General features: G+C 71.8%; 177 protein-coding genes and 3 pseudogenes (1 of these 180 only partly in view). 79 read left to right on the top strand and 101 right to left on the bottom strand.

Going from position 1 to position 196,661, the window contains the following annotated elements:
- The 9 genes from ACWD35_RS21005 to ACWD35_RS20965 all read left to right on the top strand — a co-directional run.
- Positions 1-336, top strand: a 336-nt coding sequence (locus ACWD35_RS21005; protein WP_451352793.1) for an alpha-glucosidase C-terminal domain-containing protein, incomplete at its 5' end; no start/stop codon positions are given.
- 31 nt (positions 337-367) lie between these two features.
- Positions 368-1,732, top strand: a complete 1,365-nt coding sequence (locus tag ACWD35_RS21000; protein WP_451352792.1) for a maltokinase N-terminal cap-like domain-containing protein — start codon at positions 368-370, stop codon at positions 1,730-1,732.
- Between the two features lie 3 nt (positions 1,733-1,735).
- The gene (gene glgB / locus ACWD35_RS20995) at positions 1,736-3,943 is read left to right on the top strand and encodes a 1,4-alpha-glucan branching enzyme (protein ID WP_451352791.1); all 2,208 of its coding nucleotides are present in this window, start codon (positions 1,736-1,738) and stop codon (positions 3,941-3,943) included.
- A 93-nt stretch (positions 3,944-4,036) separates the two neighbouring features.
- On the top strand, positions 4,037-5,125 hold the full coding sequence (locus ACWD35_RS20990; protein ID WP_451352790.1) for a glutamate--cysteine ligase 2: 1,089 nt from the start codon (positions 4,037-4,039) through the stop codon (positions 5,123-5,125).
- A gap of 167 nt (positions 5,126-5,292) precedes the next feature.
- Complete coding sequence (locus ACWD35_RS20985) at positions 5,293-7,197, top strand: AMP-dependent synthetase/ligase (protein ID WP_451352789.1); 1,905 nt, start codon at positions 5,293-5,295, stop codon at positions 7,195-7,197.
- A gap of 109 nt (positions 7,198-7,306) precedes the next feature.
- Positions 7,307-7,741 carry an ATP-binding protein gene (locus ACWD35_RS20980; protein ID WP_451352788.1) on the top strand — a complete coding sequence of 145 codons (435 nt, stop codon included), beginning with the start codon at positions 7,307-7,309 and terminating at the stop codon, positions 7,739-7,741.
- 186 nt (positions 7,742-7,927) lie between these two features.
- A complete protein-coding gene (locus ACWD35_RS20975; RefSeq protein WP_451352787.1) occupies positions 7,928-9,304 on the top strand; it encodes an NAD(P)/FAD-dependent oxidoreductase in 1,377 nt (458 codons plus the stop codon).
- 93 nt (positions 9,305-9,397) lie between these two features.
- Positions 9,398-9,607 carry a DUF4287 domain-containing protein gene (locus ACWD35_RS20970; RefSeq protein WP_451352786.1) on the top strand — a complete coding sequence of 70 codons (210 nt, stop codon included), beginning with the start codon at positions 9,398-9,400 and terminating at the stop codon, positions 9,605-9,607.
- Between the two features lie 106 nt (positions 9,608-9,713).
- Positions 9,714-11,936 (top strand): FUSC family protein, encoded by a 2,223-nt coding sequence (locus ACWD35_RS20965; RefSeq protein ID WP_451352807.1) that lies wholly within the window; start codon positions 9,714-9,716, stop codon positions 11,934-11,936.
- A 15-nt stretch (positions 11,937-11,951) separates the two neighbouring features.
- On the opposite strand, the gene ACWD35_RS20960 is transcribed toward ACWD35_RS20965, so the two are convergent.
- Positions 11,952-12,752: a SigB/SigF/SigG family RNA polymerase sigma factor gene (locus ACWD35_RS20960; RefSeq protein WP_451352785.1), complete on the bottom strand. Its 801-nt coding sequence runs from the start codon at positions 12,750-12,752 to the stop codon at positions 11,952-11,954.
- 130 nt (positions 12,753-12,882) lie between these two features.
- Here ACWD35_RS20960 and ACWD35_RS20955 point away from each other — a divergent pair, with 130 nt between their 5' ends.
- Together ACWD35_RS20955 and ACWD35_RS20950 are read left to right on the top strand one after the other, a co-directional pair.
- Complete coding sequence (locus ACWD35_RS20955) at positions 12,883-13,122, top strand: hypothetical protein (protein WP_451352784.1); 240 nt, start codon at positions 12,883-12,885, stop codon at positions 13,120-13,122.
- A gap of 258 nt (positions 13,123-13,380) precedes the next feature.
- The gene (locus ACWD35_RS20950) at positions 13,381-13,836 is read left to right on the top strand and encodes a cyclic nucleotide-binding domain-containing protein (protein WP_451352783.1); all 456 of its coding nucleotides are present in this window, start codon (positions 13,381-13,383) and stop codon (positions 13,834-13,836) included.
- A 32-nt stretch (positions 13,837-13,868) separates the two neighbouring features.
- Here ACWD35_RS20950 and ACWD35_RS20945 read toward each other — a convergent pair whose 3' ends face one another.
- Positions 13,869-14,486 (bottom strand): LysE/ArgO family amino acid transporter, encoded by a 618-nt coding sequence (locus tag ACWD35_RS20945; RefSeq protein ID WP_451352782.1) that lies wholly within the window; start codon positions 14,484-14,486, stop codon positions 13,869-13,871.
- Between the two features lie 66 nt (positions 14,487-14,552).
- Between ACWD35_RS20945 and ACWD35_RS20940 the strand changes: the two genes are divergently transcribed.
- On the top strand, positions 14,553-15,437 hold the full coding sequence (locus ACWD35_RS20940) for a LysR family transcriptional regulator ArgP (protein ID WP_451352781.1): 885 nt from the start codon (positions 14,553-14,555) through the stop codon (positions 15,435-15,437).
- On the opposite strand, the gene ACWD35_RS20935 is transcribed toward ACWD35_RS20940, so the two are convergent.
- Complete coding sequence (locus ACWD35_RS20935) at positions 15,434-16,177, bottom strand: TetR/AcrR family transcriptional regulator (protein ID WP_451352780.1); 744 nt, start codon at positions 16,175-16,177, stop codon at positions 15,434-15,436. The genes ACWD35_RS20940 and ACWD35_RS20935 overlap by 4 nt on opposite strands.
- 118 nt (positions 16,178-16,295) lie before the next feature.
- Here ACWD35_RS20935 and ACWD35_RS20930 point away from each other — a divergent pair, with 118 nt between their 5' ends.
- Both ACWD35_RS20930 and ACWD35_RS20925 read left to right on the top strand, forming a co-directional pair.
- Positions 16,296-17,516, top strand: coding sequence for a saccharopine dehydrogenase family protein (locus tag ACWD35_RS20930; protein WP_451352779.1), 1,221 nt, complete (start codon positions 16,296-16,298; stop codon positions 17,514-17,516).
- Positions 17,517-17,612: 96 nt separating this feature from the next.
- Positions 17,613-17,861, top strand: coding sequence for a WhiB family transcriptional regulator (locus tag ACWD35_RS20925; protein ID WP_451352778.1), 249 nt, complete (start codon positions 17,613-17,615; stop codon positions 17,859-17,861).
- 4 nt (positions 17,862-17,865) lie between these two features.
- On the opposite strand, the gene ACWD35_RS20920 is transcribed toward ACWD35_RS20925, so the two are convergent.
- From ACWD35_RS20920 to ACWD35_RS20910, 3 genes are all read right to left on the bottom strand, one after another.
- The gene (locus ACWD35_RS20920) at positions 17,866-19,698 is read right to left on the bottom strand and encodes a sensor histidine kinase (RefSeq protein WP_451352777.1); all 1,833 of its coding nucleotides are present in this window, start codon (positions 19,696-19,698) and stop codon (positions 17,866-17,868) included.
- Entirely contained in the window at positions 19,695-20,399 is a 705-nt protein-coding gene (locus ACWD35_RS20915; RefSeq protein ID WP_451352776.1) for a response regulator transcription factor, read from the bottom strand. The genes ACWD35_RS20920 and ACWD35_RS20915 overlap by 4 nt, the downstream gene beginning before the upstream one ends.
- Before the next feature lie 94 nt (positions 20,400-20,493).
- Positions 20,494-21,921, bottom strand: coding sequence for a M1 family metallopeptidase (locus ACWD35_RS20910; RefSeq protein WP_451352775.1), 1,428 nt, complete (start codon positions 21,919-21,921; stop codon positions 20,494-20,496).
- Between the two features lie 163 nt (positions 21,922-22,084).
- Between ACWD35_RS20910 and ACWD35_RS20905 the strand changes: the two genes are divergently transcribed.
- On the top strand, positions 22,085-22,438 hold the full coding sequence (locus tag ACWD35_RS20905; RefSeq protein WP_451352774.1) for a DUF488 domain-containing protein: 354 nt from the start codon (positions 22,085-22,087) through the stop codon (positions 22,436-22,438).
- Positions 22,439-22,440: 2 nt separating this feature from the next.
- On the opposite strand, the gene ACWD35_RS20900 is transcribed toward ACWD35_RS20905, so the two are convergent.
- Both ACWD35_RS20900 and ACWD35_RS20895 read right to left on the bottom strand, forming a co-directional pair.
- Entirely contained in the window at positions 22,441-24,114 is a 1,674-nt protein-coding gene (locus ACWD35_RS20900; RefSeq protein WP_451352773.1) for an FAD-binding dehydrogenase, read from the bottom strand.
- A 27-nt stretch (positions 24,115-24,141) separates the two neighbouring features.
- A complete protein-coding gene (locus ACWD35_RS20895; protein ID WP_451352772.1) occupies positions 24,142-24,762 on the bottom strand; it encodes a TetR/AcrR family transcriptional regulator in 621 nt (206 codons plus the stop codon).
- A gap of 125 nt (positions 24,763-24,887) precedes the next feature.
- Between ACWD35_RS20895 and ACWD35_RS20890 the strand changes: the two genes are divergently transcribed.
- Together ACWD35_RS20890 and ACWD35_RS20885 are read left to right on the top strand one after the other, a co-directional pair.
- Complete coding sequence (locus ACWD35_RS20890) at positions 24,888-25,517, top strand: alpha-ketoglutarate-dependent dioxygenase AlkB (RefSeq protein WP_451352771.1); 630 nt, start codon at positions 24,888-24,890, stop codon at positions 25,515-25,517.
- An 83-nt stretch (positions 25,518-25,600) separates the two neighbouring features.
- Positions 25,601-26,347: an MBL fold metallo-hydrolase gene (locus tag ACWD35_RS20885; protein ID WP_451352770.1), complete on the top strand. Its 747-nt coding sequence runs from the start codon at positions 25,601-25,603 to the stop codon at positions 26,345-26,347.
- A 68-nt stretch (positions 26,348-26,415) separates the two neighbouring features.
- On the opposite strand, the gene ACWD35_RS20880 is transcribed toward ACWD35_RS20885, so the two are convergent.
- Together ACWD35_RS20880 and ACWD35_RS20875 are read right to left on the bottom strand one after the other, a co-directional pair.
- The gene (locus tag ACWD35_RS20880) at positions 26,416-27,282 is read right to left on the bottom strand and encodes a universal stress protein (protein ID WP_451352769.1); all 867 of its coding nucleotides are present in this window, start codon (positions 27,280-27,282) and stop codon (positions 26,416-26,418) included.
- A 67-nt stretch (positions 27,283-27,349) separates the two neighbouring features.
- The gene (locus ACWD35_RS20875) at positions 27,350-28,276 is read right to left on the bottom strand and encodes an LLM class flavin-dependent oxidoreductase (RefSeq protein WP_451352768.1); all 927 of its coding nucleotides are present in this window, start codon (positions 28,274-28,276) and stop codon (positions 27,350-27,352) included.
- 86 nt (positions 28,277-28,362) lie between these two features.
- Here ACWD35_RS20875 and ACWD35_RS20870 point away from each other — a divergent pair, with 86 nt between their 5' ends.
- From ACWD35_RS20870 to ACWD35_RS20855, 4 genes are all read left to right on the top strand, one after another.
- A complete protein-coding gene (locus ACWD35_RS20870; protein ID WP_451352767.1) occupies positions 28,363-28,845 on the top strand; it encodes a MarR family winged helix-turn-helix transcriptional regulator in 483 nt (160 codons plus the stop codon).
- A 101-nt stretch (positions 28,846-28,946) separates the two neighbouring features.
- Complete coding sequence (locus ACWD35_RS20865) at positions 28,947-30,623, top strand: FAD-dependent oxidoreductase (protein ID WP_451352766.1); 1,677 nt, start codon at positions 28,947-28,949, stop codon at positions 30,621-30,623.
- A 14-nt stretch (positions 30,624-30,637) separates the two neighbouring features.
- The gene (locus ACWD35_RS20860; protein ID WP_451352806.1) at positions 30,638-32,074 is read left to right on the top strand and encodes an ATP-binding protein; all 1,437 of its coding nucleotides are present in this window, start codon (positions 30,638-30,640) and stop codon (positions 32,072-32,074) included.
- Positions 32,071-32,424 (top strand): UBP-type zinc finger domain-containing protein, encoded by a 354-nt coding sequence (locus tag ACWD35_RS20855; protein WP_451352765.1) that lies wholly within the window; start codon positions 32,071-32,073, stop codon positions 32,422-32,424. Before ACWD35_RS20860 ends, ACWD35_RS20855 begins: the two co-directional genes overlap by 4 nt.
- Here the strand turns inward: ACWD35_RS20855 and ACWD35_RS20850 are convergent.
- Together ACWD35_RS20850 and ACWD35_RS20845 are read right to left on the bottom strand one after the other, a co-directional pair.
- Positions 32,319-33,674: an SGNH/GDSL hydrolase family protein gene (locus ACWD35_RS20850; protein WP_451352764.1), complete on the bottom strand. Its 1,356-nt coding sequence runs from the start codon at positions 33,672-33,674 to the stop codon at positions 32,319-32,321. The two genes, ACWD35_RS20855 and ACWD35_RS20850, sit on opposite strands and share 106 nt — an antisense overlap.
- Before the next feature lie 127 nt (positions 33,675-33,801).
- Entirely contained in the window at positions 33,802-35,580 is a 1,779-nt protein-coding gene (locus tag ACWD35_RS20845) for a M4 family metallopeptidase (protein WP_451352763.1), read from the bottom strand.
- Positions 35,581-35,889: 309 nt separating this feature from the next.
- Between ACWD35_RS20845 and ACWD35_RS20840 the strand changes: the two genes are divergently transcribed.
- The 5 genes and pseudogenes from ACWD35_RS20840 to ACWD35_RS20820 form a co-directional block, all read left to right on the top strand.
- Positions 35,890-37,143 carry a serine hydrolase domain-containing protein gene (locus ACWD35_RS20840; RefSeq protein WP_451352762.1) on the top strand — a complete coding sequence of 418 codons (1,254 nt, stop codon included), beginning with the start codon at positions 35,890-35,892 and terminating at the stop codon, positions 37,141-37,143.
- Positions 37,144-37,181: 38 nt separating this feature from the next.
- The gene (locus ACWD35_RS20835; protein ID WP_451352761.1) at positions 37,182-37,859 is read left to right on the top strand and encodes an AIM24 family protein; all 678 of its coding nucleotides are present in this window, start codon (positions 37,182-37,184) and stop codon (positions 37,857-37,859) included.
- Positions 37,860-37,986: 127 nt separating this feature from the next.
- The gene (locus tag ACWD35_RS20830; RefSeq protein WP_451352760.1) at positions 37,987-38,955 is read left to right on the top strand and encodes a threonine/serine dehydratase; all 969 of its coding nucleotides are present in this window, start codon (positions 37,987-37,989) and stop codon (positions 38,953-38,955) included.
- Between the two features lie 128 nt (positions 38,956-39,083).
- Entirely contained in the window at positions 39,084-40,637 is a 1,554-nt protein-coding gene (locus tag ACWD35_RS20825) for a serine/threonine protein kinase (RefSeq protein ID WP_451352759.1), read from the top strand.
- A 16-nt stretch (positions 40,638-40,653) separates the two neighbouring features.
- A pseudogene (locus ACWD35_RS20820) lies at positions 40,654-40,902 on the top strand (hypothetical protein); the annotation flags it as partial.
- Here the strand turns inward: ACWD35_RS20820 and ACWD35_RS20815 are convergent.
- From ACWD35_RS20815 to ACWD35_RS20800, 4 genes are all read right to left on the bottom strand, one after another.
- Entirely contained in the window at positions 40,842-41,036 is a 195-nt protein-coding gene (locus tag ACWD35_RS20815; protein ID WP_451352758.1) for a hypothetical protein, read from the bottom strand. The pseudogene ACWD35_RS20820 and the gene ACWD35_RS20815 sit on opposite strands and share 61 nt — an antisense overlap.
- Positions 41,037-41,079: 43 nt before the next feature.
- Entirely contained in the window at positions 41,080-41,721 is a 642-nt protein-coding gene (locus ACWD35_RS20810; RefSeq protein WP_451352757.1) for a TetR/AcrR family transcriptional regulator, read from the bottom strand.
- Complete coding sequence (locus tag ACWD35_RS20805; RefSeq protein WP_451352805.1) at positions 41,718-43,211, bottom strand: MFS transporter; 1,494 nt, start codon at positions 43,209-43,211, stop codon at positions 41,718-41,720. The genes ACWD35_RS20810 and ACWD35_RS20805 overlap by 4 nt, the downstream gene beginning before the upstream one ends.
- 105 nt (positions 43,212-43,316) lie before the next feature.
- Positions 43,317-44,138 carry a lipase family protein gene (locus tag ACWD35_RS20800; protein ID WP_451352756.1) on the bottom strand — a complete coding sequence of 274 codons (822 nt, stop codon included), beginning with the start codon at positions 44,136-44,138 and terminating at the stop codon, positions 43,317-43,319.
- Positions 44,139-44,478: 340 nt separating this feature from the next.
- On the opposite strand from ACWD35_RS20800, the gene melC1 reads away from it, so the two are divergent.
- Both melC1 and melC2 read left to right on the top strand, forming a co-directional pair.
- Positions 44,479-44,871: an apotyrosinase chaperone MelC1 gene (gene melC1, locus ACWD35_RS20795; RefSeq protein WP_451352755.1), complete on the top strand. Its 393-nt coding sequence runs from the start codon at positions 44,479-44,481 to the stop codon at positions 44,869-44,871.
- A gap of 36 nt (positions 44,872-44,907) precedes the next feature.
- Complete coding sequence (gene melC2, locus ACWD35_RS20790) at positions 44,908-45,729, top strand: tyrosinase MelC2 (RefSeq protein ID WP_451352754.1); 822 nt, start codon at positions 44,908-44,910, stop codon at positions 45,727-45,729.
- 33 nt (positions 45,730-45,762) lie between these two features.
- Here the strand turns inward: melC2 and ACWD35_RS20785 are convergent, their stop codons facing one another.
- Entirely contained in the window at positions 45,763-46,455 is a 693-nt protein-coding gene (locus ACWD35_RS20785; RefSeq protein WP_451352753.1) for a ribonuclease H family protein, read from the bottom strand.
- Positions 46,456-46,533: 78 nt separating this feature from the next.
- Complete coding sequence (locus ACWD35_RS20780) at positions 46,534-47,328, bottom strand: VOC family protein (protein WP_451352752.1); 795 nt, start codon at positions 47,326-47,328, stop codon at positions 46,534-46,536.
- A 184-nt stretch (positions 47,329-47,512) separates the two neighbouring features.
- Here ACWD35_RS20780 and ACWD35_RS20775 point away from each other — a divergent pair, with 184 nt between their 5' ends.
- The 4 genes from ACWD35_RS20775 (at position 47,513) to ACWD35_RS20760 (ending at position 52,213) form a co-directional block, all read left to right on the top strand.
- Positions 47,513-48,565: a zinc-binding alcohol dehydrogenase family protein gene (locus tag ACWD35_RS20775; protein WP_451352804.1), complete on the top strand. Its 1,053-nt coding sequence runs from the start codon at positions 47,513-47,515 to the stop codon at positions 48,563-48,565.
- Between the two features lie 216 nt (positions 48,566-48,781).
- Positions 48,782-50,224 (top strand): family 2B encapsulin nanocompartment shell protein, encoded by a 1,443-nt coding sequence (locus tag ACWD35_RS20770; protein WP_451352751.1) that lies wholly within the window; start codon positions 48,782-48,784, stop codon positions 50,222-50,224.
- 16 nt (positions 50,225-50,240) lie between these two features.
- Complete coding sequence (locus ACWD35_RS20765) at positions 50,241-51,293, top strand: family 2 encapsulin nanocompartment cargo protein terpene cyclase (protein ID WP_451352750.1); 1,053 nt, start codon at positions 50,241-50,243, stop codon at positions 51,291-51,293.
- Positions 51,294-51,340: 47 nt separating this feature from the next.
- The gene (locus ACWD35_RS20760; RefSeq protein WP_451352749.1) at positions 51,341-52,213 is read left to right on the top strand and encodes a geranyl diphosphate 2-C-methyltransferase; all 873 of its coding nucleotides are present in this window, start codon (positions 51,341-51,343) and stop codon (positions 52,211-52,213) included.
- Between the two features lie 8 nt (positions 52,214-52,221).
- Here ACWD35_RS20760 and ACWD35_RS20755 read toward each other — a convergent pair whose 3' ends face one another.
- From ACWD35_RS20755 to ACWD35_RS20740, 4 genes and pseudogenes are all read right to left on the bottom strand, one after another.
- Positions 52,222-52,704 carry a VOC family protein gene (locus ACWD35_RS20755; protein ID WP_451352748.1) on the bottom strand — a complete coding sequence of 161 codons (483 nt, stop codon included), beginning with the start codon at positions 52,702-52,704 and terminating at the stop codon, positions 52,222-52,224.
- An 89-nt stretch (positions 52,705-52,793) separates the two neighbouring features.
- Positions 52,794-53,174 (bottom strand): helix-turn-helix domain-containing protein, encoded by a 381-nt coding sequence (locus ACWD35_RS20750; RefSeq protein WP_451352747.1) that lies wholly within the window; start codon positions 53,172-53,174, stop codon positions 52,794-52,796.
- Positions 53,175-53,271: 97 nt separating this feature from the next.
- The gene (locus ACWD35_RS20745) at positions 53,272-53,724 is read right to left on the bottom strand and encodes an ATP-binding protein (protein WP_451352746.1); all 453 of its coding nucleotides are present in this window, start codon (positions 53,722-53,724) and stop codon (positions 53,272-53,274) included.
- A gap of 491 nt (positions 53,725-54,215) precedes the next feature.
- A pseudogene (locus ACWD35_RS20740) lies at positions 54,216-55,487 on the bottom strand (DUF6777 domain-containing protein); the annotation flags it as partial.
- Between the two features lie 199 nt (positions 55,488-55,686).
- On the opposite strand from ACWD35_RS20740, the gene ACWD35_RS20735 reads away from it, so the two are divergent.
- Positions 55,687-56,970, top strand: coding sequence for a streptophobe family protein (locus ACWD35_RS20735; RefSeq protein WP_451352745.1), 1,284 nt, complete (start codon positions 55,687-55,689; stop codon positions 56,968-56,970).
- A 10-nt stretch (positions 56,971-56,980) separates the two neighbouring features.
- Here the strand turns inward: ACWD35_RS20735 and ACWD35_RS20730 are convergent, their stop codons facing one another.
- From ACWD35_RS20730 to ACWD35_RS20720, 3 genes are all read right to left on the bottom strand, one after another.
- Positions 56,981-57,943: a serine/threonine-protein kinase gene (locus ACWD35_RS20730; RefSeq protein ID WP_451352744.1), complete on the bottom strand. Its 963-nt coding sequence runs from the start codon at positions 57,941-57,943 to the stop codon at positions 56,981-56,983.
- Positions 57,943-58,437 (bottom strand): hypothetical protein, encoded by a 495-nt coding sequence (locus ACWD35_RS20725; protein WP_451352743.1) that lies wholly within the window; start codon positions 58,435-58,437, stop codon positions 57,943-57,945. The genes ACWD35_RS20730 and ACWD35_RS20725 overlap by 1 nt, the downstream gene beginning before the upstream one ends.
- 183 nt (positions 58,438-58,620) lie before the next feature.
- On the bottom strand, positions 58,621-59,031 hold the full coding sequence (locus ACWD35_RS20720; protein WP_451352742.1) for a hypothetical protein: 411 nt from the start codon (positions 59,029-59,031) through the stop codon (positions 58,621-58,623).
- A gap of 322 nt (positions 59,032-59,353) precedes the next feature.
- Here ACWD35_RS20720 and ACWD35_RS20715 point away from each other — a divergent pair, with 322 nt between their 5' ends.
- Complete coding sequence (locus ACWD35_RS20715) at positions 59,354-59,755, top strand: nuclear transport factor 2 family protein (RefSeq protein WP_451352741.1); 402 nt, start codon at positions 59,354-59,356, stop codon at positions 59,753-59,755.
- Positions 59,756-59,810: 55 nt separating this feature from the next.
- Here the strand turns inward: ACWD35_RS20715 and mgrA are convergent, their stop codons facing one another.
- On the bottom strand, positions 59,811-60,803 hold the full coding sequence (mgrA, locus tag ACWD35_RS20710) for an L-glyceraldehyde 3-phosphate reductase (protein ID WP_451352740.1): 993 nt from the start codon (positions 60,801-60,803) through the stop codon (positions 59,811-59,813).
- A gap of 110 nt (positions 60,804-60,913) precedes the next feature.
- Between mgrA and ACWD35_RS20705 the strand changes: the two genes are divergently transcribed.
- The 3 genes from ACWD35_RS20705 to ACWD35_RS20695 all read left to right on the top strand — a co-directional run bounded on the left by ACWD35_RS20705 (position 60,914) and on the right by ACWD35_RS20695 (position 64,096).
- Positions 60,914-61,825 (top strand): LysR family transcriptional regulator, encoded by a 912-nt coding sequence (locus ACWD35_RS20705; RefSeq protein WP_451352739.1) that lies wholly within the window; start codon positions 60,914-60,916, stop codon positions 61,823-61,825.
- Positions 61,826-61,970: 145 nt separating this feature from the next.
- Positions 61,971-63,422 carry an FAD-dependent monooxygenase gene (locus ACWD35_RS20700; RefSeq protein ID WP_451352738.1) on the top strand — a complete coding sequence of 484 codons (1,452 nt, stop codon included), beginning with the start codon at positions 61,971-61,973 and terminating at the stop codon, positions 63,420-63,422.
- Positions 63,423-63,580: 158 nt separating this feature from the next.
- On the top strand, positions 63,581-64,096 hold the full coding sequence (locus ACWD35_RS20695) for a mycothiol transferase (RefSeq protein WP_451352737.1): 516 nt from the start codon (positions 63,581-63,583) through the stop codon (positions 64,094-64,096).
- Here ACWD35_RS20695 and ACWD35_RS20690 read toward each other — a convergent pair.
- The 6 genes from ACWD35_RS20690 to ACWD35_RS20665 all read right to left on the bottom strand — a co-directional run bounded on the left by ACWD35_RS20690 (position 64,078) and on the right by ACWD35_RS20665 (position 68,798).
- Positions 64,078-65,157, bottom strand: a complete 1,080-nt coding sequence (locus ACWD35_RS20690; RefSeq protein ID WP_451352736.1) for an adenosine deaminase — start codon at positions 65,155-65,157, stop codon at positions 64,078-64,080. The genes ACWD35_RS20695 and ACWD35_RS20690 overlap by 19 nt on opposite strands.
- A 41-nt stretch (positions 65,158-65,198) precedes the next feature.
- Positions 65,199-65,594 (bottom strand): VOC family protein, encoded by a 396-nt coding sequence (locus tag ACWD35_RS20685; RefSeq protein ID WP_451352735.1) that lies wholly within the window; start codon positions 65,592-65,594, stop codon positions 65,199-65,201.
- A gap of 130 nt (positions 65,595-65,724) precedes the next feature.
- Positions 65,725-66,654: a M48 family metalloprotease gene (locus ACWD35_RS20680; RefSeq protein ID WP_451352734.1), complete on the bottom strand. Its 930-nt coding sequence runs from the start codon at positions 66,652-66,654 to the stop codon at positions 65,725-65,727.
- Entirely contained in the window at positions 66,651-67,031 is a 381-nt protein-coding gene (locus ACWD35_RS20675; protein WP_451352733.1) for a BlaI/MecI/CopY family transcriptional regulator, read from the bottom strand. The genes ACWD35_RS20680 and ACWD35_RS20675 overlap by 4 nt, the downstream gene beginning before the upstream one ends.
- Positions 67,032-67,176: 145 nt before the next feature.
- On the bottom strand, positions 67,177-68,085 hold the full coding sequence (locus tag ACWD35_RS20670) for an aldo/keto reductase (RefSeq protein WP_451352732.1): 909 nt from the start codon (positions 68,083-68,085) through the stop codon (positions 67,177-67,179).
- A gap of 176 nt (positions 68,086-68,261) precedes the next feature.
- Positions 68,262-68,798 (bottom strand): HXXEE domain-containing protein, encoded by a 537-nt coding sequence (locus ACWD35_RS20665; protein WP_451352731.1) that lies wholly within the window; start codon positions 68,796-68,798, stop codon positions 68,262-68,264.
- Between the two features lie 239 nt (positions 68,799-69,037).
- On the opposite strand from ACWD35_RS20665, the gene ACWD35_RS20660 reads away from it, so the two are divergent.
- Positions 69,038-69,475, top strand: a complete 438-nt coding sequence (locus ACWD35_RS20660; RefSeq protein WP_451352730.1) for an SPW repeat protein — start codon at positions 69,038-69,040, stop codon at positions 69,473-69,475.
- 133 nt (positions 69,476-69,608) lie between these two features.
- Here the strand turns inward: ACWD35_RS20660 and ACWD35_RS20655 are convergent, their stop codons facing one another.
- Positions 69,609-71,063: an APC family permease gene (locus ACWD35_RS20655; RefSeq protein ID WP_451352729.1), complete on the bottom strand. Its 1,455-nt coding sequence runs from the start codon at positions 71,061-71,063 to the stop codon at positions 69,609-69,611.
- 140 nt (positions 71,064-71,203) lie between these two features.
- Between ACWD35_RS20655 and ACWD35_RS20650 the strand changes: the two genes are divergently transcribed.
- A complete protein-coding gene (locus ACWD35_RS20650; protein ID WP_451352728.1) occupies positions 71,204-72,388 on the top strand; it encodes an ROK family protein in 1,185 nt (394 codons plus the stop codon).
- A gap of 171 nt (positions 72,389-72,559) precedes the next feature.
- Positions 72,560-75,280, top strand: coding sequence for a glycoside hydrolase family 2 protein (locus tag ACWD35_RS20645; RefSeq protein WP_451352727.1), 2,721 nt, complete (start codon positions 72,560-72,562; stop codon positions 75,278-75,280).
- Positions 75,281-75,344: 64 nt separating this feature from the next.
- Here the strand turns inward: ACWD35_RS20645 and ACWD35_RS20640 are convergent, their stop codons facing one another.
- The 4 genes from ACWD35_RS20640 to ACWD35_RS20625 all read right to left on the bottom strand — a co-directional run bounded on the left by ACWD35_RS20640 (position 75,345) and on the right by ACWD35_RS20625 (position 79,717).
- On the bottom strand, positions 75,345-76,799 hold the full coding sequence (locus ACWD35_RS20640) for a hydrolase (RefSeq protein ID WP_451352726.1): 1,455 nt from the start codon (positions 76,797-76,799) through the stop codon (positions 75,345-75,347).
- Positions 76,800-76,972: 173 nt separating this feature from the next.
- Positions 76,973-77,749, bottom strand: coding sequence for a GNAT family N-acetyltransferase (locus tag ACWD35_RS20635; RefSeq protein ID WP_451352725.1), 777 nt, complete (start codon positions 77,747-77,749; stop codon positions 76,973-76,975).
- A gap of 63 nt (positions 77,750-77,812) precedes the next feature.
- A complete protein-coding gene (locus tag ACWD35_RS20630) occupies positions 77,813-78,667 on the bottom strand; it encodes a GNAT family N-acetyltransferase (RefSeq protein ID WP_451352724.1) in 855 nt (284 codons plus the stop codon).
- A 171-nt stretch (positions 78,668-78,838) separates the two neighbouring features.
- Positions 78,839-79,717 carry a chaplin gene (locus ACWD35_RS20625; RefSeq protein WP_451352723.1) on the bottom strand — a complete coding sequence of 293 codons (879 nt, stop codon included), beginning with the start codon at positions 79,715-79,717 and terminating at the stop codon, positions 78,839-78,841.
- A 306-nt stretch (positions 79,718-80,023) separates the two neighbouring features.
- Between ACWD35_RS20625 and ACWD35_RS20620 the strand changes: the two genes are divergently transcribed.
- Positions 80,024-81,640: an alpha/beta hydrolase gene (locus ACWD35_RS20620; RefSeq protein WP_451352722.1), complete on the top strand. Its 1,617-nt coding sequence runs from the start codon at positions 80,024-80,026 to the stop codon at positions 81,638-81,640.
- 39 nt (positions 81,641-81,679) lie between these two features.
- Here the strand turns inward: ACWD35_RS20620 and asnB are convergent, their stop codons facing one another.
- Both asnB and ACWD35_RS20610 read right to left on the bottom strand, forming a co-directional pair.
- Positions 81,680-83,521, bottom strand: coding sequence for an asparagine synthase (glutamine-hydrolyzing) (gene asnB, locus ACWD35_RS20615; RefSeq protein ID WP_451352721.1), 1,842 nt, complete (start codon positions 83,519-83,521; stop codon positions 81,680-81,682).
- Between the two features lie 138 nt (positions 83,522-83,659).
- The gene (locus ACWD35_RS20610) at positions 83,660-84,439 is read right to left on the bottom strand and encodes an alpha/beta fold hydrolase (protein ID WP_451352720.1); all 780 of its coding nucleotides are present in this window, start codon (positions 84,437-84,439) and stop codon (positions 83,660-83,662) included.
- 186 nt (positions 84,440-84,625) lie between these two features.
- On the opposite strand from ACWD35_RS20610, the gene ACWD35_RS20605 reads away from it, so the two are divergent.
- Positions 84,626-85,720, top strand: coding sequence for a baeRF3 domain-containing protein (locus ACWD35_RS20605; protein WP_451352719.1), 1,095 nt, complete (start codon positions 84,626-84,628; stop codon positions 85,718-85,720).
- A 91-nt stretch (positions 85,721-85,811) separates the two neighbouring features.
- Positions 85,812-86,837, top strand: a complete 1,026-nt coding sequence (locus ACWD35_RS20600) for a Gfo/Idh/MocA family protein (protein WP_451352718.1) — start codon at positions 85,812-85,814, stop codon at positions 86,835-86,837.
- On the opposite strand, the gene ACWD35_RS20595 is transcribed toward ACWD35_RS20600, so the two are convergent.
- A complete protein-coding gene (locus ACWD35_RS20595) occupies positions 86,827-88,851 on the bottom strand; it encodes a phosphocholine-specific phospholipase C (RefSeq protein ID WP_451352717.1) in 2,025 nt (674 codons plus the stop codon). The two genes, ACWD35_RS20600 and ACWD35_RS20595, sit on opposite strands and share 11 nt — an antisense overlap.
- A 140-nt stretch (positions 88,852-88,991) precedes the next feature.
- Positions 88,992-89,405 carry an SsgA family sporulation/cell division regulator gene (locus tag ACWD35_RS20590; RefSeq protein ID WP_451352716.1) on the bottom strand — a complete coding sequence of 138 codons (414 nt, stop codon included), beginning with the start codon at positions 89,403-89,405 and terminating at the stop codon, positions 88,992-88,994.
- Between the two features lie 350 nt (positions 89,406-89,755).
- Between ACWD35_RS20590 and ACWD35_RS20585 the strand changes: the two genes are divergently transcribed.
- Positions 89,756-91,207 carry a PP2C family protein-serine/threonine phosphatase gene (locus tag ACWD35_RS20585; protein WP_451352715.1) on the top strand — a complete coding sequence of 484 codons (1,452 nt, stop codon included), beginning with the start codon at positions 89,756-89,758 and terminating at the stop codon, positions 91,205-91,207.
- A 56-nt stretch (positions 91,208-91,263) separates the two neighbouring features.
- Here the strand turns inward: ACWD35_RS20585 and ACWD35_RS20580 are convergent, their stop codons facing one another.
- Positions 91,264-92,754 carry a DNA-binding protein NsdB gene (locus tag ACWD35_RS20580; protein WP_451352714.1) on the bottom strand — a complete coding sequence of 497 codons (1,491 nt, stop codon included), beginning with the start codon at positions 92,752-92,754 and terminating at the stop codon, positions 91,264-91,266.
- Between the two features lie 295 nt (positions 92,755-93,049).
- Here ACWD35_RS20580 and ACWD35_RS20575 point away from each other — a divergent pair, with 295 nt between their 5' ends.
- On the top strand, positions 93,050-94,195 hold the full coding sequence (locus ACWD35_RS20575; protein WP_451352713.1) for an aminoglycoside phosphotransferase family protein: 1,146 nt from the start codon (positions 93,050-93,052) through the stop codon (positions 94,193-94,195).
- 285 nt (positions 94,196-94,480) lie between these two features.
- Positions 94,481-96,457, top strand: coding sequence for an N-acetylmuramoyl-L-alanine amidase (locus ACWD35_RS20570; protein WP_451352712.1), 1,977 nt, complete (start codon positions 94,481-94,483; stop codon positions 96,455-96,457).
- 11 nt (positions 96,458-96,468) lie between these two features.
- On the opposite strand, the gene ACWD35_RS20565 is transcribed toward ACWD35_RS20570, so the two are convergent.
- From ACWD35_RS20565 to ACWD35_RS20535, 7 genes are all read right to left on the bottom strand, one after another.
- Positions 96,469-96,966 (bottom strand): hypothetical protein, encoded by a 498-nt coding sequence (locus tag ACWD35_RS20565; RefSeq protein ID WP_451352711.1) that lies wholly within the window; start codon positions 96,964-96,966, stop codon positions 96,469-96,471.
- A gap of 123 nt (positions 96,967-97,089) precedes the next feature.
- Positions 97,090-98,025, bottom strand: a complete 936-nt coding sequence (locus tag ACWD35_RS20560; protein ID WP_451352710.1) for a universal stress protein — start codon at positions 98,023-98,025, stop codon at positions 97,090-97,092.
- Between the two features lie 150 nt (positions 98,026-98,175).
- Positions 98,176-98,418: a DUF397 domain-containing protein gene (locus tag ACWD35_RS20555; protein WP_451352709.1), complete on the bottom strand. Its 243-nt coding sequence runs from the start codon at positions 98,416-98,418 to the stop codon at positions 98,176-98,178.
- A 94-nt stretch (positions 98,419-98,512) separates the two neighbouring features.
- Complete coding sequence (locus tag ACWD35_RS20550; RefSeq protein ID WP_451352708.1) at positions 98,513-99,679, bottom strand: thiolase domain-containing protein; 1,167 nt, start codon at positions 99,677-99,679, stop codon at positions 98,513-98,515.
- Positions 99,676-100,746, bottom strand: a complete 1,071-nt coding sequence (locus tag ACWD35_RS20545) for a thiolase domain-containing protein (RefSeq protein WP_451352707.1) — start codon at positions 100,744-100,746, stop codon at positions 99,676-99,678. The genes ACWD35_RS20550 and ACWD35_RS20545 overlap by 4 nt, the downstream gene beginning before the upstream one ends.
- Entirely contained in the window at positions 100,743-101,684 is a 942-nt protein-coding gene (locus ACWD35_RS20540; RefSeq protein WP_451352706.1) for a Zn-ribbon domain-containing OB-fold protein, read from the bottom strand. The genes ACWD35_RS20545 and ACWD35_RS20540 overlap by 4 nt, the downstream gene beginning before the upstream one ends.
- A 15-nt stretch (positions 101,685-101,699) precedes the next feature.
- A complete protein-coding gene (locus tag ACWD35_RS20535; RefSeq protein ID WP_451352705.1) occupies positions 101,700-102,500 on the bottom strand; it encodes a crotonase/enoyl-CoA hydratase family protein in 801 nt (266 codons plus the stop codon).
- A gap of 186 nt (positions 102,501-102,686) precedes the next feature.
- On the opposite strand from ACWD35_RS20535, the gene ACWD35_RS20530 reads away from it, so the two are divergent.
- Together ACWD35_RS20530 and ACWD35_RS20525 are read left to right on the top strand one after the other, a co-directional pair.
- Complete coding sequence (locus ACWD35_RS20530; protein ID WP_451352704.1) at positions 102,687-104,336, top strand: acyl-CoA synthetase; 1,650 nt, start codon at positions 102,687-102,689, stop codon at positions 104,334-104,336.
- Between the two features lie 136 nt (positions 104,337-104,472).
- Positions 104,473-106,182 carry a sulfatase gene (locus tag ACWD35_RS20525; protein ID WP_451352703.1) on the top strand — a complete coding sequence of 570 codons (1,710 nt, stop codon included), beginning with the start codon at positions 104,473-104,475 and terminating at the stop codon, positions 106,180-106,182.
- On the opposite strand, the gene ACWD35_RS20520 is transcribed toward ACWD35_RS20525, so the two are convergent.
- On the bottom strand, positions 106,151-106,894 hold the full coding sequence (locus ACWD35_RS20520) for an alpha/beta fold hydrolase (RefSeq protein ID WP_451352702.1): 744 nt from the start codon (positions 106,892-106,894) through the stop codon (positions 106,151-106,153). The genes ACWD35_RS20525 and ACWD35_RS20520 overlap by 32 nt on opposite strands.
- 21 nt (positions 106,895-106,915) lie before the next feature.
- Positions 106,916-107,809 carry an alpha/beta fold hydrolase gene (locus ACWD35_RS20515; protein ID WP_451352701.1) on the bottom strand — a complete coding sequence of 298 codons (894 nt, stop codon included), beginning with the start codon at positions 107,807-107,809 and terminating at the stop codon, positions 106,916-106,918.
- 204 nt (positions 107,810-108,013) lie between these two features.
- Here ACWD35_RS20515 and paaK point away from each other — a divergent pair, with 204 nt between their 5' ends.
- Positions 108,014-109,309, top strand: a complete 1,296-nt coding sequence (gene paaK, locus ACWD35_RS20510) for a phenylacetate--CoA ligase PaaK (protein WP_451352700.1) — start codon at positions 108,014-108,016, stop codon at positions 109,307-109,309.
- On the opposite strand, the gene ACWD35_RS20505 is transcribed toward paaK, so the two are convergent.
- From ACWD35_RS20505 to ACWD35_RS20470, 8 genes are all read right to left on the bottom strand, one after another.
- Positions 109,306-109,794: a VOC family protein gene (locus ACWD35_RS20505; RefSeq protein ID WP_451352699.1), complete on the bottom strand. Its 489-nt coding sequence runs from the start codon at positions 109,792-109,794 to the stop codon at positions 109,306-109,308. The two genes, paaK and ACWD35_RS20505, sit on opposite strands and share 4 nt — an antisense overlap.
- Positions 109,795-109,892: 98 nt before the next feature.
- Positions 109,893-111,425 (bottom strand): acyl-CoA synthetase, encoded by a 1,533-nt coding sequence (locus ACWD35_RS20500; protein ID WP_451352698.1) that lies wholly within the window; start codon positions 111,423-111,425, stop codon positions 109,893-109,895.
- A gap of 65 nt (positions 111,426-111,490) precedes the next feature.
- Entirely contained in the window at positions 111,491-113,065 is a 1,575-nt protein-coding gene (locus tag ACWD35_RS20495) for an acyl-CoA synthetase (RefSeq protein ID WP_451352697.1), read from the bottom strand.
- Entirely contained in the window at positions 113,062-114,189 is a 1,128-nt protein-coding gene (locus tag ACWD35_RS20490) for a nitronate monooxygenase (RefSeq protein ID WP_451352696.1), read from the bottom strand. Before ACWD35_RS20490 ends, ACWD35_RS20495 begins: the two co-directional genes overlap by 4 nt.
- Before the next feature lie 100 nt (positions 114,190-114,289).
- Positions 114,290-115,864 carry a phytoene desaturase family protein gene (locus tag ACWD35_RS20485; protein ID WP_451352695.1) on the bottom strand — a complete coding sequence of 525 codons (1,575 nt, stop codon included), beginning with the start codon at positions 115,862-115,864 and terminating at the stop codon, positions 114,290-114,292.
- 71 nt (positions 115,865-115,935) lie between these two features.
- Positions 115,936-116,778 (bottom strand): oxygenase MpaB family protein, encoded by an 843-nt coding sequence (locus ACWD35_RS20480; protein ID WP_451352694.1) that lies wholly within the window; start codon positions 116,776-116,778, stop codon positions 115,936-115,938.
- Positions 116,779-116,787: 9 nt separating this feature from the next.
- Entirely contained in the window at positions 116,788-118,002 is a 1,215-nt protein-coding gene (locus ACWD35_RS20475; protein WP_451352693.1) for an acyl-CoA dehydrogenase family protein, read from the bottom strand.
- 117 nt (positions 118,003-118,119) lie between these two features.
- Complete coding sequence (locus tag ACWD35_RS20470; RefSeq protein ID WP_451352692.1) at positions 118,120-118,494, bottom strand: ferredoxin; 375 nt, start codon at positions 118,492-118,494, stop codon at positions 118,120-118,122.
- 152 nt (positions 118,495-118,646) lie between these two features.
- Between ACWD35_RS20470 and ACWD35_RS20465 the strand changes: the two genes are divergently transcribed.
- The gene (locus tag ACWD35_RS20465) at positions 118,647-119,012 is read left to right on the top strand and encodes a DUF6479 family protein (protein WP_451352691.1); all 366 of its coding nucleotides are present in this window, start codon (positions 118,647-118,649) and stop codon (positions 119,010-119,012) included.
- Between the two features lie 277 nt (positions 119,013-119,289).
- Here the strand turns inward: ACWD35_RS20465 and ACWD35_RS20460 are convergent, their stop codons facing one another.
- Positions 119,290-119,745 carry an RpiB/LacA/LacB family sugar-phosphate isomerase gene (locus tag ACWD35_RS20460; RefSeq protein WP_451352690.1) on the bottom strand — a complete coding sequence of 152 codons (456 nt, stop codon included), beginning with the start codon at positions 119,743-119,745 and terminating at the stop codon, positions 119,290-119,292.
- A gap of 101 nt (positions 119,746-119,846) precedes the next feature.
- On the opposite strand from ACWD35_RS20460, the gene dhaK reads away from it, so the two are divergent.
- The 5 genes from dhaK to ACWD35_RS20435 all read left to right on the top strand — a co-directional run bounded on the left by dhaK (position 119,847) and on the right by ACWD35_RS20435 (position 124,063).
- Positions 119,847-120,839 carry a dihydroxyacetone kinase subunit DhaK gene (dhaK, locus tag ACWD35_RS20455; RefSeq protein ID WP_451352689.1) on the top strand — a complete coding sequence of 331 codons (993 nt, stop codon included), beginning with the start codon at positions 119,847-119,849 and terminating at the stop codon, positions 120,837-120,839.
- Positions 120,840-120,939: 100 nt separating this feature from the next.
- On the top strand, positions 120,940-121,539 hold the full coding sequence (gene dhaL, locus ACWD35_RS20450) for a dihydroxyacetone kinase subunit DhaL (RefSeq protein WP_451352688.1): 600 nt from the start codon (positions 120,940-120,942) through the stop codon (positions 121,537-121,539).
- A 2-nt stretch (positions 121,540-121,541) separates the two neighbouring features.
- Positions 121,542-121,952, top strand: coding sequence for a PTS-dependent dihydroxyacetone kinase phosphotransferase subunit DhaM (locus ACWD35_RS20445; protein WP_451352687.1), 411 nt, complete (start codon positions 121,542-121,544; stop codon positions 121,950-121,952).
- Between the two features lie 314 nt (positions 121,953-122,266).
- Entirely contained in the window at positions 122,267-123,295 is a 1,029-nt protein-coding gene (locus tag ACWD35_RS20440; RefSeq protein WP_451352686.1) for a fibronectin type III domain-containing protein, read from the top strand.
- A 225-nt stretch (positions 123,296-123,520) separates the two neighbouring features.
- The gene (locus ACWD35_RS20435; RefSeq protein WP_451352685.1) at positions 123,521-124,063 is read left to right on the top strand and encodes a hypothetical protein; all 543 of its coding nucleotides are present in this window, start codon (positions 123,521-123,523) and stop codon (positions 124,061-124,063) included.
- A 61-nt stretch (positions 124,064-124,124) separates the two neighbouring features.
- Here ACWD35_RS20435 and ACWD35_RS20430 read toward each other — a convergent pair whose 3' ends face one another.
- Positions 124,125-124,667 (bottom strand): PadR family transcriptional regulator, encoded by a 543-nt coding sequence (locus tag ACWD35_RS20430; protein WP_451352684.1) that lies wholly within the window; start codon positions 124,665-124,667, stop codon positions 124,125-124,127.
- 31 nt (positions 124,668-124,698) lie between these two features.
- On the bottom strand, positions 124,699-126,714 hold the full coding sequence (locus ACWD35_RS20425; RefSeq protein ID WP_451352683.1) for an FAD-dependent oxidoreductase: 2,016 nt from the start codon (positions 126,712-126,714) through the stop codon (positions 124,699-124,701).
- Positions 126,715-126,873: 159 nt separating this feature from the next.
- Between ACWD35_RS20425 and ACWD35_RS20420 the strand changes: the two genes are divergently transcribed.
- A complete protein-coding gene (locus ACWD35_RS20420; RefSeq protein ID WP_451352682.1) occupies positions 126,874-127,287 on the top strand; it encodes a tautomerase family protein in 414 nt (137 codons plus the stop codon).
- Between the two features lie 10 nt (positions 127,288-127,297).
- Here ACWD35_RS20420 and ACWD35_RS20415 read toward each other — a convergent pair whose 3' ends face one another.
- On the bottom strand, positions 127,298-127,672 hold the full coding sequence (locus ACWD35_RS20415; protein WP_451352681.1) for a hypothetical protein: 375 nt from the start codon (positions 127,670-127,672) through the stop codon (positions 127,298-127,300).
- 131 nt (positions 127,673-127,803) lie between these two features.
- Positions 127,804-128,697 carry a hypothetical protein gene (locus ACWD35_RS20410; protein ID WP_451352680.1) on the bottom strand — a complete coding sequence of 298 codons (894 nt, stop codon included), beginning with the start codon at positions 128,695-128,697 and terminating at the stop codon, positions 127,804-127,806.
- Between the two features lie 314 nt (positions 128,698-129,011).
- On the opposite strand from ACWD35_RS20410, the gene ACWD35_RS20405 reads away from it, so the two are divergent.
- Complete coding sequence (locus tag ACWD35_RS20405) at positions 129,012-131,093, top strand: SpoIIE family protein phosphatase (protein ID WP_451352679.1); 2,082 nt, start codon at positions 129,012-129,014, stop codon at positions 131,091-131,093.
- A gap of 12 nt (positions 131,094-131,105) precedes the next feature.
- Here ACWD35_RS20405 and ACWD35_RS20400 read toward each other — a convergent pair whose 3' ends face one another.
- The gene (locus ACWD35_RS20400) at positions 131,106-131,906 is read right to left on the bottom strand and encodes a putative protein N(5)-glutamine methyltransferase (protein WP_451352678.1); all 801 of its coding nucleotides are present in this window, start codon (positions 131,904-131,906) and stop codon (positions 131,106-131,108) included.
- Between the two features lie 323 nt (positions 131,907-132,229).
- On the opposite strand from ACWD35_RS20400, the gene ACWD35_RS20395 reads away from it, so the two are divergent.
- From ACWD35_RS20395 to ACWD35_RS20385, 3 genes are all read left to right on the top strand, one after another.
- Entirely contained in the window at positions 132,230-133,621 is a 1,392-nt protein-coding gene (locus tag ACWD35_RS20395; RefSeq protein ID WP_451352677.1) for a hypothetical protein, read from the top strand.
- 124 nt (positions 133,622-133,745) lie between these two features.
- The gene (locus ACWD35_RS20390; protein ID WP_451352676.1) at positions 133,746-135,008 is read left to right on the top strand and encodes an AAA family ATPase; all 1,263 of its coding nucleotides are present in this window, start codon (positions 133,746-133,748) and stop codon (positions 135,006-135,008) included.
- Between the two features lie 14 nt (positions 135,009-135,022).
- Entirely contained in the window at positions 135,023-136,279 is a 1,257-nt protein-coding gene (locus ACWD35_RS20385) for a vWA domain-containing protein (RefSeq protein ID WP_451352803.1), read from the top strand.
- Between the two features lie 95 nt (positions 136,280-136,374).
- On the opposite strand, the gene ACWD35_RS20380 is transcribed toward ACWD35_RS20385, so the two are convergent.
- Positions 136,375-137,424 carry a hypothetical protein gene (locus tag ACWD35_RS20380; protein WP_451352675.1) on the bottom strand — a complete coding sequence of 350 codons (1,050 nt, stop codon included), beginning with the start codon at positions 137,422-137,424 and terminating at the stop codon, positions 136,375-136,377.
- A gap of 128 nt (positions 137,425-137,552) precedes the next feature.
- Here ACWD35_RS20380 and ACWD35_RS20375 point away from each other — a divergent pair, with 128 nt between their 5' ends.
- The 6 genes from ACWD35_RS20375 to ACWD35_RS20350 all read left to right on the top strand — a co-directional run bounded on the left by ACWD35_RS20375 (position 137,553) and on the right by ACWD35_RS20350 (position 142,152).
- A complete protein-coding gene (locus ACWD35_RS20375) occupies positions 137,553-137,951 on the top strand; it encodes a MarR family winged helix-turn-helix transcriptional regulator (RefSeq protein ID WP_451352802.1) in 399 nt (132 codons plus the stop codon).
- A gap of 34 nt (positions 137,952-137,985) precedes the next feature.
- Positions 137,986-138,591, top strand: a complete 606-nt coding sequence (locus tag ACWD35_RS20370) for a sulfite oxidase-like oxidoreductase (protein ID WP_451352674.1) — start codon at positions 137,986-137,988, stop codon at positions 138,589-138,591.
- Positions 138,584-139,336 (top strand): ferredoxin reductase, encoded by a 753-nt coding sequence (locus ACWD35_RS20365; RefSeq protein ID WP_451352673.1) that lies wholly within the window; start codon positions 138,584-138,586, stop codon positions 139,334-139,336. The genes ACWD35_RS20370 and ACWD35_RS20365 overlap by 8 nt, the downstream gene beginning before the upstream one ends.
- A 154-nt stretch (positions 139,337-139,490) precedes the next feature.
- The gene (locus ACWD35_RS20360) at positions 139,491-140,126 is read left to right on the top strand and encodes an Rv1733c family protein (protein WP_451352672.1); all 636 of its coding nucleotides are present in this window, start codon (positions 139,491-139,493) and stop codon (positions 140,124-140,126) included.
- Positions 140,127-140,212: 86 nt separating this feature from the next.
- A complete protein-coding gene (locus ACWD35_RS20355) occupies positions 140,213-141,181 on the top strand; it encodes an acetylxylan esterase (protein ID WP_451352671.1) in 969 nt (322 codons plus the stop codon).
- A 191-nt stretch (positions 141,182-141,372) separates the two neighbouring features.
- Entirely contained in the window at positions 141,373-142,152 is a 780-nt protein-coding gene (locus ACWD35_RS20350) for a GntR family transcriptional regulator (protein WP_451352670.1), read from the top strand.
- Here the strand turns inward: ACWD35_RS20350 and ACWD35_RS20345 are convergent.
- Positions 142,122-142,871 (bottom strand): class I SAM-dependent methyltransferase, encoded by a 750-nt coding sequence (locus ACWD35_RS20345; RefSeq protein WP_451352669.1) that lies wholly within the window; start codon positions 142,869-142,871, stop codon positions 142,122-142,124. The two genes, ACWD35_RS20350 and ACWD35_RS20345, sit on opposite strands and share 31 nt — an antisense overlap.
- A 4-nt stretch (positions 142,872-142,875) precedes the next feature.
- A complete protein-coding gene (locus ACWD35_RS20340) occupies positions 142,876-143,439 on the bottom strand; it encodes a PadR family transcriptional regulator (RefSeq protein WP_451352668.1) in 564 nt (187 codons plus the stop codon).
- Positions 143,440-143,516: 77 nt separating this feature from the next.
- On the opposite strand from ACWD35_RS20340, the gene ACWD35_RS20335 reads away from it, so the two are divergent.
- Positions 143,517-143,915 carry a nuclear transport factor 2 family protein gene (locus tag ACWD35_RS20335; protein ID WP_451352667.1) on the top strand — a complete coding sequence of 133 codons (399 nt, stop codon included), beginning with the start codon at positions 143,517-143,519 and terminating at the stop codon, positions 143,913-143,915.
- A 34-nt stretch (positions 143,916-143,949) separates the two neighbouring features.
- On the opposite strand, the gene ACWD35_RS20330 is transcribed toward ACWD35_RS20335, so the two are convergent.
- Both ACWD35_RS20330 and ACWD35_RS20325 read right to left on the bottom strand, forming a co-directional pair.
- On the bottom strand, positions 143,950-144,861 hold the full coding sequence (locus tag ACWD35_RS20330; protein ID WP_451352666.1) for a hypothetical protein: 912 nt from the start codon (positions 144,859-144,861) through the stop codon (positions 143,950-143,952).
- A gap of 101 nt (positions 144,862-144,962) precedes the next feature.
- Complete coding sequence (locus ACWD35_RS20325) at positions 144,963-146,219, bottom strand: cytochrome P450 family protein (RefSeq protein WP_451352665.1); 1,257 nt, start codon at positions 146,217-146,219, stop codon at positions 144,963-144,965.
- A gap of 354 nt (positions 146,220-146,573) precedes the next feature.
- Between ACWD35_RS20325 and rho the strand changes: the two genes are divergently transcribed.
- Together rho and ACWD35_RS20315 are read left to right on the top strand one after the other, a co-directional pair.
- Positions 146,574-147,719, top strand: a complete 1,146-nt coding sequence (rho, locus tag ACWD35_RS20320; RefSeq protein WP_451352664.1) for a transcription termination factor Rho — start codon at positions 146,574-146,576, stop codon at positions 147,717-147,719.
- Positions 147,720-147,829: 110 nt separating this feature from the next.
- A pseudogene (locus tag ACWD35_RS20315) lies at positions 147,830-148,657 on the top strand (D-alanyl-D-alanine carboxypeptidase family protein); the annotation flags it as partial.
- Positions 148,658-148,740: 83 nt separating this feature from the next.
- On the opposite strand, the gene ACWD35_RS20310 reads toward ACWD35_RS20315, so the two are convergent.
- Together ACWD35_RS20310 and mptB are read right to left on the bottom strand one after the other, a co-directional pair.
- Entirely contained in the window at positions 148,741-150,096 is a 1,356-nt protein-coding gene (locus ACWD35_RS20310) for a glycosyltransferase 87 family protein (protein ID WP_451352663.1), read from the bottom strand.
- Positions 150,093-151,505, bottom strand: a complete 1,413-nt coding sequence (mptB, locus tag ACWD35_RS20305) for a polyprenol phosphomannose-dependent alpha 1,6 mannosyltransferase MptB (protein ID WP_451352662.1) — start codon at positions 151,503-151,505, stop codon at positions 150,093-150,095. The genes ACWD35_RS20310 and mptB overlap by 4 nt, the downstream gene beginning before the upstream one ends.
- A 155-nt stretch (positions 151,506-151,660) precedes the next feature.
- On the opposite strand from mptB, the gene ACWD35_RS20300 reads away from it, so the two are divergent.
- Positions 151,661-152,140, top strand: a complete 480-nt coding sequence (locus tag ACWD35_RS20300; protein WP_451352661.1) for an alpha/beta fold hydrolase — start codon at positions 151,661-151,663, stop codon at positions 152,138-152,140.
- 3 nt (positions 152,141-152,143) lie between these two features.
- Here ACWD35_RS20300 and ACWD35_RS20295 read toward each other — a convergent pair whose 3' ends face one another.
- Positions 152,144-153,073, bottom strand: a complete 930-nt coding sequence (locus tag ACWD35_RS20295; protein ID WP_451352660.1) for a glutaminase — start codon at positions 153,071-153,073, stop codon at positions 152,144-152,146.
- 282 nt (positions 153,074-153,355) lie between these two features.
- Here ACWD35_RS20295 and ACWD35_RS20290 point away from each other — a divergent pair, with 282 nt between their 5' ends.
- Positions 153,356-154,966 carry a right-handed parallel beta-helix repeat-containing protein gene (locus ACWD35_RS20290; protein ID WP_451352659.1) on the top strand — a complete coding sequence of 537 codons (1,611 nt, stop codon included), beginning with the start codon at positions 153,356-153,358 and terminating at the stop codon, positions 154,964-154,966.
- Here ACWD35_RS20290 and ACWD35_RS20285 read toward each other — a convergent pair.
- From ACWD35_RS20285 to ACWD35_RS20220, 14 genes are all read right to left on the bottom strand, one after another.
- Positions 154,900-156,327, bottom strand: coding sequence for a UDP-glucose dehydrogenase family protein (locus ACWD35_RS20285; protein WP_451352658.1), 1,428 nt, complete (start codon positions 156,325-156,327; stop codon positions 154,900-154,902). The two genes, ACWD35_RS20290 and ACWD35_RS20285, sit on opposite strands and share 67 nt — an antisense overlap.
- Positions 156,328-156,366: 39 nt before the next feature.
- The gene (gene galE, locus ACWD35_RS20280; RefSeq protein WP_451352657.1) at positions 156,367-157,386 is read right to left on the bottom strand and encodes a UDP-glucose 4-epimerase GalE; all 1,020 of its coding nucleotides are present in this window, start codon (positions 157,384-157,386) and stop codon (positions 156,367-156,369) included.
- Positions 157,387-157,441: 55 nt separating this feature from the next.
- Entirely contained in the window at positions 157,442-159,304 is a 1,863-nt protein-coding gene (locus tag ACWD35_RS20275; RefSeq protein WP_451352656.1) for a glycosyltransferase, read from the bottom strand.
- Positions 159,301-160,329 carry a UDP-glucuronic acid decarboxylase family protein gene (locus ACWD35_RS20270; protein WP_451352655.1) on the bottom strand — a complete coding sequence of 343 codons (1,029 nt, stop codon included), beginning with the start codon at positions 160,327-160,329 and terminating at the stop codon, positions 159,301-159,303. The genes ACWD35_RS20275 and ACWD35_RS20270 overlap by 4 nt, the downstream gene beginning before the upstream one ends.
- 301 nt (positions 160,330-160,630) lie before the next feature.
- Positions 160,631-162,043, bottom strand: a complete 1,413-nt coding sequence (gene aspA / locus ACWD35_RS20265; RefSeq protein ID WP_451352654.1) for an aspartate ammonia-lyase — start codon at positions 162,041-162,043, stop codon at positions 160,631-160,633.
- Positions 162,044-162,099: 56 nt separating this feature from the next.
- Positions 162,100-163,116, bottom strand: a complete 1,017-nt coding sequence (locus ACWD35_RS20260) for an asparaginase (protein WP_451352653.1) — start codon at positions 163,114-163,116, stop codon at positions 162,100-162,102.
- Between the two features lie 31 nt (positions 163,117-163,147).
- Positions 163,148-163,819, bottom strand: a complete 672-nt coding sequence (locus ACWD35_RS20255; RefSeq protein WP_451352801.1) for a FadR/GntR family transcriptional regulator — start codon at positions 163,817-163,819, stop codon at positions 163,148-163,150.
- Between the two features lie 182 nt (positions 163,820-164,001).
- Complete coding sequence (locus ACWD35_RS20250; protein WP_451352652.1) at positions 164,002-164,838, bottom strand: undecaprenyl-diphosphate phosphatase; 837 nt, start codon at positions 164,836-164,838, stop codon at positions 164,002-164,004.
- Positions 164,839-164,926: 88 nt separating this feature from the next.
- Complete coding sequence (gene crcB / locus ACWD35_RS20245; protein WP_451352651.1) at positions 164,927-165,301, bottom strand: fluoride efflux transporter CrcB; 375 nt, start codon at positions 165,299-165,301, stop codon at positions 164,927-164,929.
- Positions 165,298-165,678: a DUF190 domain-containing protein gene (locus tag ACWD35_RS20240; protein WP_451352650.1), complete on the bottom strand. Its 381-nt coding sequence runs from the start codon at positions 165,676-165,678 to the stop codon at positions 165,298-165,300. Before ACWD35_RS20240 ends, crcB (ACWD35_RS20245) begins: the two co-directional genes overlap by 4 nt.
- The gene (gene crcB, locus ACWD35_RS20235) at positions 165,675-166,136 is read right to left on the bottom strand and encodes a fluoride efflux transporter CrcB (RefSeq protein WP_451352649.1); all 462 of its coding nucleotides are present in this window, start codon (positions 166,134-166,136) and stop codon (positions 165,675-165,677) included. Before crcB (ACWD35_RS20235) ends, ACWD35_RS20240 begins: the two co-directional genes overlap by 4 nt.
- Before the next feature lie 159 nt (positions 166,137-166,295).
- On the bottom strand, positions 166,296-166,580 hold the full coding sequence (locus ACWD35_RS20230; protein WP_451352648.1) for an ArsR family transcriptional regulator: 285 nt from the start codon (positions 166,578-166,580) through the stop codon (positions 166,296-166,298).
- Positions 166,581-166,810: 230 nt separating this feature from the next.
- Positions 166,811-167,491, bottom strand: coding sequence for a response regulator (locus tag ACWD35_RS20225; RefSeq protein WP_451352647.1), 681 nt, complete (start codon positions 167,489-167,491; stop codon positions 166,811-166,813).
- Positions 167,488-168,348: a sensor histidine kinase gene (locus tag ACWD35_RS20220; RefSeq protein WP_451352646.1), complete on the bottom strand. Its 861-nt coding sequence runs from the start codon at positions 168,346-168,348 to the stop codon at positions 167,488-167,490. The genes ACWD35_RS20225 and ACWD35_RS20220 overlap by 4 nt, the downstream gene beginning before the upstream one ends.
- 139 nt (positions 168,349-168,487) lie before the next feature.
- Here ACWD35_RS20220 and ACWD35_RS20215 point away from each other — a divergent pair, with 139 nt between their 5' ends.
- From ACWD35_RS20215 to ACWD35_RS20200, 4 genes are all read left to right on the top strand, one after another.
- A complete protein-coding gene (locus tag ACWD35_RS20215; protein WP_451352645.1) occupies positions 168,488-169,195 on the top strand; it encodes an ABC transporter ATP-binding protein in 708 nt (235 codons plus the stop codon).
- Positions 169,192-171,501, top strand: coding sequence for an FtsX-like permease family protein (locus tag ACWD35_RS20210; protein WP_451352644.1), 2,310 nt, complete (start codon positions 169,192-169,194; stop codon positions 171,499-171,501). The genes ACWD35_RS20215 and ACWD35_RS20210 overlap by 4 nt, the downstream gene beginning before the upstream one ends.
- Positions 171,502-171,619: 118 nt before the next feature.
- Positions 171,620-171,970 (top strand): VOC family protein, encoded by a 351-nt coding sequence (locus ACWD35_RS20205; RefSeq protein WP_451352643.1) that lies wholly within the window; start codon positions 171,620-171,622, stop codon positions 171,968-171,970.
- A gap of 73 nt (positions 171,971-172,043) precedes the next feature.
- The gene (locus tag ACWD35_RS20200) at positions 172,044-172,442 is read left to right on the top strand and encodes a MarR family winged helix-turn-helix transcriptional regulator (RefSeq protein WP_451352642.1); all 399 of its coding nucleotides are present in this window, start codon (positions 172,044-172,046) and stop codon (positions 172,440-172,442) included.
- Between the two features lie 17 nt (positions 172,443-172,459).
- On the opposite strand, the gene pqqB is transcribed toward ACWD35_RS20200, so the two are convergent.
- The 4 genes from pqqB to ACWD35_RS20180 all read right to left on the bottom strand — a co-directional run bounded on the left by pqqB (position 172,460) and on the right by ACWD35_RS20180 (position 176,357).
- Positions 172,460-173,356, bottom strand: a complete 897-nt coding sequence (gene pqqB / locus ACWD35_RS20195; RefSeq protein ID WP_451352641.1) for a pyrroloquinoline quinone biosynthesis protein PqqB — start codon at positions 173,354-173,356, stop codon at positions 172,460-172,462.
- 57 nt (positions 173,357-173,413) lie between these two features.
- A complete protein-coding gene (locus ACWD35_RS20190; protein ID WP_451352640.1) occupies positions 173,414-174,526 on the bottom strand; it encodes a hypothetical protein in 1,113 nt (370 codons plus the stop codon).
- 259 nt (positions 174,527-174,785) lie between these two features.
- Positions 174,786-175,184, bottom strand: a complete 399-nt coding sequence (locus ACWD35_RS20185; protein WP_451352639.1) for an SseB family protein — start codon at positions 175,182-175,184, stop codon at positions 174,786-174,788.
- Positions 175,185-175,388: 204 nt separating this feature from the next.
- Positions 175,389-176,357 carry a pyridoxal-phosphate dependent enzyme gene (locus ACWD35_RS20180; protein ID WP_451352638.1) on the bottom strand — a complete coding sequence of 323 codons (969 nt, stop codon included), beginning with the start codon at positions 176,355-176,357 and terminating at the stop codon, positions 175,389-175,391.
- 94 nt (positions 176,358-176,451) lie between these two features.
- Between ACWD35_RS20180 and ACWD35_RS20175 the strand changes: the two genes are divergently transcribed.
- Entirely contained in the window at positions 176,452-177,144 is a 693-nt protein-coding gene (locus tag ACWD35_RS20175) for a helix-turn-helix transcriptional regulator (RefSeq protein ID WP_451352637.1), read from the top strand.
- A 28-nt stretch (positions 177,145-177,172) separates the two neighbouring features.
- Here the strand turns inward: ACWD35_RS20175 and ACWD35_RS20170 are convergent, their stop codons facing one another.
- A complete protein-coding gene (locus ACWD35_RS20170; RefSeq protein WP_451352636.1) occupies positions 177,173-177,562 on the bottom strand; it encodes a VOC family protein in 390 nt (129 codons plus the stop codon).
- Between the two features lie 196 nt (positions 177,563-177,758).
- Between ACWD35_RS20170 and ACWD35_RS20165 the strand changes: the two genes are divergently transcribed.
- From ACWD35_RS20165 to ACWD35_RS20155, 3 genes are all read left to right on the top strand, one after another.
- The gene (locus ACWD35_RS20165) at positions 177,759-178,538 is read left to right on the top strand and encodes an SDR family NAD(P)-dependent oxidoreductase (protein ID WP_451352635.1); all 780 of its coding nucleotides are present in this window, start codon (positions 177,759-177,761) and stop codon (positions 178,536-178,538) included.
- A gap of 133 nt (positions 178,539-178,671) precedes the next feature.
- Entirely contained in the window at positions 178,672-179,103 is a 432-nt protein-coding gene (locus ACWD35_RS20160; RefSeq protein ID WP_451352634.1) for a polyketide cyclase, read from the top strand.
- Positions 179,103-179,531 carry a MarR family winged helix-turn-helix transcriptional regulator gene (locus ACWD35_RS20155; protein ID WP_451352633.1) on the top strand — a complete coding sequence of 143 codons (429 nt, stop codon included), beginning with the start codon at positions 179,103-179,105 and terminating at the stop codon, positions 179,529-179,531. The genes ACWD35_RS20160 and ACWD35_RS20155 overlap by 1 nt, the downstream gene beginning before the upstream one ends.
- 40 nt (positions 179,532-179,571) lie before the next feature.
- Here ACWD35_RS20155 and ACWD35_RS20150 read toward each other — a convergent pair whose 3' ends face one another.
- From ACWD35_RS20150 to ACWD35_RS20110, 9 genes are all read right to left on the bottom strand, one after another.
- Entirely contained in the window at positions 179,572-180,447 is an 876-nt protein-coding gene (locus tag ACWD35_RS20150; RefSeq protein ID WP_451352632.1) for an RNA polymerase sigma-70 factor, read from the bottom strand.
- Positions 180,448-180,461: 14 nt separating this feature from the next.
- A complete protein-coding gene (locus ACWD35_RS20145; RefSeq protein WP_451352631.1) occupies positions 180,462-181,385 on the bottom strand; it encodes an NAD-dependent epimerase/dehydratase family protein in 924 nt (307 codons plus the stop codon).
- Positions 181,386-181,493: 108 nt separating this feature from the next.
- Entirely contained in the window at positions 181,494-182,420 is a 927-nt protein-coding gene (locus ACWD35_RS20140; protein ID WP_451352630.1) for an aminoglycoside phosphotransferase family protein, read from the bottom strand.
- Between the two features lie 26 nt (positions 182,421-182,446).
- Positions 182,447-183,502 carry a zinc-binding dehydrogenase gene (locus ACWD35_RS20135; RefSeq protein ID WP_451352629.1) on the bottom strand — a complete coding sequence of 352 codons (1,056 nt, stop codon included), beginning with the start codon at positions 183,500-183,502 and terminating at the stop codon, positions 182,447-182,449.
- Between the two features lie 10 nt (positions 183,503-183,512).
- Complete coding sequence (locus ACWD35_RS20130; RefSeq protein ID WP_451352800.1) at positions 183,513-185,165, bottom strand: phytoene desaturase family protein; 1,653 nt, start codon at positions 185,163-185,165, stop codon at positions 183,513-183,515.
- Positions 185,166-185,209: 44 nt separating this feature from the next.
- Positions 185,210-186,898: a phytoene desaturase family protein gene (locus tag ACWD35_RS20125; RefSeq protein WP_451352628.1), complete on the bottom strand. Its 1,689-nt coding sequence runs from the start codon at positions 186,896-186,898 to the stop codon at positions 185,210-185,212.
- Positions 186,888-188,030, bottom strand: coding sequence for a cytochrome P450 (locus tag ACWD35_RS20120; protein ID WP_451352627.1), 1,143 nt, complete (start codon positions 188,028-188,030; stop codon positions 186,888-186,890). Before ACWD35_RS20120 ends, ACWD35_RS20125 begins: the two co-directional genes overlap by 11 nt.
- A 97-nt stretch (positions 188,031-188,127) precedes the next feature.
- Positions 188,128-189,324, bottom strand: a complete 1,197-nt coding sequence (locus ACWD35_RS20115) for a cytochrome P450 (protein WP_451352626.1) — start codon at positions 189,322-189,324, stop codon at positions 188,128-188,130.
- A 68-nt stretch (positions 189,325-189,392) separates the two neighbouring features.
- Positions 189,393-196,661 carry the 3' portion of a non-ribosomal peptide synthetase/type I polyketide synthase gene (locus tag ACWD35_RS20110; RefSeq protein ID WP_451352625.1) on the bottom strand. It continues 2,139 nt past the right edge of the window, so 7,269 of the gene's 9,408 nt are visible here — the last part of the coding sequence; its start codon lies beyond the right edge, outside the window; it ends in the stop codon at positions 189,393-189,395.

Below are 196,661 nucleotides of genomic sequence, written 5' to 3'. Positions count from 1 at the left end.
CTCCACTGGACCCGCCGCATGATCGAGATCCGCAAGCAGAATCCGGCCTTCGGACTGGGGTCCTATACCGAGTTGCAGTCCTCCAACCCGGCGGTTCTGGCGTTCCTGCGCGAGTACGAGGACGACCTGGTGCTCTGCGTCCACAACTTCTCCCGGTTCGCGCAGCCCACGGAACTCGATCTGCGGGTCTACGACGGACGCCACCCCGTCGAGCTGATCGGCGGGGTGCGCTTCCCCGCCATCGGTGAACTGCCCTATCTGCTGACCCTCGCGGGCCACGGCTTCTACTGGTTCCGGCTCTCCCGAGTCGCATCCCGCATCGGCCGCCGCCGCTGACCGACCGGCGCCGAGGAAAGGACGCGTCACCATGCCGAAGGCCATCACCCTCCGACCGAGGACCACGGCCGGTGTCGAGCGGCCCCTGGCCTCGCTCAGCCGGCTGCTGCGCGAATGGCTGCCGGGGCAGCGCTGGTTCGCGGGAAAGGACCGGCCTGTCACCGATCTGTCGTTGCTGTCCATGACCGAGCTGTTCCCGGGCTGCATGCACCTGCTGGTGCACGCCTCGCACGCGCCGGTGCCCACCCCCGGGGGCACTCCCCCGCCCGGTGACTGCTACCAGCTGCTGCTCGGGGTGCGCGAGCACCTCGCCCCGCGGCTGGAGCGGGCCTACATCGGCCGCGTCGAGGAGGGCCCGCTGGCCGGCCTCGCGGTCTACGACGCCCTGCACGACCCGCGCTGCGCCCATCTGCTGCTGGAGCGGCTGCGGCAGCCGGGCACGGCGGGACCGCTGCGCTTCGAGGCGGACCGGACCGTGCAGCTGCCCGGGGGGCTCCCGCCGCGCCTGCTGGACGCCGAGCAGTCCAACTCATCGATCGTCTACGGCGACGCGTACATCCTGAAGGTCTTCCGCCGCATCCAGCCGGGCGTGAACCCCGACCTGGAGGTGCCGGCCGCGCTGGCCGCGCAGGGCTGCGCGCGGGTGCCCGCGCCGGTGGCCTGGTTCAGCACCGCGGCTCCGCGCCCGGCCACCCTGGGTGTTCTGCAGCCGTTCCTGCCCGATGCCTCCGACGGCTGGACACTGGCGCTGCACGCGCTCGCCGCGGCCGACGACTTCACCGCCGAGGCCGGCGAACTGGGCCGGGCCATGGCCGAGGTGCACCTCGCACTGGCGCAGGCGTTCCCGCCGGCCGGGCAGACCGAGAACGGCGCCACCGCGCGGGCGATGGGCGCACGGCTGGACGCCGCCGCGCACGCGGTACCCGCGCTGCGGCCCTTCGTGCCCGGCCTGAGCGCGGCGTTCGCCGCCCTCGCGACCTGCGACGCCGGGCCGCCCGCCCAGCGCATCCACGGTGACCTGCATCTCGGGCAGGTGCTGCGGGCCGGCCGCGACTGGTTCGTCATCGACTTCGAGGGCGAACCGTCCCGTCCGCTCGCCGAGCGGTGCGGCGCCCAGTCGCCGGTGCGGGACGTGGCGGGGATGCTGCGCTCCTTCGACTACGCGGCCCGGCAGCGCCGCCCCTGGCGGCCGGAGTGGGCCCGCCGCTGCCGGGAGGCGTTCTGCGCGGGCTACGCCGCCCGGGCCGGGTGGGATCCACGCAAGAAGCACGCGCTGTTGCGGGCGCACGAGACCGACCGGGCGGTGTACGAGGTTCTGTACGAGGCCCGGCACCGGCCCGACTGGCTGCCGGTTCCGATGGCCGCGATCAAGCGGCTCGCCGTCTGGGGAGACTGAGTCATGGCACTGCGCGACACTTCACTGCCCGAGGCCGCGGGCCCGGTACCGGCCAGGGCCGTACCGCTCGACCCGACCGACCGCGACCGGCTGCTCGGCGGCGCGCACCACGATCCGCACGCCGTGCTGGGCGCCCACCCGGTGCCGGGCGGCACCCTGTTCCGGGCGCTGCGCCCGAACGCCCGCTCGGTAAGCGTCCTGGTGGACGGGGCGCGCCACCGGCTGGTGTCGGAGGGCGGCGGGCTCTTCTCCGCCGTGCTGCCCTGCGCCGAGGCCCCGTCGTACACGCTGCTCGTGGCGTACGACGACGGCGAGCAGGAGATGGACGATCCGTACCGCTTCCTGCCGGCCCTCGGCGAGTTGGACCTGCATCTGATCCGGGAGGGCCGGCACGAACAGCTGTGGCAGGCGCTCGGCGCCGAGCCGATGACCCACCAGGGCGTGACCGGCACGCGCTTCACGGTGTGGGCGCCGAACGCCCAGGGGGTGCGGGTCGCCGGGGACTTCACGTACTGGGACGGCACGCAGTACCCGATGCGCTCGCTGGGCGCGTCCGGCGTGTGGGAGCTGTTCCTGCCCGGGATCGGCGAGGGCACCCGGTACAAGTTCGAGATCACCTCCCGGTACGGCCACCGGTTCCTCAAGGCCGACCCGATGGCGCGGCGCACGGAAGTGCCACCGGACACGGCATCGGTCGTGGCCGTCTCGCGGTACGAGTGGGGCGACGCCGAGTGGCTGGCCCACCGGGGCGACACACCCGTGCACGAGGCGCCGTTCTCGGTGTACGAGGTACATCTGCCGTCTTGGCGACCAGGACTGACGTACCGTCAACTGGCTGACGAACTCCCGGTCTATCTCAAGGAGCTGGGCTTCACGCACGTCGAGCTGATGCCGGTCGCCGGGCACCCGTTCAGCGGCTCCTGGGGCTACCAGGTCACCTCCTACTACGCGCCCACGCCCCGCCTGGGCTCTCCGGACGACTTCAAGTACCTGGTGGACGCGCTGCACCGGGCCGGCATCGGCGTGATCATGGACTGGGTGCCCGCGCACTTCCCGAAGGACGACTGGGCGCTGGCCCGGTTCGACGGGGACCCCTTGTACGAGCCCGGGGACTGGCGGCGGGCCGAGCATCCGGACTGGGGGACGTACGAGTTCGACTTCGGGCGCACCGAGGTGCGCAACTTCCTTGTGTCCAACGCCGTGTACTGGTGCGAGGAGTTCCACATCGACGGCCTGCGCGTGGACGCGGTCGCCTCCATGCTCTACCTCGACTACTCGCGCGACTCCGGGCAGTGGGAGCCGAACGTCTTCGGCGGGCGGGAGGATCTGGACGCGGTCGCCTTCCTCCAGGAGATGAACGCCACGGTCTACCGGCGCTGCCCCGGGGTGGTGACCATCGCCGAGGAGTCCACCGCGTGGGACGGCGTGACCCGGCCGACGCACAGCGGCGGGCTGGGCTTCGGGCTGAAGTGGAACATGGGCTGGATGCACGACTCGCTGGAGTACATCCAGCACGAGCCGGTGCACCGCAAGTACCACCACAACGAGATGACGTTCTCGATGGTGTACGCGTACAGCGAGAACTACGTCCTGCCCATCTCCCACGACGAGGTGGTCCACGGCAAGCAGGCGCTGGTGTCGAAGATGCCCGGCGACTGGTGGCAGCGTCGCGCCGATCACCGTGCCTACCTGGGCTTCATGTGGGCCCACCCGGGCAAGCAACTCCTCTTCATGGGACAGGAGTTCGCGCAGGGCGCCGAGTGGTCGGAGGCGCATGGACCCGAGTGGTGGCTGCTCGGCGACGACTACCACTCCGCCGGCGACCACCGGGGTGTGCAGGAGCTGGTGCGGGAGCTGAACACGGTGTACCGGGCGACGCCTGCGCTGTGGCAGCGGGACACCGATCCGGGCGGTTTCCGGTGGGTGCTGTGTGACGCGGCGGACGACAATGTCTTCGCGTTCCTGCGGTTCGCCGCCGACGGCACGCCGCTGCTGGCGGTCTCGAACTTCTCCCCGGTCGTCCGTGAGGACTACCGCCTGTGGGTCCCCGAGGGGGTCCAAGCCTGGCAGGAGGCGCTGAACACGGACGATGCGCGCTACGGCGGGAGCGGTGCAGGTGTCGGCGGTCCTGGAGCGCTGGCGCCCGAGGAGGGGTTCCTCCGGCTCAGGCTGCCGCCGCTCTCCACTGTCTGGTTGACGCCTGTGCGCTGAACCCGCAGGTGTCGGCTGCCCTCTCCGACGGGCAGTCAGGGTCGTACAGACCTACGGCTGCTCCTTGTGGCATGGACGGAAGGGCGGTACCGCGTGCGCACTGTCGGAGTGGAGGAGGAACTCCTTCTGGTCGACCCGGACAGCGGGGAGCCGAAGGCCCTGTCGGCCGCCGTCCTCGCCCGTGCCGTCCAGGACGATCGCGGGCAGGACGTGTTCCAGGAGGAACTGTTCGGGCAGATGCTGGAGTTCGCCACGCACCCGCAGCGGGACATGGCGGACCTCGGCGCCGAGATCGTGCACTGCCGCAAGGAGGCGGCCCTGCTCGCCGGGGAGATCGGGTGCGCGGTCGCCGCGCTCGCCACCTGTCCGCTGCCGACAACCCCTGCGCTCACCCCGCACGAGCGCTACCAGTGGATGGTCGGGCAGTTCGGGACCGGCACGTACGACCAGTTCGTGTGCGGCTGCCATGTGCACGTTTCGGTGGAGTCCGACGAGGAGGGCGTCGCCGTCCTCGACCGGATCCGGCCGTGGCTCTCGGCGGTCAGCGCGGTCAGCGCCAACTCACCGTTCTGGCAGGGCCAGGACACCGGCTACGTCAGCTACCGCAGCCGGCTGTGGGCACGCTCTCCGTCGGCGGGGCCGACCGAGGTGTTCGGTTCGGCCGGGCGGTACCACCGGCGGGTGGCGGACATGGTGGACAGCGGGGTCATCCTCGACAAGGCGATGGTCTACTTCGACGCGCGCCTGTCCGCGAAGCATCCGACGGTGGAGGTCCGGGTGGCGGACGTCTGCCTGCGGGCGGACACCACCGTCCTCGTCGCCGCGCTGGCCCGCGCCCTGGTGGAGACGGCCGCACGCGACTGGAGAGCCGGCCGGCCGCCGCCCGAACACAGCGTGAGCCTGCTGCGGATGGCCGCCTGGCACGCCGCCCACTCGGGCCTGGACCGGGATCTGCTCGATCCCGCGACCATGCGGCCCAGGCCCGCCGAGCAGGTGCTGCGCTCGCTGCTGGAGCACGCCGGGGAGGCGCTCACCGACAACGGCGACGCGGCCCTGGTCGAGGAGGCCGTCGCCGAGCTGCTGCGCCGTGGCAACGGCGCCCGCGAGCAGCGGCTGCTCATGGAGCGCACGGGCAGCCTCAGGGACGTCGTCACCGCGTGTGTGCGCCGCACCCAGGACTGAGAGGCGGACCCAGGACCGAAGGGCGGCTCCGGGACACGCGCACATCATCGGCCGATCACGACTTGCCTGTTCCCGGCGCCGAAACCGCATCCCTGGGCTACATTCGAGCACCGCCGACCGCACAGCCGATCGGCGGAGTCACCCTCCGTACTCATCAGGAGCAGCGCATGCGGGACGTCGCCCTCGCTCCATCGGCCATCCCGCCGCTCACGGGCGGCCTCGCCGACAGCGTCTTCGACGCAGCCGAACACAACCCGACCCTGCCCGTGCTCGCGCGCCGCCCGGATCCCGCCGCCACCCGGTGGGAGGAGGTGACGGCGGTCGAACTGCGGGACGAAGTGGTCGACCTGGCCAAGGGGTTGATCGCCGCCGGCATCTCGCCGGGCCACCGCGTGGCCCTGATGTCCCGCACCCGCTACGAGTGGACCCTGCTCAGCCACGCGCTGTGGGCCGTCGGCGCGGAGGTCGTCCCGATCCATCCGGCCTCGTCCCGGGACCAGGTCGAGTGGATCCTGCGGGACGCCGGCTGCGTGGCCGTCATGGTGGAGGACGAACAGGGCGTCATGACCGTCGGCACCGTGTGCGCGGCGCTGCCCCGGCTGCGGCACGTGTGGCAGCTGGACGCGGGCGCGCTCGCCGAGCTGGCGGAGCGGGGCGCGGTCATCCCGCTGACCACGGTGGAGTCGCTGCGTCGGATCGTGCTGCCGGACGCGACGGCGGCCATCGTCTACACCTCCGGCACCTCGGGCCGTCCGCTGGGCTGCGCGCTGAGCCACCGCGGTCTGGCGTACCCGTGCGACACCTCGCTCGCCGGCTGGGGCCACACGGCGGCGCCCCCGGGCGAACAGCCGTCCGTGCTGGCCTTCCTGCCGTTCTCCCATGTGTACGGGATCATGATCCAGCTGACCTGCCTGCGCGGCGGGGTCCTGCTGGCGCACGAGCCGGAGTGCACCGAGGCGGCCCTGTCGTCGGCGCTGCAGACCTTCCGGCCGACGTATCTGTACGGCGTGCCGTCGGTGTTCGAGAAGCTGTACAAGAAGTTCCTGCGCACGGCCCAGCAGGCGGGCCGGGGTGCCCTGTTCGAGCGGGCCGCGCAGACCGCGCGGGACTTCGCCGAGGCGGAGGAACGCCGGCGGCTGGGCACCGGGCCGGGTCCCGGGTTCGACCTGAAGGTGCAGCACGCGCTGTACGAGCGGACGGTGTACCGCAAGCTGCGGGCGGCGCTCGGCGGGCGCGTGCTGAGGGGCACCTCGGGCGGGTCGTCGCTCAGTCGCGAACTGACCCTGTTCTACGCGGGCATCGGCCTGTTCGTGAACGACGGCTACGGGCTGACGGAGACCTCCGGCGGGGTCACCGTGCAGCCGCTGGGCCGGGAGAAGTCGGGGACCGTGGGCCATCCGCTGCCGGGCACCGAGATCCGGGTGGCCGGTGACGGGGAGATTCTGGTGCGCGGGCCGTCGGTGTTCCAGGGCTACATCAGCGACGAGCTGGGGACGCGGGCGGCGCTGCGCGGCGGCTGGCTGGCCACCGGGGACATCGGGGAACTGGACCACGAGGGCTATCTGACGATCACGGGCCGCAAGAAGGACGTCATCGTCACCAGCAGCGGCAAGAGCGTGGCCCCGGGCCCGCTGGAGCAGCGGCTGCGCCTGCATCCGCTGGTCCATCAGGCGGTGGTCGTCGGCGACGACCGGCCGTGCGTCGGCGCGCTGATCACGCTGGATCCGGAGTTCCTCGCGCACTGGCGGGCCGCCCTGGCACTCCCCGGGGACACCCCGGGCCGGGAGGCCCGGGAGGAGAACGCGCTGCGCGAGGAGATCGCGCGGGCCGTGTCCAGTGCCAACAGCGCGGTGTCCCGTGCGGAGTCCATCCGCGTCTACCACATCCTCCAGGAGCCGTTCGCCCTGGACAACGGGCTGCTCACGCCGTCCATGAAGCTGCGCCGGGACGCCATCACGCGGCACTACGCCGCCGAGATCGAGGCGATGTACGCGGCCCGCTCCCGCTCCTCCGGACGGGCCTGGCCACCGGAGCCGGCCGACTGGGACGAGCCGGACAGTGTCTTCCGCTGAGGAAGCGCCGACGCCCAGGAAGTGCGGACGCCGAGCAAGTTATGACGCGTACCCGGTGCGGGTGCGGGAACTCGCAGCGTGGAGGGAGAACGGCGACGAGGAAGGCGGCATGGCGACGCGGCGGCGCGGTAACGGCACACCTCCGGCGGAGGAGGAGTACGCGCGTACGTTCTCCTTCCCGGGTGAGCTGCGCAACGTCACCGGAGCGCGGCTCGCCGCGGAGGAGTTCCTGCGCGCCCTCGCGCGGGAGGCGCCGCCCGGCCTGCCCGAGCACTGGGACGACATCCTGCTGGTCGTCACCGAACTGGCCGCCAACGCCGTCCAGTACGCCCCCGGGCCCTTCGGCCTGAGCATGCGCCGCACCTTCGACGGGGTGCACGTCACGGTGCACGACACCAGCACGACCCGGCCCGAGCCGCGCCCCTTCCGCCCGCGTACGGGCGGCGGCGGCATCGGCTGGCATCTGGTGCACACGCTGAGCCATCAGGTGAGCGTCGTCGTCGACGACCGCGGCAAGGACATTCACGTGTTCCTGCCCTGGTGACGGGCGAGGCCGATCGGTTTCCGGTTTCTCCGCCCGCCGGCGGGGCAGCCTGGCCCACACGTTCGTCTGCCTGCCGCACCCAGCTGGCGGAACGGCTCGGGTCACGGTGGGATCGAAAGTGGTGCGCAGCGATCCAGGGCACGCGAACGGCGTCGAGCCGGACACCGCCCGGAGCCGCAGAAAGGGATGGACACCGTGACACGACCCAGGATCCTGGTGGTGGGCGCAGGCTTCGCCGGAGTCGGGTGCGTCCGCCGCCTGGAGCGGAAACTCGCCCTTGACGAAGCCGACGTCACCCTGGTGACGCCGTTCTCCTACCAGCTCTACCTGCCGCTGCTGCCCCAGGTCGCCTCCGGCGTGCTCACACCGCAGTCGATCGCCCTGTCGTTGCGCCGGAGCAGGAAGTACCGCACGCGGATCATCCCGGGCGGCGCGATCGGCGTGGACCTGAAGGCCAAGGTCTGCATCGTCCGCACCATCACCGGCAAGATCGTCGACGAGCCGTACGACTACATCGTGCTGGCGCCGGGCAGCGTGACCCGCACCTTCGACATCCCGGGGCTGACGGATCACGCGTTCGGGATGAAGACCCTCGCCGAGGCCGCCTACATCCGCGACCACGTCATCACGCAGCTCGACCTGGCGGACGCCAGCGACGACCGCGCCGAGCAGGCCGCGCGGCTGCAGTTCGTGGTGGTCGGCGGCGGGTACGCGGGCACCGAGACCGCGGCCTGTCTGCAGAAGCTCACGCACGCGGCCCTGGAGCGCTATCCGCGCCTGGACCCCGCTCTGATCCGGTGGCACCTGATCGACATCGCGCCGAAGCTCATGCCGGAGCTGGGCGACAAACTCGGGCGCAGCGCGCAGGAGATCCTGGCCCGCCGCGGGATCGAGGTGTCGCTCGGGGTGTCGATCGAGAAGGCGGGCCCGGAGGAGGTGACGTTCACCGACGGGCGGCTGGTACCGACGCGCACCCTGATCTGGACGGCCGGCGTGGTCGCCAGCCCGCTGATCGCCACGCTGGGCGTGGAGACGGAGCGGGGGCGGCTCCCGGTCACCGCCGAGATGACGCTGCCGGGCCACGACGGGGTGTTCGCGCTCGGCGACGCGGCAGCCGTGCCGGACCTGGCGAAGGGCGAGCCGGGCGCGATCTGCCCGCCCACCGCGCAACACGCCATGCGGCAGGGCAAGAAGGTCGCCGACAACGTCATCGCGACCCTGCGCAACCTGCCCCTGGCCCCGTACGTGCACCACGACCTGGGGCTCGTCGTCGACCTGGGCGGCAAGGACGCCGTGTCCAAGCCGCTCGGCATCGAACTGCGCGGTGTGCCGGCCCAGGCGGTGGCCCGCGGCTACCACTGGTCGGCGCTGCGCACGAACGTCGCCAAGACCCGCGTGGCGACCAACTGGCTGCTGAACGCGGTCGCGGGCGACGATTTCGTGCGTACCGGCTTCCAGGCGAGCAGGCCCGCCCGGCTGAAGGACTTCGAGTACACGAACTCCTATCTGACGCCGGAGCAGGTCCGAGCCCGGGTCGAGGGCAAGGCCGCCGAAAGTCCTTGATGTGACCGGGACCACGCGATGCTGCCGATCACTTCGCACCGGGCCGGCCGTCTTCACTGGTGATCTAGAAACGTCACACGGATGGAGACCGGCATGACCGAGAAGACCGTGAAGGGGCCCGCGAGCTACTTCCCCTCGATCGAGAAGAAGTACGGCCGCCCGGTCGCCGAGTGGCTGGAGCTGATCCGCTCCTCGCCGCTGACGAAGCACATGGAGCTGGTCGCCTGGCTGAAGACGGAGCACGGTCTCGGCCACGGGCACGCCAACGCGCTGGTCGCGCACATACTGGCGGAGGGCAAGTAGCCCGGGGCGGCATGCCATGCCGGGCCGGAGTCCGGGTTCCGGCGCAGGAGAGCACGGGAGAGAGCGCGACGGCGTGAGCACAGCGGGACGGTCGGGGCGGGTACGGCTGCGGGACCGGCTCGCGGCGTCCGATCCCGGGCTGCTGCGGCTCACCGCCGGTCTGCGCACGGTCACCGCCATCGGCCTCACCCTGGCTGTCCTGGGCGTTCTGCGGGTCCCGGTGCCCCAGCTGGTCGCGGGCGCCATGGCGGCGATGGTCGCCACGTTCGCCATCCGGGAGAAGCAGCGCTCCCAGCAGGCGGTCACGCTCGCGCTGGGCCTGCCCGTGGCACTGGTCTCGGTGTCGCTCGGGGCGCTGCTGAACCAGCATCCCGTCGTGGGCGACCCGTTCTTCGTCGTCCTCATCTTCTGCGCCGTCTACAGCCGCCGGTTCGGCGACCGCGGCACGGCGCTCGGCCTGATCAGCTTCCAGATCTACTTCCTGTCGCTGTTCGTGCGCGCGACCACCTCCGTGCTGCCCGCCCTGTACGGCGTGATCTGCGTGGCGTTCGCGTGCAGCGCCGCCGCCCGCTTCGTACTGTTTCCGCAGTCCCCGACGGCCACCCTGGACCGGCTACGGCGCGCCTTCCGGGCCCGCCTCGGCCAGCTGACCGGCACGCAGCTGGAGCTGCTGGACGCCGGGCCCGACGAGGTGGACAAGGTCCTGGAGGAGCTGCGCGCCGGCACCGCCCGGCTGCACGAGACGGCGCTGATGATCCAGGGGCGGCTGGAGGACGGCACCTCCGACGAGGCGGTGGCCCGGCTGCTGCAGCGCCGGATCGCCGACGCCGAGATCGCCTCCGAGCGGCTCGGCCTGCTGCTGCTCACCGCGCGCAGCGCCGAGCGCACCGACACACTCACCCTGCACCTGCCCGGCGCCGTACTGCCCTTCGGGGGCGAGCTTCCGGTGCGGGACGAGGCGACGGCCGCGCTGCGCCGGGACCTCGGGGCGCTACGGCTGCTGGCGCTGCGGCCGGCCAGTGAGGCGTCCGGCACCGCGCTGTCGCAGGTGCGCAACCGGCTGCTCGGCTACCGCGAGGAGGAGAACCTGCCGAAGGCCTCCCCGGCCGTGCAGGACGTCTTCCGCGGGCTCGGCGAGGCGGCGCGGGCCGCGCTCGGACTGCGGCTGGCCCTGGACGGGCCGCAGGACGAGTCCGACGACACCCCGGCGACCGCCCGCTCCCGGGAGGAGCTGGACGCGGAGGACGCGGCCATCAAGGTCGGCGAGCAGGAGGCGGCGCAGGCAGCGGAGCCGACCGGGCTGCGGCGGCCCACCACGCGGGCCGCCGTCCAGGTGGCGGTCGGCTCCGCGCTGGCCATCGCGGGCGGGGAGCTGCTGTCCAGCCATCGCTGGTACTGGGCGGTGCTGACCTGCTGGATCGTGTTCATCAACACCGCGTCCACGGGCGAGATCCTGATGAAGGGCTACCGGCGGCTGCTGGGCACGGTACTCGGCGTGGTGGCCGGCATCGGGCTGGCCGGGCTGGTCGGGCACCACACGTGGACGGCGTTCGCGCTGGTGCTGCTGTTCATCTTCGCGATGTTCTACACCGCGCCCCTGTCCTACACGCTGATGTCGTTCTTCGTCACGGCGATGCTGGGCCTGCTGTACACGCTGCTCAACACCTACAGCCCGTCGGTGCTCCTGCTTCGCGTCGAGGAGACGGCGCTCGGCGCGGGCTGCGGGGTGGTCGCGGCGGCGCTGGTGCTGCCGATCCACACCGACCGGCGTACCAACGAGCTGCTGGTCGACGTCCTGGACCTGCTCGCCGACGTCACGCAGGCCGCCGTGGACCAGCTGAGTGGCGGGACCGGCGAGGACCTGGTGGAGCGGGCCCGCGAGCTGGACCAGGCGCTGGCGGACCTGCAGGCGGCCACCCAGCCGCTGACCCATCCGATCACCCCGCTGCGCGCCCGCCGGAACACCGCCCGGTATGTCGTGGCACTGCTGGAGACCTGCGCCTACCACGCGCGTTCGCTCGCGGCCACCGCCGAGCTGCTGCCGACGCATCCCTCGATCGCGGCGGATCCCCGGCTGCGCGGGGCGTGCGCGCGGATCCTGCACAACATCCGGGCGATCGCGGCGCACGTGGCGGATCCGCGGTCCACGGCGCAGATCGAGACCGGCCCGAGCATCGCCTCGATGCTGCGGCCGGGCACACTGCGCACCCCCCGCTACGGCCGGGTCACCGACCGGGTCCTGCGGCATCTCCAGCGCCTGGACGAGGCGGTCTCCGGCCTGCCCCGCCCGCTCGGCTTCGCGGCCGGCCCGTCCGCCTCGGAGAAGTGACCGCCGCGGGCGTCGTCACGGGGCGGTCCTGCCGTGCGGGCGCCGGCCGCCCAGGGCCTCGTCGCGGACCCGGGCGCAGCTGCGGCTGATGAGCCGGGAGACGTGCATCTGGGAGATGCCGAGGCGGTCGGCGATGCGGCTCTGCGTCATGTCCTCGAAGAAGCGCATGTAGAGGATGGCCCGCTCCCGTTCGGGCAGTCGGCGCAGGCCCTCCTTGGCGGCCTCGCGGTCGACCACGACGTCGTACGAGGCGTCGACGGAGCCGAGCGTGTCGGCGAGGCTGTGGCCGTCGGCGTCGGCGGCCACCTCGACGTCCAGGGACAGGGCGCTGTAGCTCTCCAGCGCCGCCATCCCGGCCGCGACCTCGTCCTCGGTGAGCCCGGTGTGGACGGCGATGTCGGTGACGGTGGGTTCGGGGGTGCCGGGGTGCTGGGTGAGGTCACGGCGGGCCGCGCGCACCCGGTTGCGCAGTTCCTGCACACGGCGGGGCACCCGCAGGGCCCACATCCGGTCCCGGAAGTGCCGCTTGATCTCGCCGGTGATGGTGGGCACGGCATAGCTCTCGAAGGCGCCGCGCGCCGGATCGAACCGGTCGACGGCCTTGACGAGGCCGAGCGCGGCCACCTGGCGCAGATCCTCGACGGACTCGCCGCGGTCGCGGAAGCGGCCGGCGATACGGTGGGCCATCGGCAGCCAGGCGGTGACGAGTTCGGCGCGTACGGCGTCCCGCTCGCGGCCGTCGTCCAGCTCCGCAAGCCGGGCGAACAGGGCCGCCGTGTCAGGAGCGTCGTGCCGGGTCCGCCGCTTCTCACGCATCCCGTCCCTCCCCGAGCGGTGCCGGATCGCACAACAGGCCACTCCTCTTCGGCTGACCTCTCAGCGCGCCGTCAAACACCATGGGGGGCGCCGATGTCGTCAGCGGGCGATTGCCGGGTACCCGGGTGATATGACCGGTGCAGTGGACGCGGACGAGTTGTTGCGGCGCATTCAGCGAGGCCGGGACCGCGCGGCCGACGAGGAACGGGTCTGGCGGGAGCGGGCCCTTGGGCTGACGGGGACGGATCCGGACGGGGCGCGGGAAGCGCTCGACCGGGCGCGGGCGTACGAGGCGGTGCTGCGGGTGCTGGAGGAGATCGTCACCCCGGGCGCGCGACCGATGGAGTGCGGAGTGAGACAGGTCACGTAGCTTGTTCAGGATTACACGAATCGCCAGTCGATGGTTTACCGTTCACCCATACGTGGTGAGGGAGCAGGACCCGGAACCGTCCTTCCGCCCCGCTCCGTGCCACCGCATACGGCCCTGGCTGGCTTCCCCCGTCCAGCCAGGGCTTTTTCCTGTCCGCAGGCGGAAAGCCCGGCCCTTCGAGGTGCCCGGTGCGGCGGCAGCGGCTGAAATGGGCTTAGGGAAAGCACCCGAACCGCCGCCGGCGAGGAGCCCCGCGCCATGACCAAAGCGATCAAACTGCTGACCGCGCTGCCGCAAGCGCAGCGCGAACGTCTCATGGAACTGGCCAAGGAGGTGTCCTTCCCGGAGGACACCCGCATCTTCGAGGCCGGCGGCACCGCCGACCGCTTCTGGGTGATCCGCTCCGGCGCGGTCAACCTGGACCAGGAGGTGACCTCCCGGCAGCGGGTGACCGTGGCCACGCTCGGCGCCGGCGACATGCTCGGCTGGTCGTGGCTGTTCCCGCCGTACCAGTGGGACTTCGGGGCGATGGCCTTCAGCAACGTACGCGCCTACGAGTTCGACGGCCCCGCGGTGCTCGCGCTGTGCGTGGAGGACCCGCTGCTCGGACTGTCTCTGGTGCGGACCGTCGCCGAGGTTCTCGCCCACCGGCTGGAGACGACCCGCGGCAAGCTGATGGACACGTACGCCCTGCGCAAGCGCGGGCCGCTGTAGGCCGCGCGGACAGCCCGGGCGCAGACACCGGCTCAGGCTCCCGCGACGAGCGTGGCGCCGAGCACAAGCATGGTGGCGGCGACCAGGCCGTCCAGGTACCGCCAGGCGGCAGGCCGGGTCAGGACGCGGCCGAGCAGCCGGGCGCCGAAGCCGAGCACGGCGAACCAGCACAGGCTGGCGAGCGCCGCGCCCAGGCCGAAGCTCCAGCGCAGCGCGCCGTGGCCGGCCGCGAGCGAGCCGAGCAGGAACACGGTGTCCAGGTAGACGTGCGGGTTGAGCCAGGTCATGGCCAGGCAGGTCAGCACCGCCCGGCGGCGGGAGCCGGCCGCCTCGCCGTCCGTGCGCAGGCCGGTGTCGCCGGGCTTCAGGACCCTGCGGGCAGCGAGGGCGCCGTAGCAGAGCAGGAAGGCGCCGCCGATGAGCCCGACGGCCCTGAGCGCGCCGGGCCAGGCCACCACGGCGGCCCCCACCCCGCCGACGCCGAGGGCGATCAGCACCGCGTCGGACAGGGCGCAGATGGCGACCACGGCGAGGACCGCGTCCCGGCGCACCCCCTGTCGCAGGACGAAGGCGTTCTGGGCGCCGATGGCGACGATCAAGGAGAGGCCGGTGCCGAAACCGGCGACCGCGGCGGTCAGGGTGTGGTTCATGCCGTCGACGCTAGGGACGCCCGCACCGCAAGTACAGCTAAAGATTCTTACGTACCCTTAGCGCTTGTGATGACAGAGCTACCCCTGGAGCAGGTGCGGACGCTGCTCGCCGTGGTCGACGAGGGCACCTTCGACGCCGCCGCCGCGGCCCTGCACGTGACGCCGTCGGCGGTCAGCCAGCGGGTCAAGGCCCTGGAGCAGCGCACCGGCCGGGTGCTGCTCCAGCGCACCAAGCCGGTGCAGCCCACGGAGTCCGGCGCGGTACTGGTGCGGTTCGCCCGGCAGCTCGCGCGGCTGGAGCGGGACACGCGCGGCGAGCTGGGGCTGAGCGGCGCCGGGGAGCCGACGCGGGTGTCGGTCGCGGTGAACGCGGACTCGCTGGCGACCTGGTTCCTCGGGGCGCTCACCCGGGTGCGGGGCCTGTGCTTCGAACTGCACCGCGAGGACGAGGCCCACACGGCGGCGCTGCTGCGCGAGGGCCGGGTGATGGCGGCGGTGACCTCCTCCCCCGAGCCGGTGCCGGGCTGTTCGGTCCGCCCGCTCGGCCGGATGCGCTATCTGCCGGTGGCCGCACCGGAGTTCGCCGCGACGCACCTCGCCGGGCCTTTGCCGGAGGTCCTGCCCGAGGCCCCGGTCGTGGTGTTCGACCGCAAGGACGACGTCCAGGACGGTTTCGTACGGCGGCTGGGCCGCGGGTCCGCGAGCCCGCTGCGGCACTATGTGCCCACCTCGGAGGGGTTCGTCGACGCGATCGCGGCCGGCCTCGGCTGGGGCATGGTCCCGGAGGCCCAGGCCGGGCCGCTGCTCGACGAGGGCCGCCTGGCGCGTCTCGCACCGGACCGGTGGGCGGACCTGACGCTGTACTGGCAGCAGTGGAAGCTGGACTCCCCCGCGCTCGCCGCACTGACCGACGCGGTGACGGCCACGGCCGCGGAGGCGCTGCGCCGCTAGCGGGCGCCTTCCGGGCGCCGGCCCGAGCCGGCAGACGCCGCCTGACCCTCCAGCCGCCCGGCCGCGCTGTCCAGGAGCATCTCCAGGGCGGTCGGATAGGCGCTGGTCACCATGCGCCGGGCCAGCAGCGGTGCCGCCTCGGCGATGCGGGGATGGGTGGCGCGGGGCAGCCGGGCGTAGGTCGAGTGCCACTTGTCCTCGTCGGCTCGCTGCGAGGCGCTCGGCAGGGCCAGGGAGGCGGAGTCGAGGGCGGCGAAGGCGAGCGTCTGATCGATGAAGGCGTGGTAGACGCGGACGGTCTCCTCCAGCGCGAACCCGGCGGTGCGCAGGACGCCCAGGACCGCCTCGTCGGCTGCGAGCTCGTGGGCGCGGCCCGTGACCCGGCTGGCGGTGAGCAGCGCGGCCTGCGGGTGGGCGACGTACGCGGCGTGCACGCGCAGGCCGATGGCGCGCAGGTCCGCCCGCCACCGGCCGGTCGGCTCCCAGCCCGCCAGCGCCTGCCCGATGAGCGCGTCGCCGATGGCCAGGGTCAGGTCGTCCATGCCGCGGAAGTACCGGTACAGCGTGCTGGGATCGCAGTCCAGGGCGAGTCCGAGGCGGCGCGCGGTCAGTCCGGCGCTGCCGTGCTCGCGCAGCAGGCGCAGCGCGGTCTCGACGATCAGCGTCTCGGACAGCACCGTGCCGCTCCGCGTCGGACGGCGCCTACGGCGCTTCTCCTCGGGCACGACGGGCTTGGGCACGCAGAACACTCCCTCGACGGCTCTTATGCCAACGCCATTGACCTTACGTGATGCGTGGGCGTTGGATTCCGGACAGCGCGCGCCCGTTTCCGACCACCTTTCGGCAGGGAGTTTCGTCATGCGTGTACTTCTCGTGGGAGCAGGCGGTGTGGGCACCGCCATCACCCGGATCGCCGCCCGGCGTCCGTTCCTCGACGCGATGGTCGTCGCCGACCACGACCCCGCGCGGGCCGAGGCGGCGGTCACGGCCCTCGGCGACGCCGGCGCCCGGTTCCGTGCCGAGCGCGTCGACGCGAGCGACGAGGCGGCCGTCGCCCGGCTGCTCGCCCGGCACGGCTGCGACGTGCTGCTGAACGCGACCGATCCGCGCTTCGTCATGCCGTTGTTCCGGGCGGCGCGCGCGGCCGGCGCCACCTATGTCGACATGGCGATGTCCCTGTCCCGACCGCATCCCGAGCGGCCGTACGAGGAGTGCGGGGTCAAGCTGGGCGACGAGCAGTTCGCGCTGGCCCCCGAGTGGGAGAAGGCGGGCGCGCTGGCGCTGGTCGGCATGGGTGTGGAGCCCGGTCTGTCGGACGTGTTCGCCCGGTACGCGGCCGACGAGCTCTTCGACACGATCGAGGAGATCGGCATCCGGGACGGCGCCGATCTCACCGTGGACGGCTACGACTTCGCGCCCTCCTTCAGCATCTGGACCACCATCGAGGAGTGTCTGAACCCTCCGGTCGTCCACGAGGCCGGGCGCGGCTGGTTCACCACCGCCCCGTTCAGCGAGCCCGAGGTGTTCGACTTCCCCGAGGGCATCGGTCCCGTCGAGTGCGTCAACGTCGAGCACGAGGAGGTGCTGCTCGTGCCGCGCTGGATCGACGCGGGGCGCGTCACCTTCAAGTACGGCCTCGGCCGGGAGTTCATCGAGACGCTCAAGACCCTGCACCGCCTGGGACTTGACCGCACCACGCCGGTGACCGTGCCCGGCCCGGACGGCCCGGTCGCCGTCTCGCCGCGGGACGTCGTCGCCGCGTGCCTGCCCGATCCGGCGACGCTGGGCGAGCGGATGCACGGCAAGACCTGCGCGGGCACCTGGGTGCGCGGCACGAAGGACGGGGCACCGCGCGAGGTGTACCTCTACCACGTGGTCGACAACCAGTGGTCCATGACGGAGTACGGCTGTCAGGCCGTGGTGTGGCAGACAGCGGTCAATCCGGTCGTCGCCCTCGAACTCCTCGCCACCGGCGCCTGGTCGGGCACGGGCGTCCTCGGCCCGGAGGCCTTCCCGCCCCGCCCGTTCCTCGACCTGCTGGCCGAGTACGGCTCCCCGTGGGGCCTGCGGGAGCAGTGACCGGTTCTCCGTGTTTGAGCGGCCTGGTCGACGGTGACCCGAACTCGCGTTACACATGTGCAAGGGCGTGGACGACAGCGAGCGCAGGTGACTTTCATGGGCAACTGGCGAGACCAGGCCGCGTGCCGCCACAGGGACCCCGATCTCTTCTTCCCGATCGGCACGACCGGCCCCGCGACACTCCAGACACAGCAGGCCAAGGCGGTCTGTGCACGCTGCCGGGTCCGGGAGGAGTGCCTTGAGTGGGCGCTGGGGACGGAACAGTGCGTCGGCATCTGGGGCGGCACGACGGAGACGGAACGGCGTGCCCTGAGCCGACGCCTGGGGGCACGACGGCGCCCCTGAGACCTCAGCCGTCCTCCGGTGCCGCCGCCGCGGGCAGACGCAGGGTGAACAACGCGCCGGCGCCCGGTTCGCTCGCGGCCTCGGCCGTGCCGCCGTGGGCGGCGACCAGGTGACGGACGATCGGCAACCCCAGGCCGCTGCCGCCGGTGCGCCTGCTGCGGGACTTCTCAGCGCGCCAGAACCGGTCGAAGACGTGCGGCAGATCCTCGGGCGCGATGCCCGACCCGGTGTCGGCGACGGTGAGGACGACCTCGGCGCCCTCCCGGCGGGCGGCGAGCGTGACCGTGCCGTCGGCGGGGGTGTGCCGCAGGGCGTTGGAGACCAGGTTCCCGAGGGCCTGCCGCATGCGCACCGGGTCGGCCTCCAGCCAGGCGGTGTCGTCGGCCTCGGTGTGCAGGGCCACCCCGGCGGTGCGGGCGGCGACGCGGTGGGCGGCGGCGACCTGGTCGGTCAACTCCCCGGCGCGGAGCGGCTCGCGGTGCAGGCGCAGGGTGCCCGCGTCGGCGGCGGCGAGGTCCTGGAGGTCGTCGATGATCCGCTGGAGCACCAGCGCCTCCTCGTGCAGGGAGTCCAGCAGGTCGGGTTCGGGGTCGACCACGCCGTCCCGGACGACCTCCAGCCAGCCGCGGATGTTGGTGAGCGGGCTGCGCAGTTCGTGCGCGATGTCGCTGACCATGGCCTTGCGCTGGGCCTCCAGGCGTTCCCGGCGCTCGGTCAGGTCGTTGAACGCCTCCGCGAGGATCCCGGTCTCGTCCCGGGTGGTCACCGGCACCCGCACATGCAGCTCGGGCGGCTGCTGCGCCGCCTCGGTCAGTGCCCGCAAGGGCCTCACCAGCCGGACGGCGACGACCGCGGTCACGGCGACGCTGACGGCGAGCACCAGGCCCGCGGCGCCGACCACCTTGGCCTTGTTGGCCGGGGACATGTCGAAGCGGGAGGGGTTCTGGTCGCCGATGCCGAGGAACAGCTCGGCGACCGGGGCGACGTACGGCTCCAGTTGGGCGCGGCGGGCGGTCAGGGCGCACTGCTGTGCCGCCCGTGCGGCCGTGCTGCCGCGCGTCTTGGCGTACTTGGCGATGAAGTAGCCGCCGCCCAAGGGGTCCTTGCCGCTGGGGTCGAGGGTGAGGAACAGCGGCCCGCCGAGGTCCCTGCCGGCCTCACGCAGACAGGGCCGGGCCAGCTCCGACAGCGCGTCGAGGGCCTGCTGCTCGGTCGGCACCGGGGTGTTGAGGCGGCCGTCGTCGCACACCGACGCGCCGAACCCGGCCACGTCGTTGCCGTCCGTGCCCGTCAGTACGGGCCGCCCGCTGGGGGTCCGTGCGACGGTGGCCTGGAGGCCGTACTGCTCGTAGCACCGCCTGCGCTTGACGGCCAGCGCGTCCAGGCTCGCGCGCTCCTTCGCCGTGAGCCGGTACGGGCCGACCACGCGCGGGTCGATGCCGCTGAGCTGGGCGCCGGTCTCGGTGTAGGTGTCGGTGCGCAGCGGGTCGACGGTGGCGGCGGGCCGGGGCGGCAGCGGGGTGCCGCGCGGCGCGGAGTCGGCGACGAGGGTGCGGTCGGCGGTGGTGAGGGCGATGCGGCGGCCGGTCTCGGCGGCCAGGGTGCGGACGGTGCGCCGGACGCCCGCCCAGTCGGCGTGGGTGGCGGCGTAGCCGCTGAGCCGGGCGAGGATGCGGTTGTCGGCGGCGAGGTCCTGGCCCTGTTCCTCCTTCAGGGCGCTGGTGGTGGTCGTCACCGCGAGCCAGGCGGTGGCCGCGACCGAGCAGACGGCGATGAGCGCCGAGACGAACAGCAGCCGGACGAGGAGCCGTTTGCGCAGCGGGATCCGGCGTTTCACGGTCGTGCGCCGCTCAGCTTGTAGCCGACGCCGAACACGGTCAGCAGCCGCACCGGCCGCCGTGGGTCGGCCTCGATCTTGCGGCGCAGGTTCATGATGTGCACGTCGACGGCCCGCTCGGTGGAGGCCCGGTCGAAACCGCGGGTGGCCTGGAGCAGTTGCCTGCGGGTGAACACCCGGTCCGGCTCCCCCGCCATGGCCAGCAGGATCTGGAACTCGGCCGGGGTGCAATCGACGGGGACGCCGTCACAGCGCACCTCGTGCCGTACGGGGTCGACGCTGATCCCGGCCGCGCGTACGCCGGGTTCCTCCTCCCGGGTGCCGCCGCCCCCGCTGCGCCGCAGCACCGTGCGGATGCGGGCCATCAGCTCGCGCGGGCTGTACGGCTTGGTCATGTAGTCGTCGGCGCCCAGTTCGAGGCCGAGCAGCACGTCGTCCTCGGCGGAGCGGGCGGTGAGCATGACCACGGGGATGTCCGGGCCGCCGTCACCGCCGCGCAGCGCCCGGCACACGGCGAAGCCGTCGAGCACCGGGAGCATCAGGTCGAGGACGACGAGGTCGGGCCGCAGCCGGCGGGCCGCGTCGAGCGCGGCGGCGCCGTCGTGGACCACGGTGGCGGTGTGGCCCGCCGCCAGCAGGGAGCGGCGGATGAGTTCGGCCTGCTTCTCGTCGTCCTCGGCGACCAGTACATGTGCGCACACGAGTTCGGATCCTAGAGGGCCCGGTGTGCCGCGGTGGTTCGGCGCTGGATCATGCCTCGACCCTGGCCGAGAGTTGTGTGGAACTCGTCAGGATTCAGGCGTGGTCCGGCTTGCCCTGCGCGTACAGCCAGGTGTGGAACAGCCCGGCCAGGTCCTTGCCCGACTCCCGCTCGGCGAGCTTCACGAACTGAGCCGTCGTGGCGTGCCCGTCCCGGTGTGCCGCCGCCCATGCGCGCAGGATGCGGAAGAAGACCGGGTCGCCGACGGCCCGGCGCAGCTCGTGCAGGGTCATGGCGCCGCGGGCGTAGACGGGCTTGCCGAAGAGGTTCGCGCCGCCGCCCGGGTCGCCGGGCGGGTACGCCCACAGGGTGTCGCTCGCGGGACGGGCGTAGAGGGCGTCGAAGGTCTTCTGTGCGCTGGCGCCGCCGTGCTGCTCGCTGTAGAGCCACTCCGCGTAGCTGGCGAAGCCCTCGTTGAGCCAGATGTCCTTCCAGGCGGTGAGGGAGACGGAGTCGCCGAACCACTGGTGGGCATTCTCGTGGACCAGGGTGCCCAGGTCGGGGGCCGAGTCGTAGATCGGCCGGGTCTGGGTCTCCAGGGCGTAGCCGACGTCCGGGGCATGGTCGACGATCGACCCGGCGGCGCGGTACGGGTACGGCCCGAACAGCTTGCTCTCCCACTCCAGCACGGAGGGCAGCTTCTTCAGCACGGGCGCGGCGGCGCTCGCCTCGCGCGGGTCGACGGCGTTGTACACCTGGACGCCGTCGCGGGTGGTGTACTTCTCGATCTTGAACTTCCCGACGGTGGCGGTGGCCAGGTAGGCGGCCATGGGCCGGCTCTCACGCCAGCGGAAGGTGGTGTGCCCCTGCGCGGTGTGCTGCCCGAGCAGGATCCCGTTGGCGACCGCGGTACGGCCCTCGGGGACGGTGATCGTGAAGTCGTACGACGACTTGTCCTTGGGGTGGCTGTTCGCCGGGAACCAGGTCATGGCGCCCTGCGGTTCGCCCGCGACGAACGCCCCGTCGTCGGTGGGGATCCAGCCGTCGGCGGAGCCGTCCGGGTCGGTGACCGGCTTGGGGGTGCCGTGGTAGGTGACGGTGACGCGGAACTCCTGGCCCTCGTGCAGGGTGTGCCGCGGGGTGACGATCAGCTCCTGGCCGCTGCGGCGGTGGCCGGCCGCGGCCCGGTCGACGCTGACGCCGGTCACCGTCAGGCCCTTGAGGTCGAGGTCGAACCGGGTGAGCCGCTGGGTGGCGCGGGCGGTGAGGACCGCTGTGCCGTCCAGTCGCCGGGAGGCGGTGTCGTAGCGGAGCGTCAGGCCGTAGTGGCGCACGTGGTAGCCGCCGTTGCCGCTGAGCGGGAAGTACGGGTCGCCCGCGCCGGGGGCGCCGGGCGTGTCGTCCGCCGTGGGTCCGGCTGCGCCGAGCAGTGCCGCGACGGCGGCGGGAACGGCGGCGAGGACCGCCTCGCGGCGGAGGACTCCGATCCGTCTGACGACGGCCTGCCTGCGGGATGGCGTCACATGCGCTCCTTGTGGGTCGCGGTGATCGAGTGGGCACAGACTAGGCGTGCGGATGCCGATGCTTCCCCCTCATTCAGGTCAAGTCACGCCGCGTCGCCGCCGGATGGGCGCAGCGCGCCGCGTACGCTCGCGGGACCGTCCGCGAGCCGAGAAGGGGCCGACCGTGAGCGTGCGCGTGCGCCGGATCTACGAAGAGTCCGAGCCCGACGACGGCCTGCGCGTGCTGGTGGACCGGCTGTGGCCGCGCGGGCTCGCCAAGGACGCGGCGCAGATCGACGAGTGGCCGAAGGGGCTCACGCCGTCGAGCGAGCTGCGCAAGTGGTTCCACGGCGGGGGCTCGTACGAGGAGTTCCGGCGCCGCTACGAGGCCGAGCTGGACGCGCCCGAGGCCGCCGAGCTGCTCGACGGCCTCAGGGAGTCGGTCCGCAAGGGGCCGGTGACGCTGCTGACGGCTTCCAAGGTGCCGGAGCGGAGCCACGCCTCGGTGCTGTCGGAGCTGCTGGCGAGCAAGGGCTGACGTCAGCCCGTCTGCTGCGCCGCCGCCCGCCCGGCCGCGCGCCCCGAGAACAGGCAGCCGCCGAGGAAGGTGCCCTCCAGGGCGTTGTAGCCGTGGACGCCGCCGCCGCCGAAGCCGGCCACCTCGCCGGCCGCGTACAGTCCGCCGATCGGCTCGCCGTCGGCGCCGAGGGCGCGGGAGTCGAGGTCGGTCTGGATGCCGCCGAGGGTCTTGCGGGTCAGCACGTGCAGCCGGACCCCGATCAGCGGGCCGGCGGCGGGGTCGAGGATGCGGTGCGGGGACGCGACCCGGCCCAGGCGGTCGCCGATGTAGCGGCGGGCGTTGCGGATGCCCTGGACCTGGGAGTCCTTGCTGTAGGGGTTGGCCATCTGCAGGTCACGGGCCTCGATCTCACGGCGTACCTCGGCCGGGTCCAGCAGCGGCTTGCCGGTCAGGGCGTTCATCTTCGCGACCAGCTGCTCCAGACTGCCCGCGGTGACGAAGTCGGCGCCCTTGTCGACGAAGGCCTGCACGGGGGCCGGGGCGCCCTTGCCGAGCAGCCGGTCGCGCAGGACGGCCTTGCGGTCCTTGGCGGTGATGTCGGGGTTCTGCTCCGAGCCGGAGAGCGCGAACTCCTTCTCGATGATCTTCCGGGTGAGGATGAACCAGGAGTGGTCGTACCCGGCGATCTCCTCGGTGGTGCGCAGGTACTTGAGGGTGCCCAGGGTGTCGTAGCCGGGCAGGCAGGGGTCGGGCAGGCGGCGGCCGAGGGCGTCGAGCCAGATGGAGGACGGGCCGGGCAGGATGCGGATGCCGTGGCCGGGCCAGACCGGGTCCCAGTTCTGCAGGCCCTCGGTGTAGTGCCACATGCGGTCGCGGTTGACGAGCCGTACGCCCGCCCCGGCGCTGATGTCGAGCATGCGGCCGTCGACGTAGGCGGGTACGCCCGTGACCATCTGCGCCGGAGGCGTGCCGAGGCGTTCGGGCCAGGAACGGCGGACGATGTCGTGGTTGCCGCCGATGCCGCCGGTGGTGACGATCACGGCCTGGGCGGTGAGTTCGAAGTCGCCGACGCGGTCGCGGTTGGAGGCGACCCCGCGCGGGGAGTCGTCGGGGGCGAGCACGGTGCCCCGCACCCCGCGCGCCGCGCCGTCCTCGATGACCAGCTCGTCCACCTGGTGGCGGTGGTGGAAGGTGAGCAGTCCGTCCCGGGCGGCCTGCCGGGCGTACTTGACGAAGGGTTCGACCACGCCGGTTCCGGTGCCCCAGCTGATGTGGAAGCGGGGGACGGAGTTGCCGTGGCCGTCGGCGCGCAGGTCGCCGCGTTCGGCCCAGCCCACGGTGGGCAGCAGCTCGATGCCGTGCCCGGCCAGCCAGGAGCGCTTCTCGCCGGCCGCGAACTCGACGTAGGCGCGGGCCCAGCGCACCGCCCAGGAGTCCTCGTCGTCCAGCCGGTCGAACCGGGCGCTGCCCCGCCAGTCGTTCCAGGCGAGGTCGAAGGAGTCCTTGATGCCGAGGCGGCGCTGTTCGGGCGAGTCGACGAGGAAGAGCCCGCCGAGGGACCAGAAGGCCTGTCCGCCGAGGTTGGCGGCGTTCTCCTGGTCGACCAGGGCGACCCGGCGGCCCCGGCTGGTGAGTTCGTGGGCGGCGACCAGGCCGGCGAGGCCCGCTCCGACGACAATGACGTCCGCGTCCATGGCGTCCGTTTCCTTCCCTCTACAGACTCATACGGGGGTGCCGCTGCCGTCCGTCAGCAGGGCGGTGAGCAGTTGCTTGAGCCAGGTGCGGGCCGCGTCGACGTCCTTGTCCAGCAGCAGCTGGGTGGTGACGCCGTCGTAGGCCGCGACCACCGCGCGGGCGGCGCCGTCGACGTCGCCGAGCACGGCGGGCAGTTCGGTGTGGCCGCGGGCCCGGAAGAGCCGGTCGGCGACAGCCTCCCGGAGCCGGGTGCGGTGGTCGAGGAGGGCCTGGGCGACGGCCGGGTCGCGGGCCGCGTGGACCAGGAAGTCGGTCTTCACCAGCAGCCAGTCGACGTCCAGCAGCAGTACCTCGGTGACCCGGTCCACGGCGGCGGGCACGTCGAGGCCGGGCCCGTCCTGGGCGAGCGCGTCGGCGACCTGGGTGGCGATGAGTTCGGCGCGCTCCCGGTAGAGGGCGAAGAACAGCTCGTCGAGGGTGGCGAAGTTCGAGTAGAACGCACCCCTGCTGAACCCGGCGGCCTCGCAGATCTCCTCGATGGAGACCCGTCCGAAGCCCTTGGCCGCGAAGACGGCGAACGCGGCGTCGAGCAGCCGGGCCCGGGTGCGGACCCGGCGCCGGGTGACGCGCTTGGGTGACTCCCCCATCGGCACCTGCCCTCCATTCGATACGCGAATGTATCGAATACATCCATGTATCGAAAGCCCCCGGATGCACCGGCTCGACGGCCCGCATGGGAACGTATTTTCGATTAGCGAGTTACGCTGAACCCATGTCCACGCACCTCCAGGGCTCCCTGTTCGACCAGACCGACGAGCTGCGGCTCGGCTCCCTCGACGGGTTGCGCCGGACCGGACTGGGCTCGGGAGCCTGGATCGATGTGCTGCCGGGCTGGCTGAGCGGCGCCGACGCCCTGTTCGAGCGGCTCGCGGCGGACGTGCCGTGGCGGGCGGAGCGCCGCAAGATGTACGACAACGTCGTCGCCGTACCGCGGCTGCTCGCCCACTACGCGGCCCACGACCCGCTGCCGCACCCCGTGCTGGACGAGGCGCGCACCGCCCTGTCGCGGCACTACACCGGGGAGCTGGGCGAGCCGTTCACGACCGCCGGGCTGTGCTTCTACCGCGACGGCCGGGACAGTGTCGCCTGGCACGGGGACCGGATCGGGCGCGGGGCGCGCGAGGACACGATGGTCGCGATCCTCTCCGTCGGCGCACCCCGGGATCTGCTGCTGCGCCCGGTGGGCGGAGGCGGTACGACCGTACGGCGGGCGCTCGGGCACGGCGACCTCATCGTGATGGGCGGCTCCTGCCAGCGGACCTGGGAGCACTGCGTGCCCAAGACCGCCCGCGCCGCCGGGCCGCGCATCAGCATCCAGTTCCGCCCGCACGGCGTGCTCTGACGCACCGCGCCCCCTTGCGGGGCGCGGTGACACATCTGGTTGGCTGTGCCCCACCATCAGCCACTCAGGGCCTCGGGGAGATCATGCGGCCAGACGTACGCCAAGTCGCCGACAACACCTATCTGGTGCACGGCCACCACACCAACTGGGTCATCCTTAAGGAAGGCGACGCCGTCACCCTGGTGGACACCGGATATCCCGGGGACCGGCAGGGGCTCCTCGAGTCGCTTGCGCAGGTGGGCAGTTCACCGGAGGCCGTCGCCGCCGTGCTGATCACCCACGCGCACAACGACCACATCGGCTCGGCCGAGTACCTGCGCGGCACCCACGGCACCCCGGTCTACCTGCATCCCGCGGAAGTCCCGCACGTCCGCCGGGACTTCCTCCAGCAGGCCACCATCGGCGACGTGGTGCGCAACGCCTGGCGGCCGGGGGTCCTGCCCTGGGCGGTGCACGTGCTCCGCGTGGGCGGCACCGACCACAACCCCGTCACCGCTCCCGAGCCGTTCCCGGTCGAGGGGGCGCTGGACCTGCCGGGCCGTCCCGTGCCGGTGCACACCCCCGGCCACACGGACGGCCACTGCGTCTACCATCTGCCCGACGCCGGCATCGTGATCTCCGGCGACGCCCTGGCCACCGGGCACGCGACCTCGCGGATCAAGGGCCCGCAGATGCTGCTCGACTTCTTCCACCACGAGCGTGGCCGGGCCGTGGCCTCGCTGGACGTGATCGGCGCGCTCGACGGCGACACGCTGCTGCCCGGACACGGGCCGGTGCACCACGGCTCCGTGCGCGCGGCGGCGGAGCTGGCCCGGGAACGGGCGTCGTAGTCCAGGGGCCGTAGAGCGGGGGCCGTAGAGCGGGGGCGGGCGTCGTGCCGCCCGCCCCGAGGCGCAGGTCAGTCGTGCGGGACCACGGCCACCGGGCACTCCGCGTGGTGCAGCACGCCGTGCGCGACCGAGCCGATGCGGGCGCCGACGGCCGTACGGTGCGCCCGGCGGCCGACGACCATCAGCTGGGCGCGGGCGGCCACCGACAGCAGTACCTGGCCCGCGCTGCCCAGCTCGACGTGCTCGGCCACGGGCACGGCGGGGAACCGTTCCCGCCAGGGCCGGAGCGCCGCGGACAGCGCCTGCTGCTCGTAGGGTTCGAGGCCCCCGGCGTCGTCCAGGAGTTTCATCGAGCCGGGGCTGTAGGCGAACACCGGCGGCAGGGTCCAGGCGCGGACGGCCCGGACCATGGCGCCGCGCGCCGCCGCAGTCTCGAACGCGAACCGCAGGGCGGCGGCGCTGTCCTCCGGCTCGCCCTGCTGGCCCACGACGACGTCCCGCCCGGCCGCCTCCGCCGCCGGCTCGTCGCCGGCCCGCACCAGGACCACCGGCCGGGTCGCCGTGGCGATCAGCTGCTGGCCGACCGAGCCGAGCAGGAACCCGACGACCGGCCCGTGCCCGCGTGAGCCGAGCACCAGCATCTCGGCGTCCGCGGCCACGCCGGTCAGGGCCTCCACCGCGCCGCCCTCGACCACGCCGACGCTCACCCGGAGCTCCGGATGCCGCTCGGAGACGGTGCGCACGGCCTCCGTCACGCCGTCCGACACCCACCTGTGCTGAGTGTCCCGGTCCGCTGCGGCGAGCGCCTCGGTGTAGCGCCACGCGTGCACCACACGCAGCGGCAGCCCGCGCCGTACGGCTTCCCGGGCCGCCCAGTGCAGCGCGGCCAGGCTCTCCTCCGTACCGTCCACCCCTGCCGTGATCGGGCGTGTCATGCGTGGGCCTCCTCGATGCGCCGGGCGGTCGGTGCGCCGCCCGGTCGTTCCGATGCGCACTGTCGGCCTATCGGCAGCCACCGCGCACGGGCACGACGATATCGTCGACGAGCCGGCGCACGATCTTCGACGGGTAGGGGGCGCGCAGGCTGAGCACGATGTGCGTGAAGCCGGCGGCGATGAGCTCCGCGATCGTCTCGCGGTCCTTCACCGGGTCGTCGTAGGAGACGATGTATTGCACCGAACGGGTGATCGACCGCGGGTCCCGGCCCAGCGACGCGCAGTGGGCGTCCAGCACGCGAGCGCGCTCGGCGATCTGCTCCACGGTGTTGTGCGGCGGGCCAGGGATGTTCCACATGTCCGCGTGCTCGGCGACCAGCCGCAGCGTGCGGGTGCCCCAGCCGCCGATCAGCAGCGGAGGTCCGGGACGCTGGACCGGCTTGGGCTCGTTGCGCGTGCCGGTGAGGGTGACGTACTGCCCGTGGAAGTCGAAGACGTCCTGGGTCCACATCGCCTTCAGGACGGCGATGGTCTCGGCCAGCCGGGCGATGCCCTCGGCGGGCGGGACCAGGCTGAGCCCGTAGGCCGCGTATTCGGCCAGGGCGGGATTCTGGCCGGCGACGCCTCCCGCGCCGGGCGGCTGATGGGTGCCGCCGACGCCGAGCCCCATGATCAGCCGGCCTCCCGAGATCACGTCCACCGTGGTGGCGATCTTGCCGAGGACGGCGGGCGGGCGGATCCGGTTGCTCGTCACCAGCAGCCCCAGCCGCAGCCGCCGGGTCCGGGCGGCCAGCGCGGCGAGCAGCGTCCAGCCTTCGAGCACCTGCCCGTCCTTCGGCCCGGCGGCCGGCATCAGGTGGTCCCACAGCCAGGCGTCCTCGATGTCGGGCAGCTCGTCGGCCTCCTCCCAGACCCGGAGGATCTCCTCGTAACCGACCCGCATCGGGGTCGTCTTGATGCCGAACGTCACTGCGTCGCGCGCCTGATCACTCATACCCGTCCCTCCCCTTCAGTTCGCTCAATCATCAGCCTAAAAATGATTTGCTACGCCAATCATTTATGGAGCGATACGATGTGCTCATGACCGGCGACACCCCCACCAGCGCACTGACCTCACGCCTTGGTTACCTGCTCAAGCACGCCCAACTGCGGTACGCGGAGGCGTCTGCGCAGGCCTTGGCGCCGTTCGGCGTCGACGGGCGTGAGCTGGCGGTGCTGGCCGTACTCGCCGCGGACCGGCCGCTGTCCCAGACGGAGGCCGCCGGCCGGATCGGCATCGACCGGTCCACGATGGTCGCGCTCGTCGACGCCCTGGAGGACAAGGGGCTCGTGGCGCGCCGCCGCAGCGAGCACGACCGGCGCCGGAACACCGTGCAGCCGACCGAGCACGGCCAGAAGGTGCTGAGCGCGGCCGACGCCGCCCGCGCCGAGGCCGAGGGCCGGTTCCTCGCCGCACTCTCCGACGCGGACGCCGAGCCCTTCCTGCGGGCGCTGCGTACCTTGGCCGGCGTCGCGGAAGCCGGTGACGCGGAAACGGACCAAGACGGCCCCGAGGGCCGCTGAGGGCAGCGAACCCGGGCGGTCGAACATACGATGGGCTCGAATCGGTGCGGTGGTCTCCACGACACCGCCCCGTTGATCCGACGCCTCGGGGTGGGAGACGTATGGCACAGGCCGACGACGCAGCACGGACCGTCATCCTGACCGTGGACGACGATCCGGGAGTCTCCCGCGTCGTCGCCCGCGATCTCAGGCGGCGCTACGGCGCCTCGTACCGGATCGTGCGCGCCGAGTCCGGTGAGTCCGCGCTGGAGGCGCTGCGCGAGCTGAAGCTGCGCGGCGATCTCGTCGCCGTGATCCTGGCGGACTACCGGATGCCGCAGATGAACGGCATCGAGTTCCTGGAACAGGCCCTCGACGTGTATCCGGGCGCGCGGCGCGTGCTGCTGACCGCGTACGCGGACACGAACGCGGCGATCGACGCGATCAACGTCGTCGACCTCGATCACTATCTGCTCAAGCCGTGGGACCCGCCGGAGGAGAAGCTCTATCCGGTTCTGGACGACCTGCTGGACGCCTGGCGCCGCAGCGACTACCGGCCCGTGCCCAGCACCAAGGTCGTCGGGCACCGCTGGTCGGCGCGCTCCTCGGACGTGCGCGAGTTCCTCGCCCGCAACCAGGTGCCGTACCGCTGGTACTCCGTGGACGAGCCGGAGGGGCAGCGGCTGCTGGCGGCGGCCGGGCAGGACGGGGAGCGGCTGCCGCTCGTCGTCACCCCGGACGGCACCGCCCTGGTCGAACCCGAGGCTCCCGAACTGGCCGCGCGGGTGGGGCTCGCCACCACACCCACGGCCGACTTCTATGACCTCGTCGTCATCGGCGGCGGCCCGGCCGGGCTCGGCGCGGCCGTGTACGGCGCCTCGGAGGGCCTGCGGACCGTGCTCGTGGAGCGGTCGGCGACCGGCGGGCAGGCCGGGCAGAGTTCCCGGATCGAGAACTACCTCGGCTTCCCCGACGGCGTCTCCGGCGCCCAGCTCACCGACCGGGCGCGCCGCCAGGCGGCCAGGTTCGGTGCGGAGATCCTGACCGCCCGCGAGGTCACCGGACTTGAGGTGAACGGCGCGGCCCGTGTCGTACGGTTCGCGGACGGCTCGGCGATCGCCGCGCACAGCGTCATCCTCGCGACCGGCGTGCAGTACCGGCAGCTGGCGGCGCAGGGCTGCACCGACCTGACCGGGTGCGGGGTGTTCTACGGCTCCGCCCTGACCGAAGCCACCGCCTGCCAGGGGCACGACGTGTACATCGTCGGCGGCGCCAACTCGGCGGGCCAGGCGGCGATGTACCTGTCCCGGGGTGCGAAGTCGGTGACGATGCTGGTGCGCGGCCCGGATCTGTCGGCGTCGATGTCGCACTACCTGATCCAGCAGATCAACGAGGCGCCGAACATCTCGGTGCGCTGCCACACCGTGGTCGAGGAGGCGCACGGCTCCGGCCACCTGGAGCAGCTGACGCTGCGTCACATGGAGACCGGGGAGACCGAACAGGTCGACGCGCAGTGGATGTTCGTGTTCATCGGCGCGGCCCCGCTGACCGACTGGCTGGGCGACACCGTGCTGCGCGACGAACGCGGGTTCATCCTCGCCGGGCCCGACCTGACCGTCGACGGACGGCCGCCGGCCGGCTGGGAGCTGGACCGTCCGCCGTACCACTTGGAGACCAGTATTCCCGGCGTGTTCGTGGCGGGCGACGCGCGCGCGGAGTCCGCCAAGCGCGTCGCGTCCGCCGTCGGCGAGGGAGCCATGGCCGTGATGCTCGTCCACCGGTATCTGGAGCAGTCATGAGCGGCGGACAGGTGATGCCGTGCAACCCGAAGGAGATCGGGTCGCTGTTCCTGTTCGAGAAGCTGACGGCGGACCAGCTCGGCCGGCTGTGCAGCGCGGGGCGGGTGGAGCTGTTCCAGCCCGGCCCGGTGTACACCGAGGGTGAACCCGCCACCTGCTTCTACGTGATGGCCGAGGGCACGGTGGTGCTCTCCCGGCGGGTCGGCGGCGACGACGTGGAGGTCACCCGGACCTCGCAGCGCGGGGTGTACGCGGGCGCCTTCCAGGCGTACATCGGGGACCGGGTGCCGCAGGTGTACAACAACTCGATGCGGGTGACGGAGCCGACGCGGTTCTTCGTGCTGCCGGCGGACACCTTCGCGGACATCATGCGCGAGTGGTTCCCGATGGCCGTGCACCTGCTGGAGGGGCTGTTCTTCGGGGCGAAGAGCACGCAGGCCATCATCGGGCAGCGGGAACGGCTGCTGGCGCTGGGCTCGTTGTCCGCGGGGCTCACGCACGAGCTGAACAACCCCGCGGCGGCGGCCGTACGGGCGACCTCGATGCTGCGGGAGCGGGTCGCGAAGATGCGGCACAAGCTCGCGCTGATCGCCGAAGGCCCCTTCTCCCGGGACGCGTTGGCAGATCTGATCGAGATCCAGGAGCGCACCGCCGAGCGGGTCGCCAAGGCGCCCGCGCTCAGCCCGCTGGAGGCCGCCGACCGCGAGGACCTGGTCACCGACTGGCTGGAGGACCACGGTATCGACTTCGGCTGGCAGCTGGCACCGGCGTTCGTGCAGGCCGGGCTCGACGTCGACTGGCTGGAGCAGGTCGCGGCGGCCGTGGACGAGGAGATCCTGGCCGGGGCGATGGCGTGGCTCAACTACACCATCGAGACCGAGCTGTTGATGAGCGAGATCGAGCACTCCACCACGCGGATCTCGCACCTGGTCGACGCGGCCAAGCAGTACTCGCAGCTGGACCGGGCACCCTATCGGGTTGTCGACGTGCACGAACTCCTCGACAGCACGCTGGTGATGCTGTCCGGGAAGCTCGGTCCGGGCGTCGAGGTCGTCAAGGAGTACGACCGTACGCTCCCCGAGATCCCCGCCTACCCGGCGGAGTTGAACCAGGTGTGGACCAACCTGATCGACAACGCGGTCGGCGCCATCAGGAGCGGCGGCGGGCAGGGCACGCTGACCGTGCGCACCGCGCTCGACCACGAGCGGCTGCTGGTGGAGTTCCGGGACACCGGGCCGGGGATCCCCGAGGAGATCAAGGACCGGATCTTCGACCCGTTCTTCACCACCAAGCCGGTCGGCGAGGGCACCGGTCTCGGGCTGGACATCTCCTGGCGGATCGTCGTCAACAAGCATCACGGCAGCCTGCTGGTGGAGTCGGTGCCCGGCGACACCCGCTTCCGGGTGCTGCTTCCACTGACCGCCGAAACCCCCACGGAGGAGGGCGTATGACTGACCCCGACGCCATCGACCCGAGCGTCCCGCCCAGCGGCACCGGCTGCGTGGAATGCGAGGAGGCGGGCGGCTGGTGGTTCCATCTGCGCCGCTGCGCGCAGTGCGGGCACATCGGCTGCTGCGACGACTCCCCCGCCAAGCACGCGACGGCCCACTGGCGGGTCACCGGGCATCCGGTGATGCGCAGTTACGAGCCGGGCGAGGCCTGGTTCTGGAACTACGCGACCGACGAAATGGTCAACTACTCCGGCCCCGAACTCGCTCCCCCGGTCAGCCATCCGGCGGACCAGCCGGTGCCGGGTCCGGCCGGACGCGTCCCCGCGGACTGGGCGGACACACTGCGCTGACCCGGCGGCGGGGCGCTGCTCCAGCCGGCGCAGCCGAGGCGGTCGAGGTCGACGGCCTCGGCCATGGCCCGCATGCCCCGGTCGTCCGGGTGCAGATGGTCGCCGCTGTCGAAGGCGGGCCGCAGCCGCTCGTCGTCGTACGGGCTGCGCAGCACGCGGTCGAAGTCGATGACGGCGTCGAACTCCCGGCTGCCGCGGAGGTATCGGTTCACCTCACGGCGTACGGCTTCGGCGGCCGGATCCCATTCGGGCCGGCCCTTGAACGGCCCGACGGTGCCGACGACCACGCACTTGCCGGCCGCGTGCGCCCGCCGGGCGATGTCCTTGTACCCGGTGATGAGCTGCTGCGCGGTGACGCCGGTGTGGGCCTTGATGTCGTTCACGCCCTCGAAGAGGAGGACGGTGCGCACGCCGGGCTGGGCGAGCACGTCGCGTGCCAGCCGGTGCAGCGCGCTGGGTCCGGCGTCGTCGGCGAGCAGCTTGTTGCCCGAGATCCCCTCGTCGGCGACGCCCTGGAGGGCTGCGCCGCTGGTGCGCAGGCGCCGGGCGAGGTAGTCGGGCCAGCGGTGGTCGAGGCCGGCGGTGGACTGCTCGCCGTCGGTGATCGAGTCGCCGAGCGCGGCAACGGCGCCGACGGCGGCGCCCGGCGGCCGTACCGTGACGGCGTCGAGGTACCACCAGGAGCCGGTGGTCCGCGTCCAGCCGGCGCCGCTCTCCTCGGCCGTGCGGTCGCCCCGGCTGGTGTACGACGTCTGCAGGGCAAGCCCGTGGCCGGTGGCCGGACCCGCCGCGGCCAGGGTGTGGAAGCTGACGACCAGGTCGGTGCCGGCGGCAATCCGGCCGGGCAGCGGGTCGCTCCAGACGGCGGCCCCGGCCGGGACGATGATCATGCGGGCGCCGGCGAAGGTGAGCGGCCGGTTGCTGCCCGGCCGCAGCGCGGCACCCCGGCCACGCAGGCCCGCGTAGACGCTGTCCAGGGTCAGGGGGCGGTCGCCGAAAACGTTGGAGAGGTGCACGCGCAGGCCGGTACCGCCGACGCTGGTGTGCACGACGAGCCGGTAGCCCTGGCCGGCGATGCCGTGACCGACGCGGTCGGCGCTCGCCGCCCAGGTGACCACGCCGGTGGCCCGGGTGACGGCCTCGGGCAGCCGGGCAGCCGCCTGGCCGGGCGCGGCCTGGGAGACGAGGATCGTCAGCACCACCCCGGCCACGCGCCGGGTGCGCGCGAACCGGTATCCCACGGAGGTCATGGTCCCGCCGATGCCGCGGTCGCGCACCTTGGAGGGGGCTCTTCGAAGGCTGCCGACATGCGGCCGGACATGCGGATGCCCCGCGCGAGGCGGGGCATCCTGTGGTGCCGGTGTACGCGGCCGTCCGTCAGTGGGCGGCCGGCGTGTTGGCGGCGGTGACGTTCACCGCGGCCCACGCCTTGTTCACCGTCTTGTACTCGGTGCTGGTCGAGCCGTACAGGTCCGCGGCCGCCTTCAGCGTCGCGATGCGCGCCTTGTGGAAGTCGGTCGTGGAGACCATGTAGTGGGTCAGCGCACGGTAGAAGATCTTGGTCGCCTTGGCCCGGCCGATGCCGGTGACCGAGACGCCCCCGTAGGTCGGCGAGTTGTAGCTCACGCCGTTGATCGTCTTCGCGCCGCTGCCCTCGGCAAGGAGGTAGTACGCGTGCGAGGAGACACCGGAACCGGCGTGCACCTCGGTGTAGTACGTGTCCGTCGACCAGTAGTCGATCGTGCCCTCGAGCTTGTCGAGCGACGGGTGGTCCAGGCGGCGCAGGAAGTGCTGGGCCAGGCCGAGCTTCTCGCCGATCAGGTAGTCCGGCGTGTCCTTCGTGTTGTTCGCGTAGAACTCGACGTTGGAGCCGAAGATGTCCGCGAGGGACTCGTTCAGCGCACCGGGCTCGCCGTACTGGTTGCCGTCGTTGTCGACGTACGTCGGCTGCAGGTTGGCGGTGGCCTCCACGACGCCGTGGGTCAGCTCGTGACCGGTGACATCGAGGACGACGAGCGGCTTCTTGAACATCGTGCCGTCGCCGTCGCCGTACAGCATGCAGTTGCAGGTCGGGTCCCAGAAGGCGTTCGCGACCTTGGTGCCCCAGTGGACCATGGCGTGGGCGGCCTTGCTGTCGTTGCGGATGCCCTTGCGACCGAAGGTGTTCTTGTAGAAGTCCAGGGTCTTGGTGACACCGTACTGCGCGTCGGCGGCGGCGCTGGCGCGGCTGGTGGTCGTGCCGTTGCCCCAGATGTTGGTGGTGTTGGTGAACTTCGTGCCGACGCCGAAGCTCTCCGTGGTCTTGTTCTTGGCGTCGCGGGTCTCGGTGCCGTACCGGCTCGGGTCCTTGAGCAGGTAGTGGCCGGCGGAGGTCGCCGTGGTGGTGAGACCGACGCTGCCCACGAACAGGGTCTTGCCGGTGCCGTGCGCGGACGTCGGGTAGGTGACGCCGGACAGGGCCGGGGTGGAGGAGCCGAGCAGGCCGGAGCCGCCGAGGCCGGTGGCCGGGTCGGCCGTCTCGCCGCGCTGGCGCATGGCCTTGAGCAGCTTCGGCGACAGGAACTCGTCCGCGTCGGGGGTGTTGCTGCGCACCTTGCCGGTGAGGGCGTCGATCACAACGGTGCTGGAGGCGCCGTTGTCGGTGACCGTCACCTGGTAGGCGAGGGTGGCGGCGCCACCGCGGGCGTCCACGACGAGCTGGGCGTCGCCGGCCTGGCCCTTGGTGGCCTGGGCGGCCTTGGCCTCGGCCTGGCCCGCGCTCAGCTTGGCCTGGGTGGCGGCGGGCTTGACGGAGTGGTCGGCCGCGGCCGTGACACCCGTGTAGGCCAGCTTCCGGTCGAGGTGGACGATGAGGTCGCCACCGAGGACCGGCATGCCGTCGTGGGCACGGACGAACCGAACGTGCCGGGCGCCCTCGGGGTCGATCATGACGTCCTGGGGGACGAGTTCGTCACCCTTGGAGACGCCGGTCGCCGACGCGTGGGCGACGGCCGCGGTGCGGGCCGCCTCCACCACCAGCGAAGCGTCCGTGGCGGAGGACGCGGCAGCGTGCTCCGTCCCCGTGGAGGTACCCGCGAAGGCCGTACCGGCCAGGCCCGTGGCAGCAGTCGCAACCGCGACGGCGACCGCCACGGTGCGTATGTGCGGTCTACGCACTGATATGGGTTCCTTCGTTCAAAGGCAGCAGGGATCACCAACCGCCTTGAGGCATGGCGCCGTTGAGGGCCATGGGGGCTGGTCGGGCCCCGTGCAGTCACCCTTTCGGATCGGTCATGCCCACGTAAAGATGGAATGATCCATTTCGCCGCTTTCGTTGACAATCCTTTACAAAAGCGCGCCGCAGGGTGATTGCCGGATGACCAACTGTGTGTCGGCTGTGGAGACGTTGCCTGAATCCTTAAGGTTCCCAGGCCGGAATGTGACCGAGGTCGCATCAAGAACCTTACGAATGGGAGCAGGTGCCGGATGAGGTCATCAACGGTGGGCAGGGGTGCGGTTTTCGGAGCGGTCGTGCTGTCGCTGCTCGCGCTCCCGGCCCAGGCCGCGACCGGCGCGGCCGGTGCGGCCGGTGCGGCCGGTGCGGCCGGTGCCCCGGCGGCAGCGACGCTCCCGGCGCCCGACATCACGGGGCTGGCCGGGGTGCTGGGTTCGGCGGTGGCCCAGGGCGCGCCGGGAGCCCTGGCCCGCATCGACGACCGCGGCAGGACGTACTGGGTGACGCACGGGTTCGCCGACCGCGCCAGCCGGCGCGCCATCGCCAGCGGCGACCGGTTCCGCGTCGGCAGCGTCACCAAGACGTTCTCCGCGGTGGTCCTGCTGCAACTGGCCGACGAACACCGGCTGGACCTGGACGCCCCGGTCAACCGCTACCTGCCGAAGCTCCTGCCGGACGACCACATCACCGTGCGGCACGTCCTGAGCCACCGCAGCGGCCTGTACGACTACACCAACGACCTGTTCGCCGACAGCGTGTCCGGCTTCGAGGCGGTGCGCAACAAGGTCTTCACCTACCGCCAGCTGGTCGGTCTCGCGCTGAAGAAGCCCCTCACCAACGCGCCCGGCGCCGCCTACGCGTACTCGAACACCAACTTCGTCGTCGCCGGCCTGCTCATCGAGAAGCTCACCGGGCACCCGGTGCGGACCGCGTACGAGAACCGCATCTTCAAGCCGCTGAAGCTGCGGGACACCTTCTACGTCCACCCGGACACCCGAATCCCCGGCCGGTACGCCCGCGGTTACCTCACCTCCGACACCGCCGGCGCCCCCCTCATCGACGCGACCTCCCAGACGGTGTCGTGGGCCCAGAGCGCGGGCGCGATCATCTCCAGCGCCCGCGACCTGAACACCTTCTACTCGGCACTGCTCGGCGGCAAGCTGCTCTCCACGGCCCGGCTCGCGGCGATGCAGCACTGGACCCGGGTCACCAGCACAACGGCGTACGGGCTCGGGCTGCGCCGTCGCGACCTGTCCTGCGGCATCTCGGTGTACGGCCACACGGGCGCCGTCCAGGGCTACTACACCTACGCCTTCACCACCAAGGACGGCGGGCGCAGCCTCACGGCCGTCGCCAACGCCTCCAACAACGCCAAGCTCCTCGACACCCTGGCGGGCACGCTGGACTCGGCGTTCTGCGGGAAGCCGAGCAAGGCGGACAACTCGGGCAGCGTGGGCACTCCGCGCATGACGGAGCGGGCATGGCCGGGCGAGCACAATATGTGATCTTGGCGGAATCACACCCTCCGGGAGACCATGCCCGCATGAAGGGTGATCTCTTTTCCAGTGAGCACATGGTGCAGCCGGCCCTCGAGCCCGGCATGACCGTCGAGAACGCCAAGTGCGTCAGGTACACGGTGAACGGCGAGATGTACGCCCGACAGGGAGCGATGGTCGCCTATCGCGGCAGCCTCCAGTTCGAGCGCAAGGGACAGGGCGTCGGCGGCATGCTCAAGCGTGCGGTCACCGGCGAGGGACTGCCCCTCATGGCGGTACGCGGGCAGGGCGACGCCTGGTTCGCGCACGAGGCTCAGAACTGCTTCATCGTCGAGGTGGAACCGGGCGACCGGTTCACCGTCAACGGCCGCAACGTGCTGTGCTTCGACGCCTCGCTGTCGTACGAGATCAAGACCGTGAAGGGCTCGGGCATCGCCGGCGGCGGCCTGTTCAACAGCGTGTTCAGCGGGCACGGCCGGCTCGGTCTGATCTGCGAGGGCCACCCGCTGGTCATACCGGTCTCCCCGCAGGCCCCGGTGTACGTCGACACGGACGCCGTGGTCGGCTGGACCGCGCAGCTGCAGACCTCACTGCACCGCTCCCAGTCCATCGGCTCGATGCTGCGCGGCGGTTCCGGGGAAGCGGTGCAGCTGATGCTCCAGGGCGAGGGTTACGTCGTGGTACGGCCGAGCGAGCTGACGCCACAGAAGACGCAGCAGCACTGACGGTTGCCGGACCTCCCGCCGGGGCACGAACTCCGATCCGTCAAAACCGTGTTGACCTCGGGCGTCCCCTCGGGTGAGGGTGCGCAAGGCGTGGTTCCCAGCCCCCGCGCCGGAAGGATGAGCGACCTTGATCGGGATCTCGGACATCGAAGCCGCCGCGCAGCGGATCGCCGGACACGTCGTACGGACGCCGACCGTGCCGAGTCCCGGCCTCACGGCGCTGCTCGGCGTCCCCGTCACCGTCAAGCTCGAACTCCTTCAGCGCACCGGCTCGTTCAAGGCGCGCGGCGCGGCGGCCAAGCTGCTGTCGCTGAGCGAGGCCGAGCGGGCGGCGGGCGTGGTGGGCGTCAGCGGCGGCAACCACGGGGTCGCCCTGGCCGTCATGGCGGCGGCCCTCGACGTGAAGGCGACGGTGGTCATGCCGCGTACGGCGCCCGCCCGGTCGATCAGGATCGCCGAGGAGGCGGGCGCGTCGGTGCAGTTGACCGACGGCATGGACACGGCCTTCGAGCTGGTGACGAAGCTGCGGGACGAGGGCCTGACCCTGGTCCACCCGTTCGACGACCCCGTGGTGATCGCCGGACAGGGCACCGTGGGGCTGGAGTTCACCGAGGATCTCGGGGACGCCGCCGAGCTGACGGACGTCGTCGTCAGCGTCGGTGGCGGGGGCCTGATCGCCGGGGTGGCGGCGGCACTGCGCGCCCGGAGACCGGGCGTGCGCGTCTGGGGTGTGGAGACGGAGGGCGCCGAGGCGATGTCCGCCGCGCTGAAGGCGGGCGGTCCGCTGCCGGTGCCGGTGTCGTCCCTGGTCACCACGCTCAGCGCGCCGTCCGTGTCCGCGCTGACCTACGGCCATGTGTCCGCGCTGGTCGAGGAGGTGCTGGTGGTTCCGGACCGGGAGGCCGTCCAGGGCTGTCTGGAGCTCGCCGAGCACGCCAAGGTGTGGGCGGAGCCGGCCGCGGGCTGCCTGCTGCCGGCGGCGCGGCAGATCGCGGCGCGGGTGGGCGACGGCGCCCGGCTGGGGCTCGTGGTGTGCGGAGGCAACACGGCACCCTCCGAGCTCCTGGGCTGGGCGGACCGCTTCGGTCTGGGGTGAACTCCTCTCCCTGTTGTTCACGCGGTGAACAACAGGCCGGAATTGGGCGGGAGTTGCGGTCCGTTTGAACGCGACCCCGCCCGTCCCCCGTACCCCTGGCCAAGACGAGGCAGGGGTTTCAGCGAGGGATGACCATGGCCAAGGCGCATGTCTTTGCACAGGAGTTGGTCGCAGGACGGTACCGGCTCCTGGAGGTCCTCGGCCGCGAGACCAACCGGGTGTGGTGGTACGCCGAGGACGTGCCGGCGCAGCAGCCCCGGCTGGTGGCCGAGACCGCGCTTCCGGAGAACTCCGGGGAGGACACCGTGCGCCGCGCCACGGCACGGATCATCCGGACCTCCGAGGTCGTGCGGCTGCTCCGTCCCGGCCAGGCCGCCACGGTCGTGGACGCCGTCGTCGAGGCGGGCACCCTGTGGACGGTAACCGAGCGGATCGACGGCACCCCGCTCGGCGAACTCCTCGGCCGCGAGGGCCCGTTGAACCCGGTGCGGGCGGCGCGGATCGCCCGCGAACTGCTCGGCGTACTGCAGGCCGCGCACGAGGAGGGCGTCACGCACGGGGAGCTGAGCCCCGGCCAGGTCTTCGTGCGGGAGAGCGGTCCCGTGGTCGTCACCGGGTTCGGGCTGGCGGGCACGACCCTGGCACCCCGGGTCACGTCACCGTCGTACGCCTCGCCGGAACAGGCCCGGGACGAGCGCATCGGACCGGCCGCCGACCTGTGGGCGCTGGGCGCGATCCTCTACACGATGGTCGAGGGGCGCCCGCCGTTCCGTGACCGCGGGCGGCCCGAAGCCACGCTGCAGGCCGTGGACCAGCTGCCGCTGCGCACACCACTGCGCGCGGGCCCGCTCACCCAGACCGTGCGGGGGCTGCTGCGCAAGAACCCACGGGAGCGGCTGACCGGGCCGGTGGTCCGCGAGGCCCTGGACCGGGTGCTCCGCGAGGACGCCGACGCACACCGGTGCCCCGCCCTCGCGCCCCGGCTGCGCGGCGCCTACGCGGGGGTACGCGCCACAGGCCCGGGGCGCGGCCGACGAGCCCTGGCCATGGGCAGCGCCCTGGCGGTCGTCACCGTCGCGGCGGCCGTCCTCGCCGCGACCCACCACCTTCCCGGTACCGGCACGGCAGGCGCGCGGGCCCGGCCGACGGCCTCGGGCCCAGCCGTACAGAGACACACCGACGACCCCACGCCCACCGCCTCGGCCTCCCCCGCCCTGCCGGCCGGCTACCGCCGCTACACCGCGCCGGAGGGCTTCTCGGTGGCGCTGCCGGACGGCTGGAAGCGGCTCGCCACCACCCGCGTCGCGGGCCTCGCCTATCGCGTCACCTTCGGCGCGGGCGACGGCTCCCCCACTCTCGCGGTCACCCACAGCGAACGCGTCGGCCCGGACCCGGTCGCCGTATGGCGCGACGACGTCGAACCGGACCTGGAGCGGCTCCCCGGCTACGACCGGGTCGGCACCGTCCGGGCCACCACCTATCAGGGCCACCGGGCCGCCGACCTGGAGTGGCTGTCGGGGTCCGGGGACGGGCGGGTGCACACCTTCGGGCGCGGCTTCCTGCTGGGTGGCCACCGCGGCTTCTCGCTGCGCTTCACGACCCCGGCCGGGGCCTGGGACGACGCGGCCAACCGGCTGGCGCTGAAGACGTTCCTGGGGACGTTCCGCGAGCAGGCGCACTGACCGGCGCTCAGGCGCCCTGGCAAAGCGACGCCAATGGGCCGACCTGGTGGCGCGGGACGCGCGTGAGTTCGGCGTCTACGCCCGCACCGGGGGCTGGACCTTCGCGCTGCTGGTGGCCCGCAGCGTGCGGCCGGGCGGCCACTTCGAGGCGCTGGAGCCGGGCCAGGGCGTCGGGCTGCCGGAAGCCGACGTGTGGCTGGGCTACTACGTCTCCCGGAACAGCGCCACCTCCGAGCGGGGCACCGCCATCGCCGAGTCCGGGCAGCTCAGGACCCCGGCCGGACCCCGGCCGGGCAGACCGTGGCGGCCCCCGCCGAGCTGCGCGAGGAGGCCGAGCGGCGCCTGGAGGAACTCCAGCAGGCGAGCGGCAGCCCGGACCTCCTGGATGAGCTCGCTCACACGGCAGGCCGACCCGATGGCCGCGAAGCAGGTGACGCCCGGGTCAGCCCCCGGGCGTCAACTGCGCCTGGACGAGCGGGCCGTAGCAGTCCACGATGGTCTCGGCGTCGGTCTCGCGCAGGTGGGGGCCGCGGGCGATGCCGTACATCACGCCGAGGCCGACGAGTCCGGCGACGGCGAGCTCGGCGCGCAGGCCGGGGTCGGGGCCGGTGAGCCGGGCGGCAAGGCGTTCGGTGACCTGGGCGCGGAAGTTGGCGCGCAGGACGTCGCCGTGGTCGCCGTGCAGCGGGGCGAAGGCGATGCGCAGCAGCGGGTCGACGCCGCGTTCGCGCTGGCTGGACAGGACGTGCCGGACCATGTGCCGGCCGAGGTCCGCGAGCGGCGCGTCCAGCAGGGCGTCGGCGTCGGTGTCGAAGGACATCACGCGGGCGAACAGGGTGTCCTTGTTGCCGAAGTACTTCAGGATCAACGGCGGGCTGACACCCGCCCGTTCGGCGACCGCCTTGAGGGTGATGTCGGCGTGCGCGTGCCGGGTCAGGAGGTAGCGGGCGGCCTTGAGGATGGCGGCCTTGGTGGCCTCGGCGTCGCGGCGGGCCGGTGCGGGCGGTTCGGGTGCCGTTGCGCCGGGGGTGGGCGCGTCGGGTGCCGGTGTCTCGGGTGCCGGTGGGGTGCTCACGGCACTCATGCTCCCTCCATCGCCTCGTCGCGGGCGCCCCGGGTGCCGCCCCGGGCGCGCCGGGTGGCGTCGGGCGGGGTGTCGCCGGGGATGGTCAGGGCCGCGGCGCAGGCCGTGAGGGCGACGGCGCCCGCGATCGCGAAGGCCAGCAGATAGCCGTTCAGCGTGGGCACCGGGACACCGGCGAGCGGGCTGCTGTGGTGGACGAGGACGGCGGCGACGGCCGCGCTGGAGGTGGCCTGGCCGATGGTGCGCATCAGGACGTTGACGCCGTTCGCGGAGGCGGTCTGCCCGGCCGGGACGGCCCGCAGGATCAGGGTCGGCAGCGCCGAGTACGCCAGGGTCGTACCGGTGGCCACCACCGTGGCGCCCAGGATGATCATCCACAGGTCGCGGCTGTCGGCGATGCGCACCGCATAGCCGCAGGCGATGACGGCGGCGCCCAGGGCGAGCGTGATCCGCGGTCCGCGTGCGGCGGAGATCCGAGCCGAGAGCGGTGAGAACAGCAGCATGGTGACGCCGCCGGGCAGCAGACACAGGCCGGTGGCGACGATCGACAGGCCGAGGCCGTATCCGGTGGCCTTGGGCGCCTGCACCAGCTGGGCGGTCACCAGCGAGTTGGCGTAGAAGGCGAATCCGGTCAGAAGGGCCGCCACATGCGACAGGCCCACCCGCGGCCGGGTCACCAGGCGCAGGTCGACGAGGGGCCGCTCGGCGCGCAGCTGCTGCCACCACCACAGGGCGAGGACGACGGCCGAAGCGAGGAACAGGCCGAGGATCCGCGGGCTGCCCCACCCCCACTGCCCGCCCTGGGAGACACCCAGCAGCAGGCACACCAGCCCGGCGGCCAGGCCCAGCGCGCCGAGGACGTCGAAGCGGCCTGGCTCGCGCACCGGCGACTCCTTGACCGCCCACCAGGTGGCCGTGGTGCCCAGCGCGCCCAGGGCGCCGGTCAGCCAGAACATGGTGTGCCAGTCGGCGTACTGGATGACCAGCGCGGCGAGCGGCAGGCCCAGGGCGGCGCCGATGCCGACCGTGGAACTCATCAGGGCCACCGCCGAGCCCCGCCGCTCCGGGGGCAGTTCGTCGCGCAGGATGCTGATGGACAGCGGGACGACGGAGGCGGCGGCGCCCTGCAGCGCGCGGGCCGCGATAAGCACGCCGATGTCGGAGGAGAGCGCGCACAGCACGGAGCCGACGGTCATCAGGGCGAGCGCTGCCGTGAGTACCCGGCGCTTGCCGTACATGTCGCCGGCCCGGCCGAGCACCGGGGTGAGGACGGCGCCGGAGAGCAGGGTCGCGGTGACCGTCCAGGAGACGGTGGCCGCCGACGCCCCGGTCAGCCGGGGAAGGTCCGGCAGCAGGGGGACGACCACGGTCTGCATGACCGCCATGAGGATGCCGCCCGACGCCAGCACCGGGATGGTGAGCCGGTCCCGCAGCCGGGGCACCCCGACCGGGGTGCCGGGCGGCGGGGCTATCGGGCCGGGGTGGTCCATCTGCGCTCCTACGGACGTCTCGAACATGCCAGGTGAATAAGAATTCACCCTATCGAGTGAATGACGATTCACCAATGCATTCCGGCCGGCGCTCCGCCCGGCCCGTCAGGCGAGGTTCTTCTCCAAGGCGGCCAGGTAGCTGCCCATGAAGTGGTCACGGACGCCGTCGGAGGCGGGCGCGAAGGGGTCGGCGGTCAGCCCCCTGGCCCGGTCGCCGAGCGCCGACAGCATCGGCATCGCCTCGCGGACCTTGCCCTGCGAGTCGATGTACCGCAGCGCCTTGACATGGGTGAAGACGGGCTCCGGCGGGAGTTGGGGCACAATGTCGCTGTTGTTGACGAAGCGGAACATCCGCCCGCCGAACCCCTTGTTGAACGCTTCGGCCAGCAGCCGGTCGCAGGTGCGGGGCTGGCCGTAGGTGTAGACGCCGTCCGCGGCCAGGTGCGGCTCCTCCAGGTAGAGGCGGGCGCCGGCCAGCATGGCGAGGGCTCCGCCCAGGCTGTGCCCCGTGAAGTAGACGGTCTGGCCGTCGGAGCGCAGCTCCGCGAGGGCGTCATGGACGGCCGGGTAGACAGACGTCAGGGCCTCGGCGAACCCGTAGTGGACGTAGCCGTTGCCACCGGGGCCGGGCCAGGGCGGAGTGGTGGCGTCGGAGAGCCAGTCCTTGATCTGGGCGGGCTCGGTACCGCGGAACGCCGTGACGATCATCCGGTCGCCGGCCATCGTGTACGCCTGGGTGTCCTGCAGCGGGAAGGGCGGCGTGAAGCGGGTGTGATGATGCCTCACCGCGCCGAAGCCCCACTGGGCGGCCTGCTTCTCGACGGTGGCGCGGTCCTTGTAGGCGAGATCGGCCGCGCGCGCCAGCCAGTAGGCGCGCTCCAGGCTGTAGCCGGTCGAGGCGTGGTCGAACGTGACGGGTACGGCCATGAGGAGGACTCCTTCACAAGTCACCCATAGTGGTCGATCGGGTTCGCAGAGTAGCAGGGTGCCGGGATGTCCTATCGCGCCAGTTTCACACCGTGAGCCGCGCCACTCGAACGGGCGACCGACAGGAAAGATCACCGGAAAGCGGTGCACCCCGGCAAGGAATTCCCCGTTCCGCAACGGAGGGCGGCCCGCCACAGCAAGATCGTCTTTGTTCAACTCTATACGACATGTGGCCAATTGTCCGGATCGTAGCCAACCGGTTCCGGGCGATTTCTTGCGGTCCATGGCAGCCCGATAGGCATGCGGAGTCATCACCGAACTCCCCCACAGGAGAACCCGCATGCCCGACATCACCCGCCGCCGCGCGCTCACCACCGCGGCCACTCTCGCCGCCGCGGCCGGCGCCGGCACGCTCCTCGCGCCCGCCGCCTCGGCCGCCCCCGCCTCCTCGGGCGCCGAGCACCAGCACGGCGCCCCCGCATCCTTCGACGAGGTCTACAAGGGCCGCCGGATACAGGGCCGTCCGATGAGCGGAGGCGGCCACCACCACGAACACGGCGGCGGCTACGGCGTGTTCGTCGACGGGGTGCAGCTGCACGTGATGCAGAACGCCGACGGCAGCTGGATAAGCGTCGTGAGCCACTACGACCCGGTGTCCACACCGCGCGCCGCCGCCCGCGCCGCGGTGGACGAGCTGCAGGGCGCCCCGCTGCTGCCGTTCCCCGCCAACTGACCGCCCCCGCAAGGACATTCCGGAGTACCGCGCACCATGACCGTACGCAAGAACCAGGCCACTCTGACCGCCGCCGAGAAGCGGGCGTTCGTCAACGCCGTCCTCGAACTCAAGCGCAGCGGACGCTACGACGAGTTCGTCCGCACGCACAACGCCTTCATCATGTCCGACACCGACTCCGGTGAGCGGACCGGCCACCGCTCACCGTCCTTCCTGCCGTGGCACCGCAGATTCCTGCTCGACTTCGAGCAGGCCCTGCAGTCGGTGGACGCCTCCGTCGCGCTGCCGTACTGGGACTGGAGCACGGACCGCACGCTGCGCTCGTCGCTCTGGGCGCCGGACTTCCTCGGCGGCACCGGGCGCAGCACGGACGGCCGGGTGATGGACGGCCCGTTCGCCGCCACCACCGGGAACTGGACGATCAGCGTGCGCGTGGACGCGCGTACCTTCCTGCGCCGCTCGCTCGGGACGAGCGTGCGCGAGCTGCCGACCCGCGCGGAGGTGGAGTCGGTGCTCGCGATGACGACGTACGACGCGGCGCCGTACAACAGCGCCTCGGACGGCTTCCGCAACAACCTGGAGGGCTGGCGCGGCGTCAACCTGCACAACCGGGTGCATGTGTGGGTCGGCGGCCAGATGGCCACCGGGGTCTCCCCCAACGACCCGGTGTTCTGGCTGCACCACGCCTATGTCGACAAGCTGTGGGCCGAGTGGCAGGCCCTGCACCCCGACGTCGCGTACGTGCCGGACGGCGAGACTCCCGACGTGGTCGACCTGAACGACACGATGAAGCCGTGGAACGACGTGCGCCCGGCCGACCTGCTCGACCACACCGCGTTCTACACCTTCGACTCCTGACCGGCGCGTCAAAACGCCTGACCGGAGTGCCGGTCAGGCCTCGGCCGTACGGCACTCCGGGTGGCCCCAGCCCTGCGCGTTCTTGGCGATGGACTCGCCGGCGGCGTAGGAGCGACCGCACAGGCAGCGGCCGGGGAACTTCGCCTTGATGGTGCGCGAGGACGCTCCGCCGCCGGTGCGGCGGGGCGCCTTGCGGCGCGCGGTGGCCGCCTTCGGCGTCTCGGGCGACGGGGGCGGCTCAGCGGAGCCGAGCGCGCTGCCGGCCGGCTCCTGGACGGAGGCCGCCTGGCTGGCAGCGCGGTCGGCGAAGTCGTTCAGCGGGTCGCCGTCGACCTGGTGGGCGGGGACGTAGCGGAACTCGACGGAGCGGCCGTCGAGGAGCTCGTCGATGCGGACCACCAGGTCCTGGTTGGCGACCGGCTTGCCCGCGGACGTCTTCCAGCCGTTGCGCTTCCAGCCGGGCAGCCAGCTGGTGACAGCCTTCATCGCGTACTGGGAGTCCATCCGGATCTCCAGCGGCACGTCCGGGTCGACGGACGCGAGCAGCCGTTCCAGCGCCGTCAGCTCGGCCACGTTGTTGGTGGCCCGGCCGAGCGGGCCGGCCTCCCAGCGGGCCGGGGTCCGCTCGTCGTCCGAGACCACCCACGCCCATCCGGCCGGTCCGGGGTTTCCCTTCGAAGCCCCGTCGCACGCGGCCACAACACGTTCACGCATGGGCTCGATCATGCCATGACCGCACCGGGCGCCAGTCCGGCCCCGGTCCGGCCCCGGTGCGGCCCGGGTCCGGGACCCGTCCGGGCCCCGTCAGGCCTCCGCGAACCTCGGCATCTCGCCCTCGGTGGTCGTGACGTCGATCACCGAGAAGTTCGCACCCTGCGGATCGCTCAGCGCCGCGAACCGCCCGAAGGGGCTGCTCATCGGCCCGAAGCGCAGCACGGCGCCGCGCTTGGTGGCCCGGGCCACGGCCGCGTCGCAGTCGTCGACGCCGAAGTACACATTGATGTACGACGGGACCTCGGGCGGGAACTCGTCGGTCATCCGCATCCGGCCGAGGACCGTCTCGTCACCGATGTTGAAGATCCGGAAGTCGACCCCGTCGTCCTCCAGCTGCTTCGCGACATAGGGGAAGACCGTGGTGAGGAACGTGTCCGTCCGCTCGGGTTCACGAGTGAAGACCTCGGCCCAGTTGTAGGCGCCGGGGGTCGCCATCGCCTCGAAGCCCTCATGGGTGCCGGCCTGCCAGACGCCGAACACGGCTCCGCCGGGCTCCCTGGCCAGGCACATCGTGCCGAAATCGCCGACCTGCATCGGCTCCATCAGCACCTCGCCGCCGTTCTCCCTGATCTTGGCGGCGGTCGCGGCGGCGTCCGGCGAGGCGAAGTACAGGCACCACTGCGACTGGCCCTCCTGGCCGGGCATGGGCGGGACGACCGCGGCCACCGCCTTGCCGTTCACATAGGCCTGCGTGTAGTTGCCGTACTCCGACGTGGCCTCGCCGAAGGTCCAGCCGAGAACATCGCCGTAGAAGTCCTTGGCCCCCTCGACGTCGCTGAACATCGCGTCGGCCCAACAGGGGGTTCCTTCAGGTTGCACGGCCATGACGCAGCCTCCTGGTCTCTCAGCCGGACGGGTGATGGGTGAAGACGGCCCCGGATTTTCACGCTAGCCATCCCGCGGCCCGCCCGCGCGCCGAACGGGTGCACGGGCGGACACTGGAATTGCGAACGGGCGGCCGAGAACGCGCAGCGGCGGCCGAAGACGCGAATGAGTGGCGGAAGACGCGATGCGGGCGTGGTCGGTGGTACGGCCGGGGCCGGTCGAGGACGGACCGCTCCGGCTCATGGAGCGGCCGGTTCCGGTGCCCGGCCGGGACGAGCTGCTGGTACGGGTGCGGGCCTGCGGGGTGTGCCGGACCGATCTGCACGTCGCCGAGGGCGACCTGCCGGTGCACCGGGCCGGGGTGACCCCCGGCCACGAGGTCGTCGGCGAGGTCGCGGCCACCGGAGCCTGGGTCCGGGACTTCGCCGTGGGCGACCGGGTGGGCGTGCCCTGGCTGCGGCGCACCGACGGGGTGTGCGCGTACTGCGTGCGGGGCGCCGAGAACCTGTGCCCGCACTCGGAGTACACCGGCTGGGACGCCGACGGCGGGTACGCCGAGTACACCACCGTCCCGGCCGGATTCGCCTACTCGCTGCCCGGCGCCCTGGCCGACGTGGCGACGGCGCCGCTGCTGTGCGCCGGGATCATCGGCCACCGCGCGCTGCGCCGCACCGGGCTGCCCGAGGGCGGCCGGCTCGGACTGTACGGCTTCGGAGGCAGCGCGCATCTGTGCGCGCAGGTGGCGCTCGCCGAGGGGGCCACGGTGCACGTGGTCACCCGGGGTGACGCGGCCCGGCGGCTGGCCCTGGAGCTGGGCGCGGCCTCCGCGCACGAGCTCCCCGGGCCGCCGCCCGAACCGCTGGACGCGGCGATCCTGTTCGCCCCGGCCGGTGAGCTGGTCCCGGTCGCACTGCGCGCCCTCGACCGGGGCGGGGTGCTGGCGATCGCGGGCATCCACTTGAGCGACGTGCCGCCCCTGCACTACGAGACCGAGCTGTTCTACGAGCGGGAACTGCGCAGCGTCACCTCCAACACCCGTGCGGACGGCCGGGAGTTCCTCTCCCTCGCCGCCCGGTACGGCGTGCACGCGACCACGCACGCCTATCCGCTGTCCGAGGCGCCGAGGGCGCTGGCGGACCTGAAGGCGGGCCGCTTCGACGGGGCGGCCGTCCTGGTGAACGACCTGTCCTTACCTGGCCTCTCCTTACCCGACCTCTCCTTACCCGACCGCACTTGAGCGGGCCGGGAAGCGGCACACCGGCACCCGAGGACCACGTCGCGCGGCCCGTGCCTCGACCGCCGGGTTTACGACTCCGGACAGCAGATCCGCCCCCTTCGCGCCGTACCGGGCACCTCACCAGGCCTGTTTGGCTTGGTCCGAGCGCATCACCACCACGCTCACCACCCATCGATCCGGTCACCCCTGTTCGTTCACCGCTCCGCTGGAGGGAAAGTGTCCACACCGGACAGCGCCACCGGTTCCGCCGTCGACGAACCCGTACCCGAACCCACGCTTGACGGGCAGCTCACGAGCCTCGGCACCCGGGCGGCACGCCAGCTCACCACCACCACCAAGTCCGAACCCCAGATGCAGGCCATCACCTCACGATGGCTGCTGAAGACCCTGCCCTGGGTGGACGTCAAAGGCGGCGCCTACCGGGTCAACCGCCGGCTGAACCTGCGCACGGGACGCGGCCGGGTGCACTTCGAGCTCAACGGCGCCGACGACATCCGGGTCGTCCCCGAGACGCTGACCGAGCTGCCGATCCTGCGCGGCTACTCCGACCTCGACGTCCTGCGAGAGATGGCCACCCGCTTCCGGTCCCGTGAAGTGCGCGCCGGCCAGGTGCTGTTCGAGGCGGGCCAGCCCGTCACAGAGGCGTACCTCGTCGTCCACGGCCGCTTCACCCGCTACACCAACGGCAAGTACGGCGACGAGGAGATCATCGGGGTCGTCTCCGACGGCGACCAGCTGGGCGACGAGGCCGTGGGGCAGTCCGACCCGCTGTGGCTGGCCTCGGTGCGTGCCGACACCGCGGGAATGGTGCTGTCGCTGCCCTGGAGCGTCGTCCAGGAGTTCGGCGACCGGGTGCCGTCCCTCGCGGCCCACCTGGAGGCCTATGCCGAGCGGCAGCGCAGGCCCATGAACCGCAAGGGCGAGGCCGAGGTGCCGGTGCAGGCCGGCCATGTGGGCGAGCAGACGCTGCCCGGCGGCTTCGTGGACTACGAACTCGCCCCGCGCGAATACGAGTTGTCCCTCACCCAGACCGTGCTGCGGGTCCACACCCGCGTCGCCGACCTCTACAACGACCCCATGGACCAGACCGCGCAGCAGCTCCGGCTGACCGTCGAGGAGACCCGCGAGCGCCAGGAGTGGGAGCTGGTCAACAACCGGGAGTTCGGGCTGCTGCACAACGTCGACTACGGGCAGCGGATCAGCAGCTTCACCGGCCCGCCGACCCCGGACGACATGGACGAACTGCTGTCGATGCGGCGCAGGACCAAGGTGTTCCTCGCCCATCCGAAGGCCATCGCGGCGTTCTTCCGGCAGTGCAACCGGCGCGGCCTCGTCCCCGGCACCGCGAACGTCGACGGCCACGAGGTCCCGGCCTGGCGCGGTGTGCCCATCTTCCCGTGCAGCAAGATTCCCATCAGCGAGGACCACACGAGCAGCATCATCGCGCTGCGCACCGGCGAGGCCGACCAGGGCGTCATCGGCCTCTACCAGACGGGCATCCCGGAGGAGTACCAGCCGGGTCTGAACGTCCGTTTCATGGGCATCGATTCAGCCGCGATCATCAACTATCTCGTCACCGCGTACTACTCACTGGCCATCCTCGTCCCCGACGCGGCGGGGATCCTGGAGAACGTCCAGGTCGGCCGGATCCCCGAGTGACGGCCCGGAGCGACTCATGACCACACCCACACCTTCCTACACACTGCCCGGGCCGCCGAACATCGCCCAGAGCCTGCGCAGCACGCGGCGCACCGGGGTGATCCCCGGGCTGCACCACCGGCCGGCCGTTCCCGCCGACCCGGAGAAGGCCGCGGAGATCGACCGCCGTCTGGAGGCCTGGGCCCGCGAGCTGGACCTGTTCCCGCAGGCCTGGCACGGGGACTTCTCCGGCTTCCAGTTCGGCCGGGCCGTCGCGCTGCAGCATCCGGGCGGCCTCGACCTGGACCGGCTCACCGCCGCCGGCAAGCTGCTGCTCGCCGAGAACGTCGTCGACTCCTGCTACTGCGAGGAGGACGAGGGCCGGGGCGGACAACGGCGCGGCCTGGGCGGTCCGTTGATCCTGGCCCAGTCGGCGCTCGACCCGTACCACGGCGTCCCGGAGCTGGAGGAGGAGTGGCGCCAGGGCATGCGAGCCGACGGTCCGCTGCGCTCGTACCAGTTCGCCCTCGCGGACTACGCCGCCTTCGCCACGCCCAGCCAGACCGACCGGTTCGTGCACGACATGGCCCGGCTGCACCTGGGCTATCTCGCCGAAGCCGCCTGGATGGAGACCCGGTACGTGCCACGGGTCTGGGAGTACCTGGCAATGCGGCAGTTCAACAGCTTCCGGCCCTGTCTGTCGCTCGTCGACGCCGTGGACGGCTACGAACTGCCCGAGCAGGTCTACGCCCGCCCCGAGATCCAGCGCATCACCGCCCTGGCGTGCAACGCCACGACGATCGTCAACGACCTGTACTCCTTCACCAAGGAGCTGGCGAGCGATCCGGACCATCTCAACCTGCCCCAGGTGGTGGCGGCCAACGACCGCCGCGGGCTGAAGGCCGCCTACCTGAGGTCCGTCGAGATCCACAATCGGATCATGGAGGCCTTCGAGGAGGAGTCCGCGGCCCTGTCCGCCACCTCGCCCCTCGTGGAGCGGTACGCCCAGGGGCTCGCCGCCTGGGTGTCCGGCAACCACGAGTGGCACGCCACCAACACCCACCGCTACCACCTGCCCGACTACTGGTAGAACAGCGCGATCTGAAACACCGTCACATGTGCGAATAGGAGTCACAGTTGACCACCGCCCCTGCTCGACCCACGGCACCGGCGCCGGCCCAGTCCACGTACCAGACCCGCGTCGCGGACTACTGGAACGCGGAAGAGAACCCGGTCAACCTCGAACTCGGCAGGATCGACAACCTGTACCACCACCACTACGGCATCGGAGCCGCCGACCGCTCGGTGCTGGACGAACCCGACCCGGCCCGCCGCCGCGACCGCCTCACCGCCGAGCTGCACCGCCTGGAGCACGCCCAGGCCGAGCTGCTCGCCTCCCACCTCGGTCCGCTCGCCCCGGGCGACCGGGTCTTCGACGCCGGCTGCGGCCGGGGCGGCGGCAGCGTCACGGCCCATCTGCGCTACGGCTGCCACGCCGACGGCGTCACGCTCTCCGAGAAGCAGGCCGGTTTCGCCAACGAGCAGGCGCGCGCCCGGGGCATCGACGACAAGGTGCGCTACCACCACCGCAACATGCTCGACACCGGCTTCGCGTCGGGCGCGTACGCGGCGTCCTGGAACAACGAGTCCACCATGTACGTCGAGCTGGACCTGCTGTTCGCCGAGCACGCCCGGCTGCTGCGGCGCGGCGGACGGTACGTGGTGATCACCGGTTGCTACAACGACACCTACGGGCGGGCATCACGCGAGGTGTCGCTGATCAACGCGCACTACATCTGTGACATCCATCCGCGCTCGGAGTACTTCAGGGCGATGGCCCGCCACCGCCTGGCGCCGGTCCATGTGGAGGACCTGACCAAGGCGACGATCCCGTACTGGGAACTGCGCAAGGAGGCCGAGCATCTGGTCACGGGCATCGAGGACACATTCCTCGACGCCTACCGCAACGGCAGCTTCCAGTACCTGCTGATCGCGGCCGACCGGATCTGACGGCGGGGTCACTCCCCGGCGTAGGCCTGCTCCAGGGCCGCGACGTCCAGCTTGCCCATGCTCAGCATGGCGCGGGTGGTGCGCGCGGCCCTTTCCGGGTCGGGGTCGCCGAGCAGGTCGATCAGTCGGCCGTAGACCACCTGCCAAGAGACTCCGTACTTGTCCTTGAGCCAGCCGCAGGGGCCGCCCTCGCCGCCGTCCTCCGTGAGCTTGGTCCAGTAGTAGTCGATCTCCTCCTGGTCGGCGCAGTGGATCTGGAAGGAGACGGCCTCGTTGAAGGTGAACTGCGGGCCGCCGTTGAGCGCGACGAACTTCTGGCCGTTGGCCGTGAACTCCACGGCCAGCACGGAGCCGGCCGGTCCGGGGCCGGCCTCGGTGTAGTGGCCGACGCGGCCGATGCCGGAGTTCTTGAACACGGACACGTAGAAACGCGCGGCCTCCTCGGCCTGTCCGTCGAACCAGAGACACGTGGTGAATCCGTCGGTGGCCATGAGTACCTCCTGGAGCGTGGAACGCGGTCACCTGTGTCGACCGATCCTCGCCGGGAAGCTCATCGGTCACCGGACCGACACGCGCCCCGTCAGGCGGCCAGGCAGAGCCCGTTGTACGGCCGGGCAGGCGCATGCCGGCGCACGGTGCTGCTCGTCTGCCGGGTCAGCTCGCTGTGGACCCGGGACAGCAGGTCACCGAGGCCCAGGCCGAGGGCGCGGGCCGCGGCGGCGAGCACCTCGGAGGACGCCTCCTTGCGGCCACGCTCGACCTCGGACAGGTAGGGCAGCGAGATCCGGGCCGCCTCCGCCACCTCCTTGAGCGTGCGCTCCTGCGCCTGCCGCTCGCGGCGCAGCACGTCACCGACCAGGTCACGCCATAGCGGCTCCTTGGGCGCGGGCGCGTCCGGGCGCGCGGGCGCCGCGGGGCGCAGGGGGATCACTCGGGCTTCCTCGCTCACCTCGTTGCTCATCCCGTCAGCCTAGGAGCCGTCGGCGGAAAGGCGAGGGCATTCCGCCCTGGGTGAATCCCGGACCGGGCATCCCGGACTGGAAGCAGCCCGCCTTCGCTCAGCGGCTCAGCTCGACGCGTGCGCGTATCCGCTTGCCGACGGGCACCCGCTCCACCGTGACCTCGGCGGCCAGGGCGTGCACGATCTCCAGTCCGTGCCGCCCCACACGTTCGGGGTCCTTCGGGAAGACGCGAGGCAGGGCGGAGCTGCTGTCGTACACGGCCACCGTGACCGCGGAGTCCGTGCCCTCCAGGTCGAGGATGTACGGGCCGTTGCTGTGCCGCTCCGCGTTGGTGACCAGTTCGCTGACGACGAGCAGCAGCTCGCCGTCGGCACGGCTGTCGATGGTGGCGCACCACTCGGTGCGCAGCTGCTGGAGGAAGTGGGCCGCGAAGGCGCGCGCCTCGGCGATGCATCCGGGTTCGCCGGTGTAGTGGGCCGCGCGTCGCAGCGGCTCCACGGGTACGTCGAAACCAGTCGGTATCACTGCCCCGCCCAGGTGCTCGGTCATGCTGTCTCTCTCGTAAGCCCGGTCCGTCCGGTCGTCGGCTGTTGCTCCAGTCCTCGTACCCCGACCCGGGCCCGGCAGTCCCCCGCCGCGTTCGCCGAGCGCGCACAGTGGCAATCGTCACGCCGTCCGGGGCGTCCCGAAAGAGAGCGTACGCCCGCTCACGACTGCTGTTCGCCGGTCGGCGGCTGCGGCCCCACTGGGGCGCCGGAGGTCTCCGGGGCCCCGCCGGTCGTCTCGGGGATCGCCGGCCCGGGCGGGGAGCCCTGGGAGGGCTGCTCCGAGGACTGCTCCGAGGACGACGGCGCGGACGTGGTCGTCTCCGACGACGGAGGGCCCGAGGTCGGTGACTCCGACGACACCGACGGCGACGGCGCGGTGGGCGACTCGGACGACGGCGAGCTCGACGACGACTCGGGCGACGAAGACTTCGACTCCGGCGACGACGACTTCGACTCGGGCGACGAGGACTTCGACTCGGGTGGCGACGACTTCGACTCGGACGCCGAAGAGGACGGCGACGAGGACGAGGACGAAGGCGACGAAGAGGACGAGGACGGCGACGAAGAGGAAGAGGACTTCGACGGCGAGGTGGACGAGGACGAGGACGAAGAGGAGGACGACGAAGAGCTGGACGAACTGGATGAACTGGACGAGGACGACGAGGGGCTGCGGCTGCCCGAGGTCGACGTCGACGGGCAGGGCGTCTGGCGGGAGCCCGGCATCCCGGTCGTACCCGGCGTGGACGCGCAGGGGTTCGGCGGTATCCAGGGGTGCTGGTCCGCCGGCGGCCGGGTGTGCCGGTCGTGGTGGCCGGTGTCACCCCGGTAGCGGTGGAACCAGTCGTCGTGGTGGACGTCGTAGATCACGAAGACCTTGATGATCGTCGGCGCGGGGGTGACGACGACGACGTTCGCCGGCCGGTACGAGGCCCAGTGGTCGCCCGTCGCCCGGGGCGTGGTGCGCTGGGCGACCGGCGGGGTCAGCGGGTTGCCGCAGGCGCAGCGCAGCCGGGGCACTCCGTGCCCGTCGACCAGGGCGGCGGTGCCCGACTGGAGGACGGCCTGGTAGCCGGTGGCGGAGCCGTTGCGGTAGCCGTGGTTGGTGACGCGGGTGTCCGCGCGCAGCTGCACCGGGGTGAGCGAGCGCAGGTAGGCCGAGACGTTGGAGGGGGCGACACCGGCCGCGGAGGCCCACGCGCGGCTCTTGGCCGGGTCGGCCTGGAGAGCCTTGATCTGGGCTGCGACGTCGCACGCGGAGACGCGCTGGGTGCCGGCGTACAGGCCGGGCACGCCGCCCTGTACCCCGCGTACCTCGTTGGCCGGGACGGAGGGCGCAGCCGGGGCGGAGCCCTGGCGCTGGGTGGAAGCCGGGGGCTGGACGGAGCCCGGGGGCTTGGTGGAACCGGGGGGCTGGGTGGAGACCGGGGGCTGAGCCGAACTCTCCTTCGCCGCCGACTTGGTGACCGTCGACTTGGTGAAGGGGTCCTGGCCGGTGCTACTCGCGGCCTGCAGGAAGACCTCGCCGCGTTTGGCGGAGCTGCCGCCGTTCGGGCGGGTGAAGACCACCGCGAGGACGACGGCCGCGACCAGGGCGGCCGAGAACGCGGCGACGCGTGGCACGGACTTCCACCACGGCTGGTGCGGTCCTCCGGGCGCGGCCCCGCCGCCGGAGGGCGGCGGACCGGCGGGGGGCTTGGAGGATCCCGACAGGGGGCCGGAGGGCGGCCCGGTGGGGCGGCCCGATGACGGAGGTTCGACGCTCACGAGCACTCATTCCCGTCGCGATGCGCGGCCTGTCTCGGAGAAAGACCCCGTCGCAATGCGCGGCTTTTCTGACGAAACTCACGTGTGGCGCATTTTAATGCGCCACGTGCCTATTGTGTGCTCCGATCGGGTGGGGCTCGCAAGCCGACGCGGACGACCCGCCCGGCGGGGTCCGCCGAGGCTGCCTAGCGTGGCAAGGGTGAGCCCTCCGACCGTCCCCGTGCCGCCCGCCCCCGCAGCGCCCGTCGCCCGCCACGGCTGGGCACAGGCCGTGGCCGCTGTGCTGACCGGGCTGGCCGTCATGGTGCTGGTGGCGGCGCTGGGCCTGTGGGCGGCCGGAGCGACGGGCCTGCCGGACGGGGCGTTTCCCCGGGTGGTCGCCGCGACCGTGGTCACCTCCGTCGGCGGCAGCATCGAACTCTCCGGAAACGCGGGCGCTCTGGCGCGGACGCAGGCCGGTCTCACCGTGATCCCGCTGTCGGTGACCCTCGCCGGTGCCCTGGCGATCGGCGCGGGCTTCCTGCGGCCGCTACGGCACCGGGCGGTCGCCTCGGCCCGCGAGCTGGCGGGCTGGGCGGCCCGGATCGCGGGGCTGTGGCTGCTCGTGCTGATCGGCCTGGCCCTGGGCGCCCGGCAGACCTTCGCCGTCGATGTGGGCAGCGGCACCCTCGCCGAAATCGCCGGCCTGTTCTCCGCCGAACCCCGGGTCGGCTTCACCACGGACGTGCCGCTGAGCGTGCTGTTCGGGCTGCTGTGGCTTGCCGGGGTGCTGCTGCTGGCCCTGCTGGTCGCGCGCGGGGCACCGCTGCCGGGCCGGCTGCTGCGCTTCCAGGAGTCGGTGCGCCCGGCCGCGCACGCGATGGTGGTCCTGCTGCTGGCCTACGTCGCCGTCGCCCTGGCCATCGCGCTGGTGACGGCGGCGACGCGCGGGCACCCGGCCACGACGTTCGCGGTGATCCTGCTCGGGCTGCCCAATCTGGCGTGGCTGGCGCTCACCCTGGGCCTGGGCGCGACCTGGCACGGCCGCGTGGCGGGCCCGTTCGGGCTGCCGGTGCCGCATGTGCTGGACGAGATCCTGCGTACCCCGGACGTCTCCGCGCTGAACCTGCGCACGCTCACCGCCCACGACGGCCGGTGGTGGTGGCTCGTGGTGACGGCCGCGGTGCTGCTGCTCGCGGTCGCCGTCCAGATGGCCGTACGCGCACCGGCCGGCGTCCGGATCTGGCAGCACGCCCTGCACCTGGCCGTCGCGCTCGCCCTGGCCGTCCTCATGATCTGCCTGGTGGGCCGGATCTCGGCGCACTACGGCCTGTCCCTGCTCGGCATCGGAAACCTGGGCGGCGGCCTGACCGGGGAACTCTTCCTCAGGCCGCAGCTGTGGCAGGCGGTGGGCCTCGCGGCACTGTGGGGGCTGGCCGCCGGCTTCCTGGGCGGCCTGCTGGCCCTGCCGGTACGGCGCCTCGTCGCGACACGCACGCCATGAGGGCCGTGTCTCACTCGTGGAACACGGGCTCCGCCCAGTGCGGGGGCGGAGGGGCCGGGGGCGCCGGGTGGCCCTCCGCCGCGGCGGATGCAGAGCCGGGGATCATGGCCGCACGCAGGGCGGCGACGAAGTCGAGGCAGGTGTCGTAGCGGGCGTCCGGGCTCTTGGCGAGGGCCTTGGCGAACACGGGGTCGGCGGCCCGGCCGAGGTCGGGGCGGGCCTCGCTCGGCGGGGGCGGCTCGTCGTACTGGTGGGCCCACAGCAGGGCCATGTCGTCCTCGCGCTGGAAGGGCGGCCGGCCGGCGAGGGTCTCGTAGACGACGCAGGCCAGGCCGTAGACGTCGCAGCGGCCGTCGACGGGGCGGCCGGAGATCTGCTCGGGGGCGACGTAGTCGAGGGTGCCGACGAACTGCCCGACGCTGGTGAACCCGGTCAGGGACAGCGACTTCTTCGTCAGCCCGAAGTCGGTGAGGTACACGTGCTCGGGGTGGTCGCTGTCGGTGCCCTCGGCGACCAGGATGTTGCCGGGCTTGACGTCCCGGTGCACCAGGCCGTGCTCGTGGGCGGCGTCCAGCGCGGACGCCACCTGGGCGGCGATCCGGACCGCGTCCGGCAACGCCAACGGGCCGTGCTCGTCGAGGAGATGACGCAGATCGCTGCCGGAGACGTACCGCATCGCGATGTACAGCACGCCGTCCGTCTCGCCGGCTTCGAAGACGGGCACGATGTGCGGGTGGTCGATCGCGGCGGCGACCCGGGACTCGTGTGTGAAGCGCTGCCGGAAGGTGTCGTTGCGGGCGAGTTCCGGGGCGAGCAGCTTGAGCGCGACCGTCCGGTCCAGGCGCAGATCGCGGGCGCGGTAGACGACCGCCATGCCGCCGCGCCCCACCTCGCTCTCGACCAGGTAGTTCGCCACCTTCCGGCCGACGAGCTCGGAGGGCCGGCCGGAGAACAGGCTCGTCTGCCCGGCCATCAGCGCTCACCCTCGGGTGCGACCAGCCGGGTCGGGGCGTGCCCGGGATCGTCGGCGCCTGTGACCGCCCGGTCGGTGGCGTAGGTGCTCAGCCGGCGCCCGTCGCCGTACGCCCACTTCCCCTCCTCCGGGTCGTACACCCACAGGGATTCCCCGTCGACCACGAGCCCGATGCGCAGCCCCTGGGTGCGGCTCTCGAAGGTCTCCCCGTCGAGGTCGCCTGCCGCCAGCTCCTCCACCGCGGCCCGGTACTCGGCCAGGGCCTGCTCGGCGCGGGCCAGCAGGGGCAGCGGGTCGGCGGCGGCGTCGGTGCCCTCGGCGGCGGGCGGGTCCTGGGGTACGGCGACCAGCTGACGGCTGTCGACCCAGGCGGCCCAGCCGTTGGCGCAGCAGATGTGCCCCCAGTCGCCGAGCCGCTCCACGAGCTGCACCGGCAGCAGGGGGTCGAGGGGAAGGGTGGGCCGGGCCGGGTCGGGGGCCTCCCAGGCGGGCATGCCATGGGGTGGGACCACATGGGTGGGGCGGAATCCCTGGCCCGTCGGTGTTCGCGCAGCTGTCATCGGGCGCCTGCCTCGACGAGTTCGGGCGCTGTCGGGGTCACCGGACGCTCCGCCATGGCCAGAATTCTACCGATTCGCTCACCTGTGCGCCTGCGTGGGCGGAGCCGGTGACGCCGGTCAGGCCACGGGGACGACGAGTGCCGGGAGGGTGCGCTGCATACGCAACGCGTCGATGGACTCGGCGAGCAGTTCGTACTCGGTGGTGTCGTCGCTCGCGGCGATCCGCACCAGTCGCCCGCCCGATAACTCGTCGGCGACCAGCTCCTGCCGGACGTCGTCGGCGCACCAGGCCCGCAGCAGCGCGGGGACGTCGGCGACCGTGTCGGCGACCGGCACCAGCGCGCCCGCCGGGAAGACTGCACCCTCGGGAGCCGGATCGAGCCGTTCGGCTATCCAGGACGCCCGGTCGCGCAGCCACCACAGGGCCAGCGCCAGGGTCGGTGCCCGGTACGTGCCGAGCGGTACGCCGATGCGCCGTCCGCCGGCCATGCCGTACGCGGTGACATGGCACAGGAATTCGTCGTGCACGATCACTCCCCCGTCGCCTCGCTGTGCGCCGACCAGGCCCGATTCCTGTGCGGCTCCTGTCCGGTGAAGTGCCCCTGGCGTTCGAGTATCGACACTCCCGAAACACTGTCACCATGACTTTCCGGCCACACTCCTGGCATATTCACCGCCCGTTCTGACCGAGAATGCACCGGCTGTACGGGCGTGACAGGGGCTTCCGTGATTACGCGAGAGGTAATCGACCGGCCCCGCGGGGCTCGGGCATGGTGGTCACACCGGATCGACGAACCCTCAGATCCGGCTCCTGACCAGCAGATACTTCCTCGATGGAGGCTGATTCACCATGACCGTGAACACCGACCGTTACGAGAGCGCCGCCGCCCGTTACTTCGAGGCCTGGAATGCCACCCAGCCGGAAGCCATCGCCAAGGCGGTCGCCGCCGCCTGGACCGCCGACGGCGGCTACACCGACCCGCTCGCCGAGGTCCGCGGGCACGAGCAGATCGCGGCCGTGATCGCGGCGGTCCACGAGCAGTTCCCGGGATTCGTGTTCGTGCCGCTCGGCATCGTGGACGGACACCACGACACCGCGCGCTTCGCCTGGGAGCTGGTGAACGAAGCTGGGGGTACCCCCTCTGGGGGAAGTTCGGCGCCGGTCGCCGGGTTCGACGTGGTCACACTGGACGAGGAGGGCCGGATCCGGCAGGTGCTGGGGTTCCTGGACCGGGTGCCGGTCAGCGTTTGAGGCGCGGGCGCAGAGAGGGAGGAGGGCGCCACGCCCTCCTCCCCCACCTGCCGTCCTACGGCCGCACGAGCGCGTCGATGCGCGCCAGCTCCTCCGCGTCGAAGTCGAGGTTGCGGATGGCGCCGACGCTGTCCTCGATCTGCCGCGCGCTGCTCGCGCCGACCAGGGCGGAGGTGACCCGGCCGCCGCGCAGCACCCAGGCCAGGGCGAGCTGAGCCAGGGTCTGGCCGCGGGACTTGGCGAGCTCGTCCAGGGCGCGCAGCCGGCCGACCAGGTCCTCGGTGACGGCGTCCGAGTTCAGGAAGGGGCTGTCGCTCGCGGCCCGGGAGTCCTCGGGGATGCCGTCGAGGTAGCGGCCGGTGAGCAGGCCCTGCTCCAGCGGGGAGTAGGCGATCGAGCCGACCTGGAGTTCGTCCAGCGCGTCGAGCAGGCCCTCGTCCTCGGGGCGCCGGTCGAGCATCGAGTAGCGCGGCTGGTGGATGAGCAGCGGAGTGCCCAGCTCGCCCAGGATGCGGGCGGCCTCCCGGGTCTGCTGCGCCGAGTAGTTGGAGACGCCGACGTAGAGCGCCTTGCCCTGCTGCACCGCGGAGTGCAGGGCGCCCATCGTCTCCTCCAGCGGAGTCTTCGGGTCGAAGCGGTGCGAGTAGAAGACGTCGACGTAGTCCAGGCCCATCCGCTTCAGGCTCTGGTCCAGCGAGGAGAGCAGGTACTTGCGGGAGCCCCATTCGCCGTACGGGCCGGGCCACATGAGATAGCCCGCCTTGGTGGAGATGACCAGCTCGTCGCGGTACGGCGCGAAGTCCGCCTTCAGCGCGTCGCCGAGCGCGGACTCCGCGGCGCCGGGCGGCGGGCCGTAGTTGTTGGCCAGGTCGAAGTGGGTGACGCCGAGGTCGAAGGCGCGGCGCAGGATGGCGCGCTGGGTCTCGACGGGCCGGTCGGGGCCGAAGTTGTGCCACAGGCCGAGCGACAGCGCGGGAAGCTTCAGGCCGCTGCGCCCGGTGCGCCGGTAGGGCATGTCGGCGTAGCGGTCGGGGTGTGCGGTGTACAACGCGACTCCAGAGGGGTTGGCACACGGTCTACCGGTCCACTTTTCCCCGGGAGCCGGGCAGCGGTCCAACAGGAGAATCCGATGGAATTCAGCGGATAGGCTTCTCAATCATGGAACTGCGCCATCTTCAGCACTTCGTCGCGGTCGCCGAGGACCAGCATTTCACCCGGGCCGCCGAACGCCTGATGGTGTCCCAGTCGGGTCTGTCCGCCTCCATCCGGGCGCTGGAGCGGGAGCTGCGGGCGCCCCTGTTCGTGCGCACCACCCGCCGGGTGACACTGACCGAGGCGGGGCGCGCGCTGCTGGTGGAGGCCGAGCGGATCCTGGCCCAGGTGCGCTCGGCGCACGAGGCGGTCGCCGCGGTGCAGGGCGTGCTGCGCGGCACGCTGGCGCTGGGCACCGAGCAGTGCATCGCCGGGGTGCATGTGGCGCGGCTGCTGGCAGCGTTCCGGGGCCGGCACCCGGACGTGGAGATCCGGCTGCGGCAGGCCGGTTCGGGCGCGCTGGCCGAGGAGGTCGCGGCGGGCCGGCTCGACCTGGCGTTCGCGTACCGCACGCAGGCGGACTCCGACCAGCTGCGCTCGGTGTCCCTGACCAGCGAGCCGATGACCGTGCTGTGCCACAGCGGCCACCGCCTGGCCGCGGCCGGCGCCGTGCTCACGCCGGAAGACCTGGCCGGGGAGGTCTTCGTCGACTTCCAGCCGGACTGGGGCCCGCGCCGCACCACGGACGCCGCCTTCGCCGCGGCCGGGGTCCGGCGGACGGTGGCGCTGGAGGTCAACGACGTGCACGGTCTCCTCGACCTGGTCGAGGAAAACCTGGGCATCGCGGTCGTCCCCCGGCACTTCCGGCACAAGCGGCCCACGCTCACGGCGCTCCCGCTGACGGACACGGACGAGGCCGCGTACGAGACCGTCGCCCTGCTGCCGCCGGAGCGGGCCACCAGCCCGGCGGCCCGCGCCCTGGTCACCCTTCTCGCGACACATGCGGTCTCTTCTCATCCTCATCTGCGACTCCACTGAGCTCCTGTACACCTGATAACAGATGCCCCCCACCTGATTCGCGGAGGGTTCGCCACCCCCCTAGCAATCCACAGCAACCCATTGCGGACGGAAAGCCCGGCGGGCGGTCGGGCCGATGTCCCCTGCCCGGAAAAGGAATCTCCCCATGATCGACGTCATCATCGCGGGCGCCGGGCCCAACGGCCTGATGGTCGCCTGCGAACTCGCCCTTGCCGGCGCGCGCCCCCTCGTCCTGGAACGCCTCACCGAACCGTCCAGCGAGCAGCGTGCGCAAGGCTTAGTCGGCCAGGTCGTCCGCATGCTCGACCGGCGCGGAATGTACGAGCGGCTGACCACACCTGGTGCCACACCCGAGCCGGCGCCCAGTTTCGTGTTCGGCGCGTTCCCCCTCGACCTGAACGACCTGCCGGACAACCCGCTCTACACGTTGACGGTGCCGCAGCAAAAGGTCGAGCAGATGCTCGCTGAGCGCGCGGCCGAACTGGGCGTCGAGGTCCGCCGCGGCCACGAGGTCACCGGCCTGACGCAGGGCGAAGACTCGGTGACGGTCGAGCTGCGCGGGGGGGAGTCGGTGGAGGCGGCTTTCTTGGTCGGCGCCGATGGCGGGCACAGTACGGTCCGCAAGCTCACCGGCATCGAGTTCCCCGGCGTGACCACGGACGCCTCGGTGATGTGCACTGCACACGTGAGCGTGCCCTCGGAGATGGTCGGTGCTGATGGCGGCTTGGTCGTACCCGGTTTCGGTGTCCTAGCGCCGTTTCGACACACGCGCACTGAACGCGGCATGATCACCTGGGCACCGTTCCCGGGCGATCCGATGGTCAGCACAACGGAGTGGGATCAGCCGGCCGAGGGTGAGGTTTCACTTGAGGAGCTTCGGACCAGCGCCGCCCGGGTCCTCGGCGCGGACCTGCCGCTCCACCCGCCGACCGGACCGGGACCACACCTGATGAGGCGGCTGGTCGGCGGCAACACCCGGGTCGCGTCGCAATTCCGCGCGGGCCGCGTGTTCCTGCTCGGTGACGCCGCGCACGTGCACGCGGCGATCGGCAGCCCGGGGCTCAATTTGGGCCTGCAGGATGCGGTGAACCTCGGTTGGAAGCTGGCCGCGGAATTGCACGGCCACGCGCCGAAGGGTCTGCTGGACACCTACGAGTCGGAGCGATCCCCCGTGGCGCGGCGCGTCGCTATGAGCACTCAGTCGCAGTCACTGCTGATCGGCCCGGGCAGTGATGTGACGGCGTTCCGTGAACTGTTCGGCGAGCTGCTCGCTCAGCCTGCGACACGGCAGCACATTGCGAGTCTGCTGTCCGGCGCGGACATCACCTACGACATGGCGCCGGCGACCGGACCGCTCGTCGGCCGATGGGCGCCGGACCTGCCGGGCCTGCGCGAATTGACCCGCACCGGCCGCCCGCTCCTTCTGGACCCCACCGGCAAACTCGATGCGGGTGTCTGGGCGTCGCACGTCGACACCGTGACCGTCCCAGAGCTCGACACCGCACTGCTTCTCCGGCCCGACTGCTATGTCGCCTGGCAGGGCACCACGGACGATGGCTTGTACGAAGCGCTGGAGGCCTGGTTCAAGGCAGCTTGATCTCTCACGAATGAACAGATGCCCCGGCGTTCGGCGAGACAGTTCTGACAGAACGCCGGGGTGTATCTGACGCCCGATTACCACTGTCCGAAGTGCGAGCGGACGGCAGGCGGCGCATTCCGCACGCACGGATCACGGCGATGCGCGATGGTGGAGCCATGCTTGCCAAGGACATCCTCATCGACGGCTACGGCCGCATCCAGGAAGAAGTCCACGCCGCCCTCGACGGCCTCGGACCGGCCGAGCTGCACGCCCGCCCGGCCCCCGACTCCAACTCCATCGCCTGGCTCGTCTGGCACCTGACCCGGGTACAGGACGACCACATCGCCGACGCCTTCGACCTCGACCAGGTGTGGCTCTCCCAGGGCTGGCAGAAGCGCTTCGGCCTCGACCTGCCGCGCGACGACACCGGTTACGGTCACGATCCCGCCAAAGTCACGAAGGTGCGGGTCGAGTCGGCGGGCCCGCTCGCCGAGTACTACGACGCCGTGCACGAGCAGACGCTCGGCGCCCTGCGCACCCTCGCCGCCAAGGATCTGGAGCGGATCGTGGACGTGCGCTGGGACCCGCCGGTCACCCTGGGTGTGCGCCTGGTGAGCGTCCTGTCCGACGACCTTCAGCACGTCGGACAGGCCGCCTACCTCAAGGGGCTGGTTCAGAGCGCGGCGGCGTAACCCGGCAGGACCACGTCCTCGATGAGGGCGTTTCGCTCGTCGAACGGGATGAACGCGCTCTTGAGAGCGTTCACCGTGACCGTGCGCAGGTCCTCGACGGTCCAGCCGGCCTCCTCGACCAGCAGGGACATCTCGCGGGTCATCGTCGTACCGGACACCAGACGGTTGTCCGTGTTGAGGGTGACCCGGAAGCCCAGGTCCTTCAGGGCCGTGATCGGGTGCTCGGCGATCGAGGTGGCGCAGCCGGTCTGGAGGTTGGAGGTGGGGCACATCTCCAGCGCGATCCGGCGGTCGCGGACCCAGGACGCCAGGCGGCCGAGCTTGCCGGCCGCGAGGTCGGGGATGTCCTCCGTGATGCGCACGCCGTGGCCGAGGCGCTGGGCGCCGCACACCTGCACGGCCTGGTGGATGCTGGGCAGGCCGTGCGCCTCACCGGCGTGGATGGTGAACGGCACGCTCTCGCGGCGCAGGTGCTCGAAGGCGTCCAGGTGGTCGGCGGGCGGGAAGCCGTCCTCGGCACCGGCGATGTCGAAGCCGACGACACCGGCGTCGCGGTAGGCGACGGCCAGGTCGGCGGCCTCGCGGACCCGGCCGAACATCCGCATGCCGCACAGCAGGGTGCCGACCCGGACCGGGGTGCCCGCGGCCGCGGCCTTCGCCATACCCGCGGCGAGGCCCTCCTGGACCGTCTCCACGACCTCGTTCAGGGTCAGCCCGCCCTGGGTGTTCAGCTCGGGGGCGTAGCGCACCTCGGCGTAGACGACGCCGTCGGCGGCGAGGTCGAGGACGTACTCCTCGGCGACGCGCAGCAGGCCCTCGCGGTTCTGCATGACGGCGAGGGTGTGCTCGAAGGTGGCGATGTAGCGGACCAGGTCGCCGGAGTTGGCGGCCTCGAAGTACCAGGCGGCCAGCTCGTCCGGGTCGGTGGTGGGCAGGGTGTGGCCGACCGCAGCCGCGAGTTCGACGACGGTGGCGGGGCGCAGGCCGCCGTCGAGGTGGTCGTGCAGGACGGCCTTGGGGAGCCGGCGGAGGGTCTCGATGTCGATGCGGGGCGCGGTCATGGGCGTGCTTCCTCGGCAGGTGGTGCGGGGTGGGCAGTGGTTCAGGCGGTGGCGGGCTGGAGCAGGTCCCAGCGGTTGCCGTAGAGGTCCTGGAAGACGGCGACGGTGCCGTACGGCTCGTGTCGCGGCTCCTCCAGGAAGGTCACGCCGGCGGCCGTCATGCGGGCGTGGTCGCGGGCGAAGTCGTCGGTGTGCAGGAAGAACCCCACGCGTCCGCCGGTCTGGTCGCCGATCCGGGCCCGCTGTTCGTCGCCCTTGGCGCGGGCGAGCAGCAGGCCGGTGCCGGTGCTGTCCGGACCGGGTTCCACGACGACCCAGCGGGAGCCGTCCGGCCGGGGCGCGTCCTCGGCCAGCCGGAATCCGAGGGCCTCGGTGTAGAAGCGGATCGCCTCGTCGTAGTCGTCGACCACGAGGGCGACCAGGGCAACGCGTCGCATCGGGACCTTCCGGTGGAGGTGGTTAGCGGGTGAGGTTATACGTAAAACTACGCAGGCGCCAGTCCCTGGTCTACGCGCGTCCGCGTGGGGTGGGAGCGGGCTGTGGACGTGGCGGCGGGGTGCGCCCTGGTCAGGGCCTCGCGTCGCCCTGGGCGACCTCGACCCGGTGATGGAAGTCGGCCATTCCGGTGACGGAGGCCACGCAGGAGACGGCCGTACAGGCGAGCAGCAGAGCGGCGATCAGGCGGCCGGTCCGGTGAGGGCGGCGTGGGGCGGCCAGCAACGCCTGGACGCGCTGCGGGACGGGGCCGGTGGTCGCGGCGGCGGCGAAGTCGGGGCGGGCGGAGCGGGCGGACTGCCCGGCGAGAGCCGCGCGAGCGATGGCGCGGGCCGCCAGGCGCCGGTCGCCGACGAGGGCGGCGGCGGCCTCGTCGGCGGCCCGCTCGGCGGCGAGCCGGACGGTGTCGCGGACCGGGCGCAGGGCGGGGTGGCAGTGGGCGGCGAGTTCGGCGGCGGCGAGGAAGTAGTGGTGGCCGCCTTCGTTGTGGGCCCGCTCGTGGGCGAACAGTGCCTCCCGCTCGGGGCCGTCGAGGCTGCGCAGCATCGCGGTGGTGACGACGATCCGGTGCGGGCGGCCGGGCAGGGCGTACGCGTCCGGGCGGGGCGAGTCCACCACGCACAGGTCACCGGCGGCGGGTCCGCGCCCGGCCTCCGTGCGGGCGGCACGGAAGGCGCGGGTCTGGTGCAGCACGGAGCGGACGAGGGTCCAGCCGCCCACGGCGAGGGCGCCGACGGAGACGGCCGCGGCGGGCACGATGAAGAGGGCGGAGGCTGTGTGCAGCGGGTGGACCAGCTCGCCGAGCGCGGCGAAGAGGGGCAGCCGGAGCAGCCCGGTGAGCACGAACGCGCCGAGCGCGGCCAGCGAGGAGCCCGCGAGGACGACCGCACAGGTGGTGACGGCCCACAGCGCGGCGACCGGGGCCAGCCGGTCGAGGGCCCGCCGGGCCAGCGCCGGGAGAGCGAACGGCAGCAGCAGGGGCAGCAGGAGCAGTGCGGTCATCGGTCGTCGGGTTCGAGCAGGTCGCGCAGGATGCGTTCGTCGTCGGGGCTCAGCTGGGCGACGAAGCGGGCCAGGACCGTCTCACGGTCGCTGTCGCGGTCGAGTTCGCTGTGCATCCGGCGCGCGGTGAGGCCCTGGGCGTCCCGGGCCTCCCGGGCGGGGTGGTAGGCGTAGCCGCGGCCGTGCCGCTCCCGCTCGACCACGCCCTTGTCGTGCAGCCGGGCGAGGATCGTCGTGACCGTGGTGCGGGCGAGGCCGGCGCCGAGGCTCCGCTGGATCTGGCCGGGCGTCTGGGGCGCACCGGCGGCCCAGAGTGCGGCCATCACACTCGCTTCGAGTTCACCGGCCGGCCGGCGTTCGTCCTTGGCCTCGGTCATGGGAACGTTCCTCACTCCGTCCTGGTCCACGGCATCGGATGACCGTCTACTGGATTGTAGTCAGCCGGGTGCCGTCCACAGGGTGCGCCGGCGAGCCCATTATGCGAACCGATGATGAACGGACTACCGCCACCGGCGCAGGCCGTCAGGCCGCCCGGCGCAGCTCGTCCAGCCGGCCCAGCTCCTCCGGCGTGAGCTTCAGGGCGCCTGCGGCTACGTTGTCGGCGAGGTGGTCCGGGTTGCCGGTGCCGGGGATGGCGAGCACGTGCGGACCCTGGTGCAGGGTCCACGCGATGCGCACCTGCGCGGCGCTCACGCCGTGCGCGCGGGCGATCGCGAGCACCTCGTCCTCCTGCCGGGCGGCGACGGCACCGTGATCAGCGCCCTCGCCCGCGACGGCGTAGAAGGGCACGAAGGCGATGCCCCGCTCGCCGCACATCCGCAGCAGTTCGTCGCCGTCCGGGTCTGGGGCGGCCAGTCCGTACCGGTTCTGCACGGCGACCACGGGCGCGATCTCCAGCGCCTCGGTGAGGTGCCGGGGTTCGACGGCGGAGATCCCGAGGTGCCGGATCATTCCGGCGTCGCGCAGTTCGGCGAGCGCGCCGAAGTGCTCGGCGATGGAGTCCTGGCGCATGCGGCGGAGGTAGACGAGGTCCAGGTGGTCGCGGCCGAGCTGGCGCAGGTTCTCCTCGACGTGGCCGCGCAGCTGGTCGGGGCGGGCGGAGGTGCCCCACTCGCCGGAGTACTCGCGGAAGGGGCCGACTTTGGTGGCGATCAGCAGGTCGTCGGCGTACGGGGCGAGCGCGGTGTTGATGAGCTCGTTGGCGGAGCGCAGGGCGGAGAAGTAGAACGCGGCGGTGTCGATGTGGTTCACGCCGAGTTCCACGGCCCTGCGCAGGACGGCGAGCGAGCGGGCGCGGTCGCTGGGCGTACCGAGGTGGAAGGCGGCGCTGCCCGTCAGCCGCATCGCGCCGAAGCCGAGGCGGTGGACGGGCAGTTCGCCGAGGGTGAAGGTGCCGGAGGCGTCCGCGGTGGTGATCGTTTCAGCGGTCATCGGCGGAGTCTCGCACAACCGCCCCCGGCCGCGGAGGTCAGTCGAGCGGCTTGGTGGTCGAGGGCAGCCTCCCGGTCAGATGTAAAGGCCAACCTTTCAGGTGGCCAAGTAAATCCGTCCGCCCCAGGAATCCGGAAGAAGACTTCGTCGGGCAACCTTCGAGGAGACTCCGGCCGTCACCGGCGCCGCAGTACGCGCTGCGCCAGCGCGTGCGTACCGACGGCCGCCGCGGCGGCGAACGCGAGGCCCCGGACCGCGTCGGCCGGACGCGCCGGGCGCAGCACTCCGGCCCGGCGCAGCCGGCCGCGCGCCCATGCGGTGAACGGCAGCACCACGAGGGGACTGGTCGCGGAACCCGGTGTGTAGCCACGGACGACGGCGGCCTGCGCCAGGTGGACCATGCCGTGCAGCCCGAAGGCGTTGAGCGCCGTCTGGTAGACGGCCGAGCGCCCCCCGGTGCGGTGCCCCTCGGCCGCGCAGGCCGCGACCACGACCGCCATCGCGGCGACGGCGGTACTGAACTCACGCGCGTCCACCGACTCCAGCCGCCGCCACACCGTTTCGGGCACCCGGGGAAATCTCTTGCGCAGCTCCGGGGTGTGCGTCCGCACCCAGCGCGGCACCATCACCACTTCCTCGGAGTCGTGCAGAGCCCACGCGGCCAGCAGCCCGAAAGTGACGTACGGGCCTGTGTCGTTCGGCTTTCGCGTCATGAACAGGCACTTTGTCACAGCGAGTTGATCACCCTACGCACGGTACCCGGCCGAACAGAGCGGGCGCTCAGCACCCGCGACCGCCGCCCGGGGGAACTCGACCGGCCTCCTGACGCGGGCAGCCCGCTGAGCTCTACACATAAAGGGGAAATAAGAGCACAATGTGCTATATGCGGCGCTTACCGCATACCGATACCGCACCAGACGCGGTCGGGCCTGCAAGTCAAGGGAGACGAGTCATGGCCGACGTCTCGCACAGGGGTGACATGACGACCCACCCCGATATCTCCGAAATGCGGGCACGCTACGCCCGCATGCTCGGCGGTCGTGATGTTGCGCTCGTGGACGGGCCGGTGTTCCTGCTCGGCCTGTACTGCGCGGCATCACCGTGGATCCTGCACTACACGACGAGCCAGCCGGCGCTCGTGACCCACAACCTGATCCTGGGCATAGCGATAGGCCTGCTGGCACTCGGATTCACCCGGGCCCCCGAGCGGATGTACGGCCTCAGCTGGGCCATGTGCGCCTTGGGTGTCTGGATGATCATCGCGCCGTGGATCGTGGGCACGAGCCCGGACAAGGGCGTGATCATCAACAACGTCATCATCGGCGCGCTGGCCTTCGCACTAGGGCTGATGTGCGCCGGTACGGCGGCGAAGAGCGCTCCCCAGCCATAAGAGCCACGAAGTCAGGACACGAGGAAAGGAAGACCCATCAGTAGAGACAGGCAAGAACAGGAGGCCGGTCCACCCGGGTGGACCGGCCTTCGCCGCTCGGTCGAACTCCGTTGCGCCGCACGACCGTTGGGGTTCAGGCTCCGGCGGTCTGCGCGTCCGGCGCCCCCACGCTCACGAACTCCTCGCTGATCTCCCTCTCCCCGAACGGCCACACCTTCTCCAGCCGCGCCCAGATCAGGAAGGCCACGCAGCCGAGGGCCAGCCAGGCCAGGGACCATTCGATGGGGTGGCGGCCCGGGGAGTTCCGGTCGGCGTAGCCGTAGATCACGCACCAGCCGACGAGGGCGACGATGCTCGGCAGAGGGTAGAGCCACATCCGGTAGGGGCGGTTCAGCGTCGGCCGGCGCTTGCGCAGGACCGTCAACGCCACGATCTGGGCGAGCGCCTGGACGATGACCATCACCGTCGTAAGCAGCTGGATCAGGGTCGCGAGGTCGGTGTGACGGCCGATCAGGAAGCCCACCGCGGTGATCACGCCCATGGTCGCGAGGCCGAGCATCGGAAAGCGGTGCCTGGGGTGCAGCTTCTCGTACGGCCGGAAGAAGACCCGGTCGCGCGCGGCGTCGTACGGCACCCGGGAACCGCCCAGCAGGCCGGTGAAGACCGAGGCGAACGCCGTGATGAGGATCAGCACGGTCACCGTGTCGGCCGCACCCTTGCCCCAGGTCTTCTCCAGCACCGCCGACGCGACCGAGGTGGCGGCGACATCGTGCGGGTCGGTCATCCGGCGCCAGTCGACGACGCCGAGCGTGCCGATCTGGAGCAGCAGGTAGATCGCCATGATGCCGAGGATCGAGTACAGGATGGAGCGCGGCAGGGTACGGCCCGGGTCCTTGATCTCGGCGCCCATGTACGCCGTGGTGTTGTAACCGAGGTAGTCGTAGATGCCGATCGTGAGGCCCGCGGCGAAGCCGAGCCAGAAGTGGTTGCTCGTCAGGTCGAAGGCGCGCGCCGGGTAGGTGAAGGCCAAGTGGGCGCTGAAGTCGCTCGCGGCGGCGACGACCACCAGGAGCACCGCGGCCATCATCACGGCCCACATGACGGCGGTGATGCGGGCGATGTTCTCGATGCCGCGCCAGAGCAGGAGCACGACCAGGGCGATGACACCCAGGCCGATCAGGTCGCCGGACGTCCGGCCGAGATCGGGGGCGAGATAGCCCAGGTACTGGACGAAGCCGACCACGCCCGTGGACATGATCAGCGGGATGAAGAGCATCGCCGTCCACACGAACAGGAACGGCATCAGCCGGCCGGTGCGGTACTGGAAGGCCTGGCGGAGGTAGACGTAACTGCCGCCCGAGCCGGGCAGGGCGGCGCCCAGCTCGGCCCAGACCAGCCCGTCGCAGAGCGCCAGGACCGCGCCCGCGACGAACCCGATGACCGCCTGCGGGCCGCCGAACGCGGTGACCATCAGCGGGATCGTCACGAACGGGCCGATGCCGCACATCTGGCTCATGTTGATGGCCGTGGCCTGGAACAGGCCGAGTCGGCGGACGAAACCACCCGTGGGTGGCGGGCTTCCGGACATGGGGACTCCTGACGCGACGGGCGCACGGGCCGCGCGCTGTGCTGCGCGGCGGCTCACCCGGCCGGACTGACTGGCCGATAAAGTTAAGGAGCCTTACTAGAGGCGTCAAGTATGCGTCAGCAATGCGTGAGAATGGTGCGATGCCCGCCAGCAACGCCGTGGACCAGCCGGAACAGCCCTGGAGCCGGCAACGCCTGCGCAGCACCAACGAGCGGCTGCTCCTGGACCGGCTGCGTGCCCTCGGCGCCGCCTCGCGAGCCCAGCTGGCCCGGGACACGGGCCTGTCGAAGCCGACCGTCTCCAGCGCGCTGGCCTCGCTGGAGGCCGCGGGGCTGGTCCACGAGGTCGGCACGCACGCGCCCGAACGCGGGCGCACCGCCGTGCTGTACGCCCCCGATCCCGCCGCCGGGTACGCGCTCGGCGTGGACATCGGCCGGAGCTGGCTGCGGGTGGCGGTGGTCGACCTGGACGGCACGGTGGTCGCGCGGGCGGACGTACGCAACCGCGCCCGCGCCTCCGCCGCCCTGGCCGACCTGGTCGTCGGCACCGCCCGCCAGGTGATCGCCAACTCGGGCGTCGACCCGGCCGAGGTGGTGCACGGGGTGGTGGGCACGCCCGGGGTGTACGACGAGAAGCAGCGGCGGGTGCGGTACGCGATGCATCTGCCGGGCTGGGGCCGGGCGGGGCTCGTGGACCGGATGCGCGAGGAGCTGGGCGTGCCCCTGGAGGTGCACAACGACGCGAATCTGGCGGCGCTCGGCGAGTACACGTACGGCGTCGGCACGGGCAGCCGGCTCTTCGCGTACATCCTGATCGGTACCGGTCTCGGCATGGGGGTCGTCAGCGAGGGGCGGCTGTTCACGGGGGCGCACGGGCTGGCCGGGGAGATCGGCTTCCTGCCCTGGCCGGGGCGGCAGAAGCCGCGACGGCTGGAGGACGCGGTGTCGGGGGTGGCCGTGGTGGAGGCCGCCCGGCACTTCGGGATGAGCGGGCAGCTCACCGCGAAGGCGGTGTTCGACGCGGCCCGGCAGGGCAACCAGGCGGCGGTACGGGCGGTGGAGCTGGAGGGCGAGCGGATCGCGCACACGGTCGCGGCGACCGCCGCCGTGCTCGACCCGGACCTGGTGGTGCTCGGCGGCGGGGTCGGCCACAGCGTCGACCTGCTGCTCGGACCGGTCCAGGAGCACCTGCGCACACTCACCCCGCTGCGGCCGAGGCTCGCGCCGAGCCGGCTCGGCGAGGACGCGGTGCTCCTGGGCGCGGTCGCGACGGCGCTGGGCACGGCCCGGGAGCTGGTGTTCGAGCGTCGGTCGGCCGGCGGCTGAGGAACCGACGTCCGAGGGACCGGCGACGGGGCGCCCGGCGGTTCCGCCGGGCATGTGCCGCGCCGGGCGCGATGATTGACAGGGTCCGGCGCACGCCCTAGCTTGAGCCAGATTAGTAAAGTTTCCTAACTTTATGAAGGCTCACAAGGCTTACGAAGGCTGGAGACCCGCGTGTTCCCTCGCCTCACCCCCCGGCGCCGGTCGGCCGCGGCCTGCGTGGCCCTGGGCCTGCTCTGCTCGCTCACCACCGGCGCCTGGGCGGGTCCCCGCCCTGCCGTACCGCGGGCTGGGCCCGCCCCCGTCACCCGCGTATCCTCAGCCGTTGGCTCCGCCACTCCTCTCTCCGGCTACGCGATCCAGTCGACGGCGAAGGTCGCGGACTCAGCGGCGGCCGTCTCCTCTCCGGGCTACCGGGCCACGGGCTGGTATCCGGCGGGCCCGCGCTCCACGGTCCTGGCGGCACTGCTCGCGGACGGCGAGTACGCCGACCCGTTCTACTCCACCAACCAGCAGCAGATCCCGAAGTCCCGCTTCCAGGTGCCCTGGTGGTACCGCTCCGACTTCACCGTGCCGGACACCGGCCGGCGCACGTACCTCGACTTCAGCGGCGTCGTCTCGGCGGCCGACGTGTACGTCAACGGCCACCGGGTGGCCGGGGCGGCGGACGTCACCGGCGCCTACACCCGCCACGAGCTGGACGTCACCTCGCTGGTGCGGGCGGGCACGAACACCGTCGCCTTCCGTATCCGGCCCAACGACCCCAAGAAACGCCTGACCATGGGCTGGATCGACTGGCTGCAGCCGCCGCCCGACCAGAACATGGGTATCGTCCGGGACGTCCTGGTCCGCCGCGGCGGCCCGGTCGCGCTGCGCGACGCGCACGTGCTGACCAAGCCGGCCGTGTCGTCGCTCGCCTCCGCCGACCTGACCGTGAAGGCGCGGGCCCGCAACGACACCGGCGCGGCGGTCACCGCGGAGATCAAGGGCACCATCGGCGGGACGAGCTTCACCCGGACCGTGCCGCTCGCCGCGCACGAGACGAAGACGGTCACCTTCTCCCCCGCCGACACGCCCGGCCTGCACCTCACCGACCCGAAGATGTGGTGGCCGGCGGGCATGGGCGGGCAGCCGCTGTACGACCTCGGCCTGACCGCCTCCGTCGCCGGTACGGTGTCGGACACCGCGCACGAGACCTTCGGCATCCGTGACGTCCGAGCGCCCCTGAACGCCGACGGCGCCCGCCAGTACCGGATCAACGGTCGCAAGCTGCTGATCAAGGGCGGCGGCTGGTCGCCGGACGAGTACCTGCGCTGGGACCGCACCTACGCCGAGGACCGGCTGAAGTACGCCCTCGACCTGGGCCTGAACACCATCCGCCTGGAAGGCCATCTGGAGCCGGACGAGTTCTTCGACCTCGCCGACCGCTACGGCGTGCTCACGCTGCCGGGCTGGGAGTGCTGCGACAAGTGGGAGGGCAACGTCAACGGCGGCAAGACCGGGGAGAAGTGGACTGCCGCCGACTACCCGGTCGCGAAGGCGTCCATGGCCGCCGAGGCCGCCCGGCTGCGCGACCATCCGAGCGTGGCCTCCTTCCTGATCGGCAGCGACTTCGCGCCCGACGCGCGGATCGAGAGGACCTACCTGGACGCCCTGAGGGCGGCGGACTGGACCCTCCCTGTGGTCTCCTCCGCCTCCGACAGCTCCTCGCCGCAGCTGGGGAGTTCGGGCCTGAAGATGACGGGCCCCTACGACTGGGTGCCGCCCAACTACTGGTACGCGAAGCGCGAGGGCGGCGCGACGGGCTTCAACTCCGAGACCAGCGCGGGCCCCGACATCCCCACCCTCGACACCCTGCACGCCATGCTGACCCCGGCCGAGCTGGACACCCTCTGGCGGAAGCCGGACGCCCGGCAGTACCACCGCTCGCCGTCCGCCGTGTTCGGCACCCTCAAGATCTACGACGCTGCCCTCACCGGACGCTACGGCGCCCCGAAGAGCCTCGCCGACTATGTGCGCAAGGCCCAGCTCGCCCAGTACGAGAACGTCCGCGCCCAGTACGAGGCGTACGGGCGCAACGCGACGGATGCGAGCAAGCCCGCCACCGGGGTGATCTACTGGATGTTCAGCAGCGGCTGGACGTCCCTGCACTGGCAGTTGACGGACCGTTGTCTCGACCAGGGCGGGGCCTACTTCGGCGCCAAGAAGGCGAACGAGCCGCTGCACATCCAGTACTCGTACGACAACCGCTCGGTCGTCGTGGTCGGCAACCGGCACCGCGGGGCCGGCGAACTCACGGCACGGGCCACGCTGTTCAACGCCGACGGTACCCAGAAGTACGACAGGACCGTCACCGGTGTGACGGTGTCCGGGGACGGCGCGCACGCCACCGCCCTGACCCTGCCGTCGTCGGTGAGCGGTCTGTCGGCCACGTATCTGCTGCGGCTGACCCTGACCGACGCCGGCGGCAAGGAGGTGAGCCGGAACGTGTACTGGCTCTCCACCAGGCCCGACACGCTCGACTGGGCGCATACCGACTGGTACCACACGCCGACGACGGCCTACGCCGACCTCAAGGGGCTCGGCTCGATGGCGCAGGTGCCGGTGTCGGCGACGGCGTCGACCGAGTCGTCCGGCGACACCTCGACCACGACGGTGACCGTGCGCAACAGCGGGAGCGGGAAGACGCCTTCGCTCCTCACGGACGTGCATCTGGTCGACGCGAAGGGCCGGCCGGTACTGCCGGTGCGGTGGTCGGACAACGAGGTCACGCTGTGGCCGGGCGAGTCGGTGACGCTGACCGCCGCCTACCGGACGGCCGACCTGCACGGCTCCGCGCCGCGTGTGCGGATCTCCGGCTGGAACACGCGGGAACAGACGGTACCGGCCACATGACGGCGGGGGGTGGACCGTACGGCCCACCCCCCTTTGCGGCTTTCCGGCTTCCGGCTTTCCGGGCTCAGCTGACGTTGAGCGCGGTGTCGTCCACGACGAACGACGTCTGGTACTTGGAACCCTCGGTGCCGGTGAACTTGAGGGTGACGGTCTGCCCGGCGTAGCTGCTGAGGTTGAAGCTGCGCTGGGTGTAGCCGGAGGCGGCGTTGAGGTTCGAGTACGTCGCCAGGGTGCCCAGGACCGTGCCGGAGCTGTTGAGGACCTGGACCTTCAGGGTGTCGTAGGCCGTGGTGGTCGTGGTCTCGTCCGTGTCGATGTGCAGGTAGAAGCTCAGGTTGGCGTTCGTGCAGCCGGACGGGATGGTCACCGACTGGGACAGGGTGTCGGTGAGGGCGGTGGCGGTGCCGTCCAGCCAGGCGTAGTAGGAGCCCGTACGGGGCGACTCACCGGTGGAGTTGGTGATGACGCCGCTGGTGGCGCTCCACGTGGTGTTGCCGGACTCGAACCCGTTGTTGCCGAGGAGCTGGGCGGCGGTGCAGGTGCCGGTGCCGCCGCCTCCGCCGCCGCCGGTGGTGCCCGCACCCGCCAGCCAGGCGGTGGCGTTCAGGGCGAGGGGCGCGTTGGTGGCGGTGGTGTCGTTCCAGCCGTCGTACAGGGTGTTGCCGGGCGTGCCGGTGCCGTCGTCGATGGGCGAGCTGTCGCCCCAGAAGGCGACGCGGCCGGAGCCGAAGGTGCTGGTCGCGAAGAAGGCGCCGGTGTTGCCGGAGTAACCGGTGCGGTAGACCAGGCCCTTGACGGCGGGGTTGTCGGCCGGCTTGAGCGTGGCCGTGGTGCCGTTGGCGATCAGGCTCTTGGAGACGTCACCGAAGGAGCCGTGCAGCACGGGGTCGGTGCTGTCGCTGATGGCCGCCGGGTGGTCGGACGCGATGTTCAACGCGTCGATGGAGAAGCCGAACGGGTCGGTGGAGTCGACGCTGTTGTTGGTCATCAGGTCGTTGAGGATCTTGACCGCGTCGGAGCCGTCGTTGTTGCGATCGGCGCCGGTGTGGTCGGAGATCATGAACAGGCCGCCGCCGTTCTTCACGAAGTTCATGATCGCCGTCTTCTCGGCGGCCGTGAACAGCGTGTTCGGCTCGGGCAGGACCAGCGTGTCGAAGTTCGACAGGTCGGTCGTGGAGGTGCCGCCGTAGCTGAGGCTGGAGCCCGTGGGGAGGGTCTTCAGGCTGTAGCTGCCGGTCTTCTGGAGGTCCACGCCCCAGGAGGAGAGGGCGCCGGTCCAGTCCGTCTCGGCGGACGGGGAGGCGTTCTGACCGAGCGGGTCGGGCTGGCTGGTGGAGATGATCCAGTCGGCGTTGCCGGCCGTCTCGGCGTGGGCGTTGTCGAACAGGATGCGGTGCGTGGTCGCCGCGTGGGCGGGGGCGGCACCGGCGCCGAACTGCAGGGCGGCTCCGCTGAGGAGCAGACCGAATCCGGCCAGGGCTGTGGTGAATCTGCGGCTGGACCTTCTGGATCCAAGCATCCGGACGTACCTCCATGAGGGGTGGGGAGAGGCGGTGCGGGCGCCAAGTCTGCGCGCGTAGAACCGGTTTGAGGGTTCTACACGCGTCAACCAATTGAAAGGTACATGGCATGACGGCCTGGTGAACAGAGAGTTCCGGTGACAAGGAGCTGCTTCGAAACAGCCGACAGCCGTCAAATCCCGTACAGAAAGGGCGTCGTGGTGCTCAGCGCGTGGAAGCCGAGGCGCTCCAGGATCGGGCGGCTCATGGGTGAGGCGTCGACCTGGAGGTACCGGTAGCCCTGGGCGGCGGCGACGCGGGCGCGGTGGGCGACCAGGGCGCGGTAGACGCCCCGGCCGCGCCAGGCCTCGATGGTGCCGCCGCCCCACAGCCCGGCGAACCGGGTGCCGGGCACCAGTTCCATGCGGGCCGCGCTCACGGGCTCGTCCCCGGCGAGCGCGACCACGGCGACGACCGTGCCGGGGCCGGCGGCCAGTTGGGCGCGCAGCCGGTGGCGCAGCCGGGTGCCGTCGGTGCCGAAGGCCTTCTCGTGCACGTCCACGACGAGATCGGCACCGGCCGGATCGGTGACCCTCAGGAAGCGGATGCCGGCGGGAGGTCGGGCGTCAACGGCGAGTTCGGCGGTCTCGCCGATCAGCAGCGTCTCCTCGGGCTCGGCCCGGAACCCGGCGACGGCAAGCCGCGCTCCGAGGTCAGCCGGCCGGTCGTGGCCGTACAGCTTCCACTCGAAGTCCCGGCCCAGACCGGTGAAGTACGCGATCTGCTCCTCGACGGCCAGGTCCGCTCCCTGCGCGTCCAGGCCGGACCAGAGGACACCGTTCCAGCCGTGGGCGTCGGCGACCTGGCGCACCACGGCACCGGTCCGCTCGATCCGGGCTCCGGGCCCGTCGGGCCGGGCGCGCTCGCGCATGTCCCGGTCAAAGAGGGCGAGCACCGTGGCGTGATCCATGCAGTCACTCCAGCATGGGCGGCCGGGCCGGGCAACGGGATAAGCGTCCGCCCGGGTGGGGCGTCAGCCGAGTTCCAGGGTGGTGACGCCGAAGACCCGCTCCTGCGCATGGGCACGGACCGGTCCGGTGTACATGCGCGCGGTCTCGAACGAGGCGGTGAATCCGGCCTGTTCGGCGAGGGCGGCGCCGGCCGTGTTGGGCTCGGGTACGTCGATGGCGACCTCGCGTCCGGCGACGTCGGCGGTGAGGGCGGCGAACAGCGCTCGCGCGTCGTCGGCGGTGTCGGCGAACAGCGGGCCGATGCGGAGGGTGTCGCGGCCGGGGCGGATCACCCCGTAACCGGTGAGGCGGGTGCCGTCGTGGCGGACGAGGGTGCGGTGGCCGGGGGTGGCGAGCCACTCGGCGAGGAAGCGCGGGCGATCGGCCGGGTAGCAGGCGCCATCGTAGGCGGAGAGGGCGGCGAAGTCGTCGGACCCGGCCGGCCGAACCCCCTGCGGTGTTTCGCTCTCGGTCGCGATGCCGGTGAACCGGACAGTGCGGTAGGCGAGTTCGAAGCCGGACTGGCGGTAGTTGTCCTGCTGGGCGACGACGCCGTCCAGACCGATGGTGCGGTCGCCGGCGTGGGCCAGGGCGGTCTTCCAGGTGGTGAGGCCGTGGCCGTGACCGCGCAGGTCGGGGCGGACGAGGTAGCAGCCGAGGAAGGCGTAGTCAGTGCCGTAGTTGACGACGGAGATGGCCGATACCGGCTCCCCGTCGATCCGGCCGAGGAAGAACCCGTCGGGGTCCTGCGCGAAGAAGGCGGGACCGTCGGACACCCCGGGATTCCACCCCTCCGCCGCCGCCCACGCGCTGATCACCGGCCAGTCCTCGAGGGTGGCCTGCGTGAGGACGAGGTCCTGGGGGGCCGGAGAGGTCATCGATACGCTCCCTTTCATCGGTTTCACCGGTGTTGCAACGGGTGCTTCATCCTTCCGGATCAACGCGGGCCACACCATGAGGGGTTCGGCCACGGCTCGGTCGCGCGACAAGTCCAAGGCCCCACCGGGCCGGCGTCCGGTGGGGCCTTGGAGTGGGCTAGGGAGCGTGGGTCAGCGGGAGCGGGCCGGGCGGAAGCGGCGGTAGAGGAGGCCGCCGGTGAGGACGAGCGCGGTGCTGCCCGCGAGTGCGGGGAGCGTCAGGTCCGTTCCCGTGTTGGCCAGGCTGCCCACGGACGCCGGGACGGCGTACGGGGGCTGCGGGACGGGGTGGGACTTGACGGGGGCCGACGGCTTCGAAGTGGTCGGCGGCTTCGAAGTGGTCGGAGGCTTCCGGGTCACCGGTGGCGTCGGGGTCGCCGGTGGCGTCGGAGTGACCGGCGGCGTCGGGACGGCCGGCGGCGTCGGGATGACCGGCGGCGTCGGGACGGCCGGCGGCGTCGGGATGACCGGCGGCGTCGGGACGGCCGGCGGCGTCGGGACGGCCGGCGGCGTCGGGATGACCGGCGGCGTCGGGGTCGCCGGTGGCTTCGGAGTCGCCGGTGGCTTCGGAGTGGCGTGCTGGTCGCCGGAGCCGTTGACGGACGTGTTGCCCATGACCGGGTTGCCCACGCCGACGACGTTCGCGGTGTTCCCGCTGACGTTCACCGGCACGTGGACGGGGACCTGGATGTCGTTGCCCGAGATCACGCCGGGCGAGTCCGTCGCCTCACCCTGGGCCGTCGCGCCGCCGGACGTGGCGGATCCGCCCGTCCCTGAGCCGCCGCCGTTCGTGCAGGCGTTGCCCGCCGCGGGATTCAGCAGCCCCACCACGTTCAAGGTGTTGCCGCACATGTTCACCGGCACATGCACCGGGATCTGAACGGTGTTGCCGGAGATCACCCCGGGTGAGCCGGCCGCGGAGCCGTCGGCGGAGGCGCCGCCGGCTGCGAGAGCGGCGGACACCGGCATCGCCACGGCGAGCGCGCCGGAAGCGGCGGCGACGGCGATCACGCGGTTACGGGTAGCCCGTCTCATTGGTTTCCTGCCTTCCAGACATTGCAGCGGGTACTCACCCGCAACTCTTAAAACGCCGGCGAACCATCCGAGTTATGGCTTATCGCGCTTTCACCCCGTTGAGTGACAGTGGTATCGAACCTCATGTAAAGCCGACTAATCATCACTGATATGAACAGAGGCGGCGAAGGGTACGACATCGGGCGCTCTTCCGCTCGCCGGGAGGCGGGCCGTCCGGGGCCCACTTATGGTGATCCGAGGGCGCCGTCCCGGTCCGCAGCGAGCGCCCGGGAGGTGCGATCGATGCTGGTCACGCTGTCCATACGGCCCGCCGTACGGCGCTGCGCCGGTGCGGGTGTCCTCGCCCTGGCGCTGCTCGGGGCCGGGCTGCCCGCGGCGGCGGCCGAACGGCCTCAGCCCGACCTGTCCCGCTTCTACCGGCAGAAGCTCACCTGGGCGCGCTGCCAGGGCCCGGACATGCCCAAGGACCTCCAGTGCTCGAAGGTCACCGTGCCGCTCGACTACGCCCGGCCCGGCAAGGGCACGCTCGACGTGGCACTGGCCCGCTACCGCGCCACCGGCCCGTCGAGGGGCTCGGTGCTGCTGAACTTCGGAGGTCCGGGCGGTCCCGGTGTCAGTTCGCTCGCCGTCGCCGGAAAGCAGTTCATGGACCTGACGAACGGCTACGACGTGGTCACCTTCGACCCGCGCGGGGTCGGCCGGTCCTCCCCCGTGAGCTGCGGCGAGAGCTCCGACGAGTTGTCCACCGCCGCGAACGAGAACCCCGACCTCAACCGTCCGCAGACGCTGCTCAAGCAGTTGCGGGAGACCGCCGAGCAGTGCACCAAGCACTCCGGACCGGTGCTGCCGTACATAGGCACCGTGAACACCTCCCGCGATCTGGACGTCATCCGTCAGGCGCTGGGCGACAAGAAGCTCAACTACCTGGGGTTCTCGTACGGCACTCGGCTCGGCGCGGTGTACACGGCGCAGTTCCCGCACCGAGTGGGCCGGGTGGCCCTCGACGGCGTGGACACCCTGACCGAGCCGCTGTCCGAGCAGGGCATCGCGGGTGCCGAGGGGCAGCAGACCGCGCTGGACGATTTTCTCGGCTGGTGTACGACGGATATCGCATGTCCGTTCGGGCAGGACCGGCGGGCGGCCGGGGACCAGGTCGTCGGGCTCGTCCACTCGCTGGACCAGAACCCGGTGCCGTCGGACGCCGGGGGCACGTTCTCCGGCCAGGACCTGGTGGGAGCCATGGGGCAGGCCCTGTACAGCAGGGATCTGTGGCCGTCGCTGGAGCGCGCGCTGGCCTTGCTGGTCCAGGACGGCGACACGCGGGGCATCCTGGCCTTCTCCACGGGCGGCATGGGCCTGCGGCGCGGCGAGGACAGCCGGCACCGGTCGGACGGCGGGCTGGTCGACGCCCAGAACGTCCCGGCGGACAACCTCTTCGCCTCGCTGATGGCGATCAACTGCGCGGACGACCCGGACCGGCCCACCGCCACACAGATCACCCGGGACCTGAAGGGCCTGCTGGCGGCCTACGAGGAGGCCTCCCCGGTCTTCGGCCGCTACCGGCTGACCCAGCTGCTGATGTGCTACGGCCGCCCCAAGGGCACGGATTTCATCCGGGACCGGGTGAAGAACGTCCACTCGGCGCGGATACTGCTGGTCGGCACGCGCGGCGACCCGGCGACGCCGTACCGCTGGACCGTGGAGACGGCCAGGCGGCTCGGCCCGTCGGCGGTGGTGCTCGACAACAAGGGCGAGGGACACACCGGGTACTCGTCCTCCAAGTGCGTGCACCGCAAGGTCAACGACTTCCTGCTGTACGGCTCCCTGCCCGCGAACGGCAGCTCCTGTCCGGCGGACGGGAACAACTGGAACGCGATCCCGAACACGCCCGAAAGCTGACGGACAGCCGCACGGTGACCGCCGGCCGGGGCCCCGGCCTCAGCCGAGATCCAGCTCCGGGGAGTACAGGTCCAGCCACTGAGCGAGGTCGAGGGTGACTTCCAGGGCGCGCCGGTCGGCCGGGGTCGCGAGCGGGGTGTCGCGCTCGGCCGACCGGCGGACCTTCTCACGGTCCAGCAGCTCGAAGACCCGGTGGCCGGGCCGGGCGAGGAGGTCCTTGGCCTGGCCCTGGAGGGCGCGGGCGTAGCGGGGGTCCTGGGTGGTCGGGTACGGGCTCTTGGCCCGCTCGTACACCGAGCGCGGCAGGAGGTCCGCGACCGCCTCGCGCAGCAGGCTCTTCTCCCGGCCGTCGAAGGACTTCAGGGCCCACGGCGCGTTGTAGACGTACTCCACCAGCCGGTGGTCGCAGAACGGCACCCGGACCTCCAGTCCGACGGCCATGCTCATGCGGTCCTTGCGGTCGAGCAGGAGGCGGACGAAGCGGGTCAGGTGGAGGTGGCAGATCTGCCGCATGCGGTACTCGAAGTCGCTCTCGCCGTCCAGGCGTTGGATGCCGGCGACGGCCGTGTGGTAGCCGTCGGCGACGTACGACTCCAGGTCGAGCGACTTGGCGAGGTCGGCGCGGAGCACGTCGGTGGACTCGCCGAAGCGCCGGCCGGCGCGCACCAGCCAGGGGAAGGTGTCGGCGCGCCGCGCCTCCTCGTCGAAGAACTGCAGGTAGCCGCCGAACACTTCGTCGGCGGACTCGCCGGAGAGGGCGACCGTGGACTGGTCGCGGACGGCGTGGAAGAGCAGCAGCAGCGAGGTGTCCAGGTCGCCGAAGCCGACCGGCAGGTCGCGGGCGCGGATCACCCGCTCACGTACGGCGGGGTCGGCGAGGGAGCGGGAGTCGAGGACGATGTCCTGGTGCTCGGTGCCGGCCAGCCGGGCCACGTCGTGCACGAACGGGGTGTCGGGGGTGGCGCGCAGTTCGTCGGCGACGAAGTTGTCGGTCTGGCCGACGAAGTCGACGGCGAAACTGCGTACGCTCTCGCCCTGTTCGGCGAGCATGCGTGCGGCGAGCGCGGTCATCGCGGAGGAGTCGAGGCCGCCCGAGAGCAGGGTGCAGCGCGGCACGTCGGCGACCAGCTGGCGGCGCACGATGTCCTCCAGGAGCGCGCGCACGGTGGCGATCGTGGTGCCGCGGTCGTCGGTGTGCGGCCGGGTTTCCAGCCGCCAGTACTCGCGGGCGCGCAGGCCCGTGCGGTCGACGGTGACGACGGTGCCGGGTTCGACCTCGCGCATGCCGTCCCACACGGCGTGTCCCGGCGTCTTGACCAGGGCGAACAGTTCGCGCAGGCCGTCCAGGGCCACGCGGGGGCGGACCAGCGGACTGGCGAGGATCGCCTTGGGCTCGGAGCCGAACAGGACGCCGTCGGGGGTCGGTTGGAAGTAGAGCGGCTTGATGCCCATGCGGTCGCGGATCAGCACGAGCCGGTCGTGGCGGCCGTCCCACACGGCGAAGGCGAACATGCCGTTCAGCCGCCCGGCGACCGCGTCTCCCCAGGCGAGGTAGCCGCGCAGGACCACCTCGGTGTCGGAGTCGGTCGCGAACTCATGGCCCAGGTCGGCGAGTTCGCGACGGAGTTCGGTGAAGTTGTACGCCTCCCCGGAGTAGACGAGTGCGACGGTTCCCTCGGGCGTGCGCGCGGTCATCGGCTGGCGTCCGCCGACGAGGTCGATGACCGCGAGCCTGCGGTGACCCAGGGCGGCGGGGCCTTCGGTCCAGGTCCCGCGGTCGTCCGGGCCCCGGCAGGCCATCGTCTCGGTCATCGCCTCCAGGGCGGCGGCCTCGGCGGTCAGGTCGCGGTCGAAGGAGACCCATCCGGTGATGCCGCACATGCGCAACCTCCGCCAAGCAACCAGCTGTATCCAGCACCTATCCGACGTATGTGACGAGCGTCGGTCAGGCGCCGGGGGCGGTCAACTCGGAAACCGGTCAGGGGCGGAAACCCGGCCAGGCTCCCTGCGCGCAACGGATCACAGCTTTTCGGTCACGAACCGGTCCACGGCCGCGGTCAGCTCGGCCGGCTTCTCCACCGGCAGCTCGTGGCCCGCGTCGATGATGCGTACGACCGCGTCCGGATAGGCCTTGGCCATGCGCAGCATCTGCTGCACCGGCAGCTGGATGTCGTGGTAGCCGTGCACCATCAGGGTGGGCGTGCGGATCTCACCGACGCGGTCGAGGACGTCGAAGTCCCGCATGGCGCCGTACAGCGTCATGACGACCTCGCGCGGGGTGTCCGCGGACGAGCGGATGTGTGCGCGGACCTCCTCGCGCGGATAGCCCGGGGCGAAGGCCCGCTGGATGTTGGCCGCGACGAAGAGCTTGAACGGCGCCAGCGTGGAGGCCGCCATGAGCAGGCCCCGGCCGCGGCTGTAGGCCATGCGGCTGATCGAGTTGACCAGCACCATGCGTTCCACCCGCTCGGGGTGGGCGAGGGCGATGGTCTGGGAGATCATCCCGCCCATGGAGTGCCCGACCAGCACGAACCGCTCGACTCCGAGGTGGTCGAGGAGGGCTAGGACGTCCTGCGCCAGCTCCGCGATCGTGCGCACCCCGGCCCCGGTGCTCTCCCCGTGCCCGCGCAGGTCCAGCCGGATCACCCGGCGTCTGGCGGCGAAGTGCGCCATCTGGTGGTCCCAGCGGTGCCGGTTCGCGGTCCAGCCGTGGACGAACACCAGGGGCGTCTCCGCGGCGTCGCGGGGGCCCTCGTCGTCGTACATCAGGCGGGCGCCGTCGAGTTCGAGCTGCGGCATGAGGGCCTCCTGGGGTGTGCGGTGCGGTGCGGTCCGGTTACTGGCGGGTACGCTAGCCTGTCGCGCGCCCTGGCGTCATCGGCGTCCGCCGGAGAAATCGTGGCCGGGGCGACCACCGGACCCTGCGTCCATGGGTCCGGTATCACCCCGAATGCCGGATGGGTGAATCCGCCCTATCGTGCTGTCATGGAGCACGCACTGAGTCCCGCGACCCTTGCCGAACTGCGGCGTCCGCGTCCCTACCCTGCGGTGTCGGTGCTGACCCCGACACACCGCCGCGAACCCGAGAACGGCCAGGATCCGGTCCGACTGCGCAATGTGGTCACCGAGGCCAGGAAGCGGCTGGAGTCCGACCCCTCGGTCACGCGCGAACGGCGCGCCGACGTCGTGGCACAACTCGACCGCGCACTGTCCGAGGTGGATCTGGCACACGCCGAGGACGGCCTCGTGATCTTCGCGGCGCCGGGTGAGCACCAGGTCTGGTCGCTGGCCCGCAGCGTCCCCGAGCGGGTGGTGTTCTCGGACACCTTCCTGACCCGCAATCTGGTCTCCGCGCACGCCGCCGAGCGCCCCTTCTGGGTGCTGTCGGTCTCCGCGGACCGCTGCACGCTGTGGAGCGGCGGCCCCGAGCGGGTCGTGGAGGACCGCTCCGGCGGCTTCCCGAGGGTCCACACCCGGGAGAACTTCGACGCGGAACGGCAGATGCAGATCGGCGACCAGCCGAGCACCTTCCGTGACGAGGGCACACGCCACTACCTGCGCGAGGCGGACATCGCCATGGCCGCCGTCCTGCGCGACCAACCCCGGCCGCTGTACATCACCGGCGAGCAGGCGGCGCTGTCGGCACTGGACGAGGTCGGCAGTGTCGCCAGGTCCGGCGTACAGGTTCCGCACGGGGGCCTCGCCCACGCCGGCCCGGAGGCCGTGTGGCAGGCCCTGCGGCCGGTCCTGGAGGAGGAGGCCCGCAGGGACACCGAGTCCGTCATGAGGGAACTGACCTCGGCACGCGGTCACAAGACCTTCGCGGCCGGGGTGGACGAGCTGTGGCGTACCGCCCGCGAGGGCCGGGTCCGGCTGCTCGCGGTCGAGGAGAACTACCGCACCACCGTCCGCGACCAGGGCGACCACCTCATCCCGGCCGAGCCGGGTGACCTGGACTCCCGCGACGACATCGTGGACGAGATCGTCGAGCAGTGTCTGGAGACCGGCGCCGAGGTCCGCTTCGTGCCCGACGGCACGCTGGGCGAAGAGAGCGGAATCGCGGGGGTGCTGCGGTACTGAGGCACCCCCGGGCTGCACGGAAGCGCCCCCTGGCAGCGCTCCCTCCGCCGCGTACGCTACGGCGTGATCATCGGCGAGAGGGAGCGCACGCATGGGTGACCTGCTGGGTGTGGCCGTACTGGGTGCCGGGCACATGGGCGCCGACCACATACGACGTCTTGATGAGGCGGTGAGCGGCGCCAGGGTGGTCGCCGTGGCCGATCCTGAGGCCGACCGGGCCGAGGAGGCCGTGGCGGGCCTGGACGGGGTCGCGGTGCACACCGACCCGCTGGCCGCGCTCGACGCGCCCGGCGTGGACGCCGTACTGATCGCCTCCCCGGGCCCCGCACACGAGGAGGCGCTGCTCGCCGTCTTCGACCGTGGACTGCCGGTGCTGTGCGAGAAGCCCATGGTGCCGGACTCCACCGGCGCGCTGCGGGTGCTGGAGGCCGAGGCACGGCTCGGCCGCCGGCTGGCCCAGATCGGCTTCATGCGCCGCTACGACGCCGAGTACCGGCGGCTCAAGGCCCTGTTGGACGGGGGAAGCCTGGGCCGGCCGCTCATGCTGCACTGCACCCACCGCAACGTCTCCTCCCCCGCCGACTTCACCAGCGAGATGCTGATCAACAGCTCGGTCGCGCACGAGATCGACGCTGCCCGCTGGCTGCTCGGGCAGGAGCTGACGGCGGTGACCGTGCTGCGTCCGGCGTCCTCGGCGGGTGCGCCCGAGGGCCTGCTCGACCCGCAGTTCGTGCTGTTCGAGACCGAGCAGGGCGCCCTGGTCGACGTGGAGGTCTTCGTCAACTGCGGCTTCGGCTACCAGGTGCGCTGCGAGGCGGTGTGCGAGGCGGGCAGTGCCCGGATCGGCGACGAACACACCATGGTGGTCACCCGCCGGGGCAGGGCCGCCGAGGAGGTGGCGCAGGACTACCTCGTCCGCTTCGCCGACGCCTACGACCGCGAGGTGCAGGCCTGGGTCGACGCCACGCGGCGCGGCCGGGTCACCGGCCCGAGCGTGTGGGACGGCTACGCCTCCGCCGTCGTCGCCGAGGCGGGGGTCCGGGCGCTGGAGACCGGCGGCCGTGCGGCCGTCGAACTCGCCCCGCGCCCGGACTTGTATGCCGAGGTCAGCCGCTGACGCTGGCCGCGCCCGTCTCCAGGTGCCCGGTGAACCGGCGCGCCCAGGTCGCGTCGGAGTCGACGGTCACCGTGAAGTCGTACCAGCCGTCCTGGTAGGCGACAGCGTTGAAGAAGTCCTCCGTCGAGGCGCCCGCCGCGACGGTGTACGTCCAGGGGCCGTCGCTGCGGTAGTGGTTCGAGGTGATCGTGAACTTCACCGCCGAGGAACCCGAGTTGGTCATCTTGAAGTAGATCGCGAGCTTGCCCGTGCCGGGCTCCACGGCATAACGGGTGCTCACCTCCGCCGACTTGCCGGCCTTGGTGGCGTCGCCCTGGAAGCGGCGCAGGAAGCGGTTGGGGCCGACCATGGACAGGTCGTACTTGCCGCCGCCGAAACCGATGCCGATGTTGAAGTAGTCGGAGCCGGTGCCGCCCGCGTCGACCGTGTACTGGTACGGCGTGGTGTCGCGGTAGGCGTTGGGGTGGATGGAGAAGTGGGCCGCGCGGGTCGCCGCGGCGCCCTGGTTGGTCATGGTGAACCAGGCGAGGATCTTCCCGGCGGCCCCGAACTCCAGGTGGTCCAGGTAACCGTTCGGCTGGTACGGCAGCGCGCGGGCCGGGCGGTTGCCGGCCTCCTGGGCGGGCAGCGCGTTGTTCGTCGGCACCGGGTTGGGCAGCGGGCCGCAGGTGCTGAGGCCGATGACGCCGGTCGCGGGCAGGGACACCGTGCCGTAGACCGGGTTGGCGAAGTCGAAGACGCGGGTCAGGTCGCCGCTCACCTTGCGTCGCCAGTCACTGACGTTGGGGCAGGCCGTGGGCTTGCCGATCGCCGTGGTCCACGTCTCCAGGAAGCGCAGCACGGAGGTGTGCTCGAAGACCTCGGAGGAGACCCAGCCGCCGCGCGTCCAGGGCGAGATGACGAGCATCGGCACGCGGAAGCCGAAGCCGTAGGGCACCCCGTTGAGAAACTCGCCGGCGGTTCCGGCGGGCGGCGCCGGAGGCGGGACGTGGTCGAAGAAGCCGTCGTTCTCGTCGTAGTTGAGGAACAGGACGGTCGAGTCGAACACGTCCGGGTCGGCGGCGAGGGCCTGGTAGACCAGGTTGACGAAGTGGGCGCCGTCGCCGGGCGGGGCGTAGGGGTGCTCGGAGAAGGCCTGGTTGGGGACCACCCAGGAGACCTGCGGCAGGGTGCCCGCGACGACGTCGGCCTTGATGGCGGCGGCGATGTCGTCCGGGGTGGAGCCGGTGACCGTGGGCACGGAGGACATGCCCCGGTCGTACAGCGGGTTGCCGGGCTGGGCGTTCGTGAAGTTCTTGAAGTAGGCACAGCCGTTGTCGCCGTAGTTGTCCGCGGCGTTCTGGTAGACCTTCCAGCTCACCCCGGCCGCCTGCAGCGCCTCGGCGTAGTTCTGCCAGGTCAGTCCGGACTCCGAGCCGCCGTCGTAGCTGGCGGAGTCGACCTTGCCGCTCCACAGGTACGTGCGGTTCGGGCCGGTGGCGCTGAGCGCGGAGCAGAAGTAGGCGTCGCAGATCGTGTAGTTGTCGGCGAGCGCGTAGTGGAAGGGGATGTCCGAGCGGTCCAGGTAACCGAGTGAACGCACGTTCCCGACGCCGGAGACCCAGCTGTCCATGCGGCCCTTGTTCCACGCGGAGTGCTGCGAGGACCAGGAGTGCGGCAGGTCGCCGTTGCACTGGGCGAGGGTCTCGCCGTCCTTGCCGCCCGCGGCTGGGGTCGCGCTGAGCTTCCACGGGTACTGGCGGCCGAGCCCGTTGGGCTGGTTGAAGACCGAGTGGCCGCCGCTCAGGGTGATGCCGCTGCGGTCGTCGAAGCCGCGGACGCCCTTGAGGCGGCCGAAGTAATGGTCGAAGCTGCGGTTCTCCTGCATGAGGATCACCACGTGCTTGACGTCCTGGATCGTGCCGGTCGCCGCATTCACGGCCGCGTTCGCCGTCCGCGCGCCGACGCCCAGTGCAGCGCCCGCCGCCACGGAGGCACCGAGCCCCACAAAACCCCTTCGACTGATCGGTGTCATTCGCCCCGTCCTCGTCAGCGGAGTGCCCGTGCGGCACACCGCGCGCAAGGGTGCACGGGCCGGCCGTCGGGGGCCATACCCGTGCGGTGAGGCAAAGATGAACAATATTCAAAGTCGTGCCCGGGCCGTCCCGTACCCGCTCACACCCCGCCGAACAGGGCGCTCAGCCCGCGCTCCACGACGTCCGCCACGTCCTCCTGCCCGGCCGCCACCACGGTGTAGGTGCGCAGCAGGAAGCGGCGCAGCGAGGAAGTGGAGAACTGCAGCACGGCGAGTCCGTACGGCGAGTGGAACTCCAGGACCGTGCGGGTGCCGGCGTACGGCCAGATCTGCACGTCCCCGTGTCCGGCCGGGGCGCGCAGCCCCTGGTCCAGCAGGGCGCGTGCGAAGGTCCAGGTGACCTCCTCGCCGTCGAGGGCCGCCTCGGCGGGGAAGTCCACGAAGACGGCCAGCGGGTCCCCGGTGGTGTAGCGCAGCGTCGCCGCCACCGGGATCTCCTGGTCCTCGGCGGCGATGAGCCGGGCGTAGGTGAGTTGCTCGATAATGGCGTCCATGCTTTTAGGAGTCCGCGGAGGCCGTTCGAATGACGCCAAATCCGGACAGAGTTCGGTGCGTGACGCACGGCCGAACGGCAGCACTGAACACATTCGCGTCGAACATGCGATTGAGTGCTACGCCGAGAGCCGCACGGATGGGTGAACTCCCGTAGTTCGTCTACGACTTGATGCCGCAGACGCGTACGTCATCCGTACTCTGAAATCGCTCCGGGAAGACTCTGGCATATGCCGGAAGCACCACCGTATCGTGTGTTGCCAAATCCCTTACAGGGCGTCGCGGGCTGTGCAACAGTCGTAACGGTTCTCCTCGTCCTCCCTGGCCGTACCGTCCCCCATCGGAGTGCGTCATGCCGTCCCCAGTCTCCGCGGACCGTCCGTCCGCCCAGCCGCCCGAACGCGGCTCGGTCGAGGCGTTGATATCGCAGACGCGGCGGCTCAAGGTCGACGTGCATGCGGTACGACAGGACGCGCAGAGCGACGGTGCGGACCCGGAGGAACGCTGGCAGCGCGCGCTGTGCGATCTCGCCCTGCATCAACTCGAGGATCTGGACGCCCACTTGGCGCAGTTGCGGGACGGCCTGACGTCCGGGCCGCAGGCCCCGGCCGAGTTCACCGACCCGGTCGCCGACCTGCCCGTCGTACGGCCCGCCCCGGCCGGTCCCGCGCCGGGCTCCCTGCTCAGCCGCGTGGGCAGCGCGGAGTGGAACCTGCTGACGGACGAGGTGAGTTGGTCCGGGGAGCTGTACCAGATCCTCGGGCTCGACCCGGCCGGTCCCGCCCTCACCCTGGACGAACTGCCCTCCGTGGTCCTGGAGCAGGACCGGCCGAAACTGACCGCGATGGTGACGGACTGCCTGGTCGACGCGAAGCCCATCGACGGCGAGTTCCACGTCGTCCGGCCCGACGCCTCCGTGCGGACCGTGCACATGATGGGCGAGCCCGTGCTCGGCACCGACGGCAGCACCACCTCGATGTGGGCGGTCCTGCGGGACGTCAGCGAACTGCGCCGCAACCAGCGGACGGTGCGCGAGACCCGTGACTCGTTGCAGCGTCAGCGCCGGCAGGAGCAGACCGAGCACAGGCTCGCGGCCGAACTGCAGGAAGCCGTACTGCCGCCGTGGCGCGGCTCCCTGCGGCTCCCCCGTCAGGGCCCGCACCGCCTCGACCTGGCCGCCCACTACCTGCCGGCCGCGACCGACGCGCGGATCGGCGGCAACTGGTACGACGTGCTGGAGCTCACCGACGGCGACACCCTGCTCGGCGTCGGCGACCTCACCGGGCACGGCGCGGCCGTCGCCTCGGGCATGGCCATGCTGCTCGGGGCCGTGCGCGGCATGGCGATGGCCGGCGCCCAGCCGGGCCAACTCCTTGTCATGCTCAACCAGTTACTCGACTCGACCGTACAGCCCGCCCTCGGCAGCGCCGTCTGCTGCCGCTACCAGCCGGCGAGCCGCACGCTGGTCTGGGCGCAGGCAGGACACCCCGCCCCGCTGCTGTACCGCGACGGGACGGGGCGGCTGCTGGACGCGCCGACGGGCGTCCTGCTCGGCGCCACCTCGGGCGCCGACTACGGGCAAGCCGTTGAGCTCCTTCAGCCGGGTGACCTCCTCCTGCTGTACACGGACGGGCTGGTGCACGGGGACAGGTCGACAGCCGCCACGGACCGCCTGCAGGCCCTCGCCCCGCACCTGGGTACGGCGCGCACCGCGCAGGACTGTGTGCGGACGGTCGTCGAGGAGTTCAGCGGTACCGAGCGCGCGGACGACGCCTGCCTGCTCGTCGCCCGGGTGATCGACTGACGGCACCACCTCGGACAACCCGACGGCACCGCCTCGGACTGCAGCGCGCAGGCCCCCTATGCCCGTGCGCTGTTGTCGCCCTTGGCCCTCGGCTTGGGCAGGGCGAGCCTGATCTCCTCCCGCAGTTGGTGGATCTTCGGATATCCGGCGTACTCGGCGGTGAGCCGGTACATCTGGCGCAGCCGGTCCCAGGTACGGCGCGAGGAGTTCGAGCCCATCGACATCAGGGCCAACCGTGCGTAGCGGTCGGCCTGTTCGGGGTCGTCGGCGATGAAGCAGGCTGACGCCATGGACAAGTGGTCGAAGATCTTCGACCGCTCCCGTCCGTCGACGCGCAGCGCCAGCGCCTTCTCCGCGAAGTGCTGGGCGTGCGAGGCGGCGCCCGGGTCGAACTCCGCCAGGGTGCGGTAGGCCAGGGCCTGCATGCCGTACAGGTCCTCGTTCTTGAAGGTCTGCATCCAGTCCGGCTGTTCGTCCTGGCGCTCGGAGACGAAGAGGTCCTCCGCCTGTCCGAGTGTGCGGCGCATCGCCTGGCCTTTGCCCATCGACGCCTGCGCCCAGGCCTCGATGGTGTGGAACATCGCCTTCGTACGCGGCTGCAGATGCCCTCCCGAACCCTCCTGGGCGAGCTTCATCAGGTCCAGCGCGTCGTCCGGCCGGCCGAGGTGCACCATCTGACGGGCCGCCCGGGAGAGGGCTTCTCCGGCGCGGGGCCGGTCACCGCCCTCGCGGGCGGCATGGGCGGCGATGACGAAGTACTTCTGGGCCGTGGGCTCCAGGCCGACGTCGTGTGACATCCAGCCCGCGAGTACGGCCAGGTTGGCCGCGACGCCCCACAGGCGCCGCTGGAGATGAGGTGGGTGGTGGTAGGCGAGCATGCCGCCCACTTCGTTGAGCTGGCCCACGACCGCCTTGCGCTGAAGCCCGCCCCCGCGGGCCGCGTCCCAGGCACGGAACACCTCGACCGAGCGCTCCAGTTCCTCGATCTCCTGCGATCCGATGGGGGCGGCCTCATAGCGGTCGAACCCAGCGGGGTCGGCATGCAGGGGGTCGTCGAGGACAGGGGCGTCGGCCTTCAGGGCCGGGTCGGTGTGCAACCAGTCGTGCATGGCGCTGCTGAGTGTGGATCCCGCGGCGAGCGCGGCACCCGCGCCCACCAAGCCGCGTCGGTTGAGCATGAGGTCCATTCCCGTGAATTCGGTGAGGACCGCGGCGGTCCGTTCGGGCGCCCATGGCACGCCGTCGGGATGTACGTCGATCCCGCCGCCCTGCCGTTTCCCTGCACGCCCGTGCCGCACCAGACCAAGGTCCTCGATGGTCACGACACGGCCGAGTCGCTCGGTGAACAGAGCAGCCAGCACCCGCGGCACGGGATCGCGCGGGATCTCTCCCATGTCGATCCACCGTCGGACCCGAGAGGTGTCGGTCGACAGCTGGGGGTGGCCCATGGCCGCCGCCTGCCGGTTGACCAGCCTCGCGAGTTCGCCCTTCGACCAGCCGGCCAGGCCGAACAGGTCCGCAAGGCGGGTGTTGGGTTGTCCGCTCACGTCAAGCCCCCAGGTTCTCGGCTGAGTTGACAGTAGCCGGGTGGAGGTTGCCGAGCGACTATTCGCCACGGTTCGCCAGGGTGCGCCAGATGGTGTGCCACTGGGCATCGGGTGTCAGGTAGGAACGCGCCACCCCGACCCGGTCGCCAGTTGTGATGACGGGGCATTCCCCAGGGTGCACCCGGGCGGCCGGGCCGGGTGGGCGCCCACGCTCGGACCATGCGCGCGAAGCATGGACCGAACGCCTGGACGTACAGGCAGGCACCGCAGGCACACGAAGGGATCTGTATCTCCCATGTACGCAGCATCGTCCTCCGTGTCCGCCCCGCCCCGGCCGCTGCGTTCCCGCCCGGCGGACAGCGGTCCGTACCTCGATCCGGCGGCGCGGCCCGCGGCTCCCGTGCTGGGCGTGGGCCGCCCGCGGCGCGTTCCGGGGCAGCCAGGCCCCCAACCGCTCAGCGGGAGACTCGATTTGTCCGGCCCCCAGGGCACGCAGCTGCGCGCCGCGATCGCCTCGGTGCAGCGCATCTGCCCGGAGTTCGCTCCGGTGCAGGTGCTGCGCCGCAGCGGGCGGTCCGTCCTCCTCATCGGAACGACGGGACGCAGCACGGCCGTCGCCAAGTGTCTCCTCGACCACTCGCCCACCTGGGCCGAGCGGATCCGCCACGAAATAGCTGCATACCGCTCGTTCGTCAGGCACCGGCCGCCGGTCCGGGTGCCTCGGCTGATCGCAGCGGATCCGGACAACTGCACACTGGTCATCGAGCGCATGCCGGGCCGGGTGGCCGCCCTGCAGCGGCATCCGCTGGAGGCCCCGCCCCGCGCCGACATCCGGGCCGCGCTCGGCGCCATCTGCCGGCTGAACGCCTGGCGGCCCCCGGCGGGCACCTTCGACATGCCGCTGGACTACGCGGAGTGCATCTCCCGGTACCACGAGCTGGGCCTGCTGACCGACCGGGACCTCGGCGACCTGCAGAAGCTGCTGCACGGCATCGCGCACGCGGCGGGCCGCCAGGGCATGCTGCAGTTCTGCCACGGCGACGCGCTGCTGTCGAACATGCTCCTCTCCCCCGCCGGTCCCGTCCTGGTCGACTGGGAGCACGCCGGCTGGTATCTGCCGGGGCACGACCTGGCGACGCTGTGGCTGGTCCTCGGTGACGCGCCGGTGGCCCGGAAGCAGATCAGCCAGATCGCCCAGTCAGGGGGCCCGGCCGCCCGGGACGCCTTCCTGGTGAACCTGATGCTCCTGCTCACCCGGGAGATCCGTACCTACGAGACGGCCGTGCAGCGTTCGATGCACGACTCGGCCCCGGCGGCACAGGGCACGCCCCATCCTGGTGCTGCGCCGTCCGGCGAGGAACAGCGGCTGCTGCTCAGGCGGCTGCACGACGACTGCCAGCTGGCCCGCAAGGCGGTGCGCGCGGCGGTCGGCACTCGCTGACGGGGACGAAGGTCCGCGGAGCGCCAGAGCTGCGGCGCACCGCGGACCTTCGTATGTGCACGCGCACCACAAACGTTCACAGGGACCCGGGGGTTACGCCCACAGGTGTACGCCACTGACGCCCCGCAGGCCCGGCCACCGCCGCCGCGAAACTCGCCGAAACCCTCCATGACGTGGGAAATCATCGCCCTGAAGGCATCATTGACGGATCGTCGGCAAGCCGGTACCACTGACCCAGTTCGGCGCCGCTCGCCCCGCCACGCCCGCCCGTCACAGGAGGCTGCATTGCGAGGATCCGCCACCGACCCCACGTCCAGGCCCGGTCACAGACATCTGAGGGCGACCGCCGGCACCTTCGCCTCCGCGGCCCTGCTGCTGCCACTGCTCGGCGCGGCCCCGGCCCAGAGCGCCACCGAGACCTCCACCGGCCGGCTCCAGCAGGCGTTCGCCACCGCGGCGGCCGAGTACCACGTCCCGCAGAGCGTCCTGCTGGCCCTCTCCTACCTCCAGTCCCGCTGGGACGCCCACGCCGGCGCGCCCAGCGTGACCGGCGGCTACGGCCCGATGCACCTCACGGACGCCCGGGCCGCGCTCGCCACAGCCGAGCACTTCGCCGAGGGCAGCGAGGACGCCCGCGGCGACGCGGCCCGCGCCGCCCTGCACCCCGACCCCGACCTCAAGGTGCCGGCCGAGTCCACGCTCCCGGCCCGCCTGAAGACGCTGCCGAAGGCGGCGGAGCTGACCGGCCTGTCCGCCGAACAGCTGCGCACCGACCCGGTGGCGAACGTGACCGGGGGCGCCGCCCTGCTCGCCGACGCACAGAAGGAACTGGGCGAACCGCTGAGCAACGACCCGGCCGAGTGGTACGGCGCGGTGGCCCGCTTCTCCGGTGCGGACGACTCGGCGACCGCGGCGGCGTACGCGAACGACGTCTACGACGTCCTGCGCACGGGTGAGGAACGCACCACGGACGCGGGCCAGCTGGTCGCCCTGGCCGCCCAGCCCGGGCTGAGCCCCGACACCGCCCAGCTGGCACGGGCGGGCCTGCGCGCGCCCCGCACCGACGGCACCGAGTGCCCCGCATCGGTGTCCTGCGAGTCGGTCCCGGCGCCGTACGCCGAGTTCGGGAACGACGACTACGGCAACCACGACCTCGGCGACCGGCCGGTGTCACAGGGCATCAAGTACATCGTCGTCCATGACACGGAGGGCACCTGGGACGGGGTGCTGAACCTGGTCCAGGACCCCACCTATGTGTCGTGGAACTACACCATCCGTTCCACCGACGGTCTGATCGCCCAGCACGTCAAGGCGAAAGACGTGGCCTGGCACGCGGGCAACTGGTACATCAACGCCAAGTCCATCGGCATCGAGCACGAGGGCTTCCTGGCCAACCCGGACGCCTGGTACACGGAGGCGATGTACCGGTCCTCGGCCCGGCTGGTGAAGTACCTGGCCGATACCTACGGCATCCCGCTGGACCGGCAGCACATCCTGGGCCACGACACCGTGCCCGGACCGACGGCCGGCTCCATCCCGGGCATGCACACGGACCCCGGCCCGTACTGGGACTGGCAGCACTACTTCCAGCTGCTCGGCCACCCGTTCAAGCGGACCGGCCGCAAGGACGCCGACCTGGTCACGATCCTGCCGGACTACGACGCCAACCGGCCCACGTACACGGGCTGCACCACCGCGGGCGAGCCCTGCACGGTCCACGGCTCCACCGACGTGCGGCTCTACTCCGACCACGACGCGAACGCGCCGCTGATCAAGGACGTCGGGCTCCGCAGCGACCCGACCACCGAGGTGAACGACCTGTCCTCGCGGGTCTCCACCGGCCAGCAGTTCGCGGTCGCGGACCGCTGGGGCGACTGGACGGCCATCTGGTACCTCGGGCAGAAGGCCTGGTTCCAGAACCCGCCCAAGGAGCCGACGGCGGTGGCTGCCTCCGGCCGCGTGGTGACCCCGAAGGACGGCCTCACCAGCATTCCGGTGTACGGCCGCGCCTACCCGGAGAAGGACGCCTACCCGGCGGGGGTTCCCGCCCAGTCGGTGGTGCCGCTGCCGTACACCCTCCCGGCCGGGCAGAAGTACGTGGTCGGCGACGAGGTGCCGGGCGAGTACTTCTACGCGGTCACCTTCACCACCGACTCGCACCGGGTCGTCGTCGGCAAGGACCTGTACTACGAGATCCAGTACGGCCACCGGGTCGCGTTCGTACGCGCCGCGGACGTCCGCCTCGAAGGCGCGGCCGGCTAGCGGATCATCTCTCAGCCCTGCTGGAAAAGCTCCGCCGGGAGCGGCTTCAGCAGGGCGTAGAGGTCGTCGGTGATGGGGCGGTCCCAGGCGGCGATGGTCACGAGGACGCCGTCGCTGCGGTCGAACTGCACGCAGGAGATCCGGCTCTCGGACAGCTTCAGGCGCCGCACGATGAGCAGGTTGTCGCCCTGGAGGACGGGGGTGTCCTCGGTGCCGACGACGGTGACCTCCTCGTCGTTCTCCAGTGCCAGCAGCAGCTGCCCCACCTCGAAGGGGATCTCGCCCTCGACGACGTCCCGGGCCGGGGAGCCCTCGGGCAGGTTGCCGATGATCATGGCGGGGCCGCGGCCACCGAAGAGGTCGTAGCGCAGGAAGACACCCTGGCAGGTGCCGTCGGGGGCGGGCAGCAGGCCCGCGCCGAGGTTGCCCGGCCAGTCGCCCGGGTCCATGGCCAGCACGTCGAAGTCGGGTCCGGCGGGAGTGGCGCTGCGGCGGCGGAGGAACGACATGCGGCCATGGTACGTGCCCGCGCGTGCTGGACGACGTGCGGGCGGCGCCCCGCCGGGCCCGACCCGCCGCTCGGCCCACTACGGCGTGTCGCCGTACCTGAGCACACCGCAGGTGGGGCCCGGTCATTCCTCCGACGGCTCCGGTGGCACCACCGCGACCGGGCTCGCCGCGTGCAGCAGGACCGCCTGGGTGACCGAGCCCATCATGCGGGCGGGGGCGAGCAGGCGTCGCCGGTGGCGGCCGACGACGACCAGGCCGGCGTCCTTGGAGGCGGCGACGAGGTGACCGGCCGCGTCGCCGGGCAGAGCCTCGACGACGGCGCGGACGCCGGGGTGGCGCCCGCGGTGCGGGGCGAGGAAGCCCTCGGCGAGAACACGGGTCTCGCTCTCGACGGCCTGCTGGTCGACCAGGAGCGGCAGCACCTGGCCGGCCGCGGCCCAGGGCTGCATCGGCCACGGGTAGGCGGCGATCACCTGCACCCGGGCCTCGCGCGCGGCGGCCTCGGCGAAGGCGAAGGCGAGCGTGGCCTCGTCGGGGCTGTCGACGTGCAGGCCGGCGACCACGCGGGGGCCGGGCGCGGCGGGTCCGTCGCCGTGGTCCCCCTCTGCCCGCAAGGCGTGGGAGGCACCCCCATCGCGGCCGGGCCGGGGTACGACGACCACCGGGCACGCGGCGTCCCGCGCCGCGGCCAGGCTGTTGGAGCCGAGCAGCAGACTGGCGAAGCCACCTCGTCCCCGGGAGCCGAGCACCAACAGCTGGGCGTCCGCGCCGAGTTCGGGCAGCAGCGCGCCGGGCACGCCTTCCAGGCCCACGTACTCCACGGCGGGCGGCTCGGCGCGGTCCGCGAGCAGGGCGCGCACCTGGTCGAGCACCGGGTCGCCTGCCGTCTCGGGCGGCCCGGCGACCAGTACGTCGGCCTGGCCCCAGGCTGCGTACTGCCGTACGTGCACCACCCGCAGCGTCGCCGCGCGGCGACGGGCCGTGTCCCACGCCCACTCCAGGGCGCGCAGGCTGTCCTCCGACCCGTCCACCGCGGCGATGACCGGCGCAGCGCTCATCCTTCCTCACCTCCGGAACACGACCCCCGCTCTGCCGGGCCAGCCTCGCTCAGGCGCGGGCTCAGGCAGGGCCTCAACGGTCGCGTGTCCGGAAATCCGGCCGGAACACCCCCGGTTCGGCCCGCGTCGCCGGATCGGGAGCGGGTGCACTCAGGTCAGGTCGAACTCCCCTTCCCGCGCTCCGGAAACGAACGCACCCCATTCGGCAGGGGTGAAGATCAGGGAGGGACTCTCCGGCCGGTCGCTGTTGCGCATCGCGATGAAGCCCTCGACAAAAGCGATCTGGACATCCCCCCGACCTCGGCTGCTGGACTGCCAGTCGGCCTTGCTGAGGTCCAGCTCCGGCTTGTCCCAGCCCACGAGCGGCTGCTGCTGGGTGGTGCTCTCGGCCACGTCCGTGCTCCTCCCGGTTCCGTCGTCCGCGGGTCAGCCTAGCGATCGCCCGGGACGGCCGACAGGCCGCGTGAGGTGGACTTTCGTGCGGTCCTCAGGCGTCGGGCGGCCGGGAGCCCACGAGCCACATGGAGAAGAACTGGGAGCCGCCGCCGTAGGCGTGCCCGAGGACCTTCCGGGCGCGGTCCACCTGGTGCTCCCCCGCCTGCCCGCGCACCTGGAGGGCGGCCTCGGCGAAGCGGATCATGCCGGAGGCGCCGATGGGGTTGGTGGAGAGCACACCGCCCGACATGTTCACGGGCAGGTCGCCGTCCAGCTCGGTCACCCCGGACTCGGTGAGCTTCCAGCCCTCGCCCTCGGCGGCGAAGCCGAGGTTCTCCAGCCACATGGGTTCGTACCAGGAGAACGGCACGTACATCTCGACGGCGTCGATGTCCCGGCGCGGGTCGGCGATGCCGGCCTGCCGGTAGACGTCTGCGGCGCAGTCCTTGCCGGCCTGCGGGGAGACGAAGTCCTTCCCGGCGAACAGGGTCGGCTCGCTGCGCATGGCGCCGCCGAGCAGCCAGGCGGGCGGCCGGGGAGCTCGGGCGGCTCCGGCGCGGTCGGTGAGGACCATGGCGCAGGCGCCGTCGGAGGACGGGCAGGTCTCGGAGTAGCGGATGGGGTCCCACAACATGGGTGAGGCCACCACCTTCTCCAGGGTGATGTCGTGCTCGTGGAGGTGGGCGTAGGGGTTCTTCAGCGCGTTGCGGCGGTCCTTGTAGGCGACGAGGGAGCCGATGGTGTCGGGGGCACCGCTGCGCCGCATGTAGGCGCGGACGTGCGGGGCGAAGAAGCCGCCGGCGCCGGCGAGCAGGGGTTGCTGGAAGGGGATCGGCAGGGACAGGCCCCACATGGCGTTGGACTCGGACTGCTTCTCGAAGGCCAAGGTCAGTACCGTGCCGTGCACGCGGGCCGCGACCAGGTTGGCGGCGACCAGCGCGGTGGAACCGCCGACGGAGCCGGCGGTGTGCACGCGCAGCATGGGCTTGCCCACGGCGCCCAGCGCGTCGGCGAGGTACAGCTCGGGCATCATCACGCCCTCGAAGAAGTCGGGCGCCTTCCCGATGACGACGGCGTCGATGTCGGCCCACGTCAACTCGGCTTCCTCGAGCGCCCTTCGGGCCGCCTCGCGGACGAGTCCGGCGATCGAGACGTCCCGGCGGGCGGCCACGTGCTTGGTCTGGCCGATTCCTACGACGGCGACGGGCTCCTTGCTCATCGTGGCTCCCCTTCGAGTACGGCGACCAGGTTCTGTTGCAGGCAGGGGCCGGAGGTGGCGTGGGCGAGGGCGCGGTCGGACTCACCGCGGTGGATGCGGGCGGCGGCTTCGCCGATGCGGATGAGGCCGGCGGCCATCACGGGGTTGGCGGCGAGGGCGCCGCCGGAGGGGTTGACGCGGACGCGGTCGCCGAGGCGGAGTGCCTTGCGCAGGACGACCTCCTGCGCGGTGAACGGCGCGTGCAACTCGGCCGTGTCGACGGGCCGTTCGAAGGCGCCGGACTTCTCGGCGGCGAGCCGGGTGGAGGGTGAGTCGGTGAGGTCACGCAGGCCCAGCCCGTGGGCCTCGATGCGGTGGTCGATGCCGCGGATCCAGGCGGGCCGCTCGCACAGCTCGCGGGCCCGGTTCCCGGCGGCGAGGATCACGGCGGCGGCGCCGTCGCCGACGGGCGGGCAGTCGCCGGTGCGCAGCGGCCGTACGGCGTAGTCGCCCTGGGCGACCTGGCCCTTGAGCTGGGCGTGGGGGTTGGCGGCGGCGTCGGCGCGGCTGCGGGCGCCGATCGCGGCGAGCGCGGCCTCGTCGGTGTCTCCCGCGTCGATGAGTGCCTGTGCCTGAAGGGCGGCGACGGCGACGGAGTCCGGCCACAGGGGGGCGAGGTAGTAGGGGTCGAGCTGTCGCGTGAGCACGTCCCGCAGCGAGCCCGGCGAGGACTTGCCATAGGCGTACACGAGCGCGGTGTCGGCGTCCCCGGTGAGCAGCTTCGTCCACGCTTCGTACAGCGCCCAGGCGCCGTCCATCTCGACGTGCGACTCGGAGATCGGGGGCCAGGCGCCGACGCCGTCGAGGGCGAGGGTGAAGGAGAAGGCGCGGCCGGCGAGGTAGTCGCTGGAGCCGGAGCAGGTGAAGCCGATGTCGGCGGCCCTGAGGCCGGTCCGGTCCAGGACGTCGTGCAGCACCGGCATGAGCAGCTCGACCTCGGACGACTCCTCGGTGGAGCGCCGGTGGTCGGTCTGGGCGAAGGCGACAACCGCGATGTCCCGGACCGCGGGGGCTTCTGCACTGGTCACAGCAGCTCCTTGTACGTGTCGTAGTCGGCGTCGGGTTCGCCGGTGGGCCGGTAGTGACCGGGGTGGCGCGCTCCTTGCGTCCACACCGGCTCGACCCTCAGTCCCATGCGCACCTCGTCGTAGGGGATGCCGCCGATCCGGGCGTGCAGGGCGAGGTCGGCGCCGTCGAGGGCGATGTGTGCGTAGACGTACGGCACCTCGATGTCCAGGTTCTTCGCCTTGATGTTGACGATGCAGAACGTGGTGACCGTGCCGCGGGGACCCACCTCGACCTGTTCCGCTGTGGCCACGCCACATGTGGGGCACGCACCCCTCGGCGGGACGTACACCTTGCGGCAGGCGGGGCAGCGCTCGCCGACGGTCCGCTGTTCGGCGAGGGCGTCGATGTAGGCGGACTGGGCGCGGCCGGGCGAGTAGGTGTAGTCGAGGCGGGCGGGGGCGACGATGCCGGTGAGCGGGTTCTCGAACTCGCCGGTGTGGCCGCCCGGTTCCTCCGGTTCGCCGTCGTACGGCTCGAAGCACGCGATGTCGGTGATGGCGCCGGAGCGTCCTCCGGCCCAGCGGATCCGCACCCGCATGCCGGTGTGTACGGCTTCGGGGCCCGGGGCGTCCAGGGCGTGCAGCAGGGCGGTGTCGGCGCCGTCGAGCCGGACCAGGACCCAGGCGAAGGGGCCGGCGAGGGGCTGGCCGCGGCGGGGGGCGTGGTTCCATGCCCAGGTGGTGACCGTGCCCGTGGGCGCGACCTCCACCAGGTCGCGGATCTCCTCGGCGGTGGCGGGGTCGTACTCGACGGGTGGTACGAGGGTGCGGCCGTCGGTGGTCCGCACGCCGAGAACGACGCGTTCGCGCAGGCCGCTCAGAAAGGCGCTCTGCACGGGGCCGAGGGAGCGGGTGAAGGGGAATTCTACGACGAGGGGGGCTTTGAGGGCTGCGGGCATCGAGGGCTCCTCGGGTCACGCGCGCTTGTAGACGGGGGGCCGTTTCTCCGCGAAGGCGCGGGCGCCTTCCTTGGCGTCGGCGGTGTCGAAGACCGGCCAGCCGCGGGCGAGTTCGGCGGCGAGGCCGTCGGTCTCGGTCAGCTCCGCGGTCTCGTACACCGATGCCTTCACGGCCTCGACGGCGAGTGGACCGCAGGCGTTGATCTGCTCGGAGATCTCCAGCGCCTTGGCGAGCGCGGTGCCGTCGGGGACGACGTGCCCGATCAGCCCGATCCGGGCGGCCTCGGCGGCGCTGTAGGGCCGTCCGGTGAGCAGCATCTCCAGGGCGTGGGTGCGCGGGATCTGGCGCTGCAGACGGACCGTCGAGCCGCCGATCGGGAAGAGGCCGCGCCTCACCTCGAACAGGCCGAAGGTCGCGGACTCGCCCGCGACGCGGATGTCGGTGCCCTGGAGGATCTCGGTGCCGCCCGCGACGCAGTACCCCTCGACGGCGGCGATCACCGGTTTGCGGGGCCGGTGGTGGCGCAGCATGGCCTTCCAGTGCAGATCGGGGTCGGCCTTGAGCCGGTCGCGGTATTGCTCCCCGGCCATGCCCTGGCCGGCCAGGGCCTTGAGGTCCATGCCGGCGCAGAAGGCTCCGCCGGCCCCGGTGAGCACGATCGAGCGGATCGCGTCGTCCTCGTCGGCCTCGGCCCAGCCGTCGTACAGGCCGACGAGCATGGGCAGCGAGAGCGCGTTCTTCGCGTCAGGCCTGTTGAGCGTGAGCACCAGTGTGGCGCCCTCGCGCCGCACGGTGAGGTGTTCCGTCCCTCCCATTACCCTTCTCCCCTCGGTGAGAACGAGAACAGGTTGCAGTAGGCGAGGGAGCACTTCAAGGGTTTCCTGACAGGCAGTCAGATTTCTTCGCGCGCACCCTTCCCAGTTGCGCCGCCCTTTGCTCTGATGACCGGCGAGCCGACAGATGCCCTTTCTTCGCCGGGAGCACCGGGGTCAGGAGGAGCGGTGGAGTACAACCTTGCCGATCTGTTCGAGTCCGTCGTCGACGTGGTCCCGGACCGCGAGGCGCTCGTGTACCTCGACCACCCCGGCACGGGCGCGGAGCGCCGCCTGACGTACACGGAGGTGGACGCCGCCGCCAACCGCGTCGCCCACCACCTGATCGACGCCGGTCTGCGCCCCGGCGAGCATCTGGGCCTGCATCTGTACAACGGCGTGGAGTACCTGCAGACGGTGCTGGCCTGCCTGAAGGCCCGCATCGTCCCGGTGAACGTCAATTACCGCTATGTCGAAGAGGAGTTGGTGTACCTCTACCGGGACGCCGATCTGGCGGCCCTGGTCTTCGACGCGGAGTTCGGGGAGCGGGTGGCGGGGGCGCTGCCGCACGCGCCGGGACTGCGGCATCTGCTGCGCGTGGGGACGGCCGGCGGCGAGGTGCCGGGGGCGCTGCCGTTCGAGGAGGCGGAGGCGTCCGGTTCGTCCGAGCGGGGGTTCCCGGCCCGTTCCGGCGACGACCAGTTCATCATCTACACCGGCGGCACGACCGGCATGCCGAAGGGCGTGATGTGGCGTCAGGAGGACCTGTTCTTCGCGGGGTTGGGCGGCGGGGCGCCGACCGGGGTGCCGGTGAAGGCGCCGGAGGAGCTGGCCGAACGAGTCGCCGCGGGCGGCTCCGGAATCACCTTCTTCCCCACTCCCCCGCTGATGCACGGCACCTCGACGCTCACTGCGTTCATCGGTTTCAACTTCGGCCAACGGGTGGTGCTGCACCGCCGGTTCGTGCCGGAGGAGGTGCTGCGCACCGTCGAGAAGGAGAAGGTCAGCAGCATGTCGCTGGTCGGCGACGCGATGCTCCGGCCGCTGATCGACGCGCTGAACGGGCCGCTGAAGGGCACGGACTGTTCGGCGCTGTTCAGCGTCTCCTCCTCGGGGGCGATCATGTCGGAGACGGTACGGCGGCAGTTCCGCGAGCTGGTCCCGAACGCGCTGCTGCTGAACAACTTCGGTTCGTCCGAGTCCGGCTTCAACGGCACGGCGACGGAGGACTCGGGGCCCGAGCGGGGTTTCCGCATCCGGGTCAACTCCCGTACGCAGGTGGTGGACCCGGCGACGCACGAGCCGGTCGCGGTGGGCGAGGTCGGCCGGGTCGCCCAGTGCGGCCATGTGCCGCTCGGCTACTACAACGACCCGCGGAAAACCGCCGAGACCTTCTTCGAGAAGGACGGCATCCGCTGGGTGCTGCTGGGCGACATGGCGACGGTCGACGAGGAGGGGGTCGTCACCGTCCTCGGCCGCGGCTCGCAGTGCATCAACACCGGTGGCGAGAAGGTGTATCCGGAGGAGGTCGAGCAGGCGCTCAAGGCTCACCCGGACGTGTACGACGCGCTGGTCGCCGGGGTGCCGGACGCGCGGTGGGGCAACCATGTGGCGGCCGTCGTCCAGTTGCGCGAGGGGGCGCGCCGGCCGTCGCTCACCGACATCCAGGACCACTGCCGTACCCGGCTGGCCGGCTACAAGATCCCGCGCCAGCTGGTGATCACGGACGCCATCCGCCGCTCCCCGAGCGGCAAGGCGGACTACCGGTGGGCCCGGGAGGCGGCGGTGTCGGCGGACCGCCAGGACCGGCGGAACCGGCACGACAAGTACGACCGGTAGCGGGCGTGCGGCCTTTGGGACGCGCCGGTTACCTGCGGAAACGTGAGTCTGCCCCGGAGTGTCCCGCCGTCGTGCGGGGTCCGCCACGACATACGCTGTGCGCGCCCGATCGGGGCACGCACGGAAGGACCTTCGGGTGTCGCACCTCACTGCTCGTCAACTACCGCCCGACGACGTCTCGGAGAGCGATGAGACGGGTGAGGACTCCTCGGCACCCCGGGCATCCCGGCTGGCGCGCGGGGCCGCCGTCGCGACGACCGTCCTGGCCGCCGTCCTGGTGCTCGGCGCCCTGCTGCTGCCGAACCACCTCGACCAGCTCACCCTCGACGCGTTCCTGCGCATCCCGGCCGAGGCCGTCCTCCTCGCCGCACTGCTGCTCGTACTGCCGCCCCGGACGCGGGGCTTGGCCGCGGTCGCCGTCGGCCTGCTGCTCGGGCTGCTGACTGTCCTCAAGTGCCTCGACATGGGCTTCTACTCGGTGCTGGAGCGCCCCTTCGACCTGGTGCTGGACTGGGTGGTGCTCGACGCCGCGGCGGACTTCCTGTGCAAGTCCTTCGGCCGGACCGATGAACTGCTCGCTCTCGGCTGCGCCTTGCTGCTCGCGCTGGCGCTGCTTGTCCTCACCACGCTCGCCATGGTCCGGCTGACCCGCCTGATGGCCCGTCACCGTCAGCCCGCCATGAAGGGCATCATCGTGCTGGGCACCGCCTGGATCGTCTGCGTCACCCTGGGCCTGCGGATCGGCGACGCCCCGGTCGCCGCCAAGACGGACGCCGAACTCGTCGCCAACCGCGTCCAGCAGGTCCGCACCGGCCTCCAGGACGCCCAGGTGTTCCGCCGGGAGGTCGCCGCCGACGCCTTCGCGCACACCCCGCGCGAGCGGCTGCTGGCCGGACTGCGCGGCAAGGACGTGCTGTTCACGTTCGTGGAGAGTTACGGCCGTACGGCGATCGAGGACCCGGCGATGGCCCCGCGCATCGGCGAGGTCCTGAAGGAGGGCACCGCCTCGCTGAAGGCGGCCGGTTTCGCGGCGCGCAGCGGCTGGCTCGGGTCGCCGGTGACGGGCGGCGGCAGCTGGCTGGCGCACTCGACGTTCATGTCCGGCCTGTGGATCTCCAACCAGCAGCGGTTCCGCAATCTGACCTCGGGCGACCGCATGACCCTCACCCGGTACTTCCGCGAGACCGGCGCCTGGCGCACGGCCGGCATCGTGCCCGGGGTGGAACGGGCCTGGCCCGAGGGCAGGTTCTTCGGCCTGGAGCACGTCTACGACGCCGCCCACCTCGGATACCACGGTCCGCGCTTCGGCTGGTCACAGGTGCCTGACCAGTTCACCCTGGAGGCCTTCCGGCGGCTGGAGTTCGACAGGCGCCGCCGGGGTCCGCTGATGGCGGAGATCATCCTCACGTCCAGCCATCACCCCTGGGCACCCGTGCCCCGACCGGTCGACTGGGCGGACCTGGGCGACGGCTCGGTCTTCCGGGGCATCAAGAAGCAGGGCAAGGACCCCGAGGAGGTCTGGAAGAATCCGGAGAGCGTGCGCACCGAGTACCGCAATGCCATCGCGTACTCGCTGCGCAGCCTCGTCGGGTTCCTGCGGCGCTACGGCGACGAACGCACCGTTCTGGTCTTCCTCGGCGACCACCAGCCGGTGCCGGCCGTGACCTCGGGCAGCCCGCGCAAGGACGTGCCCGTCACGATCGTCGCCCACGACCCGAAGATCCTCGCCCGGATCTCCGGCTGGGGCTGGACGGCCGGCCTGAAACCGGCTGCCGACGCTCCCGTCTGGCCGATGAGCGCGTTCCGGGACCGGTTCATGCGGGCGTACGGCCCGCCGTCGCACTGACCGGAGCGTCGTCCCCTGCCAGGAAGGGCTCCAGTACGGCCAGGTACTCCTCCGGCCGGGTCTCGTGCACCAGATGCCCGGTGTCCAGGGTCACCAGCCGGGCGTCCGGGATGAGGTGCGCCAGCTGTGCGACCTGGTCCTGCGAGATGGGGCTGGTCGGGCCGCCCCCGATCACCAGCGTGGGCATGGTGATCCGCTCCATGTGGTCCCACCACACAGGAGGGGGTGCGTTGCGTTGTTCGTCGGTGGCCCGCACCATCAGCCAGTCGCAGGGCAGCTCCTCGTCGGGCTGGACGGCGAGGGGGCGGGGCGGATCGAGCGGCACCGGCGCGCACACGTCCTCCAGCACCAGACGCCGTACGGCACCGGGGTGGCGCTGGGCCAGCAGGTAGGCGACGACACCGCCCAGCGAGTGGCCCACGACGTCGGCGCGGTCGATCCCGAGCGCCGTGAGCAGGGCGTGGACGTCGTCACGCATCAGCTGGCAGGAGTACTCCCCCGGCCAGTCGCTGCGCCCGTGGCCGCGCAGGTCCGGTGCGTAGACCCGGCGCGGGTGCGGCGGCGCGGCGAGCCGCTCGGCGATCCGCGTCCAGTCCGCGCCGTCGGCGCCCCGGCAGTGCAGCAGCACGACGGGCGGGGCGCCCTCCGGGCCCCGGACGCGGCAGGCGAGCCTGATGCCGTTCGCGGTCACGAATCGCGGTTCGGTGTCCATGCCGGGAGGCTGGCCGCGCGGTCAGGCCCGCAATCCCCGCTCTGCCGACGGCAGATCGCCGCCGCCGTCGCCATGGGCGTCCGCGTCGAGGAAGGCGGTGACGCGGTGCACGAACCACTGCGGGTCGTCCAGCCAGGGGTAGTGGCCGGCCCCCGGCTGGACGGCGACCTCAGCCTGCGGGAAGGCGGCGGCGGTGCGGCGGGCCAGGTCGGGGCGGGGACCGCCGTCGACCTCGCCCGCGTGCACGAGGACCGGGGCGGCCAGCGCGGCGAGGGCCGCCCGGGTCACGTCCGGGGTGAAGGCGCCCTCGCCGAAGTAGCGCTCGCCCGCCTCCTCGTTGGTCTGCTCCAGCTCGGCGGCCGTGTGTGCCAGGGCCGCCTCGTCCCAGCGGCCGTAGAAGAACGGCAGGAAAGCGTCGTCGAAGTCGGCGTCACCGGCCAGCCAGGCCCGGAACGCGGGGAAGGCCTCCGCGAACCAGGGCTCGTCCGCCCGCAGGCGGGCCGCGGCCAGCCGGTCCTCGGGAGTCGCCCGCATCCCCAGAGCCGACGGATTGGGCGTGATCAGCACGAGCCGCCGTACCCGGTGCGGGTAACGGGCCACGTAGAGCATCGCCAGGGCTCCGCCGGCCGAGTGGGCGAGCAAATCCATGTGCTCCAGCCCCATGTGGGCGCGCCATAGCTCGACGTCCTCGACCATCCGGTCACAGCGGTAGGTCGCCGGGTCCGCCGGCGCCTCGGACTCACCCGTGCCCCGTAGATCGAGCAGGGCGAGCCGGCGATGGGCGGTGAGTCCGCCCAGGTCTCCGAAGTAGGCGGAGGCGCGCATGGGACCGCCGGGCAGGACGGCGAGGGGCTCGCCGGTGCCCCGGAGGTGGTAGGCGAGCCGAGTCCCGTCGGCCGCGGTGAAGATGGGCATGCGGAGATCATCACGGTGCCGCCCGCCGCGCCGCAATGCATTACCGACCGGACCGGGGGCGAGGTCGGACGCAGGGTCGGGGTCCACGCCGAAATTCACGGCAGACCTCTTGCCTGGAACCGATTGGCCTGAATTACTGGCCCCGAACAGGGCGACCGAATGATCGGTCGTCCGGAATGTGCGGCTGGTGAGGGAGACGTCCCGATGGCGGATGCGACGGACCTGCTCGACGCGGGCGAACGGCTCGGACCGGAGGAGCTGCGGGCGCTTCAGCTGGAGCGGCTGCGCGCCTCGCTGCGGCACGCCTACGACCACGTGCCCTTCTACCGCGACTCCTTCACCAAGGCCGGGGTCCACCCGGAGGACTGCCGTTCCCTCGCCGACCTGGCCCGCTTCCCCTTCACCACCAAGGCCGACCTGCGCGAGAACTACCCGTACGGGATGTTCGCCGTGCCCCGCGATCAGGTCCGCCGTATCCATGCGTCGAGCGGCACCACGGGACTCCCGACGGTGGTCGGCTACACGGACAACGACCTTTCCGTGTGGGCCGACATGGTGGCGCGTTCGATCCGGGCGGCGGGCGGCCGGCCCGGTGACACGGTGCATGTGGCGTACGGCTATGGACTGTTCACGGGCGGCCTGGGCGCCCACTATGGCGCCGAACGCCTGGGCTGTACGGTCATCCCCGCGTCCGGCGGCATGACGGCCCGCCAGGTCCAGCTGATCCGGGACCTGGAACCGGACATCATCATGGTCACCCCCTCCTACATGCTCACCCTGCTGGACGAGTTCGAACGGCAGGGCGTGGACCCGCGCGGCACCTCGCTGCGGGTGGGCGTATTCGGGGCGGAGCCGTGGACAGAGCAGATGCGGCGCGAGATCGAGGAACGGTTCGCGATCGACGCCGTGGACATCTACGGGCTGTCCGAGGTGATCGGCCCGGGTGTGGCCCAGGAATGTGTGGAGACCAAGGACGGCCTCCATGTGTGGGAGGACCACTTCTATCCGGAGGTGGTGGATCCGATCACCGGCGAGGTGCTGCCGGACGGTGAGCAGGGCGAGCTGGTGTTCACCTCGCTCACCAAGGAGGCCATGCCGGTCATCCGGTACCGGACCCGGGACCTGACCCGGCTGCTGCCCGGCACGGCCCGGGTGTTCCGGCGGATGGAGAAGATCACCGGCCGCAGCGACGACATGGTGATCCTGCGCGGGGTCAACCTCTTCCCGACCCAGATCGAGGAGATCGTGCTGCGCACCCCGGGCGTGGCACCGCACTTCCAGCTCCGCCTCACCCGGGAGGGCCGCCTGGACGCACTCACCGTCCGCGCCGAGGCCCGCCAAGGAGCCACCCCGGAGACCCGGGAGGCAGCCGCCCGCTCCATCGTCGCCGCCGTGAAGGACGGCATCGGCGTGTCCGTGGACGTGGAGATCGTGGAGCCGGAGTCGCTGGAGCGGTCGGTGGGCAAGATCCGCCGGATCGTCGATCTCCGGCCGCGTTAGGGTCGGTGGAAGAGTTCCCGGGCCCGGCGGGCGATCTCGTCCGGTGTCAGGTCCTCGATGTGCGTGAGGAAGACCCAGACGTGCCCGAAGGGGTCGCGCAGAATCGTCGTGCGGTCGCCGTGGAACTGGTCGGCCGGGGGCTGGAGCAGTTCCGCGCCGGCCGCGACGGCCTGCCTCGCCAACGCGTCGACGTCGGCGACGTAGGCGTGCAGTCCCACCGTAGTGCCGCCGAGGGCGGTCGGTGCACTGAAGACCGGCCCCTCGGCATCGCCCAGCATGATGGTGGAGCCCTGGACGCTGACCTCGGCGTGCACGATGCGTCCGTCCGGGCCCGCGAGGCGGAAGAGTTCCACGGCACCGAACGCCTCGGTGTAGAAGTCGATCGCGGCGGCGGCGCCGTCGACCATCGCATGGGCGATCACGGCGTTGCGGTAGGTGTCAGGGGCGGTGGCCGTGGGCGTGGTCGCAGGCGTGTGCGTGGTCATGAAACTGCCTCCTTGGTCGGGCTGTTACCGATGACCACGAACGTAGAAGCTCGACCGAACTTGAGGTCAACCGCTGCCCGGCAGGCGCCCCGCAGGGTTCAGCCGCTGAACCGGTCCCGCAGCTCCCGTTTGAGGATCTTGCCGCTCGCGTTGCGCGGCAGTTCCTCCACGAAGAGCACCTTCTTGGGCGCCTTGAACGCAGGGAGCTTCTCCCGCACGTGGGAGACGAGTTGGGCCTCCGTGACATCGCCGCGCGGGACGACGACCGCGGTGACGGCCTCGATCCAGCGTTCGTCGGGCAGGCCGATCACGGCGGCCTCGGCGACGGCTTCGTGGGTGTAGAGGGCGTCCTCGACCTGGCGTGAAGCGACCAGCACGCCACCGGAGTTGATGACGTCCTTCACCCGGTCGACGATGGTGAAGTAGCCCTCCGGGTCGCGCACCGCGAGGTCACCGGAGTGGAACCAGCCGTCACGGAAGGCTGCCGCGGTCTCCTCGGGCTTGTCCCAGTAGCCCTCGCACAACTGCGGTGAGCGGTAGACGATTTCACCGGGCGTGTCGTCGGGCACGTCCTCCCCCTTGTCGTCCACCACACGCGCGTCCACGAACAGCACGGTCCGGCCGCACGAGTCCAGCCGGCCCTCGTGCTCGTCGGGTCCCAGCACCGTGGCCAGGGGGCCGATCTCGCTCTGCCCGAAGCAGTTGTAGAAGGCCAGGCCGGGCAGCCGGTCGCGCAGCCGTCGCAGCACGGGGACCGGCATGATGGACGCGCCGTAGTACGCCTTGCGCAGGCCGTCGAGGTTCCGGGTGGCGAAGTCGGGCCGGTTCGCCAGGCCGATCCACACCGTGGGCGGCGCGAACAGGCTGTCCACACGCCCCGCTTCGACCAGGTCGAACAGCCGGTCCCCGTCGGGCGCGTCGAGGATGATGTTCGTCGCGCCGACAGCGAGGTAGGGCAGCAGGAACACGTGCATCTGCGCCGAGTGGTACAGCGGCAGCGCGTGCGCGGGCCGGTCGCCCGCGCTCAGGTCCAGGGCAGTGATCGCGCTCAAGTACTCGTGCACCAGGGCCCGGTGGGTCATCATCGCGCCCTTGGGCAGGGCGGTGGTGCCGGAGGTGTACAGCAGCTGCACCAGATCCTCGGTGCGCGGTTCGGGTCCGTCGTACGGCGGGGTGTCCGCCAGCCTGGACAGCAGCGAGTCCTCGGTGTCGCGGAGCGGCAACACCCGTACGCCGTCGGGCAGTCGTCCCGCCAGATCCGGGTCGGCGAGCACCAGCGTGCTGCCCGACTGGCGGACCAGGTACGCCAGGTCCTCGCCGGTGAGGTTCTGGTTGACCGGCACATGGACCAGGCCGGCGCGGGCGCAGGCGAGGAAGCCGATGAGATAGGCGTCGGAGTTGTGGCCGTACGCGCCGACCCGGTCGCCCGGTGCGAGGCCCTGGGCGAGCAGCAGCGCGGCGGCGCGGGAGACGGCTCCGTCGAGTTCCTCGTACGTCCACGTCCGCTCGCCGTACTCCAGCGCGATGCGCGCCGGGGTGCGGCGGGCGCTGCGCCGCAGCACCCCGTCGACCGTGCTGCCTCGTCCCGGCGGTGCCTGCGGTTCCTGCGGTTCCTGCGGTCCGTGCGTCATGACTGCCGATCCTCGGGCCGCCGGACGGGCAGGTCAAGGACTGTGCCGGGGAGAATGCGGGCGACTCACACCTGCCGGGTGCGTCCCTCCCAGTAGGGATCGCGCAGCCGCCGCTTGTACAGCTTGCCGTTGGGGTCGCGGGGCAGCTCGGTGACGAAGTCGACGCTTCTGGGCCGCTTGTAGCCGGCGAGCCGCTCGGCGCAGTGGCCGAGGAGCGCGGCGGCGAGGTCGGGGCCGGGCTGGTGGCCGGGGGCCGGTTCCACGACGGCCTTGACCTCCTCCCCCCAGTCGTCGTGCGGGACGCCGAAGGCGGCGGCGTCCGCGACGGCGGGGTGAGCGAGCAGCACGGACTCGATCTCGGCGGGGTAGATGTTGACCCCGCCGGAGATGATCATGTCGATCTTGCGGTCGCGGAGGAAGAGATAGCCGTCCTCGTCCAGGTAGCCGAGGTCGCCGACGGTGAAGAAGTCGCCGATGCGGTTCTTGCGCGTCTTGGTCTCGTCCTTGTGGTACGAGAAGCCGCCGGTGCTCATCTTCATGTAGACGGTGCCGAGTTGGCCGGGCGGAACCCGGTTGCCGTCGTCGTCGAAGACGGCGAGTTCGCTGATGGGCCAGGCCTTGCCGACGGTGCCGGGCTTCTTCAGCCAGTCCTGGGCGGTGGCGAAGGCACCGCCGCCCTCGCTGGCCGCGTAGTACTCCTCCACGCAGCTCCCCCACCAGTCGATCATGGCCCGCTTCACATGGTCCGGGCAGGGGGCGGCGCCGTGGATGGCGTGCCGCATGGACGTCACGTCGTAGCGGGCCCGCACCTCGTCCGGCAGCGCCAGCAGCCGGTGGAACTGGGTGGGGACCATATGGGTGTGGGTGCACTGGTGGGTGTGGATGAGGCGGAGCATCTCCTGCGGGGTCCACTTGTCCATCAGCACCAGGCGGTGGCCGATGTGCAGGGACGCGCCCGCGAACTGGAGGACGGCCGTGTGGTAGAGCGGCGAGCAGACCAGGTGGACGTTGCCGTCGAACGGCCTGATGCCGAAGATGCCGAGGAAGCCGCCGAGGTAGGCCTCCTCGGGGGGCTTTCCGGACAGCGGGCGGCGGATGCCGCGCGGGCGTCCCGTCGTACCGGAGGTGTAGTTCATGACCCAGCCGAGCGTGCGGTCGGCGGGCGCCGACTCCGGCTGTCCGTCGAGGAGTTCTGCGTACGGCCGGAAGCCCTCGGCCGCTCCGACCGCGTAGCGGTGGGTGGCCGGGAGGCGCGCTTCGTCGGCGGCGTCACGCGCGGCCCCGGCGAACCGCTCGTGCGCGATGAGCACCTTGGCCCCGGAGTCGGCGACGATCCAGGCGATCTCGGGGCCGACCAGGTGGTGGTTGACCGGAACCAGGTAGAACCCGGCCTGGGTGGCGGCGAGGTAGGCGGTGAAGAACTCGACGCCGTTGGGCAGGACGACGGCCAAGGCGTCACCGCGCCGCAGTCCGGCCGCGCGCAGCCCGTGCACGAGCCGGTTGGCGGCTGCGTGCAGGCGTCCGGCGGTCCACGGCTCGCCGTCGGGGGCGATCAGGACCGTGCGCCCGGGGTCCTGGCGGGCCTGGGCCCAGAAGCCGGTGGGAGGTGTGCTGACGGGCGCGCTCATGGATTCGTTCATGCCTGGCCGCTCCTTCCGGCGATGCGGTTGAGCCGGTCCACGGCCCGCTCGAAGCCGCGGGTGAGGTCGTCGAAGACGCCCTGGACGCTGCGTTCGCTGGTCATCCGGCCGACGATCTGGCCGACGGGCGTGCCGAGCAGCGGTTCGACCTCGTACTTCTGGATACGGGAGACCGCCTCGGCGACCAGCAGGCCCTGCAGGGGCATCGGCAGTGTGCCGGGCCCCGCCTGGTCGCCCCAGGCGTCGGTCCACTCGGTGCGGAGCTGACGGGCGGGTTTTCCGGTCAGGGCGCGGGACCGGACGGTGTCGCCGGAACCGGCGGCGAGCAGCTTGCGGGTGAGGGCGGGCGAGTGGAGGTCCGCTTCTGTGGTGGTCAGCCATATGGAGCCCATCCACACACCTTGGGCACCGAGTGTGAGGGCAGCCGCCACCTGCTGTCCGCTGCCGATGCCCCCTGCGGCCAACACCGGCAGCGGGTCGACGGCCTCGACCACCTCCGGGGTCAGCACCATGGAGGCGATCTCCCCGGTGTGGCCGCCGGCCTCGTACCCCTGGGCCACGACGATGTCGATGCCCGCCTCCTGGTGCTTGCGGGCGTGCCGGGCGCTGCCGGCGAGCGCGGCGACCAGGATCCCCCGGTCGTGGGCGCGGGCGACGACGTCGGCGGGCGGGGAGCCGAGGGCATTGGCCAGCAGCTTGATCGGATAGTCGAAGGCGACGTCGAGCTGGCTGCGGGCGACCTGCTCCATCCAGCCGGTGATCCGCCACCCGGAGGCCTCGCCCTCGGCGAGTTCGGGCACGCCGTACTTGGCGAGGGTGTCCCGCACGAACTGCCGGTGTCCCTCGGGGATCATGGCCTCGACGTCGGCCTCGGTCAGTGTCCGGTTCTCCGGGGCCTCGGCCTTCTTCGCGGGCATGACGACGTCCAGCCCGTAGGGCCGGCCCCCGACGTGCGCCTCGATCCAGTCGAGGTCGCGTTTGAGGTCGTCGGGGGCGGTGTAGCGGACCGCGCCGAGCACTCCGAGACCGCCGGCCCGGCTGATGGCCGCGGCGACGGCGGGGAACGGCGTGAAGCCGAAGACGGCGTACTCGACTCCCAGTTGCTTGCTCAGCTCCGTCTGCATGGGCGCAGGATGCCGCAGCCGCCATGCCGAAGGAAGTCAACGGAGGGGTTTTTCTGACGTGCCGTCAGATCGCTCGCCCCAGCATTTCCACCTCATCGCGTCACGACGTCGCCTCCAGCACCGCCATCGCCGCGTTGTGCCCCGGCACCCCGCTCACCCCGCCCCCGCGCGCCGCGCCCGCCCCGCACAGCAGGACGTTCGCGTGCCGGGTCTCCACGCCCCAACGCCCGCTTCCCTCCTGGGCGTACGGCCAGGAAAGGGCGCGGTGGAAGATGTTGCCGCCGGGCAGCCGCAGGTCGCGTTCGAGGTCGAGCGGGGTCTTCGCCTCGATGCAGGGGCGCCCGTCGGCATCGGTGGCGAGGCAGTCGGCGAGGGGTTCGGCGAGGTGGGCGTCGAGCTGGGCGAGGGTGGACTTCAGCAGTTCCTCGCGCACGCCGTCGTTGTCCCGGGCGAAGAGCCGCGCCGGGGTGTGCAGGCCGAACAGGGTGAGTGTCTGGTAGCCGCGCTCGACGAGTTCGGGGCCGAGGATGGTGGGGTCGGTCAGGGAGTGGCAGTAGATCTCCGAGGGCGGCGCGGCCGGGAGTTCACCGGCGGCGGCCTGGGCGTGGGCGGTGGCCAGCTGCCGGTAGCCCTCGGCGATGTGGAAGGTGCCGGCGAAGGCCTCGCGGGGGTCGACGGAGGGGTCGCGCAGCTTCGGTAGCCGCTTGAGCAGCATGTTGACCTTGAGCTGGGCACCCTCGGCGGCCTCGGGTGCCGCATCGCCCGTCAGGACGGCCAGTTCCTCCGGGGAGGCGTTGACCAGGACGTGCCGGGCCGCCGCGACGCCCTCGCCGTCGGGCGTGCGGTAGACGACCTCGGCGGTCTGTCCGTCGGTGTCGATGCGGACCGCCTCGTGCCCGGTCTCGATGACCGCGCCCGCCGTGCGCGCGGCGCCGGCCAGTGCGTCGGTGAGGGCGCCCATGCCGCCGACGGGCACGTCCCAGGCGCCGGTGCCGCCGCCGATGACGTGGTAGAGGAAGCAGCGGTTCTGGGCCAGGGAGGCGTCGTGCGCGTCGGCGAAGGTGCCGATGAGGGCGTCGGTGAGGACCACGCCCCGGACGAGGTCGTCGGTGAAGTTCTCCTCGACGGCGACGCCGATCGGCTCCTCGAACAGGGCCCGCCAGGCGCTCTCGTCGTCGATGCGGCGGCGCAGCTCGTCACGGCTGGGCAAGGGTTCGGTGAGCGTCGGGAACACGCGCTGGGCGAGGCGGCCGGTCATGTCGTAGAAGCGCTGCCAGGCCGCGTACTCGCGCTCGCCGCCGGTGAGCCGGGCGAAGGCCTGGCGGGTGCGCTCCTCGCCGCCGCCGACGAGCAGTCCGGTGGCCCGTCCGTCGCGTTCCACGGGGGTGTACGAGGAGATGGTGCGGGCCCGGACGCGGAAGTCCAGCCCGAGGTCGCGCACGATCTTCGACGGCAGCAGGCTGACCAGGTAGGAGTAGCGCGAGAGGCGGGCGTCGACGCCCGCGAACGGGCGGGTGGAGACGGCGGCGCCGCCGGTGTGGTCCAGGCGTTCCAGCACCAGCACGGAGCGGCCGGCCCGGGCCAGGTAGGCGGCGGCGACCAGGCCGTTGTGGCCGCCCCCGACGATGACGGCGTCGTACGTGCGGGTTCCCTCGGTGGCAGACGTGGCAGACATGGTTCTTCGTAACACGGGAAGATCCACGGCGGCCAGAGGCAGGCCTGGGCCTGCTCGCCCGGCGTGGCGGCCTATCGCCCGACTTTGTGCGGTGCCGGACGCGCCCCCGGCCCGAGCCTCGCCATCGCGGTCAGGATGTGTTTGGGCGGCAGCTGCCAGCGCAGCTTGGGGGGGAAGGCGCGAAACAGGGCGCCCGTTGCGCGCAGCCGGCGGGTGACGACCTCGGGTGCGGGGGCCGGCCTGCCGTACAGCTCATGGGCGTACGGCGGCAGGGAGGAGTACGCCAAGTGGGCCACGTGCCGCCACAGGACCTCGCGGGCCGGCACGAGAAGGGGGTGTGTCGGCGGGCGGAGCAGGAAGTCGTCCACCACGCGGGCCTCGTCGCCCGCGGCGAGTTCCGGCCGCACCTTTTCGAAGTAGGCGTTCATTTCAGCCTGGTTGGCCGGTACGGCGTCCGGGTCGAGGCCCACCAGCCTTGCGCTGACGCGGTGTTCGGCTATGTACCGGTCGGCCAGGGCGTCGTCGACCGGGAAGCCGGAGCGGCGCACGACGTGCAGATAGGAGTCGATCTCCGCGCAGTGCACCCACAGCAGCAGGGCGGGTTCGTCGACGCCGTACCGCTCGCCGGTGTCCGGATCCGTCGCCGACAGCTTGGTGTGGATCTTCCGGACCCGGGCCCCGATCCGTTCGGCGGCCTCCGTCGTGCCGTACGTCGTCGTGGCCACGAAGCCGGCCGTGCGCATGAGCCTGCCCCAGGCGTCGCGCCGGAAGTCGGAGTTCTGCATGACTCCGCGCACCGCGCGTGGATGCAGGGCCTGGAGGTAGAGCGCGCGGATGCCGGCGACCCACATCATGGGGTCGGCGTGCAGGTGCCAGGTCACTGATTTCGGAGTGAAGAGCCCAGGGTCGCCCATGCCCGCAGGCTAACGCCGCACCCTCGGCATTCCCAGTCCGATCCAGGCGATGATCTCGCGCTGGATCTCGTTGTTGCCGCCGCCGAAGGTGAAGATGACCGCCGAGCGGTAGCCGCGCTCCAACTCGCCGTGGAGGACGGCGCCGGCCGAGCCCTCCTTCAGCGGGCCCGCGGCGGCGACGGCCTCCATCAGCCAGGCGTAGGCGTCCCGGCGGGCCTCGGAGCCGTAGACCTTGACGGCCGAGGCGTCCTGCGGGGTCAGGGTGCCTTCCTGTACGGCGCTCACCATCTGCCAGTTGAGCAGCTTCATCGCGTCGAGCCGGGTGTGGGTCTGCGCGAGGCGGCGGCGTACCCACGGCAGGTCGATCACCCGGCGGCCGTCGGCGAGTTTGGTCTCCATCGCCCAGCGCTGGACGTCGTGCAGGGCGCGGATGGCCATGGTGCCGTGTGCGGCGAGGGTGACGCGTTCGTGGTTGAGCTGGTTGGTGATCAGCCGCCAGCCCTGGTTCTCCTCGCCGACGCGGCGGGAGACGGGGACGCGGATGTTCTCGTAGTAGCTGGCCGTGGTGTCGTGCGAGGCAAGGGTGTTGATGACGGTGCAGGAGTAGCCGGGGTCGGAGGTCGGCACCAGCAGCATGGTGATGCCCTTGTGCGGCGGGGCCTCCGGGTCGGTGCGCGTGGCCAGCCAGACCCAGTCCGCGGTGTCACCGTTGGTGGTCCAGATCTTCTGCCCGTTGACGACGTACTCTCCCCCACTCTCGGCTTCGCTCGAGCGGGAGGTGCCCCCATCCTCCCGTACGGCGCGGGTCTTCAGGGAGGCCAGGTCGGTGCCCGCGTCGGGCTCGCTGTAGCCGATGGCGAAGTCGATCTCGCCGGAGAGGATCTTCGGCAGGAAGTACGCCTTCTGCTCGTCGGTGCCGAACTGCATGATCGTCGGCCCGACCGTGTTGAGCGCCATCAGCGGCAGCGGTACGCCGGCCTGGGCGGCCTCGTCGAAGAAGATGAACTGCTCCATCGCGGTCAGCCCGCGCCCCCCGTACTCCTTCGGCCAGCCCACGCCGAGCCAGCCGTCCATGCCGAGGCGGCGGACGATGTCGCGGTAGAACCGCTTCTGTGCGGCCGGGTCGGCGTACCGGGCGTAGGCGTGGTCCGGCACCAGGTCCGCGAAGTAGGCGCGCAGTTCGGTGCGCAGCCGCTGCTGCTCGGGCGTGTGGTCGAGATGCACGGCGCCTCCAGGCTCCCCAAGGGCGGTCCTGACGGCGCACACCGTAGAACGTGTTACAGAAATTGGGAATGGCGTGCCAGGTGGCAATTGGCCCGGACTCGGTCCGAGCCCTCCAGGTCAGCCAAGGGTCGCCAGGAAGTCCGTGCAGGCATCGGCGCAGGCCCGGCACGCCCTCGCGGCCGACTCGGAGTCGCGCCGGCCGTCGAAAGCGCGTGCGCATTCGAGGCAGACCGAGCGGCACCAGTCCAGCCGGACCCGGATCGCCTCCTCGTCCTGCCAGTCCTGCTCGCCGAGGAGGCGGCAGGTCGCGTCGCACACCTCGGCGCACATGACGCCCAGGCGGCGGACGCGCTCCTGACGCTCGGTACCGTCCGGGTCGAGGAGGCCCGCGCGCACCGCACAGGCCCTGGCGCACTCGGTGCACGCCTGGGCGCAGGCGAAACGGTCCTCCAGGAAACGGTAGAGCTGCTCCTGTGATGCCGGCCGGGTCACACCGGGCGGGTAGCCGGGGCGGGGCGGCGTAAACACCCGTGTCGCGCGGGGGCGCCGTCGACCGGGGCCGGGTCGCCGTACGTGGACGACCGGTTACCCAAAGTGTCCGGTTCGTCCCGTTCCGGGTGGGGTATTCCTGTCCTATGAGTCCTATGAGTACCGCAACGATGCAGATGGCCGCGACCAGCGGCCTGATGAGTCTCGGGCTCTTCGTGGTGGCCGTGGCCCTGCTGGCGTTCCTTGCCGGCGGGTTCTGGATGAACTCCCGCATGAAGTACCGCGAGTCTCCCCGGCCGAAGCCCGAGGAGCAGCCGCACCTGCCGCCCGAGGGCCCGGTGCGCGAGGTCCGGGAGAACAGGGAGTCCCTGGAGGTTCCCGAGATCCCCAAGGGCGGTCGCCCGCTCACCCCTTACGAGGTGGGCAACATCGACTCCAAGCCGAGCGCCAGGAAGGAGCGCCTGCGCTGGAGCAAGGGGTCGAGCGGCTCGTTCGGCGGCGGCGGACTCGGCGCCCACTGAACCCACGCGAACCCACGCCCTACTGCCCTGCTCCCCCACCGAACACGACAGCAGTCCCACCGAACACGCCACCGGCCCGCGCCGGCCGCCCCCGACCCGCCCTAGGCCCTGTCGTCAGATTCCCGCCTGCCTCGCGACGCCTGGCACGCACGCTCGCCGCGTTGCCGAAGCGCCCACGTGACTCCGCCACGCGGACGCTCCGGCGCCTTGCGATCGCACGCGCCAAACGCCGCGGGGCCCGCCCTTCGGGCGGACGACGGGAATTCGACGACAGGACCTAGGAGAGCTTCCGGGCGGCGTCCAGGCGGCCGACGCGGGCCACGTTCTCGCGGTCCACGGCGTCCTCGCTCGGCTCGCCCGCGAACCAGGCGTCGAGGATCTCCTTCAGGACCGGCTCGGAGGTGAGCCGCAGGCTCAGTGCGAGGACGTTGGCGTCGTTCCAGCGGCGCGCGCCGTTCGCCGTGTAGGCGTCGGCGCACAGCGCCGCCCGTACGCCCGGGACCTTGTTCGCGGCGATGGCGGCGCCCGTGCCGGTCCAGCAGCACACGACCGCCTGGTCGGCCGCGCCGTCGGCCACGTCCCGGGCCGCGGCCTCCGAGCAGGCCGCCCACTGGGGGTCGGCCCCGGGCCGCAGCGCGCCGTGCTCGCGCACCTCGTGGCCGCGCCGCCGCAGCTCCGCCACGAGCAGGCGCGCCACGGGTTCATCCATGTCGGAGGAGACGGAGATCCGCATGTCTGGAGCCTAGCGGTTGCACACATGACCTTCGCTGCCCCAAGCCCGATACTGGTGGCCGAGGTCGAAGGCCCACCTGCCAGGCGTCTGAGGAGAAACCGATGAAGATGCTGATCAACGTCCCGGAGACCGTGGTGGCGGACGCGCTGCGGGGAATGGCAGCCGCGCATCCGGAGCTGACCGTGGACGTGGAGAACCGGGTGATCGTACGCCGGGACGCTCCCGTGGCCGGGCAGGTCGCGCTCGTATCGGGCGGAGGGTCGGGCCATGAGCCCCTGCACGGCGGGTTCGTCGGCCCGGGCATGCTGTCCGCGGCCTGCCCGGGCGAGGTGTTCACCTCGCCGGTGCCGGACCAGATGGCGCGGGCGGCGGCGGCCGTCGACAGCGGGGCCGGGGTGCTGTTCATCGTGAAGAACTACACGGGTGACGTGCTGAACTTCGGCATGGCGGCCGAACTCGCCGAGGACGAGGGCATCCAGGTCGCCAAGGTGCTGGTGAACGACGACGTGGCCGTGACCGACAGTCTCTACACGGCGGGCCGGCGCGGCACCGGCGCGACCCTGTTCGTGGAGAAGATCGCCGGCGCCGCCGCGGCCGAGGGACAGCCGCTGGAGCGGGTGGAGTCGATCGGCCGTCAGGTGAACGAGAACTCCCGGAGCTTCGGTGTCGCGCTCAGCGCCTCCACGACGCCGGCGAAGGGCAGTCCCACCTTCGATCTGCCCGGCGGCGAACTGGAGTTGGGCATCGGCATCCACGGCGAGCCGGGCCGGGAGCGGCGGCCGATGATGACCTCCGGAGAGATCGCCGACTTCGCGGTGAACGCCGTCGTGGAGGACCTGCCCCCGCGCAACCCCGTGCTCGTCCTGGTCAACGGCATGGGCGCCACCCCGCTGCTGGAGCTGTACGGGTTCAACGCCGAGGTGCAGCGGGTGCTCCGCGAGCGCGGGGTCACCGTGGCCCGCACGCTCGTCGGCAACTACGTCACCTCCCTGGACATGGCGGGTGCCTCGGTCACCCTGTGCCAGGTGGACGAGGAGCTGCTGCGGTTGTGGGACGCCCCGGTGAGGACCCCGGCGCTGCGCTGGGGGATGTGAGGCGGCCGTGACCCCGGCGGCCGAAGCCGTCGACGTCTCTGCCAAGCAGGTCAACACCCCTGTCGCGCCGGTCGACATCCCTACCACGCAAGGAGTTCCAGTGCTCGACGCCGATTTCTTCCGCCGCTGGATGACGGCGACCGCCGCCTCCGTCGACCGCGAGGCGGAACGGCTCACCGCCCTCGACTCGCCCATCGGGGACGCCGACCACGGCACCAATCTGAAGCGCGGGTTCACGGCCGTGCGGACCGCGCTGGAGAAGGAGGAGCCGCAGACTCCGGGTGCCGTCCTGGTGCTGGCCGGACGCCAGTTGATCTCGACGGTGGGCGGTGCGTCCGGGCCGCTGTACGGCACGCTGCTGCGCAAGACCGGCAAGGCGCTCGGCGATGCCGCCGAGGTCGGCGAGGAGCAGCTGGCCGAGGCGCTGCGGGCCGGGGTCGACGGGGTGATGGCGCTCGGCGGCGCGGCGCCCGGCGACAAGACCATGATCGACGCCCTGGTGCCGGCGGTGGACGCGCTCGGCGAGGGCTTCGCCGCCGCGCGGGCCGCGGCGGAGGAGGGGGCGGTGGCCACCATTCCGCTCCAGGCCCGCAAGGGCCGGGCGAGTTATCTCGGTGAGCGCAGCATCGGCCACCAGGATCCGGGGGCGACGTCGTCGGCGCTGCTGATCGCCGCGCTGGCCGAGGCTGCGGAGGGTTGATCGTGAGCGAGGAGAAGCTGGTCGGGATCGTGCTGGTGTCGCACAGCGCGGACGTTGCCGCGTCCGTCGCCGAGCTGGCCAAGGGCCTCGCCGGCGGGGCCACGGCCGTGCCCGTCGCCCCGGCGGGCGGCACGGAGGGCGGCGAGCTGGGTACCAGCGCGGAGCTGATCTGCGCGGCGGCGGCCTCGGTCGACCGGGGCGCAGGGGTCGCGGTGCTCACCGACCTCGGCAGCGCGGTCCTCACGGTGAAGGCGCTGCTCGCCGAGGGCGGCGAACTCCCCGACGGTACGCGGCTGGTGGACGCGCCGTTCGTCGAGGGCGCGGTGGCCGCGGTGGTCACGGCGTCGGCGGGCGCCGACCTGGACGCGGTGGAGGCGGCGGCCAAGGAGGCGTACGACTATCGAAAGGTGTGACCGAAAGGTGCGACCGATCGGTATGACGGGGGCGGCGCAGGCCGCGGCTCGCGAGGACGACAGGGGCCGGGGACCCGGGCCGATGCCGGCATAGGCCCCCCGGCCGCCCGCGTCGGCGCGGGTTCGGCGACGACAGCGTGTCCGCGCCTGAGGCATGAACTCCCTTTCCTTCTCGGGCAGTTCAGCCGTAGCGACCCTCAGCATACGTAACCCCCAGGGGTGGTCACCAACCGCGGCCCTCTTGCTGCGACCGACCCGGCCGGGCCATATTGGTCCGGACCTTTCCCGTACTGCCGTTCCCGGGGGGCAGAGCCGTGCGACGCGTTCCCCTTCCGCCGGCGCTGTCCTCCGCGGCCCTGCTGCTGACCCTGCTGCTGATCGCGTCCTGCGGCTCGAGCCGGGCGGCCGACGGCGACGAGGGCCGCGCGCCCGGCGCCCCGACCGGGGTCACCGCCGCGGCGGGCAGCGCCACGAGCGTGCACGTGATGTGGAACGCCGTGCCGGACGCGCCGGGCATCCATTCCTACGAGGTCTATCGCGACGCCACGAAAGTGGAGGAAGTACCGGGCGCCCAGCACATGGTGGACGTCACCAGGCTCAGGCCGTCCACCATGTATGCCTTCACCGTCCGGGCCCGGGACACCGACGGGCGTCTCGGCCCGCCCAGCCAGGCGGTGCGGGCGCGGACCCCCGCCCTGACGGCGGCGGACCGCACCGCCCCGACACGCCCGTCGGAACTGTCGGGTCGGGCCGTGGGCAGCCGGGTGGTCCAGCTGTCCTGGACCGCGTCCCGGGACGACCGGGCGGTGGTGTCGTACGACGTCTACCAGGGCGGGGTGAAGATCCACAGCGTGGGCGGGAACCGGACGGCGACCGCGGTCACCGGGCTGCGCCCCGGCACCCGGTACGTGTTCACCGTGCGGGCCCGGGACGCGGCCGACAACCTCTCCCCGGCGAGCGCCCCGGTCCGGATCGCCACGCCGGGCACCGACGACGGGCGGGACAGCGACACCGCGCCCGGCGGCTTCACGGCCACGACCCACGAGGCGGGCGGGGCGTACTACATCGACCTGGCCTGGGATCCGCCGCGCACGGACGGGGTGATCACCGAATACCAGATCCTGCTCGACGGAAGCACGACCACCTCCCTGGTGTGGGGCGGCACACCGCCGCACGGCCGGGCGACGTACAGCTTCTACGCCGGCCGGGATGCCGGGGCGGAGCACCGGGTGCGGATGCGGGCGCGGCTGCCCGACGGCACCTGGGGCGGGTACTCCGCGGAGCGGACGGTGACCACGCGCGGCCGACCCGGCCGACCCGGCCGACCCGGCTCAACCGGCTGATCGGGCCGATCCGGCTGATCCAGCCGACTGAGCCGACCGGGCCGGTCCGCGCGCCCACGGCGTGTCGGCTTGCGCCGGACGAAGGAATCCGTCACCTGGCCGGGTGCGGTCCACGTGCGGAGCCCTTGCAGGCCGCGTTGGCTGCGGGTGAGGCAGCACGGACACTTCCCCGACCCCCGGCGGCGCATGGGACGTACCGCCACCCGTGCCGCCGGAGGCCAGTCAATGCGCACTAGACGACTCCTTCTCAGCTCCGGCCTGGCCCTCGCGGCTGCCGTCGCGCTCCCGGCCGGGCTCGCCGGGCCGTCCGCCGCGGCCTCGGGCATCTCCGTGAGCACCACCGGGTCCACGGTCTCGGTGGTCACCAGCGCGTGCTCCCAGATCAACGGCAGCTGGGGCACCGCCGCCCTGCTGACCAGCCGTCAGGCGAACTTCTCGCAGGGCCGGCAGGTGAGCCTGTCGGGCACGACCATCAGCCAGTCCGCGGCCTGGTCGGGGGTGAGCCCGGGGACGTACACCGTCGTGGTGATCTGCTCCAGCGGCAGTACGGCGGGCACCCAGTCGGTCAACGTCTCGTCCGGCACGACCCCGACCACCTCGTCGACGACGTCGACGGCGGCCCCCTCCCGGGGCGTGATGGGCGGACTGGGCGGCGCCGCCCGGGACTACGGCACGCTCACCCTGGGGGTGGGCGCGGCGCTGGTGGGCACGGGCGTCATCGCTGCGGGCTGGTACCTGCGCCGCCGCTCGAAGCCGTACCGGCTCTGAACAGCCGTACCGGCTGTGGACTCCCGCGCCGGCTCCGAAGCCACCGCGCCGGGTCAGGATTTCAGGCGTCCGGGAGCCCGTCCAGCTCCTCCAGGGCGTGGGTGAGCCACTGCGTCCAGAAGGTCTCCAGGTCGATGCCCGCCCGCAGGACCAGATGGCGCAGCCGGTCCTGCGGGGCGTCCCTGTCCGGCGGGAAGTCGCGCTTCTCGATGTCCTGGTACTCGGCCAACTGCCGCCGGTGCAGCTCCAGATGGCGGCGCAGGTCGGCCTCCATGCCCGCCGTGCCGACCACGGCGGCGGCGCGCAGCCGCAGCAGGAGCGTGTCCCGCAGCGGCTTGGGGTCCTGGGAGGCGGCCGTCCAGCGGGCCAGTTCGGCGCGGCCCGCGGGCAGGACCTCGTAGCTCTTCTTCTGCCCGCGGGCCGGCTGCTCGGCCGGCAGTGTGCGGATGTAGCCCTCTGCCTCCAGTTTTCCCAGCTCGCGATAGATCTGCTGGTGCGTCGCGGACCAGAAGTACCCGATCGACTTGTCGAACCGGCGGGTCAGTTCCAGCCCCGACGACGGCTTCTCCAGCAGGGCGATGAGGATGGCGTGCGGCAGGGACATGGGCTCATCCTAAGGAGGCGCGGTGCGCGCCCTACAGCGCCGCCGCCACCTCCGTGCCCTGCTTGATGGCCCGCTTGGCGTCCAGCTCGGCCGCGACGTCGGCGCCGCCGATCAGGTGCGCGCTGCGCCCGGCGGCGACCAGCTCCTCGTACAGGCCGCGGCGCGGCTCCTGGCCGGTGCAGAGGACGACGGTGTCGACTTCCAGGACCGTGCTCTCGTCGCCGACGGTGATGTGCAGGCCGGCGTCGTCGATCCGGTCGTAGCGCACGCCCGGGACCATCGTGACGCCGCGGTGCTTCAGCTCGGCGCGGTGGATCCAGCCGGTGGTCTTGCCGAGTCCGGCGCCGACCTTGCTGGTCTTGCGCTGGAGCAGGTGGACGGTGCGCGGCGGGGCGGGCCGGCGCGGTGCGGCGAGGCCGCCCGGTGCCGCGTAGTCCATGTCGACGCCCCAGTGCCGGAAGTACGTCTGAGGGTCCTCGTTCGCCTTGTCGCCGCCGTCCGTGAGGAACTCGGCGACGTCGAAGCCGATGCCGCCGGCGCCGAGGATGGCGACGCGGTCGCCCACGGGGGCGCCGCCCTGCAGTACCTCGAGGTAGCCGAGGACGCGGGGGTGGTCGACGCCGGGGATGTCCGGGGTGCGCGGGGTGACGCCGGTGGCGACGACGACCTCGTCGAAGCCGTCCAGGTCGGCCGCGCTCACCCAGGTGTCGAGGCGTACGTCCACGCCGTGGGCGTCGAGCTGGTGACGGAAGTAGCGCAGGGTCTCGTCGAACTCCTGCTTGCCGGGGACCTTGCGGGCGACGTTGAGCTGGCCGCCGACCTCGCTCGCGGCGTCGAACAGCGTGACCTGGTGGCCGCGTTCGGCCGCGCTGACGGCGCAGGCGAGTCCGGCCGGACCGGCGCCCACGACGGCGACGCTCAAGCGCCGCCGGGTCGGCGAGAGCACCAGCTCGGTCTCGTGGCAGGCGCGCGGGTTGACCAGGCAGGAGGTGATCTGGAGGTTGAACGTGTGGTCGAGGCAGGCCTGGTTGCAGCCGATGCAGGTGTTGATGGCTTCGGGCGTCCCGGCGGCGGCCTTGGCGACGAAGTCGGGGTCGGCGAGCATCGGGCGGGCCATCGAGACCATGTCGGCGAAGCCGTCGGCCAGCAACTCCTCGGCGAGTTCCGGGGTGTTGATGCGGTTGGTGGTCACCAGCGGCACGGACACCTCGCCCATGAGCTTCTTGGTGACCCAGGCGTAGGCGCCGCGCGGCACGGAGGTGGCGATGGTGGGGATGCGGGCCTCGTGCCAGCCGATGCCGGTGTTGATGATCGTCGCCCCGGCGGCCTCGATCGCCTTGGCGAGGGTGACGACCTCCTCCAGCGAGGAGCCGCCCGGCACCAGGTCCAGCATGGACAGCCGGTAGATGATGATGAAGTCCTCGCCGACGGCCTCGCGCACGCGCTTGACGATCTCGACGGGGAAGCGCATCCGGTTCTCGTACGAGCCGCCCCAGCGGTCCTCGCGGTGGTTGGTCTGCGCGGCGATGAACTCGTTGATCAGGTAGCCCTCGGAGCCCATGATCTCGACGCCGTCGTAGCCGGCCTGCCGGGCGAGGCGGGCGGCGCGCGCGTAGTCGTCGATGGTCCGCTCGATGTCGGCGTCGGTCATCTCGTGCGGCACGAAGGGGCTGATCGGGGCCTGCAGGGCGCTCGGTGCGACGAGGTCCTTGTGGTAGGCGTACCGGCCGAAGTGCAGGATCTGCATCGCGATCCGGCCGCCCTCGCGGTGCACGGCCTCGGTGACGACCTTGTGGTGCTCGGCCTCCGCCTCGGTGGTGAGCTTGGCGCCGCCCTCCCACGGCCGGCCCTCGTCGTTGGGCGCGATGCCGCCGGTGACGATGAGGCCCACTCCGCCGCGCGCGCGGGCCGCGTAGAACGCCGCCATGCGCTCGAAGCCGCGCTCGGCCTCCTCCAGGCCCACGTGCATGGAGCCCATGAGCACGCGGTTGGGCAGTGTGGTGAAGCCCAGGTCGAGCGGGGTCATCAGGTGCGGGTATCGGCTCATCCGGCCCTCCGTGCGCAGTGTCGTCGCCTCTTGTTGTAGAGGAAGCGCGAGCCATTGTGCAACTAGTTGCATAAACACGCCGAGGTGAGGCCCATCACTCTGTACCTACTAGTATGTACACTCAGGCCGACCGACGCCCGCTCGGAGAGGAAGCCCGACATGCCCTTCGTCCGCATCGACACCCTCGGCACCGACCGCGACCGCCTGGAGGCGCTCGGCCGGGCCGTCCAGGACGCTCTGGTGGAGACGATCGGCGTCCCGCCCGACGACCGGTTCCAGGTGCTGACCGGCCACGACGGCGTGACCGGCACGCTGCGCTACGACGACTACCTCGGCGTGCGCCGCGACGACGGCCTGGTGTTCGTCGCGATCACCATGCGCTCCGGGCGCAGTGCGGAGCAGAAGCGCGCCCTGTACCGGCGGATCGCGGAGCTTGCCCAGGAGTACGCGGGTACCGAGCCGCGCAACGTGTTCGTCACCGTCACCGAGAACGAGTCCGCCGACTGGTCCTTCGGCCACGGGCTGGCGCAGTACGCCCCGGCCGACGGGGAATCGGCCGGGGCGTTGTCGTAGCGGGCTTCTGTCAGCGGCTTTCCAGGCGGAGGTGGAGGTCCCTCTCCTGGTCGCCGGAGGCCGTGCAGGTCTCGTACACGGTGAACATGGAGTCCAGGGTGTGGCGGAAGCGGTCCACGGCCCAGTACCCGCCCTGGACGTCCGCCACGACGGAGTGGCCGAGGTGGACCGGCGGGCAGCTCTTCCCGCGGGCCTGCGCCACGTCGTACGTGCCGAGCCACACCATCGGACGGGTCTCGTGGATCTGCTGCGGCACCTCGTCCGGCCCGCGGTCGGAGGCGAAGCACAGGCCGAGCACGTCGAAGACGATGCGGGCGTCCTCCTTGGAGCATCCGCTGATCTCCACCGAGACGGTTTCCGGGTGCGACCGCTCCGTGTTCGTCATTGATCGCTCCTTTCGTGGCCCGCTGCGGCGGCACGAGCATGCCGCCCCACCGCGTCCACCCCCAGCAAAGCACCACCGGCCGGTGAGCACTACCGCTGCGGGCCCCGTCGGGTCAGCCGCAGAAGAACGTGTCAGCCCCGGGTGAACTTGTAGGTCTTGCTGTCCGTGAGCACGCAGAACCCCGGTGACACGACGATCACGCGCAGGATGCCGGTACGGCGGTCGTAGTCGATCCCCTCCGCCTCGAAGGTTCCCGAGCAACCGCTGCGCAGCGGCAGCCGGCGCAGGGCCGTGACGTGGCCGGAGACGTCCGCGGAGCCGTTCGGGGCGGCCGACAGGTCGATCTGGAGCAGCGGCTTGGTGAGGCCGAAGAGGCTGCCGTCCGGGTCGTCGGAGGAGCACAGCAGGGTCGTCGGGCCGGAGAAGTCGCAGCCCTGGACGTCACGGACCGGGTGGTCGAGGCGGACCGTGGCGGCCTGCGGGAGGTTCGCCGAGGGCGAGGTGCTCGCGTTCACGCCGGGGGTCGGGAAAACCAGCAGGCGGCTCATCGTGCCCCACTCGCCCGACAGCATCCACTGGCCGTCCGGGGAGATCGCGTCCCAGGAGTTGTTGAGGGCCTCGCCGGCGCTGAGCGTGTGGACGTACTCCGACCAGGTGCCGCCCGGTGACTGCACCCGGAACATCTTCGAGTTGCCGGAGTCCCGCTGGTAGGGCTCGATGTAGTAGCCGTTGTACGAGGCATCGGGGTCGCCGACGTGATTCCAGCCGCGCATGGAGACGCTGAGGGGAATGGTTGCGATGCCGGTGTAGTGGTTGGGGCTGCCCGCCGGGACCTCCACCGAGGTCAGGCCCTGGCTCTCGGTCAGCGGGTCGGCCCGGTCGGAGCCGGTCTCGGTCCAGGTGTCGGCCGCGGAGGCGGGTGCCGGTGCGGCGAGGGACACGACGACGGCGGTGGCGAGCGTGACGAGTCCCGTCAGGACTGCGCGACAACGATGTCTGGCGGTTGCGGGCACGGACGCGGGCATGGCCGACTCCTCGGACGGGGGGTGGGGGCACTCGGTCGGCGGACAGTCTGGCCCGCCCGAGTAGTCATGTACAGACCAATGCAGCAAACATGGGTCCGAACTCTCACGGCCCTGGGCCCCGCGCTGTACGGTCTGGGCAGGAGTCCAGCGCACCGCGCACGCCCCCGGCGCGGTGACTCCGGCGCACGCCTGCCGCCGTGGTGCGAGATGGTGGAGGGATACGGCGACGGAGAGTCGGATGTGAGCGCGCTGGAACAAGGGGAGTCGGCACGGGGGACGACGTGCCGTGCGGACGGGCGAAGGCGGTGCGTGGCATGAGTGCAGCCGAGGTCCCGGCGGCAGCGGACGGCGGCGAGCCCGTGCGCGGTCCGGTGCGGCCGGGCGGCCTGCTCGACGTGCTGGGCGTGGCCTCGGTGGTCCTCGACACCGACGGCCGGATCGTGCTGTGGAGCCCCCAGGCGGACGAACTGTTCGGATACACCGCGCAGGAGGCGCTCGGGCAGTACGCCGCCCGGCTGGTGGTGCACGAGCAGCACAGAGAACTGATCGGCAGGCTCTTCGCCGACGTGATGCGCACCGGGCAGAGCTGGGCCGGCGGCTTCCCGGTCCGGCACAAGGACGGCAGCACCCGTCTGGTCGAGTTCCGCAACATGCGCCTGCTGGACGACCGGGGCGACGTGTACGCGCTCGGGCTCGCCGCCGACCAGTCGACCGTACGGCGCCTGGAGCAGGACGTGGCGCTGTCCGAGCGAATGGTGAGTCAGTCACCGATCGGACTCGCCGTCCTCGACATCGAGTTGCGGTTCGTCTCCGTCAACCCTGCCCTGGAGAAGATCAACGGAATCCCCGCCGCCGAGCAGGTGGGGCGCAGGCTGCGCGAGGTGCTGCCGCAGCTGGACGCGGACGTCCTGGAGGGCGCGGCCCGGCGGGTGCTGGAGACCGGTGCGCCGCTGATCGACGACCGGCTCGTCGGCCGCACCCCCGCCGACCCCGACGAGGACCACGTGTGGTCGCTGTCGCTGTACCGGCTGGAAGACGCCATGAACAACGTGCTCGGTGTGGCGGTCTCGGTGTCCGACATCACCGAGCAGCACCGGGCCTCCGTGGAGGCCGAGGCGGCGCGGCGCCGGCTCGCGGTCATCGCCGACGCCTCCGCCCGGATCGGTACGACGCTGGAGCTGGAGCGCACCGCCTTCGAGCTGGCCGAGGTCGCCGTACCGGAGCTGGCCGACGTGGCGGCCGTGGATCTGCTGGACGCGGTGGCGGAGGGCCGGCCCAGCATGCTCGGCCCGTCGGAGGCCGCGGTGATCCGCGCCCTGGCGGTGCGCGCGGAGGACGGCACGGACGCCGTACGGGCCGCCGACCCGCCGGGCGGGATCGCCCGGTACGAGCCCGACCGGCTGGTCACCGAGTGCGTCCGCACCGGTGACCCGGTGCTGGTGCCCCAGGTGAAGGACGAGGACCTGCCGCGCATCGCCCGCTCCCCCGAGGCTGCCGTCCTGCTCGGCCGGGCGGGCCTGCACTCGTATCTGGCGGTGCCGCTCATCGCCCGCGGCGAGGTGCTGGGCGCCCTCGATCTCAAGCGCACCCGCAACCCGGCGCCGTTCGACGAGGACGACGTGCTGCTGGCCCGGGAACTGGCCTCGCGCGCGGCCGTGCAGATCGACAACGCGCGCTGGTACCAGAACGCCCGCAACACCGCGCTCACCCTCCAGCGCAGCCTGCTGCCCAGCCATCCGCCGGTGACGACGGGCCTGGAGGTGGCCTCGCGCTACCAGCCGGCCGGCGCGACCAGCGAGGTCGGCGGCGACTGGTTCGACGTCATCCCGCTGGAGGGCGGCAGGACGGCGCTGGTGGTGGGTGACGTGATGGGCAGCGGCATCAGCGCGGCGGCCACGATGGGCCGGCTGCGCACCGCGACCACCACGCTGGCCGCCCTCGGCCTCGACCCGGCACTGCTGCTGGAGCACCTGGACAAGACCACCTCGGCCCTGGACCACTCCATCGCGACCTGTGTGTACGCCGTCCACGACCCGCATCTGCGCCAGTGCCGGATCGCCAACGCCGGCCACCTGCCGCCCGCCCGGGTCCGCCCCGGCCGGCCGCCGGAACTGCTGGACCTGCCCACCGGGGTGCCCCTGGGCGTGGGCGGGGTCGAGTTCTCCACCATCACCGTCGACTTCGAACCCGGCGACGAACTCGTCTTCTACACCGACGGGTTGGTGGAGACCCGCTGCCACTCCCTGGACGAGCGCCTGGACTTCATGCTGTCCCTGCTCGACGACCCCTCACGCCCCCTGGAGGAGGTCTGCGACCTGCTCCTGCGGACACTGCACCACCCCGACAACCACGACGACGTGGCCCTGCTCATCGCCCGGGCGCAGGAACTGCCGTAAGCGGCACCTTCGTTACGGCTGCTCCCGTACGCCGATCACCACATGCGCGTACGCCTCCTCCGCCACCGCCACACGGGTCGTCAGACCTGCTTCGGTGAACGCCTCCACGGCGGACCGCGCCTGGCGTTCGCTGGTCTCGGTCAGCAGGCAGCCGCCCGGCGCCAGCCACTCGGGGGCCCCGGCGGCCACCCGGCGCAGGACATCGAGGCCGTCCACGCCGCCGTCGAGGGCGGTCAGCGGCTCGTGGTCGCGGGCCTCGGCCGGCAGGAGCGCCACCTCCGCGCTGGGCACGTAGGGCACATTGGCCGTCAGGATGCCGACCCTGCCCCGCAGGCCGGCGGGCAGCGCGTCGAACAGGTCGCCCGCGTGGGCCGTGCCGCCGTAGGGAGCGAGGTTGTGGCGGGCACAGCGTACGGCGGCCGGGTCGATGTCGGCGGCGTGCACCTCGGCATCGCCCAGGGCGGTGGCGAGCGCGGCACCGAGCGCGCCCGAGCCGCAGCACAGGTCGACGACGACCCGCGCGTCCGGGGCCTGGGCCAGGGCCTGGTCGACCAGGAACTCGGTACGGCGGCGGGGGACGAAGACGCCCGGCTCCACGGTGATGCGCAGTCCGTGGAACTCGGCCCAGCCGAGGACGTGTTCGAGCGGGACTCCGGCGACGCGCCGGTCCACCATCGCGGCGAGCTCCCGCGGGCCGCGAGCGGTGGCGAGGATCAACTCCGCCTCGTCCTCGGCGAAGACGCACCCGGCGGCGCGCAGCGTGGAGACGACGACGGAAGAGGAGAGCGGGGGCGGGAAGGGAAGAGAGGGCATGAACACCGAGAGCCTTTCGGAAACCTGGAGCCGAAGGGCGCTCTCGCGGTCACCGGTGCCGGCGTTCCGCGCTGTCACAGACGGCTGTCACAAGAAGAGAGCACCCCAGCTGACACAGCGGTAATGGGTCTCACCTCCTCGACAGCCCGAAGCCGCGCACGTCCGCGGCGGGACGGCCACCATACCCCAGCGCCCGCAAAGCCCGTCGTCCACGCCGAGTTCGAAACTGTCTGGCGCGGTGGAGTGGGGCCCGTTACGATCGCCGCGATGACCACTCACTCTGTTTTCAGATGGGGGGTCCCGTCCGCGCAAGGTGAGTGCTGATGCTCACTGAAACCGCGTACGGGGATTCCCGGCTCTCTTTGTGGCGGCGCGTGCGCGAGTACGCCGTACCGCCACCCGTGATCGAGACCGCGACCGCCCGCCGCCGCGCCGGTGACTGGGCGGGGGCGTGCGCCGCCGCCGGTGTCGACGTCGACCTCGATCTGCGTACCGTCGCCCGCGCCCATGGGCGGGAGCTCATGGCCCGGCTCCGCGCGGATCTGCGCCGTCTCGCTCCCGACCTGCTGCGCTGGCACATGCCGAGGATCGCGCCCGACGGGCTGTTGCGGCCGGGGCTCACCCTCACGCTGGCCCGCTACGAGGGACGTGACCCGGCCTGCCCGGTGCACCTCGTGGCACGGACTCCGCCTGCCTGGGCGGACGCCGGCCAGCGGATCGGCCTCGCCCTGTGGGACGGCTCCCGCCCGGCGGCCGGCCACCATCCGCATCCGCACCCCAGCCCGCGCTACCGGCTCGATCTGCACCGGCACTTGTGGGACGCCTCCCGGGCCGCGGAACTGCGTGTCCGGTCCGGAGCCGAACAGCCGCCGGGCGACGGCGACTTGGGGCCGCCGGACGACGCAGTGTCGGCGGCCGTCCCGGCGGGGCGCGGCTGTGCCGTCGACCGCTGGGCGGCCGAGGCGGGGATCCTGCTGCGCGCGGAAGGGCGAGCCGACGGCACCTTCGCCGTACGTCTGGGCGGCCGGCACCGGCTGGTACTGGAGCTGGTCCAGGACGCCGGCGGTCCGGCCTCGCCCGCCCTGCGGCTCGCGGTGCCGCCGGACGACAACCGCTCCGCGGTGCCCGTGCTGCCCGACGCGGCGACCTGGGTGCCGCCCGACCTGGAGCTGCTCCGCGCGGGTCTGCTCGGCCTCGAGCAGGCGCACCCGCTGGTCGCCGCCGCACTGGTCCCCGGGCACGTGCCGTCCGGCGCGCCGCGCGGTCCGGACCCGGTCGGCACGCCACGGCTCGTGGAGTGCCGGGGTGCCGAACACCGCATCGGTCTGGTCGACGGCGTACTCGCCCCGCTGGACCACGGTCCGGACGAGATCCGTCGGGAGGAGCTGCTGGTCGCGCTCGGCGGCACGCCACTCCCCTGCCTGCGGGCCATCGACGAGGCGCACCGGCGCCCGGACTGTCTCACCGGGGTCCGTGAGCGCCTGGACCACGGAGACACCGCCGGTGCGCTGGCCGTGGTCGAGGGGCTGCTGGGGCCCGACGCGCTGCTGCGCGCCGGCGCCCTGCGGGACGAGCTGGAGGCGGCGGCGGAGCGCCGCATCGCCTACGGCCTCTACCGGGCGGGGCTGATCGGCACCGGCCCGAACCCCGCTCCTGCTGACCGCCGCCGCACCCGGGCCCACCGCCGCCGCCCGCGCCACGCGGTGCGCGGCTGATTCCGGCCCCCGTCGCCTGATCCCGGCCCGCTGTCCCCGACGCGGTCTCTCCGTCTCCCACTCCGGCTCAACAGCCCTTTCTGCTCGGCCTGTTCCGTCCGCCACTCGCCCCAAGGTGATCACCATGCCTCTGCACACCCCTGCCGCCCCTGCCGCCCCTCTCTCCGCCCTTCCTCCCGCCGCTCAACTCGACGTGGCCGCCGGCCTCTTGGCTCTGCTCCGGGACACAACCACCGAACCCCGCGCCGACATCCAGCTGGAGGCGCTGACCTTGGCCGTTGCCGCCGATCTTCCGGTGCTCCTGTGGGGTGAGCCGGGCATCGGCAAGACCGCGGCCCTGACCCAGCTCGCGACCGCCCTGGACCTGCCGCTGACCACCGTGATCGCCAGCGTGCACGAGCCGTCCGACTTCTCGGGGCTGCCCGTCGTGGGCGACGATCCGGCGGAGCAGGGGGTGCCCATGGCCCCGCCGGACTGGGCGGTGCGGCTGGTCCGGGCCGGCCGGGGCCTGCTGTTCCTGGACGAGCTGTCCACCGCGCCCCCGGCCGTGCAGGCCGCCCTGCTGCGGCTCGTGCTGGAGCGGCGGATCGGCGCGCTGCAACTGCCGCCCGGGGTACGGATCGTGGCCGCGGCCAATCCGCGGTCCTCGGCGGCCGACGGCTGGGAGCTGAGCCCTCCACTGGCCAACCGGTTCGTGCATCTGCAGTGGACGCACGATCACGACGTCGTCGTACGCGGCCTCGGCGGGACCTGGCCACGGGCGACGCTGCCCCGGCTGGAGCCCGAGAAACTGCCGGAGGCCGTGGCGTTCGCGCGGCGCGCGGTGTGCGGCTTCCTCTCCGCGCGCCCGGGGCTCGTGCACCGGCTGCCTCAGGGCGAGACCCGCCGGGGCGGTGCCTGGCCGTCGCCCCGGAGCTGGGAGGCGACGCTGCGCCTGATCGCGTTCGCGACGGCCGCCGATTCCTCCCGCGATGTGCTGTCCCTGCTGGTCAGGGGCGCGGTCGGGGACGGTCCGGGCCTGGAGCTGCTGGCGAGCCTGGACCGCCTCGACCTGCCGGACCCCGAGGTGCTGCTGGCCGACCCGGCCGGCGCGGTGCTGCCCGAGCGCGGCGATCTGCGGCAGGCCGTGCTGGACGGGGTGGTGGACGCCGTCCGCAAACGGCCGGAGCGTCCTCGCTGGGACGCGGCCTGGGCGCTGCTGGTCCGCGCGCTGGACACCGGCGCCCCGGACGTGGTGGTCGTTCCCGCGACCACGCTGGCCTCGCTGCGCCGGGACGACTGGAACGTACCGGCGTCGATCGAGCGCCTCGCCGGGGCGGTGAAGCTGTCCCGGAGGGCCGACGACGCGGCGCACCGGGCGAAGGCAGGCAGCGGGGCGCGCCGGTGACGGCGGGCACGCACATGGAGGAGGACGTGTCGGGGGCGCTCGACCTGGACAAGCTCTTCGCCGCCCGGTTGCACGCGGCCCGGGTCCGGCCCTACCTGGCCACCGCGCTGTTCGCGCTGCACCCGGTGGAGTCGCGGCAGGTGCCGACGATGTCCGTCGACCGGCACTGGCGGTGCTATGTCTCGCCGGCGTTCGTGGACCGCATGCCGGTCGAGGAGCTGGCCGGGGTGTGGGTGCACGAGGTGTCGCATCTGCTCCGCGACCATCACGGACGTGGCGACCGGGTCGCGCGGGAGCACGGCCTGACCGGCCCGGGTGAACGGCTGCGGATGAACATCGCCGCGGACTTCGAGATCAACGACGATGTCTACGGCGAAGGGCTGGTACGGCCGGAAGGCGCCGCGGCCCCAGGGGACTTGGGGCTGCCAGAGGGGCGCCTCATGGAGGAGTACCTGAGGATGTTCCGGCTCGGCGGGCGGCTGGACCGGCTGGCCTGGCTGGACTGCGGCAGCGGGGCGGACGGCCTGGAGCGCCCCTGGGATCTCGGTCCGGACGGTGCGCACGGACTGAGCGACCAGGAGCGGGACGCGGTCCGGTTCCGGGTGGCGCAGGGCATCAACGGCCGCCCCGGCGATGCCCCCAAGGGCTGGCGGCGCTGGGCCGAGGAGGTGTTCCATCCGCCGCTGCCCTGGCGGGAGTTGCTGGGCGCGGCGATCCGCTCGGCGGTCTCCGGTCCGGGCGCGGGCGATGACTACACCTACGGCCGCCCGTCCCGGCGCGCGGCCGGGATGCCGGGGGTGGTGCTGCCGAGCCTGCGGCGCAAGCCGCCCCGGGTCTGCGTGGTGATCGACACCTCCGGGTCGGTCAGCGACACCGAACTGGGCGGTGCGCTCCTGGAGGTCGCCGCGATCTGCCGTGCCGTGGGCGGCCGTTCGGACCTGGTCACCGTGGTGTCCTGCGACGCGGCGGCGCAGAGCGTGCATCCGCTGTGCCAGTCGGCGGGTATCCCGCTGACTGGCGGCGGCGGGACGGATCTGCGGGCGGGGTTCGCCCGTGCGCTGCGCGCACGGCCCCGGCCCGACGTCGTCGTGGTCCTGACCGACGGGCAGACGCCCTGGCCGGACACCCGGCCACCGTGCCGGACCGTGGTGGGGCTCTTCCCCCGGCACCGGTCGCCGGCCCGGCGGTGGAACGAGAGCAGTCCCGAGTACCGGCCGGACGCGCCACCGGCGTGGGCGCGGGTGGTGACCATCGGGTCTGCGGCCTCATGAGCACTTCCGGAAGAGGGGGCGCCGCCCGTCGGCCGGGGGGGCGCCCCTCAGCGCGGACGGGTGGCGCCCCTCAGCGCGGATTGCGGTACGGGTCCTCAGACGCCGACCGTCTCCTCGATCTCTTCCTCGGCCTCCGCCTCGGCCTGTTCGTGGGTCTTCCGTTCCGCCTTGCGTTCCGTCTCCCGGCCGGTCCGGGTGCTTTCGTAGCGACCGGCGATCGTGGTCACGGCCACTCCGACGAGGAGCCAGACCGCGAGGGTCCACGCGTTGCGGGCGAGGCCGTCGTTGCCGAAGTAGAGCAGGCTGCGGATGCCCTCGACGAACCCGGCGCCGTTCCAGAAGGCGTGCAGGGTGCCGAAGAAGCCGTTCTGCAGCTCGGGCCGGAACAACCCGCCGGAGCTGGTGAAGTTGAGCATCACGAACAGCACCATCATCGTCAGCGTGGTCCACCGCTTGAGGAAGGTGTGCAGGCCGACGCCGATGAGGAGGATGCCGGCGGAGTACAGCCAGGCCATGCCCCACACGCCCGCGAGGTCGTGGTGCGCGAGGTGGAACACCGGCCCGGCGAGCAGCGTGCCGATGCCGCCGATCACGGCGGAGACGCCGAACGCGAGCAGTGCCCGTACCCGCATGGGCAGGGCGGCGCCCGCGGCACCGAGGGCGGCGACCGAGGCGTAGGAGCCGATGCTGACCGCGATCAGGAGGAAGAACAGGCCCTGCCCGGTGGGGTCGTCGGCGACCGGCCGGGCCACGTCGGTGACCTTCAGCGGGACGCCCTCCTCCGCGGCGACCGGCGTGAAGATCTTCTCGACGGCCGTGGCGCCCATGTCGGAGGCGGCGCTCGCCACCAGCAGCTCGGGCGTCTTGGCGCTCGGCACATAGGCGCCGGTGACATCCCGGGACCTGAGCAGGTCGACGGCGTCGGCACGGGTGGCGACGGTGCGGACGTCGAGCTTGTCCCCCGCGGTGTCCTTGACCGTCTGGGCGAACACCTTCGCCTTCGGAGCGGTCCCCACGACGGCGACGGGCAGGTGGTGCGGCTCCGGGGCCACGAAGGCCCCCATGTACGCAAGCCCCATGCCTATGCACATCAGGAGCGGGGTGATCAGGTGCGTGAGCACATGGCGCAGTGCCGGTGACCTCATCGGGCGCGAACTCCTCAGGTGGTTGGCTTATACAACTTTCACTTCAAGTTGTACTATACAACTAGAACGCCGGAGGAGGTAGTCCCGTGAGCACAGCGAAGTCGGCCGTCGAGACGATCCAGCGCGAGATGACGCGCTTCGCCCGCCGGGCGCGTGCCTCGGCGGGACGCATGCACCCCGAGCTGTCGCTGGTGTCGTACACCCTGCTCGGCCACCTGGAGGAGCGCGGCAGCTGCCGGGCGACCGACCTGGCGGCGCACTACGCCCTGGACAAGTCCACGGTGAGCCGCCAGGTGGCCGCGCTGGAGCGGGCCGGGCTGGTCGAGCGCCGCCTGGACCCGGAGGACCACCGGGTGCAGGTGCTGCATCTGACGGAGGCCGGAGAGGAGATCCTCGCCCAGGTCACCCGCAGTCGCCGGGCTGCCTTCCAGGAGCGGCTGGCGGACTGGCCGGAGGAGGACCTGGTGCGGTTCGCGGCCTACCTGGAGCGGTACAACGCCGCAGCGGGCGGCCCCACGGCCGGCTGAGCCAGGCCCCCACCGGATCTCGTACTGTTGAACCATGAACGTCACCCGAGGCTTCACGGGTCGCCCCCGCGTCCACAACCCGGGGCTGCCGCCCGGTCAGTACGACGCGCGCGACGAGTGGCCCGTCCTGTCCGCCGAGGTCACCCCGGACCTGTCCCCCGCCGACTGGTCCTTCCGCATCGACGGCCTGGTGGAGCGGCCGTACACCTGGGACTGGGAGGCGGCACGGGCGCTGCCCGCCGCGGGGTACGAGGGTGACATCCACTGTGTGACCGGGTGGTCGAAGTTCGGCGTGCGGTTCGGCGGCGTCTCGCTGGACGCCTTTTTCAATGTGGTGCGACCCCATGGGTCCGCCACACATGCGATCGCCTATTCACACACGGGCTACACCACGAACCTGCCGCTCGCAGACCTCACCGGCGGCCGGGCCTGGATCGCCTGGGAGTACGACGGAAAGCCGCTGCCGCCCGAGCACGGCGGCCCGGCGCGGCTGCTCGTGCCGCACCTGTACTTCTGGAAGAGCGCCAAGTGGATCGCGGGCATCACGCTCCTCGACCACGACGAGCCGGGCTTCTGGGAGGGCAATGGGTATCACGAGCGGGGCAACCCGTGGGAGGAACAGCGGTACTCCGGTGACTGAGACTGTGACGACGACTTCGTTCGCCGTGCCCGGGCGCATCGCGGTGAACGAGCAGGTGGCGTCGGCGTGGCAGACGGCCACGCTGACCGGCATCCGGGCCGAGACGCCGCACGCGGCCACCTTCCGCCTCGCGGTGCCGGGCTGGGCGGGGCATCTGCCCGGCCAGCACCTGATGCTGCGGCTGCGGGCCGAGGACGGCTATGTGGCCCAGCGCCACTATTCGATCGCGTCCGCGCCGGACGACTCCGGGCACATCGAGCTGACCCTGGACCGGGTGCCGGACGGCGAGGTGTCGGGCTGGTTCCACACGGTGGCCAGGCCCGGTGACACGGTCGAGGTGCGCGGCCCGCTGAGCGGCTTCTTCGCCTGGCCCGGTGACCGGCCCGCGCTGCTGCTCGGGGCGGGTTCCGGGGTCGTACCGCTGATGTCGATGGTGCGCCACCACCGGGCGCGCGGCCTGGCCGTCCCGCTGCGGATGCTCGTGTCCGCCCGCAGCCCCGAGGAACTGATCTACGCCGGGGAACTCGGCGCGGAGACGACGACCGTGTTCACGCGCAGCGCTCCCCAGGGGGTGCCGGTGGGACGTATGGCCGCGGCACATGTGACACCGCTCCTGGCGGAGCAGCCCGTAGGTGGGTGGGAGGCCTATGTGTGCGGCTCCAACGGCTTCGCCGAGCACGCCTCCCGGCTGCTGGTCGACGCAGGCCAGCCGGTGCACCGGATCCGCATCGAACGCTTCGGCTGAGGGGCGTCTCCCGCGTTTCTGGGGCGCGTAGCGGACGTCGTGCTCCAGGTGGGCTGGAACTCGCGGTTCGCAGTGTGAGCGAGGTGCTCCGTACGGGGTACGAGACGGGTGTGGACGCTCGTATGCGTGAGCGGCAGCGGGGGTGCGGCGGGCCGTGCTGCGGCTCGTCCGGCTCGTCGGCTCCGGCGGCGGCGAGGAGGTGGACATGCGTACCCAGGTGCGCGGCTGGCGCTTGCGGCGCAATCCGCTGCGGCGCCGGTCGGACGTCGTCGAGGCGTGGACGCTGCTGCTCGTCGCCGTCCTGCTGTTCGTGGTCTCGCCCCTGGTCGGGGTGGCGGCGGGCCTGCGCGCCCATGACCAGGCGCAGAGCCGCGCGGACGCACAGCGGGCCGAGCGGCACCGGGTGCGTGCCGTGGTCGTCGGCGACACTCCCTCGCAGCTGCCCTCGGTACAGGGCGACCGTGATCACCCCTACCGGGCCGAGGTCCGCTGGACCGAGCCCGGCAAGGGGGCACGGACCGCGCCGGCCCGGGTCCCGGCGGGCGTCCGGACCGGGGACGTGGTCTCCGTGTGGTTCGACGCCAAGGGCCACAATGTCGCCGCGCCGCCCGACGCCGTCCAGATCTGGCAGCACACCGTGACCGTCGGCCTGTGCGCGGCGGGCGGCGCGGCGGGCGTGGTCCTGCTCGGGCACGCCGTCGAACGCCGGATCGCCCTGCGCCACCGGCTGGACGAGTGGGAGCGGGAGTGGGCCCTGACGGGGCCGAAGTGGAACCAGCCCAGGGCGTGAGCCCCGGGTGACCCGATCACCGGCCCCTCCCGCCCGACGACCAGTCCCGAGTCCGGTCCGAAGTCCTCTCCCGAAGGTGGTTGTTGATGGCCCTGTTCGACCTCCCCCTCGATGAACTCCGCGAGTACCGCAGCGCGTCCACCGAGCCCGCGGACTTCGACTCCTTCTGGGGCAAGACCCTGCAGGAGGCACGCGAGCACGAGCTGGCGGCCCGTTTCGAGCCCGTGGAGGCCGGGCTGGCCACGGTCAGGGTGTACGACGTGACGTTCGCCGGGTTCGGCGGGCACCCGGTCAGGGGCTGGCTGCGGGTGCCGGCCGACGCGACGGAACCGCTGCCGCTGGTCGTGGAGTTCATCGGCTACGGCGGCGGGCGCGGGCTGCCGCACGAGAAGCTGCTGTGGGCGTCGACGGGCCGGGCGCACTTCGTCATGGACACCCGCGGGCAGGGCAGCGGCTGGGGCGGCGGCGGTGGCACGCCGGACCCGGTGGGCGCGGCGCCCGCCTACCCCGGTTTCATGACCCGGGGCATCGACGCACCCGAGAACTTCTACTACCGGCGGGTGTTCACGGACGCGGTGCGCGCCGTCGAGGCGGCCCGTTCGCACCCGCTCGCCGACGCGTCGCGGACGGTGGCGATCGGCGAGAGCCAGGGCGGCGGCATCGCCCTCGCCGTCGGCGGGCTCGTCCCCGACCTGGTCGCGGTCGCGCCGGACGTGCCGTTCCTGTGCGACTTCCCGCGGGCGGCGACGCTGACGGACCGTCACCCGTACCGGGAGATCGGCATGTTCCTCAAGACGTACCGCGGTCGCTCGGCCGAGGTGCTGCGCACCCTCTCCTACTTCGACGGCGTGCACTTCGCGGCCCGGGGCCGGGCCCCGGCCCTGTTCTCGGCGGCGCTGGAGGACCAGACCTGCCCGCCGTCGACGGTGTTCGCGGCGTTCAACGCCTGGGCGCACGGGGACAAGGCGATCGAGGTGTACGACTTCAACGACCACGAGGGCGGCGGGCCGTTCCAGGAGGCGGAGAAGGTGCGCTGGCTGCGGTCGTACGCCTGACGGAGCGGAGAGGTCGTGACGGGTCTCCGGGCTGCTCCCGGGCGCCTTCCTGGAGCGGGCGGCGGAGGTGCCGGCGGGTGTGTTTCGGCCGAACCGGCAGGCCGCTCTTCCCTTGTGGTTTAGACCAATGCTAGATGTGGTCGCACAATGAGCCCGAACGGCTACGTCTTGTCACCAACAGGAGGCGCGGCATGGCCCGCACCACCCCGCACGACCACCCCTTCGACCACCCGCACGATCCGCCGTACGACTCTCCTGGGACCGACGGCCAGCCCCTGTACTGGCAGATCGCGACGCTGCTCCTCGACGAACTGCGCGCCGGCAGCATTCCGCCGGGCGAACGGCTGCCAGGTGAACGGCACTTGGCCCGGCACTTCGGGGTCAGCCGGGAGACGATCCGGCAGGCGCTGGAGGTGCTGCGCCGCGGCGGTCTGGTCGCGACCGACCGGCGGGGCAGCCACGCGACACTGCCCGGCCGCCCGGTCGAGACGGCGGACGCGCTCACCTTCCCGGTGGGCGCGCGGCCGGGGGACCCGTGCACGGTGGACCTGGCCACGGTGGCCTGGGAGGCCCCGCCGCCGCAGCACGCGCAGGCGCTGGGGCTCGCCCCGCACCGGCCGACGCTGGTGCACCGCTACCGGTCGCAGACGCCGGACGGCCGGTCGCTGCGTACGGCGGTGACGTCGTTCTCGGCCGTGGCGCTGGCCGAGGTGGCGGAGCTGGGGCGATACCGCGACCGGGCCGACGGGGCCACTCCGGCGCAGTTGCGCCTGGCCTACGACTGGATGCGCAAGGCCGGCCTGGCCCTGCATCACCGGGACTCCATCACCCAGCTCGGCGACGCGTCCTCGGTCCGGGTGACCCGGCGGGTGCACGATCAGTACGCCCGCCCCCTGGAGATCACCGATCTGGTGGCGAACGCCGAACAGGACGCCCTGGTCTACGAGTTCACCCTGCCGGCGGCGGGCTGAACGCGCGCCACCACCAGCCGGGCCCGGGGGCTGCCGTCGCCGCGCCGTCCGAACTCGGGCAGTGCCCGCAGGTCGACGGTGAAGCCGGCACGCGCCAACTCCCTGAGCACGTCGGAGAGTCGGAACGTGCGGTAGTACATGACGAACGGCGGTCGCCACACGGCGTTGCGCACGCGCATCACCGCGTCGAAGCCGAGCAGCATCCAGTAGGCCGGGCTCGTAGGGCGCGGCGGTGCGGGCACCGGGAAGGCGAAGCAGCCGCCGGGCCGCAGCACCGAGCGGACCTGGGCGAAGAGTCCGGGCAGCTCCCGGGGCAGGAAGTGGCCGAACGCCCCGAAGCTGACCACCAGGTCGAAGGCCGCCGTGAAGGGCAGGGCCCGGGCGTCGCCGCGCACCCAGGCGACGCCCGGCCCGCCGGCCCTGGCGGAGCGGCGGCGGGCGATGTCGAGCATGCCCGCACTGAAGTCGACCCCGGTGACGCTGCGGCGGCACACGGTGGTGAGCACGTCCAGCCCGGCTCCGGTGCCGCAGCACAGGTCCAGCCCGTCCTCGAACGGGCCGAGCGGCGCGAGCGCCTTCGCCACGGACTCCAGCACCGGCCCCGGCGTGCGGAACGGGGTCCGGTCGAACTTCGGGGCGAGCAGGTCGTAGCCGTGCTCGACGGACGACAGTGCCTGCGCGGCGAGTTCACGGAGGGTCGGTCCCTCGGGGCTGAACATCGCCTCAGCCCAGGGCCACGCGCTGTTCGAGGACCGCGAGAGCCCGCCGGCACCAGCGCTCGTTCTCCTCCTCGAAGCCGATCCCGGCCATGAGGGTGAGATACGGCCCGACGCGCTCGGCGGTGCGCAGGTACTCCTCCTCGGTCCGCCCATCGAGGAGGCGCTCGCGCACCCGCCGGTAGCGGTCGAGCTTCCCGCGCGCCCAGCCCAGGCGCTCCTCGATCAGCGCCCGCGGGACCTCGGGATCGCCGTCGCCCATGGCCTGGATCTTGATGAGGAGTTCGTCCCGGATGGCGGTGGGCCGCTTGGGCGGCTCGGCGGCGAAGGCGCGCAGCTGCTGCCGGCCGGCCTCGGTGAGCGTGAACATCCGCTTGTTGGGCCTGCGTTCCTGCTGCACGACCCGGGCCTCGACGAGTCCGTCGCCGGCCAGGCGTTCCAGCTCGCGGTAGAGCTGCTGGGGGGTGGCGGGCCAGAAGTTGGCGAGCGAGACGTCGAACACCTTCGACAGCTCGTAGCCCGAGGCCTCGCCCTCCAGCAGGGCGGCCAGGACGGCGTACTTGAGCGACATGTGGACAGGCTAACAGCGGTTGATTACTCTCACCCGCACCTATTCAATTAATTGAGTATAGGATGTGAGGTGATCCGATGCGTGCGTTCCGCGAGGCGGTCGAGGCCTGGGACATGGACGCCATCGAGGCGCTGCTGGCGGAGGACGTGGTCTTCACCAGCCCGGTCGTCTTCAAGCCCTACCCGGGCAAGGCGATCACCGCGGCGATCCTGCGTGGGGTCTCCCGGGTGTTCCAGGACTTCCGGTACGTCCGCGAGATCGGCGACCCGGACGGCGCCGACCACGCGCTGGTCTTCAAGGCCCGGGTGGGCGACCGCGAGGTGACCGGCTGCGACTTCCTGCATGTGAACGAGGACGGGCTGATCGACGACTTCATGGTCATGGTCCGCCCGCTGTCCGGCGCGCACGCCCTCGCCGAGGCCATGGGCGCGCAGTTCGAGCAGATCGCGCGGGAGGCGGAGGCGCGGTCCGCCTGAGCACCGCGCCTCCGCTCCGGACGGGCCGTGAGCGTCAGCCCTTCAGCTGGTCCAGCGTGGCCTTGGCGTCCGTCTTCAGCCAGCCCGACACGTCGGAGATGGACGGCGGGTTCTTGTCGTCGTCGTACGAGCTGAGGTAGGAGCTGTAGCTCATCGTGTACGTCACCCAGCCGTCGCGGACGGCGAGGGTGGCGTAGCGGGAGCCGCTGGAGGAACCACTGGTGGTGTCCTCCGTGACGAGGTAGGCCTCGTCACCCAGGCCGCTGACCGAGGTGACGTCGTAACCCTTGTGGCTGTCACCGTAGTTCTTCCACGTGGCGGTGAACTCGGGCCCCGGGTCGGTCTTCTTGTGCAGGTCCAGCTGGAGGGTCAGGTAGGCGTCGGAGAGCGTGGAGCCGCTGCTCTTCTTCAGGCCCAGGCTGCAGTAACCCTCCTCCAGCGCCGACTGCTTCAGGGAATTGTGGATGGGCGAGGAGTCGCCCTCGGGGTACTCGTCCTTGAAGGACGAGTAGTCCGCGCCGGAGCAGAGGTTCGTGGGCGCCGAGTAGCCGCGCAGGTCCGCACTGTCGCCCTTGCCGCCGATCAGGAAGACCCCGCCGGCCCACACGGCGGAGGCGACGACCGCGCCGACGACGCCCCACAGCACCGCCCGCCCGGCACCACCACCGCCACCACCGCCACCGGACGGCGGCACGGGCACAGGCCCGTACTGCGGCGGCTGTGCGTACGGGTTTCCCGGCTGCGGCTGGCCCGGCACGGGCTGGGCGGCGGGCTGGCCGACCATCGTGGGCTGCGCGTAGAAGTTCCCCGGCGGGGGCGACTGCGGGTTCGGGTACGGGTAGGCCGTCGGCTGCGCCGGGACCGCCGGCTGCGCTGCGGGCGGCTGGGGCTGAGGCTGCGACCCGGGCTGGTCGGCCGGCTGCGGTGGCTGCGGTGGCGTGGACATGTCGTGAAGATAAGGCACGCTTGGCGGTCAAGTCCCCTGTCGTCCGGGATCGTTATGGTCTGGGGACATCTGATGCGGCTCGGTGACAAACTCCCGCATCCTCAGTCATCCGTCTCCCCAAGACGCACCGGCAGAGCGCGCACACTGTTCCCGACGAAGCTCGCATGCCGGACCAACTCGGTCTCGGGTACGGCGAGTTCGACTGCGGGGAAGCGAGTGAACAGCTGTTCCAGTGCGACTGTCGCCTCAAGCCGGGCCAGCGGGGCGCCCAGGCAGTAGTGGGCGCCGTACCCGAGCGAGATGTGGTGCACGGCGTCGGCGCGGGTGGGGCGGGTGACGTCGAAGCGGTCGGCGTCCGGGCCATGCGCGCCGGGGTCGCGGCCGGCGGCGGAATAGCCGGCCAGCACCGGCGTGCCCGCCGGTATGAGCGTGCCGTCGACGGTCAGGTCCCGCACCGGGTAGCGGAACGGGAAGTAGCTGACCGGCGCGTCCCAGCGCAGCGTCTCCTCCACGACATCTGCCCAGCTCACCCGCCCGGCACGCACCAGGTCGAGCTGGTCGCGGTGGCCGCACAGCGCGCGCACGGCGTTGGTGATCAGGTTGAGCGTGGTCTCGTGCCCGGCGATGATCATCAGAACCAGGGTGCCGATCAGCTCCTGCTGGCCGAGCCGGTCCCCGCCCTCGTCCCGGGCTGTGATGAGCGCGCTGGTGAGATCGTCGCCGGGGTGCGCGGCCTTCGCGGCGGCGATCTGGCCGAGGACCTCGACGAGTTCGCGGTTGGCGGCGATGGCCGCGTCCGGCTCGATGTCGGTGGCCACCACCTGGCTGCTCAGGTGGTGCAGCCGGTCGCGGAACTCGGGTGCCACGCCCAGCAGTTCACAGATGACCCCCATCGGCAGGGGCAGCGCGAAGTGCCGCCGCAGATCAGCGACCCCGCCCGCCTCCGCGGCAGCCCGCTCCAGGCCGTCCAGCAGGGATGCCGTCAACTCCTCGACGCGCGGCCGGAGTTCCTCGACCCGGCGAGGCGTGAAGGCCCGGCTGACCAGGGACCGCAGCCGCCGGTGGTCGGCCCCGTCGGCGGTGGTCATGCCCTGCACGGTCGCGAAGGTCAGCAGCGGCCAGCCCGCGGCGATGCGGCCCTCCTGCAGGTCCGTGAAGTGGCGTGCGTTCTTGGCGACTTCGGGATGCTGGAGGAAGTCCTTCAGCGCGTCATGCCCGAGTACGGCCATCCCCTGGATCCCGCCCGGCAGTTCGACCGGGGCCACGGCACCGCGGGCCAGCAGCCGCGCGTTGTCGGCGTGTGGGCAGCCCCCCGCGGGGTCCAGGCGGTGCGGTGGCAGGGCAGGGGTGGTCTCCACGGATTCTCCCGACGTCGGCGGCAGGGGCGGTCCGTGCCAGGGAATCAACCACGACCCGGGGAATACATCAGCCCACCGGCCTGTTGACGAAGGCAGAACGGCCGCTATAGTGCCGTCAGCACCTGTGTACGCCCCCTCACGTGGGCGCCGGTGCCAGTTCCTCCCGCAGTCGGCCGGTCCCGGCCTGCCGCTTCTCTCAGTACCACCTCGTGACGAGGCCGTCATCGCCTCCCCGAGGTGCCGTTCCCGCCGCCCGGAGACGCAGCCATACGCATCCGTACGCATCCGTACGTCTCCCGCTCGCGGCCTTCCCCCCTTCTCCACCGCTGTCCGTCCGCGAAAGGACCTTCACCCATGACCACCACACTCGAACACCCCCCTGCGGCACCGCAGCCCCAGGCCGCCGACCGGCTCGTCACCGGCGTCCTCGACATCGACGCACACGGGAAGGGGCACCTGCGGGCCGCGAGCCTGCTCCCCTCCCCCGCCGACCCGCAGGTCCCCGCCACGCTGATCCGCCGTCACGGACTGCGCAAGGGCGACCTCGTCGAGGGCGTCCGCGCTGCGCAGCGCGCGCTGAGCGAGGTCTCGCGCGTCAACGGCCGCGCGCCCGGCGGGAACCGCCGCGTCTTCCAGAAGCTCACGCCGCTCCACCCCCGCCAGCGCATCCGGCTGGAGCACCCGGCCTCCGGCCTCGCCGGCCGTGTCACCGACCTGTTCGCGCCGGTCGGCAAGGGCCAGCGCGGGCTGATCGTGGCGCCGCCGAAGAGCGGCAAGACGGTGCTGCTCCAGCAGCTCGCCGCGGCCGTCGCCGGCAACCACCCCGAGTGCCGCCTGATGGTCCTCCTGCTGGACGAGCGGCCCGAGGAGGTCACCGAGATGCGGCGCTCGGTGCGCGGCGAGGTGTACGCCTCCACCTTCGACCGGTCGCCGAAGGAGCACATCGCCCTCGCGGACCTGGTCGTCGAGCGGGCCAAGCGGCTCGTCGAGGCCGGTGAGGACGTCGTCGTCCTGCTGGACTCCCTGACCCGGCTGTGCCGGGCCCACAACAACGCCTCCGCCGCCGGTGGCCGCACCCTCAGCGGCGGTGTCGACGCGGGCGCGCTGCTCGGCCCCAAGCGGTTCTTCGGCGCCGCGCGCCAGGCCGAGGAGGGCGGCTCGCTCACCATCCTCGCCACCGTCCTGGTGGACACAGGCTCCCGTGCCGACGGCTACTACTTCGAGGAGCTGAAGAGCACCGGCAACATGGAACTGCGGCTGGACCGGGAGCCCGCCGCCCGCCGAGTCTTCCCGGCCGTGGACATCGACGCGACCGGCACCCGCCGGGAGGAACTGCTGCTCGCCCCGGCCGAGTTGACGGCCGTACGGGGTCTGCGCCGGGTCCTGCGGGCCCGGGAAGGCGGACCCTCCGGGCTGGAGACGCTGCTGGAGCGGATGCGCGAGACCCCGGACAACGCCGCGTTCCTGCGCCGCGTCCAGCCGACCCTGCCGTCCGGCTGACCCCGAGCCGGCCCTGCGACCGGCCGGCCCGTGCGGCATCCGGGTTGTTCCATGGGGCCGTCCGGCCCACCCAGCGCGACCCCCGGCGCACGCCTTCGTACGTTGCTCGTATGATCACCGGATTCCCTTATCGGGCGGCCGTGTCGGTCTGTGCGGTCTGCGTGGCGGGCGTGCTGGCGCTCACGCCGGCCGCCGCCGCACCGCATGCCGCGCACCTCGGGCCGCCCGGGCCGCACGCGGCGGTGCCCCAGCCGTCCCTCCTCTACGACTCCGGCCCCCAGGTCAGGCCGCATCCCGGCGCGCCTGAGCTTCCGGACGTGTCCGCGCTGTCCTGGCTCGTCGCCGACGCCGCAAGCGGCGAGGTGCTGGCCGCGAGCGAGGCTCACCGCATGCTGCCGCCCGCGAGCACTCTGAAGACCCTGTTCGCGCTCACCCTGCTGCCGACCCTGCCCGCCGACCTGCGGCACCAGGTCCGGAACGCGGAACTGGAGGACATCGGCCAGGGCAGCAGCCTGGTCGGTGTGGAGGAGGGGCACACCTACCAGGTGGCCGATCTGTGGCGCGGGGTGTTCCTCAGCTCCGGCAACGACGCCGTGCACGTCCTCGCCTCACTGGGCGGCGGCTGGGAGGCCACGGCCAAGCGGATGCAGGCCAAGGCCCGCTCGCTGGGCGCCCTGGACACCCATGTCGTCTCTCCCGACGGCTACGACACCCCCGGCCAGGTGTCCTCCGCCTACGACCTGGCGGTCTTCGGCCGGGCCGGGCTGCGCGACCCCGACTTCGCCCGGTACTGCTCCACCGCCGAGGCCTCCTTCCCCGGTGACGGTTCGTCGTTCGCCATCGAGAACACCAACCGCCTGCTGACCGGCGAGGACGGCGTGGCGCCGTACCCGGGGCTGATCGGCATCAAGAACGGCTACACCAGCAACGCGGGCAACACTCTGGTCGCCGCCGCTCGCCGGGGCGGGCGCACGCTCGTGGTGACGGTGATGAACCCTCAGGAGGGCAACGGGTTGACCGTCTACGAGGAGGCCCGTGAGCTGCTGGACTGGGGTTTCGCGGCGGCCGGGCGGGTGGATCCCGTCGGCTCGCTCGACGGGCTGCGCCCCAAGGCCCCGCAGCCCCCCTCCGCCGCACCGGTGGCGGCCAACTCGGCCGCGCCGGACGACGACTCGGGCTGGTCGGACACCGCCGTGGTGGCCGGTCTCACCGGGCTGGGCGCCGGGGCCGTGGGGCTGGCGCTGCGGCTCAAGGGCAACCGGTCCATGCGCGGCTGACCCGTCGGCAGACCCAGCAGCAGACCCAACGTGATCCAGGTGTAGACGTTGCTGCCGAGGAAGCCGCCGATGCCGGAGGCGTCGTCGAACCACAGCCAGACCACGCTGGTGCACAGCACGGCGTACAGGGCGCCCGCGGTCCGCCGGTGCCCGGCGCGGACCAGCACCGCGAAGGACGGCAGCAGCCACACCAGGTGGTGCACCCAGGTGATCGGGCTGACCAGGCAGGCCGCCGCACCGGTGAGCGCGAACGCGGCCGTCCAGTCGCCGGCCGTCACCGCCTGGCGGGCCCGCCAGGCCCATACGCACAGCGCCGACAGGACCGCCGTGGCCCACAGGGGGCGTCCGGGTTCGCCGAGCCGGGCGAGGACGCCCTGCAGCGACTGGTTCGACACGTAGTCGAGGTGCCCGACACGGCCGGTGTCCCACAGGGCCACCGTCCAGTAGAAGCGGGAGGCCGCGGGGTCCGCCCAGGCGGCCAGCGCGGTCGCCGCGGCGGCGACGGCCGTGGCGATCCCCGCCGCCCGCCGCCGCCCGGCGAGCAGCAGCAGGCCGATGAACAGGGCGGGCGTGAGCTTCACCGCGGCGGCGAGCCCGATCCCGGCGCCCGCCCAGCGGCCCCGCCCGGTCGTGAGCAGCCAGCAGTCGGTCAGGACGAGCGCGAGCAGCACCAGGTTGACCTGGCCGAAGCTGAAGGTGTCCCGCAGGGGTTCGAACAGGGCGAGCAGGCACAGGCAGAGCGACCAGCGGTACCAGCCGTGCCGCCGCCAGCCGGGCCCGGCCAGGATCCGCAGGACGGCCGCCAGCGCGGCCAGGTTCACCAGCACCGAGGCCGCCGTCGCGGCGGTCCGGCCCAGCAGCGCGAGCGGCAGCATGGTGACGGCGGCGAACGGCGGATAGGTGAAGCCGTACGGCGTGCCGGGCACCCGGTAGTCGTAGATCCGGCCGCCGTGGTGGATCCACATGTGCACGGTGCCGTAGTAGACGCGCAGGTCGAAGAAGTCGCGCAGGAGCGGCACGGTGGCCGTGAAGACGGTGACGGCGACAGCGGCGGCCAGCACGAGCAGCAGGCGGCCCCGGGGCGTACGCGGGCCCGTCATGCCGTACCGCCCGGGGCCGAGGCCTGGTGGGCCTGTGCGACCTGGGAGGTCTCGTGGGCCTGCCACAGGACGACGAGGCCGAGCACCCCGCCGGAGACGGCGAGCACCAGTTGTCCGAGGTCGGCGGGGTCGCCGCTGGGCAGGACGGCGAGGGCGAGCACGCCCGCCAGGGCCGCGACCCGGTGCCGTACCGAGGTGCTGGGCGCGGCGGCGGCGATCAGGAACAGGCCCCACAGGACGTACCAGGGGCGGATCGCCGGGCCGAACACGGCGACCGCGAGCAGGCTGAGGCCCAGCGCGTACACCGGCCGCGGGCGCAGCCGCAGCCATATCAGCGCCACGGCGACGGCGGTGACCGCCAGGCCGAACAGGTGCCAGGCCGGGACGGCCAGCGGGGCGAGGCCGCTGCCGAGGTGCTCGAGCAGGGCACCGGTGGCGCGGCCCAGCAGGCTGGTGAGCGCCCAGTTGTGCGCGGAGACCGGGGTGTCCAGGGCGCCGATCCAGCCGTAGCCCGTCCCGGCGACGGCGGTGGCGGCGGCCGTGGTCCCGGCGGCGGCGACCGTCGTCGACACGACTGTCGGCAGCGGGCGGCGGCCGGTGTGGACCTGGAGGGCGATGACCGCGAGGAGGCCGAGGGCCGCGGGCGCCTTCACCAGGGCGGCGAGGGTGACGAGGGCGGCGCCCAGGGCGGGGTGGCGGCCCCGCGCGGCGACCAGGCCGAGCCCGAGCAGGCCGAGCATGAGTGCGTCGTTGTGGGCGCCCGCGACCAGGTGCAGCAGGACGAGCGGGTTGAGGGCGCCGAGCCAGAGCGCGGCGGCCGGGTCGGCGCCGCTGTGCCGGGCCAGCCGGGGCAGTGCCGCCGCCATGAGGGCCACGCCGAGCAGGGCGACCAGGCGCATGCCGAGCAGGCCCGCGGGCAGTTCGCCGCGGGTCAGGCCGGACAGGGCGGAGGCCAGGGCCATGAAGGCGGGCCCGTAGGGGGCACCGGTGTGCTGCCACATCGGGGCCACCTCGTCGGCGAGCGGGCCGCCGAGCATGTCTGGCCCGTTGGTGTAGACGTCCATGTGGGCGTCGACCATGGCCCCCTGGGCGAGGTAGCTGTAGACGTCCCGGCTGAACAGCGGCGGCGCGAGCAGCAGCGGCGCCGCCCACACGGCAAGGACGAGCAGCAGGGCGCGCGGAGCGGGCGGTCGCGGGCCGCGCACCAGGCGTCCGAGGAGCACCCAGGCCGCTATCAGCAGCACGACACCGAAATACACCCCGACCAGGCCGAGCGCGGCCTGCGCCGAGGCGGGCGCCAGGAGATCCTGGACCGGCAGGGCACCGGCCGTCTCCCCGCCGAGTGCGAGGAAGGCGGTGCCGGCCAGGCCGAGCAACTGGCAGCGGCGGAGATCGACGGGAAAAGCCATGGCCAACACCAGTTCAGCGTGTCGATGGCGGATGGCCAGAAAGCGACGTACCACTCACCGGCGGGCGGCCCCCGCGTGACCGGCATGTGAGGAGCGATGAATTCTCCGCAGCCGGGAAGTCACCACTGCACCGAATGCCGGCGGAAACGGACGTGATGACAGTGGCGAGCAGCTCCTCCTCCACCAAGACCGGTGACTACGCGAAGCTCGACGGCCTGGAGATGTACTACGAGGTCCACGGCGAGACCAACGGCCGCCGGCCCCTGGTGCTCCTGCAGGAGGTCCGCAAGCCGGACTTCGGCTCACCGCGGCTGCCGAGCGAGGCGGACTTCCAGGAGATGACCGAGGCCTACACGGCCGTCGCACCGCATCCCGAGCGCTTCCAGGACCTCCTTGCCAAGTGCAGGGCCGCCGCGCACGCCCCGCTGCCCTGGACCGACGGCGACCTGCGCGGGCTGCCGGCGCCCACACTGCTGGTCATCGGTGACGCGGATTTCGTACGCATCGAGCACGGGGCGGAGATGCGGCGCCTGATCCCGGACGCCCGGCTGACGGTGCTGCCCGGCACCACGCACATGTCGCTGATGCGCCGTACGGCTCCGCTGCTCCCGCTGCTCGACGAGTTCCTGGACTGAGGCTCAGAACACCGACAGCCCGGTGAGCGTCGTGAACCGGTCCAGGGCGGCCACCCCGGCCACCGAGTTGCCCCGCTCGTCCAGCCCCGGGCTCCACACGCACAGCGTGCAGCGTCCCGGTACGACCGCGATGATGCCGCCGCCGACCCCGCTCTTGCCGGGCAGGCCCACCCGGTAGGCGAAGTCACCGGCCGCGTCGTACGTCCCGCAGGTCAGCATGACCGCGTTGACCTGCTTGGCCTGGCTGCGGGTGAGGAGCCGGGAGCCGTCGGCGCGGATGCCGTGCCGGGCCAGGAAGCCGGTGGCGAGGGCGAGGTCGGCGCAGGAGGCGGTGACGGAGCACTGCCGGAAGTACTGGTCGAGCAGGACCGGCACGTCGTTGTCGATGTTGCCGTACGACGCCATGAAATGGGCAAGGGCGGCGTTGCGGTCGCCGTGCGCGGTCTCGGAGGCGGCTACCTCCTCGTCGAAGTCGAGGGCGGGGTTGCCGCTCTCGGCGCGCAGGAAGGCGCGGAGTTCCCCGGCCGCGTCTCCGGTACGTGTCTGCAGGCGGTCGGTGACGACGAGCGCGCCCGCGTTGATGAAGGGATTGCGCGGGATGCCGTTCTCGTACTCCAGCTGCACCAGGGAGTTGAACGGGTTGCCGGAGGGCTCGCGGCCCACGTGCTCCCAGAGTTCGTCGCCCTCGCGGGCCAGGTCCAGGGCGAGCGTGAAGACCTTGGTGATGGACTGCGCCGAGAACGGCTCCCGCCAGTCCCCCACCCCGTACACCATGCCGTCCAGTTCGGCGACGGCCATGCCGAAACGGCGGGGATCGCAGGCCGCGAGGGCCGGGATGTAGTCGGCGGAGCGGCCTCGGCCCGGGGTGCGTTCGATCTCCGCCATGATGCGATCGAGAATCGGTTGGAACTGCGAGGACATGATCGTCATCATGCCGCACTCCTGACCGGGGAGCGCCCTCAGGGCCGCTGTGCGCCTCCGTTCGCGGCAGCGGCAGGAGGCCAATCAGGCATGTCTTGGCGCGCACTCCGCGTGCTGGCCCGCCGTTCAAGGTTCCGCGCGTCAGGGTGATTTCCGCGGTCTCCGCGGACCGGAGCCCGTTCGATCAGCTCATTCGATCATCGAGAGACAGGAGCGATCTTGCGCCGGCGGAACGTTAACAGGGGCACTGTGCTGGGCCTGTGCGGGGCGGTCTCACTGCTGGCGGGGTGCAGCATGCCCGCTCCCTATGTTCCCGTACTGGAGAACCCGCGGGGAGGTCGTACGTTCTACCTCAGTCCGGACGGTGACGACACGGCCGACGGCCGGACTCCGCAGACCGCCTGGCACACGCTGCGGCGCGCCGACGCCGTACGGCTGAAGCCGGGCGACCGTCTGCTGCTCAGGGGCGGCGCACGGTTCGCGGGCACCCTGAGCATCGGCCAGGGTGACGCGGGCAACGCCCGCAAGCCCGTCGTGATCGATTCCTACGGCACCGGGCGTGCGGCGATCGCGGCCGTCGGCACCCGCGGCATCGAGGTGCACAACACGAGCGGGATCGTCATTCGCAACCTGATCCTGACCGGGAACGTCAAGGCCTTCCGGAAGCAGGACGGCATCTCCCTCGTCAGCGACCTGCCCGGCCGGCGCAAACTCCCGTACATCCGGGTCACGGACGTCGACGTGTCGGGCTTCCGCAACGGGATCCGGATGCGCGGGGGCGCCGATGGATCCGGCTTCCGGGACGTGGTGATCCGCGACTGCGCGGTGCACAACAACCAGGACGCGGGTGTCGTGACGGACGGTCCTCGCTTCGACGCCACCGCGCCCGTCTACGCGCACGAGGACGTGACGGTCTCGAAGGTGATGGCGTTCCGGAACGACGGCGACCCGCGGGCGGCCGACCGCAACACCGGCAGCGGCATCGTCCTCGGCAGCGTACGCCGTGGCGTCGTGGAGGACTCGACCGCGCATGCCAACGGGGAGTTCTCCGCGGCCAGGGCCATGGAGGGCCCGGAGGGCATCTGGACGTACGACGCGACGCGGATCGTGTTCCAGCGCAACGTCGCCTACGACAACCACACCGGCTCCAAGGTGGACGGCGGCGGGTTCGGGCTGGACAACAACGTGTCCCACTCGCTGGTTCAGTACAACCTGTCCTACGACAACGACGGCGCGGGCTTCCTCGCCTACTCAGCCGTCCCGAACCACGCCCACACGGGCAACGTGATCCGTTACAACATCAGCCGGGACAACGCCCGCAAGCTCGAGGACTACGGCGGCATCGTGGCGCTCGGGTCGTGGGTGTCGAACCTCGCGATCTACCAGAACACGGTGCTGGCCACGGCACACGGCTCCGTACGGGCACCCGCGCTGCGGCTCGAACCCAATCTCGGTGCCGTCTCCGTGCGCAACAACGTGTTCGTCACCGGCGGTCCCCCGCTGGTGGAGGCGGACGGCCACTTCAACACGTCGGAGGTGGCGATGCAAGGCAACGACTACCACGGTCCCAAGGGCTGGACCCTGCAGTGGGGCGACGGCCGGTACACCGACCTGGCCACCTGGCGGCAGGCGTCGGGCCAGGAGACGGCCGGCCCTCGGGCCACCGGGACCAGCGCCGACCCGTGCCTGACCGAGCTCCCGGTGTCCGCGAGCGGTCCCGGCGTGCACGGCACCGGCACCGGCGCGACGCGGGGCGCACTGGTGGCCCAGTGCGCCCGAGCGCTGTCGGGTGCCGCCGTGCGGCTGAGCACAGTGGGCATCGACCCGGGGCCGGTGGACTACTTCGGCACGCGGCTGACCGGCTCCCCGGGGATCGGGGCCGTGCAGGTGCCGCCGAAGACCTGAGGGATAGTCACCCGCAGGGCGTCACCCTGGCCCGGCTGCGGCACGTGTACGGGTCGTCCCAGGGCTCGGACGTGCCAGCCGGCCGCGTGCCAGGCCGCCTGGTCCAGGGCGTTGCGCGCGTCGAGCATCCGCGGCGTGCGGACCACCTCGGCCAGCAGCGCCGGGTCGAGTTCGCGGTACGCGCGCCACTCGGTGAGGTGCAGCACCACCTCCGCGTCCCGGCACGCCTCCATGACGTCCGTGTGATACGAGGGGCCGGGCAGGGCGGCCTGCGCGTTGTCGACGCCCTCCGGGTCGTGCACGCGGACCTCGGCGCCCTGCCCGACGATCTCCGCGGTGACGGCCAGCGCCGGCGAGTCCCGCACGTCGTCGCTGTCCGGTTTGAAGGTGGCGCCCAGCACCGCGACGCGCCGCCCGGCGAACGAGCCGCCGAGGAGGTGACGGGCGAGGTCGACCGTGCGGGTGCGCTGCCGGTCGTTGATCCGGTCGACCTCGCGCAGGAACGACACCGCCTCCGAGACCTGCAGTTCCTCGGCGCGGGCGAGGAAGGCGCGGATGTCCTTGGGCAGGCAGCCACCGCCGAAGCCGAGGCCGGCGGAGAGGAAGCGGCGCCCGATGCGGTCGTCGTGGCCGAGGGCGTCGGCGAGCGTCACGACGTCGGCGCCCGAGGCATCACAGACCTCCGCCATGGCGTTGATGAACGAGATCTTCGTCGCCAGGAAGGAGTTCGAAGCGACCTTCACCAGTTCCGCGGTGGCCGGGTCGGTGCTGACGCAGGGGACGCCGGCTCGCAGCATCGGCTCGTACACCTCGCGCACCAGCCGGTCGCCGTGGGGTGCGGTGGCCCCGACCACCAGCCGGTCGGGGCGCAGGGTGTCCTGGACGGCGAAGCCCTCGCGCAGGAACTCCGGGTTCCAGGCGACCTGGACCTCGACGCCGGGCCGGACCATCGTTGCCACCCTGCGGCTGAGGGAGCGGGTGGTGCCCACCGGCACGGTCGACTTGCCGACGATCAGGGTGCCGCGGGTGAGGAGGGGCGCCAGCCCGTCGACGACCGCCTCGACGTGGCTCAGGTCGGCGGCGAGCGATCCGGGGCGCTGCGGTGTGCCGACGCACACGAAGTGCAGGTCGGCAAAGTCCGCGGCCTCCTGGAGGGAGGTGGTGAAGCGCAGCCGCCCGGCCTCGGTGTTCCGGGCGAGGATCTCCGGCAGGCCGGGTTCGAAGAACGGCACCCGGCCGGCCGCGAGGGCCTCGATCTTGCGGGCGTCGGTGTCGACGCCGAGGACGTCGTGTCCGATCTCCGCCATGCACGCGGCGTGCACGGCTCCTAGGTATCCCGTACCGATGACGGTCAACCGCATGGGCATTCTCCTGTCTTGGGTTCGCCGGCGCGCGGCGGGTCAGCGGGCGTAGCCGCGGGGGTTGAGTTCCTGGAACCGCCAGGCGTCGCGGCACATGGCGGTGAGGTCACGGGTGGTGGTCCAGCCCCAGGCGGCGGCCACCGCGCTCGCGTCGGCGACGAGGGCGGCGACGTCGCCCGGCCTGCGGCCGGCCACCTGGTACGGCACCGGGTGACCGCTCGCCTCCCGGAAGGCGGCGACCAGTTCGAGCACGGAGGTCCCGGTGCCGGTGCCGAGGTTGAACACCCGCATGCCCGTGTCGTCGTCGAGGTGTCCCAGGGCAACGCGGTGCCCCTCGGCGACGTCCATGACGTGGATGTAGTCGCGTACTCCGGTGCCGTCGGGTGTGGGGTAGTCGTCGCCGAAGACGCTCAGTTGTTCCCGGCGGCCGACGGCGACCTGTGCGACGTACGGCATCAGGTTGTTGGGGACGCCCCGCGGGTCCTCGCCGAGCAGACCGCCCGGGTGGGCGCCGACCGGGTTGAAGTAGCGCAGGGCGAGCACCTTCAGCTCCGGGACGTGGGCGCACACGTCCCTCAGGATCCGCTCGCACATCAGCTTGGTGCGGGCGTACGGGTTCGTGGGCGCCACCGGGCTCCGCTCGGTCAGCGGTACGGTCCGTGCGTCGCCGTAGACGGAGCACGATGAGGAGAACACCAGTCGGCGGACCTCGTGTTCGCGCATGACCGAGAGCAGGGCGCAGGTGCCGCCGACGTTCGCGTCGTAGTACTCGACCGGCAGGGCGACCGACTCCCCGACGGCCTTGTGGGCGGCGAAGTGGATGACCGCGTCCACGTGGTGGGCGGCGAACACCTCGGAGAGCGCCTGCCGGTCGCGCACGTCGACCTCGTAGGCGGCGAGCGGCCGTCCCGCGGTCTTCGCGATGCGGTCCAGGGCCTCGGGAGAGCTGTTGACGTGGTTGTCCACGACGACGACCTCGTAGCCGTGGTCGAGCAGTTCGACGCAGGTGTGACTGCCGATGAAACCGGCGCCGCCGGTCACCAGAACCGTTTCGGGCATGGGGATACCTCGTTTCGTCGAAGAGCGTGGCTGTCCCGGCGGCGCGCGGGTCGGGTCAGCCCTCGGTGAACCCGCGCAGGTACAGGGGGAACAGGAGCAGCGCCCAGCCCAGCGGAAGCAGCGCCACGCATCCCGCGGTCAGCGGCAGGGCGACGGTGGACAGGGCCTGGCGCACGCGGACGCCCGCGGACCGGGCGGTCTCCCGGGCGTGCAGGGCGCTCACCGCGAGCGTCACCGTCCCGTAGGAGAGGGAGCCCAGCAGGCACAGGAACACATAGCCGACCGCGGGCCCGGTCAGCTCCCCGATGACGGCCGCGCCGGACAGGACGACGGTGATCAGGAGGTAGGGCAGCACCAGCCGCAGCGGCAGCGGTTCCAGGCCGTCCCGGTTCTTGGGCGTCACCTTGAAGACGATCTTCTTCGGCCGCAGTCGCTGCATCACCGCCGCTGCCAGGCCCCACGCCACGTACGGCCAGCGGGTCAGCCCGAACAGCCAGCCCTCCCAGCTCAGCAGCGGCACGTCGACGGGCCGCAGCAGTCTGCGGCTGCGCAGCAGCAGGGTGAGCAGGATCAAGACGGACGACATGGACCAGAAGTGCAGCAGGAACGCGGCGTAGTCGACGTTGATCCACGGGATGCCCGTGACCGCGGCGATGGGCGGCAGCAGCAGGCCGCCCGTGGTGGTCAGGGCGAGCAGCGGATAGTACGAGAGGGCGAAGGCGAACCGCAGCCGCAGCAGGCCGGGCATGCGCCGCAGGTGCTTGGGGACCATGCCGAGCAGCATCACCATCAGGCTCCGCGACCACTGGAACTCCTGGGTCACCATCGCCCCGAAGGTGAGGGGCCCGTCGCCGTGCGCCTCGGCGTCGATGGCGAACGCACCTTGCCAGCCTGCGGAGTTGAGAAGGAAGGTGGTCGAGAAGTCCTCGGCCAGCTCGGGTCCGAGCCCGCCGATGTCGCGCAGGGCGTCGGTGCGTACGGCGTAGTGGGAGCCGATGCACAGCGGTGCCAGGCCGTCGGTGTGGCCCAGCTGCATCGGCCCGTGGAAGGCGGCCTCGCGGTGCAGCCGTCCGCGGGCCGCCCACGAGGTGCGGGCGTTGGCGTCACAGACGCTGGGGGCGGCGACATAGCCGACGGCGGGGTCGGCGAACGGCCGGACCATTTCCCGCAGATAGCCGGCGTGCGGCACGTGGTCGACGTCGAGCTGGGCCACCACGTCGTACTCCCGGTAGCCCCAGTGGTCGTAGAAGTGGGCGAGGTTGCCCTCCTTGCACCGGGTGCGCCGGGGCCAGGAGTCCCGGTGGTAGGCGGCAACGCCGCGGCGGCAGGACACGCGTACGCCGCTCGCCGCGCACCAGTCGAGGATCTCCTGGTCCGGGTCCTCGTCGCACAGCCACACGTCGTACGGGTGCGGGAAGTTCTGGCGCAGCATCGCGCTCAGGGTGGTGCGGGCGACGTCCCAGGGCTCGGAGGGGGCCCGGGTGACCACGAACGCCGTGCGCAGCCGGGGCACTTCGACGGCGGGGTCGAGGGTGCGCAGCCGCAGAACCACCGCGATGAAGCACATCGGGAGCAGGGACAGGTACAGCAGCAGCGCGCTGTTCACCGCGAACCCGGCCCAGCCGACCCGGTGTTCGGGGCGCAGCCACCACTGCCAGAACCACACGAGGGCGCCCAGCCAGCACAGCGAGAGCAGCCCCACCCGCACCCGGTCCGCCCGGGACAGCCGGGGGGTCCAGGCCCCGGCCGCCGGCCGGAGGGAGCGGGGCGGGCGGCCGAACACGGGGCCGTCGGGCGGGGTGTCGACGACATTGCCCGCCGAGAGGGTCAACAGGTGGGTGCGCAACGCCTCCTCGGGGTCCTGCCGTTGTGCGGCGAGGCGGGTCGAGGTATCGGGGCCGAGCTCCGTCTGGGTCACGAGGCCGTGGGGGTCGCGCCGACGAGGCGGGGCTCCGCGGCGGCCACCCCGTCCTGCTGCCCGCCCCGGATCGCCACGAGCGCGGCGGCGATGTCGCTGGGCCGCTCCGCGAACCACCGCACGGTGCGGCGCAGGCCCTCCTCGATGCCCACCTCGGGCACCCAGCCCAGGCGCTCCGAGGCCCGCGCGATCACCGGCCGGCGGCGGGTGGGGTCGTCGACGGGCAGCGGATGGAACTGGACCTCGGCCCGGGAACCCGTCAGGTCGAGTACGAGTTCCGCCAGTTCGAGCACCGTCAGTTCGACAGGATTTCCGAGGTTCACCGGTCCGGGTTCGTCACGGTCCAGCATGGCGACGATTCCACGCACCAGGTCGTCGACATAGCAGAAACTGCGCGTCTGCTTTCCGTCGCCGTAGACGGTCAGGGGTTCCCCGGCGAGGGCCTGGACCACGAAACTGGAGACCACCCGTCCGTCGTGCGGGCGCATGCGCGGACCATAGGTGTTGAAGATGCGGACGATTCCCGTATTCGTCCCGCGGTGGCTGCGATAGGCCTGGGTCAGCGCCTCGGCGAAACGCTTCGCCTCGTCGTAGACGCTGCGCGGTCCGATGGGATTCACATGCCCCCAGTACGACTCGTCCTGGGGGTGCACCTCGGGGTCGCCGTACACCTCGCTCGTCGAGGCCAGGACGAAGCGGGCGTCGTGGTGTGCGGCCAGCCGGAGCGCGTTCTCCGTGCCGCGGCTGACCACGGCCAGCGTCTCCAGCGGGCGCCGCAGGTAGTCGGGGGGCGAGGCCGGCGAGGCGAGGTGGGCCACCGCGTCCACGGTGCCCCGTACGTCGATCGACCGGCTGACGTCCGCGCGGACGAGTTCGAAAGCCGGGTTCCCGAGAAAAGCGGCGATGTTCGCGGGGTCGCCGGTCGAGAAATCGTCGAGGCAGACGACTTCGTCGCCACGCCGCAGCAGCGCTGCACAGAGATGCGACCCGAGAAAACCACCGCCACCTGTCACGGCCACACGCATGAATTCTCCTGGATTGACCGAGAAATTCCGGCGCCCGGCCCGGCACCGGGCGCATACGGACCGTTTGCCAGGACGGGCGACGGCCTTTACCGAGGCCGCGAATTCAGCTTATGAGCGTTAGTAGCACTTTCCGGAGAGCGGCGAGTCGGACTGAGCCGATCGGCCGGTCCCCCCTGTGGGGGACGGCCGTCGGACGCCCCGCCGCACCTGCGCTGCGCGGGGCGCGAAGACTCCCGGCAGGGGTCATCCCTGAGTGTGACGGCACCCGCGTGTCCGGTCCGGCTTCCGGCGGACCGCCGGATCAGATCGCCGGCATCGCGCGGCTGCCCGCGAGCACCTCCGGCCGGAGCAGGGCTTCCAGCCGCTCGGCCGGCAGCAGGCCCTTCTCCAGCACGAGTTCGGCGACGCCGCGGCCGGTGACGAGGGCCTCCTTGGCGATGTCGGTCGCGGCCGTGTACCCGATGTGCGGGTTGAGTGCGGTGACCAGGCCGATGGAGTTCTCCACGGTCGCGCGCAGCCGCTCGGTGTTGGCGGTGATGCCGTCCACGCAGCGCTCGGCCAGCGTGACGCAGGCGCGCTCCAGGTGGGTGATGGACTCCGACAGGGAGTGCAGGATGATCGGCTCGAAGGCGTTGAGCTGGAGCTGGCCGGCCTCGGCGGCCATGGTGATGGCGACGTCGTTGCCGATCACCTCGAAGGCGACCTGGTTGACGACCTCGGGGATCACCGGGTTGACCTTGCCGGGCATGATGGACGAACCGGCCTGCACGGGCGGCAGGTTGATCTCGCCGAGCCCCGCGCGCGGGCCGGAGGACAGCAGGCGCAGGTCGTTGCAGCTCTTGGAGAGCTTGACCGCGATCCGCTTGAGCACGCCGGACATCTGTACGAAGGCACCGCAGTCCTGGGTGGCCTCGACCAGGTTGGCCGCGGTGACCAGGGGCAGTCCGGTGATGCCGGCGAGGTGCCGGCGGGCCGCCTCGGCGTATCCGCCGGGGGCGTTGAGGCCCGTGCCGATGGCCGTGGCGCCGAGGTTGATCTCGTGGATCAGCTCGACGGCCTCGGCGAGACGGCTGCGGTCCTCCTCGATCATGACGGCGTAGGCGGAGAACTCCTGGCCGAGGGTCATCGGCACGGCGTCCTGCAGCTGGGTCCGGCCCATCTTGAGCACGTCACGGAACTCGACGGCCTTGCGGGCGAAGGCGTCCTGGAGGACGGCCATCGCCTTGAGCAGGCCGCGCACCGCGAACACCGTCGCGATCTTGACGGCGGTGGGGTACACGTCGTTCGTGGACTGCCCGAGGTTGACGTCCTCGTTGGGGTGCAGGAACCGGTACTCGCCCTTGGCGTGGCCCAGCAGTTCCAACGCCCGGTTCGCCACGACCTCGTTGGCGTTCATGTTGGTGGACGTGCCCGCGCCGCCCTGGATGACGTCCACGACGAACTGGTCGTGCAGCTTGCCGGCGCGGATCTCCCGGCAGGCGGCGACGACGGCCGCCGCCTTCTCCGGTGCCAGCAGGCCGAGTTCCTCGTTGGCGAGGGCGGCGGCCTCCTTGACGGCGGCCAGGGCGTCGATCAGGTGCGGGTAGGCGGAGATCGGGGTGCCCGTGATGGGGAAGTTCTCCGTCGCACGCAGGGTGTGGATGCCCCAGTACGCGTCGGCGGGTACGTCGCGGTCGCCGAGCAGGTCGTGTTCGCTACGGATGGGCGCGGTCATGCGGGTGCGGCCTCTTTCTGAGGTGCGGAAGTACGAGGGTGAGGGTCGGGCCTGGCTCAGGCGCAGGCGGTCAGCGGGATCGGGTCCAGGGCACGCACCGGGCGCACGCACCCCACTGGCTCCCCGCCGCCGAGCAGCGGCTCGCCCGCGAAGGCGTCGAGCAGCTCCGGGTCGACGCCCGCGCGGGCCAGGGCTGCCGCGGCGACCGGGATACGAGCCCGGTTCGCGCCGTCGGCGATCTTGACGGCGATGGCGCGGCCGTCGGGCAGCGCGGCCACCTGGACCCCCTCGAAGCCGTCCTTGGCGAGGAGGCCGGGCACGGCCCGCATGAGCGCGGCGACGTCCCTGGTGGCGCCTGAGGCCATCTCGGCGTGCTCACGCATGGCGTCGGCGACGCGTGCCTCGGGGGTGCCGGGTGCCGCCGTGGTGATGCGGGCGGCGGCGCGGGCGAGACCGTGCAGGGAGATGGCGAACAGCGGGGCGCCGCAGCCGTCCACGGTGACATGGGCCGCGCGCTGGCCGGTGAGGTCCTCGACAGCCGCGGCGACGGCCTGCTGGAGCGGGTGGGCCGGGTCCAGGTAGTCCGCCAGGGACCAGCCGTTGAGCTTGGCCGTCCACAGCATCGCCGCGTGCTTGCCGGAGCAGTTCTGGGCGAGCCGGTCGGCCGGCCGGCCCTCGCGCACCCAGGTGTCCCGGACGGCCGGGTCGTAGGGCAGGTCGGGGACGTTGCGCAGGTCGTCCTCGGCGAGGCCGGCGAGGGCGAGGATGCGCCGGGTGCCGGCGAGGTGGCGTTCCTCGCCGGAGTGGCTGGCGGCGGCCAGCGACAGCAGCTCCCCGTCGAGCGGCAGCCCGGCCCGCAGCATGGCCACGGCCTGGACGGGCTTGAGGGCGGAGCGCGGGTAGAACGCGGCCTCGATGTCGCCGAGCTGGAACTGGACCTGGCCGTCGGCGCCGAGGACGACGACGGAGCCGTAGTGGATGCCCTCGACGACACCGCCGCGTATGAGGTGGGCGACGGGGGCGTGGAGGGGCTCACGGACGACGGGTGCGTCCGCGGGGGAACTGCTGTACATCACTGCCTCTTGTCAGGGAGCGCTGCGCGGGTCACGCGCCGGCTTCCGTGGGGTGGTCGGTGCGCGGCGGACGCACGATGTCGGTGAGGGACGTCTCGACGCGATCGAGATGGTGGCTCATGGCCTCGACGGCGTCGCGCTCGGAACCGTCGACCAGCGCCTCGACGATGGCCCGGTGCTCGCGGTTGGACTGCTCGCGGCGTCCGCCCAGCTCGTTGAGGAAGGCCGACTGACGCGCCAGGGCGTCGCGGATCTCCTCGATGACCCGGCGGAAGACCGGGTTCTGGGCGGCCTCGGCCACGGCCAGGTGGAAGAGGGTGTCCATGGCGACCCACGCGGTGGTGTCCGTCTCCCGCTCCATGCGGTCGAGGAGGTGGGCCAGGTGGTCCAGGTTCTCCGGGCTGCGACGCAGGGCCGCGTACCCGGCGACCGGGATCTCGATGTGGCGGCGCACCTCGAGCAGGTCGCTGGCCGCGTAGTCGCCGAAGGTGGGGTCCTCGACGGCGTTCGCGACGACGAAGGTGCCCTTGCCGGTCCGGGAGACCGTCAGGCCCATCGTCTGCAGCGCTCGCAGCGCCTCGCGCAGGACGGGCCGGGACACCTCGAGGGTGCGGCACAGCTCGGCCTCGGAGGGCAGCTTGTCGCCGATGGCGTACTCGCCGCGTTCTATGGCGCCGCGGAGGTGGCCGAGGACCGCTTCCATCGCGCTCACGCGCCGCGGACCAAGACCACCTGTCTGGCTGTCTGACAGGTTCACGGGAGCGATCCTGCGGCTTGCGGAAGCGAACTGTCAAGGCGCCCCGTATGGAAACATCCACGGGGTGCGGCGCCTGAATGCAGGCATCCGCACCCCGTGGGTGACGCGAGCTTTTCGAAAGGAGTCGCTCAGCTGTCGAGCGTGCCCGTGGCGAGCAGGCCCATCAGGGCCACGCCGACGGCGATCCGGTAGAGGACGAAGGCGTTGAAGGAGTGCTTGGCGACGAACTTCAGCAGCCAGGCGATGGAGGCGTACGCCACCACGAACGACACGATGGTGCCGACGGCCAGCGGGGCGGCGCCCACGCCCGCGCCGAGGGCGTCCTTCAGCTCGTAGATACCGGCGCCGGTCAGGGCCGGGATGCCGAGGAAGAAGGAGAGGCGGGTGGCGGCCACGCGGTCCAGGTCCAGGATCAGCGCCGTCGACATCGTCGCGCCGGAGCGGGAGAAGCCGGGGAACAGCAGCGCGAGGATCTGCGAGCAGCCGACCAGCATCGCGTCCTTGAAGGACGTGTCGTCCTCACCACGCTTGTGCCGGCCCATCTGGTCGGCGCACCACATCACGACCGAGCCGACGATCAGCGACGCGGCGACCACCCACAGGGAGGCGAGCGGACCGTCGATCAGCGGCTTGGCGGCGAGGCCGACCAGGACGATCGGGATGGTGGCGTAGATCACCCACCAGGCGAACTTGTAGTCGTGGTGGTAGCGCTCCTCGCGGTTGGTCAGGCCGCGGTACCAGGCGGTGACGATCCGCTTGATGTCCTTGAAGAAGTACACGAGCACGGCGGCGATCGCGCCGACCTGGATGACGGCCGAGAACCCGACGACGGACTTGTCGTCGACCGGGATGTCCATGAGCCCCTCGGTGATCTTGAGGTGGCCGGTGGAGGACACGGGGAGGAACTCGGTCACCCCCTCGACGACTCCGAGGACGACGGCCTGACCGACAGAGATGGCGCTCATGGGATCCAGTTCTGGGAAGAGTTGGTCGACACTGCTGTAGACAGTCTTGCTTACCATGCCCGGCCGTACGGCGAGCAGCCAGGAGCCGCTAGGCCCACAGGGCGTGGGCGAGCGACACCCCCGCGAAGGCCGCTCCGAGTCCCGCTCCCACGCTCGCGACGACGTTGACGGCAGCGTAGAGGCCCGCTCCGGCCTCGGTCAGCCGCAGGGTCTCATAGGAGAAGGTCGAGTACGTCGTCAGCGCCCCGCACAGGCCGGTGCCGAGCAGGAGCTGCAGATGCGGACCCGCGGCGCCCGCGGAGACGGCGCCGGTGAGCGTGCCGAGGATCAGGCAGCCGGTGATGTTCACCGCGAACGTACCCCAGGGGAAGACCGAGTCGTGCCGGGCCTGGACCGCGCGGTCGGTGAGATAGCGCAGGGGTGCCCCGACCACGGCCCCGAGGACGACCAACAGCCAGTTCACGACGGCTTCTCACCCTTCGGATCCGCCGCGTCCGGATGCGCGGTGCGGCCGACGTACCGGACGACCTCGCACTCGTCGAGGGTCACGAGGCCCTCGCCGACCAGTTCGTCCAGCTGCGGCAGGAACGCCCGGACGCGCTCCTCGGTGTCCACGACGACGACCGCGACGGGCAGGTCCTCGCTCAGGGACAGCAGGCGGGAGGTGTGGATGCGGGAGGAGGCGCCGAAGCCCTCGACGCCCCGGAAGACGCTGGCCCCGGCGAGCCCGGCGGCGTGCGCGCGGTGCACGATCTCGGAGTAGAGGGGCTTGTGGTGCCAGGTGTCGTCCTCGCCGATGTACACGGTGAGCCGCAGGGCCCGGCCGGTGAGTGAGGTCATCGCTGCCTCCGGGTGAGCACGAGGCGGGTGGCGACGGAGGCCAGCCACACCGCCGCGAGCGCCGCGAACAGGGTTGCGGCGAGATAGGCGAGTGCCGTGCGGGGACGGCCGGCGTCGACGAGCTTCTGGATGTCGACGGCGTAGGTGGAGAAGGTGGTGAAGCCGCCGAGCACGCCGGTGCCGAAGAACGGGCGCACGAGCCGGTGGGCGGCCCACACGTCGGTGATCAGCACCATGAACACGCCGATCACGGCGCAGCCGATGACATTCGTCAGGAACGTCGCCCAGGGGAAGGCGCCGGCCGGCGTGGGCCAGGCGAGGCCCAGCGCGTAGCGGGCCGCGGCGCCGAGGGCGCCGCCGACGGCGACCACCGCGACGACGGGGGTCTGGGTGCGCCACTCGGACCGCCGCGTCGGTGCGGGGCGGACGCGGATGCTCTCGGCTTCCGGGGCTGTCATGCTCGTACGTCTCCTGTTCGGCCCTGACCCGAAAGATGATCGACGGGTGATCACGGCCGGGCACCAGGGTACCGCCGTGTCACGGCGGTCTCGCGGGCGACGGCGGCCCCGCGGAATCCGGCGTGGCGGCTTTGCGGAAGCCGGCGCGGCGGCAGGCCTTCACCAGCCCTTCTCGAACAGCCGGGCCACCTCGGCGATGCGGATCTCGTCGCGCCGGTAGTAGGTGCGGCAGCGGATCCGGCGGGTGCGCAGCAGCCCGAGGCGGGTGAGGAAGTCGAGGTGGGCGAGGGCGGTCCGGCGGGGGACGCCGAGCTTGGCGGCCACGGCCCGCGCGGTGACTCCGGTGGCCGACGGGTCGCGAGGCCGGGCCGGGAAGTGGGCCGCCGGGTCCTTGAGCCACTCCAGGATGGCCCGTCGCATGCGGCCCGAGGGAGTCCCCATCATCCGTCTCGCCTCCGCCCCCGCCCGCTCTTATGCCGTGATCTGCCGCGTTCTGACCGCTTCCTTCTGGGCTTGTTCCCACTTTGGCGCAGGCGACGCCGTCCCGTACGGGACTCGGCTTCCGTTGACCGGTACCGCACGGCAGGACGACGGGAAGGGCCCGGCCGCCGCCTGCAGCCGGTCCTCGTCAGCGGTGGCTCAGCGGTGGCTGAACCCGGCCGTGTCGGGGCTGGTCACCGTTCACCCGGTCTGACCAGCCCCGTCTCGTAGGCGAGGACGACCGCCTGGGCGCGGTCGCGCAGGCCGAGCTTGGCGAAGATGCGGGCCACGTGCGACTTGACCGTGGCCTCGCTGAGGGTCAGCTCGGTGGCCAGTTCCGTGTTGGACAGGCCGCGTCCCAGGAGGCTGAGCACCTCGCGTTCACGAGGCGTGAGGGCGGTCAGGTCGGGGTGCGGTGCCGGGCTGCGCTCGGGCTCGGCCGCGTACCGCTCCACCAGGCGCCGGGTGATCGACGGGGCGAGCAGGGCGTCGCCGGTGCCGACCAGGCGTACGGCCGCCGCCAGATGCTCGGGGGTGACGTCCTTGAGCAGGAAGCCGCTGGCCCCGAGCGAGAGCGCGGTGTACACGTACCGGTCCAGGTCGAAGGTGGTCAGCATCAGGACCCGACAGTCGGGCGACTGTTCCAGGATGCGCCGGGTGGCTTCCAGACCGTCCATGGCCGGCATCCGGATGTCCATCAGCACGACGTCCGGCTCCAGTTCCCGGGCCGCCGCGACCGCTTCGGCGCCGTCGGCCGCCTCGCCCACGACCTCGATGCCCCGGGCGGTGAGGATCAGCCGGAAGCCGGTGCGGATGAGCGTCTGGTCGTCGGCTATGAGCACGCGGGGCGCCCGCTCGGGCGCGTCCGCCGTCACGGTCGGTCCAGGGGTATCCGGGCCCGGACGCGGTAGCCGCCGCCGAGTCTGCGGCGGGCGTCCAGGTCGCCGCCGTAGACCGCGACCCGCTCGCGCAGGCCGAGCAGTCCGCGGCCGGCGCCCTGGGCGGACGGTTTGGGCGCGGCCACGGGTGCGGTGCCGGTCAGCACGCTGGCGCCGGTGTTGAGGACCTCCACGCGCAGGGCGTGGTCGGCGTAGCGCACGGTCACCTCCGCCTTGCTGCCGTCGCCGTGCCGGAGCGCATTGGTCAGGGCCTCCTGGATGATGCGGTACGCGGTCACGTCGATGCCCTGCGGCAGCGGGCGCGGTTCTCCGGAGATGCGGACCTCGACGGGCAGCCCGGCGAACGATATCCGGTCCACCAGTGAGCCGAGCCGGTCGAGGCCGGGCTGCGGGGCGAGGTCCGGGCCGCGCGGGTCCGCGGCCGGGCCCGGGTCGGTGTCCGGGTCCGTGTCCTCGCCGTTCTGCGCGGGCGCCAGCAGGCCCAGCAGGTGTCTGAGGTCGGTCATCGCACCCCGCCCGGCGTCCTCGACGGCCCGCAGTGCGGTCGCGGCCTCGTCGGGCATGATGCCGAGCACCTCGCGCGCGGCGCTCGCCTGCACGACCATGAGGCTGACGTTGTGGCTGACGATGTCGTGCAACTCGCGGGCGATCCGGTCGCGTTCGGCCGCGATCGCGGCCTCGGCGGCACTCTCCCGCTCCCGCTCCAGCAGCCAGCCCCGTTCCCCCACCGCCGCCTGCCAGCGGCGCCGGGTGCGCACCAGCGCCACCGTCAGCACCACGACGGCCGCGCACGCCACAGCGAGCGCCGCCGCCAACAACTCGTCCTCCCCCATGGGTTCACTCTCGCAGACGCCACTGACATCCGCATCGACCTGGGGATTCAGTCCTCTGCATCCCCAGGATGAGGCCGGGCCGCGGTTGCCATCCGAGGGCGGATGCCGGGGGCCGGGGTCCGGGCCTAGCTTCATGTCCATGGTCACTGAGGTGAGAACGGAAGACGCCGTCGTACGACTCGACGGTGTGCGCAAGGAGTACGGCGAGACGGTGGCGCTCGCCGGGGTGTCACTGGAGATCCGGGCCGGGGAGGCGGTCGCGGTGATGGGGCCGTCGGGGTGCGGCAAGTCCACGCTGCTCAACATGATCGCCGGTCTCGACCGGCCGTCGGCCGGCACGGTCGTCGTGCACGGGGAGAGCGTCGGGGAGCTGAGCGAGAAGGGGCTCGCGCTGTACCGGCGGCGCCGGATCGGCATGATCTTCCAGTTCTTCAACCTCATCGACGACCTGTCGGCCCTCGACAACGTCGCGCTGGCCGCCCAGTTGACGGGGACTCCGTACCGGCAGGCCCGGCGGCGCGCGCTGGAGCTGTTCGAGGAACTCGGCATCGCGGACCGCCGCAACGCCTATCCGGCGGTGCTCAGCGGCGGTGAGCGGCAACGGGTCGCGGTGGCAAGGGCGTTGATGAACCGTCCGGCGCTGCTGCTGGCCGACGAGCCGACCGGGGCGCTGGACAGCCGGGCCGGGGAGCAGGTGATGGACCTGCTGATCGACCTGAACCAGATCGGCCAGACACTGGTCATCGTCACGCACGACGAGCATCTCGCGCAGCGCTGCGCGAGCCGCCTGGTGCAGCTGGCCGACGGGCGGGTCACCGGCGAGCACACCCTGGAGCCGTCGGCATGAGGGCGGTGTGGAAGGCCGCACGGGCGGCCGTGCGCAGGCGCCGGCTGCAGACGCTGGTGATCTGGCTGGTCACGCTGGTGTCGACGGGGTCGATGGTGGTCGCGCTGGGCCTGGTGGACGCGGCGTCGGCGCCGTTCGACCGGGCCTTCGGCAGGCAGCACGGGCCGCACGTGGTGGCCACGTTCGACACGGGCAAGGTGTCGGACGCCCAACTGGCGCGGGCGGCACGGCAGTCGGGGGCGGAGGCGGCGGCCGGACCGTTCCGGCAGGCGTCGGTGGACATTCCGCACGGTGCGGCCGACTTCGGTCTCGGCGGCGAGGTCACGCTGGTGGGACGTTCCGGCCCTGATGGCCCGGTGGACCGGGTGAACCTGTGGGCGGGCCGGTGGCCCACCCGGCCCGGGGAGATCGTCCTGGATCGGCAGTCCGACTGGACCGCCGACGACATGGGCAAGAAGTTCCACGTGCCGTCGGGGCCCACGCTCACCATCGTCGGGTTCGCCTTCGACCTGAGCCACACCGCGGACGCCTGGGTCGTCCCGGACCAGATCGCGGCCCTGCACCCGACCGGCACGCAGATGCTCTTCCGGTTCCGGAACGCGTCATCGGAGAGCGCGCTGCGCGCGGGCCTGGCCAAGGTGACCGAGGACCTGCCGAAGGGCGCGCTCGCCGGATCGGAGACGTATCTGGCGCTGAAGCACCGGGTCGGCAGCACCGCGCGCGCGTACGCGCCGTACCTGATGGCGTTCGGCATCCTGGGCATCCTGGTGGCGGTGCTGATCGTCGCCAACGTGGTCGGCGGGGCCGTGGTCTCCGGGTTCCGCCACATCGGCGTCCTCAAGGCGCTGGGGTTCACCCCCGGACAGGTGCTGGGCGTCTACCTCGTGATGATCTCGGTACCGTCCGTCCTCGGCTGTGCGCTCGGCACGCTCACCGGAAACCTGCTGGCGCACCCCTTCTTCCAATTCGTGTTCACCGGACCGAACACGGGGGTATTCCACGACAGCGTCGGCATCGCGCCCTGGGTGAACGTGCTCGCCCTGCTCGGCATGCCGCTCGTCTGCGTGCTGGCCGCGCTCGGCCCCTCGATGCGTGCCCAGCGTCTGTCGGCGGCGCGGGCGATCAGCGCGGGGAGCGCTCCGCGCGCGGGACGGGCGCTGGGCATCCAGCGGTGGCTGGCGAGTGCCCGGCTGCCGAGGTCGGTCAGCCTGGGAGTGGGGCTGCCGTTCGCCCGTCCCGCACGCAGCGCGCTCACCCTGGCCGCCGTGGTCCTGGGCGTGACGACCGTGACGTTCGCGACCGGTCTGGCGGCCACGTTGAACGCCTTCGGGACCTCCGGGAAGGGCGCCTACGACGTCACCGTGTACGTCGGCAACTACCGGCACGGCAAGGAGGTGATGCCGGCGCACACCGACCGGCAACTCCAGTCGGTGCTGGGCTCGTTGCCGGGTGCGACCCGGGTGACGGCGCGATCGGACGACGAAGCGCTTCTCATCGGCTCCACGCAGGTGGTCATGTTCGAGGGCCGGCGCGGCGACCTGCCCCTTGACGGCGTGCTCGTCGGGGGACGCTGGATGCACCGCACCGGAGAGGTCGTGGCCGGATCGGCCTTCATGCGCCGCAACGGGGTGCACCTCGGCGATCACCTGAGGCTGCGGAAGGACGGCCGTGAGGAGGAGGTGACCGTGGTCGGCACGACGATGGACGACAACGACCGGCTCGTCGTCGGCGCCTGGCCGACGGCCACCGCCCTGATGCCGGATGCCAAGCCCATCGCCTACCACGTGAAGCTGCGCGAGGGCGCTTCCCAGGAGGCGTACGCGCGCGCGGCGCGGGCTGTCGACCGGGGCCTCTCCGTCCAGCTGAGCGGGCCGAACAACGTCACCCGCACCATCGTCGGGTCCGCGACCGCGCTCACCCTGGTGCTGGCGCTGGTCGCCTCCCTGGGCGTCTTCAACACCGCCGTCCTCAACACCCACGACCGGCGCCGCGACCTCGGCATGCTGAAGTCGATCGGGATGACCCCGCGCCAGGTGACGGTGATGACGGTGACCTCGATGGCGGTGCTGGGCGCAGTCGGCTCCCTGCTCGGCATCCCGCTCGGGATCGGCGCCTACGAGCTGGTGATTCCCCGGATGGCGGCGGCGATCGACATCACCCTGCCGTCGTACATGACGGATGTGTGGCACGTCCCGGAGCTGGCGGGACTGGCCCTGGCCGGGCTGGTGATCGCGGTGGCCGGCACGCTCGTCCCCGCGCGGCGCGCGGCCCGCCTGACCGTCTCGGAGGTGCTGCACAGCGAGTAGGACGGGAGCCCGCCGCCGCAACCGGTCAGGATCGGAGAAGCCGCGGCGGGCTTGCCCGCCCTAGCGTGAGAGCACCGACGGAGCCCCGTCGGCCACGTGTCGCGAAGGAGTGAGTGCCATGACCGCCGGCCTGCAGACGATCATCTACCCGGTCAAGGACCCGGCCCGGGCCAAGGCTCTGTTCACCACCCTGCTGGGCGTCGAGCCGTACGCGGACGAGCCCTACTACGTCGGTTTCAAGGCGGCCGGCCAGGATGTCGGCCTCGACCCCAACGGGCACGCCAAGGGCATGACCGGGCCGGTGCCGTACTGGCACGTGACCGACCTGAGGGAGCGGCTCGCGGCCCTGCTGGAGGCGGGTGCCGAGCTGCTCCAGGACGCGCAGGACGTCGGAAACGGCAGGCTGATCGCCTCCGTGAAGGACCCCGACGGCAACCTGGTGGGACTCCTCCAGGACCCGGCTGCCTGAGCCCCGGACGAGCGCATGCACCCGCACTAATTGCACACTCAACGAATGGCCGGATCGGTGCTACGGTGCGGGTATGGCAGTCAAGACGGCCGACGCCCGGCTCGAAGAACGGTGGCGGGACATCCTCGCGGTGCACGCGCGCACGATGTGCGAGATCGACCGGGCCCTGCACCCGCACGGGCTGGGCGCCAGCGACTTCGAGGTGCTGGACATCCTGGCCGTCGAGTCGCCCGCGGAGGGCGACCACTGCCGGGTGCAGAATCTGGTCGGCCGGGTCCATCTCAGCCAGAGCGCGCTGTCCCGGCTGATCGGACGGCTGGAGAAGGACGGCCTGGTCGAGCGCTCGGTGTGCGCGGAGGACCGGCGCGGGGTGTGGGTCGCCCTCACCCGCAAGGGCCGCGAACTGCACACCGAGGTGCTGCCGCTGCAACGGGCCGTCCTGGAGCGCATGCTGGCCGAGCAGGACCTCTAGGCCCAGCTGGACAGGACCTAGAGCAGCAGCTCGGCCCCGTCCGGCAGCACCTCGACCCCCTGCTCGGTCACCTGTGCGCTGGCCGGCGAAGCGGGGTCGAGCAGGGGGTTGGTCTTGTTGAGGTGGGTGTAGATCCGGCGCGGGCCGGGGTGGCGGGCCAGCGCGTCGAGCGAGCCGTCGGGCCCGCTGACCGGAAGGTGTCCCGTGGCCCCCTGTCCGCTGCCGCCCCGCACCGGCGTGACCTGCTCGTCGGCCGTGAAGTAGGTGCCGTCCAGCAGCACGCAGTCGGCCTCGGCGCACAGGTCGTCCAGAACCGGGCTCCATGCGCCGACGCTCGGCGCGTACACCAGTACTCCCCCGGTCGCCAGGTCCTCGACGCGGTACGCCGTCACCCACGGGCCGCCGGGGTCAGGCGTCTGCACCGGCACGTACTTCGGGATCCTGGTGCCCACCGGGTGAGCCGTCACGACCAGGCCGCCGGCCAGCACGAACCCGCCATCGGCCAGGCTGTCGGCCCACTCCCAGGGGGCGTACCGGTCCAGGGCGGCGCGCATGGGGGTGAGGACGGCGCTGACGGGTGGCGCCGCGTAGGCCTTCAGGCCCTCCGCTCCGCGCAGCGCGCTCAGGCCGGTGACATGGTCGGCCTCGGCGTCGGTGAACAGCACACCGCGCAGCGGGGTGGCCCCGGGCGCCTGGCCGGGCCACAGGGCGGGGGTGGCGGCGAGCTGGGCCCGCAGGTCGGGCGAGGCGTTCAGCAGCCACCAGTCGCGGCCGTTGCCGGTGACGGCGGCGCACTCCTGGGTTCGGGAGGGCAGCTTGCCGTCCCGGGCGGCGGCGCACAGCGCGCAGCCGCAGTTCCACTGCGGGAAGCCGCCTCCAGCGGCGGTGCCCAGCAGGACGACCCTCACGGCCATCGGCCCTTTCGCTCGCTCGGCGGTCTCCGCTGGGATCTTCCCGCACGGGGCCGGTGACTACCCGGCGGTGGGGGGCAGTTCCGGCCGACCTTGGCCGGGCCGCCGGTCCACGGGGCGCCGGGGCGGGATGGGTTCGCCGGGGAAGTCGCGGGGGCCGGTCCACAGGGCGGGTACGGCGTCGCAGCGGCGGCACAGCTCATAGGCGACGGCCTCGTAGTTGACCCGCCAGCCCTGGAACTGCGGCCAGGCGTCCTCGGTGCTGCGTTCCGCCCGGAACCCCGTCTCCTTCAGCATCGCCACGGCGGCCTCGAACTCGTCGAAGGTCAGCTCGATCGGGGCGTCCGGGGCCGGGTCGTTCTCGAAGGGGGCGCGCACGGAGCGGGCGATGTCGCGCAGGGCGGTGAACCCGGCGCGCAGCACCAGCCGGGCCTCCGCCGGGGCGGTGCGCGGGGCGAGCGCGAGTTGCAGGGCCGCCGCGTCCATGACGGCGATGAGACCGACCAGCCAGCTGCGGTACGGGCGGGGTGAGCGGAACGTCAGCAGGACCGGGTACGTGGCGTGGCTCTCACCCATGTCCGCGGCCAGCCGCTCCCAGTCCCGGTACAGCTCGGGCAGCGCGGTCTCGGTGTCGACCAGCCACTGCCGGGCGAGGATCTCCGGGCCCCAGGCGGGCTCGCCGGCCCGGGACTGGAGCAGGGTGACCTCCAGTTCGCGCCGGTTGTAGGCCGCGTAGAGCGTGGGCAGATAGGCGATCTGCAAGGCGATGACGACGGGGCCGGTGGCCGCGGCCAGGAAGTCGAGCAGGGACAGGCGCAGCCGGGCGCCGCTGGCGAAGCCGAGCGTGAAGAGACTGGAGCCGGCCTCCCGGAACGCGCTGCTCCAGGACAGCGGCGACAGCGCGTACAGCAGCAGTCCGAAGCCGAGAAAGGCTCCGCCGAGCCAGAACGCGAGCATGCCGATCAGCATGAGGGGGGCGAGCCAGGTCTGCGCACGGTCGATAGAGCGGTAGCCGCCCCGGCTCGCGGCCAGGCACAGCAGCCGGCGCAGACCCCACCACAGCCGGTACACCATCACGGAGTACAGGCCCCGGGGCACCACGAGGGTGCGCACGATGCTGCGCATGACCACTACGAGGACCAGCGTCCCGGCCACGCCGGAGATCCATTCCATGGGCTCATTCTGTCCCGCGGGCTCGCGCCCTCAGGATTACGGCTTTTCGGCCCCGTACCGCGCACGGTGATCGGGTGCGGAAGTCGGGTACGGAAATCGAGTGCGGAAAACGGACAGGGACCGCGCATTCCGGAGTGCCGAACCCCGCGCATCCGCCTAGCGTGACCTTCCCGGCACGCGGATGATCGCCGCGGGGATGAGCGGAGGTCGGCGCCGCTCATCCTCGGCCGGCCGTCTCGCCCGGCTGCTCGGGGGCGGCTCAGCGGGCGAGGAGCGTACGCACTCCCTGCGAGGTGAGCGTCAGCCCGTGTGCGGAGCTGCCGTCGATGACGAGGGAGAGATCCTCCTCGGGCCACTGCGAGGCGAGCGCGCCGAGCGGCACCAGGCGGTAGTGCGAGACGAACGGAAGCAGCTCGGCCATGGCCCCTTCCGTGGTGAAGACCGGGACGACCAGATCCCCGCCGGCCCGTTCGAGGACGGGCAGGGCGACCGTCGACGGATCGGCGCCGTCCGAGTCCATCGCGTCGTCCGGCACCGGGACGAGTACGTCGCTGTGGGCCAGGGTGTCCAGGGCGGCCTGGTCCTGGGTGTTCGCGGCCAGTGCGTCCAGCGCCTGACTGGCCGGCGTCGGAGGGTTGTCGTGTGCGGGTGTATCCATGGCAGATCCCCAGGTCGGCGGTCGTACAGGCCACCCGGGCGGGATCCGCCCGCCCAGGCGCTCCCGCCTCGCGTACCCGTTGGAGGCGGGGACATGCGTGCGAATCGACGCGCGGTCCGGTGCCACTCGACCCGCATCGGGCGGACGGCGGATCTGCTGTCGACGGAGGCCTGCGGGTGCGTCGTCGTCGACCTACCCGTCGCGTCAGCCGGCCATGATCTGGGCGAACCGCTCGGCGCTCACGTTGCCGCCGGACAGGATCACGCCGACACGGCGTGGCAGCGGGTCCACGCGGTGGGCGAGCAGGGCGGCCAGGGCGCTGGCGCCGCTCGGCTCGAGGACCGTCTTCAGGCGTTCGAAGGCGAATCGCATCGCGTCCCTGATCTGGTCGTCGCTGACGAGTGAAATGCCGTCCAGCAGACGCCTGTTGATGGAGAAAGTCAGCTCACCGGGGGTGTCCAGGGCCTGGCCGTCGGCGATGGTGCGCGGTACGGGGATGGACACCCTGTGCCCCGCTTCCAGGGACCGCTTGGTGTCGTCCCCGGCCTCCGGTTCGACGCCGACGACACGGATGTCCGGCAGCAGCCCCTTGGCGGTGACGGCACTGCCGGCGGCCAGCCCACCGCCCCCGACGGGCACGAACAGTGCGTCCAACTCCCCCACTTCCTCGATGAGTTCGAGCGTCGCGGTGCCCTGTCCGGCGATGACGTGCGGATGCTCGTACGGCGGGATCAGCGCGAGCCCCCGCTCGGCGGCGAGTGCCTCGCCGATGGCGACCCGGTCGCCCGTGTAGCGGTCGTAGGTGACGATCTCGGCGCCGTATCCGGCGGTCGCCTCCAGCTTCGAGCGCGGGGCGTCCTCCGGCATCAGGATCACGGCGGTGGTGCCGAGTTCCCGCGCGGCGAGGGCGACGGCCTGCGCGTGGTTGCCGGAGGAGTAGGCGGCGATGCCCTTGGCCCGTTGCGCGGCGGACAGCCGGGAGGCGGCATGGTAGGCGCCGCGGAACTTGAAGGCGCCCATGCGCTGCAGGTTCTCGCACTTCAAGTGCACCTCGGCGCCGACGAGTTCGTCCAGGGTGCGCGAGCGCAGGACGGGGGTGCGGTGGGCGACGCCCTTGATCCGCTCCGCGGCCTCCTGGACATCCTGCAGCGTGACGGGCTGACGGTCGGGCATGTGCGTACTCCGTTCCGGGATCCACCGGGTCTCTGGATTGATTGTCTAACATGTAGACGAGAAGTCCAGACCCGGTGCACAGGGAGGCAAGCGCATGGCAGACGCACACGCGGGGGCGTCGGCCCGGAGCGCCGAGCAGGATGCCGTCATCGCGGCCCTCACGCCGGTGATCGACGGGATCGCAGCGACGTTCGGCTCCTCCTGCGAGGTGGTGATCCACGACTTCCGGCGACCCGAGAAGTCGATCGTCGCGCTGGCCGGGTCGGTGACCGGCCGCGGCGTGGGCGGGTCGATGAGCGAGATCGGCATGCGGCTGCTGGCCCGCGGCGACGAGGCGGACGACGAGCTGAACTACCTCTCCCGCACTCAGGACGGAAGGCTGGTCAAGTCCTCCACGATGCTGCTGCGCGACTCCGCGGGCACGGTGTTCGGCGCCCTGTGCGTCAATCTCGACGTGACCGCCATCAGCCAAGTGCACACGCTCGTGGGTGAGTTGGCGGGGGTGGCCGGGTCTCCTGCCGGTCTGCCGACCACCACGTTCGGGGACGACATCGGCGCCGTCGTGGCCGCGATCGTCGACGCCCGTCAGCTGAGCGGCGCCAAGACCTGGGCCCATCTCGGCCGGGCCGAGCGGCTGTCACTGTTCCGCGATCTCGACCGGCGCGGCGTGTTCGCCGTGCGCGGCGCGGTCCAGCAGGTCGCCGCCCGGCTCGGTATCTCGCGGGCCTCGGCCTACAACTACCTGGCGGCGGCCCGAAACACGGCCGAGGAGCCGGGCGGCGACTGAGCGGGACCAGCGGCTTACGCTTCGCGACTTACGCGGGCCAGCCGCCGTACGGCACGGTGATCAGTTCCATGGCGTGACCGGCCGGGTCCATGAAGTACACGCCACGACCGCCGTCGTTGTGGTTGATCTCGTTCGGTCGCTTCATGTGCGGGTCGGCGTAGTGCTCGATGCCGCGCTCCTCGATCCGCGCGTACGCCGCCTCGAACTCCTCTTCGGAGACCAGGAAGGCGTAGTGCTGCGGGGATATCTTCTCCTCGGGGATCGTCGCGAAGTCCAGCGTCACGCCATTGCTCAGGGCGATCGCGACGAACGGACCCCACTCTCCCGCGATCTCCAGGTCCAGCAGTTCCGCGAAGAACTCGGCGGACTCGTGTTTGTCCCGGGAGTAGACGATGGTGTGATTCAGCTCGACTGACAAGGAATGCCTCCAAGGGGCATGTCCAGGCACCTCCATGCCTCACCCAGTCGGTGACCGGCACGCGATGCCGAACATCCATCCTAATCGGGGCCTGCCCGTTGATCCACACCACCGTTGATCCACGCACCGGCTGATCCGCAGCCCTGGCGCCTCCCCCGGATGCCCTCGCCGAGGGCGCACCGCCTAGGGTGCGGACATGACCTCCCAGACGTACCTCTCCGAACTCTTCTCACTGGACGGCCAGGTCGCCGTCGTCACCGGCGGCAGTTCCGGCATCGGCCGGGCCATCGCCGGGGCTCTCGCGCGGGCGGGAGCCGGCGTGGTGATCGTGGCGCGCAAGGAAGCGGAACTGCGGGACGCCGTCGACGAGTTGACGGCCGACGGCTGCCGGGCGGCCTGGGTGAGCGCCGACCTGAGTACGCGTGCCGGGGTGCGCGCGGCGGCGGAGCAAGCCGCCGAGGTGTTCGGGGAGCCCGACATTCTCGTCAACTCCGCCGGGATCAACCTGCGTCCGCCGATGGGCGAGCTGGGAGAGGACGTGTGGGACGCCACGATGGCGGTGAACCTGGAGGCGCCGTACCTTCTGGGACAGCGCTTCGGGCCCGGCATGGCCGAACGGGGCTTCGGCAGGATCATCCACATCACCTCCCAGCAGGCGCACCGGGCGTTCGTCCAGAGCGGCGCCTACGGCGTCTCCAAGGGGGCGTTGGAGTCGCTGGCCCGTTCACAGGCCGAGGCGTGGTCGCCGTACGGCGTCACCTGCAACACGCTCGTGCCGGGTTTCGTCATGACGCCGCTCAACGCGCGCCTGTCGTCCGACCCGGAGAAGGTGACGGCACTCGCCGCACGCACCATGGTCGGACGCAACGGCGTGGCCGATGACTTCGCGGGGGCCGCCGTGTTCCTGGCGAGCCGTGCCTCCGCCTACGTCACCGGCCAGGCGATCTTCGTCGACGGCGGGCTCTCCGTGCACTGAGCCCGCCGTCGGCGTTCACGGCCTGTCGTTGAGCTTGAGCCCGCGACTTGGCAGATAGTCTGCGCGCAGATAATCTGTACGCAGTTGATGGCGGCCGATCGCCGTCGAACACCGTCGAGCGCGGGGGAATCCCATGTGGACCTACGAGCACAGCCTTGAGACCGACGCCACCCCGGACGCGATCTGGCGCCTGTGGGCCGATGTCGAGAACTGGGGGACGTGGAACGCCGACATCCGAAGCATCCGCTTCGACGGGCCGTTCGCCGCGGGAGCCAAGATCGTCATGAACCCGGACGGAGAGGAGCCGGTGCACCTCGTCGTCACGGAGACCGTCCCCGGTGAACTCTTCGTGGACGAGGCCCGGTTCGGCGGCATCGTCCTGCGGACGATGCACCGGATCGACCAGGGCGAGTCCGGCCAGGACGAGGGCACGTGGACCCGGGTGACGTACCGGATGGAGATCACCGGCGAGGGCGCCGCCGAGTTCGGCCCGCAGATCGGTCCGGCCGTCACCGCGGACTGGCCCGAGACCATGGCGGCCCTGGTCGAGGCTGCGCGCGGCTGATGGCGCTCGACCCCGACAGCAGCCCCGGATTCCTGCTCTGGCACGCCACGCTGCGCTGGCAGCGGGACATCGCCGCAGCTCTGGGCCCGCTGGGGCTCACCCATGTCCAGTTCGTGCTGCTCGCCTGCGCCTGGTGGCTCAACTCCCAAGGGGAGCGCCCCCATCAGCTGGCCCTGGCCCGCCAGGCCGGTACGGACGTCAAGATGACGTCACAGGTGCTGCGCACCCTGGAGGGCAAGGGGCTCATCGAGCGCGAGGTCGACCCCGCAGACACCCGCGCCAAGCGGCTGCACGTCACCGCCGCCGGCGCCGAACTGGCCCCCCGCGCGATCGCCGCCGTGGAGGAGGTCGACGCGCGCTTCTTCCCGCCCGGGGTGCGGGACGAGGCCGTGGCCGTACTGCGCCGCCTCACCGCTACCGATTCCTGAGTACCGGGGCTGCTGTGCGGGGGGGGCGCGTCGGACCCGATCACACGTCGACCCCCCGCAGCTTCTCGGGGTTGACCTGGAGACGGAGGTTCACGATCCGGCCGCGGTCCACGTCGTAGGTGAGCACGCCCGCCGGGCGCCCGCCCATGGTCAACAGCACGCTCTCCTCTCCGTTGACGACCGCCGACCGCCAGGCCAGCCCCTGGAGTTCGGACTTGGACAGGACGCCGAGCACCCAGCGCGCGACCGGGTCGTCGCCATGCACCGGGCGGCGGGCCGCGGTGACCAGGCCGCCGCCGTCGGACCAGGCAGTGACGTCAGGGGCCAGCAGTTCCATCATGGCGTTCAGGTCCCCACCGGTGCAGGCGGCGAGAAACCGCTCGGTGATCTCGCGCCGTTCCGCGCTGTCGCTCTGGAAGCGAGGCCGGCGCTCCTGGACGTGCGCGCGAGCGCGGTGGGCGATCTGCCTGACGGTGGGATCGGGGCGGCCGAGGATCGCGGCGATGTCTGCGTACGGGTACCCGAACGCCTCGCGCAGGACGAACACGGCCCGTTCGACGGGGCTCAGGCTCTCCAGGACCACGAGCAGCGCGGTGGAGACGGAGTCCGCCAGCTCCGCCTCCTCGGCAACGTCGGGCGAGGTGAGCAGGGGCTCGGGCAGCCAGGGCCCGACATAGCTCTCGCGCTTGGCACGCGTCGAAGTGAGCTTGTTCAGCGAGAGATTGGTGACCGTGCGCACCAGGTAGGCGCGGGGGTTGTCCACCGAACCCCGGTCGATGAGCGCCCACTTGAGCCAGGCGTCCTGCAGGACGTCCTCCGCGTCCGCCACGCTGCCGAGTATCCGGTAGGCGGTGCCGAACAGCAGTCGGCGGTGCTCGGTGAAGACGCCGAGTGCCGCCTCAGATACCTCGTCCATGTCAATCACACGCATCACGCTGCCAGCCGATGGGCCTGCCCGGCAAGTGAGTTCAGCCTGTCCACGCAGCTCGCACTGGCGGGTGCCCATCCCAGCTCGGCCTTCGCCTTCGCGTTCGCCAGGCGCAGGTTCGTCGACATGACGGCGTAGGCGAGCGGGGCGGGACGGAGCAGCCACAGCGGTACGGTCACCGGGGCGGGAGCGCCGAACGCCTCGGCCACGGCGCGGACATGGCCGCCAAAACCCATCGGCGTGTCGTCGACGATGTTGTACGCCTGGCCCGGTCGGCCGCTCTCGATCGCAGCGACCACCGCGCGGGCCGCGTCGTCCACGTCCACCCAGGACATCGCCCGCCCCCGGTCCGCGACGACCGGAAGGGCCCGCCTGCGCAGCATCGGCAGCACGGTCGTGTCGCTGGCACCGGCCCCGTAGAACAGGCCGAAGCGCAGGCTGACGGCTTCCATGCCGTCGGCGGTGAAGGCTAGTTCCTCCTTGGTGCGCATGGCGCCGACGTGCCGTTCCAGCCACCGGTCATCCTGCACGGGCCCGAAGGCGCCCTCGTCCTCGCCCAGCGACCGGTCGCCGTGCTCCCCATAGCCGTAGCCGAACACCATCGACTCCACGACGATGCGCCGGGCTCCGGTCTCCTTCGCGGCGGCGAGCAGGTTCGCGGTGCCCTCGGTGCGCAGCCGGTTGGTGGCGGCCATGTCCTGGTGGCGCAGCAGCGACCTGCCGTGAAGCGCTGTGGCCGCGTGCACGACGACATCGAACGAGAGCCCGTCCACCGCCCGCAGCACCGCCTCGCGGTCGAGCAGATCCGCCCGAGCCCCGTTCCCGGCACCGCGTCCGAGGCCCACCACTTCATGCCCCGCCGCGCTCAGTTCACGGACGACGTTCCCGCCCAGCACACCGCTCGCGCCGGCCAGCAGAACCTTCATGTCCCCTCCCGTTTCCGTGTCGTGTGTGCGGTGACACCCATGAGACGGGCGAGCGGTGACAAACGTGACAGGCCCTGGATGTGATTCAGGGCACTTGCTGACTCGTTCTCAGGCCATGAGCAACTCGGCCAGCACTTCCGCGAATTCGATGAGCCAGTCCCGCGCCGGCCCGGTGCGGGCCCTCCGGAAACCGTGGCGACGGCCCCAGAACGCGGCCTGGACGGCGTGGCACTGGGCCCAGCGCCGGGCACGGGAGCGATCGACCTCCGCGGCCTCGGCATAGATGTCCAGGACGCGGTCGACGGCCTTGCGCATGTCGTCCGCCGCGAGGAGCGTGAGCGCGCGGGACTTGAGCAGTGTGCCGGCGTCGTAGGCGGGGTCTCCCGCACAGCCCTTGGGGTCGACGGCCAGCCATGGCTCACGGTCTGCGCGCAGGATGTTCCGGGCGTGGAGGTCGCCGTGGACGAGGGTGTCCGGCTGGGCACGTCCCAGCTCGTGGACGGTAGCCAGGGCCGCGTCCACCGCATGAGGCGACATGGTGTGCGTCAACTCTTCGGCTCCCTTCCGCAGTTGCTCTTCCCAGGTGTCGGCCTGCTCTCGGAGCCTCGGCAGGCCGGGCGGTGCGGGGACGGCAAGCCGGCGACTGAGGCGGCCCGCGACCGTCACCACCTCGTCGCCGTCTTCGAGTTCCGCCAGGGTCGACGTCCCGACCCGCTCCAGCAGCATCGCGAACCGCTCGTCGTCGCGCTCGTGCAGCAGGACGGCCCCGCGCCCGCCCCAGGCGGCGAACGCGTCCGGCTCATGGACGTTGCCGGGGTGAGGAAACGACACCTTCACCACAGCGGCCACGTCATCGCGGCTTCGCACCGGGACGATGACTCCCACACCCCCGTGCATCACTGGACCGTCCGGCACGCACCCCCAACTCCCCAGCAGCTCCTCCACGATGCCGGGCAGTTCGGCGAGCCATACCGATCCGGACTCTCCTTCCCGCTCGACCGTGCTCCGCGCGAACGTCTCGGGTACCTCGATCATTCGGGCACCCTACGCGCCTGCCCCGCTTACACCGCGACCAACAGCTTTCCGCGGTTCGCCGCACGGTTCACGTACAGGCTCCGGTAGGTCTCAGGGATGCTGTCGAATCCGTGGCGGACGGTCTGGTCGTAGGAGATCTCACCGCGCCGGATCATGCCGCCCAGTTCGTCGTGGAGGGCGGCGAAGTCCTCCTCGGTGTACCAGTCCTGCGCGTAGATGCCGCGGATCGTGGTACGCGGGCGGATGATGTGCTCCAGCAGACGTGGTCCGACCTTGTCGCGTCCGACCGTGGCGCCCCATTGCCACGACACCGCCACCTGGCTGTACCGGTTGAGCTTGGTGAACACCGCGTCGGTGACGGTGCCGCCCATGTTGTCGAAGTACTTGTCGACACCGTCCGGCAGGGCCTTTGCGACCGCTCGGTACACGGTGTCGGCGTCGTCGCCCTGGCTGTAGAGCATGACGTGGTCGAAGCCCAGCCCGGTCAGATACTCCGCCTTCTCCGGACTGCCCGTGGTACCGACGACCCGGGCACCGGCGCGCTTGGCCAGCTGGCCGACCAGGGATCCGACGGCGCCTGTCGCGCCGCTGATCATGACCGTGTCGCCGGGCTCGACCGTGAAGAACTTGGTCATCGTGCCCCAGGCGGTCAGTCCGGGCACCCCCATGACGCCCAGCGCCGTCGAGACCGGCAGCACCTCGTCGTAGCGCTCGGGACGCAGCTTGCGGAAGTCTCCGACATCGAACAGGAACGACCCCGTATCCCACACATAGGCTTTTCCGTCGCTGACGACATGGGTACGCCAACCGCCGAAGCCCTCCACCAGGTCACCGGGGCGAAAGGTCGCGTCGGGGCCGGCGTCGAGCACCTCCATGATCGACAGGCTGGGGGCGTGACGGCCGAGAGGTGTGGCCAGCGTGAGGCCGTTCAGGAAGGGGTCGAGCGAGACGTACCGGGTCAGCAGCAGCATCTGGTCGCACCGGAGGGAGACTTCGACGTCCTCGACCACCTTCTCGTAGATCCGGCTGACGTCGGGCACGCCTTCGGCATGCTCGCGTACCGCCCACTTTCCGATCTTCATCCTCGGCCTTTCAGTGTGCGACGGCGGGGACGGCGGGGATGACGACATGGGTCGGCGGCGGTGCGCTGTCGTCGATGGTGGCGGTGAACTCCCTGCCGTCGTCGCGGCAGACGAACTGCATGACGTGGCGTCCCGCGGCGGCGGCCCGGATGAGGCCTCCGGTGGTGGCCCACACACCGGAGATGTAGAAGTTCTCCAGACCCGGTAGCACCGGACCGCGCTTCTTGATCTCTTCCTCCATCGTCTCGCCGCTCGCCACGAACGGCTGCCAGCCGAGTACGGTTCCGTCGTAGTTGCCGGTGTAGCGGACCTGGGTGAGCGGGGTGGAGATGTCGCGCACCGCGATCGCGTCCCTCAGGCCGGGGAAACGCTCGTCCAGGAACGTCACGAGGGCATCGCGCACCTGGTGCTTGGCCGCGTAGTACTCGCGCCCGTGCCGCAGCGGGAGGGTGTGCATTTTCGTTCCCCTGTGCACGCGGGTGTTCTGCTCAGGACGCCCTTCGTTCAGGGCGCGCCAGGGGGCGGTGTCGGAGAAGTAGGTGGCGTAGACGACGGTCGTCTCGCGCGGTGACAGCTCCGGGTAATGCATGCTGCGGAACTGCACGTTGATGCTGGGGTGGCGCAGGCCGGTCAGCTTCGCCGCCTGCTCCTCGTCCAGCAGGAAGGTGGTGCACGGCTCGCCCTGCGGAAAGGAGCCTTTGAGGCCGAGGAACAGCATGACGTAGCCGGGGAACACCATGCCCGGTTCCTTGATGGTGTTCGTGTACAGGTGCCGGTAGGTCTCGTTGAGGTAGCGGCCTTTCAAGAACTTCATCGTCGTCGTGTGGCCGTCGCAGGCCGAGACCACGATGTCGGAGCGGAACTCGCGCCCGTCGCTGAGCCGTACCCCCACCGCGCGGTCGTTCTCGACCAGCACCTCCTCGACCTTGGCGTTGTAGGTCACCTCACCGCCGAGCCACCGGTAGCGGCGCTCGATCGACGTCGACAGCCCGAGGGAGCCGCCCTCCGGTACGCCGGCGGACAGGTTCGCGTGCGAGGCCAGCTGGAAGTAGAACGGCAGGACCGGGAACGCGGCATGCTTCTCGTAGAGGATGAAGTTGAACGCCTCACGCAGCAGCGGGTCCTTGAACCGCGCGGAGTACTCCGTCATCAGCACCGCCATCGACTTGCGGATGACGTTGACGTAGGGAAGGAACGAGGCCAGCATGCGCCAGCGCTCGAACCGGCCCATCAGGCCGACCGGTTTGAGGAAGGGATAGACGGCCAGGCATTTGCGGAACGCACGCAGGCCGCGGCAGAAGTCCCGGATCAGTCTGGCGTCGGCAGGCGAGATGCCGAGCAGATGCGCCTCCAGCCGGTCCGGATCGGAGTAGAAGTAGACCGCCCTGCCGTCCCGGCCGCGCACGATGTTGAAGACGTCGAAGTGCCGCATCTCCTTGCCCTGCAACGCGCCCAGTTCGAGCCAGATCTGGTGCATCTCGTTGCCGGGCCCGTTCCCGAGCAGCCAGCTGACGCAGCAGTCGAACGTGAAGTCGCCGCGGTCCCAGGCGGTGCAGCAGCCGCCGGGGATCTCGTGCATCTCGAAGATGCGGGTCCGGTACCCGTTCATCTGGGCGTAGCAGCCGGTGGACAGACCGCCCAGGCCGCCACCGATGATGATCATTGACTCTCTGGGCTGTCGTGGTCGCGACATGACCGGGTTCCTCTTCACGTCTGCGCCCGGGCCGGACGGCCCGCCGGCGGTGCGTCCAGCTGGGGCAGTCGGCCCAGCTTTCCGGGGTGCCAGGGCTCGGCACCGGGGCTCTCCCGGGCCCTGAACTCCAGCCCCAGCTCCTGGCACAGGTACTGGGCCGCGAATCTGCCCGCGGAGGCCGTACGGATCAGTCCGCCACCGCCGATCCACTGACCGGTCATGGAGAAGCCGCGCAGGCCGGGCAGCCGCATTCGGTCCTTGTTGACCAGCTTGTTGGTCAGGTCCTCCGCCTTGGTGAAGGACTTCCAGCCGAGGATGCTGCCTTGGGAGTTGCCGGTGTACCGGTGCGTGGTGGCGGGCGAGGCCACGTCGATGACCTCGATCCGCTCGCCGATGCCGGGATGACGCCGCTCCAGGAAGTCCCGTACGAAGTCGGCGACCTGGCGCTTGCGTGCCCAGTACTCCCGGCGGTCGGTGCTGCGCAGCGTCTTCCAGTAGGCGAAGTCGCTGAAGTAGGTGCAGTGGATGACCGACTTTCCGGGCGGTGCGAAGGTGTCGCAGTAGCGCGAACGCAGTTGCACCACAATGCTGTTCTGCTGCACGGCCGGCAGGTCGGCACTCTCGCGCTCTGACAGGAAATGGGTGGCGCTGTGCGGGGTTCCGGGGTCCACATCGCCGGCCAGGCCCACGAACGCGGAGACCACGCCCGGGTACAGCAACTCCGGTGTGTGCAGCATCTCGTTGTAGAGCGTGTCGATGGTGGGGTTGGTGTATCGCCCGCCCAGCAGGCCGTAGATCGTGGTGTAGCCGTCACAGGCCGAGACGACGTGATCGGCGTACAGCCGTGTTCCGTCCTTGAGTTCCACGCCGACCGCGCGGTCCGCTTCGATCAGGATGCGCTTCACCCGTGCGCGGTAGTCGATCCGGCCGCCGAGGGCGGTGTACCGCTCCTCGACGGACCGTGACAGGCCCAGTGAACCGCCCTGCGGGAACCCCGCGTTGCCGTGATACGCGCCGGCCATGTTGAACAGGTACGGAAGCAGCGGGAAGACCTCGTGGTCCTGGAAGAAGATGAAGGGGAACGCCCGGCGCAGCAGCGGATCCTGGAACTTGCCGCAGAAGGTCTCCATCGAAGTCGCCGCGGTGCGCCAGAACAGCGGGAAGGCCGGCAGGAGTTTGCGCAGCAGGCCGAGCTTCTCACGCGCTGTCCGCAACGGCGGTGGAGTCAGGAACGGGTACAGGTTGATGTCGAGGAACCGCCTGAGATCGCGGCAGAAGGCCCGGATCAGCCGCGCGTCGGCGGGCGAGACCTCCAGCAGGTGCCGCTCCAGCCGCTCTGGATCGTTGTAGAACGTCACGGACCGGCCGTCCTCACCGATCACGGTGTTGAAGATCTCGAAGTTCGTGATCGTCTTGCCGTCGAGCGCGCCCAGCTCCCGCCAGATCCTGGCGGCGTCGTTGTTCGAGCCGGTACCGGTCAGCCACTCGATGCAGTAGTCGAAGATGTAGCCGTTGCGCGACCAGGCGGTGCAGCAGCCTCCGGGCAGCACGTGCTTTTCGAGGATGCGGGTCTGCATTCCGCTCATCTGCGTATAGCAGCCGGTGGACAGGCCGCCGATGCCCGCGCCGATGATGAGGATCCGTGGCTTACGACCGGGGGCGCGGTCGCGACTGCCCCAGTCCGGCGCGGAGTCATGCGTCACTGGTCCGGTCCCCCACCCACCGCTCGAAGGTGACGGGCAGTTCGTAGAGGCCATTGGTGATGCCCTCCGTCTTCCAGCGCAGCTCGTGCTCGGGTACGGCCGGCCTCAGTCCGGGCAGGCGCCGCAGCACCGCCTCCAGGGCCACCTGCAGTTCCAGCCGCGCCAAGTGAGCGCCGAGGCAGTAGTGCGCACCGTGCCCGAAGGCGAGGTTCGGGGGACCGGTCCGGTCGAGGACGAGGTCGTCGGCGTCAGGGAAGACCGCCGGGTCCCTGTTGGCAGCCGACAGCGCGACCAGAACGGGCTCACCGGCGCGTACGAGGACCCCGCCCAGCTCGACGTCCTGGACCGCATAGCGTGCGATCGTGAAGTCGATGAGCCGCACGTACCGCAGCAGCTCCTCCACGGCCCTGGGGATCAGCTCCGGCCGGTCACGCAGCCGTGACAGTTCCGCGGGGCGGGTCATCAGATGGTAGAGGGAAACCGCGATCTGACCGGAGACGGTGACGAAGCCCGCGACGACCAGGTCGCCCACGAGCGCGACCAGCTCACCCTCGGTGATCCGGCCGTCCTGGTCACAGGCCCGCAGGAGAGAGCTGATCACGTCATCGCCCGGCTCCTGTCGGCGCAGTTCCACGAGCGCGGTCATCTGGGCGGCGAACTCATCGGCATGCTCGGCGAGTTCGGCCTCCGACGTGACGCCGAACAAGTTGTCCTCGACCCAGGCCCAGATACGACCGTACTCGCGAGGTACGCCGAGCAGCTCGCAGTTCAGCACCGTCGGAAACGGGATGGCGAACTGCTCGACCAGATCGGCCGAAGGCTCCGACCGCACAATCCGGTCCAGGAGGCTCTCGGCGACCTCCCGTGCCCGGGCACCCAGCCGTTCGATCCGGCGTGCGCCGAACTCCCTCGTCATCAGGCCGCGCAGTCGCGCGTGTTCGGGCGGGTCCAGTGACATCAGCCCGCCATTGCCGCCTCCCCCCGCCTCCGTCCGCGGTTGGTCCCGGCCCACGGCTTCGGCCAGGCTGAAGCGGGGGTCCGACATCACCGCCTTCGCATCGCTGTACCGGGTGGCGAGCCAGGCCTCGTCCCCGTAGGGCATCCGCACCCGGGCGAGCCGCCGATCCCGCAACTTTGCATATTGGCAGGGCAGTTCGAGCCCCGGCCCGGATTCGAAGGGAAACGCGAGCGGCTCCGGCCGTGTCTGCATGCCTCGTCGGCCCTTCATGTCAGGAGTCGAAGGCGACGGGCAGTTCATGGAGGCCGTTGACCATGTTCCCCGTCTTCCAGCGCAGTTCGTTCACCGGTACGGCCAGCCTCAGTCCGGGCAGGCGCCGCAGCACCGCCTCCAGAGCCACCTGCAGTTCCAGCCGCGCCAGGTGAGCGCCGACGCAGTAGTGCGCACCATGTCCGTAGCCGATGTGCGGGATGCCGGTCCGGTCGAGCAGGAGGTCCTCGGCATCAGGGAAGACCGCCGGGTCCCTGTTGGCAGCCGACAGCGCGACCAGCACGGCCTCACCGGCGCGCACGAGGACCCCGCCCAGCTCGACGTCCTCCTGGGCGTAGCGCGGGAGCAGGACGCTGTTGAGATGCACATACCGCGTCAGCTCTTCGACGGCCCTGGGAATCAGGGCGGGCTGATCGCGCAGTCGCTCCAGGTCCTCGGTGCGCGTCAGCAAGTAGTAGAAGCTGTTGACGATCTGGTGGGTGACCGTCACGAAACCCGCGGTGAGGAGTTCTCCGGCGAGCGTCAGCACCTCCTCCTCGGTGATCCGGTTGTCCGCCTCACGTGCCCGTAGAAGGCGGCTGATCAGGTCGTCTCCGGGTTCCCTGCGACGCAGCTCGAACAGTCCGGTGAGGCACGAGAAGAACTCCTCGCCCTGCGCCTTGAGCTCCTCGTCCGTCGCAGCGCCGACCAGCTTGGCGTCTGCCCAGTGCCAGAACCGGAGGTGGTCTTCGGCGGGCACTCCGAGCCGTTCGCAGGTCAGGGTCGTCGGAAAGGGGACGGCGAACTGCTCGACCAGATCGGCCGTCGGCCCCGACCGCACGATCCGGTCGAGCAGCATCTCGGCGATGTCCCGGGCCCGGCCCCGCAGTTGCTCGATCCGCCGTGGACTGAACTCCTTACCCAGCATGCCGCGGAGTCTTGTGTGCTCGGGCGGCTCATGGGCGAGGAGTCCGCCATCGACGCGAGCCGATTCACGCAAGCGCGGTTGGTCCTGGCTCACTGCTGCCGCCAGGCTGAAGCGAGGGTCCGCCATGACCTTCTTCACATCGGCGTACGTGGTGGCGAGCCAGGCTTCGTCTCCGTAGGTCATGCGCACCCGGGCCAGTGGCCGGCTCCGCAACTCCGCGTATAGGGAGTTGAGTTCGAGGCCCGGGCCAGGCTCGAAGGGATAGGTGAGCGGTTCCGACTGTGTCTGCACGGCTGGTCGGCCCTTCATGTCGAGGTGAGGTCGGGTGGTGGGTCCGCGCGAGCGTCACGGGACGTTCGTCATGGAACGTTCGTCACGGTCGCCGTCAGAGTGGCGCGCACCAGCTGTGTGTTGGCCTCCAGGTACGCCGGGTCGAGCATGTCGGCGTGCACACCGAACCCCTGGAGGACGATCGTGTCCGTGGTGGAACTTCCGTGCCATGCGCCGTCCCGGCCGGCGGCGTAGAACTCCGCCTTCTGCTCGTCGGAGATCACGCTGACCTGGGCCGCGACGACCCCGAGGTTCGGGGTGCGGGAGCAGAAGTGGATGTATTCCCGCGCCTGGCCGAGCACTTCCTCGGTGACGCTCGCCGATCCGGTGTGTTTGCGCAAATGCTCGCCGAGCTCGCGCTCGAAGTCCTGGAGGTGCTCGTCGGCGAGGCTGAAGGATTCGGGGATGCGGTACGAGTCCACGATGACCACGTGGGAGACCTCTCGTCCGCGTCGCTCCAGTTCCTTGGCCACCTCGAAGGCGAGATTGCCGCCGAGTGAGTAGCCGAGCAGGGCGCAGGGCCCCTCGGCCTGGAGCGACTCGACCAGGTCGGCGTAGCGCTCCGTCTTGTCGTCGCCGGAGAGGTAGTTGAAGGCGGTGACCTGGTACTCCGGCAGGTGTGCGGCGAACCGGCGGTAGACCAGCCCGTGGCCTCCGGCCGGCGGGAGGCAGAAGAGCTGTGGCCCGTCGCCGTCGTTGAAGCGCAGGTAGGGCAGCGCCCCGGCGGCTCCGACGGTGACGATCTGCTCGACCGTCCCGGCCATCCCCTGCAAGGTGGTGAGCTTGAAGAGCCGGCTGACCGGGACGGGAACGCCGAACTCGTCCCGCAGACGCTGGATCAGCTCGATCAGCTTGATGGAGCTGCCGCCGACTTCGAAGAAGTCGTCCTGCAGGCCGACCCGTTCGAGGCCGAGCAGCTTCTGCCACTGCCTGGCCATCCGCACCTCGTAGTCCGTCACGGGCGGGTCGTGGGCCTCGTCGTCGGCACTGAACCGTGGGGCCGGCAGTGCGGCCAGGTCGACCTTGCCGTTCGCGGACAGCGGCAGGGTGGGCAGCCCGACGAGGTACGACGGGATCATGAACGTCGGCAGGTAGCCGGCGAGATGACGGCGAAGCTCGCGCTGGTCCAGCTCCGCACCGGCCACGGACACGCAGTAGGCACACAGCGCGGCTTCGCCTTGCGCGTCCCGACATACCGTCACCACTGCCTGCTCCACGTCGGGCCAGAGCGCCAGCTGGGTTTCGATCTCTCCGAGCTCGATCCGGTGGCCGCGGACCTTGATCTGGGAGTCGACGCGACTGAGCAGCTGCACGCCACCCTCCGCGTCCCAGCGCGCGAGGTCGCCGGTTCGGTACACGCGTACGGGCTCGCTGTCGGGCTCGGTGCTCCACGCCAGGGTGGCGAAGCGCTCTTCGGTCTGCTCCTGATCGCCCGCGTAGCCGAGCGCGACGCCCTCGCCGCCGATCCACAGTTCCCCGGGCACACCGGGCGGCACCGGCTCGCTGTTCCCGTCCAGGATGTAGAGGGCGCTGTTCGGGAAGGGCCGGCCGATCGGCACCATCATGCTCGGCTCCAGCCCGTCGGCCGGACCTTCGAAGTAGGTGCTGTCGATGGTCGCCTCGGTGACTCCGTAGGAGTTGACGAGCCGGGTCTGCGGGCCGCACAGGGCGCGCAGGCGCTGGTACTCCTCGACCTTCCAGCTGTCGGACCCGACGACCAGCAGCCGCATGAAGTCCAGCCGCTCGCCGACACGTTCGCAGTGGCTCATCAGGCCGCGCACCACCGCGGGCACGAATTCGCCGCAGTCCACCCGCTCCGCCCGCATCGTGTCGTACAGGCGTCTCGTGTCGAAGAGCAGCTCCCGGCCGATCAGAACCAGCGTGCCGCCGGAGCAGAGCGCCCGGACCAGATCGCCGGTGAAGACGTCGAACGACGGGTTCGCCAGCTGGAGATGGACGCGTACGTCGTGGCCGAGGCGGTACTCCTCGCGCCATCCGCCGTAGGCCGAGGCGAGGTTGTGGTGGCTGACCCGGACGGCCTTCGGCCTGCCGGTGGAGCCGGAAGTGTAGATGACATAGGCGGGGGCGTCCGGGCCGACCTTGACGTCGAGCTCCGAGGCTGCGGGCTGCCCGGAGCCGTGCAGTTGATCCAGCGTCAGAACCTGAGCGCATGCCGAGGTCATGCGCTCGCGCTCGCCCTCGTCCGCCACGACGACCAGCGAGGCGCCGGCGTTGCTCACCATGTAGTCCAGGCGTCCCGCCGGGTACGCGGGATCCAGCGGCAGATACGCGCCGCCCGCCCGGAGCACCGCCAGCAGGGTGACGATCAGTTCGGGCGACTTGTCCAGGCTCAGTGCCACCACAGTGCCCTCGCGCACCCCCAGGTCGCGCAGTCGGTGTGCCAGGACGCGGGAGCTGTGCTCGACTTCCGCGTACGTCAGACGCCGTACGGCCCCCGACTCCGACGGGGCCGACACGGCGATCGCCTCGGGGTGCGCGGCGGCAGCCTGGCAGAACAGCTCGTGCACCGGGACGTCGTGGGCGGCCTGGGATCCAGCCCCGCTCCACTGGCCGAGGATGCGTTCGCGCTCGTCGGGCCCGAGCATGGCCAGCCGGGTGGCCGGCCGGGCGGACGTCGCCTTCGTGAGCCCGTCGAGGAGATTCACGTAATGCGAGGCCATCCGCCGCAGCGTCTCTGCTTCGAAGAGGTCGGTGTTGTACTTGAAGACGCAGTGGAAGCGGTGCTCGGCCTCGTCCTCGTAGGCCGACAGCGTCAGGTCGAACTGCCCTTCCTCCTCGGGCAGTTCGATGTAGTCCAGTCGATAGCCATACTGCTCGGTGGCCACCTTGTGGGTGAGCAGGATGAACATCGCCTGGAACACCGCGGAGCGGCTCGGGTCGTGCTGCAGTCCGAGTTGGTCGACCAGCAGGACGAACGGGTACTCCTGGTTGTCCAGGCCGCCCAGGACACTCTCGCGGACCCGCGCCAGCAGCTCGGCGGTCGATGGTTCACCGGCCAGGTTCACGTACAGCGGCAGCGGGTTGACGAAGTACCCGTAGACGGAGGCGAACTCCTCGTGCGTGCGCCCGGTGACGGGGCTGCCCACGATGATGTCGTCCTGCCCGCTGTAGCGGTGCAGCAGCAGGTAGTAGGCGCTCAGCAGCACCATGAACACGGTCACGTTGTGCTCGCGTGCCAGGGCGTGCACGCGCGCGCTCAGCTCTTCGTCCAGGACGAAGAACTCGGACGCACCATTGTGGGTCTGAACGGCCGGACGGGGGCGGTCGGTGGGCAGGTCGAGGACGGGTACCTCGCCGGGGAGGCGGCCCCGCCAGTAGTCGAGCATCTTCTGTGCGTCCGGGCCGGCCAGGAACCGGTTCTGCCGGTTGAGAAAGTCGAGGTAGCGCGCGGGCACCGGTGGCAGCTCGACGGGCAGGTCGTGCCGCAGTCCCTCGTAGACCGCGAGGAGTTCCTCGATGAAGGTGAAGGTGGAGACGGCGTCGGAGATGACGTGGTGGACGGCCTTCATGATCAGCCAGCGGTCCTGGTCGCGCTTGAACAGGCGGAGGCGGACCAGTGGATCGTCCGCGAGGTCGTACGGCTTGCGGTACTCGCGGATGATCAGCTGCCGGATGTCGGCCCAGTCCCGGTCACGTACATCGAACACGCCGAAGTCCGGCGTCGTCGCGGGCGAGATCCGCTGTACCGGCTGCCCGTCCTGCATGACGAGGTTGGCGCGGAGGCTGGGGTGGCGCTCGATCATGGCGGTGAAGGCGGCGAGCATCAGCTCGGGGTCGAGCTCGACGCGTACCTCGACGGCGCCGCCGATGTTGTAGGCGAAGCCGCCCGGGTTGAGGTGTTCGAGGAACCAGAGCGCTTTCTGGTTCTGGGTCAGTGGATACTGCCGCTCGTCCTCGAAGAGCTCGACCTCCATGGCATCACCGCCGTCGCCGGGGTCCGCAGCGAGCAGTTCGGACAGGCCGGCGTGCACCTGCTCGACCAGTTCCGAGACCGGCGCGTTGCTCAGCAGGGCCACCACGGGCAGGGCGATGCCCAGATCGGCGTGGATGCGGGCGCGCAGCTCCATGGCGAGCAGGGAGTCCAGTCCCAGGGCGCCCAGGGTGTCCGCCGAGCCGATGTCCTGTGCGTTCATCCTGAGGACACGCGCCACCAGCGCGGCAAACCGGTCACCCACCAGCAGTGCGCGTTCCTCGTCGTCGGCGTCGCGGAACCCGCTGACGAAGCCGCCCTGTTCACCGTCGGTGCGGGGATCGCCCGCGGCAGCCAGTTCGGCGACCAGCGGCGGCGGGGAGGGGTACCAGGCGAGGAACACCGGCCAGTCGACAACCGTGGCGACCAGCAGTTGGGCGCGGTCCTGGCCGATGACCCGTTCCAGTACGGCCATGCCGGTGTCCGGGGACAGCGAGTTCATGCCCCGGCTGGCTCGGTAGTGTTCGACCAGCCCGAGTTCCTCGATCATGCCGGTCGCCCACGGGCCCCAGTCGATGCTCAGCGCGGGGAGTCCCTGGGCCCGGCGGTGGTGCGCGAGCGCGTCCAGGAAGGCGTTTCCGGCTGCGTAGTTGGTCTGGCCAGCCGTGGTCAGCAGCGAAGCGACCGAGGCGAACAGCACGAAGTGTTCGAGCGGTTCGTCGCGCAGCAGGCGGTGCAGCAGCCAGGCGCCGATGGCCTTGGGGGCGTACGCGGAGTCGAAGACCCGTCGGTCCATCTCCGGAACCAGCGTGTCGCGTACCTGCCCGGCGAGGTGGAACACGCCGCGGATCGGGGGCTGTTCGGCCGCCCGGTGATCGGCCAGCCAGGCGTTCAGGGCTGCCTCGTCGGTGATGTCCAGCGACACCACGACGGGGTGGGCTCCGAGTGTCTCCAGTTCCTTGACGAAACGCACGTTGCGCCCGGCCGGGGAGTCGGGGTCGAGGTCCCGCCACAGGGCGCGTTCGGGCAGGGCGGTGCGACTCATCAGGATCAGCCGGCGCGCGCCGCGCCGGACGAGGGTGCGGCACAGCAGCCGGCCGAGCGCGCCGAAGGCGCCGGTCACCAGATAGCTGCCGTCGGCGCGCAGCCGCAGCGGCAGCGGGCGGGTCAGGCCGGCGGCCGGGGCCAGCCGGCTGGAACTTCGGCGGCCGGCGCGCAGGGCGATCTCGTTCTCGTCGGCGGCCGACAGCTCGCGCAGCAGCGCCTCGGCCTCGGCGCGGCGGGCCGCGGCGTCGTCCGGCCGGGCCGGGTCGAGGTCGATGAGCTTGCCCGGGTGGTCGGTCAGCTCCTGGTGGCGCAGCACGCGGCCGATGCCCCAGGCGGGCGCGCCGAGCGGCTCCACCGCGTCCGCGGGGGTCACCGCCTGCGCGCCGCGGGTGACGATGTGCAGGGCGGCGCCCGGCAGTTCGCGGGGCAGGACCTGGGCGAGGGCGATCAGTGAGTAGACGCCGGTGTCGGTGTGCTCGTCGAACGCGTGCCGGTCCGCCGCGCCGATCGGCGGCAGGTCGAGGCTCCACAGGTGCACGATGCCACCGGGCGGAACTCCGCCGTCCGCGCGCAGATCGGTGAACAGGCGCGCCAGATCTTCGGCGGAGTCCGGCGCGACCCTCCAGGGGCTGTCCTCGCTCGCCCTGCGGTATCCACGGCCCGGGCGGACCAGGTGACAGCGGCGGCCGGTGGCACGCACCACGGCCGCGAAGTCCTCGGCGACACCCTGCGCGTCGGCGAACACCAGCCAGTCGTGTGAAACGGCAGCCGCGTCCGACCCCTCGCTCGCTTCGAAGCCTGCCTCGAACGGCCGGTCGACCCAGGTCACTTCGGCCAGCCAGCCGTCGATCGTCCCCAAGTCGGCCGTGGTCGCCGCCTTCTCGATGTCGGCGGCACGGAAACCGCTGATCCGGCCGAGCGGCTCGCCGCTGTCGGCGTACAGGCCGATGTCGCCTACGAGTTCACCGCCGCCCCGTCGCACGACCATGGCGTGCGCCCACAGGCGCTGGTCCCCTACAGGGGCGATGCGCACCTCTTCGATGGACAGAGGCAGCAGCATGCCGGTGTCCTGCGCATCCGCGCGGTCGGCCATCAGCCTCGGGGTCAGCAGCGCCTGGAAGCAGGCGTCGAGCAGCGCGGGATGGATGTGGTGGCGGGCGGCCTCGTCGCCGAGCGGCTCGGCCGGACGGATGCGAGCCAGCGCCTCGTCGGGGCCGATCCACACGTCCTCGATGCCCTGGAACGCGGGCCCGTAGTGGTACCCCAGGTCAGCCAGTTCCGCGTAGCATCCGGCGCCGTCGAGACGGCGTGTGCTGCGTGCCTGGATCGTGCCGGCGTCGAGTGTCCCGCCGGTGCGACGGTGCTGCGCAGCGCGCACCACGCCGGTCGCGTGCAGGGCCGGGTCCCGGCCGTCGCCCGGCACGCTCGCGATGGTGAACGCGGCGCCCTGGGAGGAGAAGCTCAGCTGCACCGTGGCGCTCTCGTCGTCGGGCAGGAACAGCGCCTTGCGCAGCTCGACCTCGCCCAGCACCGCCTCGGTCGCGCCGGTCATCGCCCGTACCGCCTGCACGGCCATCTCCACGTAACCGGCCGCGGGGAACACGGCGTTGCCCTGGATACGGTGATCGGCCAGGTACGGCATCGAGTCGACGGCGAGCTTCGCCTCCCAGGTGGGCTCGGCGTGGGCCATGCGGCGGCCCAGCAGCGGGTGGTCCTGCCGGCCGAGCCGGATCTGCCGCACCGGGGCGGGCTCCACCCAGTAGCGGTCCCGCTTCCAGGGATACGGCGGCAGCGTCACCGGGCGGCCCTCGGGCTGCAGCGCGTCCCACGCCACGTCGACACCCATGTTGTGCAGCGAGGCCAGCGAGGCCGTGAACCGCTCCGGCTCGTCCTCCTCGCGGCGGATCGACGGGAGCGTCCAGCCCTCGGCGCCGCGGGCGGCGAGGCACTCCCGGATCGCGTGGCCGAGCACCGGGTGCGGGCCGAGCTCCAGGAACACGCCGTAGCCGTCTTCGGCCAGGCGGTCGACCGCCGCCCGGAAGCGCACACTGCCACGGACGTTCTCCCACCAGTAGCCGGCGTCCAGTTCGGTGCCGTACGCGGTGCCTTGCCTCCCGGTGAGGTACACGGGCACCTGCGCCGCGCGCGGTTTCAGACCGGCCAGTGAGGACAGCAGTTCGTCCTTGATCGGATCCATCTGGGCGCTGTGGTACGGAACTTGCACCGACAAGAACCTGACGAAGACCTGCTCGGCGCGTAGCTGGTCCGCGAGCTGTACGAGCGCGTCCCGGTCTCCGGAGAGCGTGACCGAGGCCGGGCT

The organism is Streptomyces sp. NPDC002671, from assembly GCF_053592475.1.
This window is presented reverse-complemented; position numbering and strand designations above follow the sequence as displayed.

Bases quoted from the DNA above. Each gene is read 5' to 3' on its own strand.
- ACWD35_RS20430 (WP_451352684.1), bottom strand. From the start codon at position 124,667: ATGTCCCTGCCGCACGCCATCCTCATCGCCCTGCTGGAGAAGCCGTCG.
- ACWD35_RS20560 (WP_451352710.1), bottom strand. From the start codon at position 98,025: ATGAGCGCTGCGCCGGTCATCGCCGCGGTGGACGGGTCGGAGGACAGC.
- ACWD35_RS20840 (WP_451352762.1), top strand. From the start codon at position 35,890: ATGAGGTCATCAACGGTGGGCAGGGGTGCGGTTTTCGGAGCGGTCGTG.
- ACWD35_RS20985 (WP_451352789.1), top strand. From the start codon at position 5,293: ATGCGGGACGTCGCCCTCGCTCCATCGGCCATCCCGCCGCTCACGGGC.
- ACWD35_RS20185 (WP_451352639.1), bottom strand. From the start codon at position 175,184: ATGGATACACCCGCACACGACAACCCTCCGACGCCGGCCAGTCAGGCG.
- ACWD35_RS20590 (WP_451352716.1), bottom strand. From the start codon at position 89,405: ATGGACGCCATTATCGAGCAACTCACCTACGCCCGGCTCATCGCCGCC.
- ACWD35_RS20895 (WP_451352772.1), bottom strand. From the start codon at position 24,762: ATGGGGGAGTCACCCAAGCGCGTCACCCGGCGCCGGGTCCGCACCCGG.
- ACWD35_RS20465 (WP_451352691.1), top strand. From the start codon at position 118,647: ATGAGTACCGCAACGATGCAGATGGCCGCGACCAGCGGCCTGATGAGT.
- dhaK (WP_451352689.1), top strand. From the start codon at position 119,847: ATGAAGATGCTGATCAACGTCCCGGAGACCGTGGTGGCGGACGCGCTG.
- ACWD35_RS20135 (WP_451352629.1), bottom strand. From the start codon at position 183,502: ATGAAGATCGGAAAGTGGGCGGTACGCGAGCATGCCGAAGGCGTGCCC.
- ACWD35_RS20685 (WP_451352735.1), bottom strand. From the start codon at position 65,594: ATGCGACGCGTTGCCCTGGTCGCCCTCGTGGTCGACGACTACGACGAG.
- ACWD35_RS20810 (WP_451352757.1), bottom strand. From the start codon at position 41,721: ATGAGTGCCGTGAGCACCCCACCGGCACCCGAGACACCGGCACCCGAC.
- ACWD35_RS20630 (WP_451352724.1), bottom strand. From the start codon at position 78,667: ATGACCTCTCCGGCCCCCCAGGACCTCGTCCTCACGCAGGCCACCCTC.
- ACWD35_RS20140 (WP_451352630.1), bottom strand. From the start codon at position 182,420: ATGATCGAGGTACCCGAGACGTTCGCGCGGAGCACGGTCGAGCGGGAA.
- mptB (WP_451352662.1), bottom strand. From the start codon at position 151,505: ATGGCTTTTCCCGTCGATCTCCGCCGCTGCCAGTTGCTCGGCCTGGCC.
- ACWD35_RS20380 (WP_451352675.1), bottom strand. From the start codon at position 137,424: ATGAGGTCACCGGCACTGCGCCATGTGCTCACGCACCTGATCACCCCG.
- ACWD35_RS20480 (WP_451352694.1), bottom strand. From the start codon at position 116,778: ATGGGCGACCCTGGGCTCTTCACTCCGAAATCAGTGACCTGGCACCTG.
- ACWD35_RS20870 (WP_451352767.1), top strand. From the start codon at position 28,363: ATGACCGGCGACACCCCCACCAGCGCACTGACCTCACGCCTTGGTTAC.
- ACWD35_RS20205 (WP_451352643.1), top strand. From the start codon at position 171,620: ATGACCGCCGGCCTGCAGACGATCATCTACCCGGTCAAGGACCCGGCC.
- ACWD35_RS20200 (WP_451352642.1), top strand. From the start codon at position 172,044: ATGGCAGTCAAGACGGCCGACGCCCGGCTCGAAGAACGGTGGCGGGAC.
- melC1 (WP_451352755.1), top strand. From the start codon at position 44,479: ATGCCCGACATCACCCGCCGCCGCGCGCTCACCACCGCGGCCACTCTC.
- ACWD35_RS20860 (WP_451352806.1), top strand. From the start codon at position 30,638: ATGCCGTGCAACCCGAAGGAGATCGGGTCGCTGTTCCTGTTCGAGAAG.
- ACWD35_RS20340 (WP_451352668.1), bottom strand. From the start codon at position 143,439: ATGTCGCTCAAGTACGCCGTCCTGGCCGCCCTGCTGGAGGGCGAGGCC.
- ACWD35_RS20260 (WP_451352653.1), bottom strand. From the start codon at position 163,116: ATGTACAGCAGTTCCCCCGCGGACGCACCCGTCGTCCGTGAGCCCCTC.
- ACWD35_RS20255 (WP_451352801.1), bottom strand. From the start codon at position 163,819: ATGGAAGCGGTCCTCGGCCACCTCCGCGGCGCCATAGAACGCGGCGAG.
- ACWD35_RS20785 (WP_451352753.1), bottom strand. From the start codon at position 46,455: ATGATCGAGCCCATGCGTGAACGTGTTGTGGCCGCGTGCGACGGGGCT.
- ACWD35_RS20680 (WP_451352734.1), bottom strand. From the start codon at position 66,654: ATGACCGCACTGCTCCTGCTGCCCCTGCTGCTGCCGTTCGCTCTCCCG.
- ACWD35_RS20775 (WP_451352804.1), top strand. From the start codon at position 47,513: ATGCGGGCGTGGTCGGTGGTACGGCCGGGGCCGGTCGAGGACGGACCG.
- crcB (WP_451352649.1), bottom strand. From the start codon at position 166,136: ATGACAGCCCCGGAAGCCGAGAGCATCCGCGTCCGCCCCGCACCGACG.
- melC2 (WP_451352754.1), top strand. From the start codon at position 44,908: ATGACCGTACGCAAGAACCAGGCCACTCTGACCGCCGCCGAGAAGCGG.
- ACWD35_RS20515 (WP_451352701.1), bottom strand. From the start codon at position 107,809: ATGCCCATCTTCACCGCGGCCGACGGGACTCGGCTCGCCTACCACCTC.
- ACWD35_RS20715 (WP_451352741.1), top strand. From the start codon at position 59,354: ATGACCGTGAACACCGACCGTTACGAGAGCGCCGCCGCCCGTTACTTC.
- ACWD35_RS20500 (WP_451352698.1), bottom strand. From the start codon at position 111,425: ATGACGCACGGACCGCAGGAACCGCAGGAACCGCAGGCACCGCCGGGA.
- ACWD35_RS20485 (WP_451352695.1), bottom strand. From the start codon at position 115,864: ATGTCTGCCACGTCTGCCACCGAGGGAACCCGCACGTACGACGCCGTC.
- ACWD35_RS20800 (WP_451352756.1), bottom strand. From the start codon at position 44,138: ATGGCCGTACCCGTCACGTTCGACCACGCCTCGACCGGCTACAGCCTG.
- ACWD35_RS20540 (WP_451352706.1), bottom strand. From the start codon at position 101,684: ATGCCCGCAGCCCTCAAAGCCCCCCTCGTCGTAGAATTCCCCTTCACC.
- ACWD35_RS20950 (WP_451352783.1), top strand. From the start codon at position 13,381: ATGACCAAAGCGATCAAACTGCTGACCGCGCTGCCGCAAGCGCAGCGC.
- ACWD35_RS20665 (WP_451352731.1), bottom strand. From the start codon at position 68,798: ATGACGCGAAAGCCGAACGACACAGGCCCGTACGTCACTTTCGGGCTG.
- aspA (WP_451352654.1), bottom strand. From the start codon at position 162,043: ATGACCGCGCCCATCCGTAGCGAACACGACCTGCTCGGCGACCGCGAC.
- ACWD35_RS20405 (WP_451352679.1), top strand. From the start codon at position 129,012: ATGAGTGCAGCCGAGGTCCCGGCGGCAGCGGACGGCGGCGAGCCCGTG.
- ACWD35_RS20945 (WP_451352782.1), bottom strand. From the start codon at position 14,486: ATGAACCACACCCTGACCGCCGCGGTCGCCGGTTTCGGCACCGGCCTC.
- ACWD35_RS20960 (WP_451352785.1), bottom strand. From the start codon at position 12,752: ATGCGTGAGAAGCGGCGGACCCGGCACGACGCTCCTGACACGGCGGCC.
- ACWD35_RS21000 (WP_451352792.1), top strand. From the start codon at position 368: ATGCCGAAGGCCATCACCCTCCGACCGAGGACCACGGCCGGTGTCGAG.
- paaK (WP_451352700.1), top strand. From the start codon at position 108,014: ATGGCGGATGCGACGGACCTGCTCGACGCGGGCGAACGGCTCGGACCG.
- ACWD35_RS20755 (WP_451352748.1), bottom strand. From the start codon at position 52,704: ATGGCCACCGACGGATTCACCACGTGTCTCTGGTTCGACGGACAGGCC.
- ACWD35_RS20700 (WP_451352738.1), top strand. From the start codon at position 61,971: ATGATCGACGTCATCATCGCGGGCGCCGGGCCCAACGGCCTGATGGTC.
- ACWD35_RS20220 (WP_451352646.1), bottom strand. From the start codon at position 168,348: ATGGGGGAGGACGAGTTGTTGGCGGCGGCGCTCGCTGTGGCGTGCGCG.
- ACWD35_RS20210 (WP_451352644.1), top strand. From the start codon at position 169,192: ATGAGGGCGGTGTGGAAGGCCGCACGGGCGGCCGTGCGCAGGCGCCGG.
- ACWD35_RS20285 (WP_451352658.1), bottom strand. From the start codon at position 156,327: ATGCGGTTGACCGTCATCGGTACGGGATACCTAGGAGCCGTGCACGCC.
- ACWD35_RS20730 (WP_451352744.1), bottom strand. From the start codon at position 57,943: ATGGCCGGGCAGACGAGCCTGTTCTCCGGCCGGCCCTCCGAGCTCGTC.
- ACWD35_RS20855 (WP_451352765.1), top strand. From the start codon at position 32,071: ATGACTGACCCCGACGCCATCGACCCGAGCGTCCCGCCCAGCGGCACC.
- ACWD35_RS20880 (WP_451352769.1), bottom strand. From the start codon at position 27,282: ATGACACGCCCGATCACGGCAGGGGTGGACGGTACGGAGGAGAGCCTG.
- rho (WP_451352664.1), top strand. From the start codon at position 146,574: ATGACCACCACACTCGAACACCCCCCTGCGGCACCGCAGCCCCAGGCC.
- ACWD35_RS20890 (WP_451352771.1), top strand. From the start codon at position 24,888: ATGTCCACGCACCTCCAGGGCTCCCTGTTCGACCAGACCGACGAGCTG.
- ACWD35_RS20675 (WP_451352733.1), bottom strand. From the start codon at position 67,031: ATGACCGAGGCCAAGGACGAACGCCGGCCGGCCGGTGAACTCGAAGCG.
- ACWD35_RS20310 (WP_451352663.1), bottom strand. From the start codon at position 150,096: ATGACGGGCCCGCGTACGCCCCGGGGCCGCCTGCTGCTCGTGCTGGCC.
- ACWD35_RS20355 (WP_451352671.1), top strand. From the start codon at position 140,213: ATGGCCCTGTTCGACCTCCCCCTCGATGAACTCCGCGAGTACCGCAGC.
- ACWD35_RS20695 (WP_451352737.1), top strand. From the start codon at position 63,581: ATGCTTGCCAAGGACATCCTCATCGACGGCTACGGCCGCATCCAGGAA.
- ACWD35_RS20575 (WP_451352713.1), top strand. From the start codon at position 93,050: ATGTACGCAGCATCGTCCTCCGTGTCCGCCCCGCCCCGGCCGCTGCGT.
- ACWD35_RS20565 (WP_451352711.1), bottom strand. From the start codon at position 96,966: ATGTCGTTCCTCCGCCGCCGCAGCGCCACTCCCGCCGGACCCGACTTC.
- ACWD35_RS20145 (WP_451352631.1), bottom strand. From the start codon at position 181,385: ATGAAGGTTCTGCTGGCCGGCGCGAGCGGTGTGCTGGGCGGGAACGTC.
- ACWD35_RS20180 (WP_451352638.1), bottom strand. From the start codon at position 176,357: ATGCCCGACCGTCAGCCCGTCACGCTGCAGGATGTCCAGGAGGCCGCG.
- ACWD35_RS20460 (WP_451352690.1), bottom strand. From the start codon at position 119,745: ATGCGGATCTCCGTCTCCTCCGACATGGATGAACCCGTGGCGCGCCTG.
- ACWD35_RS20395 (WP_451352677.1), top strand. From the start codon at position 132,230: ATGCTCACTGAAACCGCGTACGGGGATTCCCGGCTCTCTTTGTGGCGG.
- ACWD35_RS20495 (WP_451352697.1), bottom strand. From the start codon at position 113,065: ATGAACGAATCCATGAGCGCGCCCGTCAGCACACCTCCCACCGGCTTC.
- ACWD35_RS20835 (WP_451352761.1), top strand. From the start codon at position 37,182: ATGAAGGGTGATCTCTTTTCCAGTGAGCACATGGTGCAGCCGGCCCTC.
- ACWD35_RS20175 (WP_451352637.1), top strand. From the start codon at position 176,452: ATGGCAGACGCACACGCGGGGGCGTCGGCCCGGAGCGCCGAGCAGGAT.
- ACWD35_RS20930 (WP_451352779.1), top strand. From the start codon at position 16,296: ATGCGTGTACTTCTCGTGGGAGCAGGCGGTGTGGGCACCGCCATCACC.
- ACWD35_RS20330 (WP_451352666.1), bottom strand. From the start codon at position 144,861: ATGTCCACGCCACCGCAGCCACCGCAGCCGGCCGACCAGCCCGGGTCG.
- ACWD35_RS20300 (WP_451352661.1), top strand. From the start codon at position 151,661: ATGACAGTGGCGAGCAGCTCCTCCTCCACCAAGACCGGTGACTACGCG.
- ACWD35_RS20425 (WP_451352683.1), bottom strand. From the start codon at position 126,714: ATGAGCCGATACCCGCACCTGATGACCCCGCTCGACCTGGGCTTCACC.
- galE (WP_451352657.1), bottom strand. From the start codon at position 157,386: ATGCCCGAAACGGTTCTGGTGACCGGCGGCGCCGGTTTCATCGGCAGT.
- ACWD35_RS20410 (WP_451352680.1), bottom strand. From the start codon at position 128,697: ATGCCCGCGTCCGTGCCCGCAACCGCCAGACATCGTTGTCGCGCAGTC.
- ACWD35_RS20875 (WP_451352768.1), bottom strand. From the start codon at position 28,276: ATGAGTGATCAGGCGCGCGACGCAGTGACGTTCGGCATCAAGACGACC.
- ACWD35_RS20400 (WP_451352678.1), bottom strand. From the start codon at position 131,906: ATGCCCTCTCTTCCCTTCCCGCCCCCGCTCTCCTCTTCCGTCGTCGTC.
- ACWD35_RS20640 (WP_451352726.1), bottom strand. From the start codon at position 76,799: ATGCTTGGATCCAGAAGGTCCAGCCGCAGATTCACCACAGCCCTGGCC.
- ACWD35_RS20765 (WP_451352750.1), top strand. From the start codon at position 50,241: ATGACCACACCCACACCTTCCTACACACTGCCCGGGCCGCCGAACATC.
- ACWD35_RS20190 (WP_451352640.1), bottom strand. From the start codon at position 174,526: ATGGAATGGATCTCCGGCGTGGCCGGGACGCTGGTCCTCGTAGTGGTC.
- ACWD35_RS20780 (WP_451352752.1), bottom strand. From the start codon at position 47,328: ATGGCCGTGCAACCTGAAGGAACCCCCTGTTGGGCCGACGCGATGTTC.
- ACWD35_RS20550 (WP_451352708.1), bottom strand. From the start codon at position 99,679: ATGAGCAAGGAGCCCGTCGCCGTCGTAGGAATCGGCCAGACCAAGCAC.
- ACWD35_RS20335 (WP_451352667.1), top strand. From the start codon at position 143,517: ATGCGTGCGTTCCGCGAGGCGGTCGAGGCCTGGGACATGGACGCCATC.
- ACWD35_RS20850 (WP_451352764.1), bottom strand. From the start codon at position 33,674: ATGACCTCCGTGGGATACCGGTTCGCGCGCACCCGGCGCGTGGCCGGG.
- ACWD35_RS20635 (WP_451352725.1), bottom strand. From the start codon at position 77,749: ATGGATCACGCCACGGTGCTCGCCCTCTTTGACCGGGACATGCGCGAG.
- ACWD35_RS20490 (WP_451352696.1), bottom strand. From the start codon at position 114,189: ATGCAGACGGAGCTGAGCAAGCAACTGGGAGTCGAGTACGCCGTCTTC.
- ACWD35_RS20150 (WP_451352632.1), bottom strand. From the start codon at position 180,447: ATGGACGAGGTATCTGAGGCGGCACTCGGCGTCTTCACCGAGCACCGC.
- ACWD35_RS20415 (WP_451352681.1), bottom strand. From the start codon at position 127,672: ATGACGAACACGGAGCGGTCGCACCCGGAAACCGTCTCGGTGGAGATC.
- ACWD35_RS20270 (WP_451352655.1), bottom strand. From the start codon at position 160,329: ATGCGTGTGGCCGTGACAGGTGGCGGTGGTTTTCTCGGGTCGCATCTC.
- ACWD35_RS20955 (WP_451352784.1), top strand. From the start codon at position 12,883: ATGACCGGTGCAGTGGACGCGGACGAGTTGTTGCGGCGCATTCAGCGA.
- ACWD35_RS20900 (WP_451352773.1), bottom strand. From the start codon at position 24,114: ATGGACGCGGACGTCATTGTCGTCGGAGCGGGCCTCGCCGGCCTGGTC.
- ACWD35_RS20585 (WP_451352715.1), top strand. From the start codon at position 89,756: ATGCCGTCCCCAGTCTCCGCGGACCGTCCGTCCGCCCAGCCGCCCGAA.
- ACWD35_RS20620 (WP_451352722.1), top strand. From the start codon at position 80,024: ATGCTGGTCACGCTGTCCATACGGCCCGCCGTACGGCGCTGCGCCGGT.
- pqqB (WP_451352641.1), bottom strand. From the start codon at position 173,356: ATGGCCGTGAGGGTCGTCCTGCTGGGCACCGCCGCTGGAGGCGGCTTC.
- ACWD35_RS20350 (WP_451352670.1), top strand. From the start codon at position 141,373: ATGGCCCGCACCACCCCGCACGACCACCCCTTCGACCACCCGCACGAT.
- ACWD35_RS20690 (WP_451352736.1), bottom strand. From the start codon at position 65,157: ATGACCGCGCCCCGCATCGACATCGAGACCCTCCGCCGGCTCCCCAAG.
- ACWD35_RS20825 (WP_451352759.1), top strand. From the start codon at position 39,084: ATGACCATGGCCAAGGCGCATGTCTTTGCACAGGAGTTGGTCGCAGGA.
- ACWD35_RS20885 (WP_451352770.1), top strand. From the start codon at position 25,601: ATGCGGCCAGACGTACGCCAAGTCGCCGACAACACCTATCTGGTGCAC.
- ACWD35_RS20750 (WP_451352747.1), bottom strand. From the start codon at position 53,174: ATGAGCAACGAGGTGAGCGAGGAAGCCCGAGTGATCCCCCTGCGCCCC.
- ACWD35_RS20980 (WP_451352788.1), top strand. From the start codon at position 7,307: ATGGCGACGCGGCGGCGCGGTAACGGCACACCTCCGGCGGAGGAGGAG.
- ACWD35_RS20385 (WP_451352803.1), top strand. From the start codon at position 135,023: ATGGAGGAGGACGTGTCGGGGGCGCTCGACCTGGACAAGCTCTTCGCC.
- ACWD35_RS20970 (WP_451352786.1), top strand. From the start codon at position 9,398: ATGACCGAGAAGACCGTGAAGGGGCCCGCGAGCTACTTCCCCTCGATC.
- ACWD35_RS20650 (WP_451352728.1), top strand. From the start codon at position 71,204: ATGCCCGCCAGCAACGCCGTGGACCAGCCGGAACAGCCCTGGAGCCGG.
- ACWD35_RS20435 (WP_451352685.1), top strand. From the start codon at position 123,521: ATGCGCACTAGACGACTCCTTCTCAGCTCCGGCCTGGCCCTCGCGGCT.
- ACWD35_RS20725 (WP_451352743.1), bottom strand. From the start codon at position 58,437: ATGCCCGCCTGGGAGGCCCCCGACCCGGCCCGGCCCACCCTTCCCCTC.
- ACWD35_RS20155 (WP_451352633.1), top strand. From the start codon at position 179,103: ATGGCGCTCGACCCCGACAGCAGCCCCGGATTCCTGCTCTGGCACGCC.
- ACWD35_RS20165 (WP_451352635.1), top strand. From the start codon at position 177,759: ATGACCTCCCAGACGTACCTCTCCGAACTCTTCTCACTGGACGGCCAG.
- ACWD35_RS20370 (WP_451352674.1), top strand. From the start codon at position 137,986: ATGAACGTCACCCGAGGCTTCACGGGTCGCCCCCGCGTCCACAACCCG.
- ACWD35_RS20610 (WP_451352720.1), bottom strand. From the start codon at position 84,439: ATGCCGCAGCTCGAACTCGACGGCGCCCGCCTGATGTACGACGACGAG.
- ACWD35_RS20505 (WP_451352699.1), bottom strand. From the start codon at position 109,794: ATGACCACGCACACGCCTGCGACCACGCCCACGGCCACCGCCCCTGAC.
- ACWD35_RS20535 (WP_451352705.1), bottom strand. From the start codon at position 102,500: ATGGGAGGGACGGAACACCTCACCGTGCGGCGCGAGGGCGCCACACTG.
- ACWD35_RS20805 (WP_451352805.1), bottom strand. From the start codon at position 43,211: ATGGACCACCCCGGCCCGATAGCCCCGCCGCCCGGCACCCCGGTCGGG.
- ACWD35_RS20420 (WP_451352682.1), top strand. From the start codon at position 126,874: ATGCCCTTCGTCCGCATCGACACCCTCGGCACCGACCGCGACCGCCTG.
- ACWD35_RS20595 (WP_451352717.1), bottom strand. From the start codon at position 88,851: ATGACACCGATCAGTCGAAGGGGTTTTGTGGGGCTCGGTGCCTCCGTG.
- ACWD35_RS20605 (WP_451352719.1), top strand. From the start codon at position 84,626: ATGGAGCACGCACTGAGTCCCGCGACCCTTGCCGAACTGCGGCGTCCG.
- ACWD35_RS20345 (WP_451352669.1), bottom strand. From the start codon at position 142,871: ATGTTCAGCCCCGAGGGACCGACCCTCCGTGAACTCGCCGCGCAGGCA.
- ACWD35_RS20375 (WP_451352802.1), top strand. From the start codon at position 137,553: ATGACGCGCTTCGCCCGCCGGGCGCGTGCCTCGGCGGGACGCATGCAC.
- ACWD35_RS20660 (WP_451352730.1), top strand. From the start codon at position 69,038: ATGGCCGACGTCTCGCACAGGGGTGACATGACGACCCACCCCGATATC.
- ACWD35_RS20290 (WP_451352659.1), top strand. From the start codon at position 153,356: ATGCCCGCTCCCTATGTTCCCGTACTGGAGAACCCGCGGGGAGGTCGT.
- ACWD35_RS20925 (WP_451352778.1), top strand. From the start codon at position 17,613: ATGGGCAACTGGCGAGACCAGGCCGCGTGCCGCCACAGGGACCCCGAT.
- asnB (WP_451352721.1), bottom strand. From the start codon at position 83,521: ATGTGCGGCATCACCGGATGGGTCTCCTTCGACCGCGACCTGACCGCC.
- ACWD35_RS20655 (WP_451352729.1), bottom strand. From the start codon at position 71,063: ATGTCCGGAAGCCCGCCACCCACGGGTGGTTTCGTCCGCCGACTCGGC.
- ACWD35_RS20865 (WP_451352766.1), top strand. From the start codon at position 28,947: ATGGCACAGGCCGACGACGCAGCACGGACCGTCATCCTGACCGTGGAC.
- ACWD35_RS20745 (WP_451352746.1), bottom strand. From the start codon at position 53,724: ATGACCGAGCACCTGGGCGGGGCAGTGATACCGACTGGTTTCGACGTA.
- ACWD35_RS20160 (WP_451352634.1), top strand. From the start codon at position 178,672: ATGTGGACCTACGAGCACAGCCTTGAGACCGACGCCACCCCGGACGCG.
- ACWD35_RS20705 (WP_451352739.1), top strand. From the start codon at position 60,914: ATGGAACTGCGCCATCTTCAGCACTTCGTCGCGGTCGCCGAGGACCAG.
- ACWD35_RS20670 (WP_451352732.1), bottom strand. From the start codon at position 68,085: ATGACCGCTGAAACGATCACCACCGCGGACGCCTCCGGCACCTTCACC.
- ACWD35_RS20295 (WP_451352660.1), bottom strand. From the start codon at position 153,073: ATGATGACGATCATGTCCTCGCAGTTCCAACCGATTCTCGATCGCATC.
- ACWD35_RS20520 (WP_451352702.1), bottom strand. From the start codon at position 106,894: ATGGACACCGAACCGCGATTCGTGACCGCGAACGGCATCAGGCTCGCC.
- ACWD35_RS20390 (WP_451352676.1), top strand. From the start codon at position 133,746: ATGCCTCTGCACACCCCTGCCGCCCCTGCCGCCCCTCTCTCCGCCCTT.
- ACWD35_RS20975 (WP_451352787.1), top strand. From the start codon at position 7,928: ATGGACACCGTGACACGACCCAGGATCCTGGTGGTGGGCGCAGGCTTC.
- ACWD35_RS20600 (WP_451352718.1), top strand. From the start codon at position 85,812: ATGGGTGACCTGCTGGGTGTGGCCGTACTGGGTGCCGGGCACATGGGC.
- ACWD35_RS20230 (WP_451352648.1), bottom strand. From the start codon at position 166,580: ATGATGGGGACTCCCTCGGGCCGCATGCGACGGGCCATCCTGGAGTGG.
- ACWD35_RS20130 (WP_451352800.1), bottom strand. From the start codon at position 185,165: ATGATCATCATCGGTGGCGGCCTGGGCGGTCTGTCCACCGGCTGCTAC.
- ACWD35_RS20215 (WP_451352645.1), top strand. From the start codon at position 168,488: ATGGTCACTGAGGTGAGAACGGAAGACGCCGTCGTACGACTCGACGGT.
- ACWD35_RS20240 (WP_451352650.1), bottom strand. From the start codon at position 165,678: ATGACCTCACTCACCGGCCGGGCCCTGCGGCTCACCGTGTACATCGGC.
- ACWD35_RS20250 (WP_451352652.1), bottom strand. From the start codon at position 164,838: ATGAGCGCCATCTCTGTCGGTCAGGCCGTCGTCCTCGGAGTCGTCGAG.
- glgB (WP_451352791.1), top strand. From the start codon at position 1,736: ATGGCACTGCGCGACACTTCACTGCCCGAGGCCGCGGGCCCGGTACCG.